Origin of the sequence: Cupriavidus basilensis, from assembly GCF_000876015.1 — a bacterium.
Taxonomy (GTDB): Bacteria; Pseudomonadota; Gammaproteobacteria; order Burkholderiales; family Burkholderiaceae; genus Cupriavidus; species Cupriavidus basilensis_B.
On sequence record NZ_BBQM01000012.1, the window covers coordinates 54,658 to 279,505 of the forward strand.

Below are 224,848 nucleotides of genomic sequence, written 5' to 3' on the forward strand. Positions count from 1 at the left end.
CAGGCGGGCGTTGGTCTGCACCTGTTCCTGCGCGATGGCGATGCGCTGCTGCGCGCCGCGCACGCGGAAATAGGCGTCGGCGGCTTCGGCCGCCACCGACACGCGCACGCCGAGCTGCTCGGCCTGCGCGGCCTGGGCTTCGGCGTCGGCCGCCTCGGCGCCGCGCCGCAGGCCGCCGAACAGGTCGATCTCCCAGCTCGCGCCGGCGCCCACGTCATAGAGCGCGGGATTGCGGTTGTAGCCGGGGAACTGGCTGGCGATGCGGCCGATCGGGCTGCCCAGCGACTGGCGCTCCTTGACCGCCTGCGCCGACAGGCTGCCCTGCGGCAGCAGCTGCGCGCCGGCTTCGGCGGCCGCCGCGCGGGCCTGCTGCACGCGCGCCAGCGACGCGGCCAGGTCCAGGTTCTGGTCCAGCGCGCGCCGCACGATGCGGGTCAGCGCGGGATCGTCGAAGCCGGTCCACCAGTTGTCGAGCGGCGGCGCGGGCAGCGTTGCGGCGCGCGCGGCCAGCACCTCGGCATGCGGGTAGGCGGCGGCCGTCTCCAGCGCGGGCTGCCGGTAGTCGGGCCCGACCGCGGCGCAGGCCGCCAGCCCGAGGGCGGCGAGCGCGCCTGCCGCGCGCGCGGCATGGCGAATGGCGCCCGTGCGTGCCGGTTTCCGGTCTGGCTTGCGCCCGATGCGGGGCGGGGTCCGATCCATTGTCCATCTCCTTTTGCGGAAGTCCGGGAAGCGGCGTCGTCGCCGCCTCGCGAAAATCGTTCAACAAGTTACTTGCATGATGATATTGACAACTCTATACTAACTTTCATATTGATAGCAACATGATTTTCGGAGGTAGGGAACATGCGGAAAACGCCGCTCGACACAGCCCCGTGCCCCATCGCCCGCAGCCTGGCGCGGGTGGGAGAGTCGTGGAGCGTCCTGATCCTGCGCGAGGCGTTCTACGGCACGCGCCGCTTCGACGACTTCCAGAAGCAGCTCGGCATCGCGCCCAACATGCTGTCGCGCCGGCTCGAGATGCTGGTCGGCGAAGGGCTGCTGGAGCGCCGCCAGTATTGCGACAAGCCGCCGCGCTCCGAATACCTGCTGACCCCGCGCGGCCGCGATTTCCGGCCCGTGATGCTGGCGCTGCTGGCGTGGGGCAACCGGCACTACGCGCCCGAGGGCGAGCGCGTGGTGCTGGTGGACCGCCATACCGGCGCCACCGTCACGCCGGTGCTGGTCGATGCCGCCACCGGGCGGCCGATCACCGAAGCCGACCATTTCGTCGCGGCCGGGCCGGCCGCCAGCGAGCGCATGCGCGCCCGCCTGGCGAGGTCGGACGGCGCGCGCGCCAACGCCGCCAGCGGCGCCCCCATCCCTGGCGACCCGCTGACCGCGGGCGCCGCCTGAATCCGCATTGAAGAGGAAGCGTCATGACTAGTGAAATCGCCGCCGACCGGGCCGGCTCCGATCCCATCCCCGCGGCGAAACCCCGCGTCAGCCGCAAGCGCCTCGTGCTGGCCGGCGCGCTGGTCGCCGCCGGCGTCGGCCTGGCGCTCTACGGCCAGCACTGGTGGACCCACGGCCGCTTCCAGGAAAGCACGGACGATGCGTATGTCGGCGGCGAGGTCACGGTGGTCGCGCCCAAGGTGGCCGGCTACCTGGCCGAGGTGCTGGTGACGGACAACCAGCAGGTGCGTGCCGGCGACCTGCTGGCCCGCATCGACGACCGCGACTACCGCGCCGCGCTGGCCAAGGCCGAAGGTGCGGTGGCCGCGCAGCAGGCGCTGCTGGTCAACCTGGACGCCACGCGCGCGCTGCAGGATGCCGTGATCGGCCAGGCCCGCGCCGCGGTGACGGCGGTGGATGCCGATACCGTGCGCGCCCGCGACGACCAGGCCCGCTACCAGAGCCTGGCGGCCAAGTCGGCGGTGTCGGTGCAAAGCTCGCAGAAGGCCGATGCCGACTACAAGCAGTCGCTGGCCAACACGCAGCGCGCGCAGGCCAGCCTGCTGGCCGCGCAGCGCCAGATCGACGTGATCGCCACGCAGAAGCTGCAGGCCCAGGCCGCGCTGGCGCAGGCCATCGCCGAGCGCGACATCGCGCGCCTGAATGTCGGCTACACCGAGCTGCGCGCGCCCATCGACGGCATCGTCGGCAACCGGCGCGCGCGCGTGGGCGCCTACGCCGCCAGCGGCACGCAGTTGCTGTCGCTGGTGCCCACGCACGGGCTGTGGGTCGACGCCAACTTCAAGGAAGGCCAGCTCGCGCGCCTGCGGCCCGGCATGCGCGCCACGGTGGAGGCCGACGTGCTGCCCGGCCAGGTCTTCCGCGGCCGCGTGACCAGCCTGGCGCCGGCCACCGGCGCGCAGTTCAGCGTGCTGCCGCCCGAGAACGCCACCGGCAACTTCACCAAGATCGTGCAGCGCGTGCCGGTGCGCATCATGCTCGACGAGAACGACGCCAGGCTCGCGCAGCTGCGCCCGGGCCTGTCCGTGGTGGCCGAGATCGACGCCCGCGCCGACGCGCAGGTGCGGCAATGAGCGGCGCCGCGCTGGCGGGCGCGCAATCCGGCACGCAATCCGGCGCACAATCCGGCACCGCTGCCGGGCAGCCCGCGCCGGTCCGCCCGCCCGCGGGTTTGCCGGACTTCTCGCCGGCGTCGATGACCACCGGCGCCAAGGTGTTCGCCTTCGCCACCATGTGCGTGGGCATGTTCATCGCGCTGCTCGACATCCAGATCGTCTCGGCCTCGCTGCGCGACATCGGCGGCGGCCTCTCGGCCGGCACCGACGAGACCGTGTGGGTGCAGACCAGCTACCTGATCGCGGAGATCATCGTGATCCCGCTGTCGGGCTGGCTCGCGCGCGTGATGTCCACGCGCTGGCTGTTCGCGGCGTCGGCGGCGGGCTTCACGCTGACCAGCCTGCTGTGCGGCATCGCCTGGAACATCCAGAGCATGATCGCCTTCCGCGCCATGCAGGGCTTCCTGGGCGGCTCGATGATCCCGCTGGTGTTCACCACCGCGTTCATGTTCTTCGGCGGCAAGCAGCGCGTGATCGCCGCGGCCACCATCGGCGGGCTGGCCTCGCTGGCGCCCACGCTCGGGCCCACCGTGGGCGGCTGGATCACGGACCACTTCTCGTGGCACTGGCTGTTCTTCATCAACCTGGTGCCGGGCATCTTCGTCATGGTCGCGGTGCCGATGTACGTGCGCGTGGACCGGCCCAACTGGTCGCTGGTGCGTGGCGCCGACTACCTCGGCATGACGCTGATGGCGCTGTTCCTCGGCTGCCTCGAATACACGCTGGAAGAAGGCCCGCGCTGGGACTGGTTCGGCGACGACACCATCCGCGCCACGGCCTGGATCGCCGCGCTGGCCAGCGTCGGTTTCGTGTGGCGCAGCCTGACCTACGCCAACCCGGTGGTGGACCTGCGCGCGCTCAAGGACCGCAACTTCGCGCTCGGCTGCTTCTTCTCGTTCATCGCCGGCGTGGGCATCTTCGCCACCATCTACCTCACGCCGCTGTTCCTCGGCCACGTGCGCGGCTTCAGCGCGCTGCAGATCGGGCTGGCGGTGTTCTCCACCGGCGTCTTCCAGGTCATGTCGATTCCGGTCTACGCCTTCTTCGCCAACCGCGTGGACCTGCGCTGGCTGCTGATGGTCGGGCTGGCCTGCTTCGCGTTCTCGATGTGGCAATTCGCGCCGATCACCAGCGACTGGGGCGCCGAGCAGCTGATGCTGCCGCAGGCTTTCCGCGGCATGGCGCAGCAGTTCGCGGTGGCGCCGGTGGTCACGCTGACGCTGGGCGCGCTGCCGCCGGAGCGGCTCAAGCTGGCCTCGGGGCTGTTCAACCTGATGCGCAACCTGGGCGGCGCGATCGGCATCGCGGTGTGCGCCACCATCCTCAACGACCGCACCAACCTGCATTTCCTGCGGCTGGCCGAGCATCTCAACGCCGGCAACGAGGCAATGGCCGCGCTGCTGCAGTCGGCCGGCAGCAGCATGGCCGCCTGGGGCTTCGACCCGGCCGGCGCGCAGTCGGCCGCCGTCAGGCAACTGTGGACGCTGGCCTACCGCGAGGCGCAGACGCAGAGCTTCGGCGACGTCTTCGTCGCCATCATGGCCTGCTTCGTCATCGCCACCGCGATGGTGCCGCTGATGCGCAAGGTGGCGCCACCGAAGGCGCCCTCGGCCGATGCGCACTGAACCCGGGCCGGCCTTGCCGCCGTGGAGGACAACCATGCTCGTTCGCCATCTGGCCGCGCTGGCCGGCGCGGCGCTGCTGACCGCGGGGGCGGCCGGCGCCGCCACCGAGGCGCCACCGGACAGCAGCCTGGCCTGTGCCCGCGCCGACAACATGTACTGCCGCGTGCCGCCGCGGCCCGGCGCGCGGCCGGCAGGCGACATGAAGGCGACATGAAGGAGACAGGAAGGCGGCATGAGCGGGCGTGGCCGGCGGTTTGGCTATCATGGTGAAAGTATCGTGATGCCGAACGGAGCCGCCGACCATGCAGAGAAAGACCTTCAGGAACATGCAATGCCCCATCGCCCGCGGGCTGGAACGGGTCGGCGAGTGGTGGAGCATGCTGCTGATGCGCGAGGCGTTCTACGGCACGCGCCGCTTCGACGACTTCCAGAAGAACCTGGACATCGCCCCCAACATGCTCACGCGCCGGCTCACCGCGCTGGTGGAGGAGGGGTTGCTGGCGCGGTGCCAGTACTCGGAGAAGCCGCCGCGCTACGAATACGTGCTGACCCCGGTGGGACGCGATTTCCTGCCGGTGCTGCTGGCCATGCTGACCTGGGGCAACAAGCATTTCGCGCCGGAAGGGGCGAGCGTGGAAGTGGTCGACAAGGCCACTGGCAAGGTGGCCGAGCCGGTGCTGGTGGATGCCGGCACCGGCGAGCGCCTCGATTTCGCGCGGTACACGCTGGCGCCCGGGCCGGCGGCGGCGGAGGGCACGCGCAGGCGGCTTGCCGCCGCGCAAGGGTTCTTGTCGGGCGCCGGGCCGGCGCCGGACGATGTGGCAGGGCAGGCCTAGCAGGCGCCGCGGCGGACAGGCGCGGCGCCCGCCCGGCCTGCCGTGCATTTTGCTGGTTTCACTTATTTCATCGAGGCGGGAGACGTCATGAAAATTCTGGTCCTGGGCGCGGGCGCGATGGGCGGCTACTACGGCGGCCGGCTGATGCAGGCGGGCGCGGATGTCACATTCCTGGTGCGGCCGCGGCGCGCCGAAATCCTGGCCCGCGACGGCCTCGTGGTGCGCAGCGAGCTGGGCGACATCCGCACCCCGGTGAAGACGGTGCAGGCCGCCGGGGTGCGGCCCGGCTACGACCTCGTGCTGCTGGCCTGCAAGACCTATGACCTCGACAGCGCCATGCAGGCGCTCGATCCGGCGCTGGACGGCGGGGGCGGCGATGGCGGCAAGGCCGCGGCCATCCTGCCGCTGGTCAACGGCCTGCGCGCCTACGAGACGCTGGACGCGCGCTACGGCCGCGCGCGCGTGCTGGGCGGCGTCTCCTACATCGCCACCACGCTGGATGCGTCCGGCACCGTGATCCACCAGGGCCCCGGCGACCGCCTTGTGGTCGGCGCGCGCGCCGAGGCGGCGCAGCCGCTGGCGCGCGCGTTCCACGAACTGGCGGCCGCCACGCCCGGCACGCGCGAGCTGTCGGCGGACGTGGACCAGGCGCTGTGGAACAAGTGGGTGATGATCGCCTCCGGCGCGCTGATGACCTGCCTGATGCGCGGCACCGTGGGCGAGATCGTGCGCACCGACGACGGCCGCGCGCTGATGCGGCAGGCGATGGACGAATGCGCCGCGGTCGCGCGCCTGTCGGGCCACGCGCTGCCCGAGCCGGTGGGCAAGGCGATGCACGAGCGGCTGCTGGACGCCGGCTCGGCCTGGGCCGCCTCGATGATGCGCGACATCGCCCAGGGCGCGCCGCGCCTGGAGGCGCGCGACATCGTCGGCGACATGGCCGACCGCGCCGGGCGCCTCGGGCACGCGGTGCCGCTGGTGCGCACCGCCTACGCGCATCTGCAGGTCTACGAGGCCCAGCAGGCCCGCCGCGCCGCCGGCTGAAGACCGCCTAGCCGGCCGCCGCGGCCTGCGCGGCGGCGGCCGCGCGCCGCTCGCGCGCGGCCAGCCGGAACGCGCCCGGCCCCACGCCGAAATATGCCTTGAACGCGCGTCCGAAGGCCGCCTCCGAGGCATAGCCGCATTGCTCGCCGATGCTGGCCGCCGATTCGCGGTCCAGCGTCAGCAGGCGCGCCGCCATTTCCATGCGCAAGGTGGTGACGAACTGCAGCGGCGTCTCGCCGCTGAGCTGCGCGAAGCGCCGCGCGAAGGTGGCGCGCGACACGTTGCACACCTGCGCCAGCGACGCCACCGACCACGGCTCGGCCGGCGCCGCGAGCACCGCGTCCACGGCGCGCGCCAGGCGCGCGTCCGCCATCAGGGCCAGCAGGCTGTGGCTCGCGCCGCCCTGCGCGATCAGCGCGCGCAGCAGCAAGGTCAGCAGCGCCGTCGACAACTGCCCGATCACCGCCGCCGCGCCCGGCTCGGGCGCCTGCGCCTCGTTGCGCATCATGCCGATCAGGGCCGCCAGCCACGCGCAGTCGGCGCGCTGCGCGGTGGCGATGCGCAGCACCGGCGGCAGGTGGCGCAGCAGCATGGTGCCCGGCAGGCCCAGCACGAAGGTGCCGCACAGCATGTCGAGCCCCGTGTCGTCGCCGGGGATCGACAGCTCGGTCAGCAGGCCGTTGAAGCGGGCCTGCGGCGCGGCCGTGGCGGCAGCATCGGCACCGGCACCGGCACCGGCGCGCAGGCTGCGCAGCGTGTGCGCGTTGCCGTGCGGGAACAGCAGCACGTCGCCGGCATCCAGCTGCAGCGCCTCGCCGCCCACCTGCGCGTGCGCCTGCCCGCCCAGGATGATGTGGTACGGCAGGTGCCCCGGCGGCGCGGCCGCGTTCTCCACGCGCCAGATGCCGGCGAAGTGGCAGTGCAGGTCCACGGTGCCGGCGGGCGCGAGCATGCGGACCAGTTCCGTCAGACTGTCCATGATCGGGTTCGGTTGAGACGATAAGGCAAGATAATGCGACGATTATATGCGGTAAAGGACAGTTTCGGCGCCTAGACTTCGGGTCATGGATGCAGCGCGCACAAATGCCGCGCGGTCCATCAACCAACCCGCAAAGGAGTCCATCATGTCCCGTCTTCACACCATCGGCGCCGCCGAAGCCACCGGCCAGACCGCCGAACTGTTCGCCGCCATCAAGAAGGCCGTCGGCAAGGTTCCCAATGCCTACCTGACCATCGGCAGCAACGCGCCGGCCGTGCTGGCCAACGTGCTGCAGACCGGCGCGCTGCTGCAGAAGAATTCCACGCTGAGCGCGCGCGAAGTGGAGGCCATCAACCTCGCCGTCAGCGAAGCCTCGGCCTGTGACTATTGCGTGGCCGCGCACACCCTGACCGGCAAGATGGCCGGCTACAGCGCCGAGCAGACCCGCGAGCTGCGCGCCGGCGCCTATGCCGAGGACGGCAAGATCGACGCGCTGGTCCGCTTCGCGCTGACCCTGGTCAAGACCAGCGGCACGCTGCCCGCGGGCGCCGTGGACGCCGTGCGCGCCGCCGGCTACACCGACCGCCAGATCGTCGAGAGCATCCAGGCGGTGAGCGCGATCCTGTTCACCAACATGTTCAACCGCGTCAACGACACGGTGGTGGATTTCCCCAAGGTGGCGTGAGCGGGGCGGGGAGGGCCGGCGGCCCTCCCGTCCCGGGCGGCTATCGACATGCGGAATGCTTCGTTTCACCGCGGCCCGCCGCTGTGGAGAATGGTGGATCCTTCCACTCGTCCGCCCGCCATGCCAACGATCCTGCCTCGCCTTCTCGCCGCCAGCCTGCTGGCGGCCGCCGCGCTTTCCCCGCTTGCCGCGCAGGCCGACACGGCCATTCTCAACGCCGGCTACGACGTCACCCGCGAGCTGTACCGCGACATCAACCCCGGCTTCATCGCCAGCTGGAAACAGGCCACCGGCGAGACCGTGGTGGTCAACCAGTCGCACGGCGGCTCGAGCAAGCAGGCGCGCTCGGTGGCGGACGGGCTGGACGCGGACGTGGTGACGATGAACCAGGAGACCGACATCGACATCCTGGTGCAGCGCGGCGTGGTGGCGCCGGACTGGAAGAAGCGCCTGCCCGACAACGCCGCGCCGTACTACTCCACCATCGTGTTCCTGGTGCGCAAGGGCAATCCCAAGCGCATCCTCGACTGGGACGACCTCGGTCGCGCCGGCGTGCAGGTGATCGTGCCCAATCCCAAGACCTCGGGCAACGGCCGCTACACCTACCTCGCGGCGTGGGGCGCGGCCATCCGCAAGGGCGGCGGCGAAGCGCAGGCGCGCGAGGCGGTGACGCGGCTGTTCCGCAACGTGCCGGTGCTCGACACCGGCGGGCGCGGCGCCACCACCAGCTTCACGCAGCGCCAGCTCGGCGACGTGCTGGCCACCTTCGAGAGCGAGGTGCACCAGATCCGCAAGGAACTCGGCGACAGCTTCGAGGTGGTCTACCCGAGCCAGTCGATCATCGCCGAGGCGCCGGTGGCGGTGGTCGACAAGGTGGTGGACAAGCGCGGCACGCGCAAGGTGGCCACGGCCTACCTGCAGTACCTGTGGTCCGACGCCGGCCAGGAGGTGATCGCCAGCCAGTTCTACCGGCCGCGCGCGCCGGCGGTGCTCAAGGCGCACGCGGCGCAGTTCCGCCCGATCACGCTGTTTACCGTCAATGACGTGTTCGGCAGCTGGGCGCAGGCGCAAAGCCGGCACTTCGCCGACGGCGGCGAGTTCGACAAGATCTACCAGGGCCGGCAGTAAGCCGCCCGACGCCCCGAATATCAACGGGGTTTTCTCCCCTCTCCCGCTTGCGGGAGCGGGGACGGGGGAGAGGGCCGGCGGCGCTAGGAAGCAAAGCCGCCGCGCCCCGCCCGCCCCCGCATTCCCCCGCTACCGCGGCGCATTCAACCCGTTGCGCGCATTCAGGTGCTTGACCAGCTTGCCCAGCGTGGTGGCCTGGATCAGCAGGCTGAACACCACCACCAGGTAGGTCACGCCGATCAGCATCTCGCGCCCGTGGAACTCGGGCAGCGACAGCGCCAGCGCGATCGAGATGCCGCCGCGCAGCCCGCCCCAGGTCATGATGGTGGCCGAGTGCGGGTTGAGCCGGCGGAAGTTCTGCAGCGCCAGCAGCGGAATCGCCACGCTGATGGCGCGCGCGATCAGCACCACGGGAATCGCTGCCAGTCCCAGCCAGACGATATGCAGGTGCAGCGACAGCGCGATGATCTCCAGCCCGATCAGGCCGAACAGCACCAGGTTGAGCAGCTCGTCGAACAGGCCCCAGAAGTTGAACAGGTGCTCGCGCGTCTTCTCCGACATCGAGGTGGCGGCGCCGTGGTTGCCGATCACCAGCCCCATGATGACCACCGCCAGCGGCGCGGACACGTGCACCAGCTCGGCCAGGCTGTAGCCGCCGGTGGCCAGCGCCAGCGTGATGAGGATCTCCACCGGATAGCTCTCGATGCCGCGCAGCAGCAGCGAGGCGCCGTAGCCGAGCGCCGCGCCCAGCACCAGCGCGCCCAGCACTTCGCGCACCAGCGCCGTGGCCACGTGCGCGGCGGAGAATTCGGTGGCGCCGGTGGCCAGGCCCACCAGCGTGAGGAAGGCCACCACCGCGGTGCCGTCGTTGAACAGCGACTCGCCGGCGATCTTGGTTTCCAGGCTTTCCGGCGCGCCCGCGCTCTTGAGCACGCTCAGCACGGCGATCGGGTCGGTGGGGGAGATCAGGGCGCCGAACACCAGGCACCACAGCAGGCTGATGGGGTGGCCGAGCCACTGCGCCACGTAATAGAAGCCGGCGCCCACGGCGGCGGTGGAGATCACCACGCCCACGGTGGCCAGCAGCAGCACCGCGCGGCGCTGGCGGCGCATGCGCGAGAGGTCGACGTGGAGCGCGCCGGCGAACAGCAGCAGGCTGAGCAGGCCGTGGAAGACCACGTCGGAGAAATCGATCTGGGCCACCAGCTTGCGGGCCTGGGCGACCATTTCGGGATGATTGAAGCCGAGCACGGAGACGCTCAGGCAAGTCACCAGCCCGACGGCGGTGATGCCCAGCGTGTCGGGCAGCTTGATGAAGCGGTAGTTGATGACGCCGAAGATGGCGATGAGGGTGAAAAGGGCGCCGGTCCCTTGGAATACAGTCATGCGAGGGGGTCTCCTGCCTTACAGGCGTTGCGAGATGGATGGGATCGCGCGCGGACGCGCCATGTGTATTCTATGCCACATCGTTGACAGGATCGTGGCAGCGCCCGGCGCGCGCCGGGGTCAGGCGCCCACGTCGAAGAATGCCAGGAACCGGCGCATGATCGGCGACAGCGCGCCCGCGCGGTGCGCCACCAGCACCCGGCTGCCCGCGTCCGGGCCGGCCAGCGCGCGGTACGCCACGCCCGGGATGCCGGTGCGCGCGTAGATCTCCGGCAGCACCGAGACTCCGGCGCCGCTGGCCACCAGGCCGATGATGGTGGTGGCCTCGCGCGCCTCCTGCGCGATGCGCGGCGCGAAGCCGGCGCGGTTGCACAGCGTGGTCACGTGGTCGAACAGCCCGCAGCCCAGCCCGCGCGGAAACAGCAGGAAGGGCTGGGCGGACAGTGTGCCGAGGTCCAGCCCGGCCGCCTCGTCTGCCGCCTCGTTCGCCGCCTGCGGCTGCGCCGCCGCGTGCGCGGCGGGCAGCACGGCGACCAGCCGGTCCGCCAGCACCTCGTGCACGGTGATGCTGGGCGGCGGGTAGAACTGCGGCGACGGACGCAGGAAGCCGACGTCGATCTCGCCCTTCTCCAGCCCCTGCAACTGCTGCCCGGTGGACATGTGCACCAGCTCCAGCGTGGCGCGCGGATGGCCGAGGCGGAAGCGCTGCACCGCGCGCGGGAAGGCGTCCTGCATCGGCACGGAAGCGGTGAAGGCCACGCGGATCTCGCCGGCCTCGCCGGCGGCCACCTGCTTGACCACCTCGCGCGCCTGCTCCAGGTTGCCCAGCGCCGCGCGCGCCTTGTCCAGGAACAGCGTGCCGGCGGGCGTGAGCGCCACGTGGTGGCGCGAGCGGTCGAGCAGGGGGCTGCCCAATTCGTCCTCCAGCGCCTTGATCTGGGTGCTCAGCGGCGGCTGGCTGATGTGTAGCTTGCGCGCGGTCTCGCTGAAGCTCAGCGCTTCGGCCACGGCGACGAAATAGCGGAGTTGGCGGAAGTCCATAGGTGGGTTAGTTATATCGTCCCAGAATAACAAGCGGCTTGAAAACGTATTGGACACTATCACAACGGGTGCCCAGAATGCGTGCAAACGATTTCAACCGACCCACAGGAGACAAGAATGCTGCGTCGATCCTACCTCGCCGGCTTGCTGGCCACCGCGCTGTCGCTGGGCGCCGTCGCCACCAGTGCCGCCGCCGCCGAAACCTATCCCGCCAGGCCCATCCGGCTGGTGGTGCCCTACGCGGCGGGCGGCGCGGTGGACATCGTCGCGCGCTCGGTCGGCCAGAAGATGAGCGTGCTGCTCAAGCAGCCGGTCATCGTCGACAACCGCCCCGGCGCCAGCACCAATATCGGTCTGGACATGGTGGCCAAGGCCCAGCCGGACGGCTACACCATCATGATGGCCTCCAACAGCCTGGCCACCAACGCCGCGCTGTTCGCCAAGCTGCCGTTCGACCCGGCGCGCGACTTCACGCCGGTGGCGCGCATCGGGCAGGCCTCGCTGGTGCTGGTGGTGCCGGCCAAGTCCGGCATCGCCTCGCTCAAGGGCCTGGTGGCCCAGGCCAGGTCCCAGCCCGGCAAGCTCAGCTACGCCTCGGCCGGCAACGGCAGCTCCGGCCATCTCGCCGGCGAGCTGTTCAAGGAAGCGGCCCGCATCGACGTGCTGCACGTGCCCTACAAGGGCGGCGCGCCGGCCATCACCGACCTGCTCGGCGAGCGCATCTCCTTCATGCCGATCAATCCGCTCGAAGTCATCACGCATATCCGCGCCGGCACGCTGCGCGCCATCGCGGTGGCGAGCGACCAGCGCACGCCGCTGCTGCCGGACGTGCCGACCTCGCGCGAAGAGGGCCTGCCGGGCTTCACCGCCTCGGTGTGGTGGGGGCTGGTGGCGCCGGCCAGGACGCCGGCGGCCATCGTGCATGAACTCAACGCCGCGGCCAACACCGCGCTGGCCGACGCCGACGTGCGCAAGCAGCTCGCGCAACTGGGCGTGACCATCCTGCCCGGCACGCCCGAAGCCTTCGGCCAGTTCGTGCGCAGCGAGACCACGACCTGGAACGGCGTGATCCGCAAGGCGGGCATCACGGCCGACTGACCACGCCCCGGGCGCGGTCCGCCGCGCCCGGCGCAAGCAACACGATTCAACGGGAAACACCCATGTCCACGCCCCTCTCCGACACCCAAGCCCAGGCCCGCCGCCCCGCCATCCTGGTGGTCAGCGCGCACGCCGCCGACTTCGTCTGGCGCGCCGGCGGCGCCATCGCGCTGTACGCCGAGCGCGGCTACCACGTCAACATCGTCTGCCTGTCCTTCGGCGAGCGCGGCGAATCCGCCAAGATGTGGCGCCAGCCCGGCATGACGCTCGAGCGCGTCAAGGCCGCGCGGCGCGAGGAAGCGCAGCAGGCCGCCGACATCCTCGGCGCCACCCTGACGTGCTTCGACCTCGGCGACTACCCGCTGCGCGTGAGCGACGCAGCGCTGCTGCGCCTGGCGGACATCTACCGCGAGCTGCGCCCCGAGCTGGTCATGAGCCACTCGCGCGAGGACATCTACAACTTCGACCACCCGCTGGCCACCCACGTGGCGCAGGAAGCGCGCGTGATCGCCCAGGCGCACGGCTACAAGCCCGAGGTGCCGGTGATCGGCGCGCCGCCGGTGTTCCTGTTCGAGCCGCACCAGCCCGAGCAATGCAACTGGAAGCCCGACGTGCTGCTCGACATTTCCTCCGTATGGGAGAAGAAGCAGCGCGCCTTCGCCACGATGGCGGCGCAGGAACACCTGTGGGAGTACTACACCCGCGTGGCGCTGCAGCGCGGCGCGCAGGCCACGCGCAACTCGGACCGCAAGGTCAAATACGGCGAGGGATACGCGCGCGTGTTCCCGCAAGTCTCGGAGACCCTGGCATGAAGACCATCGCCTATCGCCATATCCTGCGCGCCGACGCGGCCGACATCGATGCGCTCGGCAGCGCCGGCGTGGCCACCGCGCACGAGGCGCAGCGCCGCACCGGGCTGATGAAGCCCTATCTGCGGCCGGTCCAGTCCGGCGCGGCGATCGCCGGCAGCGCCGTGACGGTGCTGATGCATCCCGGCGACAACTGGATGATCCACGTTGCGGTGGAGATGGTGCAGCCCGGCGACGTGCTGGTGGTGGCGCTGGTCAGCGACTGCACCGACGGCCTGTTCGGCGACCTGCTGGCCACCTCGCTCAAGGCGCGCGGCGCGCGCGGGCTGGTCATCGACGGCGGCGTGCGCGACGTGGCCACGCTCAACGCCATGAACTTCCCGGTGTGGTCGCGCGCGGTCTCGGCGCAGGGCGCGGTCAAGGAAACGGTGGGCGCGGTCAACGTGCCGGTGGTCTGCGCCGGCGCCCACGTGCGTCCCGGCGATGTGATCGTGGCCGACGACGACGGCGTGGTGGTGGTGCCGCGCCCGCAGGCCGCGGCGACCGCCCGGCTCGCCGCGGCGCGCGAAGCCAACGAGCTGGCCAAGCGCGCCACGCTGGCCGCCGGCGTGCTGGGCCTGGACATGTACAAGATGCGCGAGGCGCTGGCCGCGAAGGGGCTGGTCTATTCGGACCAGGCGGTGGACTGGTACAGCGGCTTCGACGAGGCCTGAGCCCCGCATGGTCCAGGCGCCGCCCGCCCGCGCCGCGGGCGGCGTCCCCGATTCTGGTATAAGCAACGCAGACGATTTTCCGGGCCTCGGGGGAGCCAGATGGAACTGCGCCAGCTTCAATACTTCGTGCGGGTGGTCGAACTCGGCAGCATGAGCCGCGCCGCGCTCGACCTGGACATGGTGCAGTCGGCCATGAGCCAGCAGATCAGCCGGCTGGAAAGCGAGCTGTCCACCCGCCTGCTGCGCCGGACCACGCGCGGCGTCACGCCGACCGAGGCCGGCCTGGCCTTCTTCCGCGAGGCCCAGCTCGCGCTGCGCCACGCCGAGCAGGCCAAGCGCGCGGCCCATCACGCGCGCCTGTCCGGCACGGTCAGCGTGGGCCTGGCGCCGACCACCGCGTCGATGGTCGGCGTGCCGCTGATGCGCGCCATGCGCGAGCGCTATCCCGACGTGCGCCTGCACATGGTGGAGAGCCTGTCGGGCCACCTCGGCGCCATGCTCAACGCGCGCCAGCTCGACCTCGCCGTGCTGTTCGATACCCACGTGGCGCGCCGCTGGAGCGTGATGCCGCTGCTGGAAGAAACCCTGTTCCTGATCCGCTCGCGCAAGGCCCTGCCGGCCGGCGCCGAGGCCGGCCTGCCCACGCGGCTGCGCATGGCGCAGCTGCAGGACGTGCCACTCATCATGCCGACCGGCCTGCACGGGCTGCGCAGCACGCTGGACGCCGCTTTCGCGCGCGCCAAGATCGTGCCGCAGGTGGTGCAGGAAGTGGATTCGCTGGCCATGCTGATGGACGCGGTGGACCTGGGCTTCGGCGGCACGCTGCAGCCGTGGGCGGCGGTGGGGCGCTATGCCGACGCCACCGAGCGCTTCCACCTGGCCGAGATCGCCGACCCCAAGGTGCGGCGCCAGAACGTGCTGTGCAGCCTGTCGGACGACGAGCTGTCCCCGGCCGCGCTGGCGCTGCGCGTGGTGCTGGCCGACTGCGCGCGCGAGCTGGTGCGCTCGGGCGCCTGGCGCGGCGCGCGGCTGCTGGGGCCGGAGGGCTGAGGGCGGGGCTCGGCGCATTTCGGCGGATCCCGGCGGATCCCGGCGGATCCCGGCAGGGCGGGCAGCCCCCGAGGGGTATCACGAATCGTGATGCCCCCATGCCGCCACCGGCCTTAGCAGGCGGGCGCGCCGCCGGTACAGTGCGGGCTACCCCACGAGAAGACCGCATTGTGTTCCTGATTACACCAACCCGGAAGCCCCTCCCGTCGGCTTCCCGCCGTGCCGCCGGAGGCGCGCGGCCATGATCGACGTCCTGGTCATCGGTGGCGGCAACGCCGCCCTGTGCGCCGCCCTGATGGCGCGCGAAGCCGGCGCCAGCGTGCTGCTGCTCGAAGCGGCGCCGCGCGAGTGGCGCGGCGGCAACTCCCAGCACACCCGCAACCTGCGCTGCATGCACGACGCGCCGCAGGATGTGCTGATCGAGGCTTATCCCGAGGAAGAATACTGGCAGGACCTGCTCAAGGTCACTGGCGGCATCACCAACGAGCACCTGGCCCGCCTGACCATCCGCGCGTCCTCCACCTGCCGCGACTGGATGCGCAAGCACGGTGTGCACTTCCAGCCGCCGCTGTCGGGCGCGCTGCACGTGGCGCGCACCAACGCCTTCTTCATGGGCGGCGGCAAGGCCCTGGTCAACGCCTATTTCCGCAGCGCCGAGGCGCTCGGCGTGCAGGTGCGCTACAACGCGCCGGTGGACGCCATCGAGATGGACGGCGACCGCTTCGTGGCCGCGCGCATCGGCAGCGAGCGCATCGAGGCGCGCAGCTGCGTGCTGGCCGCCGGCGGCTTCGAGTCCAACCGCGAATGGCTGCGCGAAGCCTGGGGCCAGAACGCCGACGGCGAATGGCCGGCCGACAATTTCCTGATCCGCGGCACGCGCTTCAACATGGGCGTGCTGCTCAAGCACATGATCGAGTCGGGCGCGGACGCCATCGGCGACCCGTCGCAGTCGCACTGCGTGGCCATCGACGCGCGCGCGCCGCTGTACGACGGCGGCATCTGCACGCGCGTGGACTGCGTCTCGCTGGGCGTCATGCTCAACCGCAACGCCGAGCGCTTCTACGACGAGGGCGAGGACTTCTGGCCCAAGCGCTACGCCATCTGGGGCCGGCTGGTGGCCCAGCAGCCCGGGCAGATCGGCTACTCCATCATCGACGCCAAGGCCGTGGGCCGCTTCATGCCGCCGGTGTTCCCCGGCGTGCGCGCCGACACGCTGCCGGAACTGGCGCGCCTGCTCGGGCTGGACGAAGCCACCTTCGTGCGCACCATCGAGGCGTACAACGCGGCCTGCCGCGTGGGCAAGTTCGACCACACCGTGCTCGACGACTGCCACACCGAGGGCATCTCCCCGGCCAAGACCCACTGGGCGCGCCCGCTCGACACCGCGCCGTTCTACGGCTACGCGCTGCGCCCGGGCATCACCTTCACCTATCTCGGCCTGAAGGTAAACGAGCACGCCGCCGTGCACTTCGGCGGCAAGCCCAGCGACAACCTGTTCGTGGCCGGCGAGATGATGGCCGGCAACGTGCTGGGCAAGGGCTACACGGCGGGCGTGGGCATGGCCATCGGCACCGCCTTCGGCCGCATTGCCGGCACCCGGGCCGCCGCCGCCGCGCGGGGCCTGCGCAACGACATCCAGGAAGACCAGCATGCAACATCTTGAAGCGCTGACGCGCGAAGCGGCGGCGCTGGCCGAGGGCGCGCTGCCGCTCACCGGCGACGAGGCCGAGGTCGGCCGCATCATGCAGATCTGCAACGCCTGCCGCTACTGCGAAGGCTTCTGCGCCGTGTTCCCGGCCATGACGCGCCGGCTCGAGTTCGGCAAGGCCGACATCCACTACCTGGCCAACCTGTGCCACAACTGCGGCGCCTGCTACCACGCCTGCCAGTACGCGCCGCCGCACGAGTTCGGCGTCAACGTGCCGCAGGCGATGGCCAAGGTGCGCGTGCAGACCTACTCGGACTACGCCTGGCCGGCCGCCTTCGGCGGGCTGTACCGCCGCGCCGGGCTGGCCACCGCGCTGGCGCTGGCCGGCGGCCTGGCGCTGTTCCTGGTGATGGTGCTGGCCGCGCGCGGCAGCCTGCTGCACGCGCCGCTGGCCGGCAACTTCTACGCCATCTTCCCGCACAACCTGCTGGCGGCCATGTTCGGGCTGGTGTTCGGCCTCGCCATCGTGGCGCTGGGCGTGGGCGTGACGCGCTTCTGGCGCCGCGTGACGCCGGGCGAGCTGGCCGGCGAGGCGCGCGGCGCGGCCATCGGCGGCGCCGCGCACGACGCGCTGCGGCTGCGCTACCTCGACGGCGGCCACGGCGAGGGCTGCAACAACGCCGACGACGCCTTCACCCTGTGGCGCCGCCGCTTCCACCATTTCACGTTCTACGGCTTCATGCTGTGCTTCGCCGCCACGGCGGTGGCCACGCTCTATCATTACCTGCTGGACCTGCACGCGCCGTATGCGCTGACCAGCCTGCCGGTGCTGCTCGGCACGGCCGGCGGCATCGGCCTGCTGATCGGCACGGCGGGGCTGCTGCGGCTCAACCTGGCGCGCGACCCGAACACCGGCGACGCCGCGCAGAAACCGATGGACCGCGGCTTCATCGCGCTGCTGTTCCTCACCAGCGCCACCGGCCTGGCGCTGCTGGCCTGGCGCGACACCGGCGCGATGGCGCTGCTGCTGGCCCTGCACCTGGGCGTGGTGATGGCGCTGTTCCTGACGCTGCCCTACGGCAAGTTCGCGCACGGCATCTACCGCAGCGCCGCGCTGCTGAAATGGAATATCGAAAAACGCCGGCCGAGCAATCTCGCGCTCGGCTCGGACTGAAGTCGCCCCCGAACCCCGACTGAAACGAATACCGTATCCACAAGGAGATCCCCATGAACAAGCCCGGCGTGCTCACCATTTCGTCGATGCGAGACCAGTGCAGCGAAGCCGAATGGCAGGCGCGCGTAGACCTGGCCGCGTGCTACCGGCTGGTGGAGCTGTACGGCATGGCCGACATGATGGCCAACCACATCTCGGTGCGCGTGCCGGGCGAGGAGGGCGCCTTCCTCATCAACGCCTACGGCATGATGTACGAGGAAATCACGGCCTCCAGCCTGATCAAGGTGGACCATGCCGGCACCATCCTCGCCAAGCCGGACTTCGGCTCGCTCAACTACGGCATCAACAAGGCCGGCTACGTGATCCACAGCGCCGTGCACGAGGCGCGCCCCGAGGTGGCCTGCGTGATCCACACCCATAGCTGGGCCTCGATGGCGGTGTCGTCGCTCGACTGCGGGCTGCTGCCGCTCACGCAGACCGCCATGCGCTTTCTCAAGATCGGCTATCACGAGTACCAGGGCGTGGTGCTGGACACCGCCGAGCAGGCGTCGCTGATCGCCGACCTCGGCACCGGCGAGGCCATGATCCTGCGCAACCACGGCGCGCTGACCGTGGGCAACACCGTGGGCGAGGCCTTCAACTGGATGCACCGGCTGGAGCTGGCCTGCCGCGCGCAGATCGGCGCGATGTCGTGCAATACGCCGCTGCGCGAGGTCGGCGCCGACGTGCTGCAGGAAACCTGGAACAACTACCAGCCCGGCACCCGCCGGCCTTATGGCGTGATGGAGTGGCCGGCGCTGCTGCGCAAGCTCGACCGCCTCGACCCGAGCTTCCGCGACTGAACACGGCCGCCCCCCGGCCGTGACCGCTGTCCCCCCAGCGGCAGCGCGTGAAGACAAGAGCAGAAAACGGAAACGGAGACAGACAAGATGAACAGACGACGCATGCTGGCCCAGGCGCTGGCGCTTGGCGCCGCGCCCTGGATCGCCGCCACCCGCGCGCAGGCGATGCCCAACAAGCCGGTGACGCTGGTGGTGCCGTTCGCCCCCGGCGGCAATCTCGACGTGGTGGCGCGCGCGCTGGCGCCGGCGCTGGAGCAGTCGCTCGGGCGCAACGTCATCGTCGACAACCGGCCCGGCGCCGGCGGCGTGCTGGGCGCGTCCGCGGTGTCGCGCGCGGAGGCCGACGGCAGCACGCTGCTGGTGACCACGCCCAACGCCATCGTGGTGCTGCCGCGCATGACGCGCACCGCATTCAGCCTGGCCAGCTTCCAGCCGGTCGGGCTGGTCTCCACCACCACGCTGGTGATCGTGGTCAAGGGCGGCGACAAGCGCTTCGCCGACGTGGGCGCGCTGCTGGCCCATGCGCGCGCCAATCCCGGCAAGGTCACCGCCGGCCACGCCGGGCCCGGCACCACCAACCACGTGGCCGCGCTGCAACTGGAGCAGGCCGCCGGCATCAAGCTCAACACCGTGCCCTACAAGGGCTCGGCGCCCGCGCTGATGGACCTGATGGGCGGGCAGATCGACATGGTGGTCGACCAGCTCACCAGCTCCGCGCCCCATATCCAGTCCGGCGCGCTGCGCGTGCTGGCGGTGATGTCGCGCGAGCGCGATGCCACCCTGCCGAAGGTGCCGACCCTGCGCGAATCCGGCCTGCCCGGCTTCGAGGCGACCACCGCCACCGGCCTGCTGGCCCCGGCGGGCACGCCGGCCGCCACCATCGAGACGCTCAACGCGGCGCTGCGCAAGGCGCTGGCCGAGCCGAGCGTCAAGAGCCGCCTGCTGAACGTCGGCAGCGTGGCCCAGAGTTCGTCGCCGCAGGAACTGCTGCAGACGCTGCAGCGCGAGGATGCGCGCGCGCAGCAACTGGCGGCATCCGGCCGGCTCAAGGCGGAATGACGCGCAGCACGCGCCCGCCGCACATCGATCAACACGACAGAGAAGCCGTCCCCGCCATGACCAGACCCTGCCTGCCACCGCTTGCCAACCACGCCGAGCCGGCCTTCCGCGCGCCGCCCGGCGCCTGCGACAGCCATGCCCACGTGTTCGGCCCCTACCAGCGCTTTCCGCTCGCCGCCGAGCGCAGCTACACCCCGGCCGAGCATCCCGCCGCCGACTTCATCGCCCATCTCGACCAGCTCGGGCTGACGCGCGGCGTGCTGGTCACGGCCAGCGCCTGCGGCACCGACAACGGCAGCGTGCTGGAGGCTCTGCGGCTCTACCCCGAGCGGCTGCGCGGCATCGCGGTGCCGGCGCCCGACACCAGCGACGCCGAGCTGGACCGCTGGCACGCGGCCGGCATGCGCGGCGTGCGCATCAACCTGTACCAGGTCGACGGCCACGCGGTGTACCGCAACGGCGTGGGGCTGGAGGTGCTCGAAGCGCTCGCGCCGCGGCTGGCCGAGCGCGGCTGGCACGCGCAGATCTGGATCCACGCGCCCGACCTGCCGGCGCTCGCCCCGCGCCTGCGCGCGCTCGGCGTGCCGCTGGTGATCGATCACATGGGCCGCATGTCCACCGCGCGCGGCGTGGGCGATCCCGGCTTCCAGGCGCTGTGCGCGCTGCTGGCCGAAGGCGCGGCATGGACCAAGATCTCCGGCGCCGACCGCCTGAGCGCCGCGGGCGCGCCCTACGGCGATGTCGATCCGTTCGCCACCGCGCTGCTCGCCGCCAACCCGGAGCGCGTGGTGTGGGGTTCCGACTGGCCGCACATCAACTACTTCGAAGCCGGGCAGGTGCCAGACGACGGCACGCTGTTCAACCTGCTGGCGCGCTGGCTGCCCGACGCCGCGGCGCGCGAGCGCGTGCTGGTGAGCAACCCGGCGCGGCTCTACGGATTCGACGGCGCGCCCGCCTGACGGCTGCCCGGCGCGTAGCGCTCATCACCCGGCGCCGCCAGCCCAGGCCGGCGCCGGTCACGAACAAGAACATGGCGGACGCGGGCGCGTCCCGGCCCGGCCGCCCATCGGAGACCCGACATGCCTCGTTTCGCCCCCTCGCCCTCGCCCTCGCTGCCGTTGCGCCTCGCGCGCGCATGCGCGCCGCTCGCCGTGCTTGCCTGCGCGCTGGCCGGCGCCGCCCACGCCCAGCCGGCCGGCGCCGACTATCCGACCAAGCCGGTGCGCATGGTGGTGGCGTTCACCGCCGGCGGCACCACCGACATCCTCGCGCGCAGCGTCGCCCAGTCGCTGGCGCAGCGCTTCAAGCAGTCCTTCGTGGTGGACAACCGGCCCGGCGCCGGCGGCAACATCGGCACCGAGGCCGTGGTGCGCTCGCCGGCCGACGGCTACACGCTGCTGGTCGATTCGGTCGGGCCGATCTCCATCAACCAGACGCTCTACAAGAAGCTCAACTACGATCCGCTCACCGACCTCGTGCCGGTGGTGCAGATCGCCGACGTGCCCAACGTGCTGGTGGTGCACCCCTCGCTGCCGGCCAGGAGCTTCGAGGAATTCATCGCCTACGCCAAGGCCAACCCGGGCAAGCTCAACTACAGCTCCACCGGCGTGGGCACCTCGTCGCAGCTCTCCAGCTTCATGCTGACGCAGCGCGTCGGCACCGAAGCCACGCATATCCCCTACAAAGGGGCCGACGCGCTCAACGACCTGCTGTCCGGCAGGGTACAGTTCATGTTTGCCACCATCCCCTCGGTCATTGCCCATATCAAGGCCGGCAAGCTGCGGGCGCTGGCGGTGAGCAGCGCGCACCGTTCGAAGTCGCTGCCCGACGTGCCGACGGTGGCGGAGAAGGGCTTCCCCGGTTTCGAGGCCGGATCGTGGTTCGGCGTGTTCGCGCCCAAGGGCACGCCCAGGGCGGTCATCGACAAGCTGAACCAGGCGGTCAACGAAGCCCTGCCGTCGCTGCAGGCGCAGATGGTGCGCGAAGGGGCGGACCCGGTGGGTGGCTCGCCCGAGCAGTTCGGGCAGTTCACCCGCAAGGAATACACCAAGTGGAAGGTCGTGGTCCATGATTCCGGCGCTTCCATCGACTAACGCTATGTAGGTTGCAATGAACCATCCATCCGGCGGGCAAGGCCCGCGCATCCTGATGTCGGAACAAGCTCTGCGGCAGTACGGCGCGGACATCGGCGCCGCGCTCGGCGGCCACTTCGTGCCGGTGGCGCTGCCGGCCGGCGACGGCCCGCATGGCGGGCCGGACGCTGCATTGGACGCCGACATCGCCTTCGTCTCGCGCGACGTCACCGGGCTGTCCACCAAGCACGAGATCCTGCCCGCCACGCGGCGCTTCTACGACGCCATGCTGGCCAGCCCCTCGCTGCGCTGGACCCACACCCATTCGGCCGGCGCCGACCGCGCCGTGTTCGGCGAGCTGCGCGCGCGCGGCGTGCAGGTGACCACCTCGTCCGGCGCCAATGCCGGCGTGGTGGCGCAGACCGCGCTGGCCGGGCTGCTGGCGCTGGCGCGGCATTTCCCGCAGATGCTGGCGGCGCAGGGCGAGCGCCGCTGGGCGCCGCTGATCGGCTCCGGCCTGCCGCGCGACATCGCCGGGCAGACCGCGACCATCGTCGGCTGGGGCCCGATCGGGCAACTGCTGGGCAAGCTGCTGCACACGCTGGGCATGCACGTGGTGGTGGTGCGGCAGAGCGCCGCCTCCGCCGGGCCGGACTACGAGACGGTCGCATTCGAGGGCGTGCGCGGCGTGCTGCCGCGCACCGACTGGCTGCTGCTGGCCTGCCCGCTCACGCCGCAGACGCAGGGGCTGGTGGACGCCGCCGCGCTGGCGCTGCTGCCGGATGGCGCCCGGCTGGTCAACGTCGCGCGCGGCGAAGTGGTGGATGAAGCCGCGCTGATCGCGGCGCTGCGGTCCGGCCGCCTCGCCGGCGCCTACCTGGACGTGTTCGCGCACGAGCCGCTGCCGGCGGACTCGCCGCTGTGGACCATGCCCAACGTCATCGCCACGCCGCACAGCGCGGGCTTCTCCGATGGCAACGCCGCGCGCGTGGCGGGGATCTTCATGGACAACCTGCGGCGCTGGCAGGCGGGGGAAGCGTTGCGCAACCTCGTCGGCTGACCGGCGGGAAGTGAAAGACAACGGCGCCCGCGAGGGCGCCGTTTTTCTTGTTGCCGGCGCCCGCAACAGCGAAGACCATCACGCCGCGCAGACGCCAGGCACCAACGCACGGCGAGCATCCCCGCACGCCCGCATCCCCGAGACACAATCACCGCCGGTTGGCCAGCCAGATGCCGCCGACGATGGCCGCCAGCCCCGCCGCGTGGAACCAGCGCGGCCAGTCGCCGAGCAGCGCGCTCGACATCAGCGCGGCGAACACCGGCGTGAGCGTGAAGAAGAACACCGGCAACTGCGCGCCGGCGCGCGCGATGGCGCGGTCCCAGGCGAAGTAGCCGAGCAGCGACGGCACCGTGGCCACGTACAGCAGGATGGCGGCCACCTTGGCGTCCAGGTGCAGCGGCGCGTGTGTCGCCGCCAGTTCCCACGCCGCGAACGGCGCGCTGGCGAGCACGCCGGCCACGATCTGGCCGAACAGCAGCACCGCCAGCGGCAGGTCGGGGCGGCGCTTGCGCAGCAGCCAGGTGTAGGCGCTCCAGGTGACGGTGGCGGCCAGCATGAACAGGTCGCCCGGCACGAAATCGAGCTGCGCGAGCCGCGCGGGGTCGCCGCGCAGCAGCACCACGCCCACGCCGGCCAGGCAGAGCAGGGCGCCCGCCACGTGCCAGCCGCGCACCCGCTCGTGGAAGAACAGCGCGCCGATGATGAGCAGGAAGATCGGCGCCGAGGCCCCGATCAGCGTCACGTTGATCGGCGACGAGGTGGTCAGCGCGAGGTACTGCATCGCGTTGTAGACCGACACCGACAGCATGCCCATCGCGGCGATCACGCCGGCGTGCCGCTTCAGCGCGGCGGCGTGCAGCCGCACGTCGCGCCACACGGCCGGGGCCAGCAGCAGGCCGGCCAGCGCCCAGCGCGCGAAGTTCAGCGTGACCGGCGGGATGGCGCCGGCGGCGTAGTGGCCGACGATGGCGTTGCCGGCCCAGCTCAGGGGCGGGAAGGTCAGCAGGCCGAGGGTGGTCCAGTCGAGGCCGGCCTTGCCGGCGGCGGTAGCGCGCATATGAGGGTTGTCGTCCTGTCGGTGTTCTTGTTCTTGTCTTGTTTCTGGCTTATTTTTGTCTTGTTGCCGTGCCGGCGCGGGCCCGGACGCGTGTCCGTCTCCTTGTCTCCTTTTTTCCCCGCGCGCCGGGCATTATGCCGCAGCGCGATTGCAAACGATTGTCAGGGGCATGCCGCGTGCGGCTGCCATGCGCTAGTCTCCATGCGTGCCGCGCGCCGGCCGGCGCGCCCGGGAAAAGTGCCGGATACGAACTGTTACACGGACGCGCCGGCCGGCTGTCAACACCGCAAACCGGCGGGCCGTTTTTACAGGCAACGCGCAAGCCGCGCGCCTACCTGGAGATTGCAATGAAAAAGGTTCTCGCCATCGTGACCCTCGCGCTCTTCGCCGCCGGCGCCTACGCGCAGGCACCCGCCGCCGAGGCGACCAAGGAGCCGGTCAAGGTCGAAAAGAGCGCGCACAAGAGCAAGGCGCACGGCACCAAGCATACCAAGGCCGCCACGCCGGCCAAGCCCGCCGCGCAGTAATGCGGCGTTCCGGAATGCGCCCCGCCGCGGGGCGCATTCTTCATCCAGCCCCCTGACCTCATGCACCTGATCTGGACGATTCTCATCGGCTTCGTGGCCGGCCTCGTGGCGCGCGCCATCACTCCCGGCAGCGGCCCCAGCGGCTTTTTCCTGACCGCCGCGCTCGGCATTGCCGGCGCGCTCGCCGCCACCTTCCTCGGGCAGCTCCTGCACTGGTATCGCCCGGGCCAGTCCGCCGGCTTCATCGGCGCGGTGGTCGGCGCGGTGATCCTGCTGCTCGGCTATCACCTGATCGCGCGCAAGGGCTGAAGCCAGCCCGCGCCGCATTCCTTCCAAGCCATACCGACAACCCAAGAACCGGATCCGATCATGAGCCTGATGGACATCCTGCAGAACGCAGCCGCCGCCCTCGGCGGCAACCCCGAGCAACAGGTGGACCACATCGCCCAGAACGCGCCGCCGGGCGCGCTCGGCGAACTGCTGGCCGGCGCGTTCCGCTCGGACCAGACGCCGGCCTTCGGCAACATGGTGGGCGAGCTGTTCGGCCAGTCGAACGGCGCGCAGCAGGCCGGCATGCTCAACCAGATGCTGGCCCTGCTGGGCCCGGCCGTGCTGTCCGGCGCGGCCGGCGGCGTGCTGGGCAAGGTGATGGCGCCCGGCGCCACGCAGGTCACGCCCGAGCAGGCCAGCCAACTGACGCCGGCGCAGGTGCAGGAGATCGCCGCCCACGCCGAGCAGGCGCATCCGGGCGTGGTCGACCAGATCGCCGGCTTCTACGCCGAGCATCCCACGCTGGTGAAGACCATCGGCAGCGCCGCGCTGGCCATCGCGCTGGCCAAGTTCCGCGAGCACCAGCAGCAGGCCTGAGCTGCGCCGGCTTCGGCCGGTGCCGGCCGGCGCGTGCTGCCCGTCACGCTGCCTTGCTGCCCTCTCCCGTGAAGTGGGAGAGGGCAGCAAACCTTGTCTCGCGGTAAATCGCGTGCCGCGCAAGCCGGGCAACTAAAAGCCGCCCGGCTGCGGCTCCCTCGCATCGAAATCGAGCTCGATCCTGGCGCCGTTGGGATCGTGCAGGAACAACTGCCACAGGCCGGAGCCCGCCTGCCGCCCGAGCGTGAACGGAATGCCGCGGCGGCGCAGGTCGCCCGTGTATTGCTCCAGGCCGGTGGCGGTGAAGGCCATGTGGTCCAGCACGCCGGCCGCGGGCGCCGGCAGCGCATCGGTGGCGACGAGGTGCACGATGGGCGCGCCACCGGCGTACAGCCACGCGCCCGGGAACGAGAACGGCGGGCGCGGGCCGGTCTCGAAGCCCAGCACCTCGCGGTAGAAAGCGACGCTGTCTTCGAGGGCGTCGGTCAGGACGGTGAAGTGGTTCATCCCGGCGATCGGCATGTCTTGCTCCTGTTCTGCTTCTTGTGCTGCCCGACCGACGCGGCGCGATGCCGCCGCGCATGGCCGGCCCGGCCGTGTCAGACCGATTCTTCTTCCCGCGACGCCATCCAGTCGAGCAGTACCGTCTTGCCCCACTGGATGTCGTCGCCGATCGCCGCCGATACCGTCTTCGGGTCCTTGCGGGCGAGGCCGTCGAGCACGCGGTAGTGCGGGTGCTCTTCCAGGCTTTCGCGGCTGGCCTGCAGCTCCGTGTGGAAGATATGCAGCAGCGGCCCCATGCGCACCCACATGCTTTCCACCACCGCGAACAGGTTGGGCAGGTGGGACGCGGCGAGCAATTCGAAATGGAACTTGCGGTTCAGCCCCGCCGCCTCGCGCGGGCTGGCCGACACCGCCTTGATGAAGGCCTCGTGCGTCCTGCGCAGCCGCGCGATCTCCTGCGGCGTGATGCGCAGCGCGGCGGCCTCGGCGGCGGCGCCTTCGAGCAGCGTGCGCATCAGCTGGATCTCGGAGACCGTGCCGGGGTCGAGCTCGGGCACGGTGATGGAGGTCGCCGCGGTCATTTCCAGCGCCTGCTCGCTCACCAGCCGGAAGATCGCCTCGCGCACGGGGGTGGTGCTGGTCCCCATCGACTGGGCCAGTTCCGCCACGCGCAAGCGCTCGCCCGGCACGTACTTGCCGCTCATCAATGCGGAGCGGATCTGGTCGTAGACGCGTGACGACAGATTGCTCTTCTCCACGCGCACGAGTTCTTTCATGACAGCCTGCCTCGGTAAGGAATGTTCAAGGACACATCATATATGATATGCAGCGCTATTTTTCCGCTCAGGCGGGGCTGCCGGCGCCGGCGGGCGGTGTGTCCAGCAGGTAGTCCGCCAGCAGGTCGATCTGCGCCGTCACCATGTGCTCGCCGAGATGGATGCGGCAGCCGCGCGCCCTGGCCGCGAGCAGCAGCGGGGTCTGCGCCGGCTGCATGATGACTTCCGCGACGATGGTTTCGGGCCGCAGCAGGGCGGGGTCGAGCGGCAGCGGGTCGTCGGGCTTGAGGCCGAGCGAGGTGCCGTTGACGATCAGGTCCCAGTCGCCGGCCGGACCCGCGGCGGAGGCCACGGCGGCGCCGGGCCGCTTCGCCTTCAACTGCGCGGCGAGCGCGTCGGCCTTGCCGCGCGAGCGGTTGACGATGGCCAGCTGCGCCACGCCGGCATCGAGCAGCGCCGCCGCCACCGCGGTGGCCGCGCCGCCCGCGCCCAGCAGCAGGGTCCGCTTGCCGGCTGGGTCGATGCCCTGCGCGCGCAGGCCCGCCACGAAACCCACGCCGTCGAACACCCTGCCGACGAAGCGCCCGTCGGGCGTGCGGCGCGCCACGTTGCACACGCCGAGGTCGGCCGCCACGCCTTCGAGTTCGTCGCACAGCCGCGCCACTTCCTGCTTGTGCGGCACGGTGACGATCACGCCGGCGAGGTTCTCCACCGCGCGCAGGCCCGCCAGCGCGCCGGGCAGCTGCGCCGGCGAGACCTGCCACGGCACCAGCACCGCGTTGCGCCCCAGCGCCGCGGCGCGCGCGTTGAAGAAGGCCGGCGTGCGCACGTGATGCGCGGGGTAGGCGAGGATGACGACGACCCGCGTGCGGCCGTCGATGAGGCTGACCGCGGGGCTCGCGGCGGGGGGATTGGTTTCCGGCATCGGGCAGGGCTCCAGGAAGAATCGGAAGAACAAGCGAAGGGTTGCGGGGCGGGCCGCGGCGAAAAAAGCTTCTTGCCAGCCACCGATAATGATGTAGCATATATCCTATATCATGTATTGGGAAGGGCGGCAGGCCACCGGAACGGCGGCCCGCGCGCCCCGAAACCCGCAGCGGGCCGGCATCCGCCAGGCCGGCGCAATCCAAGGAGGAGACAACGTGCAAGCGGTATTTGGCTCGCCCGGACGCTATGTCCAGGGCGCGGGGGCGCTGGACGCGCTGGGCGGGCATGTGGCCCGGCTCGGCCGCGACGCGGTGCTGGTCGCGGACCGGATGGTGATGGAAATGATCGGCGCGCGCGTCGGGCAGTTGTGCGCCGACGCCGGGGTGGCGCTGCGCCGGCTGAGCTTCGACGAGGGCCTGACGCCGGAGCTGGTGGCGCGCCTCGTCGGCGAGCTGGGCGCCGGCGCGCCGGCGGTGATCGTCGCCGCCGGCGGCGGGCGCAGCATCGACGCCGGCAAGGCGCTGGCGGACCATTACCAGGCGCCGGTCATCACGGTGCCGACGGTGGCCTCCAACGATGCGCCGACCAGCAAGAACTACGTGCTCTACGACGCCCATCACCGGCTGCTCGCGGTCCGGCACCTGCCCTACAGCCCGGCCTGCGTCGTCGCCGACACCGCGCTGATCGCGCAGGCGCCCGCGGCCATGCTGCTGGCGGGCATCGGCGACGCCATCTCCAAATCCTTCGAAGCGGCGCAATGCGCGGCCGCGCCCGACGGCGCCAACATGTTCGGCACCCGGCCGCTGCTGTCGGCGGGGGCGCTGGCGCGCGAGTGCCACCGCGTGCTGATGGCCGATGCGCAGGCCGCGCTGGCGGTGGCCGGCTCGGGCGTGCCGGATGCCGCTTTCGAGCGGGTGGTGGAGGCCACCATCCTGATGTCCGGCCTGGGCTTCGAAAGCGGCGGCCTGTCGATCGCGCACGCGCTCACGCGCGGGCTGTCCGCGCTGCGCCACGCGCAGCGCGCGCCCCACGGCCTGCAGGTGGCATACGGCCTGCTGGTCCAGCTGGAGCTGGAGCGGCGCCAGGACGGCGCGCGCGTCGAGATCGAGGCGCTGTACCGCCGCATCGGCCTGCCGCTGCGGCTGGCGGACCTGGGCCTCACCGATGCCTCGCGCGAGGAACTGGAGGCGGCCGCCACGCTGTCGCTGGCGGCCCCGCACATGAAGAACTTCCCGCGCGCGCTGGACGCCGCCGCGATCGCCGATGCGATGCGGCAGGTGGATGCGCGCGCGGTGCGGGCCCCACATTAAGCAGCCAGGCGGATCACACGTCAGGCCGGCCGGGCGCGATGGCGCCGCCGGCGGCGCAGCAGACTATCCGGAGCCCGGCGCCAGCGTGTCCGGGCGGTAACTGAGAGGAGCGTAAGCAATGCATTTCCCATGTCCCCTGAAAAAATGCATGATATATCGTGCATCAATCGAAAACGGAGGCGTCCGATGAGCCAAGCCATCGTGTCGGCGCCGCCCGTGGCCGCCGACGGCGCGTTCGCGCCGAGCGCGGAGCAGGTCGCGCGGCTCAAGGAGCGCGCCACCTTCGTGCGCCTGGAGACCATCCGGCTGATCGAGATCGCCAAGACCGGGCACTACACCTCGGTGTTCTCGGCGGCCGAGACCTTCGCCGCGCTGTACTACGACGTGATGAAGCTGCGCCGCGGCGAGCCCGCCTGGCCCCAGCGCGACCGCTTCCTGATGGGCAAGGGCCACGCCGCGGTGGGCCTGTTCCCGATCCTCGCCGATCTCGACTTCTTCCCCAGGTCCTGGCTCGACGACTACACCCGCCTGGGCAGCCCGCTCGGCGACCACCCCGACATGCGCAAGGTGCCGGGCATCGACTTCAGCTCCGGCTCGATCGGGCACGCGCTCTCGGCCGGGCTGGGCATGACGCTGGCCGGCCGGCACGCGGGGCTGGACTTCACCACCTTCGTGATGCTCGGCGACGGCGAGATGCAGGAAGGGCAGGTGTGGGAGGCGGCGATGTCCGCCGCGCACCATCGCGCCAACCGCCTCGTCGCCATCGTCGACCGCAACGGCTTCCAGCTCGACGGCGCGGTGGACGAAGTGATGGGCATCGAGCCGCTCGACGCCAAGTGGCGTGCGTTCGGCTGGGAAGTCCACGTGGTGGACGGCCACGACGTGGCCGCGCTGACCGCCTTGCTGCGCCGGCTGCGCGCCGACGACGCGCGCGCCACGCCGGCCTGCGTGATCGCGAAGACGGTCAAGGGCAAGGGCGTGTCCTACATGGAGACCGAGCCCGGCTGGCACCTGGGCTACCTCGCGCCCGAAGACGCGCGGCGCGCGGCCGAGGAAATCCTCGCCAGGGACGCACGGCAGGACCAGCAGGACCAACAGGACAAACGGGACCGATAGCATGAACCAGCCACTTTCCAAGGACTCCTGGCAATACCGGGGCCTGAACGCCATCACGCCGGGCCTGAGCTACCTGTCCAACGGTCTGATCGACCTGGTCGAGGCCGGCGCGCCGGTGCTCGCCGGCTCGGCCGACCTGCAGTACTCCAACGGCCTGGCGCGCTTCGCCCAGCGCTTTCCCGAGCGCTACATCCAGTTCGGCATCTCCGAGCAGAACATGGTGACGGCGGCGGCCGGCATGGCCACCGTGGGCTACACGCCGTTCGTCGCCACCTTCGCCTCGTTCCTGGCGCTGCTGTGCTGCGAGCAGATCCGCATGGACGTGGCCTACTGCGGCCTGCCGGTGCGGCTGGTGGGCCACCACGCGGGCATCTCGCTGGGTTTCTACGGCACCTCGCACCACGCCACCGAGGATCTCGCCATCATGCGCTCGATCGCCGACCTCACCGTGGTGGCGCCGGCCGACGGCCCGCAGCTGCGCGCCGCGGTCAAGGCCTCGGCCGGCCACGCGCAGCCGATCTATTTCCGCATCGGCCGCGGGCGCGAGCCGGACGTCTACGAAGAGGGCGTGCCGTTCGAGTTCGGCAAGGCCATCGAGCACCAGCAGGGCGAGGAGCTGACGCTGATCGCCACCGGCTCGTGCGTGCATCCCGCGCGCGAGGCGGCGAAGCGGCTCGCCGCCGCCGGCCATTCGGTGGGGATGATCGACATGGCCACGGTCAAGCCGCTCGACCGCGACGCCGTGCTGCGCGCCGCGGCGCGCTCGCGCGTGCTGATGACGGTGGAGGAACACAACGTGCTGGGCGGCCTGGGCGGCGCCGTGGCCGAGGTGCTGGCCGACGTCGGCGCCGGGGTGCGGCTGGTGCGCCACGGCATCCTCGACGAGTACAGCCTGATCGCGCCGCCGACGCATCTGTACGCGCACTACAAGCTCGACGTGGACGGCATCGCGCAGCTGGCGCGCGAGGTCATGGCGGCATAGCAGGACACCGGCGCGGCGCGGACGGGCATGGTCCCGGCCGCGCCGCGCCGGCGCAGGCAGTGGTGCAGGGAGCTATTTCATAACAAGTCGCAAAGACAAAACGGTTCGACACAGGAGACAGTCAATGTACAACCTCATATCAAGAACCCGGCGGGCGGTCCTGCTCGCCGCCGGCCTCGGCGCCGCATTGGCGTGCGGCGCCGCCGCGGCCCAGGTCAAGGAAATCCCGATCGGCTTCGTGCTGCCCCTGTCCGGGGGCGCCGCCACCATCGGCAACCAGACCAAGCAGGGCGCCGAGATCGCCGCCGAGCAGATCAACCAGGCCGGCGGCATCCGCTCGCTCGGCGGCGCGAAGCTCAAGCTGATCTTCGCCGACAGCCAGTCCAAGCCCGACGTGGGCGTGGCCGAGACCGAGCGCCTGATCCAGCGCGAGAACGTGCCGCTGATCGTGGGCGCCTACAACAGCGCCGTGACCTTCCCGGCCACCGAGGTGGCGGAGCGCTACAAGGTACCCTGGGTCGTGACCGGCGCGGTCAAGGACGAGATCACCGAGCGCGGCTTCAAGTACGTGTTCCGCCCCAACAACAAGGCCATCTACGACGCGCGCGAGCAGATCGACGCGCTCGACCTGCTCAAGAAGGAAACCGGCAAGGGGCCGAAGAACATCGGGCTGTTCTACGAGGGCACCGACTGGGGCCGCTCGCACGCGGCCAACATCAAGAAGCTGGTCAAGGAGCGCGGCTACGCGATCTCGCTCGACGAGTCGTATCCGCCCAACCAGACCGATCTCTCGGCGCAGCTGCTGAAGATCCGCAGCGCGAAGCCGGACGCGCTGATCGTGGTGGCCTACACGCCCGACCACATCCTGTTCACGCGCCAGCTCGCGGAGAGCCGCCTCTACATTCCCTACGGCGTGCATTCGGTGGGCGGCGGCTCGGAAGACCCGAACTTCTACAAGGCGGTGTCGCCCAAGGCCGTCGAGTACATGTTCGTGCAGGATGACTTCCAGGTCGACATCATGCGCGCGGCCAAGGACCCGGCCATCGTCGCCGCGGACGCCAGGTTCAAGGCGGCGCTCGGCTACGGCATGAATTCCTACGGCTCGCAGGGCATGTCCAACGTCTACATCGTCAAGGACGCGCTCGAGCGCGCCGCCTCCGCCGACCGCGAGAAGCTGCGCGCCGCGCTGGCCGCCACCGACATCACCAGCGGCCCCGCGCTGGTGACGGGCTACCAGCGCATCAAGTTCGACGACCAGGGCCAGAACACCTACGCCCACGGCGTGATCTCGCAGAACCTCAACGGCGAGCGCCGCACCATCTGGCCGATGGAGAACCGGCTGGCCGGCGTCAAGCCGGTGTGGCCGCTGCCGGCGCCGGCAGCGCGCTGAGGCGGGCACGCAGTCGCACGGTCCGGCGTGGCTGCCGGACCGTCACATCCCGCACGGCGGCCGCGGCCGGCCGTGCCCAATCGAGGTAGGTATATGGACCCAATCATTCTGGCCTACGCCGTGGTCAACGGCGTATTGCTCGGCGGGATCTACGGGGGCATCGCGCTGGGCCTGAGCCTCATCTTCGGCGTGCTGAGGGTGATCAATTTCGCGCATGGCTCCTTCCTGATGCTCGCCATGTATCTCAGTTACCTGATCTGGTCGGTGTTCGGCATCCATCCGTATGCCACGGCGCTGGTGACGGTGCCGGTGCTGTTCCTGCTCGGCTATTTCACCCAGGCCGTGGTCATCGCGCCGCTGTTCCGGCGCGAGACCACGATGGTGGTCGAGCCGCTCGGCGCCTTGCTGCTCACCACCGGCATCTTCCTGGTGATCGACAACGCCATCCTGATGAGCTTCGGCCCCGACGTGCGCACGGTGACCACCGACACCCTGAGCGGCTCGGTCGACATCGGCGGGCTGCCGGTCAACGTGCCGCGCCTGATCGCGTGCGCGGCGGCGGTGGCCGTGTCGGCCGGGCTGGCCTACTGGCTGCGCTGCACCGACACCGGGCGCAAGATCCGCGCCACCGCGCAGAACCGCGAGGCGGCGGCGCTGTCGGGCATCAACGTCGGGCGGGTCTACAACGTGACCTTCGGCATCGGCGCCGGCATCCTCGGGCTGTTCGGCGCGCTGCTGGTGCCGTTCCTGTCGGTGTCGCCGTCCACCGGCCTGGGCTTCGGCATCAAGTCCTTCCTGGTGGTGGTGCTGGGCGGCATCGGCTCGATCCCCGGCTCGCTGCTCGGCGGCCTCGTGCTGGGCATCTTCGAATCGTTCGCTTCGCAGTTCGTGACCGCGACCTCCGCGTCGGTGTTCTCGTTCTGCCTGTTCATCGTCGTCCTGCTGGTCCGGCCCAACGGCCTGCTCGGCCGCAAATGAAGGAGGCCACCGCATGAAGTCGTCAAGGACCAATATCAACCTGGTGCTGGGCATGCCGCTGCTGTGCGCCGCGCTGGTGCTGCCGCTGTTCGTCAAGGACAGCTACGTGCTGCACTCGCTGGTCATGGTGCTGTACTTCGCCTACATGGCGTCGGCGTGGAATTTCGTGTGCGGCTACGTCGGCCAGCTCTCGCTCGGGCATTCGGTGTTCGCCGGCAGCGCGGGCTACGTCACGGTGCTGCTGTTTACCGGGCTGGGCCTGTCGCCGTGGCTCGGCATGTGCGCCGGCGGGCTGGCCGCGGCGCTGCTGGCGGTGTGCATCGGCTACCCCACGTTCAAGCTCAAGGGGCCGTATTTCACGCTGACCACCATCGCCTTTGCCGAGATCGTGCGGATCTGGGTGGAGAACACCGACGAGTTCCTCGGCATCCCGCTCAAGGGCGCGCAGGGGCTGGTGATCCCGCCGTCGGCCGGCGGCTGGGCGGCATTCCAGTTCGACGGCAAGGTGCCGTACTACTACATCATCCTGGCCATGCTGGTGGCGATGCTGCTGGCCACGCTGGCGCTGGAGCGCTCGCGCCTGGGCTATTACCTCAAGGCCATCCGCGGCGACGAGGCCGCCGCGCAGGCGGTGGGCGTGAGCACCACGCGGTATCCGCTCATCGCGCTGGCGATCAGTGCCTTCATGACCGGCCTGGGCGGCGCCTTCTACGCGCAGTTCTTCCGCTACATCAACCCGGAGCGGAACATGGGCCTGGACCTGTCGATCGACGCCGCCGTGATGGCCATCGTCGGCGGGCAGGGCACCATCATCGGCCCGGTGCTCGGCGCGTTCGTGCTGCATCCGGTCTCGGAGCTCGCGCGGACCTACTTCGCGGGGCGCTTCCTCGGGCTGGACCTGGTGATCTACGGCCTGGTGCTGATCGGCGCGGTGCTGTATTTCCCCAAGGGCATCGTCGGCGCGCTCGAGCGCCTGCTGCGGCCGCGCGCGCGGCGCGCCGCCACGGTGGACGCGCCCGCGGCGCGCAAGGCCTAGGGAGGACCAAGAGATGAGCAACCTGCTGGAAGTGAAATCCATCTCCAAGCGCTTTGGCGGCCTGCAGGCGGTGGACCGCCTGTCGTTCTCCGTGCGCGGCGGCGAGATCCTGGGCCTGCTGGGCCCCAACGGCGCCGGCAAGACCACCGCCTTCAACCTGATCGCCGGCTTCATCAAGGCCGACGAAGGCGAGATCCTGTTCGGCGGCAAGCAGATCCGCGGCTGCGAGCCGTACCAGATCTGCGCCAGCGGCATCGCCCGCACGTTCCAGCTGTCCAAGCCGTTCGGCGGGCTGAGCGCGCTGGAGAACGTCATGGTCGGCGGCTTCGCGCGCGGCGCCCGGCGCGCGCGCGTGCGCGACGAAGCCTATGCCTGCCTGGAGTTCCTGGGCCTGGCCCAGCGCGCCGACACCGACGCCAACGACCTCACCGCGTTCGACAAGCGCAAGCTCGAACTGGGCCGCGCGCTGGCCACGCAGCCGCGCCTGCTGCTGATGGACGAAGTGGTGGCCGGGGCCACGCCGAGCGAGGCGGGCGAGATGGTGGAGCTGGTGCGCAAGGTGCGCGACCGCGGCATCACGGTGCTGATCGTCGAGCACGTGATGAAGGTGATCATGGGTTTGTCGGACCGCGTGATCGTGATGGAGCAGGGCCGGCTGATCGCCGACGGCGTGCCGGCCGAGGTGGTGAAGATGCCCGAGGTGCTCAAGGCTTATTTCGGAGACGGTTATGTCGGCGCCAGTGCTTGAAGTCAGCGATATCTGGTCGGGCTACGGCGAGCAGCAGATCCTGCGCGGCGTGAGCCTGTCGCTCGCGCCGCGCTCGATCACGGCGCTGATCGGCGCCAACGGCGCCGGCAAGACCACCTTCCTGCGCACGGTCTCGGGCCTGCTGCGCCGCAAGCGCGGCACCGTGCGCCTGAACGGCAAGGACCTCGGCGGCCTCGCGCCGCACGAGGTGGTGCTGGAAGGCTTCGTGCAGTCGCCCGAGGGCAAGCAGCTGTTCCTCGGCATGTCGATCCTGGAGAACCTGCTGGTCGGCGCCAGCAACCCGCGCGCTCGCTCGCGCCGCGCGCAGACCTTGCGCGAGGTGTTCGAACTGTTCCCGATCCTGGAGGAGCGCCAGAAGCTGGCCGCCTCCACGCTGTCGGGCGGGCAGCAGCAGATGCTCGCGGTCGGGCGCGCGCTGATGGCGATGCCGCGCGTGCTGGCGCTCGACGAGCCGTCGCTGGGGCTGGCGCCGATCATGGTCGACCGGCTGTTCGACAGCATCCGCCGCCTCAAGGAGCGCGACCTCGCCATCCTGGTCATCGAGCAGAACGTCAACCAGGTGCTGGACATGGCGGACTACGGCTACGTGATCGAGAGCGGCGCGATCGCGCTGGCGGGCACCGGCAGGGAACTGCTGGCCAATCCGCATCTGCGGGCAACCTATCTCGGCGTCTAGCGCATGGACGGCCGCACCGGGAACCAGCACAAGAACCAGCACAAAAACCAGCACGAGAACCAAGAGGAGTCAGGAAAGATGGAACAAGCTGTAGCAGTGGTGACGGGCGGCGGCACCGGCATTGGCCGCGCCATCGCCGAGGAACTGCACGCGGCGGGCATGCGCGTGGTCTGCCTCGGCATGGACGCCGACGCGGACCTGCCGCACGGGCTGGCCTTCCGCCAGCTCGACGTGACCTCGGCCGAGGCCGCGCGCGCCGCCACGGCGGACCTGGACGCGGTGGCGGTGCTGGTGAACGCCGCCGGCATCATCCGCCACGAGGGCCGGGAGTTCACGCCCGAGGGCTTCCGCGCGGTGGTCGACGTGAACCTGAACGGCTCGCAGATCCTGACCAGCGTGCTGCAGGAGCGGCTGGTGCGCGCGCGCGGCGCGGTGGTCAACATCGCCTCGATGTGGAGCTACTTCGGCTCGGCCAACAACCCGGCCTATGCCGCCAGCAAGGCCGGCATCCTCGGCCTGACGCGCTCCTATGCCGCGGCGCTGGCGCCGCAGGGCGTGCGCGTCAACGCGGTGGCGCCGGGCTGGATCCGCACGCGCCTGTCGGCCGGCGCGCTCGACAACCCCGAGCGCAGCGCCGCCATCATGGCGCGCCTGCCGATGCGCCGCTGGGGCCTGCCGCGCGACGTGGCGCGCGTGGTGCGCTTCCTGTGCTCGGAGGACGCCGGCTACGTGACCGGGGTGATCCTGCCGGTGGACGGGGGCTTCGGCATCGCCTGATGCCGCCCGGCGCCGCGGCGCCGCGACGGGCCGCGGGATACCGCTTTCCCGCAGCCCCGCCACGTCAGCCCCGGCCCGAGCGCCGCGCGGCGCGCCGTCCGGGCAGTTCACCGATACCGAAGCCGGATCACGGCGGCGCGGACGCGTGCGAGTGGGGCGCGTGGCCGGGCGCGGCCTCGTGCACGTGCATGGCCGCCGCCTGCCGGGGATCGAAATCGCAGCTCGGGTTGGCCTCGTCGTGCGAGTGCGGCGTCAGCGCGCCGGGGATGTGGCGGCTGTTGAGGCCGTCCGCGTTGAGCCACGCCCGCGTGGCCGCCGCGGCGCGGTCGATCAGCGTGCCGCACTGGGTGTAGTCGTAGGGCGAGACGTCGAGCGGGCACAGCGGCGGCACCACCGAGATGTGCGCGTGCCCGGCCCAGCGCTCCAGGTCCTGCACCAGCTGGCGCGCCACCAGCAGCGACAGCGCGTTGAAGGCATGGTCGATGGGGCCGCGCGGCTCGCGCCGGGCCGCGCAGGCGAAGCCGGCCGGCAGCACCACCACGCGCGTGGCGCCCAGCCGGATGGCGGTGGAGACCGGCGTGTTGTTGGCCACGCCGCCGTCGATCAGCGTGCGCCCGCCCAGCCGCACCGGCGGAAACACGCCGGGGATGGCGGCGCTGGCGAGCACCGCCTGCACCAGGCTGCCCGAGGACAGCACCACCTCCGCGCCGTCCTGCATGTCGGTGGCGACCACGTACAGCGGCAGCTCGGCCTGCTCCAGCGGCATGTCGCCGAAATGGCGCGACAGCAGGCGCTGCAGCGCGTGCGATTCCACCAGATGGCCGCGCTGGCCGCGCAGCATGCCGAACAGGCTGCGCCACGACCACGGCATCACCTCCGCGCGGCGCAGGCCGCGCCACAGCGATTCGAGCCTGGTGGTGCCCGCCGCGTGCGGGTTGCAGGCGTAATAGGCGCCGTTGATGGCGCCGGCCGAGGCGCCGATGACCATGTCGGGCTTGATGCCCCAGGCCACCAGCTCGCGCAGCATGCCGGCCTCGATGGCGCCGAGGCTGCCGCCGCCGGCAAAGACGAATGCGGTTTTTTCCATGTCTCGTGGTGCAGAGCAACAACGCCGGGAATCGGGAAGAGGCAACCGGGAATCGGGAATCAGGCCGGGACCGGCCCGGCACGCCTGCAATGGACAGCATAGGCGACATCGGGCCGGCTGGACAGCCGTCGCGCGCGGCGGGCGGCAGCGATGGCACATAATGTGCGTACCGTGCCGGAAAAAGCACGGGCGCGCCTGCTTTTCCGGCCGCCAGGAGAGGAGACGATGAGCAGTTCGACCGACAAATTCTCGGCCACCATGCGCGATGGCCTGGCCAATCTCGCCCGCCGCCTGCGTTTCGCGATGGAGGAGGGCTCCATCTGGCTGGACGAGCAGCGCATGATCCTGCTGCACACCGCGTCGCTGGGCGCGCTGCGCAAGGAATTGGTGGATACGCTGGGCATGGAGCGCGCGCGCGGCCTGTTCATGCGCATGGGCTTCCATTCCGGCCTGCGCGACGCCGAGCTGGCCAAGAAGCTGCGGCCCAACCAGAGCGACTTCGGGCTGCTGGAGATCGGGCCCTGCCTGCACACCATCGAAGGCGTGGTGCGGGTGACGCCGGTCAAGGTGGACATCGACATCGCCGCCGGCATCTACGACGGCGAGTTCCTGTGGGAAGACTCGTTCGAGGGCGACGTGCACCGGCAACTGTTCGGCATCGTCGACGCGCCCGCGTGCTGGATGCAGATCGGCTACGCCACCGGCTACACCTCGGCGCTGATGGGCCGCACCATCCTCTACCGCGAGGTAGAGTGCGTGGCCTGCGGCCATGCGCACTGCCGCATCGTCGGCAAGCCGCTGGAAGCGTGGGAGGACGGCGCCGCGGTGCTGGCGCTGTACCAGCCCGACCCGGTGATCGAGACCATCCTGGAGCTGCAGAGCGAGGTCGAGCACCTGCGCGCGCTCCAGCGCGGCGACGGCAAGCCCGCCGACCTGGTGGGCGGCTCGCCCGGGTTCCGCGCCGCCTGGGGCCTGCTGCAGCGCGCCGCGGCCAGCAACGTGACGGTGCTGCTGCTGGGCGAGACCGGGGTCGGCAAGGAGCGCTTCGCGCAGGCGCTGCACAGCGTGAGCGCGCGCGCCGACAAGCCCTTCGTGGCGGTCAACTGCGCGGCGATCCCCGACGAGCTGGTCGAGTCCGAGCTGTTCGGCGTGGACAAGGGCGCCTTCACCGGCGCGCACCAGTCGCGCCCGGGCCGCTTCGAGCGCGCGCACGGCGGCACCTTGTTCCTCGACGAGCTGGGCGAGCTGTCGCTGCCGGCGCAGTCCAAGCTGCTGCGCGTGCTGCAGGAAGGCGAGGTGGAGCGCGTGGGCGGCGCCGCGCCGCGCCGCGTGGACGTGCGGCTGGTGGCCGCCACCAACGTGGACCTGGCCGAGGCGGTCAAGGCCGGCACCTTCCGCAAGGACCTGTACTACCGTCTCAACGTCTATCCCGTCACCATCCCGCCGCTGCGCGAGCGGCTCGACGACATCCGCCTGCTGGCGGAGCGCTTCGTGGCCCGCTGCGGCGCGCGCCACGGCAAGAAGATCGTCGGCATCACCGACCGCGCGCTGGCCGAGCTGCGCCGCCACGACTGGCCCGGCAACGTGCGCGAGCTGGAAAACGTGATCGAGCGCGGCGTGATCCTGGCCGGCAACGGCGGCCTGATCTCCGCCGACCACCTGTTCCTGCCCGCGGGCGCGCAGGCCGGCATGGACACCGCGCCGCGCCTGGGCGCCGGCGGCACGCTGCCGGCCCTGCGCGAAGCGGCGGTGCACGGCCTGCTCGACCACATGGCCGAGCAGCAGCTCGCGCTGGGCGACGTGGAGACCGTGCTGATGGAGGCCGCGATGGCGCGTGCCGACGGCAACCTGAGCCAGGCCGCGCGCCTGCTCGGCATCACCCGGCCGCAACTGGCCTACCGCTGGAAGAACCGCGGCGGCCGCGGCAACTGAGGCGGGCCGGTCCGCGTGGCCGGCGCGTGCCTTGCCACGTGCCCGGCCGCGCTTTCACCATTTGATCCATCCCCCGCGGCGCGCCGCGCGGCCGCCCGGCGCGGCTTGCTGCGGCGCATGCCGCGTTCCTCCCCGTTCGCGCCACCGTTCGCGCTGTCCCGCGCGGCGCCGCCTGTTGCGGCGCACAGCCCGCGCGCGCCGCCCGCAAACGCCCGCCCCACGCGGCTTTTCACCATTTGATCAAGCCCGGCCGCGGGCTTGATCAATTCATCGACGCGCCGCCGCCGCTCCCGTGCGGGTAAACGCGCGGGCAACGCCGCGCTCCGGGCCGCCGGCCCTTGCGCCGCCGTGCTTCGCGCCGGCTGGCACGCTCTTCGCAATGGAGCTCCGTGCCAGCCAACCCGAGGAGCGCGCCATGATCAACCAGTCGGTTCCCCTGTTCGAAGCCGTGCCGCGCTACGTGCGCGTGGACGGCCGCACGCCGGCGGGCTTCGTGCAGTTCGCCTTCTGCGTGGCGGACCCCGGGCTCAACGTCGAGCTGATCATGCCCGAGCCGATGTTCGAGGCGTTCTGCAGCGTCAACCGCGTGCGCTTCCTCCCGCCCGAACCGGACGCCTGAGCGCCCGCCCGAAACCGGAACACCAGGAACATCGAGAACAGCAGGACCCAGGAGACCCAGCCATGCAAGTCGACATCAAGACCCGGCAGATCGAGCCGCTGCGCCAGACCTACGGCCACGTGGCGCGCCGCTTCGGCGACAAGCCCGCGTCGCGCTACCAGGAGGCCACCTACGACGTGCAGTCGGAGGTCAACTTCCACTACCGCCCCACCTGGGACCCGGGCCACGCGCTCTACGACAAGAGCCGCACCGCCATCGTCATGGCGGACTGGTACGCGCTCAAGGACCCGCGCCAGTACTACTACGGCGCCTACGTCGGCGCGCGCGGCCGCCAGCAGGACGCCACCGAGAAAAGCTTCGCCTTCGTGGAGAAGCGCGGCCTGCTGCAGGCGCTGCCGGCCGAGTGGCGGGAGCGCCTGGCCGATGGCCTGCTGCCGCTGCGCCACGTGGAGTGGGGCGCCAACATGAACAATTTCTATTGCGCCGACTACGGCTGGGGCACCGCCATCACGCAGGCCTGCACCTATTGCGCGATGGACCGGCTCGGCATCGCGCAGTACCTGTCGCGCATCGGCATGCTGCTCGACGGCAATACCGGCGCGGCGCTGGAGCGCGCCAGGGCGGCCTGGCTGGACAGCCCGGCGTGGCAGCCGCTGCGCCGCATGGTCGAGCACAGCTTCGTGATCGAGGACTGGTTCGAGACCTTCGTCACCCAGAACCTGGTGCTCGACGGCCTGCTCTATCCGCTGGTGTACCAGCACGCCGACGCCGCCATCGCGCGCGCCTGCGGCACCGGGCTGGCGGTGCTGACCGAGTTCATGAACGACTGGCGCGAGGAGCACGCGCGCTGGGTCGACGCCGTGGTGCAGACCGCGGCGGCCGAGTCGGAGGCCAACCGCGCGCTGCTGGCGGGCTGGGCGCGCGGCGCGCGCGCGCAGGCCGGCGCCGCGCTGGTGCCGGTGGCGGACACGCTGCTGGGCGCCGGCGGCGAGCAGGCCGTGGCGCTGTGCCTGGAGCAGTTCGACGTGCGCCTGCGCAAGCTCGGCCTGGACTGAGGAGCGCGCCATGACCGCCAATACCGCCAACGTCTCCAACGTCTCCAACGTCTACATCGCGCTGCAGAGCAACGACGACACCCGCCCCATCATCGACGCCATCACCGAGGCCAACCCGCACGCCGTGGTGTCGCGCTTTCCCGCGATGGTGAAGATCGACGCGCCGGGGCACCTCACCATCGTGCGCGCGCTGGTCTCGGACAAGCTCGGCCGCGACTGGGACCTGCAGGAGATCCACCTCAACCTGATCTCGCTGTGCGGCAACATCGACGAGGACGACGACGCCTTCACGCTGCGCTGGAACGACTGAATTCACCGCCGCGCCGGCGGCGGGCAAGCATAACGGAGACATCATGGACGCACGCAAGAAACTCAACCTGCGCGAGAAATACGCGACGATGACGCGCGACCTCGGCTGGGAGACCACCTACGAGCCGATGGACAAGGTCTTTCCCTACGACAAGTACGAGGGCATCAAGATCCACGACTGGGACCAGTGGGAAGACCCGTTCCGCATGACGATGGACGCCTACTGGAAATACCAGTCGGAGAAGGAGCGCAAGCTGTACGCGATCATCGACTCCTTCGTGCAGAACAACGGCCACCTCAACGTCTCCGACCCGCGCTACCTGAACGCGCTGCGCCTGTTCCTGACCGGCGTGACGCCGCTGGAGTACGCCGCGCACCGCGGCTACGCCCATCTCGGGCGCCATTTCCGCGGCGCCGGCGCGCGCGTGGCGGCGCAGATGCAGTCCGTCGACGAGCTGCGCCACGCGCAGACGCAACTGCACACGATGTCGGTCTACAACAAGTATTTCCACGGCTTCGGCGAATGGCGCCACATGCACGACCGGGTCTGGTACCTGTCGGTGCCCAAGTCGTATTTCGAGGACGCCATGAGCGCGGGGCCGTTCGAGTTCATCACCGCGATCTCGTTCTCGTTCGAGTACGTGCTGACCAACCTGCTGTTCATGCCCTTCATGTCGGGCGCGGCCTACAACGGCGACATGGCCACGGTGACGTTCGGCTTCTCGGCGCAGTCGGACGAGTCGCGCCACATGACGCTGGGCCTGGAAGTGGTGAAGTTCCTGTGCCAGCAGGACCCCGGCAACATCCCCATCCTGCAGAAGTGGCTGGACAAATGGTTCTGGCGCGGCTTCCGCCTGCTCACGCTGGTCGGCATGATGATGGACTACATGCTGCCGCGCCGCGTGATGTCGTGGGCCGAGGCCTGGGAGATGTACTTCGAGCAGGCCGGCGGCGCGCTGTTCCGGGATCTGGAGCGCTACGGCCTGCGCATGCCGAAGCACCACGAGGCCGCCACCCGCACCAAGGACCGCATCACGCACGAAGCGTGGGGCACCTTCTACAACTACGCCGCTGCCGCCGGTTTTCACACCTGGATCCCCAAGCCCGACGAGATGGCATGGCTGGCGCAGAAGTACCCCGACACCTTCGAGCGCTACTACAAGCCGCGCCTGGACCACTGGCACGCGCGCCAGCAGGCCGGCGAGCGCTTCTACAACGGCACGCTGCCGATGCTGTGCCAGACCTGCCAGATCCCGATGGTGTTCTCCGAGCCGGACGACCCCACCCAGACCTGCTACCGCGAGAGCAGCTACCACGGCATGAAGTTCCACTTCTGCTCGGACGGCTGCAAGGACATCTTCGACGGCGAGCCGGAGAAATACGCGCAGGCCTGGCTGCCGGTGCACCAGATCTACCAGGGCAACTGCGGCGGCGCCGCGCTCGGGGACGTGCTCAAGTGGTACCGCCTCGACGCCGGCGCGGACAACCTCGACTTCGAGGGCTCGCAGGACCAGCGGAACTGGAACGCCTGGAAGGGCGTGCCGGGCGCGGCCGCCTGAGCGCGCCGCCGGCAAGAACGAACACAGCGAGGAGACCACCATGCCCGTCGTATCCATCGGCCCCTACGAATTCGAGCCCGCCGACCGCGCCGGCGCCTTCCACGGCAACCGGCTGCTCTATGTCGGCTGGGACCGCCACCTGCTGTTCTGCGCGCCGCACTGCCTGCCGTTCCCGCCCGCCACGCGCCTGCGCGACGTGGTGGAGAACGTGCTGCCGGGCATCTACGGCTACCACCCCGACTTCGCCCGCATCGACTGGCGCCGCGTGGAGTGGCTGCGCGGCAGCGTGCCGTGGGAGCCGGACCTGGACCGCACGCTGGAAGAGAACGGCCTCGGCCACAAGGACGTGATCCGCTTCCGCACGCCGGGGCTGGACGGCATCGGCGGCAGCGGCAGTTGAGCGGCGCGGGCCGCGAGGAGAACCGATATGTATGCACTGACCATCGAGCCGATCGGCCAGACCATCCCCATCGCGCCCGGGCAGACCGTGCTCGACGCCTGCCTGCGCGGCGGCGTGTGGCTGCCGCATGCGTGCTGCCACGGCTTGTGCGCCACCTGCAAGGTGCAGGTGGTGGACGGCGAGTTCGAGCACGGCGCGGCCTCGGGCTTCGCGCTGATGGATTTCGAGCGCGACAACGGCCAGTGCCTGGCGTGCTGCGCCACCGCGCAGTCCGACCTGGTGATCGAGGCCGACATCGAGGAAGACGCCGACTCGCTCGGCCTGCCGCTGGCCGACTACCGCGCCGAGGTGGTGGCGACGCGCGCGCTCACGCCCACCATCCGCGGCATCTGGCTGCGCGTGAAGGACGGTGGCGCCGCCGCCTTCCAGGCCGGGCAATACCTCAACCTGCACGTGCCCGGCTGCGACCAGCCGCGCGCGTTCTCGCTGGCCAGCCGGCCCGGCGACGAGCTGGTCGAGCTGCACGTGCGGCGCGTGCCGGGCGGGCAGGCCACCGGCTACCTGCACGAGCGGCTGGCGGTGGGCGACGAGCTGCGCTTCTCCGCGCCCTACGGCCGCTTCTTCGTGCGCGGCTCGGCGCGCGCGCCGATGATCTTCCTGGCCGGCGGCTCCGGCCTGTCCAGCCCGCGCGCCATGATCCTCGACCTGCTGGCCGCCGGCGAGACGCTGCCGCTCACGCTGGTGCAGGGCGCGCGCGACCGGGCCGAGCTGTACTACCACGACGAGTTCCGCGCGCTGGCGCGGGCGCATCCCAACTTCCGCTACGTGCCGGCGCTGTCCGACGAGCCGGCCGGCAGCGGCTGGGGCGGCGCGCGCGGCTACGTGCACGAGGTGCTGCGCGGCCTGTACGCCGGTTCCGCGGAGCACGCCGACTTCCGCGGCCACAAGGCCTACCTGTGCGGGCCGCCGCCGATGATCGAAGCCTGCATCCGCACGCTGATGCAGGGGCGGCTGTTCGAGGCGGACATCCACACCGAGACATTCCTCTCGGCGGGCGACGCGCGGGACAGCGCGCGCAGCCCGCTGTTCAGGATCTGACGAAAGGCGCGGCCATGCACAACGTGGAGATCGCCGGCAGCGGGCAGTGTTACCCGTGCGCGCCGGAACAGAACCTGCTGCGCGCGATGGAGGCGCTGGGCCGGCGCGGCATCCCGTCCGGCTGCCGCGGCGGCGGCTGCGGGGTGTGCAAGGTGCGCATCGAGTCGGGCCGCTACCGCACCGGCAAGATGAGCCGCGCCTGCCTGTCGGAAGCGGAGCAGGGCAGCGGGCTGGTGCTGGCCTGCAAGACCTACCCGGACAGCGACATCCGCCTGCGGCCGGTGGCGCTGCTGGCGCGCTGCCTGGCGCGGCGCGGCTGAAGACGCAGCCGCGGCGGTCAAACGCGGCAGGACGAAGACGGACCCATCATCAAGGAGACAGACATGGCATTGACAGGCGTATTGCGCCCGGGGCACGTGGCATTGCGCGTGCTGGAGCTGGAGCCGGCGCTCAGGCACTACATCGATGTACTCGGGCTGATCGAAACCGCGCGCGACGACCAGGGGCGCGTTTTCCTCAAGGCGTGGGACGAGCACGACCACCACAGCGTGGTGCTGCGCGAGGCCGACAGCCCGGGCATGGACTACATGGGCTTCCGCGTCGACAGCGGCCACTCGCTGGAGCGCCTGGCGCGGGACGTCGAGCGCTCGGGGCTGGCCACCGGCTGCGAGTGGATCGCCGCCGGCGAGCATCCGCGCACCGGCGCGCGCTTTCGCTTCATCATTCCCACCGGCCACGCGATCGAGCTGTTCGCCGACAAGGACAAGCTCGGCTGCCTGACCGGCGACCGCAACCCCGACCCGTGGCCCGACGACCTGCGCGGCATGGCGCCGAGCCGCTTCGACCACTGCCTGCTGTACGGCGACGACCTCGACGGCACCGTGCGCCTGTTCCGCGACGTGCTCGGCTTCGCGCTGGCCGAGGAAGTGGTGGCGGGGCCGGACCGGACGATGATCGGCGCGTTCCTGACCTGCTCCAACAAGGCGCACGACATCGCCTTCATCCGCCACCCGGAGAAGAACAAGTTCCACCACGCGTCGTTTACCCTCGACAACTGGGGCGAGGTGCTCAAGGCCGCCGACATCATCTCCAAGAAAGACGTCTCGCTCGACATCGGCCCCACGCGCCACGGCATCACGCGCGGCGCCACCATCTACTTCTTCGACCCCTCCGGCAACCGCAACGAAGTGTTCTCGGGCGGCTACATCCACTACCCGGACAAGCCCACGATCACGTGGACCGACAACGAGCTCGGGCGCGCGATCTTCTATCACGACCGCAAGCTGAACGATGCGTTCCTGAACGTGCTGACCTGAGCGGAGCGGCTGCCCGCCCACGTATCCGAGGCCACAACCATCGAGACCAACATGAAAGAATTCAAGAACTTCATCAACGGCGAGTGGGTCGGCACCGCGCGCCGGTTCGAGGACCGCAACCCGGTCGACAACAGCCTGATCGGCCACGTGCACGAGGCCGGACAGGCCGAGGTGGATGCCGCCGTGGCGGCGGCGCGGCAGGCGCTGCGCGGGCCGTGGGGCCGCATGGACGCGGCGCGGCGCGTGGCGCTGCTGCACGCCGTGGCCGACGGCATCGAGCGCCGCTTCGACGACTTCCTGCAGGCCGAGATCGCCGACACCGGCAAGCCGCTCGCGCTGGCCAGCCACGTGGACATCCCGCGCGGCGCGGCCAACTTCAAGGTGTTCGCCGACCTCATCCGGAACGTGCCCACGGAGAGCTTCGCCATGTCCACGCCGGACGGCGGCGAGGCCGTCAACTACGCGGTGCGCGCGCCGCGCGGCGTGATCGGCGTGGTGTGCCCGTGGAACCTGCCGCTGCTGCTGATGACGTGGAAGGTCGGCCCGGCGCTGGCCTGCGGCAACACCGTGGTGGTCAAGCCGTCGGAGGAGACGCCCGCCACCGCCACGCTGCTCGGCGAGGTGATGAACGAGGCCGGCGTGCCGCCGGGCGTCTACAACGTGGTGCACGGCTTCGGACCCGATTCGGCGGGCGCCTTCCTGACCGCGCACCCGCACGTCGACGGCATCACCTTCACCGGCGAGACGCGCACCGGCGAGGCCATCATGAAGGCGGCGGCCAGCGGCGTGCGCCCGGTCTCGTTCGAGCTGGGCGGCAAGAACGCCGGCATCGTGTTCGCCGACGCGGACTTCGACAAGGCGGTGGCCGGCATCGCGCGCGCGGCCTTCGAGAACAGCGGCCAGGTCTGCCTGGGCACCGAGCGGGTCTACGTGCAGCGGCCGGTCTTCGCGCGCTTCGTCGGCGCGCTCAAGGCCCGCGCGGAGGCGCTCCGGCTGGGCCGGCCCGCCGACGAGGGCGTGGGCATGGGCCCGCTGGTATCGAAGGAGCACCAGGCCAAGGTGCTGTCGTACTACCGCAAGGCGGCCGAGGCCGGCGCCACCGTGGTGACCGGCGGCGGCGTGCCGCCGATGCCGGGCGCGCTGGCCGAGGGCGCCTGGGTGCAGCCCACCATCTGGACCGGCCTGCCCGAGGACGCCGCCGTGATCCGCGAGGAGATCTTCGGGCCGTGCTGCCATGTCGCGCCGTTCGACACGGAGGAAGAGGCGGTGCGCCTGGCCAACGACACGCCCTACGGGCTGGCCGCCACGGTGTGGACGTCCGACCTCGGCACCGCGCACCGCATGGGCCGCGCGCTCGACGTGGGCATCTGCTGGATCAACGCATGGTTCCTGCGCGACCTGCGCACCGCCTTCGGCGGCGCCAAGCAATCCGGCATCGGCCGCGAGGGCGGGGTGCATTCGCTGGAGTTCTACACCGAACTGCGCAATATCTGCGTGAAGCTGTGAGGCCGGCCATGCGCAACGACAAACCAGACGAGACGATGAAGGACAAGCTCACCGAGGCGCAGATCCGCGAGACCGGCGCCAGCCTGCACCGGGCGCTGCGTGCGCGCGCGCCGCTGGCGCCGCTGACCGAAACCTGGCCGGGCCTGTCCATCGACGACGCCTACCGCATCCAGCTCGCGATGGTGGGGCATCGCATCGACGCCGGCGAGCGAGTGGTGGGCAAGAAGATCGGCGTGACCAGCCGCGTGGTGATGGACATGCTCGACGTGCGCCAGCCGGACTTCGGCCACCTGCTGTCGGGCATGGTCCACGGCGACGGCGCGGCGATCGCCGCCGATACGCTGATCGCGCCCAAGGCCGAGGGCGAGATCGCCTTCGTGCTCAAGGCGGACCTGGAAGGGCCGGGCGTGACCAATGCCGACGTGCTGCGCGCCACCGCCTGCGTGCTGCCGTGCTTCGAGATCGTCGACTCGCGCATCCGCGACTGGAAGATCCGCATCCAGGACACCGTGGCGGACAACGCGTCGTCGGGGGTGTTCGTGCTCGGCGACGCGGCGGTGGACCCGTGCGGGCTGGACCTGGGCACCGTGGGCATGACGCTGGAGAAGAACGGCGAGATCGTCGCCACCGGCGCCGGCGCGGCCGCGCTGGGCCATCCGGCCAACGCGGTGGCGTGGCTGGCCAACACGCTCGGGCGCCTGGGCCTCGGCCTGAAGCAGGGCGAGGTGATCCTGTCCGGCTCGCTGGCCGCGATGGTGCCGGTCAAGGCCGGCGACCAGCTTCGCATCAGCCTGGGCGGCATCGGCTCGGCCGGTGTGCGCTTCGTGTGAACCCCGTTTGCCTGCCGTTCCGGAATTCGCCATGAACCTGACCCAAGACACCATCGCGCAGCTCGCCGGGCTGCTGGAAGACGCCGAGCTCAAGCGCGAGCCGGTACGCAAGATCACCGATGCCCATCCCGGCATGGACTGGGACGACGCCTACGCCATCCAGGACGCGATCCGCGCGCGCAAGGAGGCGCGCGGCACCCGCGTGGCCGGGCTCAAGATGGGCCTGACCTCGTTCGCCAAGATGCGCCAGATGGGCGTGACCGAGCCGGTCTATGGCTTTCTCACCGACTATGGCGCGTGCATGGACGGCGGCGTCATCGACACCGCCGCGCTGATCCACCCCAAGGTGGAGGCGGAGATCGCCTTCGTGCTGCGGCGGCCGCTGCGCGGGCCCGGCTGCCATATCGGCGACGTGCTGGCCGCCACCGACTTCGTGCTGCCGGCGGTGGAGGTGATCGACTCGCGCTACGAGCAGTTCCGCTTCGACCTCAAGAGCGTGATCGCCGACAACACCTCGTCGGCGCGCTTCGTCGCCGGCGGCACGCACCGCCGCGCCGGGGGGCTGGACCTGAAGAACCTCGGCGTGGTGCTGGAGAAGAACGGCGAGGTGGTGGCCACCGCCGCCGGCGCGGCGGTGCTGGGGCATCCGGCCAGCAGCGTGGCGATGCTGGCCAACATGCTGGGCGCGCGCGGACGCGCGCTGCCGGCCGGCACCTTTATCATGACCGGCGGCGTGACCGAGGCCATCGCGGTGGCGCCGGGGGACTGCATCACGGCGCGCTACCAGCATCTGGGCACGGTATCGATGCGCTTCGCCTGAGCACGGCGGGGCGCGCGGCCATGCCCGGCCGCGGGCGGCGCCCGCGGCCCGCCCCCGACATTCAACATCCAACATCCAACATCCAACATCCAACCGGAGCCAAGCACCATGCCCATCATGCAAGTCTTCCTGATCGAAGGCCGGACCGAAGAACAGAAGGCGCGCCTCATCCGCGCGCTCACCGATGCCGCGGTGGAATCGATCGGCGCGCCCGTCGAAAGCGTGCGCGTGATGATCACCGAGGTGCCGAACACGCAGTTCGGCATCGCCGGCAAGACCGCGAAGGAACTGGGCCGCTGAGGCGGCGAAGGAGAACCGGCATGGACACGAAAGCCAGCGGCAGGCACAAGGTTGCCATCCTCGGCTCGGGCAACATCGGCACCGACCTCATGATCAAGGTGATGCGCCAGGCCAGGCACCTGGAGATGGGCGCGATGGCCGGCATCGACGCGGCCTCGGACGGGCTGGCGCGGGCCGCCCGCCTGGGCGTGCCCACCACCGCCGAGGGCATCGAGGGGCTGGTGGGGATGGCGGGCTTCGGCGACATCCGCATCGTCTTCGACGCCACCTCGGCCGGCGCCCACGCGCGCCACGACGCGGTCCTGCGCGCGCACGGCGTGCAGGTGATCGACCTCACGCCGGCCGCGCTGGGGCCCTATGTGGTGCCGGTGGTCAACCTCGACCAGCAGCTGGAGGCGCGCAACATCAACATGGTGACGTGCGGCGGGCAGGCCACCATCCCGATGGTGGCGGCGGTGTCGCGCGTGGCGCGCGTGCACTACGCGGAGATCGTGGCGTCGATCTCCAGCCGCTCGGCCGGGCCGGGCACGCGCGCCAACATCGACGAGTTCACCGAGACCACCAGCCGGGCGATCTGCTCGGTGGGCGGCGCCGCGCGCGGCAAGGCCATCATCGTGCTGAACCCGGCCGAGCCGCCGCTGATGATGCGCGACACGGTATTCACGCTGTCGGAGGACGGCGACCCGGCGGCGATCGAGGCCAGCATCGAGGCGATGGCCGCCGCCGTGCGGGCCTACGTGCCGGGCTACCGCCTCAAGCAGCGCGTGCAGTTCGAACGCATCGACCCCGCCGCGCCGCTCAACATCCCGGGCCTGGGCCCGACGAGCGGGCTCAAGACCTCGATCTTCCTCGAGGTGGAGGGCGCCGCGCACTACCTGCCGGCCTATGCCGGCAATCTCGACATCATGACCAGCGCCGCGCTTGCCTGCGCCGAGCGCCTGGCGCAGACGCGGCTGGCGGCATGAGCGCCGCGCCCACGGAGACAGACATGGACCAGCAAGCCACGCCATCCACGCCATCCACGCCGACCGGCGGGAAGAAGCTCTACATCTCGGACGTCACGCTGCGCGACGGCAGCCACGCCATCCGCCACCAGTACGGCCTCGGCGACGTGCGCCGCATCGCCGCCGCGCTGGACGCCGCGCGGGTGGACTCGATCGAGGTCGCGCACGGCGACGGCCTGGCCGGCTCCAGCTTCAACTACGGCTTCGGCGCGCATACCGACCTCGAATGGATCGCCGCGGCGGCCGAGACCGTGCGCCACGCGAAGATCGCCACCCTGCTGCTGCCCGGCGTGGGCACCGTGCACGACCTGCGCGCGGCCTTCGACGCCGGCGCGCGCGTGGTGCGCGTGGCCACCCACTGCACCGAGGCGGATGTCTCGCGCCAGCACATCGAGTACGCGCGCGGGCTCGGCATGGACACCGTGGGCTTCCTGATGATGAGCCACATGACCACGCCCGCCGCGCTGGCGCAGCAGGCCCGGCTGATGGAAAGCTACGGCGCGCAGACCGTGTACGTGGTCGACTCGGGCGGCGCGCTCGGCATGAACGACGTGCGCGAGCGCTTCCGCGCGTTCAAGGACGTGCTCAGGCCCGAGACGCGGACCGGCATGCACGCGCACCACAACCTGGGCCTGGGCGTGGCCAACTCCATCGTCGCGGTGGAGGAGGGCTGCGACCGCGTCGACGCCAGCCTCGCCGGCATGGGCGCCGGCGCCGGCAACGCGCCGCTGGAAGTGTTCATCGCGGCGGCCAGCCGGCTCGGCTGGGACCACGGCTGCGACCTGTACACGCTGATGGATGCCGCCGACGACATCGTGCGGCCGCTGCAGGACCGGCCGGTGCGGGTGGACCGCGAGACGCTGGCGCTGGGCTACGCGGGGGTGTATTCGAGCTTCCTGCGCCACGCCGAGGCCGCCGCCGCGCGCTATGCGCTGAAGACCGTCGACATCCTGGTGGAGCTGGGCCGGCGCCGCATGGTGGGCGGCCAGGAAGACATGATCGTCGACGTGGCGCTGGACCTGGCGGCGCGCCGCGACGGGCGGGGCGCGCGCGCGGCGGCCTGACCCCGGAGGGCCGGAGGGCGGAGGGCGGGGCGGCGGTCTACAATCTCGCGCAGGCAACCTTTGAACCTCGACGAACCCGACATGACCGCACTGCGCACGCTCTACCCGCCGATCGAACCCTACGCGAGCGGCACGCTCGACGTCGGCGACGGCCACGTCATCTACTACGAGCGGGTCGGCACGCCGGGCGGCAAGCCCGCGGTGTTCCTGCACGGCGGGCCCGGCGGCGGCATCTCGGCCGAGCACCGGCGGCTGTTCGACCCCGCGCGCTACGACGTGCTGCTGTTCGACCAGCGCGGCTGCGGCCGCTCCACGCCGCACGCGGGCCTGGAGGCCAACACCACCTGGCACCTGGTCGAGGACATCGAGCGGCTGCGCCGGCTGGCCGGCGCCGAGCGCTGGCTGGTGTTCGGCGGCTCGTGGGGCTCGACGCTGGCGCTGGCCTACGCGCAGCGCCACCCGGAGCGGGTCAGCGAACTGGTGCTGCGCGGGATCTACACGCTCAGCAAGGCGGAGCTGAACTGGTATTACCAGTTCGGCGTGTCGGAGATGTTCCCGGAGAAGTGGGAGCGCTTCCAGGCGCTGGTGCCGGAGGCCGCGCGCGGCGACATGCTGGGCGCCTACCGCAAGCTGCTGACCGGCAGCGACCGCGACAAGCAGATCGAGGCCGCCAAGGCGTGGAGCCTGTGGGAGGGCGAGACCATCACGCTGCTGCCCGATCCGGCGTTCTCCGCCACGCATGGCGACGGGCATTTCGCGCTGGCCTTCGCCCGCATCGAGACGCACTACTTCGTGCACGGCGGCTGGCTGGAAGAAGGGCAGCTGCTGCGCGACGCGCACCGGCTGGCCGGCATTCCCGGCGTGATCGTGCATGGCCGCTACGACATGCCGTGCCCGGCGCGCCATGCCTACGCGCTGCACCGGGCCTGGCCCGGCGCCGATTTCCATCTGGTCGAAGGGGCCGGCCACGCGTGGTCGGAGCCGGGCATCCTCGACCAGCTGGTGGCGGCCACGGACCGGTTCGCCGCCGGCCGCGGATAGCGCCGGCGGCGAACCGGTCAGGCGGCTTGCGCTTCGGTTTGCGCCTCGGCCTCCGCGCGGTTCATGCGCCGGATCGCCTGCGGCGGCTGGCCGAACGCGCGCAGGAACGCGCGCCGCATGCGCTCGCGGTCGCCGAAGCCGGTGTCGCGCGCCACCACGTCGATCGGGTGGCGCCCGGACTCCATCATCAGCCGCGCGGCCTCCACGCGCAGGTGTTCCACCGCCTTGGCCGGGGTCTGGCCGGTTTCCTCGCGGAAGGCCCGGCTGAACTGGCGCGGGCTGAGATGCGCGGCCTGCGCCAGCTGTTCCACCGACAGTTCCTCGTGCAGGTTCTGGCGCGCGTAGTCCAGCGCGGACTGGATGCGGTCGGACCTGGGCTCCAGCTCGAGCAGCGCGGAGAACTGCGACTGGCCGCCCGCGCGGCGGTGGTAGACCACCAGCTTGCGCGCCACCTGGCGCGCGATCTCGGCGCCCGCGTCCTTTTCCACCAGCGCCAGCGCGAGGTCGATGCAGGCGCTCATGCCGGCCGAGGTCCAGACCGGGCCGTCGATGATGAAGATGCGGTCTTCCTCCATCTTGACGCGGGGGTAGGCGCGGCGGAAGCGCGCGGCGTAGAACCAGTGGGTGGTGGCGCGGCGGCCGTCGAGCAGGCCGGTCTCGGCGAGGTTGAAGGCGCCCGTGCAGGTGGCGCCGATGCGCCGCGCGGCCGGCGCGGCCCGCCGCAGGAACGCGGTCAGCGCCGGCGGCGTGGGCTGGACGTCGTTGTCGCCGACCACCAGCACGGTATCGAACGGCTGGTCGTCGAGCGGCATCGTGGTGACGGAAAAGCCGCCCGAGGTGGGCACCGGGCCGCCGTGCTCGGACAGCAGCACGACCTCGTAGAGCGCGCGGCCGGCGGTGATGTTGGCGAATTCCAGCACCGTGGTGACGGCCAGATTCATGGCCTGGAAGCCGGGATAGACGACGATGCCGGTGCGCAGCGGGGCGCGGCCGGCCAGCAAGGTGGGCGATGGCATGAAAGGTGGCATCTATGACATTGGCGCCATCGGACTATACGCCTAATCTTGCTTCCGTGATGACCGGCAATCGGGCCGGCAGCGACAACGGAGAGCCCTCATGGCAACCACCCAATCCACCGCAGACCAATCCCACCGGGGCACGGCCCTCATCACCGGCGCCTCTTCCGGCATCGGCGCGATCTACGCGGACCGGCTCGCCCGGCGCGGCTACGACCTGATCCTGGTGGCGCGCAACCGCGAGCGGCTCGACACGCTGGCCGGGCGCCTGACCAGCGAGACCGGCCGCTCGGTCGAAGTGGTCGCGGCGGACCTGGCCCGCGACGCCGACGTGCGCCGGCTGGAAACGCTGCTGCGCGAGGACGCCAGCATCACCCTGCTGGTCAACAACGCCGGCATCGGCGCGGCGGCTCCGCTGCTGCAGTCGGACGTCGACAAGATGGAAGCCATGATCGCGCTCAACGTGACCGCGCTCACGCGTCTGACCTACGCCGTGGCGCCGGCCTTCGTGGCGCGCGGCACCGGCGCCATCATCAACATCGCCTCCATCGTGGCGGTGGCGCCCGAACTGCTCAACGGCGTGTACGGCGGCTCGAAGGCGTTCGTGCTGGCCTTCACGCAGTCGCTCCAGCATGAGCTGGCCGCCAGCGGCGTGCGCGTGCAGGCGGTGCTGCCCGGCGCCACCCGCACCGACTTCTGGGAAGTCGCGGGCCAGTCGGTGGACAACCTGCCGCAAGCGTGGGTGATGAGCGCCGCGGACATGGTCGACGCATCGCTGTCCGGCTTCGACCAGGGCGAAGTGGTCACGATACCGTCGCTGCCGGAGGCGGCCGACTGGCAGGCCTTCGAGGCGGCGCGCGCGGCGCTGGGGCCGAACCTGTCGCGCAGCGAGCCGGCGGCACGCTTCAAGGCCGCGGCGGCCTGAGGCGGCGCCGTTCAGGCGCCGTGCGACGCCGACAGGAACTGCCTGAGCTCGGGCGTGCGGGGCTCGCCGAAGATCGCCTGCGGCGGGCCCATCTCGTGCACCTTGCCGTCGTGCATGAAGACCACGCGGTCGCTGACCTTGCGCGCGAACTGCATTTCATGCGTGACCATGACCAGGGTCATGCCGTCGGCGGCCAGCGCCTCGACCACGCCGAGCACTTCGCCGACCAGCTCCGGGTCGAGCGCGGAGGTGATTTCGTCGCACAGCAGGACCTCGGGCTCCATCGCCAGCGCGCGCGCGATCGCCACGCGCTGCTGCTGGCCGCCGGAGAGCCGGTCCGGATGGCTGTCGAACTTCTCGCCCAGCCCGACGCGCTCGAGCAGGGCCCGGGCGCGCCGGCGGGCTTCGGCCTTCGGCACATTGGCGACCAGCGTGGGCGCGAGCATCACGTTCTGCCCGGCGCTCAGGTGCGGGAACAGGTTGAAGCCCTGGAAGATCATGCCCACGTTCTGCCGCAGCTCGCGCATGGCCCTGGGGTCGCCCTGGCGCAGCGGCTGGCCGTCCACGCTGACGGTGCCGTCCTGGAAGCTCTCCAGGCCGTTGATGCAGCGTAGCAGCGTGCTCTTGCCCGAGCCGCTGCGGCCGATGATGCAGATCACCTCGCGGCGGCCGATCTGCAGGTCGATGCCCTTGAGGACTTCGTGCTCGCCGAAGCGCTTGCGCAGGCCGCGGATGTCGACCAGGGCGAACGGTGCGGAAGGGGTGGAAGGGGGCGCGGCGGTGGTGGATTCGTCAGGTGTCGGCATCGTGTGCGCTCGGCTCATGCGTTGGTTTTCAGGCGCCGCTCCAGGTGCCGGCTCCAGGCCGACAGCGGAAAGCACAGCGCGAAGTAGAGCAGCGCCACGCCGCCGTAGGCCACGAACGGCTGGAAGGTGGCGTTGGCGATCATCTGCCCGGCCTTGGTGACTTCGACGAAGCCGATCACCGAGGCCAGCGCGGTGCCTTTCACCACCTGCACCAGCATGCCCACGGTCGGCGCCACGGCGATGCGCGCGGCCTGCGGCAGGATCACGTGGCGCAACTGCTGCCAGGGCGTCATGGCGAGGCTGGCCGAGGCTTCCCATTGGCCGCGCGGGATGGCCTCGACGCAGCCGCGCCAGATCTCGGTCAGGTAGGCGCTGGTGTACAGCGTCAGGCACAGCGCGGCGGCCAGCAGCGCCGAGGTGTCGATGCCCAGCAGCGCGAGCCCGAAGTAGGTCAGGAACAGCTGCATCAGCAGCGGCACGCCCTGGAACACCTGCACGTAGCCGGCGATGCCGGTGGCCGCGCCCGGCAGCCGGGTGAAGCGCGCGACCAGCAACAGCAGCCCGACCACGCCGCCGCCGGCGAACGCGATCAGCGACAGGCCCGCGGTCCAGCGCAGCGCCAGCAGCAGGTTGCGCAGCACGTCCCACAAGGAAAATTCAACCATGCGTGTCTCCGGGGCTCAGCGGCCAAAGATCAGGCGCGCGCCGATGCGGTTGAGCGCCGCGCGCACCAGCACGGCGAGCGCGAAGTAGGCCGCCGCCGCGACGATGTACGCCTCGAAGCTGCGGTAGGTGCGGCTGGCGATCAGGTTGGCGGCGTAGGAGAGCTCCTCGGCGGAGATCTGGCTGCATACCGACGACCCCAGCATGACGATGACCACCTGGCTCACCAGCGCCGGCCACACCCGCGCCAGCGAGGGCGGCAGCACCACGCGCGTGAAGGTCTGCCAGCGGTCCAGCGCGAGGCTCTGCGCCGCCTCGATCTGGCCGCGCGGCGTGGCCTCGAGGCCGGCGCGGATGATCTCGCAGGCGTAGGCGCCGAGGTTGAGCGTCATCGACAGCACGCAGGCCAGCTCGACGGGCAGCCGCACGCCGGCCGCGGGCAGGCCGAAGAAGATGAAGAACAGCTGGACGATGTAAGGCGTGTTGCGCACGGACTCCACGTAGGCGGCCACCAGCAGGCGCGGCGCGCGCGTGCCGTGGATGCGGGTCCACGCGCAGCCGATGCCCAGCACCGTGCCGCAGGCCGCGGAGAAGGCCGTGAGGAGCAGCGTGAGCCAGAGCCCGTGCAGCAGCATCGGCCACTGGGCGAGGACGGTGGCGAAGTCGAGGGAGATCATGCGGTCGGGCGGCAAGGGTTGGCGATGCCCGCGCGGCGGTGGCGGCGCGCGGGCGGCGGCTGGCGGAAGGCTTATTCCGGCAGCTCGCCGGTGCCGCGGCCGAGCCAGCGCTGGGCGTAGGCGTTCAGCGTGCCGTCGGTCTTGGCGGCGCTGAGGATCTGGTTGACCTTCTCGCGCAGCGCGGTCTCGCCCTTGCGCACGCCGACGAAGTTCGGCGAGTCCTTGAGCAGCAGCTTGTATTCCGCGTCCGCCTTCGGGTTCTTGGCGATGGCGGCGGCCGCCACGGCCGCGCCGGTGGCCAGCAGCTGGGTCTGCTGCGTCACGAAGGCGGTCACCGTGGCGTTGTCGTCGTCGAAGCGCTGGATCTTCAGCGTCGGCGGCGCGACCTGCTGCAGCACGTCGTCCTGGATGGTGCCGCGCGTGACCGCGATGGTCTTGCCGCCGAGGTCGGCGAAACTCTTGATGCTCAGCGACTTCGGCCCGAACACGGCCTGGTAGAAGGGCGCGTAGGCGACCGTGAAGTCGATCACCTTGGCGCGCTCGGCGTTCTTGCCGAGCGCCGACACGATCAGGTCGATCTTCCTGGTCTGCAGATAGGGGATGCGGTTGGGCGTGCTCACCGGCACCAGCTCCGCCTTGACGCCGAGCTTGTCGGCGATCAGCTGCGCCACCGCGACGTCGAGGCCCTGCGGCTTGAGATCCGGGCCGACGAAGCCGTAGGGCGCGAAGTCGGTGGGGATGCCGATGGCGATCGACTTCTTGCCGAGCACGGCGTTCAGGGAATCGTCGGCGCGCGCCGGCATGGATGCCACGAGGACCGCGCCTGCGATCAGGCCGGCAACGGCGGTGAACTGTCTGCGTTTCATTACGACACCTTTCATCAGTCGGTGGGAGGGATGGCAGGCTCTGTAGGCAAAGAGCGTGCCACGCGCGCCCGGCGCGGCGGCCGGGACCGCGCGGGCGGCCGCGCGGCCGCGCCGGGCGGCGCTTCCGGGGCATCGGCCCGCGCCCGGCCCGGCCCTGGCATCGCATTTGCTCATGGCTCTGGCATAGAAGAAACTACGGTTTCATATGCACCACAACATGAAATTCGTGTTTCATAACAGTGCGCTCGCGGCCAGTTTGGTGCGCGGCGCGGCACCAGGCAGCCAACAGACATGAGCGACGCCCTCGAAACCCAGATCCGGCAGTGCTACGGCGAGCTGTCCGCCGCCGAGAAGAAACTCGCCGACGTGCTGGTGGCGCGGCGCAAGGACCTGCTGAGCTATTCCGCCACCGAGCTGGCCGAGCTGGCCGGCGTGTCCAAGGCCAGCGCGGCGCGTTTTTTCCGGCGCCTTGGCCATGCGGACTTCAACGCGTTCCGGCGCTCGCTGCGCGAGCAGGTGTCCGAGCAGTCGCCGCTGTTCCTGCTGGAGCACGCCGGGCTGCCGCGCGCGGCGAAGGGCGGCAGCACGGCACTGGCCGCGCTGCAGGCGCACGTGGCGCTCGACAGCAGCCGGCTCGCGGCGCTGCCGGAACAACTGAGCGCGCGCGCGCTCGAGGTGGCGATGACCGAGCTGGCCGGCGCGCGGCGCGTGTGGGTGGTGGGCTACCGCAACAGCTTCATGCTGGCCTTCTACGCCAACGCGCTGCTCTCGCAGGTGCGCCCCGAGGTCTACCTGCTCAACGAGCAGGCCGGCAAGGATGCCGAGCTGATCGCCGAGATCGACGGCAAGGACGTGCTGCTGGCGGTGGATTTCCGCCGGCGCACGCGGCGCCTCAAGGGCGTGGTGACGCTCGCGCGCGAAGCCGGCGCGAAGCTGATCCTGCTCAGCGACGCGCCGGTGTCGGCGCTGGCGCCGGACGCCGACGCGCTGCTGCGCTGCTCGCACCACGGCGGCCAGGTGTTCGATTCCTACGTGGCGGCGGTCAGCCTGGTGAACTACCTGGCCGGCGCGATGGCCGGGCGCGCGCGCAAGTCCTCGCGGGCGCGCATGGCGCGCGTGGAGCGCGCGCACGAGGTGCTGGCCGACCTCGACGCCTGACGTCGCTCCCTCTTTGCTCCCTTTATTGCTCCTTTTATCGTCTCTTTTCGTCCCTCTTTTCCTCGCGCGACGCGCCGCATCCGTCGGCGCGGACCGCCATCCCGACCGGAACCTCAGACGCATGAACGCACTTCCTTCCCTCTCGCTTGCCCTGCTTCCCAACCCCGCCCTGCGCCGCGACGAGCCCTACGGCGCGCGCCGCGCGGCCATCCTCGGCGCGCCGGCGCTGGCCGACGCGCGCCGCGAGATCGGCGCCTGGGCCGGCTACGCGCCCACGCCGCTGGCGGCGCTGCCGGCGCTGGCGGCCGCGCTGGGCGTGGCCGAGGTGCGCTACAAGGACGAGGGCTCGCGCTTCGGCCTGGGCAGCTTCAAGGCGCTCGGCGGCGCCTACGCGGTGGGCCGGCTGCTGTGCCGCGAGCTGGGCCGGCGCCTGGGGCGCGCGCTGTCCATCGCCGAGCTCGCCGATCCGGCCGTGCGCGGGCTCTGCGCGGAACTGACCGTGACCTGCGCCACCGACGGCAACCACGGGCGCTCGGTGGCGTGGGGCGCGCAATTGTTCGGCTGCCAGTGCGTGATCTATATCCACGCGACCGTCAGCGCGGGCCGCAAGGCCGCCATCGAGGCCTTCGGCGCCGAGGTGGTGCGCACCGGCGGCAACTACGACCAGGCCGTGCAGCAGGCGGACCGCGACGCCCGCGCGCGGGGCTGGCACGTGATTTCCGACACCTCCTACCCCGGCTACATGGACGTGCCGCGCGACGTCATGCAGGGCTACCAGGTGATGGTGGCGGAGGCGGTCGAGGCGCTGCCGCAATGGCCCACGCATGTGTTCATCCAGGCCGGCGTGGGCGGCTTCGCCGCGGCGGTGTGCGCGTATTTCTGGGAGCGCGAGCAGGGCAGCGGGAAGGGCAGCGGCGCGGGTCCGCGGCCGGTGTTCGTGGTGGTGGAGCCGGCCCGCGCCGACTGCCTGATGCGCAGCGCGCGCGCCGGCGCCGTCACCGCGGTGACGGGCGAGCTCGACACGCTGATGGCCGGGCTGGCCTGCGGCGAGGTCTCGCTGCTGGCGTGGGAGATCCTGGCCAATGGCGCCGACGCCTTCTGCACCATCGAGGACGAGGCCGCGGTGGCGGTCATGCGCCTGCTGGCCAGCCCGGCCGGCGGCGACCCGGCCATCGTCGCCGGCGAGTCCGCCGTGGCGGGGCTGGCGGCGGCCATCGCGGCGATGCAGGACCCGGCCGCGCGCGCGGCGCTGGGCCTCGACGCGCGCAGCCGCCTGCTGCTGATCGGCAGCGAGGCGGACACCGATCCCGAGCTGTACGCGCGGCTGGTCGGGCGCAGCGCGGACAGCGTGCGCGCCGGCCGTGCCCAGGGCGCGGATGGCATGGACAACGCGGAGGATGCGGCATGAGCGCGCCCGCCTGTCCCCGCATCGACGGCGAGCGGCTGCTGGCCAGCCTCGATGCGTTCGCCCGGCACGGCGCCATCGACGGCGGCGGCGTGTGCCGGCTGGCCCTGACCGATGCCGACCGGCACGGCCGCGACTGGACCGTGGCCCGCATGCGCGAGCTCGGCATGACCGTCACCATCGACGCGATCGGCAACGGCGTCGCGGTGTATCCGGGCAGCGCCGACCTGCCGCCGGTGATGATCGGCTCGCACATCGACACCGTGCGCACCGGCGGGCGCTATGACGGCAACTACGGCGTGCTGGCCGGGCTGGAGGTCGTGGCGACCCTGCGCGACGCCGGCCTGCGCCCGCGCCGCCCGCTCGCGGTGGCCTTCTTCACCAACGAGGAAGGCGCGCGCTTCCAGCCCGACATGATGGGCTCGCTGGTCTACGTGGGCGGCCTGCCGCTGCCGAAGGCGCTGGCCACGGCCGGCATCGACGGCAGCACGGTGGGCGAGGAGCTGCGCCGCATCGGCTACGCCGGCACCGCGCCGGTCGGGCGGCCCGCCGTCGACAGCTTCGTCGAGCTGCATATCGAGCAGGGGCCGGTGCTGGACCAGCGCGGCGTGCAGATCGGCGTGGTGGAGGGCGTGCAGGGCATCTCGTGGACCGAGTACCGCATCGAGGGCGTGTCCAACCACGCCGGCACCACGCCGATGGAGATGCGGCACGACGCGGGCCACGCCGCGGCGTGCGTCGCCGTGTTCGTGCGCGAGCTGGCGCTGCGCTACGGCGGCCGGCAGATCGGCACGGTGGGCGCGATCCGTTTCGAGCCCAATCTGATCAACGTCATTCCCAACCGCGCGGTGTTCACGGTGGACCTGCGCAACACCGACGAGGCAATGCTCGCGCGCGCGGAAGCCGAGGTGCAGGCCTTCGCCGAGCAGGTATGCGAGGCGCAGGGCTTGTCGCTGCTGCATACGCGGCTGGCGCGGTTCGCGCCGGTCGCGTTCGACCCGATGGTGACCGGGCTGGTGCAGCAGGAGGGCGAGGCGCTGGGCCTGTCCATGCTGCGCATGCCCAGCGGCGCCGGCCACGACGCCCAGATGCTGGCGCGGGTGTGCCCGGCCGGCATGATCTTCGTGCCCAGCGTCAAGGGGTTGAGCCACAACGTGCGCGAGTTCACCGAGCCGGCGGACCTGGTCAACGGCGCGCAACTGCTGCTGCAGGTGGTGCTGAAGCTGGCGGACCGGCCGTGACCTGTCCATGAATCGACCGTAAGGCCGCCGCCGCGCGGCCGACCGGTTTCCTTTTTCCGCTGTTCCCTTTTTCCCGGAGCCTTTCCTTGTCCAGAATCCTGAATGTGGCCCTTGGCCAGCTTGGGCCGATCGCGCGCGCGGACAGCCGCCAGCGCGTGGTCGGGCGCCTGTGCGAACTGATGCGCGAGGCGCATGCCTGCGGCGCGCACCTGATCGTCTACCCGGAACTCGCGCTCACCACGTTTTTCCCGCGCTGGTACATCGAGGACCAGGACGAGATCGACAGCTTCTTCGAGCGCGAGATGCCCAACGCGGCGACGCAGCCGCTGTTCGATCTCGCGCGGGCGCTGGGCGTGGGTTTCTACCTCGGGTACGCGGAGCTGGCGACCGAGGCCGGCAAGCCGGCGCGCTACAACACCTCGATCCTGGTCGACCGCCAGGGCCGCATCGTCGGCAAGTACCGCAAGGTCCACCTGCCGGGGCATCGCGAGCACGAGCCGTGGCGCCGCTTCCAGCATCTGGAAAAACGCTATTTCGTGCCGGGCGGCGGGTTCGGCGTGAGCGAGGCGTTCGGCGGCAAGATCGGCATGGCCATCTGCAACGACCGGCGCTGGGCCGAAACCTACCGCGTCATGGGGCTGCAGGGCGCGGAGATGGTGCTGATCGGCTACAACACGCCGGTGCACAACGCGCCCGCGCCCGAGCACGACGACCTGTCGCTGTTCCACAACCAGCTGTCGATGCAGGCCGGGGCCTACCAGAACGGGTCGTGGGTGGTGGGGGTGGCCAAGGCCGGCGTGGAGGAGGGCGTGGACAGCATCGGCGGCAGCTGCGTGATCGCGCCGTCGGGCGAGGTGGTCGGCGCCTGCCTGACCAAGGGCGACGAGGTGGCCATCGCGCGCTGCGACCTGGATTTCTGCGCGGTCTACAAGCGCACCACCTTCAACTTCGACGCGCACCGGCAGCCGCACGCCTACCGCATGCTGGTGGAGCGGCGCGGCGAGACGCTGATGGCCGACGGCAGCCCGGTGGCGGCGGCCGGGTGCGATTGAGGCATGGTTCCAGATTTCAGGATGCGGCTGGCGCGGGACTGACGCGCCGCCGCGGCGCGGCGCTCAGGCCCGCTTCCACACGGGGGAGTCCGCCACCACCACCTTCTTCGGCAGGATCTTCTGGCTGGTGAAGGCATCGGCGATGCGCTGCTGCTCTTCCAGCGAGGCCGCGTCCACGGTCTGCACCTGATAGGTGCGGCGGCGGTTGGCCGCCTCCACCGTGGGCGCGTCCAGCCCGATCAGCGGCGCGTGCCACTGCGCGGCGGCGGCGGGGTTCTGCTTGATCCACTCGCCGGCGCGGCGCAGCTCGTCGTAGACCACCGCGAGCACGTCGGCGTGCTTCTGCGCGTAGGGCGTGGCGGCGAGGTAGAAGCGCCGGTAGCTCGACAGGCCCTTGCCGTCGCGCAGGATGCGCGCGTTGGCCTGGCGCTGCACGGCGGCCAGGAACGGGTCCCAGATCACCCAGGCGGCCACGCTGCCGCGCTCGAACGCGGCGCGCGCGTCGGCCGGGTTCAGGTAGGCCGGCTCGATGTCGCGGATGCTCAGGCCCGCGCCGGCGAGCGCCTCGAGCAGCAGGTAGTGCGCGCCGGCGCCCTTGGCGAAGGCCACGCGCTGGCCCTTCAGCTGGGCGATCTCCCGGATCGGCGAGTCCTGGCGCACCACGATGGCCTGCGCCTCGGGCGAGGGCGTCTCGATCGCGTAGTAGGTGAGGTTGGCGCCGGCGGCGAGCGCGAACGGCGGCACCGCGTCGGCCACGTCGGCGCTCAGGTCGAGGTTGCCGATGTTGAGCGACTCCAGCAGCGGCAGGCCGGAGGTGAACTCGTACCACTGGACCGACGCGCCGAGTGGCGCCAGCGCCTTTTCCAGCGTCTCGCGCGACTTCAGCAGGATCATCAGCGTGGACGATTTCTGGTAGCCGATGCGCAGCGTGTGCTTCTGCGCCTGCGCGCGCGCCGGCCCCGCCACGCCGAGCGCGGCGGCGGCGCCCGCCGCCAGCACCGCGTTCACCACCGTGCGCCGCCCCTTGTCGAATGCTTGCGTCATTGCCGTTCCTGCCTTATCCGTGCACAAGCGCAGCAGGGTAGGCGAGCGCGGGCCGGCAGGGAACGAAGAATGCCGCACAAGCTTATGCGTTTGGCCGGCGTCCGGCCGCCGCGGCGCGGCAAATGTCCATGCATTCTGGGTGCGGATAAATGTCTGCGTGAATGTATTTGCACCGCGCGCAACACCTTGGCATGCCGCTTGCCGGGGATTGCCGGGGCAGTCCACGCGATACGAAATGGCGTGCTATATTCCTTCACCGTCGACAGTACGGCGCATGTCAGTGCGCGGCAAAAGTCTCGCCGCGGGCATGCCGCCGGCGCGCCTTGGTCAGGTGCCGGGTCGACGTCCTGCAGGAATCCCGCTGTCCTTTCCACAAGAGACCCGCCCCGTGTCCATGGTCCAGCTGGCGCTGCGTCGCCCGTACACTTTTATCGTGATGGCGATGCTGATCGTGCTCGCCACACCCTTCGCGCTGCTGAAGATGCCGACCGACATCTTCCCCGAGATCAACATCCCGGTCATCAGCATCATCTGGAACTACAACGGCCTGTCGCCGCAGGAGATGGGCCAGCGCATCTCGGCGCAGAACGAGCGCAGCCTGACCACCACCGTCTCCGACATCGAGCACATCGAGTCGACGTCGCTCAACGGCGTGGCGATCATCAAGATCTTCTTCCAGCCCACCGCCAACATCCAGACCGCGATCGCGCAGGTGGTGGCGGTGGAGCAGTCGCAGCTGCGCCAGCTGCCGCCCGGCATCACGCCGCCGCTGGTGATCAAGTACTCGGCCTCCAGCATCCCGGTGGTGCAGCTCGGGCTGTCCAGCCCGACGCTGTCCGAGCAGTCGCTGTTCGACGCGGCCGTGAACCTGCTGCGCCCGCAGCTCATCACCATCCCCGGCGTGGCGGTGCCGTTCCCCTACGGCGGCAAGAACCGGCTGGTGTCGGTCGACCTGGACATGCAGGCGCTGCAGGCGCGCGGCCTCGCGCCGGCCGACGTGGTCAACGCCGTCAACCTGCAGAACCTGATCCTGCCGTCGGGCACGGCCAAGCTCGGCGAGACCGAGTTCAACGTCCGGATGAACGGCTCGCCCGACGCGATCGCCGGGCTCAACGACCTGCCGGTGCGCACCATCGGCGGCAACACCACGTACCTGCGCGACGTGGCCTACGTGCGCGACGGCTTCTCGCCGCAGACCAACATCGTGCGCCAGGACGGCCAGCGCGGCGTGCTGCTGTCGCTGCTCAAGAACGGCGCGGCCTCCACGCTCGACATCGTCAGCAACCTGCGCGCGATGCTGCCGCGCGCGCAGCAGATCATGCCGTCCGACGTGAAGATCACGCCGCTGTTCGACCAGTCGGTGTTCGTCAAGGCCGCGGTCAAGGGCGTGGTGTTCGAGGCGCTGATCGCCGCCGGCCTGACCGCCGCGATGGTGCTGCTGTTCCTCGGCAACTGGCGCAGCACGCTGATCATCGGGCTGACCATCCCGCTCTCGATCCTGGCCTCGGTGCTGATGCTGCACGCGCTCGGCGAGACCCTGAACCTGATGACGCTGGGGGGCCTGGCGCTCTCGGTCGGCATCCTGGTGGACCAGGCCATCGTCACCATCGAGAACATCGAGCGGCACATGCACCTGGGCAAGCCGCTGCTGGAGGCGATCGACGCCGGCGCCGGCGAGATCGGCGTGGCCGCGTTCGTCTCCACGCTGTGCATCTGCATCGTGTTCGTGCCGATGTTCTTCCTCGAGGGCGTGGCGCGCTTCCTGTTCGTGCCGCTGGCCGAGGCGGTGGTGTTCGCGATGGTGGCCTCCTACATCCTGTCGCGCACGCTGGTGCCGACGCTGGTGATGCTGCTGATGGGCGGCGCCCACGCGCACGCCGACGGCGGCAAGCCCAGCCTGCTGCAGCGGCTGTACCGCGGCTTCGACCGCCGCTTCGAGCACGTGCGGCGCGTCTACACGCTGGCGCTGTCGGCGCAGCTGGGCAACCGCAAGCGCTTCGCCACGGTGTTCCTCGGCTTCTGCGTGCTGTCGTGCGCGCTGATCCCGTTCCTCGGGCGCGACTTCTTCCCCACCGTGGACGCCGGCCAGATCCGCCTGCACATGCGCACGCCGACCGGCACCCGCATCGAGGAAACCGCGCGCGTGGCCGACCAGGTGGAGGCGGCCATCCGCGAGATGATCCCGCCCGACCAGCTCGAGACCATCCTCGACAACCTGGGCGTGCCCAACAGCGGCATCAACCTCTCCTACAGCAACGCCGGCACCATCGGCACGCTCGACGGCGAGATCCTGATGTCGCTGCGCGAAGGCCACCGGCCCACCGAGGAGTTCATCTCGCGGCTGCGCGCCGAGCTGCCCAAGCGCTTCCCCGGCGTGGAGTTCTTCTTCCAGCCGGCCGACATCGTCACGCAGATCCTGAACTTCGGCCTGCCGGCGGCGATCGACGTGCAGTTCACCGGCAACGACCTGCAGGGCAACGCGCGGCTCGCCGGCGAGCTGGTCAAGCAGATCCGCGAGATCCCCGGCGCGGTCGACGCGCACGTGCACCAGCGCAACGACTATCCCGCCATCAACCTCGACATGGACCGCACGCGGCTGCAGCAGCTCGGGCTGTCGGCGCAGAACGTCGGGCAGAACGTGCTGATCTCGCTGTCGGGCAGCGCGCAGACCGCCCCGGCGTTCTGGCTCAACCCGACCAACGGCATCGTCTACAGCGTGGCGGTGCAGACGCCGCAGTACAAGATCGACTCGCTCGACACGCTGCTCAACCTGCCGGTGGCCGGCGCCGGCAGCGCCGCGAACGCCGCGGCGCCCGCGGCCGGGGCCAGCCCGGGCAGCTCGCAGCTGCTGGGCAACCTGGTGCAGGCCTCGACCGCGCGCCAGCCGGCGGTGGCGTCGCGCTACAACATCCTGCCCGCCATCGACATCTACGTCAGCGTGCAGGGCACCGACCTCGCCAGCGTGGCGGGCAAGGTGCAGAAGCTGGTGGACCAGATGACGGGCAAGCTGCCGCGCGGCTCGCAGCTCGTGGTGCGCGGGCAGGTGCAGACCATGCAGTCGTCGTTCATCGGCCTGGGTGTCGGGCTGGCGATGGCGATCGTGCTGGTGTACCTGCTGGTGGTGGTGAACTTCCAGTCGTGGATCGACGCGGCGGTCATCATCGCCGCGCTGCCCGCGGCGCTGGCCGGCATCGCGTGGATGCTGTTCATCACCGGCACCACCTTGAGCGTGCCGGCGCTGACCGGGGCGATCATGACGATGGGCGTGGCCACCGCCAACAGTATTCTGCTGGTGTCGTTCGCGCGGCAGCGCCTGGAAGAAGGCGTGCCGCCGCTGTCGGCCGCGCTGGAGGCGGGCGCGACCCGCATCCGCCCGGTGCTGATGACCGCGCTGGCCATGATCATCGGCATGATCCCGATGGCGCTGGGCCTGGGCGAAGGCGCCGAGCAGAACGCGCCGCTGGGCCGCGCGGTGATCGGCGGGCTGCTGTTCGCCACCGTGTCGACGCTGTTCTTCGTGCCGGTGGTGTTCGCCGCCGTGCATCGCTGGCTGGCCGGGCGCAAGCCGCACGGCGGCACGGCCCATCCGCCGCTGGCTCCCACACATCAAGAGGGTTGAAGCAATGACCGAACAACGCCATGCAGAGCTGGGTCTGCACCTGGCTGACGACGAGGCCGGCGGGCAGGACCCGCACGAGCAGCTCAAGCGGCGCGAGGTGGCGCGGCGCACGCGCATCGCCGCGCTGGTGGTGCTGGCGCTGCTGGTGGTGGGCGCCGGGCGCACCATGATCAGCCGCTACGCCAACGCCAAGGCGCTCAAGACCGGCACCGAGGAGCGCGCCATGCAGTACGTGCAGACGGCGCTGCCGCAGACCGGCAGCAGCCAGTCGCTGGCGCTGCCGGGCACGCTGCAGGGTTACGTGCAGGCGCCCATCGCCGCGCGCGCCAACGGCTACGTGAAGCGCTGGACCAAGGACATCGGCGCGCGCGTGGAGAAGGGCGAGCTGCTGGCCGAGATCGAGACCCCGGAAATCGACCAGCAGTTGAGCCAGGCCATCGCCGCGCGCGAGCAGGCCGCCTCCAGCCTCGCGCTGGCGCGCAGCACGGTGGAGCGCTGGGAAGGGCTGCGCAAGAAAGACGTGGTGTCGCAGCAGGAACTGGACGAGCGCCGCAGCGCGGTGACGCAGGGCGTGGCCAACGTGGCCGCGGCCGACGCCAACGTGCAGCGCCTGCGCCAGCTCGAAGGCTTCAAGCGCGTGGTGGCGCCGTTCTCCGGCATCATCACGCGCCGCAGCGTCGACGTGGGCGACCTGATCGACGGCAACCGGCAGCTGTTCCTGCTCTCGCAGACCGATCCGCTGCGCGTCTACGTCAACGTGCCGCAGAGCTATGCCAACCTCGTCAAGCCCGGCCAGGAAGTGGTGGTGACGCAGGTCGAGCTGCGCGGCCAGGCCTTCAAGGGCGAGGTGGCGCGCACCGCCGCCTCGATCGACACCACCACCCGCACCATGCAGGTGGAAGTCAACCTGCCCAACCGCGAAGGCGCGCTGCTGCCAGGCGCCTACGTCACCGTCTCGCTGCCGCTCAAGAACAGCCAGGCGCTGCTGGCGCCGAGCAACGCGCTGCTGTTCCGCGGCGAAGGCACGCGCGTGGCCGTGGTGGACGCGCAGGGCAAGGTGACGCTGCGCCCGGTCAACCTCGGGCGCTACTACGGCACCACGGTGGAAGTGCTGGACGGGCTCGGCCTGCAGGACCGGCTGGTGCTCAACCCCTCCGACTCGATCGCCAACGGCGACCGCGTGGTGCTGGCGCCGGTGGCGCAGAACGGCGCGAAGAACGGCGCGGAAGGTGCCGGGCAGGGCGCAGGACAACAAAGCGCGGGACAAAGCGCCGCGCCGGCGGCGGAGGCCAAGCGATGAGGCTGCGGCGCCCGTCGCCGGTCCTCGCGCCGGCGCTTGCCGCGGCCCTCGCCGCGGCGATCCTGCTCGGCGGCTGCGCGGCCGGCCCCGACTACCGCAAGCCGGATTCCGAGCTGCCCGCGGCATGGAAGATCGAGCCGCCGTGGCGCGAAAGCACGCCCGGCGACAGCGTGGCCAAGGGCACCTGGTGGGAACGCTTCGGCGATGCCCGCCTCGATGCGCTCGAGCAGCAGGCGCTCGCGGCCAACCCCACGCTGGCCGTGGCCAATGCCCGCCTGGCGCAGGCCCGCTCGCAGGCCAACGCGGCCAATGCCGGGCTGTTCCCGCAGATCGGCATCAATGCGCGCGCGCAGCGCGCGGCCATCTCAGCCAACCGCCCGCTGACCAACTATGCGGCGCCGAACTTCGGCACCGTGCAGAACGACCTCACGCCCTCGTTCACGGTGGGCTACGAGCTCGATCTGGCCGGCCGCGTGCGGCGCACCATCGAAAGCGCCGAGGCCTCGGCGCAGCAGTCGCAGGCCGATTTCGAGAACGTGCGGCTGCTGCTGACCACCGACCTCGCCGCCAACTACTACAACCTGCGCGCGCTCGACATCGAGATCGATGTGCTGCAGCGCTCCATCGCGCTGCAGCGCCGCGCGCTCGATCTGGTCAGCGCGCGCCACGACCTCGGCGCCGCCTCCGGGCTGGACCTGGCGCAGCAGCAGGCGCTGCTCGACGCGACGCTCACCCAGGTGGACGTGCTGGCCAAGCAGCGCAGCCAGTTCGAGCACGCCATCGCCACGCTCACCGGCACCGCCGCGCCGCTGTTCGCGCTGGCGCCGGAGGTGGCCGAGCTGGTGCCGCCCGCGGTGCCGCTCGGCGTGCCGTCCGACGTGCTGGAGCGCCGGCCCGACGTGGCCTCGGCCGAACGCGCGATGGCCGCGGCCAACGCGCAGATCGGCGTGGCCAAGTCCGCGTTCTATCCGAGCGTGATACTCGGCTCGGCGATCGGCGGCGAGAGCGGCGCGTTCGGCTCGCTGTTCAACCTGCCCAGCCTGGTGTGGTCGGTCGGCGCCACGGCGGCGGTGACGCTGTTCGACGGCGGCAAGCTGCGCGCCAACCTGTCGTTCGCGCAGGCCGGATACGACGGCACCGTGGCCAACTACCGCCGCGTGGTGCTGACCGCGATGCAGGAAGTGGAAGACGGCATCACCGGCCTGTCCGCGCTGTCGCGCGCCAACGACCAGCAGCGGCGCGCCGTGGGCAGCGCGCGCCAGGTGCTCGACATGGCCACCGCGCGCTACGAAGGCGGCGCCACCGGCTACCTCGACGTGATCACGGCCCAGCAGGGCCTGCTCGGCGCCGAGCGCACGGCGGCGCAACTGCGCGGCCAGCAGATGCTGACCGCGGTGTTCCTGGTCAAGGCGCTGGGCGGCGACTGGGGCGGCGCCTCGACGCTGGCCGATGGCGGGGCGAAGGCGATGAAGGGGATGAAGCAGGTGGTGGCGAAGTAGCGGATGGGTCCGGCGGCGTGGCTGGCCATGCCGAAGGTTTGCACGCAAGCAGATTGCTCGCGTCATCAGCCCTGGCGCGAACCTCGACATACCGCTGGTTCGCTCCCCTCTCCCGCGTGCGGGAGCGGGAGAACACCTTGCCTAGGCGTATCTGGCGGCTTCGTTCATTGCCCTGGCGCGTTGCCCCGGAAAAAAAAGCGCCCGGACCAAGCCGGGCGCTTTTTGCTTCCAGGGCCCCGAAGGGCCGCGCTGCCTCAGCGCTGGTTCAGCGCTGGTACGCCGGCGGCAGGAAGCCCGCGAAGCGCTGCTGCGTGGTCGCCTTGAATTCCGGCGACTGGTAGGCGTCGCGGATGTCCTTGACGAACGGCTTGCCGAGGTCGGCGGTGCGCACGGCCACCAGGTTCATGTAGTAGTCGGGAATCTTCTCCAGCGACAGCGCCTCGGTCAGCTTCAGGCCGGAGGACAGCGCGAAGTTGCCGTTGACGAAGGCGTAGTCCACGTCGTCGAGCGAGCGCGGCAGCTGCGCGGCTTCGAGCTGGATCAGCTTGAGCTTGTTCGGGTTGGTCTCGATGTCGCGCTCGCTGGCGCGGATCGTGTCGGTGCCGGGCTTGAGCGTGACCCAGCCGATCTGCTGCAGGATCGCGATGGCGCGCGCCAGGTTGGACGGATCGTTGGGCAGCGAGACGGTGGCGCCCGGCTTCACTTCGGCCAGGGTCTTGTGCTTGTGGCTGTAGATGCCGATCGGCGCGGTCGGCACCTGCAGCACCTCGGACAGTTGCAGCTTGCGGTCGCCGGCGAACTTCTTCAGGTAGGCCACGTGCTGGAAGGCGTTGGCGTCGATGGCGCCATCGGCCAGCGCCAGGTTGGGCTGCACGTAGTCGCTGAACTCGACGATGGTGACCTTGTAGCCCTTCTTCTCCAGCAGCGGCTTGATGCCGTAGCGGATCTGGTCGGAGTACGGGCCGGCGGTGGCGCCGAAGCGGATTTCCTTCTTGTCCGGATCGGCCGCGCCGGCCGTCTGGATCACGCCGAGGGCAAGCACCGCGGCAATCAGTCGAATCCCGAAACCCATTTTCATCAAAGCTCCCCGTGTCGTTGGTGTGTATGGCGTGCCCGCGCGCGCTTTCAGCGGCGGGCGAGGGAGCCATTGTAGGGGGCTACCTATGCGCGAGGAACGAGTAAATATGCATGGGCATATAACTCGGGCGAATAAGGCGGATGGGTCTGGCGGGGTGGTGTGCGATGCGCCTGCCTTCTCCCGCGGTCCCTCTCCCGCAAGCGGGAGAGGGGGAACCTGCGGGAAACGACAGGCAGGGCGGGCAGCGCCGGCCTCAGGCCGCCGCCAGCGCCCGGTCGAGGTCTTCGAGCAGGTCGTCGATATGCTCGATGCCGATCGACAGGCGCACCATGTCCTCGCTCACGCCGGCGGCCTTCAGTTCGGCGGCGTCGAGCTGGCGGTGGGTGGTGGAGGCCGGGTGCGTGGCCAGCGACTTGGCGTCGCCGATGTTGACCAGGCGCGTGAACAGCTGCAGCGCGTCGAGGAAGCGCGCGCCGGCCTCGCGGCCGCCGCTCTTGAGGCCGAACGACAGGATGCCGGGGCCGCGGCCGCCGAGGTAGCGCTGCACCAGCGCGTGGTCCGGGTGCTCGGGCAGGCCGGCGAAGTTGACCCATTCGACCTTGGGGCTGGCCTTGAGGTGGCGCGCCACGGCCAGCGCGTTCTCGGTGATGCGGTCCAGGCGCAGGGCCAGGGTCTCGATGCCTTGCAGGATCAGGAAGGCGTTGAACGGCGACAGCGCCGCGCCGGTATTGCGCAGCGGCACCACGCGCGCGCGGCCGATGTAGGCGGCCGGGCCCAGCGCTTCGGTGTAGACCACGCCGTGGTAGGACACGTCGGGTTCGTTCAGGCGCCTGAAGCGGGCCTTGTGCTCGGCCCACGGGAACTTGCCGCTGTCGACGATGGCGCCGCCCACGCTGTTGCCGTGGCCGCCCAGGTACTTGGTCAGCGAGTGCACCACGATGTCCGCGCCGTGCTCGAACGGCCGGCACAGGTAGGGCGAGGGCACGGTGTTGTCGACGATCAGCGGGATGCCGTGGCTGTGCGCGACCTTGGCGATGGCGGCGATGTCGACGATGTTGCCGAGCGGGTTGCCGACCGACTCGACGAAGATGGCCTTGGTACGCTCGTCGATCAGGTCGCCGAAGGCGGCCGGGTTGCGGCCGTCGGCGAAGCGCGTCTCGATGCCGGACAGCGGCAGCGTGTGCGCGAACAGGTTGTAGGTGCCGCCGTAGAGCTGGCTGGCCGAGACGATGTTGTCGCCGGCCTCGGCGATGGTCTGGATCGCGTAGGTGATGGCCGCCATGCCGGACGCCAGCGCCAGCGCGCCCACGCCGCCCTCGAGCGCGGCCAGGCGCTGCTCGAGCACGTCGTTGGTCGGGTTCATGATGCGGCTGTAGATATTGCCGGGCACCTTGAGGTCGAACAGGTCGGCGCCGTGCTGCGCGTTGTCGAAGGCGTAGGCCACGGTCTGGTAGATCGGCACGGCCACCGCGCGGGTGGTGGGATCGGGGGAGTAGCCGCCGTGGACTGCAATCGTCTCGAGTTTCATGTTGTGGTTGCTGGATCTATGGTGATGGGAAGCCTGCCGGGAGCGGGCATGGTAGCAGCGCGGGCCGGCGCCCGCCAAGGCGGTGGCCGGTGATCGCACCGGGCCGCGCGCGGCCCGTGCCGGCGCTGCCCGGCGCTGCCCGGCGATACCCGCCGCCCGGTCACTGGCTGGCGAGCGGGAAGCTGGCCTGCCAGACGTTGTCCTTGACCTGGATCGGGGCCGGAATCAGCTTCTGCTGGTAAAACAGGTCGGCCACCTGCTGCTGGGCGGCCACCACGTCCGGCGTGACCGGGGTGGCGCCGTAGGGCACGCGCCGGAGCCAGGCTTCCACCACCTGCACTTCGAGGCCGACCGCGGGCGCGAGCAGGGCGGCGGTCTCGCCGGGGTTCTTCACCACCCACAGGCCGCTGGCGCGCAGTTGCTCGAGGATGGCGTTGACCGCCTGCGGGTGCGCCTTGACGAAGGCGCCGGCGGCTTCGTAGAAGTTGAACGGCGAGGGCACGTTTTCGTAGTCGGCGATGGTGCGCACCTTGAGGGCCTTCTGCGCCAGCGCGTAGTAGGGGTCCCACACCACCCAGGCGTCCACGTTGCCGCTCTCGAAGGCGGCGCGGGCGTCGGCCGGCGGCAGGTAGATCGGCTGGATGTCCTGCAGGCTCAGGCCGTTCTTCTTGAGCAGCTGCACCAGCAGGTAGTTGGAGCTGGAGCCCTTTTGCAGCGCGACGCGCCTGCCCTTGAGGTCGGCCACCGTGCGCACCGGGGACTTGTCGAGCACGAACAGGGCCTCGTTGGTCTTGCCACCGGGCTCGGCGCCGACGTAGACGAAGCTGGCGCGCGCGGCCTGGGCGAACACGGCCGGCGGCGCGCCGGTGTAGCCGAAGTCGATGCTGCCGGCGTTGAGCGCCTCCAGCAGTTGCGGGCCGGCCGGGAATTCCTTCCACTCGACCTTGAAGCCCAGCGGCGCGAGCTTCTTCTCGAGCGAGCCCTGGGCCTTGAGCACGGCGAGCAGGCCGGCCTTCTGGTAGCCCACGCGCACGGCCTGGTCGGCGGCGGCGGCGCCGGCGGACCAGGCCAGCGCGGCGAAGGACAGGGCAAGGCCGAGGCGGCGGGGCCAGTTGCGCAACAGGGTCATGCGATTTCTCCGGAAGGGTGGCGGGGATCGGGAAGATCCGGCTGGGCCCTATGGTTGCGAAATCGCGGTGGCAGGGGAAGGAAGCTTATTGCATTTGGATAGAACCGGGCGGGCCGCCCGAGGTCAGACCGGAGGCCGCCGGCGCGGCGCGCAGGCGACGCGCGGACGGTGGAAGACCGCCGCGCGGGCCGCGCCTGCGCGTTGCAATTTGTGCAACTGCTTTCAAGGGTGCGCACCCTGCGACACCTTGCCGCAGTCAGGATGTTTCTGAACAAGCGCACCGTTCACCGCACGATCGCGCGAGATGCCGTATTGTCCTGTTTGGCGGACAGTGTGTTCCTGTTCCCGGGTTTACCCTCGTTGTTGCGATGCGGTAGATTCGCGCCACGATGTCTGACGGCCCCCGATTCTCATCAATAAACCACGTTTGCCGCACCGGCAGGCGTGTCGAGCATCGTCACCGCAACATCCTCCTGTGTGGACCGCCGCAGTCCCGCAACGCTCTGTCCAGCAAGGACCGGGCCATCCTGCCCAACCCGTCCCACAAGGACCAGGCCAGTCCGCCGCTGATTGGCGCTTCTCCGGGCCGGCAGGCCGCCTGAACCGAGTTTCCCCCAAGCCTTAAGTCGTCTGCCTCTTGCTTGCGCATCGGGCGGCAAAACCACGCCGCGCCGTCGTTCCGTGGCTTACTCAACCAGTCGTGACATGAAGATACCCGAACTTCCGCGTTGGACGCGGTTCCTGCCCGGTGGCGCCCTGCTGCTGCTGGCCGGCTGCAACATGACCGTGCTAGATCCGAAGGGCCAGATCGGCGCCGACGAAAAGAACATCATCCTGATCGCGACCTGGCTGATGCTGCTGGTGGTGGTGCCGGTGATCATCCTGGTGTTCACCTTTGCCTGGAAGTACCGCGCAAGCAACAAGAACGCCCGCTACGAGCCGGACTGGTCGCACTCGACCGGGATCGAGGTGGTGGTGTGGCTGATCCCGTGCCTGATCATCCTGGTGCTGGGCATCATCACCTGGAAGTCCTCGCACGACCTGGACCCGTACAAGCCCATCGAGTCGGACGTCAAGCCGATCACGATCGAGGCCGTGGCGCTGAACTGGAAGTGGCTGTTCATCTATCCCGAACTGCACATCGCCACCGTCAACGAGATCGCGTTCCCGGTCAACACGCCGGTGAACTTCAAGATCACGTCCGATTCGATCATGAACTCCTTCTTCATCCCGCAGCTGGGCAGCCAGATCTACGCGATGGCGGGGATGGAGACCAAGCTGCACCTGATCGCCAACGAAGCCGGCAGCTATGACGGCATGTCGGCGAACTACAGCGGCGGCGGCTTCTCGGGCATGAAGTTCAAGGCCAAGGCCGTGTCGAACTTCGACTTCGAACAGTGGGTCAAGCAGGTCCGCGCCTCGTCGCGCGAGCTGAACCTGGCCGACTACGAACAACTGGCCAAGCCCAGCGAGAAGGAACCCGTGACGCTGTTCGCCAAGGTCGATCCGCAGCTGTACCACGGCATCCTGCACAAGTACATGGACGGCGCCGGCGGCGCGATCGCCGGCAACGGCACCTCGTTCGGTCCTGTCTGCACCTCGCGCAACACCCTCGGCGAGAGCCAGGTGTCCCTGGCCGCGCCCGCTAAGTCGGCGCCGGGCTCGAATTCCTAGGAGTAATGATGTTTGGCAAATTGAGTTTGGATGCCATCCCGTTCCACGAGCCCATCGTCATGGGCACGTTGTCGGTGGTGGCCCTGGGCGCGCTGGCGGTGTTCGCGCTGATCACCTACACCCGCAAGTGGGGCTGGCTGTGGAATGAGTGGTTCACCTCGGTCGACCACAAGAAGATCGGCATCATGTATTCGGCCGTGGCGATGGTCATGCTGCTGCGCGGCTTCGCCGACGCGATCATGATGCGCACGCAGCTGGCGCTGTCCACCAACGGCTCGCCGGGCATCCTGCCGCCCGAGCACTACGACCAGATCTTCACCGCCCACGGCGTGATCATGATCTTCTTCGTGGCGATGCCGCTGATGACGGGCCTGATGAACCTGGTCGTGCCGCTGCAGATCGGCGCGCGCGACGTGGCCTTCCCGTTCCTCAACACGCTGAGCTTCTGGCTGTTCGTGGCCGGCGCGATGCTGGTCAACGTCTCGCTGGGCGTCGGCGAGTTCGCGCGCACCGGCTGGCTGGCCTACCCGCCGCTGTCGGGCCTGCAGTTCAGCCCCGGCGTGGGCGTGGACTACTACCTGTGGAGCCTGCAGATCTCCGGCCTGGGCACCTTGCTCACCGGCGTGAACTTCCTGGTCACCATCCTCAAGATGCGCGCCCCGGGCATGACCCTGATGCGCATGCCGGTGTTTACCTGGACCGCGCTGTGCACCAACGTGCTGATCATCGCCTCGTTCCCGGTGCTGACGGTCTCGCTGGCGCTGCTGGGCCTGGACCGCTACTTCGACATGCACTTCTTCACGAACGAAATGGGCGGCAACGCCATGATGTACGTGAACCTGATCTGGATCTGGGGCCACCCCGAGGTGTACATCCTGGTGCTGCCGGCATTCGGCATCTTCTCGGAAGTCATCTCGACCTTCTCGGGCAAGAAGCTGTTCGGCTACAAGGGCATGGTCTACGCGACCTGCGCCATCATGGTGCTGTCGTTCCTGGTCTGGCTGCACCACTTCTTCACGATGGGCTCCGGCGCCAGCGTGAACGCGTTCTTCGGCATCACCACCATGATCATCTCCATCCCGACCGGGGTGAAGATCTTCAACTGGCTGTTCACCATGTACCGCGGCCGCGTGCGCATGACCACGCCGGTGATGTGGACGCTGGGCTTCATGGTCACGTTCGTGATCGGCGGCATGACCGGCGTGCTGATGGCCGTGCCCGCCGCTGACTTCGTGCTGCACAACAGCCTGTTCCTGATCGCCCACTTCCACAACGTGATCATCGGCGGCGTGCTGTTCGGCTACCTGGCCGGCATCACCTACTGGTTCCCGAAGGCGTTCGGCTTCAAGCTCGACGAGCGCCTGGGCAAGTGCGCCTTCTGGTGCTGGCTGGTCGGCTTCTACCTGGCCTTCATGCCGCTGTACGTGCTCGGCTTCATGGGCATGACCCGCCGCCTGAACCACACCGACAACCCGGCCTGGAACCCGTTCCTGTACGTGGCCGTGTGCGGCGCCGCGCTGATCGGCCTGGGCGTGGTGTTCCAGGTGCTGCAGATCGTGGTGAGCGTGCGCAACCGCAAGGCGCTGGCCGACGTCACGGGCGATCCGTGGAACGGCCGCACGCTGGAGTGGTCCACCTCGTCGCCGCCGCCGTTCTACAACTTCGCGCACACCCCGGTGGTGCGTGACCTGGACGCCTTCGCCGACATGAAGGCCCGCGGCGAAGCGCCGAAGCAGGAAGCGCACTACGAGCAGATCCACATGCCGAAGAACACCGGCGCCGGCTTCTACATGGGCGCGTTCAGCTTCGTGCTGGGCTTCGCCGCGACCTGGCACATCTGGTGGCTGGCGATCGTGGGCCTGGTGGGCATGATCGTGTCCTTCATCTTCCGCAGCAACGACGACCACATCGACTACTACGTGCCCGCACGCGAAGTCGAGGCAGTCGAAAAGACCCACTTCCAGCGCGTCGCGTCGCAGGCCTGAAACCTATGTCCACACAAGTCCTAGACCGTCATTCCGCGCATGCCGCAGGGCATGCCCATGACCATTCGCACGACCACACCCATCACGACACCAGCGCCAACACCGTGTTCGGCTTCTGGGTCTACCTGATGAGCGACTGCATCATCTTCGCCGGTCTGTTCGCCGCTTTCGCGGTGCTGCGCGGCGAAGTGGCGGGCGGCCCCTCGGGCAAGGAACTGTTCGAACTGAACTACGTCCTGGTCGAGACCTTCCTGCTGCTGTTCTCGAGCCTGACCTCGGGCATGGCGATGGTGGCCCTGCACAACGGCCAGAAGTCCCGCCTGCAGTTCTGGCTGGCCATCACCTTCCTGTTCGGCGTGGCCTTCATCGGCATGGAAATCAACGAGTTCCATCACATGATCGCCGAAGGCGCGGGCCCCAACCGCAGCGCCTTCCTGTCGTCGTTCTTCACGCTGGTCGGCACCCACGGCCTGCACGTGGCCAGCGGCCTGCTGTGGATGGCCGTGCTGATCTGGCAGATCGCCCGCAAGGGCCTGACGCCGACCGTGGGCAAGCGCCTGGCGTGCTTCGCGCTGTTCTGGCACTTTCTGGACATCGTCTGGATCGGCGTGTTCACCGTGGTCTACCTGATGGGAGCGATGTAATGGAACACAGCAACGTCTCGACCGCCGGCCACGGCGCGCACGGCACCAGCGCCGGCGGCGCCAGCCACAGCAGCGTCAAGAACTACGTGATCGGCTTCGTGCTGGCGGTCATCCTGACCGTCATCCCGTTCCGCCTGGTGATGGGCGGCGGCGGCACGGTCGCCGCCGGCACCACGCTGGCCGTCATCCTCGGCCTGGCCGTGGTGCAGATCGTGGTGCACCTGGTGTACTTCCTGCACATGGACCGTTCCTCGGAGCAGCGCTGGAACGTGATGGCGCTGGCCTTCACCGCGCTGATCCTGCTGATCGTGATCGCAGGTTCGCTGTGGATCATGCACAACATGAACCAGAACATGATGGTGCACTGAGGATCTTCCTCCGGCGTAAAGACAAAGGCGGCCCGCGGGCCGCCTTTGTCGTTTCCGGAGTCCGGCTGCCTATGCCGCCGCGCGCGCGTGCGCCGCGTGGTTGGCCGGCTCGCCCGCCTTGGGCGCGCCGGACTTGACCGCGACGCTGCGCCGGCCGTCCACGCCGACCGGCACGTCGCCGGCGATGGTCACGCGCCGCACCACGCGCTTGGCGTCGCCGTAGTCGTTGATGGCGTAGTGCTGGGTGGCGCGGTTGTCCCAGATCGCCACGTCGCCGGCGCGCCAGCGCCAGCGCACGGTGTTCTCCAGGCGGTGCACGTGGTCCTGCAGCACGGCCACGAGGTGCTGCGAGTCCGAGCCCGAATAGCCGAGCAGCTTCTTGACGAAATGCCCGAGCACCAGCGTGCGCTCGCCGGTTTCCGGGTGCACGCGCACCACCGGGTGCTCGGTCTCGTAGATGGCCGAGGTGAAGACCTCGCGGTAGCGCTTGATGGCGTCGGTGCTGACCGTGGTGCGCGTGGCGGCGTAGTCGTAGTCGTTGGTGTGCAGCGCCCACAGGCGGTCGGCCAGCTCGCGCAGGCCCTCGGGCAGGTCCTGGTAGGCGGTGGCGGTGTTGGCCCACACGGTGTCGCCGCCGGCGGCCGGGATGATCACGCCGCGCAGCACCGAGACCTGCGGGTAGGCCAGGTCGAAGGTGACGTCGGTATGCCAGGAGTTGGCGCGCCCGCCGTGCTCGGAGTCGAGCTCCAGCAGGAAGCGCGTGCCGTCGCGCGAGGGCACGGTGGGGTGGGGCACCGGCGTGCCGAACAGGCTGGCGAAGCCTTCCTGCGCGGCGTCGTCGAGATGGTCCTGGCCGCGGAAGAACAGCACCTTGTGGCGCAGCAGCGCCGCGCGCACGGCGGCAAAGGTGGCGGCGTCGAGCTGCGGCGAGAGCCGCACGCCGCGGATCTCCGCGCCGATGCGCCCGGCTACCGGGTGGATGTCGAGTTCGACTTGCGATGCGGCGTGCTGCTGGGTCATGGCGTTCTCCCGTGGGTCTAGTCCTGCGTTGGTGTCCGGCGCCTGCCGGCGCGCTTCAGATTTCAGATGGCGAAGCGGATATTGGGCGGCAGCCGCGTGGCGTCCGCGTCCGGCTCGCGCCTGACCGGCGCCTCGGCCAGCTCGGCCAGGCGCCCGGTGAATTCCTGCAGCACGTCGTCCTTGACGCGCGCGAAGGCGGCCGAGGCGCGCTCGCGCGGGTGCGGCAGCGGCACCGGCAGGATGCGGCGGATGCGGCCCGGGCGCGGCTCCATCACCACCACGCGGTCGCCCAGGTAGACGGCTTCCTCCACGTCGTGCGTGACCAGGATCATGGTGATGCCCTCGGCCTGCCAGATGCGGTGCAGCTCCTGCTGCAGGTAGGCGCGCGTGAGCGCGTCGAGCGCGCCGAACGGCTCGTCGAGCAGCAGGATTTCCGGGCGCGTGACCAGCGCGCGCGCGATCGCCACGCGCTGCGACATGCCGCCGGACAACTGGTGCGGAAACGCGGTCTCGAAGCCGGCCAGCCCGACCAGCTCGATGTGCTCGCGCACCGTGCGGCGCTTGTCGGTCTCGGTGATGTTGGCGTTGAGCAGCGCCATGCGGATGTTCTGCTCCACCGTCAGCCACGGGAACAGCCGGTGCTCCTGGAACACGATGCCGCGGTCCAGGCTGGTGCCCGCCACGCGCTTGCCGTCGAGCAGGATCTCGCCCTTGTAGTCTTCTTCCAGCCCGACCACCAGCCGCAGCAGGGTGGACTTGCCGCAGCCGCTGGCGCCGACGATGCTGACGAACTCGCCCGGGGCGATCGACAGCGTGATGTCCTCCAGCACAGGCAGGGCCGCGCCCTTGACCTGGTATTGCTTGCGCAGGTGCTCGATGCTGAGCGTGCCGGCGTGCGCCATGTGGTTCTCCGGAAAAGATGAGGCAGTGCGAAGAAAAGGGAAAGGGAGGTGCTGTCAAAGAGAAGCGAAGCGGTCCTGGCCAGGCGCGCGGCCGCAGACAGTACAAGCGGTACGGCAGGGCCGCGCGACGACGCCAGGATCTCTTTGATCGTGCCTCCTGGCATCCTAGAAGGCGGCGACCGAGCGGCCGCGCCAGGCCAGCAGGCGGCCTTCGATGCGGCTGGCGATCCAGTTCAGCGTGAAGCCGACCAGCCCGACCACGATCACGCCGAAGATCACCAGGTCCATCCAGAAATTCTCGCGGCCGTCGATCATGGTGTTGCCGATGCCCTTGCCGGCCACCAGCAGGTATTCGGCGCCGAGCGTGGCCAGCCACGCATAGATCAGCGCCAGGTGGATGCCGGCGAAGATCGACGGCGAGGCCGCCGGCAGCACCACGCGCAGCAGCACCTGCCAGCGCGAGTACTTCAGCACGCGCGCGACCTCCAGCAGGTCGGCCGGCACGCCGCGGATGCCCTCGAAGGTGTTGAGCACCACCGGGAAGAACGCCGCCAGCGAGAGGAACACCACCTTGGCGGTGTCGCCGAGGCCGAACCACACCGAGATCAGCGGGATCCACGCGAACAGCGAGATCTGCTTGATGGTGTGGAAAGTGGGCCCGGCCAGCTGCTCGAACAGGCGCGACAGCCCCAGCGCCGCGCCGAACGCCAGCCCCACGCTGGCGCCCAGCGCGAAGCCGGCCAGGTCGCGCCACAGGCTCGCGCGCAGCGCCTCGAACAGGGCGCCGCTGCGCACCTGCTGCACCGCCGTGTCCCACACCTTGGAGACCGGCACCAGCAGCGGCGAGGTGCTCCAGCCGAAGCGCACCGCGGCCCACCACAGCACCACCAGGGAGATCGGCAGGACCCAGCCGCGCAGCGGCCGGGGAATGCGCAGGGCGCGTTTGGATGATTCCGCCATCTTGGTTCCTTCGCTATCGGTTCGTCGTGCGGCCAGGAAGGGCGATCACAGGCCGGGCTTGCGCCAGCGCAGCACCGCCGCCTCGGCCAGCGCCAGCGCCTTGTCCAGCGCGAAGCCGACCGCGCCGACCACGATCACCGCGGCGATCACCATGTCGAGCTGGAACAGCTGGCGGCCGTACACGATCATGTAGCCCAGCCCCTCCGACGAGGCCAGCAGCTCCACCACCACCAGCGCCAGCCACGCATGCGTGAGGCCGTAGCGGATGCCGTTCCAGATCGGCGCGGCGGCGGCCGGGAACACCACGCGCGACAGCATCTGCCAGCGCGTGAAGCGCAGCACGCGCGCCACCTCGATGTAGCGCGTGGGCACGTTCTGGATGCCCTTGTAGGTGTTGAGCGCGATCGGCACCAGCGAGGCCTTGGCGATCAGGATGATCTTGAGCGCCTCGTCGATGCCCACCAGCAGCATCAGCAGCGGCAGCCAGCCCAGCACCGGCACCTGGCTGAAGGCCTTGAAGGTGGGGTAGACGTAGTCGCGGAAATTCGGCGACAGGCCCATGCCCACGCCGAGCGCGAGGCCGCCGGCCAGGCCCACGGCAAAACCGCCGGCCACGCGCATCGCGCTGACGGCGAGGTTGGCCTGCAGCTCGCCGCTCTGGTAGAGGTCGGAGAGCGTGTGCCACACCGCGTCGGGCGCGGGCAGCACCTGCGGCGGGATCCACTCGAAGCGCGCCGCCACGTACCAGCCCAGCAGCAGCGCCAGCGGCACCGGCCACGCCAGCAGCCACGCCAGGTGCTGGCGGCCGGGGCGCCAGCGGCGCGGGGGCGCGGCGCTTTCCGTGGCGGCGGGTCCCGCCGGCGGCAACGCCAGGGTTTCGTTGGCCGCCATCGCGTCAGGCTCCGAGGATCTTGCCGTTGGCCTGGTAGACCGGCCAGTAGCTCTGCAGGCTCAGGTCGTCCAGCGCCGCCTTGAGGAAGCGCGTGTCGATCCACTGGTCCACGTCGAAGCGCGCGCGCGACAGGCGCAGGCGGTAGGCCTGCTCGGTGGCGTCCTTGTAGCGCGCCACCAGGAACGGGTCGAAGTTCGGGTTCACGCGCACGCGCAGCGGCTCGCCTTCGTAGTCTTCCTTCCAGTGCTCGTAGGGCGTGCCGGCGCGCGCCCAGGTGTGCAGCACGTCGTCGCGGTTCTTCTCGTCGGAGGCCCAGCGCGCGGCCTGCACCGAGGTCTTGACGAACTGCTGGGTGGCTTCGGGGTACTTGCTGGCGAACTCGTCGGTCACCAGCACGTGGCTCTGGCGCGTGTAGATCGGCGACTGGTTCTTGCTCGAATAGAGGATGCGCACCGCGCCCTTGTCGCGCAGGCGCAGGATGTCCATCGCGCCGATGGCGGCGTCGAGGTCGCGCGTGGTGAGCGCGGCCAGGTAGCTCGCGGTGTCGAGGTTGAGCAGGCGCAGGTCCTTCTCGGCGAGGCCGTTGGCTTCGAGCAGGCGCAGCGCCGGCAGATGCATGTTGGTGCCCTTGAACAGCGACACACGCTTGCCGCGCAGGTCCGCCACGGTCTTGAGCGGCGAATCGGGCGGCACGCCGATATAGATATTGGTGCGCACGCTGGTGGCCAGCACCAGCCGCGTCTTCAGGCCGGCGGCGCGCGCCACGATGGCGGGCAGGTCGCCCTGCAGCGCGAAATCCAGTTGCTTCGTGCTGAGCGCTTCGTTGACGGCCGGGCCCGCGCCCTTGAAGAAGTACCACTCGACGCGCGTGCCGGCCGGCTTGAAGGCTTCCTCCAGCCAGCCGCGCGCGTGGGCGATCGACAGCGAGCTGCCGCCGAAGCTGGGCGGCGTGCCGGTGGCCGGCTGCGCCACGCCGATGCGGATGACGTCCGGGCGCGCCGCGCCGGTGGCGCTGAACACGCTCAGCGGGGTGGACGCGGCGGCGGCGCCAAGGCCGGACCAGGCAAGGTGTTTGAGCAGGCTGCGGCGCGTGAGGGGCATTGTGTTCTTGTTCCTGTGCGGGGCGGTGGTCGGGGAATCGACGGCTCCCAAGATACGCGGCGCCCGCGGCGCGGCAGAAGGAATGTTTTTGGTTTTGGTTATCGGCTGCGCGCATATGCGGCGGCGCATATGGGCATGCGTTTTCCTTCCTTCCGCGAGGCCGCGCGCAGGCATAGAGTGCGCGGTTTCCGGCGGCCGTTTCTTACGTGCCGCACGGACGGGCGCGCGCCCCCGCGCGCAAGAGCAAGAACAATGACCGACGATAACGACAAGACGGCGCGCACGCCCGCGCGGCCTGCCCGGCGCCGCTTCCTGCGCCACGGCGCGGGCCTTGGCGCGGCCGGCGCGCTGGGTGCCGGCGCGCTTGCCGCCGCGCCGGCGGCGGGCGCGGAGACGCTGGCGGTGCCGCCGTGGACGCGCGCGCCCGGCGAGCCGGTGCTGTGGCGCGCCTACGGCCAGCCCGCCGAATTCGAGAAGAACGTGATCCGCCGCAACCGCGGCGCGGCGCCGATGCCCGGCGCCAACTCGTCGATGACGCCGCTGCAGGACCTGCACGGCATCGTGCCGGACGACGCGGTGCTCGACGCGCGCACGCTGCCGCGCGTGCGCATGCCGAACCGCGGCGGCTTCGTGGTGGACGGCAGGATTGGCGGCTCCTGAGCGCGCCGGAACGCGGGATGCCGGGGATGAGGCGGTGGACAAGCGCCATGCGGACACCATATGCGATAAACGAATAAGGCTCACCGTTAACCTTCGTTGACCGCACTAGCTCGTGGTCACTACAGTGCAAGGCTTGAAACCAAGCAGTGCGGGGCCCTCCTTTGCCGGAGCGCGGCGCCGCGCCGGCCGGTCCACATAGATCAGTCCGCACTTTCGTTCCCCGAGCCCGTCATGACGATTGGTACCCAAACGGCAGCCGCAGCGCCTGCCCGCGCACCGCATTCCGGCCAGGCCGGCACTTTCGAGATCCGCCCGCTGGACGCCCCGCTGGGCGCCGAGATCGTCGGCCTGGACCTGTCCGAGCCGCTGTCCGCCGAGGACTTCGCCCGCATCCACCGCGCGCATCTCGACTATCACGTGGTGGTGTTCCGCGACCAGCGCATCACGCCCGCGCAGCAGATCGCGTTCAGCCGCCGCTTCGGGCCGCTGCAGATCCACGTGCTCAACCAGTTCCAGCTGGCCGGGCACCCGGAAATCCTGATCGTCTCCAACGTGCTCAAGGACGGCAAGCCGATCGGCCTGGGCGACGCCGGCCATTTCTGGCACTCCGACCTGTCGTACAAGGAAAAGCCCAGCCTCGGCTCGCTGCTGCACGCGCAGGAACTGCCGGCCGAAGGCGGCGACACCCTGTTCGCCAACATGCACACGGCGTGGGACACGCTGCCCGCGCACCTCAAGGCCGCGGTGGAAGGGCGCAAGGCCGAGCACACCTACCTGGCCAAGTACGCCGAGCTGCAGCAGCGCAGTCCGTGGCGTCCGAACCTGACGCCCGAGCAGATCGCGCAGGTGGCGCCGGTGCTGCAGCCGGTGGTGCGCACGCACCCGGAAACGGGCCGCCGCGCGCTGTTCGTCAGCGAGCATTTCACCACGCGCATCGCCGGCCTGCCCGAGGACGAGAGCCGCGACCTGCTGGCGCAGCTGTTCGCCCACAGCGTCAGGCCCGAGCACGTGTACCGCCACCAGTGGCAGCCGCACGACCTGGTGTTCTGGGACAACCGCTCGCTGCTGCACCTGGCCGCCGGCACGCCGGACCACCTGCGCCGCGTGATGTACCGCACCACCATCGAGGGCGACCTGCCCCTCTGAGCCTTCCCGGATGGCGGCGCCGGCCGGCGCCGCCGCCTCCCGTCTTCCTGTCTCGCATCCAACGGAGTGTTCCGCATGTCCCTGTTTCGTTCCCGCCTCTTCTCCGCCCGCTGGCAGCGCGGCGCCGTCGCGCTGACGCTGGCCGCCGGCATGGCGGTCACGGGCGCGGCCCATGCCGAGGGCAAGATCCGCGTCGCCGAGCAGTTCGGCGTGGTCTACCTGCTGCTCAACGTGGCGCGCGACCAGCAACTGATCGAGAAGCACGGCAAGCAGCAGGGCCTGGACATCAAGGTGGAGTGGACCCAGCTTTCGGGCGGCGCGGCCATCAACGACGCGCTGCTGTCGGGCGCCATCGACATCGCCGGCGCCGGCGTGGGCCCGCTGCTGACGGTGTGGGACCGCACGCACGGCAAGCAGAACGTCAAGGGCGTGGCGTCGCTGGGCAACTTCCCGTACTACCTGGTCAGCAACAATCCCAAGGTCAAGACCATCGCGGACTTCACCGACAAGGACCGCATCGCGCTGCCGGCGGTGTCGGTCTCGGTGCAGTCGCGCGTGCTGCAACTGGCCGCGGCCAAGCAGTGGGGCGACAAGGAATACAACCGCCTGGACAAATGGACGGTGGCGGTGCCGCATCCCGACGCGGCGGCGGCCATCATTTCCGGCGGCACCGAGATCAGCGGCCACTTCGGCAACCCGCCGTTCCAGGAGCAGGAACTGGCCGGCAACCCCAATGCGCGCATCGTGCTGAATTCGTATGACGTGCTGGGCGGGCCGAGCTCGGCCACGGTGCTGTACGCCACCGAGAAATTCCGCAACGACAACCCCAAGACCTACCGCGCCTTCGTCGACGCGCTGGCCGAGGCGGCCAAGTTCGCCAGCAGCAACCCGGAAGCGGCGGCCGACCTGTACATCCGCGTCAACAAGGCCAAGATCGACCGCGCGCTGCTGGTCAAGATCCTGAAGAACCCGCAGGTGCAGTTCAAGGTCACGCCGCAGAACACCTTCACGCTGGCCGAGTTCATGTACCGCGTGGGCGCCATCCGCAACCAGCCGAAGTCCTGGCAGGATTATTTCTTCCAGGACCCGGCCACCGCACAAGGTAGCTGACATGTCCGTGCAGCCTCTGCGCGTGGTTTCCGCGCGTCCCGCCACCCCTGCCGCGCCGCTGCTGCAGGTGGATGGCGTGTCGCTGGAATACCGCACCCCCGAACGCGTGGTGCGCGCCACCCACCAGGTCAGCTTCGACGTGCACGCGGCTGACCGCTTCGTGCTGCTGGGCCCGTCGGGCTGCGGCAAGTCCACCCTGCTCAAGGCGGTGGCCGGCTTCGTGCCGCCGTGCGAGGGCGAGATCCGGCTCGACGGCGTGCCGGTGCGCGCGCCGGGCCCGGACCGCATCGTGGTGTTCCAGGAGTTCGACCAGTTGCCGCCGTGGAAGACCGTGCGGCAGAACGTGATGTTTCCGCTGGTGCATTCGCGCGGCATGTCGCGCGGCGAGGCCGGCGAATGCGCGCTGCACTTCCTCGACAAGGTGGGGCTGGCGCAGTTCGCCGACGCCTATCCGCATACCTTGTCCGGCGGCATGAAGCAGCGCGTGGCGATCGCGCGCGCGCTGGCCATGCGGCCCAAGGTGCTGCTGATGGACGAGCCGTTCGCCGCGCTCGACGCGCTCACGCGCCGGCGCATGCAGGAGGAATTGCTGACGCTGTGGCAGGACGCGGCCTTCACGCTGCTGTTCGTGACCCACTCGATCGAGGAAGCGCTGGTGGTGGGCAGCCGCATCCTGCTGCTGTCGCCGCATCCGGGCCGGGTGCGCGCCGAGCTCAACAGCCACCAGTACGACCTCGCCAGCCAGGGCGGCGCCGAGTTCCAGGCCACCGCCCAGCGCATCCATCACCTGCTGTTCGACGAGGCGCCGCGCACGGCCGCCGCGCCGGCCCGCGCCGCGCAGGCGCGCTGAGCGCCCGCCAGGACCGACCATGAGCCAAGCCCCCTCATCCCTCGCCGCCACGCCGGCGGTGCGCCCCGAATACGAGCTGCCGCTGGAGCCGTTTACCGCGTTGCCCGTGACGCGCGCCCTGCCGTGGCCGCAGCGCCTGTGGCAGCAGGGCTGGCTGCGCAAGACGCTGATCCTGGTGGTGCTGGCCTGCCTGTGGGAAGTCATTGCCCGCGTGCAGGACAACGACCTGCTGCTGCCGACCTTCCTCGCCACCGCGCGCGCGTTCGCCGAAGGCATCGCCAGCGGCGAGCTGCTGGACAAGGCCGGCGTGTCGCTGTCGGTGCTGCTGCAAGGTTATGTGGGCGGCATCGTGCTGGCCTTCGTGCTGACCACGCTGGCGGTGTCCACCGAGATCGGGCGCGACGTGCTCGATACCCTCACGTCGATGTTCAACCCGCTGCCGGCCATCGCGCTGCTGCCGCTGGCGCTGCTGTGGTTCGGCCTGGGCAGCAAGAGCCTGGTGTTCGTGCTGATCCACTCGGTGCTGTGGCCGCTCGCGCTCAACACCTACGCGGGTTTCCGCGGCGTGCCGGCCACGCTGCGCATGGCCGGGCGCAACTACGGCCTGCGCGGGCTGCGCTACGTGCTGCTGATCCTGGTGCCGGCCGCGCTGCCGGCCATCCTGTCCGGCCTGAAGATCGGCTGGGCCTTCGCGTGGCGCACGCTGATCGCGGCCGAGCTGGTGTTCGGCGCGTCGTCGGGCAAGGGCGGGCTGGGCTGGTACATCTTCCAGAACCGCAACGAGTTGTACACCGACCGCGTGTTCGCCGGCCTGGCGATGGTGATCCTGATCGGCCTGCTGGTCGAGAACCTCGTGTTCCGCACACTGGAGCGCGTGACCGTGCGCCGCTGGGGCATGCAGCACTGACCGCGCGTGGCAGCCGGCGCATGACAGTTTGAAGGCACGGCGGCGGCGGGCCTTGCGCGCGCCGCGCCGAAGGCGTACCGTTGCGGCTTGCCGCCGCCGCGACGGCAAGACTCCCCGGGTTTTGACCGCGCGCCGCCCGGCGCTGCCGCTTCCCGGGGCCGCGCGGCATCCCGCGCGCCCTGGAGCGATCTTTCCCGCATCCAGAGACCGCGCCTCATGACCGACATCCACCACGCCGCCGCCCAGGGCTTTTCCACCCAGGCCGACACCTATGCCCGCGGCCGTCCCGACTATCCGCCCGCGCTGGCGCAATGGCTGCAGGACACGCTCGGCCTGCGCGCCGGCAAGACCGTGCTGGACCTCGGCGCCGGCACCGGCAAGTTCAGCAAGCTGCTGCAGGCCACCGGCGCCACCGTGATCGCGGTCGAGCCGGTCGCCGCCATGCGCGCGCAACTCAGCGCCGCGCTGCCCGCCGTGCAGGCGCTCGAAGGCACCGCCGAAGCGATTCCGCTGCCCGACGCCAGCGTCGACGCCGTGGTCTGCGCGCAGGCCTTCCACTGGTTCGCCAACCAAGCCGCCATGACCGAGATCGCGCGCGTGCTGCGCCCGGGCGGCAGGCTCGGGCTGGTGTGGAACGTGCGCGACGAATCGGTGGACTGGGTCGCGCAGCTGACCACCATCATGACGCCCTACGAGGGCGACGCGCCGCGCTTCTACAAGGGCGACTGGAAGGCGGTGTTCCCGGCCGACGGCTTCGGTTCGCTCGAACTGGCCAGCCTGCCCTACGAGCACGTGGGGCCGGCGCAGCAGGTCATCGTCGACCGCGTGATGTCGGTCAGCTTCATCGCCTCGCTGCCGGCGGCCGAGCAGGACAAGGTGCGGGCGCAGCTGCAGGCCGTGATCGACGGCAGCCCAGCGCTGGCCGGGAAGGCGGCGCTGGCGTTTCCGTATCGGACCGAGGCGTATAGCTGCGCGCGGATCTAGGTTGTCCGGGTGCCGACGGGCCTGGGCCTCGGGCCTCGTCGGTGGCCGAGTTCATATTTGTCTCTCTACGTGTGAAGCACGCATGAGGCCCCAGGCGCCCGAGCCAGAGAAATCCAGCGGCACTATTCCAGCTAGGCGATGCCAATCACGAAACCCATACCGCTCGGAAAGGTGCCTGCGTCATTTGTGGTTGTGGCCTGATTGAGCGTTGACGGCAGCCAGTGTGCTGCGCGTCATCGTTGCGGGCTCGTCGGGAATGCGACGTGCTTGCGCACCGGTGCCGCTATTCGGCGTCGACGAAGGCGGCATACGCAGGCCTCTGGGTCGGACCTCGCCCTGCAAATTCGCGACGGTGATTGCACCAGCCGGATGGCGCCGGAAACTGGTTCAGGTATTGCGGCGCCTCGATGACTCCCGAAGGTCGAAGTTTCAGCAATTTCCCTGCATCAGGTCAGCCATTTCCTACCCGAGTTGCATTCCGCAAGTTTTACCATATGACAGCCCTATTGCGAGGTCGCATGATGCATGACCTTGCTCAAGGCATATGACGCAGCTCGGAGTCAGCTTCAGGAGCGACATTCATGCTCGATGAGCTTGCCCGCAACGGGTTGTACGGTGTCTTGCAGGTTTGCCCAGAGCGAGCCTGAGCAAGGCTATCTGCATCACCGTTTTCGGAAATGATGAGATCCGGGTGCGCATATGAAAAACGCTGGCATAAGGCATGAGTCCATCCGTTTCCATGCTGGGGATGGATATTCTCTAGGTGGAAGTTATTTCCCGGCGCAATACGACGAAAAAATACCGATCCTTATTTGTCCGGCGACGGGGGTAAAGCAGACATTTTATTATGCGTTCGCCCGCTGGTTGTGTGAGCAGGGGTACTCGGTTTTTGTCTTCGACTACAGAGGCATCGGGGCTTCAATTGCCGAGCCGCATATCAAATTCTCCAAGGCTAGAATACAGGATTGGGGCGAGCTGGATATGCCGGCAGCCCTGCGTTGGTTACTGGAGAGGACCGGGGCGAACAAAGCACATTTGATCGGGCATAGTGCTGGTGCTCAATTGGTCGGGCTGATGCCAAATCATGGTGCAGTTTGCAGTCTTGCTGCGATCTCCGCGTCTTCGGGTTATATCGGCAATATTGGATGGCCGCTCAGGCCGGTCGCCGCGTTCTTGCTTCTTTTCTATATCCCATTCTCCGCGAGGCTGTTCGGATATGTTCCGGCGAAGTGGCTTGGCTGGGGGGAGAGCTTGCCTGTTGGTGTCGCGCGGCAATGGTCGCGCTGGTGCCGTAGCCCCGGCTATGTGGAGAACGAATTTGGTGCCGGGGTCGGCCACCACTATTACCAGGAATTCCAGGCGCCGATCACTGTGGTTTCGGCATGTGACGATGCGCTGGCGACAAGAAGAAACATCGATGATTGGTTGCGGCTGCTCCCCAATGCACGGAAGTCGATCAGTGTGCTGCGGCCAGCCGATTTCGGTGGCGAGCCGATTGGCCACATCAATATGTTCAGGCGCAGTCATTCCGATATGTGGCCTGAAATGATAAAGAATTTCTCGGGCGCATGAGCGTGCCCGCTTTTGTCGGGGTGGTTTGTATTTCAGGAGACGAAGATGGAACGTCAGGATGACGTGATAACTCGGTTCAAAGAAGTTAGGAAGGAGGCGAAAGCGACCCGTTCGTCTCTCTACCACCTAACGAACCAATGTAATCTGCGCTGCAAATCGGAGTTGCCCCAGCGTCAGTGAAGACTATGGCGGAAATGCGGAGCGCTTGGAATCCGGTTGGCCTTCACTGCCTAAATTCAACGCCTATACCGCGGACATGCACACAACAACCCGATGCTGCACGTCAGGTGACTGCACGAAGTGCCGTGACAGCCAGGCGGTGATGTCCTGGCTTCTGGTGAATGCCAAACACATCATGCAGGAACCGGATGGACTTCGAACTTGGACGGAAATCGCCGAGACTTATTTCAGCCAATTTGTCTGGTCAAGATATCACCCGAGGAACCTCCACTAGCTCGAGCGTATGTCGCAATCGGCGGTCTGCTGCTGCGCGGAGCCGTCGATCCATGCGTTTCTCAACGGACGCTTGGCGGTTCCAATAGACGCTATCGAATGAGGCGAAGCGATTCCGGCGAGGCGAGGCCGCAGACAGTACAAGCAGCGCGGCAAGGCCGCGCAACGAACGCTACCGGAATCACTTTGACAGCGTCTTCAAGGGGGCGCGTCCGGTCCCCGCGCCTGCGCCCCATAATCCGCCGGCGCATCGGCCGGCCGCGGCGTGTCGCCGGCGCGCTCGATCCAGCCGCCGCCGAGGAACTGGTACAGGTCGACGAGGTTGGTCAGGCGCTGCAGCCGCGCGGTGATCAGCAACTGTTGCGCGTTGTAGAGATCGGTCTGCGCGGTCAGCACGCTCAGGTAGCTGTCCACGCCGTTGCGGTAGCGCAGGTCGGACAGCGTCAGGCGGCGTTCCTGCGAGCCGGTGAAGCGCTCCAGCGACTGGATCTGCTTGTCGTAGGTGCCGCGCGCGGCCAGGCCGTCGGAGACTTCGCGGAAGGCGGTCTGGATGGCCTTTTCGTAGCTGGCGATCTCGATGCGCTTCTGCACGTGCGCGAGGTCGAGGTTGGCGACGTTGGCGCCGCCTTCGAAGATCGGCAGCGTGATCTGCGGGCTGAACGACCACGCGCCGGAGCCGGGCTTGAACAGCCCGCCGAGCGTGGGCGAGAGCGTGCCGGCGCTGCCGGTCAGCACCACGCGCGGGAAGAAGGCCGCGCGCGCCGCGCCGATGTTGGCGTTGGCGGCCAGCAGCGACTGCTCGGCCGCGGCGATGTCCGGGCGGCGCGCGAGCAGGTCCGACGGCAGCCCCGCCGGGATGTCCGTCAGCAGCGCCTGGCCGTTGAGCGGCAGCCCGCCGGGCAGGTCCTCGGGCAGCGGCTCGCCCACCAGCAGCACCAGCGCGTTTTCCGCCTGCGCGCGCAGGCGGCTTTGCGATTCGAGGTTGGCGTTGGCCTGCTCGACCACGCCTTCGGCCTGACGCAGGTCGAGTTCGGAGCCGGTGCCGGTCTCGAACTGCAGCTTGGTGATGCGGAACGATTCCTGCGCGGTCACGAGCGTGTTGCGCGTCACGGCGAGCGCGTCGTCGTAGGCCAGCATGGTGAGGTACTGGTCGGCCACCGACGACACCAGCGCGATCTCCGCGGCCTTGCGGGTCTGCGCCAGCGCGAGGTATTGCGCCAGCGCCTGGTCCTTGAGGCTGCGGATGCGGCCGAAGAAGTCGATCTCCCAGGACGCGCTCGCGCCGACCGAGTATTCGCTGGCGATGGGCCGGCCGGTGGAGGACAGGTTCAGCGGCGTGCGCGTGCGGCTGCCGGAGGCCACCGCGTCGAGCGTGGGGAACAGGCCGGCGCGCGTGATCTGGTACTGGGCGCGCGCGGCTTCCATGTTGAGCACCGAGACGCGCAGGTCGCGGTTGTTCCTGAGCGCGATCTCGATGATGCGCTGCAGGCGCGCGTCGGCGAAGAAATCGCGCCAGCCGATGTCGGTGGCCGCCGCGCCGCCGGCGCTGGCGGCGCCCGGCGCGGCGCCGGGCTGCTGGTCGTAGACGCCACCGGCGGGGAAGGCCGGCGCCACCGGCGCCGCCGGGCGTTCGTAGTTCGGCGCGAGCGTGCAGCCGGCGGCCAGGATCGCGGCGGCGGTCATCAGGGCATGTCTGCGCATGTCAGTGTCCCTCCCTGAGCGTGCCGTCGCCGCCGGCGGGGTCGTCCGGCGGCGGGGCCGCGGGATGCGGGTCGTGGTGGGGCTTGGCCTTGCTGAACTTGCCGATCACCACGAAGAACATCGGGATCATGAAGATGGCCAGGAAGGTGGCGGTCAGCATGCCGCCGATCACGCCGGTGCCGATGGCGTGCTGGCTGCCGGAGCCGGCGCCGTTGCTCAGCGCGAGCGGCATCACGCCGAGGATGAAGGCCAGCGAGGTCATCAGGATCGGGCGCAGCCGCAGGCGCGCGGCTTCCACCGCGGCGTCCAGCGTGCTCATGCCCTGGTCGCGCAGTTCGCGCGCGAATTCCACGATCAGGATGGCGTTCTTGGCCGACAGGCCCACCGTGGTCAGCAGCCCGACCTGGAAGAACACGTCGTTCTCCAGCCCGCGCAGGGTGGTGGCCAGCAGCGCGCCGAGCACGCCCAGCGGCACCACCATGATGACCGAGAACGGGATCGACCAGCTCTCGTACAGCGCGGCCAGGCACAGGAACACGAACAGGATCGAGATGCCGTACAGGATCGGCGCCTGCGAGCCGGACTGGATTTCCTGGTACGACAGGCCGGTCCATTCGTAGCCGATGCCGGCCGGCAGCTTGGCGGCGATGGCTTCGATGGCCTGCATGGCCTGCCCGGTCGACTTGCCGTGCGCGGCCGCGCCCTGGATCTCGACCGCCGAGATGCCGTTGTAGCGCTCCAGCTTGGGCGAGCCGTAGATCCACTTGCCGGTGGCGAAGGCGCTGAACGGGACCATCGTGCCGGCGGCATTGCGCACGTACCACGCGTTGAGGTCCTCGGGGTTCATGCGAAAGCGCGCCTCGCCCTGCACGTAGACCTTCTTGATGCGGTTGTCGATGTCGAGGAAGTTGTTGATGTACTGCGAGGCCCACGCGGTGGAGAAGGTCTGGTCGATGCTGGTCGCGGTCACGCCGAGCGCGTTGGCCTTCTCGCGGTCGATGCTGACCTTGAACTGCGGCGTGTCGTTCAGGCCGTTGGGCCGCACCTGCGACAGCGTCGGGTCCTTGGCTGCCATGCCCAGCAGCATGTTGCGCGCCTCCATCAGCTTCTCGTGGCCGAGGCCGGCGCGGTCCTGCAGCTCGAAGTCGAAGCCGGCGGCGGTGCCGAGTTCCGGGATCGAGGGCGGGTTGAGCGGGAAGATCTGCGCGTCCTTGTACGAGGCGAAATGCCCGAAGATGCGGCCCACCAGCGCCGGCGCCTTCAGGTTGTCGGTCTCGCGCAGCTTGAAGTCCTTCATGCGCACGAACACCAGGCCGGAGTTCTGGCCGCGCCCGGCGAAGCTGAAGCCGTTGACGGTCAGCACCGCCTCGACCACGTCCTTCTCCTGGTTGAGCAGGTAGTCCTGCACGTCGGCCAGCACCTTGGCGGTGCGCTCCTGCGTGGAGCCCACCGGCGCCTGCACCAGCACGAACATGGTGCCCTGGTCTTCCTCGGGCAGGAAGGACTTGGGCAGCCGCAGGAACAGGAAGCCCACCGCCACGATCACCATCAGGTAGATGATCAGCCAGCGCCCCGAGCGGCGGATCACGTGCAGCACGCCGCCGTGGTACTTCTGCTGGCTCTTGGCGAAGTTGCGGTTGAACCAGCCGAAGAAGCCGGTCTTCTCGTCGTGGTGCCCCTGAGGAATGGGCTTGAGCATGGTGGCGCACAGCGCCGGCGTCAGGATCAGCGCCACCATCACCGACAGCAGCATGGCCGCCACGATGGTCAGCGAGAACTGCCGGTAGATGGCGCCCACCGAGCCGCCCGAGAACGCCACCGGCACGAACACCGCCGACAGCACCAGCGCCACGCCCACCAGCGCGCCGGTGATCTGCTCCATCGCCTTGCGGGTGGCGTCGCGCGGCGACAAGCCCTCCTCGGCCATGACCCGCTCGACGTTCTCCACCACCACGATGGCATCGTCCACCAGCAGGCCGATGGCGAGCACCAGCCCGAACATGGACAGCGTGTTGATCGAGAAGCCCACCACCGCCATCACCGCGAACGTGCCTAGCAGCACCACCGGCACGGCGATGGTCGGGATCAGCGTGGCGCGCAGGTTCTGCAGGAACAGGTACATCACCAGGAACACCAGCACGATGCCCTCGATCAGCGTCTTGACCACTTCCTCGATGGACAGCGTGACGAACGGCGTGGTGTCGTAGGGATATTCCACCACCAGGCCCTGCGGCGAGTAGCGCTGCAGGTCGGCGATCTTGGCGCGCACCGCCTTGGCGGTGTTCAGCGCGTTGGCGCCGGTGGCGAGATGGATGCCGAAGGCCGCGGTCGGCTGGCCGTTGTACTTGGTGTCGTAGTTGTAGGTCTCGCCGCCGAGCTCGATGCGGGCCACGTCCTTGAGGCGCACCTGCGAGCCGTCGGTGTTGACCTTGAGCAGGATGTTGCCGAACTGCTCCGGCGTCTGCAGCAGCGTGGCCTCGGTGATGGTGGCCTGCAGCATCTGGCCGGGCACCGACGGCGTGCCGCCCAGGCTGCCGCCGGCGACCTGCACGTTCTGCGCGAGCACCGCGTTGTTGACGTCGATCGGCGTCAGGTTGTAGTTGTTGAGCTTGGTGGCGTCGAGCCAGATCCGCATGGCGAACTGCGAGCCGAACAGCGTCACCGTGCCCACGCCGTCGATGCGGCTGATCGGGTCGAGGATCTTGGAGGCGACGTAGTTGGTCAGGTCGTAGCGGTTCATGCTGCCGTCGCGCGAGACGAAGGCCAGGATCAGCAGGAAGCTGCTGCTGGACTTGGTCACCTTGGCGCCGAGCTGCTGCACCACCTGCGGCAGCAGCGGCGTGGCGAGCTGCAGCTTGTTCTGGACCTGCACCTGGGCGATGTCGGGGTTGGTGCCGGCGGCGAAGGTCAGCGTGATGGTGGCGGTGCCGGAGTCGTCGCTGGTCGACGACAGGTAGAGCAGGTGGTCGAGGCCGCTCATCTGCTGCTCGATCACCTGGGTGACGGTGTCTTCCACCGTCTTGGCCGAAGCGCCCGGGTAGGTGGCGCTGATCTGGATGGCCGGCGGGGCGATCGTCGGGTACTGCGCGATCGGCAGCGTCACCGTCGCCGCCACGCCCGCCAGCATCAGGATGATGGCGATGACCCAGGCGAAGATCGGCCGGTCGATGAAGAACTTTGCCATGAGGCAGGCTCCCTGTTATTGCGCGGCGGACGCGGGCGCCGCAGCGGGCGCCGGAGCGGAGGCGGGGGCGGACGGAGCCGGGGACGGGGCCGGCGGCGCGGAGGCCGGCTGCGCCTGCGCGCCCGAGGCGGGCTGCGCCGGCACCTGGGTCTCGACCGGCTTGACGGTCATGCCGGGCTTGGCCTTCTCCACGCCGTTGACGATCACGCGCTCGCCGGGCTGCAGCCCGCTTTCCACCACCCAGCCGTTGCCGTAGGTGGCGCTGGTGACGAGCTGGCGCTGCGACACCTTGTTGTCGGGGCCGACCACCAGCGCCACCGGCTGGCCTTTCTGGTCGTGCGTGATGCCGATCTGCGGCACCACCATCGCCTTGTCGTTGACGCCTTCGTCGATGCGCGCGCGCACGAACATGCCGGGCAGCAGCACGCGGTCCTTGTTGGGGAAGATCGCGCGCACCGTGACCGAGCCCGTGGTCTGGTCCACGCTCACGTCGGAGAACTGCAGCCGGCCCTGCTCGGCGTAGGTGCGGCCGTCCTCGAGCAGCAGCGTGACCTTGGCGGCGTGGATGCCGCTGGTCTGCAGCTTGCCTTCCTGGACCTGGCGGCGCAGCCGCAGGCCCTCCACGCTCGATTGCGTCAGGTTGACGTAGACCGGGTCGAGCTGCTGCACGGTGGTCAGCAGCGTGGCCTGGCTGGCCTGCACGTAGGCGCCCGGCGTGACCTGCGACAGGCCGCTGCGCCCGGTGATGGGCGAGATCACGTCGGTATAGCCGAGGTTGATCTGCGCGGTCTCCACGCTGGCCTTGCCGGCGGCCACGTCGGCCTGGGCCTGGCCCAGCGCGGCCACGGCGTTGTCGTAGTCCTGCTTGCTGACGGCGTTGGCGGCCACCAGCACCTTGTAGCGGCTGACCAGCGCGTTCTGCGTGGTGACGTTGGCCTGGGCCTTGGCCAGCGCGGCGCGGGCGTTGTTCAGCGCGGCGATGTAGGGCGCCGGGTCGATCTTGTAGAGCCGCTCGCCGGCCTTGACGTCATCGCCCTCGGTGAACTCGCGGCGCAGCACGATGCCGTCCACCCGCGCGCGCACCTGCGCCACCAGGAAGGCGCTGGTGCGCCCGGGCAGCTCCACCGTCACCGGCACGGTGCTGGTCCTGACCGTGACCACGCCCACTTCGAGCGGCGGCGGCGGCGGCGCGGCCGGCTTCTCTCCGCATGCGGCAAGGAGGGCGGCGATCGCCGCGGCGCCGAGATGGCGAAGTGGAATCCGCTCGATGCGCATGGAAGAACCTCGGAGTCGATAGGGGTGGCTGGGGCCGGCTGGCAACACAGGAACGCGCGTGCGCTGGAGTCTGGGCATGGACAGGCTTGGGGCCGCGGGGCGGCAGGAAGGTTGAAGCAGCGTGGCCGCGCCCGGCAGGCACACGGACAGGAGAGCGGGCGGGCAGGCATGAGGCCGGCATGGCCTGGCACTGGCTGCAAGGCGATGGTCGGATGGCGTCGTCGGAAATGGGCGCTGGGCTATCGGTCCTGGTCCAGTGCCGGGCGCGGCGCGCGGCGCGCGCCGTCGGGAAAGGGGTGTCGGCTGCCGCCGCTGGCCCTGGCAGGGCAGGCGCGACCGGCAAGGCGGAAGGGGTGGAGGAACGTGTTTTGCGCAAGCTGAAGGCGGGCCCGGGTCAGTGCGTTCAATCCAACCATTGCTGGATTACTCCATCGTGACGTGAAGCGTGACGAAAGTCGTGACATGTGCGCGGCATGCGTCGTGCTGCGCGTCGTGCCGTGCGTCGTGGCATGAAGCGCGCCATGTCGCGGTGCCCTGCCGGGCATGGCCGCAGCCGGGCGAAATGGTGCATCACATCACTCTAGATCACTTCCGGGACAATTCAAGGACAGCCCGGCCGGCGGGCGGCGCGGGACGACTTTCGGCGCGGGCGCGGCAGAGGCCGGCGCGGCGGTGCGGCATGGCCGGCCAGGCCGCGTTGACAATGCCGGTGGCGTTCTGTACCGTGGAACCGCCATGCCAAGAAATGCCTGAAACTGCCGCATGCCGGCTTACCGGTCCGTTGATCCATTGGTCCGGCCTCCACGGCGTTTCCCCGCTTCCTTTCATTCCTTCCATTGAGCAAGCCGATCGATGCCTCGTAAAGCCGCGCAACTTTCCGAAGCCGACAAGCACGTCGCCGAGGGCGGCGCCATCGCCGTGGACCGCGCCTTGTTCGTGCTCTCCACCTTCCGGCAGGGCGACACCACGCTGGGGCTGGTCGAGCTGGCGCAGCGCTCGGGCCTGTACAAGAGCACGCTGCTGCGGTTGCTGGCCTCGCTCGAGCATGCCCGCCTGGTCCTGCGCCAGCCCGACGGCCGCTACGGGCTGGGCCCCGAGGTGGCGCGCCTGCACGCGGTGTACGCCGCCTCGTTCTCGCTGGAACTGGTGGTGATGCCGGTGCTGCGCCAGCTGGTGCAGGCCACGCGCGAGAGCGCTGCGTTCCACATCGACCAGGGCGAGCACCGCCTGTGCCTGTACCGCGTCGATTCGCCGCAGCCGGTGCGCGACCACGCCAAGGCCGGCGACCTGCTGCCGCGCAACCGCGGCGCCGGCGGCCGCGTGCTGCGCGCGTTCAGCGGCGCGCGCGGCGAGATTTACCAGAAGATCCGCGACGAAGGCGTGGCCGAGATGGTCGGCGACCGCGTGCCGGACATCGCGGGCGTGTCCTCGCCGGTGTTCGGGCCGGACGGCGAGCTCAAGGGCGCGCTGACGCTGACCTGCCCGACACCGCGGTTCGACCCGGCGTTTCGCCATGATGTGGTGAATGCAGCACGCGAACTGACGGTGGCGCTGGGCGGCCGCTTTCCCTATCCGGCCTGAATTACCGCCCGAATTGACACCCGACGCGCCACCCGACGCGCCACCCGAACCACCGCCAGCCTCGCCGCCGGCGCCGCGCCAGGCCCGCAAGCGCCGGTTCCTGCCTCCCGCCCGGCGCCGCCGGGGCCCGGTAGCGGGGCGCCGGGCTTGCGGCCGGTCAATGTTCCTGCCGAAAGTGGTCTCCGCCCGGCTTGTCGGGGGTGTCAGGCGCAGGCCGGGGACGTTATCATTCGCGTTTGCGAAAATTTTGTCCGCGCGGCGGCAACTACACTATCGCGCCGGCATCGCCGCCGACCTTCCTTCTTTCCCTCTCCTCAACGCCAACAGCAACGCGGCATCTTCAAAGGACTCCCGTGCAGTTAGACCAGCAAGCGGTAGTTGTCGTCATGTTGGTGGTGTATGCCAGCACGCTGGCCATCTCGCTGGGGCTGCTGGCCGCGCTGCGGCTCAGCCCGGCCGGGCGGCTGTGGGCGGTGGGGCACCTGCTGCTGTCGGCGGCCGGGCTGGCGCTGGCCTTCAATGTCTCGTCCCGGCACGTATACGTGAGCGCCGTGGCGGCCGCGGTCTACATCGGCGGGCGCCTGCTGGTCTATCGCGGCGTGCGGGTCTATTACGGGCTGGCGCCGTGGGACCGCTCGCTGGCGCTGGGCGTGTCGCTGGCCGGGCTGGCGCTGCTCGGCGCCGCCGGCATGGCCGACAGCTACGCGCGCCTGCACGTGGTCGGCTATGGCTGCCTGGCGGTGGTGGCGTCGCTGACGCTGCTCACCTTGCTCCACGCGCACGGCGCGCGGCGCAGCATCGGCGCGCCGCTGGTGGTGCTGGCCACGCTGGTGCATCTGGCGAACCAGCTCGCCGGCGTGGCCGCCGGCCTGGCGGGAACGGTGTTCTCGGGCCCGTTCTACGCCAGCAACGCCAGCGCCGTGCTGACGCTGGCGCCGCTGGCGGCGACCCTGCTGGGTTTGTTCGGCTTCACGCTGATGGCCACCGAGCAGGTCATCGCCGCCAACGAAAGCGGCGCCCGCTTCGACGCGCTGACGCGCCTGCTCAACCGCGGCGCGCTCGACAAGGCCGCCACCAGCCTGGTCGCGGCCTGGGAGCGGCACGGCCAGCCCTTGTCCTGCCTGGTGATCGACGTGGACCACTTCAAGCAGGTCAACGACCGCAACGGCCACCATGCCGGCGACACCGTGCTCAAGCTGATCGCCGAGGCCATCGACAACTCGCGGCGCGCCTCCGACGTGGCCGGCCGCTATGGCGGCGAGGAATTCTGCATTCTCTGCCCGCATACCGACGAAGGCCAGGCCACCGCGCTGGCCAACCGCATTCTCAAGAAAGTCCGCGCGATCCCGCTGCCCGGCGCGCCGGCCGCGTTCGCCAGCGTCAGCATCGGCGTGGCGGAACTGCGCGGCGGCGTGGCCGGCCCGGAGGGGCTGTGGCGCTCGCTGTTCGCGGCAGCCGACCGCGCGCTTTACGCGGCCAAGGAGTTCGGCCGCGACCGCTACGCGCTGGCGTCGTGGATGGCGCCGGCCACGCGGCCGGTGCCGGGCGACGTGGGCGATTCCGCCCACGTGCCGAGCCGCTAGCTTCACGCCAGTGCCGCGCCGGCGCCGGTCGTCAGTCCCGCGCCGGCGGCACGTCGCGCTGCGGCGGGCCGTCGTAGGTCCAGATGTACTGGCGCGGGATCGGCCCCTTGTTGCGGCCGCCCTGCTGCGTCTGCTCCCACGCATGCGCGAGGATGCCGACCGAGCGCGACAGGCAGAACAGCCCGCGCGCCAGCGGCGCCGGGAAGCCCAGTTCGGCGTAGATCACCGCGGTGGCGCCGTCGATGTTCATCGGGATGGGCTTGCTGCGGCCCGCGCCCAGCTCCGCCTCCACCGCGCGCGCGATGGCCGCGAAGCGCCCGGAGACCACGCCGTCCCGCGCCGCCTGCTCCACCAGCGCCAGCAGGCGTGGCGCGCGCGGGTCGAGCGGGTGGAAGCGGTGGCCGAAGCCGGAGACGAACTTGCCGTGCGCGTCGCGGTAGTCCGCCAGCGCGGCCCTGACCGCGTCGGCCTGCGCCAGGCCGCCGTCGATGCGGCGCGCCACGTCCTGGTACAGCTCCACCGCCTGCTCGCCGGCGCCGCCGTGCACGTCGCCGAGCACGTTCACGGCCGACGCCATCGCGTTGTTCAGGCCCACGCCGCAGGTCGCGGCCATGCGCGCGATGGCGATGCTGGGTGCCTGCGGGCCGTGGTCCACCGCCGACATCAGCGCGGCGTCGAGCAGCTCGCCCTGCTTGCGGCCCGGCAATTCGCCGCGCAGCATCAGCCAGATCATCTGCGCGAACGAGACCTGCCCGATCAGCTGCTCGATCGGATAGCCGCGGTAGCGGATCTCGCCGGGCTGCATGTCGATGATCCCGGTGCGCCACCAGTCCTGGGACAGGCGCTGGCCCGCGTCGATGCCGGGTTGGTTGCCGGCCTGGGTGGATTCGCTCATACGGCGTGCTCCTGTTGCAAGGTTTCGATGTCGGCCTCGCCATAACCGAGCTGGGCGAGGATGTCGCGGGTGTGCTGGCCGAGTTCGGGCGGCGGCGTATCCACCGAGGGCGCCTCGCCGTTGAGCTTGAAGCCGGTGCGCACCAGGCGGATGTCGCGGCCCACGCCGGGCACGTCGGCGAAGTCGCCGATCATGCCGCGCCCGCTGATCTGCGGGTGGTCCAGCGTCTGCGGCACGCTGTAGACCGGGCCGGCGGGCACGCCCGCCTCGTTGAGCAGCGCCCACCACTGGTCGGCGGATTTCTTCGCCAGTTCGGCTTCGAGCGCGCGCGTGAGTTCGGCGCGGTTGGCCAGGCGCGCCTGGCGCTCGGCGAAGCGCGCGTCGGCGGCCAGTTCCGGGCGGCCCACCACGCGGCACACCGCCTCGAACTGTTCCTGCTTGTTGGCGGCGATGTTGAGCAGGCCGTCGCCGGTGTGGAAGGTGCCGGACGGGCTGGCTGTCATGTTCTCGTTGCCCATCGGCGCCGGGGTCTTGCCGGCGATCAGGTAGTTGGAGACCACCCAGCCCATCGTGGCGAGCGTGGCTTCGAGCATGGATACGTCGATGAAATAGCCGTCGGTGCGCTGGTGGTCCGCCAGCGCGGCGGCCACCGCGAACGCCGCGGTGATGCCGCCGATGGTGTCGGAGACGGGATAGCCCACGCGGTAGGGCGCGGTCTGCGCGTCGCCGGTGATGCTCATCACGCCGGACATGCCCTGGATGATCTGGTCGTAGGCCGGCAGGTCGGAGAGCGGGCCGTCCTGGCCGAAGCCGGAGATGCCGCAGTAGATCAGCTTCGGGTTGACCTGCTTGAGCGCCTCGAAACCCAGGCCCAGGCGCGCCATCACGCCGGGGCGGAAGTTCTCGACCAGCACGTCGGCGCTGGCCACCAGCTTGCGGAACACTTCCTTGCCGCGCGCATGCTTGAGGTTGACGGTGATGGAGCGCTTGCCCGGGTTCTGCGCCAGGAAGGACACGCCCATCAGGCGGCGGTTGAGTTCGGCGTCGGCGCCGAGCTGGCGCGCCAGGTCGCCGGTGCCCGGCGTTTCCACCTTGATGACCTCGGCGCCCATGTGGGCGAGCTGGTGGCAGCAGAACGGCCCGGCCAGCACATTGGTGAGGTCGAGCACGCGGATATGGCGTAGCGGTTTTTGCATGTTGCTTGATTCGTCGGGGGCGGGCCGCGCGGCGGCGGCGGCTTGGAAGTTGTTGCAAGATGAAGCGAGGCGGTCCTGGCCAGGCGCGCGGACGCGGACAGTACCAGCGTACTTGCCGTGCCGCGCAACCACGCCTGGATCTTCTTGAAACGGCTTCTTACTCGACCTTGGCGCCGGACTGGCGCACGATGGTGCCCCAGCGGGCGTTCTCGGCCTTGATGAAGGCGCCCAGCTCGGCCGGCGTGCCGCCGCGCGGCTCGCTGCCTTCCTCGCGCATCCTGGTGATGGTCTCGGGCTCGGCGATGGCCTTGTTGACGGCTTCGTTGACGCGCCTGACCACTTCGGCCGGGGTGCCGGCCGGCGCCACCAGCGCCTTCCAGTCCTCGGCCTGGAAGCCGGCGTAGCCGCCTTCGATCACGGTCGGCACGTCGGCCAGCAGCGGCAGGCGCCTGGCGGAAGTCACCGCCAGCGCGCGCAGCTTGCCGCCCTTGAGCATCGGCAGCGCGATCGGCGGCGTGGCGAAGTAGAAATCGGTCTGGCCGCCGAGCAGGTCGGTCAGCGCGGGCGAGGCGCCCTTGTACGGCACGTGCAGCATCTTGATGCCGGTGCGGCGCGCGAACAGCTCGCCGGTCAGGTGGCCCACGGTGCCGGTGCCGGCCGAGGCCATCGACAGTTGCCTGGCCTTGCCGGCGGCAACGAGGTCGGCCAGGTTTTTGTACGGCGCGTCGCCGCGCACGATCAGCACCAGCGGCTGCGCCGACACCAGCGCCACCGGAGTGAAATCCTTGACCGCGTCATACGGCATCTTCGGGTAGAGCGTGGGATTGATCGCGAGGTTGGCGGTCTGGCCCATGCCCAGCGTGTAGCCGTCCGGGCGCGCCTTGGCCACCGCGTCCATGCCGATGTTGCCGCCCGCGCCCGCGCGGTTCTCCACCACCACGTTCCAGTGCGTGCTCGCGCCCACCTTGTTGAAGACCAGGCGCGCCATCACGTCGGTGCCGCCGGCCGGCGGGAACGGCACCACCAGCCGCACCGGCTGGCTGGGATAGCTGTCGGCGGCGGCGGGCAGGGCGGCCGTGGCCAGCAGCGCGGCGGGCATGGCGAGCATCAGCGCGGCGCGGATGCGGGAGGTGAAGCGCTTCATTGGGTCTCCGTCTGTGGAATGGTCGAGCCGGTGGCGCGGCGCCGCCGCCGGGAGCGGAGGCGTCCTGCGATGCCGGCGAATGCGGTTGGAAAGGTGTCTCGACTGGCCTGTGGGCGCGGCGCGCGGCAGCGGCGCGGGGCCGTCGCCCAGGTCTTGTCTCCGATTCTTGTGTTCTGTAGATCAGAACAATGATCTTACTTAAGGAATTTAAGCGAGAGAATAGGAGGGCGGGCCAGGGTTGTCAAGGCACCGCGCGGCGCGGCACGCGGGAGCGCTCGCGGAGGAAACGGAAGGGGAAATGAAAAACGGCCTGCGCGAGCAGGCCGTTGAAGGAAAGGGCCGTGAGGGCCGGATCAGTCGAGCGAGATCTTCGCCGCCTTGATGATTTCGGCATAGCGCGCCGAGTCGCGCTCGATCAGCTTGCGGAACGCATCCGGCGTGCTGCCCACGCCGATGAAGCCGAGGTTCTCCAGCTTCTTCTGCACCTCCGCCGAGCGCACCGCCTCGGCGATCTCCTTCGACATGCGGTCGATGACAGGCTGCGGCGTGCCGGCCGGCGCCACCAGCCCGGCCCACGAGCTCATCACGAAGCCGGGAAAGCCGGCCTCTTCCATCGTCGGGATATTCGGCTCGCCCGGCCAGCGCTTGGCCGAGGCCACCGCCAGCACGTTGATCTTGCCGGCCTTGGCCTGCGGCATCGGCACCAGCAGCGGGTCGAACACCATCGACACGTTGCCCGACATCAGGTCCGTCAGGATCGGCGCGCTGCCGTTGTAGGGGATGTGGGTCATCTCGATCTTGCTGACCATGCCGAAGCGCGTGCCCACCAGATGCGCGCTGGAGCCCGTGCCGCTGGAGCCGAAGTTCAGCTTGCCCGGGTTCTTGCGGCCGTAGTCCACCAGCTGCGCCACCGTGGTGGCGGGCACGGACTTGCTGGTGAACAGGAACAGCGGCAGGTCCGCCATCAGCGAGACGGGCGTCAGGTCGCCCGGCTTGTACTGCAGGTGCGAGTACAGGCTGGGGTTGGCCGAATACGCCGCCAGCACCGACAGGAAGGTGTAGCCGTCGGGCTTGGCGCGCGCCGCGATCGAGGTGCCCAGCGTGGAATTGCCGCCGGGCTTGTTCTCGATCACGACGGGCTGGCCGAGCCGCTCGGCGACCTTTTCGAAGACGATGCGCGAGACGGTGTCGGTGGACCCGCCCGGCGTGTAGGGCACGATCACCTTGATCGGCTTGGACGGCCATGCCTCGGCGGCGGTGGCGGGAATGGCCGCGGCGGCGGCCTGGCATGCGATGGCGGCGGCCAGGATGCGGCGCGCAAGGCGCGGCGCCCGGGCGGCGGACGGCTTCGATACTTTCATTGGCTCCTCGTCTTGTCTGTCATGGACCGCGCCGGGATCTCCGTCCACGGTCGCCGGCAAGGATGCCATGCCATGCGCGCATTGCAACCGGACCCGCTCCGATTGTGTGCGCTGATCGCCTGCCCCTCCGCCTGCCCGAGCGCCGCCGGGCCGCGGCTTCAGTCCGTCGTGCTGGGGCTCCAGAAGGCCTGGTGGATATGCTCGGATTCGGCCAGCTGCGCCATCAGGCGGTCCAGCACGTCGCCGTCGATCGAGGTGGACGTCAGCACCGCCTCGATCTCCACGTCGGCATCGCCGAAGGCGTGCACCTCCAGGTCGCGCGTGGGGTAGTTGCCGGTCTCCAGCGTGCGCTCCAGCAACTGCAGCGCCTGCTTCTGCGAGGCGCGCGGCGCGATCACGTAGACGGTGTTGGTGACTTCCACCGCGGTGGTGTCCATCGGCTGCTGGTTGATGCGGTCCACCACGGGCCGCAGCAGCGTGTTGGCGGCCAGCACGAACAGGCAGCCGAGCGTGGCCTCGAGGATCAGGTCCGCGCCCGCGCTCGCGCCGATGGCCGCCGAGCCCCACAGCGTGGCGGCGGTATTGAGCCCGCGCACATTGCCTTCCTCGCGCATGATCACGCCCGCGCCGAGGAAGCCGATGCCGGACACCACGTAGGCCACCACGCGCACCGCGCCCTCGTGCCCGGCCATGCGGTTGGCCATGTCGACGAAGATGGCCGCGCCCACCGCCACCAGCACGTTGGTGCGCAGCCCGGCGGTGCGCTGCCGGATCTGCCGCTCGTAGCCGATCACCGCGCCCAGCACGAAGGCGGTGGTGAGGCTGACGAGGGTATCCATCAGCGAAGTGAGATTGATGTTCTGGAACGCTTGGAGGGATTGCATGGCAGGTGTTCCCCGGCTGTGAGCCAAGAGTGCGTTTTCGTCATTGTTTCCCAGGTCCCGGCCCTGGCGCTACCGCCTTTGTATGGCGCGCAGGTGTCAGGCCCGTGTCGCCGGCGTGGCGCTGCGTGCCGCGCGCCGACACTGTACTGCGGCAACGGCCCGCGCGGGCGAACGCTTTCGCGCGGCGCGGTGGCCGCGGGTCTCGCAAGGAACGGGAAGGAGGGGCAACGCGCGGAGAACCCGCTCGATGCACTGCGCTCGCTGCATTGCCGCCGGTCACCGCCTGCCGGCCAGGGCAGGGCAGGGCAGGGCAGCGGCGAGTGGCAGCACGGAGGTGCCTGCATGCGCCCGGACTTGCCCGGCCGTTCAGGATGCGGCCGCGGGGGCCGCGGGCCAGTCGGAACGGCTGCTCATGGAGATGGCTGCGCAGCGACGACGGGGCGAGCGTATCAAAGCCACCACGCGCTTGGCAACCGCTTTTTGGGGGGGTGTTTGCGCCATGCAGGAAAGCCGCGCGGGCGCAGTGGCGCCACCTTACAAGCTTTGTCAGAATAGCGGGTCTCGATCGCCGCCGGCGTCCGGGCATCGCCGGCTGCGCAGCGGCAAACCGTGTGCGGGACCGTTCCCGCGACCACTGCGCAGTTTCCCCGTTCCGACCCGCCAGAGGCCTATGACGATTGAGCTCCCGAGTGAAACGCAGGACGCCATGCGCGAGTTGATCCTGCTGGTGTGCCTGCATGACCGCGACGCGGCGCAGCATTGCTGGACCGCGTTCCGGCACGCGCTGGCGCAGGCCGGGCCGGGATGCGAAGGCCATCAGTTGCTGTGGCCGCTGAGCGAAGCCGCCGGCACCGCCGGCGCCGGCTTCTATGTCGAGTGGAACGATGCCGCGGCGCTGGTGCGCAGCGTGCAGGAACTGGCCGCGCGGGCCGGCCTGCGCGTGGACTGGGGCGTGGCCGACCCCCATGCGCCGGCCTTTCTCGCGGCCCACGGCGTGCCCGCGCTGATGACGATCGCGCAGGCCTCCCTGCGCGCGGCCGGCCATGTCCTGTGGTGCTGGGACACGCAGGCCGATGCCTTCGCCGGCTGGCTGGTGCGCAGCGGCGACGAGGCGCGGCTGGCCGGCGTGGCCGCCCGCCTGCAACTGATGATCGATCCCGCCGACGAAACCTGCTGACAGGCGCTGACGGGCGCTTGCAGGACGCCGCCCTATCGTCGACTTGCCGTTGACTTGCTGCCATCTCGCCGCCGCCCGCCCGGCGCGTTCCCCTTGGTGTTCACATTTAGTGACAATTGCCGCGCATGGCTGCGCTAGGCTAGCGGGGTCTGATGCTGGCCCGGCAGCATGCCTGTGAGCGTTTTCGCATTGCAGTCGCCTTTCTCTTTCGCCGAATCCTTTGGCGCTATGGCTGGACACGGTAACGATACCGGGGATGGTCAAGAGAGAGCCATGAGAATTGCTTCGGTAGAAGACGACGACAGCCAGGCCGGACTCATCCGGCAGATCGTGGAAGACGCGGGCTATGCGTGCGCCACCTATGGCAGCGGCAGCGCCTTCGTGCGCGCGCTGCGCGAAGACACCTTCGACCTCGTGATTCTCGACTGGCAGCTGCCCGACATCAGCGGGCTCGACCTGGTGCCGTGGATACGCCAGCGCGTGGGCCGCGTCCTGCCGATCCTGTTCCTCACCAGCCGCCCGCTCGAAGAAAGCGTGGTGGCCGCGCTGGGCGCCGGCGCCGACGACTACATGACCAAGCCGATCCGCCGCGCCGAGCTGGTGGCGCGCATGCGCGCGCTGCTGCGCCGCGCCTATCCGCAGGCGATGGTGCAGAGCGAGATGATCGAGGTCGGCGGCTACGCGCTGGACCCCGTGGGGCGCACCATCTCGCTGAACGGCACGCGGCTGGACGTTTCGCCGCGCGAGTTCGACGTGGCGCTGTTCCTGTTCCGCAACGTGGGTCGGCTGCTGCCGCGCGAGATGATGGAGAAGGCGGTGTGGGGCCGCGTGATCGGCCCCGATTCGCGCACGCTCGACACCCACGTGTCGCGCTTGCGGATCAAGCTCGCGCTGCGTCCGCAGAACGGCGTGCGCCTGACCTCGGTGTACTCGCACGGCTATCGCTTCGACGCGGTGTCCGAGCCCGGCCGGCTCGAATGAGCCGCGGCGCCCGCGCGCGGGTCCGCCGACACAGTTGTTCACCTTGGCCGTCCGGCCAGCCGCTAACCTGAATGAAGGGGAGCCTTCGCCAGCTTCCCGAACCCGCAGGCAGCGCCCGCATCGCTGCCGCTTTATCACCAGGCCACCCGCATGTGGCCTGGTTTTTTTTGCCGGCGGTGCCACCGCCGGACGCTATGGCACAATGCCGCGTCGTGTCCGGGCGAGGCCCGGCCGCCGCTGCGGCGCCTCGCGCACCCGCGCAGGGCGTGCCCGGCCGGACACCTGATCCTTGCCTGAAATTTCATGACGGCTGGCCGGCACAGCGCGCGCAGTGGCGCGCCGCGCACAGCCGCGCGCCCCCAACGCATGCGTTTTTTCCGTTCCTGTTTCCTGGCCGCCGCGATGCTGGCCGGCGGCTTGTGCGCCGCGGCACCCGGCACCGCCGATCCGCCGCCGGCCGCGCCGTCGATCCGGCTGGCGACGCTGCGCGCCGCGCGGCCGCTGCCGCCGATCCGCTTCCTGCTCACCTTCGACGACGGCCCCGACGCCGGCGAGGACGGCAGCACGCCGCTGATCCTGCGCCAGCTTGCCGACAATCCCGTCACGCCCGGCATCAAGGCGCTGTTCTTCGTGCAGACCGCCCATCCGCGCCGCGGCGGCGGCGAGGCGGGCAAGGAGCAGATGCACGCCACCTGCAAGGCCGGCCACCGCCTCGCGGTGCACAGCGGCCTGCCGGACGGGCACGTATCGCACACGCGCCTGGCGCCCGAGGAGCTGGAAGCATCGCTGCTGTCCGGCGAGGCCGACATCATCGAGCAGTGCCGCGGCGCGGCGCAACTGGTGCGCCCGCCCAACTGGGCCTACGACGACGCGGTCCAGGCGGTCTACCGCAAGCTCGGCCTCGCCATGCTGATGTCGGACGTCAACGCGCGCGACGGCAAGATCTACGGCTGGCACATCAGCCTGCGCCGCCGCTCGCACATCAACAGCGAGCTGGCGCAGGTCAAGGTGGCGCTGTCCGAGCAGCGGCTGGCGCCGGCCGGCGGCGTGGTGCCCGTGGTGGTGAGCTTCCACGACACCAACGACTACACCGCCTCGCACATGACGGAGTACCTGCAGATCCTGGTCGAGGAAGCCCGCGATAACGGCCTGGCGCTGGCCGACCCGCCGTTCTACACCGACGGCCGGCAGGCCGAGCGCGCCGCGCGGGTGCGGGCGCTGTCGGGCGTCTACGCGCGCGAAAGCTGGCCCTGAGGCCGGGCGGCGGCGCCCGCGCGCGCCGCGTACAATGCTGCGCTTGCGGCCCGCGCGCGACCCTGCGCGCGGCCTGCCGGCACCCGCGCGCGGCTGCCGCGGGCCTTGCCGCCTCATCTCATTTCCCCGCTGGCAATCACGATGGAAAGCGCCGTCACCGAGATCTTCTATCGCCTTTCCGCGGCGTTCTTCTGGCCCGTCGCGCTGGCCCTGCTGGTGCTGTTCGTGCTGTCGCTGGCGGACCTCGGCAGCCTGCTGGTGCAGTCGCGCCGGCGCGCCGCCGCGCCGCGCACCGACCTGCCGGCGCTGGCCAACGCGCTCGCCGCCGGCCTGCGCCACGGCGCGCAGGCGCAATGGCGCGCGCTGCCGATGTCGCCCGCGCTGGCGCGTTTCTGGGGTTTGCTCGAAGGCCGCCTGGCGCGCCTCGATTCGCACGAGCACCTCGACCTGTGGCTCGACGAGACGCTGCAGCGCGAGGAAATGCGCGTGGCCAACCGCCTCGACCTGACCCGCACGCTGGTGCGCATCGCGCCCATGCTGGGGCTGGCCGGCACCATCATCCCGCTCGGGCCGGCGCTGCAGGCGCTGCTGGCCGGCGACATGGCCGGCATGGTCAACCACCTCGTGATCGGCTTCGGCGCGGTGGTGTGCGGGCTGGTGCTGGGCGGCATCGCCTACGTGCTCACGCTCACGCGCGAGCGCTGGGCGCGCGCCGACCTCAAGGAGATGGAGAACCTGTGCGAGCTGGTGCTGCGCGCGCTGCCGGCGGCGGGGGCGCGAGCCTGATGGAGGCCGGCCACGGACACCGTTTCCGGCGCCGCCGCTTCGTGCGCCGCCGCCATGCGCAGGGCGAGCTGGCCTCGGTGCACCGCGAAGACCCGCTGGCCGGCGTGGCCAACCTGTTCGATGCCTCGATCGTCTTCGCCGTGGGCCTGATGGTGGCGCTCACGCAGGCCTTCGGCCTGACCCAGCTGCTCGATCCCGATGCGCGCTTCACGCTGGTCCAGCGCGACCCGCGCACGGGCGAGCTGCAACTGATCGAGAAGAACCGCAAGGAAGTGAAGGTCAGCAAGCTGTCCGCGCAGCAGAAGGCGGGCGAGGGCACGCGCCTCGGCGTGGCCTACCGGCTGCCGGACGGCAGCGTGGTCTACGTGCCCGAAGGCGCGCAGCCGGCCCCGGCGGGCGCGGGCAAATGAGGCCGGCGCGGCAACGCTGGCTGCCGGCCGCGTTTGTCCTGCTCGGCTGGCTGCTGCTGGCGTGCGCGCAGGCGCGGGCCGCGGCGCCGGTGCGCGTGCTGGTGGTCACCACCAACACCCATCTGCTGCCCGCCGCCGAAGCGCGCCTGCGCGAGTTGGCCGGCCCGGGCCGCGTCGAGCTGCAGGCGGTCACCGCCGCGCCCGACGCGGCGCAGATCGCCGCCGCCGATGCCATCTACGCCTACTTCGCGCCCACTGCCGTATTGAAGCAGATGGCCCCGGCCGTGCGTCAGGCCAGGCAGCGCGGCGCGCTGGTGCTGGCCGCGCCGGCCGCCGCCGCCGAAGCCGCCTGGGGCATCGGCCTCGACGCCGCGCGCGGCCCGGCGGCCGAGGCCTACTGGAGCGCCGGCGGCGCCGACAACCTGGCCGGCTGGCTGGCGTGGACCGTGGCGCAGTTGCGCGGCACGGACGCCATCGCCGTGCCGGCGCCGCGCCCGCTGCCGGCGGCCGGCATCTACCACCCGCGCGCCGCGCAGGTGTTCGCCACGCTGCCGGCATACCTGGACTGGTATCGCGCCAACGGCGGTCTGCCCGCCCGCGCGCCGCTGGCCGGCATCGCCTTCTACGCCAGCAACTACCGCCAGCAGGACCTGGCCCACATCGACGCGCTGGTGGCCGCGCTCGAACGGCAGGGCATCGGCGCCGTGCCCGTGTTCGGCTGGCCGCTGTCCAGCCTGGATGCCGCGCTGACCATCGATGGCCGCAGCCCGCTGCGCGCGCTGTTCACGCTCAACCTCACCATCAGCCGCGCCGAGGACAAGGCCTGGCTGGAGCGCCACGGCGTGCACGCCATCAACCTGATCGCCACGCGCGACAGCCAGGCCGCGTGGCGCGCCGATGCGCGCGGCATCGCTGGCGAGCGCCTGCCGCTGCTGCTCAACACGCCCGAGCGCGCCGGCGCCAGCGAGCCGATCCTGTTCGCCACGCTGGAGGACGAAAACGGCGCCAAGGCCAGCCGCGCGGTGCCCGAGCGCGCCGACGCCGCGGTGGCGCGCGCGCGGCGCTGGATCGCGCTGCAGGACAAGCCGGCGGCGGACAAGCGCATCGCCATCCTCTACTACAACAACCCGCCCGGCAGCGGCAACATCGGCGCCAGCTACCTGGCCACGCTGCCGTCGCTGGCGCGGATCATGGCGCGCCTGCGCGCGGCCGGCTACCAGACCGATCAGGCCGGCACCGCCTTGCCGGACGAGGCCGGGCTGACCGCGCTGCTGGAGCGCAACGGCCGCAACATGGAGGCATGGTCGCCGGGCGAGCTGCGCGAGATGGTCGCGCGCGGGCGCGTCACGCTGCTGCCGATGGCGCAGTACAAGCGCTGGTTCGACGCGCTGCCCGCGGCCTTCCGCCAGTCCGTGCTGGCCGCGTGGGGCCCGCCCGAGCGCAATCCGCTGATGCTGGTGGACGACGGCCGCGGCGGGCAGGATTTCGTGATCCCGGGCCTGCGCTTCGGCAACCTGTTCGTCGGGCCGCAGCCGCTGCGCTCCACCTTCGCGCGCGCGCTGGACACGTCGCACGACACCGTCACGCCGCCGCCGCACTCGTATATCGCCGCCTACCTGTGGTATCGCCATGCGTTCGGCGCCGACGCGGTGGTTCACGTGGGCCGCCACGGCACGCTCGAATGGCTGCCCGGCAAGCAGGCCGGGCAGGCCGGCGACGACAGCGCGGAAGTGCTGCTGGGCGACCTGCCCAACGCCTACTACTACATCCAGGACGGCGGCGGCGAGGCGATCCAGGCCAAGCGCCGCAGCGCCGCCGTGCTGGTCAGCCACCTGACCCCGCTGCTGACCCGCGCCGGCATGCCGGCCGCGCTGGCGAAGCTCGACGAGGTGATCGAGCAGCAGGAAGCCACCGCCGACGGCGCGCCCGCGCTGGCCGAACAATACCGCCTGCAGGCGCAGGCGCAGATCCGCGCGCTGGGCCTGGACCGCCAGCTCGGCGTGGACCTTGCCGCGCCGTGGGAGCAGGTCGAGCCGGTGGTCCATCGCTTCCTGCACAAGGTGGAAGCCGAGCCGATACCGCAGGGCATCCATGTGCTGGGCGAACTGCCGCCGCCGGATTTCCAGCGGCAGGCGCTGGCCACCGTGCTGGAAAGCGCGTTCGGCGCCGACGAGCGCAAACGCATCGGCCATGACACGCTGGCCGGCTGGGCCGGCGCGCTGCTCGACGGGCGCGAGCCGGATCTGGCCGACCTGCCGCCGCCGCTGGCGGACAAGGCCAGGGCCGCGCTGGCCGCCGCGCGCGAATGGCTGGCCGGGCTGCGCGCCTCGCCGCGGAGCGAGCTCGACGGACTGGTCACGGTGCTCGCGGGCCGCTACCTGCCGACCGCGCCGCTCGGCGATCCAGTGCGCACGCCGCAGGGCCTGCCGACCGGGCGCAACCTGCATGCCTTCGACGGCGCGTTCATCCCCACGCCGGCCGCGTGGGAAGTCGGCAAGGCGCTGGCGCGGCAGACGCTGGCGCGCTACCGCGCCGAGACCGGCGCCGTGCCGGAACAGGTCTCGATGGTGCTGTTCTACGGCGAGACCGAGCGCCACCAGGGCGCGATGGAAAGCGAGGCGCTTTACCTGCTGGGCGTGGAGCCGGTCTGGAATGCGCGCGGCGTGGTCGAGGACGTGCGGCTGATTCCCGATGCGCAACTGGGGCGCCCGCGCGTCAACGTGCTGTTCACCATCTCCGGCATCTACCGCGACGGCTTCGGCGACAAGGTGGCGCTGCTGGACAAGGCCGCGCGCCTGGCCGCCGCGGCCGGCGACAACGCCGTCAGCCGCCACGACCGGGAAGCGGAGGCCGCGCTGCTGGCCGCCGGCGTGGCGCCGCCGCTGGCCGGGCGCCTGGCGCGCGCGCGCGTGTTTGCCGCCAGGCCCGGCAACTACGGCATCGGCGTGCAGCAGATGGTGGAGCAGAGTATCGATGTGGCCCGACCCGTGGCCCGGCCCGGCGAGCCGGCCGGGCAGGCGCTGGCGCAGCAATACCTGCGCTACATGAACTTCGCGTTCTCCGCCGAAGGCTGGGGCGAGACCGCGCCGCAGGCGCTCGCCAGCCATCTCAAGTCCAACCAGGCCGTGCTGTTCTCGCGCGCCAGCACGCTCTACGGCGCGCTCGACAACGACGACACCTACCAGTACGCCGGCGGCCTCAACCTCGCCACGCGCGCGGTCAGCGGGCAGGCGCCGCGCTTCTGGCTGCACAACCTGCGCCGCCCGGCCGAGGCCGAGACCGTGGACGCGCGCACATGGCTGGCCACCGAGCTCAACGCGCGCAACTGGAACCCGCGCTGGATCGCCGGCATGCAGCGCTCCGGCTACGCCGGCGCGCGCGAGATGGCCCGCGAGATCGAGCATCTCTACGGCTTCCAGGCCACCAGCCCGGAGCAGATGAGCGGCGACTTCTGGCAGCAGACCTACGACGTCTACGTGGCCGACAAGCTCGGCATGGACATGGACCGCTTCTTCGCGCGCAGCAATCCGCATGCGCGGCAAGGCATCCTGGCGCGCCTGCTGGAAGTGGACCGGCAGGGCAGCTACCGCTTCACGGCGGCCGAGCGCGCGGACATGGCGCGGCGCTACGTGGCCTCGGTCAACCGCGACGGATTGTCGTGCACGGCCAATAGCTGCGGCAATCCGGCGCTGATGCAGTACATCGCCGGGCTGGGCCAGCAGGCGCGCGTGCCGGTGGACGCGCTGCGCGCGTTCGGCGAACGGCTGGCGCGGGCCATGCCGGGGCGCGAGCCGTCGGCGGGGCCGGGCGCCGCGCCCGCGCGGCACGGCGTGGCGAAGGCCCCGACCGTGCCGGCGGCGAAGCCGGCGCAGGCACCATCCGCGCCGCCGGCACCCACCACCGAACACGTGGCCGGCCGGGTGTTCGAGTCGCGCGTCATCCAGCTCGCGCCTTCAGCACCACTTTCCGGCGTGCGGGCGCGCGAAGCGTGGGAGGTGGCCGCGCTGATGGCGCTGCTGGTCGCCGCCGGGGCCGGCGCGGAATGGCGCCGCGGCCGGCGCCCGCGGCGATCGCGCTGATTTCGCATTAATGCCGCGCTGATGCCGCATTGATGCCGCGGCGGTGGACAGCCCCGCGCGATGTCTTTATGCTGTCCGCCTCGCTTCCGCCGCGCGCCGCAGCCCGGCCGCGGCCTCTCCAGACGCCCGATTTCCCGAGCCCGCCACCATCATGCAGACCAGCAAGATCCCCGCCACCATCGTCACCGGCTTCCTCGGCAGCGGCAAGACCACGCTGCTGCGCCACATCCTCGAGAACGCCGGCGGGCGCCGCATCGCGGTGATCGTCAACGAGTTCGGCGAGCTCGGCATCGACGGCGAGATTCTCAAGGGCTGCGGCATCGGCTGCGACGAGACGGGCGAGAGCAACGGCCAGCTCTATGAGCTGGCCAACGGCTGCCTGTGCTGCACCGTGCAGGAAGAGTTCTTCCCGGTGATGGAGCAACTGCTGGAGCGCCGCGCCGACATCGACCACGTGCTGATCGAGACCTCCGGCCTCGCGCTGCCCAGGCCGCTGGTGCAGGCCTTCAACTGGCCCAGCATCAAGAACGCGTTCACCGTGGACGCGGTGGTCACGGTGGTCGACGGCGCCGCCGCGGCGGCCGGCCAGTTCGCCGCCGACCCCGACGCGGTGGACGCGCAGCGCAAGGCCGATCCCAACCTCGACCACGAATCGCCGCTGCACGAACTGTTCGAGGACCAGCTCGGCTCGGCCGATCTCGTGATCCTCAACAAGACCGACCTGATCGACGCCGCGCAGCGCGCCGAAGTGGAAGCGCTGATCCGCCCCGAGATTCCCGCCGAGGTGAAGATCGTCGGCGCGCAGGGCGGCAAGCTCGACGTGGCGCTGCTGCTCGGGCTGAACCGCGCCTCCGAGGACACCATCCACCTGCGCCCGGATCACCACGGCTCGGCGGACGACCCGGACCATCATCACGACGAATTCGACTCGGTGGTGGTGGAGCTCGGCGAGGTGGAGCGCGAGCATCTGGTCGGCGCCCTGCAGCAACTGGTGGAGCAGCACACCATCTACCGCGTCAAGGGCTTTGCCCGGTTGCCCGGCAAGCCCATGCGCCTCGTGCTGCATGGCGTGGGTCGCCGCTTCGACGGCTACTTCGACCGCCGCTGGCAGCCGGGCGAGGCGCAGGCCACGCGCATCGTGCTGATCGGCCAGGACCTCGAGCGGGCCACGCTGCAGGCGGCCCTCGAAGCCGCGCTCGCCACGGCGCAGGGCTGACGCGCCGTCACGCGCATGCACCTGCTTTCCACCCGCCCGGGCGGCTTCGTCGACGACAATGCCGGCGTGGTGCGCATCGCGCAGAGCCCGGCGCGCATCGTGGTGCTGAGCGCGGCGGACACCACGCTGTCGCTGCTGGCCGGCGTGTTCCCGCGCCTGGGCGAAGACTTCCCCACGGTGCGGCTGGCCAACCAGATGTACCTGCGCCAGCCGGCCTCGCTCGACCTGTACGTGGACGACGTGTTGCAGCATGCCAGCGTGGTGGTGGTGGACCACCTCGGCGGCGACAGCGACTGGGCCTACGGCCTGGAGCGGCTGACCGAGCTCGCCCGCGCGCGCGGCCAGTTGCTGGTGATGTTCTCGGGCGACCTCGCCGAGGACGCCAACCTGCTCGCGCGCGGCAACGCGCCGGCGGCGCTGGCCAATACGCTGTGGCGCTACCTGCGCGAAGGCGGCGCCGACAACGCCGAGCAGTTCTTCCGCTGCCTCGCGCACCATGCGTTCGGCTGGGGCGAGCCGGCCTTGCAGCCGCGCGTGCTGCCGCAGGCCGCGCTCTACCATCCGGCGCACGGCGTCGCCACGATGGCGGACTGGCAGCGCGACTGGCGCGCCGGCGCGCCGGTGGCGGCGCTGGTGTTCTACCGCGCGCACCTGCAGGCGGGCAACACCGCGGTGTTCGACGCGCTGATCGCCGCGCTGCGCGCCGAGGGCCTCAACCCGCTGCCGCTGGCGGTGAACTCGCTCAAGGACACGCTGTGCCGCGAGGTCCTGCAGCAGCTTTGCGCCGAGCATGGCGCGGCGCTGGTGCTCAACACCACGGCCTTCGCCGTGTCCTCGCTCGACGCGCCCGGGACGATGGCGCTGGCCGGCGACGCGCCGGTGCTGCAGGTGGTGCTCAGCGGCGGCAACCGCGAGGACTGGCTGCGCGACAACCAGGGCCTGGGCGCGCGCGACGTGGCCATGCACATCGCCATGCCCGAGGTGGACGGCCGCATCATCACGCGCGCGGTCAGCTTCAAGGGCCTGGCCTATCGCTGCCCGCACACCGAGGTGGACGTGGTGCGCTACCAGCCCGACGCCGGGCGCATCGCCTTCGTGGCCGAGCTGGCGCGGCGCTGGTGCCGCCTGCGCGAGCTGCCCGACGCGGACAAGCGCGTGGCGCTGGTGCTGGCCAATTATCCGTCCAGCGAAGGGCGCATCGGCAATGGCGTGGGCCTCGACACGCCGGCCTCGGTGGTCGGCATCCTCGCCATGCTGCGCGAGCAGGGCTATCACTGCGAAGGCCTGCCCGCCGACGGCGACGCGCTGATGCGCGGGCTCACGCAGGGCATCACCAACGACCTCGCCCAGCACGGCTGGCGCCCGGCCTTCCAGAGCCTGGCGATGGCGGACTACCTGCGCCACCTGCGCGGCCTGCCCGAAGAGAACCAGTGCGCCATCGCCGCGCAATGGGGCAGTCCGGAGCAGGACCCGATGGTGCGGCAGGGCCGCTTCATGATCGCCGGCGTGCGCAGCGGCCACCTGTTCGTCGGCCTGCAGCCGGCGCGCGACCATGCGCTGCCCGGCGAGGCCGGCGAGGCCGGCACGTGCGGCTACGCCAGCTACCACGACGCGGAACTGGTGCCGCCGCACGGCTACCTGGCTTTCTATTTCTGGCTGCGCCATGCGTTCGGCGCCGATGCCATCGTCCACGTCGGCAAGCACGGCAACCTGGAATGGCTGCCCGGCAAGAGCGTGGCGCTGGCCGACACCTGCTGGCCCGACGCCATCCTCGGCCCGCTGCCGCATCTCTACCCGTTCATCGTCAACGACCCCGGCGAGGGCGCGCAGGCCAAGCGGCGCGCGCAGGCGGTCATCATCGACCACCTGATGCCGCCGCTCACGCGCGCCGAGAACTACGGCCCGCTGCAGGACCTGGAGCGCCAGGTCGACGAATACTACGAGGCGCTGGCGGTGGACCCGCGGCGCGCGCGGCTGCTGCGCAAGTCCATCCTCGAGCTGATCGTCGACCAGCAGCTGCACCGCGAGCTGGGACTCGACGCGCCGGCCGACAGCGACGGCGAGGACGCGCTGCTCAACCGCACCGACGCCTACCTGTGCGAGCTCAAGGAATCGCAGATCCGCGACGGCCTGCACGTGTTCGGCGTGTCGCCGCAAGGGCGCCAGCGGCGCGACACGCTGCTCGCGCTGGGCCGCTTCCCGAGCGGCGACGGCCGCGGCGCGCAAGCGGGCCTGCTGACGGCGCTGGCCGCCGACCTCGGCCTGGGCGAGGGCTTCGATCCGCTCGACGCGGACTGGGGCGCGCCGTGGCAGGGCCCGCGCCCGGCGCCGCTGGCGGCCGTCGACGCCGGCGCGTGGCGCCACCACGGCGACACGCGCGAGCGGCTCGAATTGCTGGCGACGCGCCTGCTCGACGAGGACGCCGCGCCCGCCGGCCTGCCGCGCGCCGCCGCCGTGGTGGCGCGCCTGCGCGCCGAGGTAGCGCCCAGGCTGGACGCCTGCGGCGAGCAGGAAATGCGGCAGCTCGCGCGCGGGCTGGCGGGGCGCTTCGTGCCGCCCGGCCCGAGCGGCGCACCGTCGCGCGGCCGGCCCGACGTGCTGCCCACGGGCCGCAATTTCTATTCGGTCGACACGCGCGCGGTGCCCACGCGCACGGCGTGGACGCTCGGCCTCAAGTCCGCCAACCAGTTGATCGAGCGCCATCTTCAGGAGCACGGCGACTACCCGCGCGCGGTGGGCCTGTCGGTGTGGGGCACGGCCACCATGCGCAGCGGCGGCGACGACATCGCGCAGGCCTTCGCGCTGATGGGCGTGCGGCCCAGGTGGGCCGCGGGCAGCTTCCGCGTGACGGACTTCGAGATCCTGCCGATGGCCATCTTCGACCGCCCGCGCGTGGACGTGACGCTGCGTGTGTCGGGCTTCTTCCGCGACGCCTTCGCCAACGTCATGCGGCTGTTCGACGCCGCCGTGCAGGCCGTGGCCGAGCTGGACGAGCCGCCCGAGCTCAACCCGCTGCGCGCGCGCGTGCTGGCCGAGCGCGCCCGCCTCGAAGCACAGGGCCTGCCCGCGGCCGAGGCGCGCCGCCGCGCCGGCTGGCGCGTGTTCGGCGCGCGCCCGGGCGGCTACGGCACGGGTTTGCAGGACCTGATCGAGAGCCGCGCCTGGCAGGACGACAACGACCTCGCCCAGGCCTACCTGCACGCCGGCGGTCATGCCTACGGGCAGGGCACCGACGGCGTGGAGGCGCGCGCCAGCTTTGCCGCGCGCCTGTCCGGCCTGGACGCCGTGGTGCAGAACCAGGACAACCGCGAGCACGACCTGCTCGACGCCAACGACTATTACCAGTTCCAGGGCGGCATGGCCGCCGCCGCGCGCACCTTCGGCGGCGCGCAGCCGGCCATCTACCACGGCGACCACAGCAACCCGGCCGCGCCGCGCATCCGCACCTTGCAGGAAGAAATCAGCCGCGTGATCCGCGCGCGCGTGGTCAATCCCAAGTGGATCGACGGCGTCAAGCGCCACGGCTACAAGGGCGCCTTCGAGATGGCCGCCACCGTGGACTACCTGTTCGGCTTCGATGCCACCACGCGCGTGGTGTCCGACCACCAATACGCGCTGGTGGCCGATGCCTACGTCAATGACGCCGACACGCGCGCGTTCCTGCGCCGCCACAACCCGCGCGCGCTGCACGCCATCTGCGAGCGCCTGCTCGAAGCCGCGCAGCGCGGCCTGTGGCAGGCACCCGGCGAGCGCCGCGCCCAACTCGAACGACACCTGCTCGACAGCGAGCAGGCGCTGGAAGGAGCTTCCCGATGACCGCCGCCGCACAGCGCCCGCGCTTGCCGTTTCCGTTCAGCGCGCTGGTGGGCCAGCCGCGCCTGCAGCAGGCGCTGCTGCTGGCCGCGGTCGACCCCGGCATCGGCGGCGTGCTGGTGAGCGGGCCGCGCGGCACCGCCAAGTCCACCGCCGCGCGCGCGCTGGCCGAGCTGCTGCCCGAAGGGCAGTTCGTCACGCTGCCGCTGGGCGCCAGCGAGGAACAGCTCGTCGGCACGCTGGACCTCGGCCACGTGCTGCGCCAGAGCGAGGTACGCTTCGCGCCGGGGCTGCTGGCGCGCGCGCACCAGGGCGTGCTCTACGTGGACGAGGTCAACCTGCTGCCCGACCATCTCGTCGACCAGTTGCTCGACGTGGCCGCCAGCGGCGTCAACGTGGTGGAGCGCGACGGCGTCTCGCACCAGCACGAGGCGCGCTTCGTGCTGGTCGGCACCATGAACCCCGAGGAAGGCGAGCTGCGCCCGCAACTGCTGGACCGCTTCGGCCTCGCGCTGACGCTGGAGAACTGCACCGACGCGGCGCAGCGCCAGGCCATCGTGCGCACCCGGCTGGCCTTCGACACCGATCCCGAGGCGCTGCGCGCGCGCCACGCCGGCGCGCAGGAAGCGTTGACGCGGCAGGTGCGCGCCGCGCGGGCCGCGCTGGCGGCGCTGCCGTTCGGCGATGCCGTGCACGAGCGCGTCAGCCGCCTGTGCCTCGATGCCGCCGTGGACGGCGTGCGCGCCGACCTCGTGATGCTGCGCGCGGCGCGCGCGCTCGCCGCGCTGCAAGGCGACGCCGCCATCGTGCCGGCGCATGTGGATGCCGTGGCGGAACTGGTGCTGCATCATCGCCGGCAGGCGCCGCCCGATGCCGGCCGCGCGCCGGACGGCGCGGAGGCTGACGCGCCGGCTGACGCGCAGGCGGGCGAGCGCGGCGACGCCAGCAGCGCGGCCAATCCCTGGGGCGCATTGCCGTCGCCCGCGGACAGCGGCGCGGCCGGCATCGCTCCGGTCAAATCCGTGAGGCCGCTGCCCGCAAAAAAAGCCTGAGCCACCGGCAGGCCGCCGCCGATTCCGGGCAGGGCGGCAACCGGTGGCAAGCCCCTCGTTTCGCCGCGCCACGGCCGCAGCAAGGCCGTCTTGCCGGCACCCGCATCCACTGGCCGCGCACGCTCGCCGCCAAGGGCGCCGCGCCGCTCGCGCCCGCGCATCTGCGCCTGCGCGCGCAGCATGGCCACGCCGGCGTGCTGCATTGCTTCGTGCTGGACTGCTCCGCCTCCATGCTGCACGGCCGCCAGCTCGCGCAGGCCAAGGGCGTGCTGCTGCGCCTGCTCCAGCGCGCCTACCAGGCCCGCGCCGAGGTCGCGCTGGTGTGCTTTGCCGGCAGCCACGCCGAAGTCCGCCTCCAGCCGGCCCGCGCGCGGCCGTGGAGCGAAGCCTGGGTACGTCCGATCGCCGGCGGCGGCGGCACGCCGCTCGCGCTCGGCATGCAGCGCGCGGGCGAGGTGCTGGCCGGCGCCGCCCGCCGCCGCCCGGCGCAGCAGCGCTGGCTGTGGCTGCTCAGCGACGGCCGCAGCGCGGAGCAGCCTGCACGTCCGCGCGGGGCGGATGCCGTGATGGTGGTGGACTTCGAACAGCAGACGGTGGCGCTGGGGCGCTGCCGCGAACTGGCGGCGGCGTGGGATGGGGAGTGGGTGGCGGTGGAAGCACTCCTAAAATGAGAATCCGGGACTTCCTGGCGATGGTCGCGGGTGCCCAGAATCGGATGGCGGCTGAAAATACCCCGCATCCTGCATGCATCCGAAGCCATTTGTGCCATCCGACGTCATCGTGAAAGGAGCTCATGTGACCGCACAACAACGCAACGCAAGCGTTGCCCGCACCACCTCCATCAAATTTGCTAGACTAGACCAGTTCATAGACCGGATGGAGGCTAGCATGTTCGTCGAGGTGGGTTCCTACGATGCCAAGACCAGGCTGCCCGAATTGCTGCGCAAGGTGGAGCAGGGCGAGCGTTTCACCATCACCCAGCGTGGCCGTCCCATTGCGGACCTCGTGCCGAGCGCGGACAACAGCCGGCTCGGCGCGGAAGCCGCGGTCGCGGCGATGCGCGCCACTACCCGGGTGCAGGGTGTGGCGGCCGACGAACTCGGCCGCTGGATCGCGGAGGGGCGCCGGTGACGTCGGCGGTGCCGGTGGTGTCCGCGGTGCCGGCGACGCTGGTGCTGGATGCCTCCGTGGCGCTGGCCTGGCTGTTCGAGCGGACGGAGCCGGCGCAGGCCGATTGCGCCGGGCGGGTGCTCGCGGCGCTGCCGTCATGCCGCGTGCTGGTGCCGCCGCTGTGGCACGTGGAGACCGCCAACGCGCTGCTGGTGGCCGAGCGCAGGCAGGTCGTGAGCGAGGCCCAGGTGGCGGATTTCGTCGCCAAGCTCGGCCGCCTGCCGATCGAGACCGACGTGGCGGCGCCCGCGGAGCGCAGCGAGGTCGTCATGGGGCTGGCCCGCGAGCACGCGCTGACCGCCTATGACGCCAGTTACCTGGATCTCGCGCTGCGCAGCGGCGCGGCGCTGGCGACCTTCGACGTGGCGCTGGCGGATGCGATGCGGCGGGCCGGCGGCATCGTGTTCGCCTGAGTCCGCCGCCGCGCGGGCCGTTCCGCGCGCATGCGCAGGCGGCTTCGTGCCGTTTTCATCGCTGCTGCACCGCGCTCACATCGCATTTGCAGCGGCGCGCCGTCACCCCATCCGCACCTCGATCTCGTCGTACCGCCGCACGCGGTACACCACCATCGACACCAGCCAGCTCAGCACGAACACGCCGATGATGACGTAGCCGAGCATGCCGAAGTGCGCGTTGAGCTCGCCGACCACGTCCCACAGGCCGCCCGCCAGGCCGAGCTTGTCGGCGATCAGGCCGAGCGCCTCGATGCCGCCGATCACCACCGCCACCACCACCGAGACCAGCGTGATGGTCATGTTGTAGTAGAGCTTGCGGATCGGCTTGGTGAAGGCCCAGCCGTAGGCGCCCAGCATCAGGATGCCGTCGGTGGTGTCCACCAGCGACATGCCCGCGGTGAACAGCGCCGGGAACACCATGATGGTCCAGAACGGCACGCCCTTGGCGGCCTCGGCCGCGGACAGGCCGAACAGCGCCACCTCGGTGGCGGTGTCGAAGCCCAGGCCGAACAGCAGGCCCATCGGGAACAGGTGCCAGCTGCGGCTGGCGAGGCGGAACAGCGGGCGGAAGAGGCGCGCGAGGAAGCCGCGGTTGTTGAGCAGCAGGTCCAGGTCCTGCTCCCTGAGCGGCTCGCCGCGCCTGACGGCGCGGAACGCGCGCCACACCGAGATCAGGATCAGCAGGTTGAAGAAGGCCAGCAGGAACAGGAACAGCGCCGAGACGCTGGTGCCGATCATGCCGCCCACGGCCTTCATGTCGGCGAAGCGCGTCTGCAGCGCCGCCGCGGCGATGGCGATGCCGACCGACATCAGCGTGACCACGGTGGAGTGCCCGAGCGAGAAGAAGAAGCCGACCGTGACCGGGCGCTTGCCTTCCTGCATCAGCTTGCGCGTGACGTTGTCGATGGCGGCGATGTGGTCGGCGTCCACCGCGTGGCGCAGGCCGAGTGTGTAGGCCAGCACGGCCGAGGCCAGCAGCATGGGATGGTCGCGGAACGCGGCCAGCGCCCAGATCCAGGCGCCCACGTTGGCGGCGATCAGCAAGGCGTACAAGGCGATGGTCTTGCGGCGCACGTCGTCGTGCTGGTCGTTGAAGATGCTGGCGAGGAAGCGGAGCATGGGGCGGTGGACGTATCGGGTGGACGGCGGTTTTCAGGAGCGGCGCGGGCGCGGGCGGAACAGGCGCCGCCAGCCTATCACCATGCCGCTGACGGAGATGACGAGCCCGGCGATGGACAGTGCCCACATGGCAATGTCCCACGCCGGGCGGTGTTGCAGCAGCCAGCCGAGGTCCCAGCTATGCGCGGCGTTGAACAGCCAGCGGTAGGCGCGCCGGCTGCGGTCGCTGCGGCCGAGCAGGCTGCCGCTGGCCGGGTCGAGGTAGGCCCAGGTGGCGGCGGCATCGTCGAAGCGCACGCGCAGCACCGGCAGCCGGCGCGGCTGGTGATGGCCATACCAGTAGGCATCGGGCTGCGTGAGCCGTTCGCTGCCGGCGACGCGGGCACCGGGCACGAGGCTGGCCGCGGCGGCGGTCAGCGCCGCGTCGTCCGGCGCGGGCGCGCGGCCGCCGTCGGCGCGCACGGCGCGGCTGTCGTTGCCCGCGCCCGCCGCCAGCAGCAGCGGCAGTCCTGCCTGCCAGACCATGCGGATCTCGCGCGGCGCGGCCATGCCGTCCAGCCGCGCGGCCAGCGCATCGCCGTCGAGCTCGGGGAAGCGCGGCAGCGTCTGTCCCGCGTAGCGCTCCAGCGCGGCCTGGTCGAAGTTGCGCGCGGGGAACCACTGGTTGGGATTGACCGAGAGCCAGCCGCTCGCCAGCCACGCCAGCAGGAACAGCGCGCCGCCGAGCCCGGCGACGTGGTGCCAGGCCATCCAGCCGTGGTAGGGCGAGGTGCCGCCCGCGCTGCCGTGCGCGAAGCGGCGGCGCACGCGCAGCCGCAGCCAGCCGATCCAGATGCCGCTCGCCGCCACGGCGACGCACACGCCGGAGGTCCACAGCACCACCTGGCGCCACAGCGGCGGGTCGGCGCGCACCGGTGTGAAATACAGCCAGTGCGGCACGGCGCCCAGCCAGTTCCAGAAGCGCTCGGCGCGGTTCGTGTCGCGCATGACTTCACCGGTGCGCGCGGACACGTACAGCTCGGTGCCGGCGGCGTCGCCGAGCGCGATGCGGTGCAGCGGGCGCCAGGCGTTCAGGCCGTTGGGCACGGTCCACTGGTCGCGCGCGGCGGTCTCGGCCCAGCGCGCGCCGGGCGCGCCGGCGAAGCGCGCGGCGATGTCGCGCGCGGCGGCGGCGTCCACCTGTTCGATGCGCGTGCCGTCGCGCGCCGAGACCGTATGCGGCTGGCCGCGCCAGTCAACCATGCGGTAGACCGGCAGCGCGCCCATCATCTCCAGGCGCAGGCTGCGCGGGAAGCGGTCCAGCCCCGCGCCGGCCAGGGCCGCGGCGGGCGCGACGCGCACCGCCGGCAGGTCCAGCGGCGGCAGGCCGGCGTGGCGCTCGCTGTCGGTCAGCGCGGGGAACGCCACGTACATCATGACCAGCCCGGACAGGAACCACATGGCGATCAGCAGGCAGCCGGCGATCCCGGCCCAGCGGTGCACCAGGTAGAGCCAGCGGCGCGCGCAGCGCCAGCAGCGTTCCGGCCAGGACAGCAAAGGGCGCGCCACGGCCGGGCTAGAAATAGAAGTTGGCCGACAGCTCGGCCGCGCGCGGGCGGCCCAGCAGCCACTGTCCGCCGCTGTTGCCGGAGGTCTCGGCGTAGTCGCGGTTGAACAGGTTGTAGACGCGCAGCGCCAGCGCGGTCTGGCGCGACACACGCCACTGCAGCGCGGCATCCACCACCGTGTACGAAGGCATGGCCGCGGTGTTGGCGTTGTGGGTATAGCGCCGGCCCACGTAGCGCAGGCCGCCGCCCGCCTGCCACTGCGGCGCGAAGGCCCAGGTCAGCCACAGGTTGGCGGCCTGCTGCGGCACGCCGGTCGGCACGTTGCCGTTGCGCGAGACCAGTGCGCTGTTGACGCTTTCGGCGAAGTCGTCGTAGCGGGCGCGCAGCACGGTGCCGTTGGCATCCACGCGCAGGCCGCGCATCAGCTCGATGCTGAGCGACGCCTCCAGCCCGCGCGAGGACTGCTCGCCCACCTGCACCGACAGCGCAGGGTTGCCGGCATCGCGCGTGAGCAGGTTCTTCTTGACGATCTGGTATGCGGCGAAGGTCCATTCGCCGCGCCTGTTCCAGAACGCCTGCTTGACGCCGGCCTCGATCTGCCGGCCGGTGGCGAGCCGGAAGTCCTTCTGCGCGTCCGAGGTGGTGATCAGCGCGCCGAGCGGATCGGTGGCGGTGGCGTACTGCGCGTAGACCGACAGCGACGGCGTGAACTCGTAGACCGTGCCCGCGCGCCAGGTGGCGTTGTTGAAGGTGCGGGTCCAGTCGTCGCCGGTCAGCAGGTTGCCGCGCTCGAGCTGGGCATGGTCGAAGCGCACGCCGCCGATCACCGACCATTGCCGCGTGAGCTTGAGGCGGTCCTCGCCGAACAGGGCGGCCTGGGTGGTGTGGGTGCGGTAGCGCGGCGAAGTGACCACGCCCGGCGGGCTGAAGAACTGGCCCGGGTCGAACTGGTACGCGCCGACGGTGGAGGCGCCGCCGTAGGGCGAGTTGTTGCTGTGGGTGAAGTTGATGCGGTTGACGTCGAAGCCCGCCATGACCGTGTTGGCCAGGCCGAACAGCTGGCCGTCGACCTTCAGGTCGGCGCGGTCGCCGATCTGTTCCTGGTCGTGCAGGATCTCCAGGTAGTCGGTGCGGCGCACCTGCCCGGTGGCGGGCAGGTAGGTGTAGGACTCCGAGTCGCGCCAGTGGCGCTGGCTGGTGAGGTAATAGAACTGGTTGCGCACGGCCACGCGCTCGTTGGGCTGCCATTCGGCGGCCAGCCGGGTCCAGCGGTCGCGGTAGGTGATGGTGCTGTCGCCCACGTTGTAGTTCTTCGTGCGCAGCGAGGTATCCAGGCTGCCGTTGACCAGCGGCGTGCCCAGGTAGCGCATCGGGTGCTGGTCGCCGTCGTCGTAGGACAGCGTGAGGTTGAATGCCGGCGAGACGTCGAGCCGCACCGCGGCGGACACGTCCACGTCGCGCGATTCGCCGCGGTCCACCCAGCCGGCGGAGCGGCCGTAGTTGACGTTGAAGCGGTAGGACAGGTTCTCGTTGACCGCGCCGCCGCTGTCGAAGGCCGCGCGCGCGGTGCGCTGCGTGCCGCCGGTGAGCTGCAGCTCGTTGGTGATGGGGCCGCGCAGCGGCTTTTTCGGGATCACGTTGACCACGCCGCCGATGGCGCCCTCGCCGTACATCACGGAGGCCGCGCCGCGCAGCACCTCGATGCGGTCCACCGACCACGTATCGAACGGGAAGGTGACGGTGCCGGCCGCCACGTACAGGCGCGTGCCGTCGTACAGCTGCATGACCGAGCCCTGGCCCGAGAAGCCGCGCGCGGCAAGCGCCGTGCCGCCGTTGCCGGGCGCGCCGGCGGCGGTGATGCCGGTGGCGCGCGACACCGCGTCGCTCACGCTCTGGTCGCCGCGCTCGCGGATGGTCTCGCCGGACAGCACCTCGATGCTGGCCGGGGTCTCGAGCGGCGTCAGCCCCAGGCGGCTGCCGGTGCTGGCGGGTTCCGACAGCGACAGGCCCGGCGGCAGCGCGGCGCCGCTGACCACCACCGGCGGCAGCGCCGCGGCCTCTTTCTGCGCCGGGCGCGCCGGCGGGCGGCCGGCCTCGGTGTCGTCGGCAGCGCGGGCGGCGTCCGCGCCGGCACCGGCGAAGGCGCCCAGCGACAGGGCCAGCGCGCAGTGGCGCGCCAGCGTGCGGCGGATGGGGATGAAGCGGAGCCGGCCGGAGGCGGGCAGCAGGGTGCGGGCAAGGCGGTGGCGCGCGGACATGGACTTTCCATCGTTGGCCGCGGGCGACCCCGCCCGCGGCAATGAACGAACCAGCCACGGACGCGCGCGCGCCGGCGCCGGGCGCATGCCCGTCGGCCTCACGCGCGGTGCCCGTCCGCAGCCGCTGTGATGGGTCGCAAGGCCGGTATCCGGGCTCGCAGGGGGATGCGCTGCCGGGTGGGCGCGTCCGGGGTGCCGCCTTCCCGCGCGTGGTTGCGCGCAGTGGCTGCCGCTGCTTGTGGGGCGCGGCGTGACACCTTTCTACCTGCTGACCGTTGCGGGGGCAGCACAGGACTTGCCGCGGCGGGGCGGCGCACCTGTTTCCCGTTTAACCCCTGACCGCGCAACGCGGGCGGGGCACCTTCGATCCTTTTGCAACCCGGTTGCAAAAGCAGCGCGGGTGCGAGGCGGATTGTAACGGGATTTAAGTGATCCGGGGCGGTAGTTTTTACCCGGCGTGGCTGCGCCGCGAAGCCGGCGCATTGCGCCGACATGATGAATCGTGTCGTCATCGCGAGGCATCGTCCGGCATCTTTTTGGTGTTTCCGGCACCGCGCGCGGGAATACCGCATGCGGCGCTAAAGAAGGCAGGGCGTGCTCCGATATCCGGGGGAACACCGCCTGCCTTTTGCATGGCCGGTGCCCGTCCCGATAACGCGAACCTCGTCATGAACCACCTGACCCTGCGAAAAAGCTGTGGATTCCCCTTGTGCTGGCCTGGCTCGGCCTGCTGCTGCTGACCGTGATGCACGCCTTCCAGACCCGGCAGCTGCAGATGGCCGACCGCCGCGGCGAGCTGGCCAACGTGGTCGACATGTCGCTCTCGCTGGTGCGCGACTACGCGGAACTGGCGCGCCAGGGCAAGATGAGCGAAGCCGAGGCCAAGGCCCAGGCCACCGCCCGCATCGCCGCGCAGCGCTACGGCAAGGATGGCTACATCACCATCGTGGGCGCCGATTCGGTGCTGGTGATGCACCCGATCAACGCCAAGCTCAACGGCAAGAACATGATCGATTTCAAGGACGCGAAGGGCAAGGCGCTCTACGTCGAGATCGCCGCGCGCGGCGCCTCGCCCGAGGGCGCCGGGCACCTGGACTACTGGTGGCCCAAGCCGGGCAGCGACCAGCCCAGCCCCAAGATCGGCTACGTGGCGCGCTACAAGCCGTGGAACTGGGATCTGGTGGCGGGCACCTACATGGATGACGTGGAGGCCCAGTTCCGCTCGTCGCTGTATCAGTCGGTCGGCCTGCTGGTGCTGCTCGGCATCGTGATCTCCGGCGTGGCCACGCTGGTGATCCGCAGCATCCAGAAATCGGTGGGCGGCGAGCCCGCCGACGCCGCCGCGCTGGCCCTGCGCATGGCCTCCGGCGACCTGACCGTGCGCGCCGGCACCGCGCCGGACGACCGCGCCAGCCTGATGTACGCGATCGGCCATATGCGCGACCAGCTCGCCGGCACCGTGGGGGGCATCCAGCAGGCGGCCGATTCCATCAGCGCCGCGGCGCAGCAGATCGCCGCCGGCAACTCCGACCTGTCGGGCCGCACCGAGCAGCAGGCCGCCTCGCTGCAGCAGACCGCCGCCAGCATGGAGCAGCTCACCGCCACCGTGCGCCAGAATGCCGACAACGCCGCCGAGGCCAGCCAGTACGTGGCCGACGCCGCGCAGATCGCGCAGCAGGGCGGCAGCGTGGTGAGCGAGGTGGTGGACAAGATGCGCGGCATCACCGCCAGCTCGCGCAAGATCAACGACATCATCGGCGTGATCGACGGCATCGCCTTCCAGACCAATATCCTGGCGCTCAACGCCGCGGTGGAAGCCGCGCGCGCCGGCGAGCAGGGCCGCGGCTTCGCCGTGGTGGCCGGCGAGGTGCGCAACCTCGCGCAGCGCAGCGCGAGCGCGGCCAAGGAGATCAAGACCCTGATCGTGGAATCGACGGGGCAGGTCGACAGCGGCTCGGCGCTGGTCGAGCAGGCCGGCCAGACGATGGCCGAGATCGTCAGCGCGGTGGGCCGCGTGACCGCCATCATGGACGGCATCGCCTCGGCCACGGCCGAGCAGCGCACCGGCATCGAGGAGGTCAACCGCGCGGTCTCGCAGATGGACCAGATGACGCAGCAGAACGCGGCGCTGGTGGAGCAGGCCAGCGCGGCCGCGGCCTCGCTGGAAGACCAGGCCGGCGCGCTGCACCAGGCGGTGTCCGCCTTCCGCCTGGCGGCCTGAAGCGCGCCGCGATGGCGGCGGCGGTGGCTAGAGCAGCGACTTGCCCTGTGCAAGGATCTTGTCGCAGACCTGCTTGGTGATCTGCTCCTTGAGGCCGCCGCCGCTGAGGTCGAGCTTGCCGCCCTCGGCGCTGCTGAGGATGCCCTTGGCGCCTTCGCTGTAGCCGGGGTCGGACGCCGGCGCGCCGCCGAGCTTGCCCAGCAGCTTGTCCTTGACCGAGGCGGCGCCGCTGCCGCCGCCCAGGTAGTTGTTCTTGACGCAGAACTCCAGCACGCCGGCCACGTTGCCGGTGCTGCCCGAGCTCAGCGATTGCAGCGAAGGCATGCCGCCGCCCCCGCCGCCCAGGCTGCCGGCCAGCCCTCCCAGGCCGCCGCTGCCGCCGCCCGAGCCGTTGCCTTGCGTGGCGCCCTTGAGCAGGTCGCCGAGTTGCGCGTGGGCCGCCGCCGGCAACAGGGCGGCGGTCAGGATCGATACGGCGGCGAGGCGGCTAAAGCTGGCTTTCATGCGATGCTCCTTTCTGGTGGATCAAAAGCGAGCTTCCAATATAGCGCCTCGCCGGGTTCAGGGTGTGACGCGCCACGCGGAAGGCGTCACCGGCTCTTCGAGCCGCCACGCCGCGCGGAATGCGTGCGGGCTGGCGAAGCCGCACCGCGCGGCCACCTGTTCCACCGGCCAGTCGCTTTCCCTGAGCAGCCGCCGCGCCAGCGCGATGCGCAACTGCTGCTGGTACTGCTTGAGCGTCACGCCGCATTGCTGCCGGAACAGCCGCGCGAGTTGACGGTAGCTCAGCGCGAAGCGGGCGGCCAGCGCCTCGTAGGGCAGCGCGTAGTCCGGCCGGGCCGTGAGGAAATCCTGCACCGCGTGGATCACCGCGTGGTCGTGGCCGCGATAGCGCAATTGCGCGTCGAGCGCCGGGTCCTGGCTCAGGCGCCGGAACGGCACCACGTTGTCGCGCGCCACGCGGATCGCCGCGGGCGCGCCGAAGTCCCGCGCGATCAGGTGCAGCGCGAGATCGATGCCGGCGGTGACGCCGGCCGATGTGACCAGCCCGCCGTCGTCGACCAGCAGGCGGTTGGCCAGCACGCGCGCGGCGGGGTAGCGCTGCTGCAGCCGCTCCAGGTAGTCGTGGTGCGTGGTGCAGTGGCGCCCGTCGAGCAGCCCGGCGGCGGCCAGCAGCCACGCGCCGGTGCAGACGCTGGCCAGCGTGATGTCGCCCAGGCGCGGGCGCGCCACCTCTTGCAGCCAGCGCACGAGCACGCGGTTGCCGGGCGCGAGCGGGGCGTCGGGCGCGAGCTTGCAGCCGGCCACGATCACGGTGTCGCCGCGCGCCAGCTTCGCCGGCAGGGGCCGCAGCGCGCTCAGCGCCAGCCCCTGGAAGCTGCGCAGCTCGCGCTCCGGCCCCGCGCAGATGCACTCGACCGCGCCCAGTCCCAGCTCGCCGAGCGCGCCGAACAGTTGCAGCGGCCCGGCCAGGTCCAGCACGTGCACGCTGGGCGGCACCACGAAGTAGATCCGTTTCATCGGGTTTCGGAGGAAGGTCGCCTGGCATGGCAGGTTTTTTACGCAGCGTGGCAGATTGCCGGCTTTCCGGCGGGCAGCCTTGTTCCTACCATGTCATGTAAATTACCTGGCCACGTCGATACGGGAGACATGATGCTACAACTGCGACCCACTTGCGAACATTGCGACAAGGCGCTGCCGCCGGCGGCGACGGACGCGCGCATCTGCAGCTACGAATGCACGTTCTGCGCCGCGTGCGTGGACGGCATCCTGCAGAACGTATGCCCCAACTGCGGCGGCGGCTTCACGGCGCGGCCGGTGCGGCCGGCGCGCAACTGGCGCAACAACAACTGCCTGGACAACGACCCGGCCAGCACGCAGAAGAAGCACAAGCCGGTCGACCCGCAGGCGCACGCGCGCTTCGCGGCGGCCATCGCGGGCATCGCGCCGGAGCGGCGCTGAGAAGCGGTCAGCGCGGGGGAGCGCCTATGCGTCGCGGTGATGCAGCAGCGTCACCAGCAGCGACGCATCCTCGATGCCGCGCAGCGCGTGCGGCGCGCCCGCCGCCACGAACATCAGGTCGCCGGCCTCCATGCGCTGGGTGCTGCCGTGCGCTTCCATCTCGATCGCGCCTTCGAGGCAGTGCACGGTCAGCGCGCCGGGCACGCTGTGTGCCGGCAGCGACTTGCCGGCCAGCAGCACCAGCCGCATGACCTGCAGGTCCGGCGCGCGGACCAGGGTCAGGTTCTGGGTTTGCCGCAGCGCCGCGCCCTGCGGGCGGAGCCTGACGATTTCACCGGGTGCCGCGTGATGTTGTGCCATGACCGTTCTCCAGGCGGGCCGGATGCGCCGCGCATGCTAACGGAATAGCGCAAGGCCGGCCCGGCCGCAAGGCGTGCTTGCCCGGGCCGGCGGCATTCAGCGCGCGCCGCCCGCCTGCCGGCGGCGCAGCGCGAAGTCGGCCAGCAGCGCCAGCGCGAGCGCCACGCCGCCGCAGGCGAAGATGAGCGCGTAGTTGTTGTGGGTGGCGCCGAACAGGTAGGAGTAGCCGTAGCCGCCGAGCGCCTGGAACAGCGCGAACGCGGTGGTCGCGCGGCTCCACGCCGCGCGCTGTTCCGCGTGGTCGTGCGGCACCATCTCGTGGATGCGGCCGAGCACCAGCGGCACGATGCCCGGCGTGAAGACGCCGAGGATGACCGTGGCCACGCCGATCAGCACGCCGTTGCCGGACAGCGCCAGCAGGCCCGCGGCCAGCGCCTGCAGCGCCAGCGCGATGCGGTAGGCCGCGCGGAAGCCGATGCGGTCCGCCACGTTGCCGCACAGCACCGGGCCGGCGATGGCCGCGACGCCGTACAGCACCCAGTAGCCGGAGCCGGCCGCCGCGCCGCGGCCCAGCCCGCGCGCCACGTAGTCGACCAGCAGCACCATCGCCGGCACCAGCCCCAGCGCGTTGGCGGCATATTGGGCGTACAGCACCCGCATGGCCGGGCCTTCGCGGCGGGCCGGCGGCGCGGCGGGCTGCCCCGGCGCGGCGGCCGGGGTTGCCGGCTGCGGCGCGTTGCCGGCGGGCCAGCCGAACCAGCTCACCGCGGTCAGCACCAGCGCGACCGTGCCGAGCCCGATCCAGGTGTCCCGCAGGCCAAAGCGCAGCAACTGCGGAATCAGGGTGCCCGAGGCCGCGATGCCCAGCCCGAGCCCGAGGAAGATCATGCCGCCGGCAAAACCGCGGCGCGCCGGCGGGATGTGCGGCAGGATGGTCGTCGCCACCAGCACCATGATGGCGCCGCCCGACAGGCCCGAGGCAAAGCGCCACACGAAGAACCAGCCCACCGACAGCGGGAACGCGCAGGCGAAGAACGCCAGCGCGGCGACCAGCATCAGCAGGCGCAGCGCGGTGCGGTTGGACAGCGCGGCCGCGATGGGGCGGCCCAGCAGGGCGCCGGCGAGGTAGCCGGCGAAATTGGCCGCGCCGAGCGTGACCGCCTGCGACGACGTGAACCAGTGCGCCTGGATCAGCGGCGGGATCAGCGGCGTGTAGGCGAAGCGCGCCAGGCCGATGGCGACCAGGCTGGCGCAAAGGCCGGCCAGCATGGCGAACATGGCCTCGATGTCCAGCGGGGGCGCGCCGCGCACCGGGGCGGCGATGGTGTCTTGTGACATGAACTTCTCCGGCGACGGGCCTGGCCGCGCGGCGGCCGCGGTTCCCGAGGTGCGTCATGTTATATATCAACCGATATAGAACGAGATACTATATCAATCGATATAGAACGCAAGAGAATTCTTTGTGGCGAATGAGGTATTTGGCATGCCTCGATTTCCGCGCCCGCCCGCTGCCGTCGCGCGGGCGGACGCCGGCGCGGCGCCAGCCCGGCGCAAGGGTGGCGGGGCGAAGCCCGCGAAGGGATTCCGGCGGAACGAGGGCGGGACCGCCTTGGCGTTGCCCTGAACGCCGCCCTCAATGTCGTCCCTGATGCCGCCCTTACCGCCGCCCCGCGCGCAGGGCCTCGATGGCCGGCAGCAGCGCGCCGATATTGCCGTCCTTGAACAGGAAGCCGTCGGCCCCGGCCGCCAGCGCGGCGTCGGCGGTGCCGGGCGCGGTATTGCCGGTCAGCACGAGGATGCGCAGCGCCGCATGGCGCCCGCGCAGCTCGCGCAGCGCGCGGAAGGCGTCGGGGCCGAGCAGGCCGAGGTCCACCACCAGCAGGTCGGCCGCCGCGCGCGCGAGCAGCGCCGTGAGTTCGCCGGCATGGGTGGCTTCTCCGACCACCGTGATGCCGTCCACGGTCGAGAACAGCATCTGCAGGCCGGCGAGGACCAGGGGGTGGTCGTCGGCCAGCACGGCGCGCAGCGGGGCGGGGAGGGCGTGCATCGTGGCGGTGGGCAGGGCCGGCGGCGAGGAAGTGTTGTTTGTCGGGCGCGGACGCGCGCGGACGAACGCGATATTATCAGGCTCCGGTTTCTGCAGAACCGGCCAGCCCGCGCCCACCCATCACCGGATCGCCAATGCCCGCCCCAGCATCTTCCCCAGACCCGACGGCACGGACCGGCGGCCAGGCCGCCGCGCCGCGGCCCTGCGCGGAGGGACAGGTCGAGGCGGCGATGGTGGGGCTGCTCTACCGGCAGTCCAACGCGGTGATGTTCGCCAACTTCATCATTCCGCTGCCGGCGCTCTACGTGCTGCAGCGGGGCGCCCCGCTGACGCTGCTGCTGGGCTGGCTGGCCGTGGTCTACCTGCTCACCGCGGTGCGCATCTTCAACTCGGTGCAGTACTTCCGCCATGCGCGGGCCGAGGGCACGGCGCCGCTCACGCCGGCCTCGCTGGCCGCGCCGCGCAGCCTGTCGCCACGCGCGTGGGCGCAGCGCTTCACGGTCATGTCGTGGCTGTCCGGGCTGTTGTGGGGATGGCTCGGGTCGGCCGTCTTCCTGCCGCCCGACCCGACCCTGGTGGCGTTCTGCATCATCATCATCGCCGGCATGACCTGCGGCGCGATTCCCTCGCTGTCGGCGCGCCCGCTGACCTATGTCGGGACCATGACGGCGATGGTGCTGCCGTTCATGCTCAACTGCCTGTGGCAGGGCGGCCCGCTCTACAACGTGTTCTTCGCCTTCGCGCTGTGCCTGGCCTGCGTCAACCTCTACTACTGCCGCGTGACCTACCGCAGCGTGCTCGAGGGCGTGCGCCTGCGCTTCGAGAACGTGGCGCTGATCGGCCAGCTCGAGCGCGAGCGCGACCGGGCCACCGCCGCGGACAACGCCAAGACCCGTTTCCTGGCCGCCGCCAGCCACGACCTGCGCCAGCCGGTGCACGCGCTGGGCCTGTTCACCGCCACGCTGTCCAGCGTGGCGCGGCGCGGCGACGTGCCGGCGGCCCAGGCCATCCAGGTGGCGGCGCGCATCGACGGCACGCTGGCCCATATGGGCGACCTGCTCGACGGCCTGCTCAACGTGTCGCGGCTGGACGCCGGGCTGATGCCGGTGGCGCGGCGCCCGGTGGCGCTGGGCGCGTTGCTGCGCGAGCTGGGCGGCGAGTATGCAGGGCAGGCGCGCCAGCGCGGCGGCGAGCTGCGCGTGGTGGCCACCGAGGCATGGATCGACACCGACCCGGCGCTGCTGCGGCGCATTCTCGACAACCTGCTGTCCAACGCGCTGCGCTACGCGCCCGGCGGCAAGATCCTGCTCGGCGCGCGGCGCCGGCCGCACGGCATGGAGATCCAGGTGGTCGACCAGGGGCCCGGCATCGCCTGCGCGCAGCAGGCCAGGGTGTTCGAGGAATTCGCGCAACTGCCCGAGACCCAGCGCCATCCCGAGGAAGGGCTGGGCCTGGGCCTGGCCATCGTGCGGCGGCTGGCCGCCCTGCTCGGCCACGAGATCGGCCTGCGCTCGGTGCCGGGGCGCGGCGCCCGCTTCTCGGTGCTGGTGGCGTATGCGGCCGCGCCGGCGGCGCCCGCTCCCGTGCCCGCGCCCGCCGGCGAGGACGGCGCGCCGTCCTCGCAGCACCGCCTCGGCATCATGCTGGTGGACGACGACGCGCGCGTGCTGGCGGCGCTGAGCGAGCTGCTGGCGCTATGGGGCCACGCAGTTTATGCCGGCGCCACCGCGCCGCAGGCGTGCGCGGCCCATGCCGCCGCCGCGGCGCAGGGGCCGGCGCCGGTGGATCTGCTGATCGTGGACTACCGCCTGGCGGGAGGCGTCACCGGCTTTGCCGCGATTGCCGCGCTGCGCGGCTGCCTGGGCGCCGAGGTGCCGGCGCTGGTGGTCACGGGCGACACCGCGCCCGACCGCCTGCGCGAACTGGATGCCAGCGGTTTCCGCATTCTGCACAAGCCGCTCGCCGCGCACGCGCTGCGCGAGGCGATCCACGCGGCGGTGCTGCCCGAGCGCGGCCGGCAGGCGGCCTGAGGCGCCGGCGCGCCGCGCCGCCGCGTCGGTGACGGCGATGGCGGCGATGGCGGCGATGGCGACGGCAGGCGTGGCGCTTCAGCGCCCGGCGCGGCGCGCCGCCACCTGGCCCAGCACGGCCAGGTCCATGCCGCCTTCGTTGTGGGCCACGGCGTCGAGCAGGCTGTCGCGCACCGCGCTGCCCACCGGCAGCGGCACCGCGACCGCGTCGGCCGCGGCCAGCGCCAGGCGCAGGTCCTTGAGGCCCAGCGCCGCCTTGAAGCCGGCCGGCGCGTAGCGCTGCTGCGCGATCAGCGTGCCGTAGCCCTGGTACACCGGGCCCGGGAAGATGCTGCCGGTGAGCAGGTCCAGCAACTGCTGCGGCGCGATGCCGTGGGCGCCGGCCAGCACCGTGGCCTCGCCCAGCGTTTCCACCGCGGCGGCCAGCATGAAGTTCACCGTCAGCTTCACCGCGTTGGCCTGCTGCGCCTGCGCGCCGAAGCGCCAGGTCTTCTGGCCGATCAGCGCGAACAGCGGCTGCACGGCGTCGATGGCGGCGTCCGGGCCGGCGGCCAGGATATTGAGCTTGGCCGCCGCCGCCGCGTCCGGGCGGCCCAGCACGGGCGCGGCCACGTAGGCGATGCCGCGTGCCTGCGCGCGCTGCGCCAGCTCCGCGGCGAACGCCACCGAGATGGTGGCCATGTTGACCAGGATCACCGTCGGCGGCAGGCGCGCGAGCAGGCCGCTGTCGAGCAGCACCTCGCGCAGCGCCTGGTCGTCGGCCAGCATGGCGAACACCACGTCCGCCTCGCAGGCCTCGGCCGGCGTGGCCGCTGCCTGCGCGCCCGCGCCGGCCAGCGCGGCGGCCGGGCCAGGCGAGCGGTTCCAGACCCGCAGCGGGTGGCCGCCCTTGAGCAGGTTGGCGGCGATGGCGCTGCCCATGTTGCCGAGGCCGAGAAAACCGATATGCATTTGCCGACTCCTGAAATGGCGCCGGATCGCCCGCTGGCGGGGTTCGCGCCAGGCTCCGCGCGGCGCGCGGCGGCTTCCGGTGCGCGCATTATGCGTCCGCCGGCGCCGTGGCGCAGCGCGGCGCCATCGCTACGGCACCTGCCGCTCCAGCACGTCCCACAGTTCCAGCAGCGTGGGATTGCCGGCGTGCGCCGCGCGGTAGGCGCAGATGTCCAGCGCCGACTGCCAGGTAGCGTCGCCGGCCGGCACCAGCGTGCCGGCGGCCAGCGCGTCGGCCGCGGTGGTGCGCGGCAGCCAGGCCACGCCGTGCCCCTCGATGGCCATCTTCATCAGCAGGATCGCCATGTCGGCCTCGTAGCAGCGCTCCAGCGGGCGGCGCGGCGGCGCGGTTTCCAGGATCACGTCGACCACGCGGCCGAGCGTGGTGCCGGCGGTGTAGGCCAGGTAGGGGATCGGCTTGCTGCTGGCGCCGCCCAGCGAGAACAGCGGCCCGCCGCGCACGTTGGGCGCGCTCAGCGGCATCAGCAGGTCGTGGCCCACGGTCAGGCTGCGGAACTTGTCCGCGTCGAGCGAGACCGGCACGCGCGCATGGTTGTAGCCGAGCATCAGGTCGCAGTTGCCTTCCGACAGCGCCACCACGGCTTCGAGCACGTTGGCCGCCACCACGCGCGCGTTGAACTGGCCGTAGCGCGCCTGGCAGGCCTTGAGCCAGGCCGGCAGGAAGGTCAGCGACAAGGTATGCCCGGCGGCGATCTGGATGGCCTTGCCCGGCATGCGGCTTTCCTGGCGCAGGGTGGCGCGCGCGTCCATCAGCAGCGTCAGCGCCTCGCGGCCGCTGGCGCAGAAGGTCTTGCCGGCGGGGGTGAGGTCGAGCGGGAAGGTGTTGCGGTCGACCAGCACCGCGCCGGCCCAGTCCTCCAGCGAGCGGATGCGCCGCGAGAGGGCCGACTGGGTGATGTGCCGCAGCTCGGCGGCACGCGAGAAACTGCGGGTCTTTTCCAGCACCAGCAGGTCATCGATCCATTTCAGTTGCATGGCTTGGCGCCTTGGCGGCGGGGCAGGGAAGCGGGACGGCGGGGCGGCGGGCTGCCGCGGGTATTCCATTTTCGCATAAGCCTATGGGCGATCCGCATCCCGGTGCCGGCGGGACCGGCCTAGAATCGTTGCTTCCCATCAGCCGACATATCGCCGCAGGCGAAGCAGATCCAGCATGACAGGGGCGCGCAGACAAGCCGGCTGGCAAAGCGGCCGCGCGCCGGAACGTTCCGACCCCAACTCGGCCGTCAATGTGTTTCGACGCTTTCGGGAGTTACCCTGATCATGTTCATGCAGTCGCTTTTCCGTCACCGCGCGCAGCAGGGCGCCCTGCTGCTGGCGCTGGCCCTTGGCGCGGCCGCCGCGCCGGCCGCCGCCGCGGACTATCCGGACCGCCCGGTGCAACTGGTGCTGTCCTTCCCGCCTTCGGGCGCCACCGACGTGCTGGCGCGCGCGGTGGGGCAACGCCTGTCCACCGTGCTCAAGCAGCCGGTGGTGGTGGACAACCGGCCCGGCGCGGGCGGTGCCATCGGCATGAGCTATGCCGCCAAGGCCACGCCGGACGGCTACACGCTGTACCTGGCCGCCGTGAGCAACGCCGCCATCGCCGCGGCCACCTACAACAGCCAGCCGGCCAGCCTGAGCCGCGACTTCGTGCCGATCGCGGGCATCGGCACCGTGCCGCACATCCTGGTGGTGCCGGCCTCGCTGCCGGTGCACTCGGTGCCGGAACTGGTGAGCTACCTCAAGGCGGCGCCCGGCAAGTACAACTTCGCCTCGCAGGGCGCCGGCACGCTGTCGCACCTGGAGTCGGAACTGTTCAAGCTGCGCACCGGCGTGGACGTGGTGCACGTGCCGTACAAGGGCAGCTCGTTCGCGCTGCCGGACCTGATGGCCGGGCGCTCGAGCATGATGTTCGACAGCATCCCGGCGGCGCTGCCGCACGTGAAGTCGGGCAAGCTGCGGCTGCTGGCGGTGGCCTCCGAGCGCCGCGTGAGCTCGCTGCCGGACGCGCCCACCGTGGCCGAGTCGGGCATCCCCGATTTCCGCGCCGACAACCTGTTCGGCCTGGTGGCGCCCAAGGGTACGCCGCCGCAGGTGGTCAAGCAGCTCGCCGCCGCGATGAAGGACGTGCTGGCCTCGCCCGAACTGGGCGCGGCGATGGAAGCGCAGGGCGTGCAGATCAAGTACACCCCGCCCGAGCAGTTCGGCCGCATGATCGGCGACGAGATGCGCGCCTGGGAGAAGGTGGCGCGCGCCGCCAACGTGCGGATAGACTAGCGCGGCCATGCAGTGACGGGCTGGCGGGCTTGCCCGCGGGCCCGGGTTTGCCGGCAAGGCAGCTTGCCGCAGGTTGTTTCCCTCTTCCGCGCGCGGAAGAGGGGCAGGGGGAGCGGGCCGGCGCCGCCACGCAGCGGACGCCTTCGGCGTTCGCCGGCGCGGCGCCCGCTCCCGACCCTTCTCCCGCCGCATCGGGGAAGGGCGCAGGTCGCGGGCGGCGCGGGCCTTGCCGGTATGGGCCTGCCCGCCCGATTTTCTCAATTCCCACGCGCCGCCCAGCGGACGCGAAGCATTCCTCGCCATGAACAATTTCTGGAATTTCCCCTATCCTTCGCAGCGCGTGCCGGTCCTGGCCGACAACGTGGTGGCCACCTCGCAGCCGCTGGCGGCCGCGGCCGGCTTGCGCATGCTGGCGCGCGGCGGCAACGCCGTGGACGCGGCGCTGGCCACGGCCATCGCGCTGACCGTGGTCGAGCCGTGCATGAACGGGATCGGCGGCGATGCCTTCGCGCTGATCTGGGACGGCAAGGAACTGCACGGCCTGAACGCCAGCGGCCGCGCGCCCGCGGCGTGGACGCCGGAATATTTCTCGCGCTACGACAGCATGCCGCCCAACGGCTGGGACGCCGTGACCGTGCCGGGCGCCGTCTCGGGCTGGCGCGCCACCTGGGAAAAGTTCGGCAGCCTGCCGTTCGCCGACCTGTTCGAGCCGGCGCTGGAATACGCGCGCAACGGCTTCCTGGTGTCGCACACGGTGCACCGCCAGTGGCAGGCGCAGGTGCCGGTGCTGATCGACAAGCCGGGCTTCGCCGAGGCCTTCGCCCCCAACGGCCGCGCGCCGCTGCCGGGCGAGCGCTTCATCTGCGAGGGCCAGGCGCGCACGCTGGCGCGCATCGCCGAGAGCAAGGGCGACGACTTCTATCACGGCGAGCTCGCGGCCAGCATCGCCGCGCACGCGCGCGCCACCGGCGGGCTGATCACCGAGGCCGACCTGGCCGCGCACCGCGCCGACTGGGTGCAGCCGATCAGCACGGCCTACCGCGATCTGGAGCTGTTCGAGATCGGCCCGAACGGGCAGGGCATCGGCGCGCTGATGGCGCTGGGCATGCTGGAGCAGTTCGACGTGGCCGGCGCGGGCGTGGACTCGGCCGAGGCCATCCACCTGCAGGTCGAGGCCATGAAGCTGGCCTTCGCCGACCTGCACGCCTACGTGGGCGATCCCGCGGCGATGCACGAGGTGCAGGCCGCGCACCTGCTGGACCGCGGCTACCTGGCCAGCCGCGCCAAAGCCATCGACCCGGAGCGCGCCGGCAACCCCGGCCCGGGCAAGCCGCACAGCGGCGGCACGGTCTACCTGACCGTGGCGGACCGCAACGGCATGATGGTTTCGTACATCCAGTCCAACTTCAAGGGCTTCGGCTCCGGCGTGGTGGTGCCCGGCACCGGCATCGCCCTGCACAACCGCGGCTGGGGCTTCAACCTCAAGCCGGGCCACCCCAACCAGGTCAGCCCGGGCAAGCGGCCGTTCCACACCATCATCCCCGGTTTCCTGATGCGCCAGGGCAAGCCGCTGGCCGGCTTCGGCGTGATGGGCGGCTCCATGCAGGCCCAGGGCCACGTGCAGATGACCAGCCGGCTGGCCGACTTCGGCCAGAACCCGCAGGCCGCGTGCGACGGCCCGCGCTGGCGCGTGCTGGACGACAACAGCACCGTCGCGGTGGAATGGAACTGCCCGGAAGCCACCGTGGCCGGGCTGCGCGCGCGCGGCCACAAGGTGGAGGTGGCTCCGCGCGGCAACCTGGAGTTCGGCGGCGCGCAGATCGCCATGCGGCTCGACAGCGGCTACGCGGCCGCGTCGGATCACCGCAAGGACGGCTACCCGGTCGGTTTCTGATACCGGGCTGCCGTTTGCGCGGCGGCGGAAAAATAGTCGGGTGTGTGGGTTGGGACACATCAAACAGCCGGAACCGGGGCATAGACTGAAGGCGTCCTTTTTGCCAGCCAAGGAGAGGTCGCCATGGAAACGCTCCGGTCCCGCCGCCTGCTCGATCGTGTTTCGCCGGCCGTGCTGGCCGACCTGCGCCGGATGCAGGCGGCCACCGAATGGGCCCGGGCGCTGGCTGCCGCCGGCCGCGCGCCGGTGGACGCGGCGGGCGAGGGCTTCGAGTTCGCCCGCTACGATCCGGGATTGCGCGGCTTCGTACTGCTCAGGCTGCGCGGCGGGGTGCGCGACGCCTGACGCGGACAGGCATGGCGTCCCGCCCGCCGGCACGGCGGCGGGCGTCCCCGGGGTCTCTTCCTTCCTGTGCCTTCCCGGCCGCATTTCCGGCTCCGCCACGGCGAGCCGGCCTCCAGGCGCCAGGCGCCCGCGCCACCCCGGGTTCACCCGGCTGCGCCTCGCCCGGCCCTGTGCGGCGCGCCTTGCTATAATCCCGAATTACCCAAAAATCATGCCGCCCCGGCCGCGCGCATGCCTTTGCCCGCGCTTTGCCGGCAACGGCGGCGGCGAGGGTGGTTCAATGCGTGACGGGGAGTTACGTGGCCGGAACCGATATCGCAGTGCAAGACGTCCCACCCAGCGCGGGCAATCCCGTTTCGACCGGCAGCTCGTTCCATGCCGCCATGAAGATCCTGCCTGCCGCGCAGCGGGAGGCGATGTTCGAGATCTACGCCTTCTGCCGGCAGGTGGACGATATTGCCGACGGCGACGGCCCGCGCCCGCAGCGCCTGGCCGGGCTGGACGCCTGGCGCGCCGACCTGGCCGCCTGCTATGCGGGCACGCCGCCGCCGGCGCTGCGCCGGCTGCACGCGCAGATCGTGCGCTACGGCCTGCTGCAGGAGGATTTCCTGGCGGTGGTCGACGGCATGGCGATGGACGTGCTGGCCGACATCCGCGCGCCGGACGCGGCCACGCTGGACCTGTACTGCGACCGCGTGGCGAGCGCCGTCGGGCGGCTTGCCGTGCGCGTGTTCGGCATGGAGCGCGAGGCCGGCGTGGCGCTGGCGCATCACCTGGGCCGCGCGCTGCAGCTGACCAACATCCTGCGCGACATCGACGAGGATGCCGGGCTGGGCCGCGTCTACCTGCCGGCCGAGGCGCTGGCCGGGGCCGGCGTGCCGCCGGGCGCGCCCGAGGCCATCGTCGGCCATCCCGCGGTGGGCCGCGCCTGCCTGGAAGTGGCGGGGCAGGCCCAGGCGCACTATGACAAGGCGTTCGCCATCATGGCGGACGCCCCGCGCCGCGTGGTGCGCTCGCCGCGCATCATGGGCGAGGTCTACCACGTGGTGCTGCAGCGCCTGCTGGCGCGCGGCTGGGCCAACCCGCGCGAGCGGGTGCGGGTGCCGCGCGCGCGGGCGCTCTGGATCCTGTTGCGGCACGGCTTCGTCTGAAGCCATTTCGCTGATTTGCCGCTGCGCGCCGTCGCCACCCCGCGGGCCTGGCGAGCGCGCAGCATTGCTGTAATCGCGTTGTTGAAGAGAGGACATCGAGACCGATGAGCCAAGTAGCAATATCTCCCGATCCGGCCGCTGCCGCGGCATCCGTGCAAGGCATGGCGGAGACGGGCGCGCTGGAAGGCGCGATCGGCCGCGCGCAGGACGCGCTGCTGGCGGCCCAGCGGCCGGACGGCCACTGGGTGTTCGAGCTGGAAGCCGACGCCACCATCCCGGCCGAGTACGTCCTGCTGGTGCACTACCTCGGCGAGAGCGTCGACACCGTGCTGGAAGCCCGCATCGCGCGCTATCTGCGCCGCATCCAGAATGCCGACGGCGGCTGGCCGCTGTTCCACCAGGGCGCCTCGGACATCAGCGCGAGCGTGAAGGCGTATTTCGCGCTGAAGATGATCGGCGACGATCCCGAGTCCGAGCACATGCGGCGCGCGCGCGCGTCCATCCACGCGCAGGGCGGCGCCGAGGGCAGCAACGTCTTTACCCGCACGTTGCTGGCGCTGTACGGCGTGATGCCGTGGCAGGCGGTGCCGATGATGCCCGTGGAGATCATGCTGCTGCCGCTGTGGTTCCCGTTCCACCTGTCCAAGGTGGCGTACTGGGCGCGCACGGTGGTGGTGCCGCTGCTGGTGCTCAACAGCCTGCGCCCGCAGGCGCGCAACCCGCGCGGCGTGGGCATCGACGAGCTGTTCGCGCGCCCGTGCCAGGCCGCGCGCCTGCCGCCCAAGGCGCCGCACCAGAGCCGCGCCTGGTTCAGCTTCTTCCGCGTGGTCGATGCCGGCCTGCGCGTGGCCGAGCCGCTGTTCCCGCGCGGCCTGCGCAAGCGCGCGATCGCCCGCGCCGAGCGCTTCGTGCGCGAGCGCCTGAACGGCGAGGACGGCCTGGGCGCCATCTTCCCGGCGATGGCCAATGCCGTGATGATGTTCGACGTGCTCGGCGTGCCGAAGACCGACCCGGACGTGGCGGTGGCGCGCGCCTCGGTCGAGAAGCTGCTGGTGGTGCATGGCGACGAAGCCTATTGCCAGCCGTGCCTGTCGCCGGTGTGGGACACCTCGCTGGCCAGCCACGCGCTGCTCGAGGCCGGCGGCGCGCGCGCCGAAGCGGCCGCCGAGCGCGGCCTGCAATGGCTGCTGCCGCTGCAGGTGCTGGACGTGCGCGGCGACTGGATCGTGCGGCGCCCGCAGGTGCGTCCCGGCGGCTGGGCCTTCCAGTACGCCAACCCGCATTACCCGGACGTGGACGACACCGCCGTGGTGGCGATGGCGATGGACCGCGCCGCGCGCGTGGGCGCCGGCGCGCCGGCCGTGACCGCGGCCAGCCATCGCGAGCGCTATGGCCAGGCCGTGGCGCGCGCGCGCGAGTGGGTCGAGGGCATGCAGAGCAGCAACGGCGGCTGGGGCGCCTTCGAGCCCGAGAACACGCACGAGTACCTCAACAACATCCCGTTCGCCGACCACGGCGCGCTGCTCGACCCGCCCACCGCCGACGTCTCGGCGCGCTGCCTGTCGATGCTGGCGCAGCTCGGCGAGTCCGCCTCCAGCAGCGACGCCTTCCGGCGCGCGCTGCGCTACCTGCTCGACGAGCAGATGCCGGACGGCAGCTGGTACGGCCGCTGGGGCATGAACTACATCTACGGCACGTGGAGCGCGCTGTGCGCGCTGAACGCCGCCGGCATGGGCCCGGAAGCGCCGGAAATGCGCCGCGCCGCCGAATGGCTGGTCTCGATCCAGAACGCCGACGGCGGCTGGGGCGAGGACGGCAGCAGCTACCGCCTCGACTACCAGGGCTACGAGCCCGCGCCGAGCGTGGCCTCGCAGACCGCGTGGGCGGTGCTGGCGCTGATGGCGGCCGGCGCGGTCGAGCATCCGGCGGTGGCGCGCGGCATCGACTACCTGGTGAGCACGCAGCAGGCCGACGGCCTGTGGCATGAAGCGCGTTTCACCGCGGTGGGCTTCCCGCGCGTGTTCTACCTGCGCTACCACGGCTACGCGCGTTTCTTCCCGCTGTGGGCGCTGGCGCGTTTCCGCAATCTGCGCCGCGCCGGCACGCAGGCGGTGGCGTGGGGGATGTAGGCAGGGCAGCGGCCGCGCCGGCGCCGCGCCGCGCCGGCCCCACGCTGGTGGTGGCCGGCATGCGCTTCGAGGCCCGCATCGCCGCGGGCCCCGGCATCGAGACCCTCTACGGCCTGCGCGCCGAAGCGCTCGCGCAGGCCCTGCGCGAGCGCCTGGCGCGGCCCTGCGCCGGCGTCATCAGCTTCGGCGTGGCGGGCGGGCTGGCGCCCGCGCTGCTGCCCGGCAAGGTGATCGTCGCCACCGGCATCCACGATGGCGCCAGCTTCTGGCCGGCCGATGCCGGCTGGCTGCGCGCGCTCTCCCGCGCGCTTCCCGACGCGGCCGCCGGCACGCTGGCCGGCGGCGACGACCCCGTCACCGCCGTGGCCGCCAAGGCCGCGCTGCACGCCGCCACCGGCGCGCTGGCGGCCGACATGGAATCCCACATCGCGGCACGCATCGCGCACGCGCATGGCGTGCCTTTCGCCGCCTGCCGCGTGGTGGTGGACCCGGCCGCGCGCGAAGTCCCGCCCGCCGCCGTCGCCGGCATGGGCGCGGACGGCGGCACCGACATCGTTGCCGTGCTGAAGTCGCTGCTGGCCGCGCCCGGCCAGTTGCCGGACCTGCTCAGGCTGGCGCGCGACGCGAAACTGGCCCGGCTCGGGCTGGAGGCCGCGCGCCGCCGGGCGGGCGCGGGATTCGGGCTGATCTGATTCGGGGCTGGCCTGGGCCTGCCTGGCGTTTCGCCGGGCCGCGCCCGGCGCCTGATCCGGACCCGAACGGGTGCCGGCACGCGCATGCCGCCTGCGGGGCGCTCGCGGCGCCCCGCCGGCGTCCTTCCTATTCCTATTCCTTCTTGCCGTCCCCTTCGGGGGCTTTCTCCGCGCCGCCGGCCGGCGGCGGCACCGGCTCGGCCGTGGCGTCGGCAGGCGCGGCGGATGTGGCGGATGTGGCGGGCGCGGTAGCCGGCGTGCCGGGCGCGGCCGGGGCGGCGTCCGCCGGCGCCTCGTCGTCGTCATACTGCGGCAGCTTGCCGCCACCGCCGTCGATCAGGTACTGGCGCCGCTGCAGGTAGGCATCGCGCACGAAGCTGTAGCGGTCCAGCGCCGCCAGCGCCAGCAGGTCGGTCGCGCCCAGCGCGTTGGTGCGGGCATCGAGGAAGCCCAGGAAATACATGCCGTAGCGATAGTCCTGGTCGATCCAGGTGGTCGGCGAGATCTGGAGATTCACGTACAGGCCGACGCCGTCGCGGATCGAGCTCGGGCCGAACAGCGGCAGCACCAGGTAGGGGCCCGACGGGATGCCCCACACGCCCAGGGTCAGGCCGAAATCCTGCGAATGCTTGCCCAGGCCGGCCGGCGTGGCGATGTCGATCAGGCCGCCGATGCCCAGCGTCGAATTGATGGCGATGCGCATGAAGCTCTCGGCCGCGTCCACGCCCTTGCCCTGCAGCAGGTTGTTGACGAAATTGCCGACGTCGCCGATGTTCGAGTAGAAATTGGTCACCGCCGTGCGCACCGGCTGCGGCGTGACGGCGCGGTAGCCCTTGGCCAGCGGCGTCGCCACGTATTCGTCGAGCTTGTCGTTGACCGTGAACACGGCGCGGTTGAACGGCTCGATGGGGTCGGCCGGGCTGGCCTGCGGGCCGCTGGCGCAGGCCGTGGCCAGCAGCGCGAGGGACAGCGCGGACAGGAGCCGCGCCAGGCGGCTGGATCGGGAATCGGGGCGGTGGGTCATGGTTGGCGGAGGTTCATTGGGCCAGTTTCTTGGCTGACTTGGCGCGTTCGCGCGGCTTGCCCATCAGGATCGGCTGGAAGAAGACGGCGCCGGCCAGCGTGCACACCAGCGCCAGCGCCAGCAGCTTGCCCATGCTGGCGGTGCCGGGATGCTGGGACAGCCACAGGCTGCCGAAGGCGGTGGCGGTGGTGGCCGCGCTGAACAGCACGGCGTGGGTCAGCGGCGACTGCAGCAGGTGCGTCTTGCCCTGGCGCCACGCCAGCACGTAGTAGATCTTGAACGCCACGCCGATGCCGAACAGCAGCGGCAGGGCGATCACGTTGGCGAAGTTGAGCGGGATGCCGAACACCGCGCACAGCTCCAGCGTCAGCAGCGCCGACACCAGCAGCGGCACCAGCGTGCGCAGCACGTCGCCCACGCGGCGCAGCGTGATCCACAGCAGCAGCGTGATCGACAGCACGGCCCACACGCCGGCGTGGGCGAAGGCGGTCATGATGGTGTCGGCCGAGCCGCGGATCGAGATCGGGCCGCCCACGGCGCCCGGCGCGACGCGCTGCACGGCGTCGATGAAGCGCTTGAGCGCGGCGTCGCGCAGCTCGCTGTCGCGGCTGGAGGCGTCGGCGTCGCCGGGCTTGGCCGCGGCGGGCAGTTTGGGGCTGACGCTGATCAGCGCCTGGCCGTCCGGAGCCACCCAGTCGCGCGCCAGCGCGGGCGGCAGCGCGGCCTGCGTGATCGGCTGCGGCGACAGCATGCGCTGCAGGCGCGCCAGCGCCAGGCGCAGCGGCAGCGCGATGGCCTGCTCGGCGCGGTCGCGCGTGGCGGCATCGGCGGCGGCGAGCTTGCGCAGCGAGGCGGCCAGGTGCGCCGCTTCCGCCGCGCCCGGGCCGGGATGGTCCTCGGCGGCCAGCGCGAGCTGGCGCGCGGCGTTCTTGAGCGAGTTGACGCGGCGCTCGTCGTTGGCCGGCGTGGCCACGGCCTGCGTCAGCACCGGCAGCAGGCTGGTGGCGGCGTCGGCGATCAGTTCGAGCCTGGCCGGCTGGTCGTCGGGGATGAAGGTCTGCAGCGTGACCACGCGCGCCACTTCCGGCAGCGCGGCGAGGCGGTCGGCGGTGGCCCGCGCGGCGTCCAGCGACGGCGCCAGCACGTTGACGTTGTCGGTGCCGGCCTGGGGCGCGTCCTTGAGCGAGAGCAGCGTGGCCATCGATTCGGAATGCGGGTCCTTCAGGTGCAGCGGATCGAAGTCGAAGCGCAGGTGCAGCAGCAGCGGCAGGCCGGCGAGGATCACGCCGAGCGTGGCGATCAGCACCTGGGTGCGGTAGCGCTCGAAGAAGGCATCGGCCGGCGCCAGCCACTTGAAGCCCGGCACGTCGACGCGGCCGGTCTCGTCCTTCGGGCGCATCACGGTGATCAGCGCCGGCAGCAGCGTGATGGTGGTGCTGAATGCCACCAGCATGCCCACGCCGGCGATCTTGCCCAGCTCCGCCACGCCGCGGTAGTCGGTCGGCAGGAAGCAGAAGAAGGCGGCCGCGGTGGCCGTGGAGGCCAGCGCGAGCGGCACGCCGACCGCCTTGGCGGTGCTGGCGAGCGCGTCGGGAATGTGCGGGTACGTGTGGCGCTCGGCACGGTAGCGCACGCCGAACTGGATGCCGAAGTCCACCCCCAGGCCGACGAACAGCACGGCGAAGGCGACCGAGATCATGTTGAGCGCGCCCACCATCGCCAGGCCCAGCGCGGCGGTGATGGCCAGGCCCGCCAGCAGGCTGGCCAGCACGGCCAGGATCAGCCGCTTGGAGCGCAGCGCCAGCCACAGGATCAGGATCACGACCACCAGCGTGAGCATGCCGTTTACTGCCGCGCCTTGCTTGACCGAGGCGAACTCGTCGTCGGCCAGGGCCTGCGAGCCGGTCAGGTGCACGCTGGCGCCGTAGCGCTCGTCGAGGCCGAGCTTGAGCGCGGCGGTGCGGATGGCCTCGGCGGCACCGGCGCCGGCCTGGAGGTCGGCGTAGTCCAGCACCGGGCTGAGGGCGACGAAGGACATCGCCTCCGCGCCGGGCGCCGGCTGCTGGCTGGCGTCCACCAGCCCGGTCCAGGACAGCGCGCCCGGCTTGCCGGCCAGCGCCTGGTCGACGGCGGCCGCGCTGCTGCCGAGCAGCCTGGTCATGTCGGCGAGCTTGACCTGGCCCAGTTGCAGCGGCAGCGACAGCGTGGTGGTGAGGGTGTCGGACAGGCCGCGCAGGGTCGGGTCGTGCGCCAGCGCGTTGAGCAGCGGGCGCGCCTGCTTGAGCTGCGAGGTCACGTCGCGCAGCTTGGCGGTGTCGACGAAGAGCAGGCCGTTGCGTTCGAAGAAATCGCCGCCGCCGGGCTGGCTGACGGCGCGAAAGCGCGCGGTGTCCTGCGCCAGCGCGCCGGCCAGCTCGTCGGCGGCGGCATCGGCCAGCTCGGGCGCCGGCGCGCGCACCACCGCCAGGATCATCTGGTCGCGCTGCGGGAAGGCGGCGCTGACCGCGGCATCGCGCTTGGCCCACGGCTGGTCCGACTCCAGCAGGCGGCTGATGTCGGTGTTGATGGCGAAATGCAGGGCGACATAGATGCCGCTGGCGATGGTCAGCAACAGCGCAAGCGCGATCACGGGCCACGCGCGGCGGGTGGAGAACTTGACGATGCGAATGACCGACGACGTCATCATGGGCGTTTTGGGGGCCTGTGTGGGGGCCTGAGTGATGCGCCGGGGAGGGCGCGGTAAAAAAAGGTGCGGCCGCTGGCATGACCGCGGCCGCGGCCGGCGCGGCTCGCGCTGCGGCGCGCGGCGCCGGGCAGCGCGCAAGGTAGCGCGCAAAGCAGCGCCGCGGCACAAAGCGGCAGCCGCGAGTATAACGGGCTGGCGCGGCAAGGCGCTCCGGCGGCGGGCCGCGCGGCGACACGATGGCGGCCGCGGCGGGGCGCGGCACGCCTGCGCATGGGTACGCTATACTGCCCCGTCACGCGCGCGCCGGCGGGCGGCGGCCGGAAACAGGCTGCCGCCGGGTGCGCCGCGGCGCGCTTTTCATCCTGCTTTCCATCCGGCTTTCCCGGCGGCTCCGCCGGCGAGTGCCGGCAGCGGCCCGGCAGCGGCCCGGCTGGCTTTTTCAGGTCTAAATTCGCATGAAGACACACGGTATTGCTTTCCAGGTCCTGGTCCCGCTCGCGGCGGTGGCGATGGTGTCCGCCGCGCAGGCGCAGTCGGTGGACCGGTCCTCGCCGGACCGCCTGGTGCGCGCGGCGGTCGAGGGCGTGATCGGCACGATCCAGTCCACCCCCGACACGCGCAACGGCGACCTGGCCAAGATCACGGCCGTGGTCGAGCGCCAGTTCCTGCCCTATGCCGATTTCGAGCGCACCACCCGGCTGGCGGTGGGCAGCGCCTGGCGCAATGCCTCGCCCGAGCAGCAGAAGCAGCTCTACGAACAGTTCCAGACCCTGCTGGTGCGCAGCTACGCGGTGTCGCTGTCGCAATTGCGCGAGCAGAAGGTGAAGTTCACCTACAAGCCGGTTCTCGCGGCGGCCGGGGCCAACGACGTGGTGGTGGAGACGCGCGTGCTGAACAACGGCGACGAGATGCAGATCGACTACCGCCTGCAGCGCAGCGGCAATGGCTGGAAGATCTATGACATCAACATGATGGGGGCGTGGCTGATCGAGGTGTACCGCCGCCAGTTCGCCGACATCGTCGCGCGCAACGGCATCGACGGCCTGCTCAAGTACCTGGCCAGCCACAACGCGCGCCAGACCGCGGACGCCTGAGCGCCGCGCGGCAGGCGCACGGAGGTACGCAAGGTACCTCCGGCATGGCGCCCCCATCGGCAGGGGCGCCCGTCGCTCAGTGTCCCGCCGCCGCGGCCTTGCGGGCGGCAGCGTCGTTGGCGGCCTTGGCCTTGGAACGGCCGATTTCCTCGAGCTTGATCTCGACGTGCTTCGAGAACACGTAGTCGGCCGGGCGCTGCTTGTCCAGCGGGATGTCCGGCGCCATCGGGCCCGAGGTGCGCACGCCGCGCAGGGACACGCCCAGCGCCTTGAGCGGATGGGCGATGGTATCGGCCACGGCGGTGGCTTCGAAGCCGCTGTGCACCATGCAGTCGGCGCACTTTTCGTAGTTGCCGGTGCCGTAGGCGTCCCAGTCGGTGGTGTCCATCAGTTCCTTGAAGGTCTTCACGTAGCCTTCGCCGACCAGGTAGCACGGACGCTGCCAGCCGAACACCGTGCGCGCCGGGTTGCCCCAAGGCGTGCAGTGGTAGGTCTGGTTGCCGGCCAGGAAGTCCAGGAACAGCGTGGACTGGCTGAAGGCCCAGTTCTTGCCGTTGCGGCCGCGCTGCAGGATGTCGCGGAACAGTTGCTTGGTCTTGTTGCGGTTCAGGAAGTGCTGCTGATCCGGCGCGCGCTCGTAGGCATAGCCCGGCGACACGGTGATGCCGTCCACGCCGATGTCCTTGACCGAGTCGAAGAACTTCGCGACCTTTTCCGGCTCGGCGTTGTTGAACAGCGTGCAGTTGATGTTGACGCGGAAGCCGCGCGCCTTGGCCGCGCGGATGGCCGCCACGGCGCGGTCGTAGACGCCTTCCTGGCTGACCGCGTGGTCGTGCATCTCCTGATCGCCGTCGAGGTGGACCGACCACACGAAGTACGGGTTGGGCTCGTACTGGTCCAGCTTCTTTTCCATCAGCAGCGCGTTGGTGCACAGGTAGACGAAGCGCTTGCGGGCGATGATGCCCTTGACGATCTCCGGCATGTCCCTGTGCAGCAGCGGCTCGCCACCGGCGATGGACACCACCGGCGCGCCGCATTCGTCGACGGCGCCCAGGCATTCCGCCACGGACAGGCGCTGGTTCAGGATCTCGTCCGGATAGTCGATCTTGCCGCAGCCGTTGCAGGCCAGGTTGCAGCGGAACAGCGGTTCGAGCATCAGCGCCAGGGGGTAGCGCTTGTTGCCGGAGAGATGTTGCTTGACGACGTAGGCGCCCACGCGGGCGACCTGCAGAAAGGGAATAGCCATTGACTTCCTTCTTGTATTGGGGGCGGCCGGATGATTATCCGGCGGCGGTTTGCGGGTCCGGCTGCGGCACGGCCTCGGGAGTGGCCTTGCCGGCGGCGGTGCGCGGGCGCGCGGGCGGGTCGGCCAGCTCGGCCGGCAGCCGGAATTCGGCGTGCTCCTCGCGGCCGTCCATGGTGGAGACTTCCACCGGACCCAGGCGGCGCAGCGTGGCGATCACGTCCATGACCATCTCCTCGGGGGCGGAGGCGCCGGCGGTGATGCCGACCACTTCGACGCCGCGCACCCACTCCGGGTCCAGCTCGCTGCCGTCGGCGATCAGGTAGCTGGGCACGCCGCTCTCGGTGCCGATCTCGCGCAGCCGGTTGGAGTTGGAGCTGTTGGTGGCGCCGATCACGAGGATCAGCTCCACCTGTTTCGAAAGCTCGCGCACCGCGCTCTGGCGGTTTTGCGTGGCATAGCAGATGTCGCGCGTGTCCGGTCCCACCAGGTTGGGGAAGCGACGGGTCAGCGCGGCAATGATGTTGCGCGTGTCGTCCACGCTCAGCGTGGTCTGCGTCACGTAGGCGACCGGGGTGTCGTCCGGCAGGTCCAGCTTGGCCACCTCGGCCTCGCTCTGCACCAGGATCACCTTGCCGGGGATCTGGCCCATCGTGCCTTCGACTTCCGGATGGCCGGCATGGCCGATCAGGATCACGGTGCGGCCGCTGGCCGCGTACTGGCGACCCTGGGTATGGACCTTGATGACCAGCGGGCAGGTGGCATCGATCGAGTGCAGCTCGCGTGTGCGGGCATCGGCCTCGACGTCCTTGGACACGCCGTGCGCGCTGAAAATGGTGACGGCGCCGCTCGGCACTTCGTCCAGTTCTTCGACGAAGCGCGCGCCCTTGCGCCTCAGTCCTTCCACGACGTGCTTGTTGTGCACGATCTCATGTCGCACGAACACCGGGGCTCCGTGCTTGAGCAGGGCGCGGTCTACAATCTCGATCGCGCGCACTACGCCGGCACAGAAGCCACGGGGTTGAGCAAGAATCACCTGCATAAAAATAGGCCCCCCGACCCAGTCAACGGGTTCAGCATTGGTTGATATTCCGGAATCACTTTCCCGTCATACGGTGGTTACTATATACCCGTGCCGCAACCTTTGCCTGGCACCTGGCATTAGCCAGTAACAATTTGAGGTTTTTTCCGTGAGTAATATGACGTCAGGAGACTATGTCCTGGTAACCGGCGCTTCCGGCTTTCTCGGCTCGGCCGTGGCACGGCAGGCCCTGGCACGGGGTTTCCGGGTGCGCGCGATGGTACGCGCCCAAAGCCCGCGACGCAACCTGGACGGGTTGCCCGTGGAGATCGTGGAAGGCGACATGCGCGACGCGCGCGCGATGGAAGCGGCGCTGCAAGGCGTGCGCTACCTGTTCCACGTGGCGGCCGACTACCGCCTGTGGGCGCCCGATCCCGAGGAAATCGTGCGTACCAACGTGGCCGGCACCGAGGCCGTGATGGGCGCCGCGCAGGCCTGTCGCGTGGAGCGCATCGTCTACACCAGCAGCGTGGCGACCCTGCGTGTCGCCGGCGCAACGGCGCCGGTCAACGAAGACGCGCCGATGAGCGGCCACGAGGCGATCGGCGCCTACAAGCGCAGCAAGGTGCTGGCCGAGCGCGTGGTGGAGGGCATGGTGGCGCGCGACGGGCTGCCGGCGGTGATCGTCAACCCCTCCACGCCGATCGGCCCGCGCGACGTGCGCCCCACGCCGACCGGCCGCATCATCGTCGAGGCGGCCAGCGGCAAGATCCCCGCCTTCGTCGATACCGGCCTCAACCTGGTGCACGTGGACGACGTGGCCGAGGGCCACATGCTGGCGCTCGAGCGCGGCGCGACCGGCGAGCGCTACATCCTGGGCGGCCAGGACGTCACGCTGCAGCAGATGCTGGCCGATCTGGCCGCCATGATCGGGCGCCGCCCGCCCACCATCAAGCTGCCGCGCTGGCCGCTCTATCCGCTGGCCTACGCGGCCGAGGCGGTGGCCCGCGTGACCGGCAAGGAGCCGTTCCTGACCGCCGACGGCCTGTCCATGTCGAAATACCAGATGTTCTTCAGCTCGGACAAGGCGCGGCGCGTGCTCGGCTACCAGTCGCGGCCCTACCAGGAGGCGCTGCGCGAGGCGCTGGAGTGGTTCCGCGCCGCGGGCTACCTGCGTTGAGCCGCGCCGGGGCACGGCCCGGCGCTCGCTCAACCGTGCTTGGCTGCCCTCAGCCGCGCTGGGGCGCCTGCGAGCGGCCCTTCCACTGGCCGCCCTTGCGCAGCCAGTAGCGGCGCGCCGAATCGACCGTGGCGCCCAGGTAGAACAGCGCCGTCAGCGGCAGCAGCGGCGCCAGCCACAGCGGCTGGCGGTACTCGCGCAGCATCGGCGCGTAGGCCACCGACATGGCCGCCCACGCCGCCCAGGCCGGCCACAGGCGCAGCCCGCCGGCCAGCGCCAGCAGCGGCGGCGCGAGGTAGGTCAGCACCATGCCGGCCACCGCGCCGGCCAGCAGCAGCGGCGAATAGTGCAGTTGCGTGTAGGCGCTGCGCGCGATCATGTCCCACAGGCTGCGCCAGTCGTCGTAGGGGCGCACCGAGATGCTGTCGTCGGCCAGGTCCAGGCGGATCGAGCCGCCTTGCTTGATGCACGCGGCCAGGCTGCAGTCGTCGATCAGCTCGCTGCGGATCGCGTGGAAGCCGCCGATGCGCGCCAGCGCCGCGCGCCGCGCCAGCATGCAGCCGCCGGCCGCGGCCGCCACCCGGCTGCGCGGGTCGTTGACGCGCGAGAAGGGATACAGCTTGGCGAAATAGAACACGAAGGCCGGGACGATCATGCGCTCCCACCACGAGGCGCAGCGCAGCCGCACCATCAGCGAGACCAGGTCGCGCTGCTCGTGCTCGGCGCGCGCCACCAGTTGCTTCAGCACGCCGGCGCCGTGATGGATGTCGGCATCGGTCAGCCACACCCAGGCCGCGCCGGGCACCTGCGCGTTGGCCGCTTCCAGGCCCTGCGACTGCGCCCAGACCTTGCCGCTCCAGCCCGCCGGCAGCTCGCGCGCGGTGATCACGGTCAGCGCGTCCGCCTTGCCCAGCGCGGCGGCCGCGGCGCGCGCGTGCTCGGCGGTGCCGTCGGTGCTGTGGTCGTCCACCACCACCAGGTGCAGCCGCGCGGGGTAGTTCTGGCCCAGCGCGCTGGCCACGGCGCCGCCGATCACCGCCGCCTCGTTGCGGGCGGGAATGATGGCGACGACTTCCGGCCAGCGCGCCGGCGCGGGCGACGGCGCGGGCTTGCGCACGCGCCAGAAGCCGCCGCGCGCAGCCAGCAGGACACACCAGATGGCGAGCGGGATCAGGGACAGCAGGAACATCTCAGGAGACTCCGGGGGACAGACAAGGTTGGGTGCGCTCAGCGCAACAGGCGCCGGGCGAGCCGGGCCAGCCTGGGCACGGTCTCGGGGCGCGCGAGGCGGGGATCATATCCCGCCATGCGCCTTTCGTTCTCGCTCAGGCACAGATCGATCATCTCGCGCGCGGTCAGGGTGGTGCCCAGGCCGGCCGAGTTGTTCATGTTCATCGGGAAATTGGCGTCCTTGGCCGAGCCGTCCGCCTCGATGCCGCGCGCGATGCCGATGCGCTCCCGGATCAGGAACAGCCACACGCGCGCCACCTTGAGCAGGTACAGCGGGCGCCGCCACCACGGCAGGCTGCGGCGGTACCAGGCGGCCCAGTTGACGAAGAACAGGATATGCCGGCCTTCCTCCTGGATGACCGGCTCGAAGGTTTCCACCAGTTCGGCGGGGAAATAGCCCGACTTCCTGGCCGCGGCGAACAGGCCGAAGGCGAAGAAGCTGTCGATGCACTCGCTGTAGCCGGTGGCCAGCCAGCCCCATTCCGGGTCGGTCGGCGGCAGGTACTCGGGCTCGGGCGCCAGCGCGATGCCGTAAGCCTCCACCAGCTTCGAGAGCACCACCTTGTGGCGCGCTTCCTCGGCGCCGTCCATCTCCAGCGCGCTGCGCAGCAGCGGGTCGGCCACGGTATCGGCGAACGCCTGCACGCGCACCGACGCGCGGCCTTCGGTCTGCACGGCGATGTCCCAGATCGGCAGCGAGGTCACGCGGCGCAGGGCGTCCGGGTCGAGCCGGGGCCAGTCGATCACGGCGGGTTTGTAGGGGTTGTGCGTCTGCAGCAGCATGTCGCAGAACAGGCGCAGGTGCCGGGCCGAGCCCAGGCGGACCGGCCCGGGCTCGGGGTCGGTCCAGTTGCGCATGGCGTAGTCCGCCTGCTCCACGGCGGTCTTCGCCATGATGGCCGCGGCGGCGGTTGCCCGGGCCTCGGCGCCGGATTCTTCGGTTTTCTCGGTTCTGCTGGGTGCGGCAAGCGCGTCTGACATCCCGGCTCCCCCTGGCAATTGACGATCCGGAGCCATTCTAGCGTGGCCCGGCGGGCTGCGTGTGCGCGGCAGGTATCAGAAGCCCCGGCGCGCCAGCGCCCGCGCGGGCTGCCGGCACGCCGGACCGGGCCGCGCGTCATCCCGTTTCATCCCGCGCGATGCGGGCGAGGTGCCGCCGCGCGGTAATCGCGGTAATCGCGCGGCGGCAATTACGGTAATCGAAACCGGTGTTTGGGATATTTCTCAAGCTGTTTTGCGAAATGGCCTAGTAACCAGCCGCCGCGACTGGTCTCAAATTGCCTTGGGTTTTAGCGGCGCCTTGAACAAAAGCCCAGTTGCGGCGTCGATTTTGATAATCGAAGGACAACGAGGTTGGAGGCAATATGAATCGACTGGACACGGAGGAAACGGGCCGGATCACCATCACGGACCTTGGCCGGCTCACCCAGGTGCTCAAATGCGAGTACGACGCGGTCGTCACCAGCCAGGGCGACGGCTTCTGGCGCGTGCAGTTCCTGCTGGCGGGACACACCTACATGCTCGGGACCGTGCGCGGCAGCATCCGGCGCTGGCGCCAGCTCGACGCCGTGATCGCCTTCCTGCAATCCAACTGCCCCGATAGCAGCCAGGTCCGCCTGCAGATCGGGCCGTGGATGTTCTGCCGGAACTAGCCCGCCGGACGTACCCGGCGGCGGGCGCGTTCCGGTCCGCGCGCGCCCGCCGCCGACAAGAAACACCCCTGCGATTTCTCCGCGGGGCGTGGCCGGATGCCTATGCGAATCTCCCCCACAGCGATCAAGCAGCACTTGTTGCGCGCGAACGGCGCGCTATGCGCGTGCGCCGGCATTGCGCCACGCGCCCGGCGGCATGCCGAAACGCTGCGCGAAGCGGCGCGTGAAGGTGGTCTGGTCGGGAAAGCCGAGCATCAGCGAGATGTCCGCCAGCGCGTGGCCGCGGTCGGCCAGCAGGCGCGTGGCCTGGTCCAGGCGCAGGCGCGTCTGGTAGCGGTGCGGGGTGTCGCCGAACGCTTCCTGGAACAAGGTGTGGAAGCGCCGCACGCTCCAGCCGAAGCGGCCGGCCAGGTCGTCGGCGCGCAGCGGCGCGTCCAGGTGCTGGCGCAGGTAGGCATCGATCTGCGCCACGGGAAACGGCGCGAGCCGGTCGCGCTCCGGCACGTCCAGGCCCAGCGCGAGGTCGCCCGCCAGCGCCGCGGCCAGCCGCCAGTGGTGCTGGCGCGAGCCGCCGCGCCCCGGCTCCGGCGGCATCGCGGCAATGCGGCGCACGCGCTCGGCCCAGCCCGCAGTGACGGCGAAGGCGCGGGGGCGCCCGGTCAGCGCCGCCGGCACGGCGAGCGAGCCGGGCGGCACGTCCAGCACCAGTTGCCGGTTGTCCGCGAGGCCGAGAAAGTCATGGCGCTCGCCGGCGGGCACGATCAGCCCGCTGCCGGGATCGAGCCGGTGCAGGTGGCCGCCGATCTCCAGCTCGCTGGCGCCGTCCAGGCCGAACAGGACCTGGGTGTAGCCGTGCCGGTGCCAGTCCGGCTCCGGCCGGTAGACGCGGGTCTCCACCAGCGGCGCCGGCGGGCCCGCGCGCGCGGCGGGATCATCGCGCGGCGGCATGGCCGGTACGTTGCGGCGGCCGGGCGGGCTGCCCGGTCTGGCAAAGCCACACGCCAAGCCCAGCCACGGCCAGGCCGAGCAGTTGCAGCAGCCCCAGCTTGTCGCCGAACAGCAGCCACGCCTGCAGCGCGGCCAGCGGCGGCGCCAGGAACATCAGGGAGGCGGCGGTGGCGGCCTGCCCGCGCCGGACGATGCGCAGCAGCAGGTAGGTGCCCGCGCCAGACAGCACCAGCGCCGCCCACGCCAGCGCCGACCACAAGGCCAGCCCCGGCTGCCAGTGCGTCTCGCCCAGCAGCCACGCCAGCGCGCCGGCCACCAGCGCGCCGCCGGTGTTCTGCCAGGCGGAACTGGCGCGCAGGTCGGCGGCGGCGATCGAGGTTTTCTGCAGGATGGTGCCCACGGTGATGGAAAGGATGGAAAGCAGGGCCACCAGCAGCACCCACGGCGAAACCGGGTGGGATACGCTGGCCAGCATGGCCGGAGCCACTACCAATATTACGCCCAGCGAGCCCAGCGCGAGGCCGCCCCAGCCCCGCCGCGACGGGAATTCGCCCAGCAGCGGGATGGCCAGCAGCGCCGTCAGCACGGGCTGCAGCGCGCCCAGCAAGGCCATCGCCGCGGGCGGCAGCCCGTGCGCCACGGCCCAGTAGCCGCCGCACAGGTAGCTGCCGTGCAGCAGCGCGCCCGCCAGCAGGTGCTTCGGCACCTCGCGCAGCGCCGGCCAGCGCGCGCCGCCGGCCACCGCCACCAGCGCGAACAGCAGCGCCGCCAGCGCGAAGCGGGCGAGCAGGAACAGGCTCGGCTGCGCCACCGGCACGATGGCGCGGCCGACGATGAAGCCGGTCGACCAGATCAGCACGAAGGCCAGGCTGGGCAGCCCGGCGCGCAGGGAAAGGCGGGAAGAAGGCATGGCATCGGCGCGGCGGGGCGCGGCAAGGACGACGATGCGCGGCAGCATAGTGCGGCGCCGGCCGGCCGTCTTGGCAAATCCGGCAATGCCCGCCGGCTGCGCCGCCGCCGCGCGCGGTTTATAGTTGCCGCTGGATTTCCGCCGGCCATCCGCCTTGCCGTTCTTTTGCGTCCTTTTTCGTCCTTTCCCGTCCTCTCCTACCTTTTCCCGCCCATGTCCCATCCCCTGCTGGAACGCGTTCTCCTGACCAATGACGACGGCATCGACGCCCCCGGGCTGGCCGTGCTCGAAGCCGTGGCCGCCACGCTGGCGCGCGAAGTCTGGGTCGTCGCGCCCGAGCACGACCAGAGCGGCACCTCCCACTCGATCAGCCTGCACGCGCCGCTGCGCTTCAGCCGGCAGGGCGAGCGCCGCTTCGGCGTCGCCGGCACGCCGGGCGACTGCGTCGTCATGGCCGCCCGCCACCTGATGGCCGACGCGCCGCCCACGCTGGTCCTCTCGGGCATCAACCGCGGCGGCAACCTCGGCCTCGAAACCGTGTTCTCCGGCACCGTGGGCGCGGCCATGACCGGCATGCTGCTGGGCATCCCCTCCATCGCGCTGAGCCAGGTCTTCTCCGACCGCGACAACGTGCGCTGGGAAACCGCGCGCGCGCTGGCTCCGGACGTCATCCTCCGCCTGCTCGCCGCCGGCTGGAGCGAGCAGGCCTGCCTCAACGTCAACTTCCCCGACGTCGCGCCCGCGGCCGCCGGCCCGCTCACCGTCACGCGCCAGGGCGCCGGCCTCGTCAAGGACATCGCCGTGCGCGCCCATGTCGACCCGCGCGGCATTCCCTACCACTGGCTGCAGTTCTCGCGCGGCCCGCGGCCCGACGCGCCGGACAGCGAGGCGATGGTGATCGGCCGGGGCGGGGTCTCGGTCACGCCGCTGCGCTTCGAGAGAACGAACGAGGAAGCGGCGCTGGGGCTGGCGGAGCGGCTGGAATAGCCACCGGAGCGGGGGGAGGGGTGACGGTTCCGCGTTGCGCGGGGTCCGGCGCCGTTTGATGATGCGCGGCATCCGTGCCACATCATCAATCTGGCTTTGAATGTACTCCCGCGACGACCTCAAGCTCTTCGTCCGCACCGCCGAGCTTGAAAACCTCTCCGCCGCGGCGCGCGAGCTGGGCCGCACGGCGGCCACCGTGCGCGGGGCGCCATCGTGCTGTTGGGAGCACATTGCGCCCTGCGCACGGGGACGGGCGGTCACGCGGGGCCGCAATATGACCGAATTATTGCGTTGTACGGACATAAAGCTTTCACGAAAGGTGGAGAGAATGCGTCAGCCGCAACAGCTTCAGGCTCGTGGCAGATCGCCTCATCCATCCATAAGACTGAGAACAACCCAGTGAAGAAAGCTCTCCTCGTAATGACCGCCGCGGCCGCAGCCGCAGCGTCGGGCGCCACGTTCGCCCAGACCACCTCGGGCGTGACGCTCTACGGCATCGTCGACGCCGGCGTCGAAGTCATCAACCATACGCCGGCCACCGGCTCGGCCGGCGGCACCGTGACCCGCCTGAATTCCGGCAACCTGTCCGGCTCGCGCTGGGGCGTGCGCGGCGTCGAAGACCTCGGCGGCGGCCTGAAGGGCATCTTCGTGCTGGAAAGCGGCTTCGACATCGACACCGGCCTGTCCGGCCAGGGCAACCGCCTGTTCGGCCGCCAGTCGTATGTCGGCCTGCAGGGCGACTTTGGCGCCGTGACCTTCGGCCGCCAGCAGAACGCGCTGTACGACCTGTTCGGCGCCTATGACCCGATGGGCGTGGGCCCGCGCTACTCGCTCAACAACGTCGACGCGCAGTTCAACGGCCGCGCCGACAACGCCATCAAGTACACCGGCAAGTTCGGCGGCCTGACCGCCACCGGCTTCTACAGCTTCGGCCGCGACGCCACCGTGTCCAACGGCAGCGAAGTGCCGGGCGAGAACAAGGTCGGCCGCAACTATGGCGCGGGCCTGTCGTATGCCGTGGGCGGCCTGTCGATCGGCGGCGCCTACGACCAGTACCAGGGCGCATCGGTCGCGCTGCAGGACCGCAGCGCCAAGCGCGCGGCCCTCGGCGCCGCGTTCGCCTTCGGCGACGCCAAGGTGTTCGCCGGCTACCGCTGGCTGCGTGACGACGGCACCGCCAGCACCACCGCCGCGGTTCAGCGCAGCAACGTGTACTGGACCGGCGCGAGCTACAAGTTCACGCCTGCCTTCCAGCTGACCGGCGCGGCCTACTACACCGACACCAAGAACAGCGGCGGGGATCCGTGGATGTTCGTGCTGTCGGGCGACTACTCGCTGTCCAAGCGCACCGATGCCTACCTGAACATCGGCTACGTGAAGAACAAGGACGGCTCGTCGCTGGGCCTGAACGGCGCCGGCACGGCCCTGGTGGGCGCGAACCAGACCGGCGCCACCATCGGCGTGCGCCACCGCTTCTGACCTGATGCCTGACACCTGACGCGGGGCGGATTCGTCCGCGCCGCGCAGTGACAGCGGGCGTGCCGGGGACGACCCGGCACGCCAAGTCTCATATCGACCTTGCCTGGCGCAGGGATCGTTGGGCCGGTCGGACGACCGGCCTTTTTTCCGTCCGTCATTCCCGTTCCTGCCTGCCCCGTGCCTGCCGCGGTCATTGCTGCCGCGCGGCATCCATCGGCTCGTCCACGAGGCAGCGGGCGAGGGCCGTGCCGCTGCCGTATTCGGTGTCGTGCAGCGTGAGCGCCCCGGACAGGCAGATGAACACGGTCATGCCGGCCAGGGCGGCGAGCAGGCAGAGCGTGAGAAGCGGCAGTCTTCGCATGGCCAATCCTCCGGACGGTTGCGGCATCGGCGCCGGCGTTTCCCGGATGCATCGCATTTCCCGTGCCGGCCGCGCGCGGGGCACAAAGCCGCCTTTGCCGTGCCTCAGGGAGCGCCTGGCGCGGCCGCGCTGTTGGGCGGCGCCAGACAGCCGCGTGCGCCGTGTGCGCGCGCCGCAGACAGGGGCGTGCCGGCCGGCGCGGCTGGCCTCGACGCATGCGGCGGCGCCGGCCGGGTAGTTGCGCCGATTGTCCGAGCCGCGGCTTTCCATTAGGCTGGCCCACTGCTTTCCGATCCCGCCGGCGCCGCAGCGCCGGTCACTGGAGATGCCCGATGCCCGCCGTGCCAAGCCCGCCGCAGACCGCGTCCCGCCGCAATGGCCTGACCTTCGAGCAATGGCGCGAGGCGATCGACACCAGCTTCCTGCCGCTCGCGTATTCGCGCCAGGCCAGCGGCCGCTTTCATTGCAGCTTCAGCTATGCGCGCTTCGGCGCGTGCGCGGTGGCGGACCTGGAGGTCGACGCGCACCGCGTGGCGCGCGAGCCGCGCCACGCGGCGGCGTCGGACGCGGGCTTCTTCAAGATCTTCTGGCAACTGAGCGGGCACAGCCGCGTGGCGCAGCGCAACAACGCGGCCGAGCTGGCCGCGGGCATGTGGTCCATCTACGATACCGCGCAGCCCTACAGCATCGACATGGGCGAGCGCAGCCGCGTGCTGGTGCTGCTGGTGCCGCAGGCGCACGCGTTCGGCTGGCGCCAGGCGGCGGCGAACCTGGGCGGGCAGGCGCTGCCGGGCGAGGGCGCGGCGCGCATCGCGGTGTCGGCGCTGGGCGCGCTGCTGCACGACACCTGCGCGGGCCACCTGCTGGACCATCACGGGCAGGCCGTGCTGCAGGACTCGGTGGTGTCGCTGATGGAGACCGCGCTGCAGGGCGCGCGCGCGGCGCAGCCGGCGGCCGGCGACATGGACGGCGTGGCCGGCGTGGCGGGCGCCGCGGTGGCGCGCCGCCTGGGCGAGGCGCGCATGCGCCGGCTGGCCGAGTTCGTCGATGCCCAGCTGCATGACCCGGAGCTGTGCGCGCAGCGGCTGGCCACCGTGCTCAACGTGTCCCGCCGCACGCTGTACAACCTGTTCCGCGAGGCCGGCCTCACGCCCCACGCCTACATCCTGTCGCGGCGGCTGCGCCAGGCCGCGCGGCGTCTGTCGGGCGAGCCCGGGCGCACCATCACCGAGATCGCCTTCGCGCTCGGCTTTGCCGATGCCGCGCATTTCAGCCGCGTGTTCCACGAGCGTTTCGGCATGAGCCCGTCGCAATGGCGGCAGCGGCATGCGGGCGCGCATATTGCGCTGCCGCACTGATCCGTCTCTCCGGCCGCGGTCCGCTTTCGCCGCGCTTGCACGCATCGGCAAGCTTTGTGCACGGCCAGACAAGCCATGCGCGCGGGGCCGATGCTAACTTCGTTCTCCATGACAAGGCGCAAGCCGACAATGACCGGAGACGAAGATGAATGCACCCAAGGAAGCCCGCGGCGGCCTGGACCAGGCCATCCGCAATGCCATGCTGGTCGACGGCGAGTGGCGCCAGGCCGCGTCCGGCGAGACCTTCGCCGTGTTCGATCCGGCCACCGGCGAGGCCATCGCGCGCGTGCCCTCGGGCGGCGCGGCCGACGTCGATGCGGCCGTGGCCGCCGCCGGGCGCGCGTTTGCCGGCGGCGCCTGGCCCGCCATGACGCCGGCCCAGCGTGAGCGTTTGCTGCTCAGGCTGGCCGACCTCGTGGAGCAGCACGCCGACGAGCTGGCCCGGCTGGAGACGCTCAACAACGGCAAGCTGCTGGCCTTCGCGCAGGGGCTGGAGGTGGCCGGCAGCGTGCAGTGGCTGCGCTACATGGCCGGCTGGGCCACCAAGATCGAAGGCAGCACGTTCGACATCTCGGTGCCGTTCCCGCCGGGCACGCGCTACCGCGCGTCCACGCGGCGCACGCCGGTGGGCGTGGTGGGCGCCATCGTGCCGTGGAATTTCCCGCTGCTGATGGCGGTGTGGAAGATCGCGCCGGCGCTGGCCTGCGGCTGCACGGTGGTGCTCAAGCCGGCCGAGGAAACGCCGCTGACCGCGCTGCGGCTGGCCGAGCTGGCGCTGGAGGCCGGCTTTCCGGCGGGCGTGTTCAACGTGGTGACGGGCGACGGCACGACCGGCGCGGCGCTGGTGGCGCACCCCGGCGTGAACAAGATCACCTTCACCGGCTCCACCGAAGTGGGCCGGCTGATCGGCGCGCGCTGCGGGCAGGACATCCGCCGCGTGTCGCTGGAGCTGGGCGGCAAGAGCCCGGTCATCGTGCTGGAGGACTGCGACCCGGCGCGCGCCATCGAGGGCGCGGCTGGCGCCATCTTCCTCAACCAGGGCCAGGTGTGCACGGCCGGCTCGCGCCTGTACGTGGCGCGCCGCCACTACGAGCAGGTGGTCGAGGGGCTGGGCAAGGTGGCCGATGCCACGGTGCTCGGCGCCGGGCTCGACCCGGCCAGCCAGATGGGTCCGCTGGTGTCGGCGCGCCAGCGCGACAAGGTGATGGGCCTGATCGGCACCGGCCGCAGCGAAGGCGCGCAGATCGTCGCGGGCGGCACCGCGCCCGAGCGTCCCGGTTATTTCGTGCGGCCCACGGTGGTGGCCAACGCGGCGTGCAAGGACCTCACGCTGGTGCGCGAGGAAGTGTTCGGGCCGGTGGTGGTGGCCATGCCGTTCGACGACCCGCAGGCCGTGCTGGCCGAAGCCAACCGCTCGGAATACGGCCTCGGCGCCAGCATCTGGAGCAACGACCTGCGCGCGGTGCAGCGGCTGGTGGACGGGCTCGATGCCGGCACGGTCTGGGTCAACACGCACAACATCGTCGACCCCAACATGCCGTTCGGCGGCTACAAGGCGTCCGGCGTGGGGCGCGAGCACGGCTATTCGGCCATCGAGTCGTACACCGAAATCAAGTCGGTCTGCATGGCCTACTGAGCCGCGCCGGACCCCTCGGGGTAATTCCGGGTATTTAAAAGGTCCGCGTTGCACACATGCTTGGGCCTGCCGCATGCGCCGGCGTGGTGGAGGAGGTCCGCCACGCCGGCCCCGCAGGCGCGGCACCCTCTTGCACCCCCCCGCAGCCCCGCAGAAGAAGCAAAAAACAAAAGAGAGAGGAGACACGATGCGCCACGAATCCACGCGGGTTCCGTCCCGTGCTTTGCCGCGCCGGTTGCGCGCCGCCGCCGCGCTGCTGGCAGCCGCGGCCATGACGGCATCCCTGCCGGCCGCCGCGCAGGGCCGGCCCGCCCCGCGCGCGGCCACGCCCGACCACATCCGCGCCGTCACGCGCAGCGTCGACGGCGCCTTCATCGAGGCCAACGCGGCCAGGACGCCGGACTGGCCCAGCTACGGGCTGGACTATGCCGAGACCCGCTTCAGCCGGCTCGCGCAGATCAACGCCGACAACGTCAAGGACCTCGGGCTGGTCTGGTCCTACAACCTCGAGTCCACGCGCGGGGTCGAGTCCACGCCGCTGGTGGTGGACGGCATCATGTACGTCACCGCCTCGTGGAGCGTGGTGCATGCGGTGGACACGCGCACCGGCAAGCGCCTGTGGACCTTCGACCCCAAGGTCGACCGCGCGCTCGGCTACCGCGGCTGCTGCGACGTGGTCAACCGCGGCGTGGCGCTGTACCAGGGCAAGGTGTTCGTGGCCGCCTACGACGGCCGGCTGATCGCGCTGGACGCCGCCAGCGGCCGCAAGCTGTGGGAGAAGGACACCATCATCGACCGCAAGCATTCGTACACCATCACCGGCGCGCCGCGCGTGTTCAAGGGCAAGGTCATCATCGGCAACGGCGGCGCGGAGTTCGGCGTGCGCGGCTACATCACCGCCTACGACGCCGGCACCGGCGAGCAGAAATGGCGCTGGTTCACCGTGCCCGGCGACCCCGCCAAGCCGTTCGAGGACGAGTCGATGGCCGCGGCGGCCAGGACCTGGGACCCGGCCGGCAAGTGGTGGGAGGCGGGCGGCGGCGGCACCGCGTGGGACACGCTGGCGTTCGACCCCGAGCTCAACCTCATGTACGTGGGCACCGGCAACGGCTCGCCGTGGGCGCGCAGCAAGCGCAGCCCGGCCGGCGGCGACAATCTCTACCTGGCCTCCATCGTCGCGCTCGACCCCGACACCGGCAGATACGTCTGGCACTACCAGGAAACGCCGGGCGACAACTGGGACTACACCTCCACCCAGCAGATGATCCTGGCCGACCTGAACATCGGCGGACAGGCGCGCAAGGTCATCCTGCACGCGCCCAAGAACGGCTTCTTCTTCGTGATCGACCGCACCAACGGCAAGTTCATCTCGGCGCAGAACTTCGTCGACGTGAACTGGGCCAGCGGCTACGACCAGAACGGCAGGCCGGTGGAGATCCCGGCGGCGCGCGAGGGCGACAAGCCCTACGACGCCATCCCCGGCCCCTACGGCGCGCACAACTGGCACCCGATGTCGTTCAACCCGCAGACCGGCCTGGTCTACCTGCCGGCCCAGCACGTGCCGCTGAACCTGATGGACGACAAGAACTGGACCTTCAACGGCGGCCAGCCGGGCCAGCCGCACGGCAACGTGGGCTGGAACACCGCCAAGTTCCTCAACGCCGAGCCGCCCGCGAGCAAGCCCTTCGGCCGCCTGATCGCGTGGGACCCGGTGCAGCAGAAGGCGGTGTGGACCCAGGAACAGGTTTCGCCGTGGAACGGCGGCACGCTGACCACGGCCGGCAACCTGGTGTTCCAGGGCACCGCGGACGGGCGCTTCATCGCCTACCACGCGGCCAGCGGCGCCAAGCTGTGGGAGTCGCCCACCGGCACCGGCGTGATCGCCGCGCCGGTCAGCTACATGGTGGACGGCAGGCAGTACGTGTCCGTCGCGGTGGGCTGGGGCGGCGTGTACGGCCAGGCCCAGCGCGCCACCGACCGGCAGGGGCCGGGCACGGTCTACACCTTCGCGGTGGGCGGCAAGGCGCCGCTGCCGGCGTTCGCGCAGTACCGCGCCGGCCGGCTGCTGTCGGGCGTGAAGTACGACCCGGCCAACGTCGCCGCCGGCACCGCGCTCTATGTCAGCAACTGCGTGCTGTGCCACGGCGTGCCGGGCGTGGACCGCGGCGGCAACATTCCCAACCTGGGCTACCTGGACACCACCTACATCGAGCATCTCGACAAGATCGTCTTCAAGGGGCCGGCGATGGCGCGCGGCATGCCGGACTTCACCGGCAAGCTGAGCAGGGAGGACGTGGAGAAGATCAAGGCGTTCATCCAGGGCACCGCCGACGCGATCCGGCCCAAGTGAGCGCCGGGCGGCCCTGGCAAACCGCGCGTGATCGGGCACAATCGGGCGGCGGTGGCGCAGGATCCGATCAACGAACCCGGGACAGGCACATGGCGGGCAACAGGGCGCGCGCGCGGGGTGGCAGGCCGGCTGGCGCGCAGGTCGGCGGACCGGCTGGCCGGCATGCGCCGCCGCGTCCCGCGCGGCGCCTGTGCTGCCTGGCCGCTGCCAGGCTTGTGGCCTTGCTCGCGGCGGGCGCCGGCGGCGCCTTTGCCGACGACACGCTGCCCGACGTGGTGGTCGGCGCCAGCCGCGCCGAACAGAAGCGCTTCGACGCGCCCGCCGCCATCGACAGCGTGCCGGTCGACCCGATGGCCGCGCCCAGCGCGCTGGTCAACCTTTCCGAACTGCTGGCCGGCGTGCCGGGCGTGACCGCGCGCGAGCGCCAGAACTATTCGCAGGACCTGCAGCTGGCCGTGCGCGGCTTCGGCAGCCGCTCCACCTTCGGCGTGCGCGGCGTGCGGCTGTTCGTCGACGGTATTCCCGCCACCATGCCGGACGGCCAGGGGCAGGCCTCGACCTTCGACCTCAACAACGCCAGCCGCATCGAGGTGCTGCGCGGCCCCTTCGCGCAGATGTACGGCAATGCGTCGGGCGGCGTGGTGCAGGTCTTCACGCCGGACCCGCCCAGGGCGCCGATGGCGCGCGCGTCCACCGGCTTCGGCTCGGACGGGCAGCGGACCGCCGGCGTCACGCTGGGCGGCGGCAACGACAAGATCGGCGCCACGCTCGACGCCTGGTCCTTCGAGACCGACGGCTACCGCGACCACGGCGCGGCGCGGCGGCGCCAGCTCAACGCCAAGGTGGTGGCCGAGCCGGCGGCGGGCACCCGCCTCACCGCGCTGCTCAACATCTTCGACCAGCCGCTGGCGCAGGACCCGCTCGGCCTCACGCGCGCGCAGGCCGAGGCCCGCCCGCGCCAGTCGGTGCCGCTGTCGGCGCAGTTCGACACCGGCAAGACCGTCAGGCAGACCCAGGGCGGGCTGGCGTGGGAGCAGCGCCTGGGCGAGCGCGACCGCATCGAGGCCCGCGCCTACGGCGGCACGCGCGCATTGACCCAGTACCTGGGCTTCAGCGGCGCCGCGCCGAATTCCGCCGGCGGCATCGTCGACATCGACCGCAGCTATGGCGGCGCGGCGCTGTCGTGGCACCACGACACGCGCTTCGCCGGCCTGCCGCTGCTGTGGAGCGCCGGCATCGAGGCCGACGGCATGCGCGACGCGCGCACCGGCTACGTCAACCAGAACGGCACGCAGGGCGCGCCGCGCCGCGACGAGACCGACACCGCCAGCAGCTACGGCGCCTACGCCCAGTTCGACTGGACCTGGCACCCGGCGTGGCGGCTGGTGGGCGGCGTGCGCGCGAGCCGGGTCCGGCTCGGCATCGCCGACCATTTCGTCACCGCCGCCAGCCCCGACGACAGCGGCAACAACACCTTCGGCAACGTCAGCCCGGTGCTCGGCGTGGTGTGGCAGGCGTTCGAGTCCGTCAACGTCTACGCCAACCTCGGGCGCGGCTTCGAGACCCCGACGCTGACCGAGGTGGCCTACGGCCCTGCCGGCACCGGCACCAACCTCGGGCTGAGTCCGTCCACCAGCCGCCAGGGCGAACTGGGCGTCAAGTGGCAGGGCGCCAGCCAGCGCGTCGAGGCGGCCCTGTTCGACGCCGACAGCCGCAACGAGATCGTGCCGCTGTCCAACGACAACGGCCGCAGCGTCTACCAGAACGTCGACGGCGTGCGCCGGCGCGGCTTCGAGCTGGCCTGGCACGGCGCCTTCGGCGCGGGGCAGCGCTACGGCGCCGGGCTGGCCTACACCTGGCTGGACGCCCATTTCGGCGAAGCCTTCGTCAACGCCCAGGGCCAGACCGTGGCCGCCGGCGCCCGCGTGCCCGGCACCGCGCGCCACAGCCTGAGCTTCGAGGCCACCTACCGCCCCGTGGCCGGCCTCGTGCTGGGCGCGGAAATGCGCGTGGAAGGGCGCGTCTTCGCCGACGACCTCAACACCCAGGCCGCGCCCGGCTACGCCAGCTTCAACCTGCGCGCCGGCTATGCCTTCCGCGTGGGGCGCACGCGCTGGTATGCGTTCGGGCGCATCGACAACCTCGCCGACCGGCGCTACATCGGCTCGGTGATCGTCAACGAAAGCAACGGCCGCTACTTCGAGCCGGCGCCCGGGCGGCGCTTTTTCCTGGGGCTGCGCGCGCAGATCTGACGGCGCCGGGGCGGCCTGCGCGGCGCAATGCCGCCGCAATGCCGCCGGCCTGCACTAAACTGTCGCATGGCCACGGCCGCGTGGCGCCGCTCCGCACGTCCACATGCAAGACCACATGCAAGACGATACCCAGCCCTCGACATCCGCCACGCCCCCGGCCCCGGCCGCGTCTTCCGCACCTTCCGCGCCTTCCGGTCCTTCCGCGCCTTCCGCCGTCGACGACCACACCCGCAGGATCATGCTGTGGGTCGTGGCCGTCGGCTTCTTCATGCAGACGCTGGACTCCACCATCGTCAACACCGCCTTGCCCTCGATGGCCAGGAGCCTCGGTGAAAGCCCGCTGCGCATGCAGTCGGTGATCATCGCCTATTCGCTGACAATGGCGGTCATCATCCCGGCCTCGGGCTGGCTGGCCGACCGCTTCGGCACCCGCACCATCTTCCAGACCGCCATCGGCCTGTTCGTGGCCGGCTCGCTGGCGTGCGCGTACTCCAACACGCTGACCATGCTGGTGGTCTCGCGCGTGCTGCAGGGCGTGGGCGGCGCGATGCTGCTGCCGGTGGGGCGGCTGGCCGTGCTGCGCACCTTCCCGCGCGACCAGTACCTGCAGGCGCTGAGCTTCGTCGCCATCCCGGGCATGGTCGGGCCGCTGATCGGGCCGACGCTGGGCGGCTGGCTTACCGAGGCGTTCTCCTGGCACTGGATCTTCCTCATCAACGTGCCGGTGGGCCTGCTGGGCGGGCTGGCCACGCTGCGCTACATGCCCAACAGCCGCCTGCACGGCGTGGCGCGCTTCGACACCAGCGGCTACGTGCTGCTGGCCATCGCCATGCTGACGCTGTCGTTCTCGCTCGACGGCCTGGCCGAGCTCGGCTTCGAGCACGCCGTGGTGCTGATGCTGCTGATCGCCAGCATGGCCTCGCTCACCGCCTACGTGCTGCACGCCACGCGGCACCGCCGCCCGCTGTTCGCGCTGCGGCTGTTCCGCATCCACACCTTCAGCGTGGGGCTGCTGGGCAACCTGTTCGCGCGCATCGGCAACGGCGCCATGCCGTTCCTGGTGCCGCTGACCCTGCAGATCAGCCTCGGCTACTCGCCGCTGCAGGCCGGCATGATGATCCTGCCCGTCACCGCCGCGGGCATGGCCTCCAAGCGCCTGGCCACGAAGCTGATCGAACGCTACGGCTACCGCAGGGTGCTCGTCACCAACACCTTCGTGGTGGGGCTGACGATGGCGTCGTTCGCGGTGATCTCGCCGCGCGAGCCGTTCGCGCTGATCCTGCTGCAACTGGCGGTGTTCGGCGCGGTCAACTCGATCCAGTTCACCGCCATGAACACCGTCACGCTCAAGGACCTCGGCACCGCCGGGGCCAGCGGCGGCAACAGCCTGCTGTCGATGGTGCAGATGCTGTCGATGAGCCTGGCGGTGACGTCGGCCGGCGCCTTGCTGGCGACGTTCCAGGGCGTCTTCGCCCGCCACGGCACGACCTCGGCGCTGCCGGCGTTCCATGCCACCTTCATCTGCGTGGGGCTGATCACCTCGGCCTCGGCGTGGATCTTCCTGCAGTTGTCGCCGGACGTGGCGCGGCCGGCGGGCAAGAAGATGGCGGACGCGGGCGAGATGTGAGGGGGCGCGCCACCCAGCCCCAAGCCGAGACCGATTCCCGCCCCCGGAGACCCGATGCCCCATCTCGACCACGCCGGCGCTTCGCTGTTCTACACCCTGGACGGCCCCGATTCCGCGCCGGTCCTGATCTTCTCCAACGCGCTCGGCACCGACCACACCATGTGGGCGCCGCAGGCCGAAGCGCTGCGCGGGCAGTTCCGCATCCTGCGCTACGACACGCGCGGCCACGGCCGCTCGACCCTGCCGCCGGGACCGTTCACGGTGGCCGGGCTGGGCGGCGACGTGCTGGCGCTGATGGACGCGCTCGGCATCCGCGAGGCCGCGTTCTGCGGCCTGTCGATGGGCGGGCTGACCGGCATGTGGCTCGGCGTCAATGCGCCGCGGCGCTTCACCCGCCTGGTGCTGGCCAACACCGCGGCCAGGATCAGCACGGCCGCGTCCTGGAACACCCGCATCGACGGCGCGCTGCGCGGCGGCATGGCGCCGCTGGTGGCGGCCTCGGTGCAGCGCTGGTTCACGCCGGCGTTCGCGTCGGCGGCGGGCGCCGGGCTCGACGGCCTGCGCGCCGTGCTGGCGGGGCTCGATGCGCGCGGTTATGCCGCGAACTGCGCCGCCCTGCGCGATGCCGACCTGCGCGAGGCGGTCGGGGCCATTCCCGTTCCCGTGCTGGTGATCGCGGGCAGCGCCGACCTGTCGACCCCGCCCGCGGCGGGCCGCGCGCTGGCGGACGCCATTCCCGGCGCGCGATACGTGGAGCTGGAAGCCGCGCACCTGTCCAGCTTCGAGCAGCCCGCGCGCTTCACCGATGCGCTGCGCGATTTCCTCGGCGCCGAGGCGAGGCCGCGCGGCGATGCCGGGCGCCATCAGGAATCTGTTTCAGGATGAAGCGCGGCGGTCCTGGCCCGGGCGGAGCAGGGCATTCGGATCGCGCGGCGGCCCGCCTGCGCAACGACGCCGGGATCTTCCCGAGACCCCTTCCGGGCCAACCTCGCCGCCGCGCGCGCGTTCAGGCCAGGCAGGCTTCCAGGTCGAATTCGTCGATCTGCTCCGGCCGCATGTAGCGCCGGGCGTAGGCGAGATAGACGCCGGAGCGCAGGAACAGGTCGAACAGGTCCGGGTCGATATGGTGGTTGTTCTTCATGGCCACCATGATCTCCATCGCCTCCGAGAGCATCTTGCCTTTCTTGTAGGGCCGGTCGTCGGCGGTCAGCGCCTCGAACACGTCGGCGATGGCCATCATGCGCGCGGCCGGGCTCATCTGCTCGCGCGTCAGTCCCTTCGGGTAGCCGGTGCCGTCCATCTTCTCGTGATGGCCGCCGGCGATCTCCGGCACGTTGCGCAGGTGGCGCGGGAAGGGCAGCGCGCTGAGCATCTTGATGGTCTGCACGATGTGCTCGTTGATCTTGTAGCGCTCTTCCTCGGTCAGCGTGCCGCGGCCGATCGACAGGTTGTGGAGCTCGCCGCGGTCGTACAGGTGCTCGGGCGGCTTGACCGTGAACCCCCACGGATTGCCGGCCGGCAGGCGCTCGCGCTCGGGGCGCGCGAACAGGTGCTCGGGCTTGTCGGCCAGCAGCGGCTCCGCCGCCGGCAGCGGCGGGGCGGGCTGCGCCTCCTTGCGCCGGCGCTCGTCGCGGGAGATGCCGAGCCGGTCGTCCAGCGTGCGCAGCCACGTGCGCGAGCCGATCGCGCGCAGCCGCTCGATCTTCTCCTGCGCCATGAATTCGCCGCCGTGGTTGCAGGCCGCCACGAAGGCGAATTCCTCGTCCAGCACCGCCTGCGCCGGCGCCGCCGCCGCGCGCACGGCGGCGAGATCGGCGCCGCCTGCGCGCAGCGCCTGCTCGCATTGTTCGACGTAGGCGTCGCGCTTGAGCAGCTCGAAGCGCATGCGGATCTCGTGGATGCGGTCGTAGAGCGTCTCCAGCTTGGTCGCCTTGTCGACCACGAACTCCGGCGTCGTCACCTTGCCGCAGTCGTGCAGCCACGCGGCGATATGCAGTTCCTCCCACTGCGCCTCGCTGAGCTGGTAGCTGGCGTAGGGGCCGCGGTCGGCGTCGCAGGCGGCGCGCGCCAGCATCTTGGTCAGTTCCGGCACGCGCTGGCAGTGGCCGCCGGTGTAGGCGCTCTTGGCGTCGATGGCGCCCGCCAGCATCTGGATGAAGCTCTCCATCAGCTCCTTGCGCCCGCGCGACAGCAGCTGGTTGTCGATGGCCACCGCCGCCGTGCCCGACAGCGCCTCGACGAAGGCCGCGCGCGACGACGGCAGATTGTCTTCCATGCCGGTCTCCGGCAGGAACACCAGCGACAGCGTGCCCACCACTTCGTCCTGCCGGTTCTTCAGGGGCAGCGCGAGCACGCGGAAGTGCGGCGACCGCAGGCGCGCGAACAGGTGGCCGTAGGTGGTGGCCAGGGCCGGATCGTCCTGGCTGGCTTCGATGCTGACGGTGCGGCCGTCGCGCGCCGCCTGCATGGCGGCCGAGGGGTTGGTGGGGTCGTTCAGCGACCACCCCTTCACGCCGGAGAGATCGCCGCGCGTGCCGCCCACGCGGATGGCCGCCGGCTCGAGCGTCTGGCCGTCGGTGGCCAGCAGGTGGATGGCGCCCTCGCTGGCGCCGCTGACGGAGATCGTCTCGGTCAGGATGCGGTCCAGCAGCGTCTCGAAATGATGCTCGCTGGACAAGGCGTCGGAGATTTCCAGGAAGCGCCGCAGCGTCTCCTTCATGCCGAGCATCGCGGTGGCGAGGCGGTCGATCTCGCGGATGTGGCTGCGCGGCTGCCCGGTGAAGCTGAAGTCGAAGCGCCGGATCGCGGCCGCCTGCCGCCCCAGTTCCTCCAGCGGCCGGGCGATCAGGCTGGCCGCCCAGTGCAGCAGCGGCAGCATCAGCAGCACGATGCCGCCGGTGATCAGCAGCGACAGCCTGCGGCTGCGGATCGCGTTGGCCTGGAGTTCGTCGCGCGGCGCGGCGATGGCCAGCATCAGCGGCGCGCCGGCGGGATTGGGCAGCGGCTCCAGGCGCGTCACCCACTCGCGCTCGTCCACCGACAGCATGGCGACGCCGGGCTGCGGGCCGCGCCCATGCTGCTGCCACAGCGCGCTCAGGACCGGCACGCCGAGCGCCGCCACGCCGGGCGCCTGCCCGGACGCGCCGCCCGGCTGCCCGGCGCGCGAGTAGGCCAGCACCGTGCCCTGCGCATTCACGATCATCAGTTCCGCCGACGGTGTGATGTGCTGCCGCGCCAGCATTTCCGACAGGTCCCGCAGGCTGACGTCGACGCCCGCCACCGCGCGCTCCTGCGCGCTGGCCAGCGTGAGGCCCAGCTCCTGCGTGGTGGCGAAGCGGTAGGGGCCGGTCTGCACCACGGCGCCGGCGGCGGCCGTGGCGGCGGTGAACCAGGGCCGCGCGCGCGGATCGTAGCGGTAGTCCGGCTCGTCGCGCTCGGCCAGCAGCCGCAGCCCGGCGTCGTAGAAGGCGAAGCGGCCGCGCGTCGCGCCGCCGGAGCGGTCCACCGACTGCAGCAGGAAGGCGGCGCCGGCCGGCGTGTCGGGCACGGCCTGCGGACCGGCCGCGCGCAGGTTGCGCAGCAGCACGAAAGACCCGTCGCCGGTGCCGCCGTAGACCGCCGACAGCGACGGGTTGTGCCGCAGCGCGGTCGCCAGCACCGGCAGTTGCGCCAGCCGCGTGGCCTGGTCCGGCGCGCTCAGCAGCGGCGTCTGCGCCAGCAGCACGGCGGTCAGCCGCGCGGGCCGCAGCTCGGCCTCGGCGGAGGCGACCGCCTCCCGGCCGACCCGCTCGAAGGTGGTCCGCGCCTGCACCAGCATGAGCTGCCTGCTCGCATGCCGCTCGTACAGCGTGAGCGCGCCGTAGAGCAGCAGCACCATGCCGGCCATGAGGACCAGCAGCGTGATGTAGATCGAATACGGCGACAAGATTCCGGACTGGCGCTCTGGAGTGGCGGCATGCATGGTAGTGGTCCGAGGAGGTACGGTCGACCTGGTCCGTACCGCAAACAGCATCACGGCGCGGGCGCGCTGGCGCGCGATCGTGACGGTGATATGAAGCGGCGGATGCGTCGTCCCCTTGCCGCTTGCCCATGCACAAAGGCCGGAAAAATGCCGCCGGCCGGTGTGTCGGGCTGATTCTGTCATAAGCGTTTTTCAAATGATATGGCGTGCCGCGCATTCGCTGCTTCGCCACATGCGGCGCGCGATATTCGTGCACGGCAGGAAATGGCGCAATTCAATCCGATTGCGAAAATTCCGCGGCGTTTCCTTATGCCAATGCGGATGTCGATGGCGCGCAGCGGCCGTGGCAGCCACGCCGGACGCCAATTCGCGGGCAGCGGGTTTCGCCATGATTTGTCGCGGCCGCGCCTGGCCGGCCATGACCCGCGCATGGCCGGTGGCGGGGCGCGAGCGAGTCCGCGCCAGGCGGCGAACATGGCGCGGCGGCCGAATGCCGCGGGTAAATCTGGAAATGCCTGGAGGCGTTTCGGGCCGGTATTGTTTTTTTCGTGCCGCTCGCGATAGCCTGCGGATTTTCCGTGCGGCGCATTCCCGCGCGCATCAGCCGAATATCGCGGCACGGGCGGGGCTGGCGTTCTGCGCCGCCGTCCCCGCCCTCATGCCCTGAGCCGCCCGCATGGCGGCTTTCCCTGGCTTCAGCAGTTGCAGTCCGGCGCGGGCGCGATCACGACCGCGGCCGCCGGGGCCGCGGCGTGGTCCTTGCCGATGGCGCGGAAGCTGCCGAGCAGTGCCAGGCCGATCACCGCCAGGGCCGCGCCCAGGCCGAAGTCGGTCGGGATGCCGGCGTGGTCCACGATGCCGCCGCCAACCGAGGAGCCCACCGCGATGGCCACCTGGATGATGCCGACGAACAGCGCCGAGCCGGCCTCGGGCAGGTCGGCGGTGGAGCGCTGGATCCATACGCTGAGGCACAGCGGGATCGCGCCGAAGGCGATGCCCCACGCCAGCACGGTCGCCACCACCGCCGGCGCCGCATGCCGCAGCGCGGGCATCGCCAGCAGCGAGACCATCAGTATCACGATCATCGCCGCGAGCGACGCGCTGAGGTTGCGCCCCACCGTGGCCGAGACCGCGAAGTTGGAGATGAAGCCGATGATGCCGAAGCCGAGCAGCACCAGGGTGATGCTCTGCGCGCTGAAGTCGGCGTATTGCTGGAGGAACGGCGCGATGAAGGTGTAGGACGAGAAGTGGGCGCCGAACACGAAGGCGACCATGATCAGGCTGCGGCGCGAATGCGTGCGGCGCAGCAGCGCGAGCAGGTCGGCCATGCGCAGCGCGGCTTTCGACGGCAGCGCCGGCACCAGCATGGCCTGGGCCACCAGCGCGACCGCCACCAGCACGCCGGTGGCCATGAACGAGGCGCGCCACGAGGCGAGACCGGCGATGAAGGTGCCCAGCGGCACGCCGATCACGGTGGCGCACGTCACGCCCGCGAGGATCATCGCGGTGGCCTTCGGCGCTTCATGGGGGTGCACCAGCCGGCCCGCCGCGGCCAGCGCGAGCGTCCAGAAGCCACCCAGGCTCGCGCCCAGCAGGGCGCGGCCGACCAGCATGACCGTGAAGCTCGGCGCGAATGCCGAGATCAGGTTCGACGCCAGCAGCAGCACCGACAGGACCAGCAGGATCAGGCGCCGGTCGATGCGTCCGGCGCCCAGCATCATGCCCGGCGCGGAGATGGCGGCCAGGATGCCGGGCGTCGTCACCATGAGTCCCGCGGTGCCCGGCGTCACGCCGAATTCCGCGGCGACCTGCGGCAGCAGTCCGACCGGCAGGAATTCCGTGGTCACGAACGCGAACGCGCCCACCGTTACCGATCCGACCGCCAGCCACGCCCGCAGGGGCGAATCGGCGTGGGGATTGTTCGTTGCGTCACCCGCGGGGTGACTGCCTTCCATCATCATGAGTCTGCTCGTTTGCTTGTCTGTTGCGGATCTGCGGGGCGCGACCCGGAAAGACGGGCAACATACCACCGCCGCGCGCTTTGCGCTGGCGGCCCGCAAATACCGCGCTAATCCCCGGTCCGCGGCAGGGTCTTCATCGTACTTACACATGGCGGGCGGCGCCGCCGCCGGCGCGCGGGCCGGCATTTTCTGCCGCGAAGCGAGGTTTCGCGCCGGGCTCAAGCCGTTTCCGCCACCCTGATCTCCGTCAGCAGCTTCTTCAGTTCCGGCACGCAGGAGCCGCAGTTGCCGCCGGCCTTGACGCAGGCCGTGATCTCGGCGGGCGTGGCGAGGTTGTGCTTGCGCACCGCGTCGCAGATCGTATTGCGGCCCACGCCGAAGCACGAGCACACCGTGGGGCCGGCATCCACGCCTTTTTCCAGCGGCTGGCCGAGCAGCAGGCCGATGCGGTCGGCATCTTCCAGGCGCTCCCTGGCGAACAGCGTGGACAGCCACGCGCGCGAGGGCAGCTCGGGCCGGGTGGCGACGTAGATGCAGCTTTGCAGGCGGTCGTCGACCACGTGGCCGGCGTGGTAGATGCCGGCGCTGCGGTCTTCGTATTCGATCCAGTCGGCGTCGGGGTCGGTGATGCCGAGCAGGGCGCGCGCCCACGCGGCGCGGTCGTCGACGTTCTCGCGGCCGGCGAATTCGTAGCGCTGGAACTGGCGGCCCTGCACGCGCGTCCAGTAGGTCAGGGCGTTGCCGGACAGCTCGCCGCGGCTGAGCGCGAAGCCGTGCCACGAGACCGGGAACGCCTCCACGCGCGCCGGCGTGTGCTTGAACTCGGGCTCGCCGGAGAGCGGGTCCACCACCGGGTTGACCAGGGCGCCGACGCGCGCGTCGGAGCTGAACTGGTCGTTCCAGTGGATCGGCACGAACACGCTGCCGCGCGCGATGCCGCCGCTGTGCTGCACGCGCGCCACCAGCGCGCCCCAGCGGGTGCTCACGCGCGCCAGCTTGCCTTCGCCCACGCCGCACAGCAGCGCGTCCTGCGGGTGCATGTCGACGAACGGCTCGGCGATATGGTCGGCCAGCCTGGGCGATTTGCCGGTGCGGGTCATGGTGTGCCACTGGTCGCGCACGCGGCCGGTGTTGAGCACGAGCGGGTATGCGTCGTCGGTGGCGTTGGCCGGCGCGCGCGGCGCGGTGGCGACGAAGCGGGCGCGGCCGTCCGCGTGGGCGAAGCGGCCGTCGGCGAACAGGCGCTCGGTGCCGCGGCTGCCGCGCAGCGCCGGCGCGCTGGCCGCCACCGGCCATTGCACCGGCGGCAGCGCGTCGAACTGCGCGCGGCTCATGCCGGCCAGCCCGGCGATGTTGAAGACGCGCGGCGCGTGCGTGGCGTCCGCGCCGCCGTTGCGGTAGGCGCTCAGCCGCGCGTGCTCGTCGAAGATCTCGTGCACGCCGCCGTAGGCGAAGCCGTCGAAGCCCATGCGCGTGGCCACCTCGCACAGGATGCGCCAGTCCGCGCGCGCTTCGCCGGGCGCGGGCAGGAACGCGCGCTGGCGCGAGATGCGGCGCTCGGAGCTGGTCACGGTGCCGTCCTTCTCGCCCCAGCCGAGCGCGGGCAGCAGCACGTGCGCGGCGTCGTTGGTGTCGGTGCGCAGCATGATGTCGGAGCTGACCACCAGTTCGCAGCGGGCCAGCGCGCGGCGGGCCTGGTCGGCGTCGGGCAGGCTCACCACCGGGTTGGTGGCGATCACCCATACCGCCTTGACGCGGCCCTGCTCGATGGCTTCGAACAGTTCCACCGCCTTGAGGCCGGGCTTGTCCGCGATGGCGGGCGAGCCCCAGAACGACTGCACGATCTCGCGGTGCAGCGGCTCGGCCAGCTCCATGTGGGCGGCCAGCATGTTGGCCAGGCCGCCGACTTCGCGCCCGCCCATCGCGTTGGGCTGGCCGGTCAGCGAGAACGGCCCCGCGCCGGGCTGGCCGATGCGGCCGGTGGCGAGGTGGCAGTTGATGATGCTGTTGACCTTGTCGGTGCCGGCCGAGGACTGGTTGACGCCCTGCGAGAACGCCGTGACCACCCTGGGCGTGGCGGCGAACAGCGCGTAGAACGCGCGCAGGTCGGCCACGTCGAGCTTGCAGGCGCGGGCCACCGTGTCGAGGTCGGCGCAGTCCGGGCCGGCGGCGGCCAGCGCGTCATCGAGGCCGCTGGTGTGGGCGGCGATGAAATCCGCGTCGGCGGCGCCGTGCCGCGCGAGATAGTGCAGCAGGCCGTTGAACAGCCACACGTCGGTGCCGGGCTTGACCGGCAGGTGCAGGTCGGCCAGCTCGCAGGTGGCGGTGCGGCGCGGGTCGATCACCACCAGCTTCATGCCGGGGCGCGCTTCCCTCGCCCGCGACAGGCGCTGGAACAGGATCGGATGGCACCACGCGGTGTTGGAGCCGACCAGCACGACGAGGTCGGCCAGCTCCAGGTCCTCGTAGTTGCCCGGCACCAGGTCCTCGCCGAAGGCGCGCTTGTGCCCGGCCACCGCCGACGACATGCACAGGCGCGAGTTGGTGTCGATGTTGGCGCTGCCGATGAAGCCCTTCATCAGCTTGTTGGCGATGTAGTAGTCCTCGGTCAGCAGCTGGCCGGAGACGTACAGCGCCACGGCGTCGGGGCCGTGCTCGGCGATGATGTCCCGGAAGCCCCGCGCCACGCGGTCGAGCGCGTGGTCCCACGAGACCTGCGTGAGCGCGCCGCCGGCGCCGCGCACCTGCGGATGCAGCAGGCGGCCTTCCAGCCCGGTGGTCTCGGCCAGCGCCGAGCCCTTGACGCACAGGCGGCCCTGGTTGGAGCCGTGGCTGGCGTCGCCGGCCACCTCGACGCTGCCGTCGGCATGGCGCGTGGCGCGCACGCCGCAGCCCACGCCGCAGTAGGGGCAGGTGGTGTCGGTGACGGTGGCCGCGGTGCCGGTGGCGGCGATGACGGGAATATCGGACAGGTTCACGGTGGCGCTCGTTGCTGACGGTTCTATCGAAGGCGGCGCGGCATTCAGGCCGCCAGCGCCTCGCACTGCGCGCGGCCGAACAGCAGGCGCTGGCGCATCGCGCCGACCGGCGCGCCGCGCTGGATCAGGTCGAAGTACCAGGGGCCGTCCTGCACGTCGCCGTACAGCACCGCGCCGACCAGGCGGCCGTCCTGCAATACCAGCCGCTTGTAGACGCCGCGGCGCGCGTCGCGCATGACCAGGTCCTCGCTGCCCGCGCCGCCGATGAAGTCGCCGGCGGAGTACAGGTCCACGCCCGTCACCTTGAGCTTGGTGGCGGTGGCCTGCTGCACGTAGCGGCGGTGCCCGGCGCCGGCCAGGTGGGCGGCGGCCACGCGGGCCTGGTCCCAGATCGGCGCCACCAGGCCGAAGGTGGCCTGGCGGTGCTGCACGCATTCGCCCACGGCGTACACGCGCGGATCGTAGGTCTGCAGCGTGTCGTCCACCACGATGGCGCGCTCGCAGTGCAGGCCGGCCTGCCGCGCCAGCTCGATGTTGGGCCGCACGCCCGCGGTCATCACCACCAGGTCGGCGGGGACGCTGGTGCCGTCCTTGAAGCGCACGCCGGTCACGCGCGTCTCGCCGAGGATGGCGCTGGTATGCGCGTTGAGCAGGAAGCGCAGGCCCTTGCGCTCCAGCGCCTGCTTGAGCAGGGCCGAGGCGGGCGCGTCGAGCTGGCGGTCCATCAGGCTGCCGGTGACGTGCACCACGCTGACTTCCATGCCCTGGCGCATCAGGCCGTTGGCGGCCTCCAGGCCCAGCAGGCCGCCGCCGATCACCACCGCGTGGCGGTGGTCGCGCGCCGCGGCCAGCATGGTTTCCACGTCCTGGATGTCGCGAAAGGCGATCACGCCGTCGAGCTGGTGGCCCGGCACCGGGATGATGAAGGGCTTGGAGCCGGTGGCCAGCAGCAGGCGGTCGTAGCGCACCTCGCGGCCCGACTGCGAGCGCACCATGCGGCGCGCGCGGTCGATGGCCACCACCGGGTCGCCGGCCAGCAGCTCGATGCCGTTCTGCGCATACCACTCGCGCGTGTTGAGCATGATGTCGGCGATGGTCTTCTCGCCGGCCAGCACCGGCGAGAGCAGGATGCGGTTGTAGTTGCCGTGCGGCTCGGCGCCGAACACGGTGATGTCGTAGAGGTCGGGCGCCAGCTTGAGCAGTTCCTCGACCGTGCGCATGCCGGCCATGCCGTTGCCGACCACCACCAGGCGGGGCTTGGGGCTTGCGCTCATGGGGCTGGCGCTCATGCGGCCACCCACACCTTGCCGTCGTAGACGCGCGCCGGGTAGGCCGCCACGGAATGCTCGGGCGCCTCCAGGCATTCGCCGGTGCGCAGGTCGAAGTGCTGCTTGTAGATCGGCGAGGCCACCACCACGCGCTCGCCCAGGCTGCCGACCAGCCCGCGCGACAGCACCGCGGCGTGGGAGTTGGGGTCGTAGTTGGCGATGGCGAAGACCTGCTCGGCCTCGCCCGCGCCGACGCGGAACACGGCGATCTGCGCCTGGTCCACCAGCGCGCACACGCCGGTATTGGGCACGATGTCGCGCAGGGCGCAGACGGCGGTCCAGGTCTCGGGCTGGCGGGCTTGGCTCATGCTTGTTCTCCTTGGGTCTGGCGCGGTGGGGCGGGTGGCTCGGGCGGGGCGGCTCAGGCGGCCTTGACGACGGTCACGGGGATCTGTTCGATCCGGGAGCGATGCAAGATCCGTTCCTCGGGCGTGGCCGGGCGGACCTGGCCGCGCTCCTCCATGAACACCAGGTTGTCGTCGCGCAGGTCGCTGTTGACGAAGTGGCGGAAGCGCTTGCGCGTCTCCGGGTTGGTCACGGCCAGCTTCCATTCGTCCTCGTAGGTGTCCACCACGTGCTGCATCTGCGCTTCCAGTTCGGCGCCGATGCCCAGGCTGTCCTCCAGCACCACCGCCTTGAGGTAGTCCAGGCCGCCTTCGAGGTTGTCGCGCCAGGTGCTGGTGCGCTGCAGGCGGTCGGCGGTGCGCACGTAGAACATCAGGAAGCGGTCCACGTAGCGCAGCAGCGCGGCGCGGTCCAGGTCGCTGGCCAGCAGCTCGGCGTGGCGCGGCTTCATGCCGCCGTTGCCGCACACGTACAGGTTCCAGCCGCGCTCGGTGGCGATGATGCCCACGTCCTTGCCCTGCGCCTCGGCGCATTCGCGCGTGCAGCCGGACACGCCGAACTTGATCTTGTGCGGCGCGCGCAGGCCCTTGTAGCGGTTCTCGATCTCGATGGCCAGGCCGACCGAGTCGTCCACGCCGTAGCGGCACCACGTCGAGCCCACGCACGACTTCACCGTGCGCAGCGACTTGCCGTAGGCGTGGCCCGACTCGAAGCCGGCCGCGATCAGTTCTTCCCAGATCATCGGCAGCTCTTCCAGGCGCGCGCCGAACATGTCGACGCGCGCGCCGCCGGTGATCTTGGTGTAGAGGCCGTATTTCTTGGCCACCTGGCCCACCGCGATCAGGCCGTCGGGCGTGACTTCGCCGCCCGGCATGCGCGGCACCACCGAGTAGGTGCCGTCCTTCTGGATGTTGCCGAGGAAGTAGTCGTTCGAGTCCTGCAGGCTGGCGTGCTCTTCCTTGAGCACGAACTCGTTCCAGCACGAGGCCAGGATGTTCGCCACGGTGGGCTTGCAGATGTCGCAGCCCAGGCCCTTGCCGTGCGCGGCCAGCAGCTCGCCGAAGCTCCTGAAGCCGCCCACGCGCACCAGGTGGTAGAGCTCCTGGCGCGAATAGGCGAAGTGCTCGCACAGGTGGTTGTTGACCGCCAGGCCCTGCTTCTTCATCTCGGCCTTCATCACCTGCGTGACCAGCGGCACGCAGCCGCCGCAGGTGCTGCCGGCCTTGGTGCAGCTCTTGAGCGCGCCGATGGTGGCGGCGCCGTCGCGCACGGCGGCGCAGATGTCGCCCTTGGAGACGTTGTTGCACGAGCAGATCTGCGCGGCGTCGGGCAGCGCGTCGGCGCCCAGCGCCGGCCTGGCCTGGCCGTCGGAGGACGGCAGGATCAGGAATTCGGGCGATTCGGGCAGCTCGATCTTGTTGAGCATCATCTGTAGCAGCGTGCCGTATTCCTCGGCGTCGCCGACCAGCACGCCGCCGAGCAGGTACTTGCCGCAGTCGGACACCACCAGCTTCTTGTAGACCTGCTTGCGCTCGTCGGTGAACTGGTAGGCGCGCGCGCCGGGCGCGCTGCCGTGCGGGTCGCCCAGGCTGGCCACGTCCACGCCCATCAGCTTGAGCTTGGTGCTCATGTCGGCGCCGGCGAACTCGGCCTGGTGGCCCAGCAGGTGCTTCGCCGCCACGCGCGCCATCTCGTAGCCGGGCGCGACCAGCCCGTAGATCTTGCCTTGCCACAGCGCGCATTCGCCGATGGCGTAGACGTCCGGGTCGGAGGTCAGGCACTGGTTGTCCACGGCGACGCCGCCGCGCTCGCCCACCGCCAGGCCGGCCGCGCGCGCCAGTTCGTCGCGCGGGCGGATGCCGGCGGAGAACACGATCATGTCGGTCTCCAGGTGGCTGCCGTCGGCGAAGTTCATGCGGTGCGTGCCGGCCTCGCCGTCGACGATCTCCACGGTGTTCTTGCGCGTGTGCGCGGTCACTCCGAGGTCTTCGATCTTCCGGCGCAGCATCTCGCCGCCGCCGTCGTCCACCTGCACCGCCATCAGGCGCGGGGCGAACTCCACCACGTGGGTCTGCAGGCCCATGTCGCGCAGCGCCTTGGCGCATTCCAGCCCGAGCAGGCCGCCGCCGATGACCACGCCGGTCCGCGCGCGCGCGCCGCATTCCTGCATGGCTTCGAGGTCTTCGATGGTGCGGTAGACGAAGCAGTCCTTGCGGTCCTTGCCCGGCAGCGGCGGCACGAACGGATAGGAGCCGGTGGCGATGACGAGCTTGTCGTAGGGCAGCGTCTCGCCGGTGGAAATGCTGACCGTCCTGGCCGCGCGGTCGATGCCGGTGGCGCGCGCGTTCAGGCGCAGCAGCATGTTGCTGCGCTCGAAGAAACCGGCCTCCACCAGCGACAGGTCCTCGGCGGACTTGCCGGCGAAGAATTCCGACAGGTGCACGCGGTCGTAGGCCGGGCGCGGCTCCTCGCACAGCACCGTGACCTCGATGTCCTGCGAGCCGGCCTCGGCCAGGCTTTCCAGGAATTTGTGGCCGACCATGCCGTGGCCGATGACGATCAGTTTCATGATGGTTTCCTTGTTCTGTGGGGCCGGGGCCTTGTTGTGCTTCTTGTCGTTCCGCGCGGCTCAGGAGCCGGCCAGCGCGTTGTCGAACAGGGCCTGCTCGCTGGCCTTGTGCTCGGCGGAGAAGCGCACGGCGATGGCGCACAGGGCCGAGGCCAGCGCGGCCGCGCCGAGCACCGTCAGGGTCTGCTGCAGGTTGCCGCCCAGGCCCTTCATCAGGAAGCCGGCCGCGACCGCGCCCACGTTGCCGCCGGCGCCGATGATGCCGGCCACGCCGCCGAGCGCCTTGCGGTCGATGAACGGCACCAGCGCGTAGGTGGCGCCGCACGCCATGTGGGTGAACAGGCCGAAGGCCAGCATGGCTACCACCGCCGCCACCACGCTGTGCGCCTGGGCGAACCACAGCAGGCCCAGGCCTTCGCCGAGGATCAGCACGAACAGCAGCATCGAGCGCGCGTCGAGGCCGCGGCGCAGCGCCGCCTTGTCCGACAGCCAGCCGCCCAGCGCGCGCGCGAACAGCGCCAGCAGGCCGAAGCTGGCGGCGGCCAGGCCGGCGCTGCCCAGCGACAGGCCGAAGTGGTCCACGTAGTAGGTGGCGGCCACGTTGTGGATGAAGATCTCCACGCCGAAGCAGGCGCCGTAGGTGATGAACAGCATCCACACGCGGTAGTTGGTGCTGGCCGCGGCGAAGCTGGCCCAGCCGCCTTTCTTGCCGCTGTCCACGGCGATGCCTTGCTTGCGCAGCGCGATGAAGTCGCCCTGCGGGCAGTCCTGGGTGAACTTCCAGTACAGCACGGCCACCACCAGCATCAGCACGCCCGGCACCAGCAGCGCGAGGCGCCAGCCCAGCGCGTGGTTCACGCCCAGCATCAGGATCGCGCCCAGCAGCAGCGGCATGGTCGCCTGCGCGGCGCCGCCGCCGGCGTTGCCCCAGCCCGCGGCCGCGGCGTTGGCGGTGCCGACCACGTTGGGCGCGAACATCACCGAGGTGTGGTACTGCGTGATGACGAAGCTCGCGCCGACCGCGCCGATCAGCAGGCGGAAGAACAGGAAGGCTTCGTAGCTCTGCGCCATCGCCACGCCCAGCACCGGGATCGCGCCGAGCGCCAGCAGGCCGGTATAGGTGCGGCGCGGGCCGAAGCGGTCGCACAGCGGGCCCACCACCAGCCGCACCAGGATGGTCACCGCCACCGCGGCGATGTTGATGTTGGCGATCTGGTCGGGCGTCAGGCCGAACTCGCCCTTGAGCACCGGCATCAGCGGCGCGCAGGCGAACCACGCGAAAAAGCACACGAAGAATGCCATCCACGTCAGGTGGAAGGCGCGCATCTGCGGCGTGCGCAGGCTCAGCAGTTCGATGCGGGTGGCTTTGCCGGTCATCATGGCTCCAGACTCCAGAAAAACAAATGGCGTCCCGCGAGCCGGTCATGAAGACAGGATCAGGGGACGCCGTTGTCCTGGCGGCATCGGTAAAGACCGCTGTCGCCGTGTGTGGGGGGAGCGGGCCGCCGTTGGTCCGCTCGCATTCTGTTGAGCAAGCGGCGTGCCAGCGGCGGATGTGATGGCGAGCGGGGCTTCTGGCGGGAAAGGGCGCTTCGGCGGCGGCGGCCGTGCGCCGCCTTGGGGCAGCCGCGGCGGCGCGGCACGGTCATGGTGCAGTGCAGTGAACGAGGGCGGTGCGCGGCGCCGCCGCGCGGCTCAGGCGCCGGCCGCGGCGGGGCGCCCGTCGGCGGCGGCGGCGGGAGGGGCCTCGCGCGGTACCCGGCTGAGCTCGATGTCGTTGGGCCGCACCAGCGCGTCCATGTCGTCGACCAGCGCGGCGCGCACGTGGCGGCCCTGGGGCGTGAGCAATGCCACCGGGCCTTGCCCGTGAGGCGCCAGGTGGCGGTCGCCCCATTGCAGCAGGCCCACGAGCACCGGCAGCAGCTCGACGGCGGCGCGCGTGGGGCGGTACTCGAAGCGCTCGCGCTCGCCGGGCTCCTTGTAGCCGACCTTGCGCAGGATGCCGGCCTCGGTCAGCGTCCGGAGGCGCGCGGACAGCACGGCGGGCGAGCATTGCAGCCGCGCGAGAAAGTCGTCGAAGCGCCGGATGCCGTGGAACACGTCGCGCAGGATCAAGATCGTCCACTTCTCGCCGATCAGGTTGAGCGTGGCGGCAATCGAGCAGTGCTGGAGGTCTTCGGCGGTGGGTTGCATGCGAACCAGCATAGCACCCTGACTTCATTTGCAAAAGTCAGGGTATAGCCTATACTCCTGACTATTAAAAATGTAGTCAGGAGTCGCCGATGCTCTCGTCGCAACCACCCGCCGCCGCGGCCGGATGCCCGCAATGCGCCCAGGGCTGGCAGCTTGCCGGCGGCGAGCGGGTGGTGGTGCGCGCGGTGCGCGCGGCCGACGCGGCGAGCGAGCACGCCTTCGTCCAGGCGCTGTCGCGCGAGAGCCGCTATTACCGCTTCCTCACCGGCGGGCGGGTGTCCGACGAGGTGATCAGCCGGTTCATCCATGACGAGGACGGCCTCGCGCTGGTGGTCACGGCGGAGGTGGCGGGCGAGCCGGTCATCGTCGCCAACGGCAACTATGTCGTCACCGCCGCCGGCGTGGCGGAGTTCGCGGTGGCGGTGGCCGACGACTGGCAGGGCAAGGGCCTGGGCCGCCGGCTGATCGCGCGCCTGCGCGACGCCGCGGCCGGCGCGGGCCTGCGCCTGCTGCGCGGCGACGTGCTCAGCGAGAACCGCCGCATGCTGGCGCTGATGCGGGAGTTCGGCTTCTCCAGCCGGCGCAACCCGGAAGACGTCATGCTGCACGAGGTCACGCTGGTGTTGCGCGGCGGCGCCGGCCAGGACGCGGCGGCCGGCGCCGCCCGCGCGGCGGCGGGCTGAGCGGCAACGCAGACTGGCTTACGCCGGCGCCGTGTCGCGGCGGCGCGTGCCGGCCGTGACCGTGCAGCCGACCGAAGCGATGATGATGCTGGCGATGGCCAGCCACTGCTGCGCGCTCAGCGTCTCGTGCAGGAACACCAGCCCGGCCAGCGCGCCCATCGCCGGCTCCATGCTCAGCAGGATGCCGAAGGTCCGGCGCGGCAGGCGCTTGAGCGCCACCATCTCCAGCGAATAGGGAATCGCGCTCGACAGCAGGCCCACCGCCAGCCCCGCCAGCAGCAGCGCCGGGCTGAACATGGCCGTGCCGGTGTGCGCGAGGCCGAACGGCAGCACCACCAGCGCCGCCACGGTCAGGCCCAGCGAGGTGGCCTGCCCGCCATGCGCGTTGCCGGCCATCTGGCCGAAGATGATGTACAGCGCCCAGCCCACCCCCGCCGCCAGCGCGTAGCCGATGCCCACCGGATCGAGCGTGCCCACGTTCTGCCCGAGCGGCAGCAGCAGCAACAGGCCCGCCACGGCAAACGCGATCCACAGGAAGTCGATGGCCCTGCGCGACGACGACACCGCCACCGCCAGCGGCCCGGTGAACTCGATGGCGATGGCCAGCCCGAGCGGCACCGTGCGCAGCGCCATGTAGAACAGCAGGTTGGTGGCGCCCAGCGCCGCGCCGTACAGCGCGATCGCGCGCGCGTTGGCCCGGCTCAGCGGCAGCCGCCACGGCCGCCACACGCACAGCAGGATCAGCGCGGAAAAGCCCACGCGCAGCGCGGTGGTGCCCTGGGCGCCGGCTGTGGCGAACAGGGTCTTGGCGAACGAGGTGCCGATGCACAGCGAGGCCATCGACCCGACCAGCGCCAGCACGGCAACGAGGGTTGTGCTTTGTTTCAGTCGGTTCAGCGGCAATTGCGAGTCTCGGGAAGGGGGTGTCCGGGCAGCCGGCGGGCCGGCGGGCGGCGGCGAGGCCTGCATCTTGAACGATCTTGCCGGCGCTGGCTAGGACATGTGCAGCATGGCGGACCCGGCCCGCCCGCGCCGCGCACCGGGTGGTCCACGCCGCCGGTGCGTGCCGCGGCGCCGCATGGTGCTGGCGGCCGAGGAGGGCGATGTCTATGTTGAAGGAGAACGCCGGCATGGCCGGCCCCGCCACCGCCTTCAGGAGAACTCCGATGGCATCCTCCGCCTCTCCCCGCCGCGTCGCGATCACCGGCGCGGCCGGCGCGCTCGGCCGCGCCGTCGCCGGGGCCTTTGCCGACGAAGGCGACCGCCTGGCCCTGATCGACCTCGACGCCGAAGCGCTGCGCGCGCACGCGCCGGTGGCGCAGGCCGCCGGCTGGCACCTGCCGCTCGGCGCCGACGTGACCTCGCCGGACAGCATGGCGCAGGCCGCGCGCGCCATCCTCGACGCCTTCGGCGGCCTCGACGTGCTGGTGCACGTGGCCGGCGGCTTCGAGATGGGCGAGCCCGCGCACGCGCTGAGCCGCGAGTCGTGGCTGCGCATGATGGACCTCAATGCGTGGTCGCTGGTGGCCGTGACCCGGCACTTCATTCCCGCCATGCTGGCGCAGCACGCCGGCAAGGTGGTCGCCGTGTCCGCGCGCGGCGCGGCCAGCGGCGCCGCCGCGATGGGCGCCTATTGCGCCTCCAAGAGCGCGCTGCAGCGCCTGGTGGAAAGCCTGTCGCACGAAGTCCGGCAGGCCGGCATCAACGTCAACAGCATCGCGCCCGGCATTCTCGACACGCCCGCCAACCGGCGCGCCATGCCCCATGCGGACACGGCCGCCTGGGTGTCGACGGCCGCGGCCGCGCGCGCGGTGCTGTTCCTGGCGTCGGACGGCGCGCAGGCCATCCACGGGCAGCATCTGGTGCTGGACGGGTTGAGCTAGGCCGGCGCCGGCGCCGCGTTCCTCACGCCGGTCCGGGCCGCGCCAGCGGCAGGGTCGCCAGCCGTTCCAGCACCACGGCGCGCATGCCCGCCGGCGCCGGCAACTGTTCCAGCAGCGCGGGCCAGCGCTCGTGCGCCATCGCCACCGCGTCTTTCGCGGCGGCGGTGGCGATGCGCTCGGCAACCCTGGCCGCGCGCGCGAACTCGCGGTAGGTCTGCAGGGTCTGCGCGCGCTGCTGGCGGTCGATGGCGACGTTCTGGCCGAAGCCGGCAAAGCCCGGCAGGGCGGCCACGCTGACGATGTCGTAGGCCGGCGACAGCTCGGCGGCGATGCCGTTGCGGTACAGGAACGAGAAGTTCCTGAGATGGGCGTCGCTGTTGCCCAGCAGCGTGTTGACGGCCTGGCGGATGAAGAACTGGCGCACGTCCTCGATGCCGCGCACGCTCAGGCGCTCCAGCAGTTGCACCAGCGCGGCGTAGGCCTCGGGGCCGGCGTACTTGCGGCTGGGCATGCGCGTGAGCACCTGGCAGCCGTCCTCGGCATGCACGCGGCCGCCCGGCTCGCGGTCGAAGCGGTCCACGGCGAGGAAATGCAGGCCGGCGCCGAGCGCCTCGGGCAGGCCTTCCACCTCGATGGCGGCCAGCGGCACCGGCCGGCACGGCGCCACCGCCACGCCGGCGGCCTGCGCCAGCTGCATGGCGGCGTACTCGTTGAAGACCTGGCTGTCGTCGTTGCGCGCGGGCAGCTTGGCGATCAGGTCGGAGAGGCGCCCGTGCGTGGGCAGCGTGTAGCGCCTGCCGGCCTGCGCGGTGGACAGCGCGAGCTTGTTCTGCACGCCCGAGACCGAGGCCGCGCCTTCGGTGGCGCCTTCGATCACGGCGATCTCGAGGTTGTCGGCGCCGCCGGTCACGCCCACGGTGCGCACGTGCCCGGGCAGCGTGTCGAGCGGGGCCGGGCGTATCACCACGGCGCCGGGCAGGTCGTCGCCGGCGGCGGCCAGGATGCCGAAGTCGTCGCGGTCCCCGGCGTGCTGGCGGGTGGCTTCCAGGCGCCTGCGCAGCTCGCTCTCGGGCAGCAGCCCGGCGAAGTAGGGCGGCAAGGCGCCGTTGGTGTTGTAGAGCGCCGGATGGAACGGGTTGGAGAGCACGGTGGCGGTCAGCGCCTCGTTGCCGGGGAAGGTCAGCGACAGGCTCAGCGTGGGCCGCAGCGGATCGCCGCGGAACGCTTCGGCCGGCACGAAGCGGCAGGTGCGCTCGACCTCGCACAGATGCCCGCACAGCACGCCGTGCAGATGGACTTCGAGGTAGCGGGGCCGCAGGCCGGGGCTCACGGCTGCGGCTCCAGGAACATTTCCACCGAGGTGCGGGCGTCGCGGTCGGGCCCGCTGTCCTTGCCTTCGAGCAGGCGCCGCACCGCCAGCAGGTGCTCGCGCGGCACCAGCACCCATTCCGCGTCGAGCGCGGCGCCGATGGCCTCCAGCGTGGAGGCGCGCACGTCGCTCCTGCCGCTCAGCGCGGTGGTCAGGTTCGATGGCGCCATGCCGATCAGGCGTGCCACCTCGGCCAGGGAAGCCTTGCGCGCGGCGCGGCGCGCCTGCAACTGTGCTTGGAATGATGCCATGACATAGTTTTAGCTGAATATATATGTCATAGCATAGCAGATGGCCGGACGGATTTATGCTATTCCATAGTTTTGTTATTGAAACTATGCCATAACATAATGCGCCGGGATGTGATGCCGCGGACGCGGGCAGGCCGGTCCTTGGCGGCGCTCGCCGCCGGCGCGGCGGCGGGCTCGCGCGCCGTGGCGATGGCGGGCGGGGAAAGCCCTGGGTTCCGGCCGCCGGTGCCGCGCGCCGCCCACGCCGGCGGCCGGCAGCGGCGCCGCCCGGTGGCAGGGAACCGGCGGCGCCGGGGCGCTACGCCGCGCGGCCGTGCACGGCCGGCTGGCCCGGCGCCCGGCGGAAGACCCCGAGCTCGTCCGGCGCGCACTGCGCGATCAGCCCGGTTTCCCACGCCAGATAGGCGCGCGCCGCCTCGTGGTTGCCCTCGTGGCGGTCGTGCACGAAGAACAGGAAGTCGATGCGCGCCGCCGCCGGCAGCGGTGCCGGCCGCACCGCCTGGGGCAGGCCCGCGGCCAGCCAGGTGTCGTAGCCCTGCGCCAGCCGGTACACATGGGTGTAGCCCTCGGCGAGCAGGTCGTTGCCGGCCAGGCTGGCAACGCGCGGGTCGGCGGCGATCAGGATGACCGGCCGGCCCGGCTCGGCGCCGAGCTCGCCGAGCGTGCGCGGCAGGCGCGGGCGGATCGACCAGACCGCGCCGTCGGCGTGGCCGCGCCCGTAGGCGGCGCTGTCGCGCAGGTCGATCGCGATGGCGTCGGGCGCCTCGGCATGCAGCGCGCGCAGCAGGCTGGCGTCGAGCACCGGCAGCTTGCGGGCGGACAGGGGCCGCGGCGGCGCGCTCACCTTGAGCGCCGCGTCGACGCCGTCGGCCAGCACCGCGCTTTCGTAGCCCAGCTGGTACAGCCAGCTTGCCACCACCGGCGCGCGCACGCCGTCGTCGTCGAACACGATCACGCGCGCGCCGCGCACGCCGACGTACTGGTCGGTGGCCTGGATCAACTGGCCGCCGGGCGCATGCGTGGCGCCGTCGATGGTGCCCGCGGCGAATTCCTCGGCGGTGCGGATGTCGAGCAGGAAGGTGGTGCGCCCAGCATCGTCGAGCCATTGCTGGGCCTGCGTGGCCGACAGCGCGGGCAGGCCGAAGCGCAGCAGCAGCCGCGCCGAGCGCGCGCGCGCCGCGGCCAGCGCGGCGGCATCCGGCGCCGGCGGATAGCGGCGCTGGCTGCCGTGCTCCAGCGCGTGGCCCGCGAGATACCAGCCCTGGGTGCCGTTCTCCAGCGCCAGCACCGGGTTCGGCAGGCCGAGGTTGCGCAGGGTCTGGGCGCCGATGATGCTGCGCGTGCGGCCCGCGCAGTGCACCACCACGGTGGTCCGCGCGTCGGGCACCAGCGCGTCCAGGCGCAGCGCCAGCTCGCCGTTGGGCAGGCTGCTGGCGCCGGGGATCGTCATCTTCTGGTGCTCTTCGAAGGTGCGGCCGTCCACCAGCACCAGCCTCTCGCCGGCCGCGCGCCGCGCCACCAGTTGGTCCGCGCTCAGGCGCGGCGTGTGGTGCCAGTGCTCGACCAGTTCGCCGAAGGTCTTGGAGGGCACGTTGACGCCCTTGAACAGCGTATAGCCGGCCGTGGCCCAGGCCGGCGCGCCGCCCGCGAGCAGGGTCACGTCGCCGTAACCGAGCTGCGCCAGCCGCTGCGCGGCGCGCGTGGCCACGCCGTCGCCGTCGTCGAGCAGCACGATGCGCTCGGTCAGGCGCGGCGCCAGGCGCCCGACGTCCAGCTCCAGCCGGCTATAGGGCAGCGGCACGGCGAAGAACGGATGGCCTTCGCCATACTGGCCGTGCTCGCGCACGTCGAACAGCGCCAGGGGCTGGCCGTCGTTGAGCCAGCCGCGCAGCGTGGCGGCATCGATGGATCGGGTCATGGCGGGCTCCTGGGGGCTGGGATGGACGGCGCTTCAGGCCGCGGCCTGGGCCGGGACCTGTTCGCTGCGGTTCATCTGGGTGGTGTTGTAGTTGACGATGCGGCCGGTCTCTGGCTCGATGCCGATGCGCCCGGTCAGCGCTTCCAGCGGGCGGCCGTAGAGGTGGAAATGCAGCGTGGGTGCGTCGCCCACCACGTGGATGCTGTGGATGTCCTGCGGCAGGAAGGCGATCGGCGCGCCGGGACGCACCACCTGCTCGCGCTCCAGCGCCAGCGCGGCGCGGGCGGGATCGCTGCCGTCGTCGGTGCGGCGGTAGACGCGGTTCAGCTCGTCGCCCTGCACGGCCACGATCACCGCCCAGGTGTCGTGGTTGTGCGGGATGGTCTTCTTGCCGGGAACGATGGAGTTCAGGTACAGCGCCGGCAACTGGCCTTCCTCGCTCAGGCGGTAGCGCGTGGAGGTGGCGGTGCCGTCGGCGGGCGGCGGGAAATCGGCGAAGCCGAACAACGCCTTCTTGTCGGCCAGCGCCTGCAGGGCGTGGGTCACGCGCTCGAGCGTGGCGCGGTCCACGTCGCGCTGGCTGGTGAGGGCGCGGACTTCGGCAAGGGTGGTGGCGACGGCGGCGCTGCGCTGGCTCTGGATGGTCATCTGGGGGAATCCTCGTTCTGATCGGCAGGCCTCCACTCTACGGAGTGCGCGGCGGCGGCTGAAAGAACAATATCGCCGATGCATATGCGGTTTTGCCGCCAGGCCCCAGTCGGGCGGGTGCCGCGCTTCGCATTTCCAATGGCGGAAAGATTCGTTGCCGCGGCGCCTGCCCGGCTCTTAGAGTTGGGCGCAAGCCGGTCCGGGCAAGCCCCGGGGGCCAGCCATTGCCGGGCCCCGTTCCCGGAACGGAGACCGCACATGAGCCAGACCCTGCACGAACGCCTGCAACCCTATCCCACGGAGAAACTGGCGGCGCTGGCGGCACAGACGCCGCTGCGCACCAGCCTGCCGCCGATCAGCTTCAGCTGGGGCGAGCCGCGCCATGCCACGCCGCGCTTCATCGAGGAAGCGCTGGCGCGGCACGCCGGCGAGATCGGCCGCTATCCCAAGGTGCCCGGCAGCGACGCGCTGCGCGAGGCCATCGCCGCCTGGATCGCGCGCCGCCACGGCGTGGGCGACCTGGACCCGGCGCGCGAGATCGTGCCGGTCAACGGCGCCAAGGACGGGCTGTTCAGCCTGGCGCAGGCCGTGCTGGGCGCCAGCCGCCCGCGCGAGGGCGCGCCGGTGGTGCTGGTCAGCAATCCCGGCTACCAGGTGTACGAGGGCGCGGCGCTGCTGGCCGGCGCCGAGCCTTATTACATCGACACCGCGCGCGGGCTGGTGGCCGCGCTGGACGCGGTGCCCGCCGAGGTCTGGCCGCGCGTGCGGCTGTGCTACCTGTGCTCGCCGGACAATCCGTCCGGGCGCGTCTATCCGCTGGAAGACTGGGCCCACGTGCTGGCGCTGTCCGAGCGCCACGGCTTCCACGTGGTCTCCGATGAGTGCTACTCCGAACTGTATTTCGACGAGGCCGCGCCGCCGCTCGGCGCGCTGGCCGCCGCGCAGGCGCTGGGCCGGGACCGCCGCCGCCTGCTGGCGGTGGCCAGCCTGTCCAAGCGCTCCAACGCGCCCGGCCTGCGCTCCGGTTTCGTCGCCGGCGACGCCGACGTGCTGGCGCGGCTGCGCCAGTACCGCAGCTATTCCGGCGGCGTGCTGAACCCGGCCGTGCAGGGCGCCAGCCTCGCCGCGTGGCGCGACGAGGCGCACGTGGTGGAGAACCGCCGCCTGTACCGCGAGAAGTTCGATTTCGCCGTGCCGCGCCTGCGTCAGGTGGCGCGGCTGGAAGCGCCGCAGGCGGGCTTCTTCGCGTGGCTCGACATCCGCGCCAGCGGGCTGGACGACGTGGCTTTCACGCGCCTGCTGCTGGCCGAGCAGAACCTCGCCGTGGTGCCCGGCACCTTCCTCGCGCGCACGGTCGACGGCCACAACCCCGGCGTGGGCCATGTCCGCATCGCGCTGGTCGCCAGCCCCGAGGAATGCGCGCAGGGCGTGGAACGCCTCGTGAGCCTGCTGCGCGGGTTGCAGCCGGCCGCTGCCTGAGCGCGCGCGGCTCGTTGCCGCCTTGCCGTATCCGACGATCTCCTTTTTCTTCCCCGCCATGACCATCACCGACCTGACCCAGACCTTTGCCGACGACCCCGCCGCCGCGCGCGCGGACCATCCGCGGGTAAGCCCGGCCGCGCTCAAGGACGCCATCGCCGGCGGCGGCGAGCTGGCCGTGCTGGACGCGCGCGAGGAGGGCGCCTTCTCACGCGCGCACCTGCTGTTCGCCGTGCCCGCGCCGCTGGGCCGGCTCGAAACCGTGATCGACCGCCTGGTGCCGCGCCGGAACACGCCCATCGTGGTGACGGACCTGGCCGAGGACCTCGCCCACGCCGCCGCCGGCAAGCTGCTGCGCTTCGGCTACACCGACGTCTCGGTGCTGGCCGGCGGCACGCGCGCGTGGCAGGCCGCCGGGTACGAAGTGTTCAGCGGCACCAACGTGCCCAGCAAGGCCTTCGGCGAAGTCATCGAGCACGAGCTGCACACGCCGTGGATCACCGCCGAGGCGCTGCGCCTGCACCAGCAGCGCGGCGACAACGTGGTGGTGGTGGACAGCCGCCCGTTCAGCGAATTCCAGAACATGAGCATTCCCGGCGCGGTGGACTGCCCCGGCGCCGAGCTGGTCTACCGCATCGGCGAGATCGCGCCCGACCCGGACACGCTGGTGGTGGTCAACTGCGCGGGCCGCACGCGCAGCATCGTCGGCGCGCAGACGCTGATCAACGCCGGCATTCCCAACCGCGTGGTGTCGCTCAAGGACGGCACGATGGCATGGCTGCTGGCCGGCTACGCGCTCGACCACGGCCAGACCCGCTTCGCCCCGCAGCCCGGCGACGCCGCGCAGGCCACGGCGCGCGAGCGCGCCGCCCGCGTGGCCGGACGCGCCGGCGTGCGGCACATCGACGCCGCGCAACTGGCCGCGTTCGAGCAGCAGGCGCACGAGCGCACGCTGTACCGCTTCGACGTGCGCTCGCCCGAGGAATACGCCGCCGGCCACCTGCCGGGCTGGCGCAGCGCGCCCGGCGGGCAGCTGGTGCAGGCCACCGACGCCTATGCCGGCACCCGCCGCGCCCGCATCGTGCTGGCCGACTGGGACGGCGTGCGCGCGCAGACCACGGCGGCATGGCTGGCCCAGTTCAGCGGGCACGAAGTGTTCCTGTTCCGCGCCGATCCGCTCGCCGCGCGCGAGGCCGGGCCCGAGCCTGTGCGCGTGCTGCGCACCTCGGCCGCCGAGGCGCCGTGGATCGAGGCGGCTTCGCTGTCCGCGCTGCAGGCGCGCGGCGGCGTGACGGTGGCCGACGTCGACAGCAGCCTGGCCTTCCGCCGCGGCCACATTCCCGGCGCCTGGTTCGCCACGCCGGAAAAGGCGGCGCTGGTGCTGGACCACGCCGGCCCGGCCGACGTGATCGTCGTCACCTCCGCCGACGGCGTGCTGGCGCAGGTGGTGGCCGCGGCGCTGCGCCACGCCAGCGCGCGCGACGTGCGCGCGCTGCTCGGCGGCAACGCGCGCTGGCAGGCGCTGGGGCTGCCGGCCGAAGCCGCGCCGGCCGGCTCCGCCGCCGCCGCGCGCGTGCTGACCGGCGACGAGGATGCCTGGTACAGCGCCTACGCCTACGAAGACGAAGGCCGGCGCAAGGCCGAGATGCATGCCTACCTGAACTGGGAAATCGGGCTGGTGGACCAGCTCGGGCGCGATGGCGATCTGGCGGTGAAGCTGGTGGACTATCGCAAGGCCTGAAAGGTACAAAAGCCCTGCGGGTTTGTTTCCCTCACCGCAACGAAATCCCCGAAGCCGCGATCACCGCCGCATAGCGCGGCATGTCCTTCGACAGCGTCGCATCGAGTTCCTGCGCCGTCGATCCCACCACCACGTAGCCCGCGTCTTCCAGCTGGCTGCGCGTGGCCGGCACGCTGAGCACGGCGGCCACGTCGCGGCTGATGCGCTCCACCACCGGCGTGGGCGTGGCGGCCGGCGCGATCAGGCCCTGCCAGCTTTCCACGGCGAAGCCGGCGGCGCCGGCCTCGGCCATCGTCGGCACCTGCGGCAGCGCCTTCGAGCGATAGGGCGTGGTGACGGCCAGCGCCGTCAGGCGCCCGGCGCGCACGTAGTCGGTGACGGCGGCGAGCGTGATGAGGGTGGCGTCGATATGGCCGCCGAGCAGGTCCACCGTGGCCGGCGCGCCGCCCGCATACGGGATGTAGTTGACGCGGATGCCGGCCTGGCGCGACAGCATCTCGTGCGCGACGTGGGCGATGCCGCCGTTGCCGGGCAGGCCCAGCGTCACCTCGCCGGGTTTCCTGCGGGCCAGCGCCAGGTAGTCCTGGAACGTGCGCACGCCGAGGTCCGGGCGCGCCACCAGGATCTGCGGGTTGACCACCGCCTTGCTCACGCCGCGGAACGCATGGGCCGTATCGTAGGGCAGCGTCTTGAACAGCGAGGCGTTGAGCGTCACGCCCTCGCCGCCGAGCAGCAGGGTGTAGCCGTCGGCCCTGGCCCTGGCCACCTGCGCGGCGCCGAGCGTGCCGCTGGCGCCGGCCACGTTTTCCACCACCACCGGCTGGCCCCATTTCTCGCCGAGCTTGAGCGCCAGCGTGCGCGCGAGCTTGTCGGCGCTGCCGCCGGCGGCAACCGGCACCACGATGCGCACGGCGTGCGCGGGAAAGGCGTCGGCCTCGGTGGCCGCGGGCGCGGCGTGCGCGCGCAGCAGCAGCGGGGCGCCGGCGATGGCGGCGGCGCCGAGGCCGATGAAGGTGCGAAAGAGAGTGCGGCGTTGCATGGCGTTGCGGCCCCGGCGCGTTGCCGGGACGTGCGGGATGGAAGGAGGAGGAACAGCTTAGGAACGCACCCCGCCGGCGGCCAACGAATCTTTCCGCGCATGGTTATGCGGCGTGCCCGATGGCAACGCGCGGCGCATAACGATTGCCTCTTTTATTCGTTCCGTGGCACCGGGCCTTTGCGTACAGTTGGTCGACCGCACCGGCTGCCGCGCGCTGGCCGGCGCGCGGCATGACGACACGCATAACAACCAGAAGCACACCATGACACGCACTCTTTCGCCACGGTCGCCGCGTTGGCCGGCCCTTGCCGCCGCCTTGCTGGCCGGCACCTTCCTCGCCGGCGCCGCGCATGCGGACGCCACGCTCGACAAGATCCGCCAGCGCGGCAAGATCGTGGTCGGCGTGATGCTGTCCGGCAGCGCCTTCGGCTCGATCGACCCCGCCACGCAGAAGCCGGTCGGCTTCAACGCGGACCTCGCGCAGGACCTCGCGAAGCAGCTCAACGTGGAGCTGGAGACGGTGCAGGTGCAGCCGTCCAACCGCGTGCAGTTCCTGCAGCAGGGCAAGGTCGACGTGCTGATCGCGTCGATGGAATACACCCCCGAGCGCGGCGAGCAGCTCGGCTACGTGCCCACGCCGTACTACCGCGTGGGCGGCGCCGTGATCGTGCCCAAGCAGAGCGACATCAAGCGCTGGGAAGACCTCAAGGGCAAGACCGTGTGCATCTCGCAGGGCAGCAGCTATACGCGCCCGGTGCAGGTGGAGTACGGCGCGATCCCGAAGGGCTTCAAGGGCTCGTCCGAGTCCCTGCTGGCGCTGCGCGGCGACAACTGCGCCGGCGCCGTGCACGACAACACGCTGCTGCAGCCGCTGGTGCGCGGCAACCCGGAATGGCAGAACTACCGCATCGTGCTGCCCGAGCTGAACCCCGCGCCCACGGTGATCTGGACGCGCAAGGGCGAGCAGGACACCATCCAGGCGGTCGAGCGCGTGGTGCAGGGCTGGCACCGCAGCGGCTGGCTGATCGGCACCGAGAAGAAGAACGGCATCCTGCCGCCGTCGCCTTCGCTCACCGAGCTGCACGACAAGTTCAAGGGCGGCCGCGGCTGATGGATGCCGCGATCGCCGCACTGATCGCGGGGGCGCGCCACCTCGGCCTGAACTACGCCTTCCTGGCCGACGCCTATGACCGCGGCGCCTTCGTGCACGGCGCCTGGGTCACGCTGGAGCTGGTGCTGTGCACGCTGGCCGGCAGCCTGGCCGCGGGCGTGGCGCTGGCCGCCGCGTTGACCTCGCGCCACGCGCTGGTGGCCGGCGCCACGCGCGCGTTCGTCGAGGTCACGCGCAACACGCCGACGCTGGTGCAGCTCTACTGCGCCTTCCTGGTGCTCAACATGCTGATCACCCACGCCTTGCAGGACGCGCAGCGCAGCAACCCGCTCACGCCGTTCCTGTGGGTGGTGGTGGTGCTGTCGCTGCACAAGGGCGTGTTCCATGCCGAGGCCCTGCGCGCCGGCATCGAGGCGGTGCCCAAGGTCACGCTGGAGGCGGCGGCGTCGCTCGGCTTCGACCGCCGCACGCTGCTGTGGCGCGTGCAGCTGCCGCTGGCGCTGCGCTTCGCGCTGCCGGCGCTGGTCAACAACTCGGTGGAGCTGGTCAAGGCCACCGCGGTGGCGTCGGCCATCGCCGTGGGCGACATCACCTACGCCTCGATCATGATCTGGACCCAGCGCGACAACGTGCTGGAACTGATGGTGCTGTTGCTGTTGTTCTTCGGCGTGCTGACCTGGGTGGTCAGCCGGGCCGGCAACTGGCTCGAACTCCGACTGAGGATGCCCGGCTATGGCAACCGCTGATTCAAGCCTGCCGCGCGCCGGCATCGCCTGGCCCGCGGCGCGGCGCTTCTCCGGCCTGCTGTGGCTGCTGCCGCTGGCCGCGCTGGCGGTGGCGGCCAGCCGCCATCCCGACCTCGCGCGCGCGCTGGCCGGCGCGTGGCAGTGGTCGCCGGCGCTGCTGCGCGGCTTCCTGGTCAACATCGGCGTGAGCGTGCTGGCGATCGCGCTGGGCACCGCCGGCGGGCTGCTGGTGGGCGCGCTGCGGCTGTCGCCGGTGGCGCTGCTGGCGCGGCCCGCGCACTGGTACGTGCAGGTGTTCCGCAACGCGCCGTGGCTGGTGCTGATCTATTTCTCCACCTACGTGTTCCCGTTCGAGATCAACATCGGCCGCCACATCCTGCCGTTCCCGGACTGGTTCAAGGTGGTGGTGGGGCTGGCGCTGCCGGCCAGCGCCAACGTGGCCGAGGTGCTGCGCGGCGCGGTGCAGTCGATCCCGCTCACGCAGTGGGAGGCGGCCAGCTCGATGGCGTTCTCGCGCCGGCAGATCCTGCGCCTGATCATCGTGCCGCAGTGCGTGCGGCGCATGCTGCCGCCGTGGATGAACCTCTACGCCACGCTGACGATGGGCACCGCGCTGGCTTCGCTGGTGGGCGTGCACGACCTGCTCGACACCGCGCAGATCGCCAGCAATACCGTCAACCAGACCGCCTTCACCGTGCTGATCTACTTCGTCGTGATGGCGATGTTCTTCGCCTGGTGCTACCCGATCTCGCGCTTCACCCGTTATCTGGAACAAAAACATGCTGTTGCCTGAACATGCCGACGGCCCCGCGCTGGCCACGCTCCCCGCGCCGGCCGCGCCGCTGGTCGCCCTGCGCGACGTGCACCTGTCCTTCGGCGGCAACGCGGTGCTCAAGGGCATCGACCTCGACGTGCGGCGCGGGCAGGCGGTGTCCATCATCGGGCCGTCCGGCTCGGGCAAGTCCACCATCCTGCGCTGCATCACCGGGCTGCTGGAGCCGCAGCAGGGCAGCGTGACCGTGGGCGGCGTGGCGGTGCGCGAGCTGCGCGGCGAGGCCGAGCGCATCGCGCTGCGCAAGCGCGTGGGTTTCGTCTTCCAGCAGTACAACCTGTTCCCGCACCTGACCGTGCTGCAGAACCTCACCATCGCGCCGCTGCGCGTGCTGGGGCGCGGCCGCGCGCAGGCCGAGGACACCGCCATCGAGTTGCTGCGCAAGGTGCGCCTGGCCGACAAGGCCGGCGCCTACCCGGGCGAGCTGTCCGGCGGCCAGCAGCAGCGCGTGGCGATCGCGCGCGCGCTGGCGATGGAGCCCGAGCTGATCCTGTTCGACGAAGTCACCTCCGCGCTCGACCCCGAAACCGTGGGCGAAGTGCTGACCGTGATCGGCGACCTCGTGGAAGAAGGCCTGACCTGCCTGCTGGTCACGCACGAGATGCGCTTTGCCGAGGAAATCAGCGACGAGGTGTATTTCACCGAGGGCGGGCGCATCGTCGAGCATGGCCCGGCGCGCCGCATCTTCAGCGCGCCCGGCAGCGAGCGCACGCGCGCCTTCCTCAACCGCGCGCTCGGCGCCCAGGCGCGCCCGCACGCCGATCCCTTTGTCGTCAGCTTCGACAAGCTGCGCTTCGCCATCTGAGCCACACCCGCATCCACCACCGAGCACCATGAGCCACCATCGCGATACCCAGCTGATCCACGCCGGCACGCCGCCGTTTACCGACGGGCACGGCCCGGTCAACGTGCCGGTGGTGCGCACCAGCACCGTGCGCTTCGAGAGCACCGCCGCCTACGACGACATCCGCGCCCGCCACGCGCGCGGCGAGCGCGTCAGTTCCTACGGGCGCCAGGGCATGGACACACACCGCGCGCTGGAGGATGCGCTGGCCGCGCTCGAAGGCGGCAGCCGCACCTTCCTGGCGCCCTCGGGGCTGGCGGCGATCTCGCTGGTGTTCGTGGCGCTGCTGTCGCCGGGCGATCACGCGCTGGTGGCCGACAGCGTCTACGCGCCGGTGCGCCGACTGGACCAGTCGCTGCTGCGCCGGCTCGGCATCGAGCTGACCTATTTCTCGCCGTCGCGGGATGACCTGGAGACGCTGATCCGCCCCAATACGCGGCTGCTGTACCTGGAGTCGCCCAGCTCGCTGCTGTACGAAGTGCTGGACCTGCCGCGCCTGTCGCAGATCGCGCACCGGCATGGCGTGACCGTGGCCACCGACAACACCTGGGCTTCCGGCCACCTGCTGCAGCCGCTCGCGCTGGGCGTGGACGTCTCGGTGCTGGCCTCGACCAAGTACGTCAGCGGCCATTCGGACCTGATGCAGGGCGCGGTGGTGGTCAAGGACGAAGCGCTGGCGCGCCGCATCGCCGAGACCTACGACAGTTTCGGCCTGGCCATCAGCGCGGACGATGCCTACCTCGCGCTGCGCGGCATCCGCACGCTGGCGGTGCGGCTGGCCCAGCACCAGCGCAACGCGCTGGCGGTGGCGCAGTTCCTGGAAGGGCACGAGGCCGTGGGCCGCGTGTTCCATCCCGCGCTGCCGTCCGACCCGGGCCACGCGCTGTGGCGGCGCGATTTCTCGGGCGCCAACGGGCTGGTGTCGTTCACGCTGCCGGGCGCCGACGCGGCGGCGGCGAACGCGCTGGTCGACGCGCTGGCGCTGTTCGGGCTCGGCGCTTCCTGGGGCGGTTATGAAAGCCTGGCGCAGGTGGCGGCGCGGGAACGGCTGGCCGAGCATTCCTACTGGCGCGGCAGCGAGCCGGTGATCCGGCTGCACGTGGGGCTGGAGGCGGCGGCGGACCTGATCGCGGATCTGGAGCAGGGACTGGCGGCGACGCAGCGCCAGGCGGCGCGGCCGCGCGCGGCCGCCTGAGGCCGCAGGAAAAGAGGAGGCGGGGGCCGGCTCGCGGCCGTCATCCGCCTCCAAAGAAGCCGGCGTCATCGTGCGCCGGCTTCCAGTACGCGGTCGCGGGCCGCGGCCGTCAGATCGCCCATCCGCCCGCGTAGAACACCGCCAGCGCCAGCGCGATGCCCACCGTGCCCACGTTGAGCTTGCGGAATTCGCCGGCCACCACGCGGCCGATCACCAGCGTGCAGAAGCCCAGCATGATGCCGGTGACGATATTGCAGGTCAGCACGATGAACACCGCGCACACCAGGCCCGCCATCGCGTCGACCAGATCGTCCATATGCAGCTTGCCGACGCTGCCGAGCATCAGCAGGCCGACATACATCAGCGCGGGCGCGGTGGCATAGGACGGCACCAGCGCGGCCAGCGGCGAGAAGAAGATCACCGCCAGGAACAGCAGGCCCACCACCACCGCGGCGAGGCCCGTCTTGGCGCCGGCGGCCACCCCCACGCTCGATTCGATGTAGGCCGCGGCCGGCGCGCCGCCGAAGCACGCCGAGAAGATCGAGCTGAGCGAATCGGCGGTCAGCGCGCGGCCGCCGTTGGGGATCCGGCCCTTCTCGTCGAGCTGGCCGGCCTGCCCGGCCACGGCGCGGATGGTGCCGGTGGCGTCGAACACGGCGGTCATCACCAGCGCCAGCACGCTCGGCAGCACCGCCAGCGAGAGCGCGCCCTGGATGTCCATCGCGCCGATCAGCGAGGCGTGCCCCGGCGCGCTCAGCGCGGGCAGCGCGAACACGCCGCCGAACCTGACCGCGGGGTCGAAGGCCAGCCCCAGCGCCGAGATGGCGACGATCACCAGCAGGATGCCGCCCGGCACGCGGCGCCGCTCCAGCCCGAAGATGGCGGCCAGCCCGACGATCGACATCACCACCGGGAAGGCCGTGATCTTGCCCAGCGAGACCGGCAGGCCGGCGCCGGCGTTCTTCACCACCAGGCCCACGTCGCTGGAGGCGATCAGCAGCAGGAACAGGCCGATGCCGATGCCGGTGCCGTGCGCCACGCCGGCCGGCAGGTTGCGCAGGATCCACGCGCGCACGCCGGTGACGGAAATCGCGGTGAACACCACGCCCATCAGGAAGATCGCGCCGAGCGCCACCGCCGGCGACAGGCCCTGGCCCAGCACCAGCCCGAACGCGGTGAACGCGGTCAGCGAGATGGCGCAGCCGATGGCGATCGGCAGCCGCGCCCACATGCCCATCAGCAGCGAGCCGAAGGCCGCGGTCAGGCAGGTCGCGACGAACACCGCGCTGGTGTCGAAGCCCGCCTTGCCGAGCATGCCCGGCACCACGAAGACCGAGTAGACCATCGCCATGAACGTGGTCACGCCGGCCACGGCCTCGCGGCGGCCGGTGCTGCCGCGCGCGCTGATCTGGAAATACTTGTCGAGGAATCCGTTGACCTCGATGGCTTCGATCGCATCGACGGCCTTGGCCTCGACGGCATCGGTGCCGGGGAAGGGCTGCTCAAGCATGGCGGAGTGTCTCCTTTGTGGTGCGCCGGGGCGGTGGCGTCGCCACTCGCATCCGGGCTGTCTCGCTTTGTTTTCGTCGTCGCCGGGCGGGTGCGGCGGCACAGGCCGGTTGCCTGTGCCGCGCGCTGCACTGCATGCCGCGGTGCGCGGGTGCCGGCCACGTGGACGCCACTCCGTGCTGGCGGCCGTGGTCCGGCATGGCGAAGACTAAGGGAGACGCGGCGATTCTCCATACGCGGCGGCGCATGGCGGGCATTGCGGCTTTTGTATGAGGGAAAGGGCGCCGGTCGGCGCACGAGGCTGGCATGCGCTTCGTGTAGCGCCGCACCGGTTCAGATGCCAATGGTTGCCTCTGCTCGCCCACTTCGCGGGAGAGCGGAGACAACCGCCGGTGATGCCGCCGTCGTCAGCGGTCAGTCGTCGCGCGCCGCCGCGAATTCCGCCAGCGACGCCTCGCGATGCTGATCGAGCCGCGGCGCGGCGGTGAAGCCCGCGGGCGGGCGGTCCGCGGCATTGCGGTTCATCTTGCTCCTTGGAAGAACGCGGGAAATCAGTCGATGCGGGCGCCGCTGCTGAGCGTGAGTTCGGTCACGGTCTTGCCTTCGCGCAGCGCGAACTGCCTGAACTCGGCCGGCGAGGCCGACGGCGAGACCTCCTCGCCGCGGCTGGCCAGCCGCGCGCGCAGATCGGGCCTGGCGAGCGCCCTGGCCGAGGCGGCGAACAGCTTGTCGATCACCGCGGGCGGGGTCTGCGCGGGCGCGAACAGGCCGTACCAGTTGGTTATGTCGTAGCCCTTGATGCCGGCCTCGGCGATGGTCGGATAGTTGGGCAGCACCGGCGAGCGCGTGGCCGAGGTCACGGCGATGCCGACCACCTTGCCGGTGTCGATCACCGCCTGCACCGAGGCCGGCGTGGCGAAGGTGAGCTGCGCGTCGCCGGCGGCGACCGCCTGCGCGGACGGCGCGCCGCCCTTGTACGGCACGTGGGTGAGCCGCACGTCGGCCAGCTTGGCGAACTGCACGCCGGCCAGGTGCGTGATGACGCCGTTGCCGGACGACGAATAGTTGAGCGAGCCGGGCTGCTGGCGCGCCCTGGCCACGAGGTCCGCCACGCTGTTGATGCCCGCCGCCTTGTTGGCCGCCAGCAGCAGCGGCGACACCGTCAGCCGCGTGATGGGAGCGAAGTCCGCCGGCTCGTAGTGGATGTTCTTGTACAGCACCTTGTCGCCGCCCATCACGCTGGCCGTGGCGATATACAGCGTGTAGCCGTCGGGCGGCGCCTTGGCCACGGTTTCGGCGGCGATGGTGGTGCCGGCGCCCGGCTTGTTGTCGATGATGACCGGCTGGCCCAGCTCCTTGGACAGCGCGTCGCCGTACAGCCGCGCCACGTTGTCGGCGCCGCCGCCGGCGGGAAAGCCGATCACGAGGCGCACCGGCCTGGACGGGAACGAGTCCGAGGCCAGCGCCGGGCCGGCCAGCGCGCAGGCCATCGTCATGAACAGCAAGGTCGGGTGCCGCTTGGTCATGCTTGTCTCCTTTCTCGGTTTGTCCGCGTTTTCTTCGCGGTTTTTTGGGCTGCGCGCGCCTAGCTGCCGGCGAACGCCGGCGGCCGCTTCCCGCGCTCCGCGGCGGGCGCGCCGCGCGCGATCCGGTTCGGGGCCTGCTCCATGCCGTCGACGGCATTGATATGCTCGCGCAGTACCTCGAGGTCGCGCGGGCTGAGGCGGCTGGTCATCTGGGGGCGGCTCAACGTGATGATTGCTGCGCGTTCTTCGACGCGAAGCCGGGGCTCGCCGTGGTTTTGCATATAAGATTGATGTATAGATATATTTAAAACGATTCTAGATATGCCAAAAGAGCAGTCAAATCGAGGTTTACCCGGTCAGTCGCTTCAGGACCGCGTGCGCGAGGCCATCGAGGCGGACATCCACGCGGGCAAGCTCAAGCCGGGCTCGCAGCTCGACGAGCGCGCGCTGGCCGAGCGCTTCGACAGCTCGCGCACGCCGGTGCGGGAGGCGCTGCTGATGCTGGCGGCGCAGGGGCTGGTGACGATCGCGCCGCGCGCCGGGATCTTCGTGCACAAGCCGACGGTGGCCGAGCTGGTGGCGATGTTCGAGACGCTGGCCGAGATGGAGGGCGTGGTGGCGCGGCTGGCCACGCAGCGCATCACCGAGGCGGGCCGGACCGCGCTGGCGGCGGCCTTCGAGCAGGGCCGCGCCTACGTCGAGGCGGCCGACACGCCCGGCTACGTGGAGGCCAACCGCGCCTTCCACGACGTGCTGTACCACGCTGGCGCCAATCCCTACCTCGCCGAGCAGATCCGCATGCTGCGCCGGCGCCTGGCGATCTACTGGCGCCAGCGCGGGCTCATCAACGCGGCGCGCGTGCCCAGCTCGTTCCGCGAGCACGGCGCGATCGTGGCGGCGGTGCTGGCCGGCGACGCGGATGCCGCGGCGGCGGCCATGCGCGCGCATGTCTCCGCGGGCGGCAAGGCCATCGCGGACCTCGTGCTGCTGGCGCGGGACGCCTACGACGAGCCCGCGGCGCCGTGACGTGGCGCCATGACGTGACGCCACAACGCGGCGCCACAAAACGCGCGGCGCCCGCAACTGGTAGCATCGCAGGCAGCTTGCCGGGCGGCCCCTGCGCCGCCCGGCATGGTCTTCAACGCAGTCTTTCCCGGGTGTCCCGCTCCGTGTCCCACGACTTCTACTTCTACGAACCCGCGCGCGGCCACGGCCTGCCGCACGATCCCTTCAACGCCATCGTCGGGCCGCGCCCGATCGGCTGGATTTCCTCGCGCGCCGCCGACGGCATCGCCAATCTCGCGCCGTACAGCTTCTTCAACGCCTTCAACTACACGCCGCCGATCGTCGGGTTCTCGAGCGTGGGCTACAAGGACAGCGTGCGCAACATCGAGCAGACCGGCGAGTTCTGCTGGAACCTCGCCACGCGCGCGCTGGCCGAGCAGATGAACGCCAGTTGCGCGGCGGTGCCGCCCGAGGTGGACGAATTCGCGCTGGCCGGCCTGACGCCGGCGGCCTCGCGCATGGTGGCGGTGCCGCGCGTGGCGGAAAGCCCGGTCTCGTTCGAGTGCAAGCTCACGCAGCTGATCCAGCTCCAGGGCGCGGACGGCCACAAGGTGCCCACATGGCTGGTGCTGGGCGAGGTGGTCGGCGTGCACGTGGAGAAGTCGCTGTTCAAGGACGGCATCTATGACACGGCCGCCGCCCGGCCGATCCTGCGCGGCGGCGGTCCGGCGGACTACTTCGAGATCGTGCCCGAGATGCTGTTCCGCATGCGGCGCCCGGGCTGAGCGCGGGGTGCGGGCGGGGTGCGGGCGGCGGCCCGCGGGCCGTCCGCCGTGGGGGTTTTCGAATTTCTCCTTGACATACAGACCTGTCTACTCAAACAATGTGTAGACAGATCTGTATCATTTCTTCACCCCCAACCGCGCCCCAGCCGCACCCTAGCCAGGAGAACACCCATGTCCCAAGCCGAATCCCGTCCGCCGTTTCCCCCGTTCACCCGCGAGACCGCCATCCAGAAGGTGCGCGGCGCCGAAGACGGCTGGAACAGCCGCGACCCCGAGCGCGTGTCGCTGGCCTACACCGTCGACAGCGCATGGCGCAACCGCGCCGAGTTCGTCAACGGCCGCGAAGCCATCGTCGGCCTGCTGACGCGCAAGTGGCAGAAGGAGCTCGACTACCGCCTGATCAAGGAACTGTGGGCCTTCGACGGCAACCGCATCGCCGTGCGCTTTGCCTACGAATGGCATGACGATTCCGGCAACTGGTACCGCTCCTACGGCAACGAGAACTGGGAGTTCAACGAGGCCGGCCTGATGCAGCGCCGCTTCGCCTGCATCAACGACGCGCCGATCAAGGAATCCGACCGCAAGTTCTTCTGGCCGCTGGGCCGCCGCCCGGACGACCATCCCGGCCTGAGCGACCTCGGGCTGTAAGCGCGCCGCCTTGTTCTTGCGAAAACGCCGCCGTCCCGATCCGGGCGGCGGCGTTTTCGCTTCTGCTTTTCCCTTCCCCTCATTCCCGCTCGGCATTCTCCCGCCGGCGTGCCGCGACTTGTTCCGCCATGTATCAAGTCATGTACCGGGCCGCCCGTTTATCCCGCCGCGGCGCCTGCCTATAGTTCGACTCAAGGTTTCTGGCATTTTCCGACAAGCAGCCGACACCGAGATCCGCGATGAATCGCCCGACTGAATCGATCGATTAACGGCGCGATTTTCCAACCGTCAAACCATTTGGAGTCTGCAATGAGCAACCATCCCAAGACCGTCGTCATCACCGGCGCTTCCAGCGGCATCGGCTTCGCCCTGGCCGAGGCCTATCTCGCGCGTGGCGACAACGTGGTGGGCAACGCCCGCACGCAGCAACGGCTGGACGCCGCCGCCGCGCGCCTGGGCCATCCCGACAACTTCCTGCCGGTGGCCGGCGACATCGCGCTGCCCGCCACCGCGCGTGCCATCTTCGAGCGCGCCAGCGCGCGCTTCGGCAAGGTCGACGTGCTGGTCAATAATGCCGGCATCTTTATCGCCAAGCCGGTCGGCGAATATACCGAGGACGACGTCGAGAATATCGTCAATACCAACCTCAAGGGATTTTTCTATATTACCCAGCAGGCCGCCGCGCATATGAGCGCGAATCGCGCGGGACATATCGTCAGCATTACCGCCAGCCTCGCCATGCAGCCGACCGCGCAGGTGCCGGCGCTGCTGCCGGTGCTGATCAAGGGCGGCCTGAACCACGCCACGCGCGGTTTGGCGCTGGAACTGGCGCCGCACGGGGTCAAGGTGTCGGCGGTCGCGCCCGGGATCATCGATACGCCGCTGCACGGCGCCGGCACGCATGACTTCCTCAAGACGCTGTCGCCCAGCGGCGAGATCGGGCAGGTCAGGGACGTGGTGGACGCGGTGCTGTACCTGACCGGCGCGGCGTTCACCAGCGGCGTGGTGCTGCCGGTGGACGGCGGCGCGACGGCGGGCCGCTGGTAAGCAGGCCATGCGGGGCGGCGGCCATGCCGTTGCCGCCCGGCATGCGGGCAACATGACGGAGACGATCATGTCAGTGGAACAACGCATCGCGGCGCTCGGGCTGACGCTGCCGGCGCCGCCGCAGCCGCTGGGCAGCTATACGGCGGCGAGCGAGGCCGGCGACCTGCTGTTCATCTCGGGGCAACTGCCGCTGCGCGACGGCAAGCTCCTGTACCGGGGCCAGGTCGGCGCCGGGCTGACGCCGGAAGACGGGCGCCAGGCGGCGCAACTGGCCGCGCTCAACGTGCTGGCGCAGATCCGCGCGCACCTGGGCGGCTTCGACCGGCTGGCGCGCATCGTCCGCGTGGAGGGGCACGTCAGCAGCGCGCAGGGCTTCTTCGGCCAGCCGGCCGTGCTCGACGGCGCCTCCGACCTGTTCGCCGCGGTGCTGGGCGACAAGGCCGGGCACGCGCGTGCCGCGTTCTCGCAGACGCAACTGCCGGCCGATGCCGCGGTGATCCTGGTGGTGATCGCGCAGGTCACGCCGAGCGTGCCGATTGCGCCGATTGCGCCGATCATGCAGGCGGCGCCCGCGCCGCGCGTGTCCCCGGCCTGAGCTAGCCGGCGAACTTGTCGACCAGGAAATCGACGAAGGCCCGCACGCGCGACGACATATGCCGCGCATGCGGATAAAGCAGCACGAAGGGCCGGCTGGCGCCGCCGAATTGCGGCAGCAGCTCCACCAGCCGGCCATCGCGCAGGTCCTGCTCCGCGACGAAGCGGTAGGTCTGGAACAGGCCCGCGCCGCTGCGCGCCAGCGTGACGCCGCCGAGCACGTCGTCCGAGCAGCCGTAGCCGCCGCGCGTGGCCACCTCGGCCAGCTCGCCGTCCTCCATGAACAGCCACGGAATGCGCCGGCCGCTGCTGGGCAGCTCGAACTGGATGCAGTCGTGCGCCTGCAGCGCGTCCAGCGTGCCGGGCACGCCGGCGCGCGCGAGGTAGGATGGCGCCGCCACCAGCACCAGCTCGGCGTCCTCCAGCTTGCGCGCGATGAGATTGGAGTCGTCCGGCGCGCGGCCGCGCACCGCGAGGTCGAAGCCGTCGTCGGCGAAATCCACGTTGCTGTTGCTGATGTGGGTCTCGATCTCCACCTGCGGGTAGCGCGCCCGGAACTCGGGCAGCACCGGCAGCACGCGGTAATGCGCGTAGGGCGTGGGCAGGCTGATGCGCAGCAGGCCGGCCGGGCTGGCGTGCTGGCCGGTGGCTTCGCGCTCGGCGTCCACCAGTTGCGACAGCGCGCGCCGGGCCCGCTCGAAATACGCGCGGCCTTCGTCGGTCAGGCGGATCTGCCGCGTGGTGCGCACGAACAGCCGCACGCCGAGCCGCTCTTCCAGCCGCGACACCGAGCGGCTCACCGCCGCCGGCGTGACGCTGGCCGCCACCGCCGCGGCGGTGAAGCCGCCCAGTTCCGCCGCCAGGCAGAACAGCTCGATGCTGCCAAGCTGGAGGTCGTCGAACTGGCGCTTCATCGGTGTGTCATCCGCGTTCCCGTTCGGGTTCTGGCCTGATTCAGGCGGCGGCGCCGGCGGCGTGGGCGAGGTCCGCCACCGCCTGCGCGAGCTCCGCGCGCAGCTGCGCCACCAGCTCCGCTGCCGGCAGGCTGCGCGAGAGTTGCGCGGCCTGGCCGGCCCACTGCGCGGCGAAGCCTGCGCTGCCCCGTGCCTTGGCCGCGGCGTGCAGTGCCTTGCCGGCGTCGTAGGTGATGGGGTAGTCGGGGATCGGCGGGCAGTCCGGCGCCTCGCCCAGCTCGGTCAGCCGGTTGACGATGCCGCGCGCGGCGCGCCCGGACACCGAGCGCGTCAGCGTGGTGCGGACCGGCTGGCCGGCGAGCAGGGCGGCGCGGTAGGCGGCGTCGGCCGCGCTTTCCGGGCACGGCACGAAGGCGGTGCCGAGCTGCGCGGCCTGCGCGCCCAGCGCCAGCGCGGCGGCGATGCCGGCGCCGTCCATGATGCCGCCGGCCGCCACCACGGGCAGCGTGGTGTTGCGCACCAGCAGGCGCACCAGCGCCAGCGTGCCGAGCCGCTCGTCGCGCGCGGCCGGCTCGAAGATGCCGCGATGGCCGCCCGCTTCCACGCCCTGCGCCACGATGGCGTGCACGCCGGCGTCGGCCACCTGGCGGGCCTCCTCCACGCTGGTGGCGGTGGCCATCAGGTAGATGCCGGCCTCGCGCAGCGCGGCGATCCACGGCTGCGGCGGCAGGCCGAAATGAAAGCTTGCCACCGCCGGGCGCTCCTCGAGCAGCATCGCGAACATGGCTTCGTCGGCCACGAAGCTCTGGTAGATCTCGCGCAGCGCGGCCGGCGGCGTGGCGCCGAACTCGGCGAAGCTCGGCGCGAGATAGGCCAGCCAGCGCGCCTCCCGCGCGGCGTCCGCCACCGCTGGCGCGTGGCAGAACAGGTTGACGTTGAACGGCTTGCCGGTCAGGGCGCGGGTGTCGCGGATCATTCTGCGGGCGCCCTCGGCGTCCGTGGCGCCGACGCCGAGCGAGCCCAGCCCGCCGGCATTCGAGACGGCCGCGGCCAGCGCCGGCGTGCCGATGCCGGCCATCGGCGCCTGGATGAGCGGCACGGCAAGGCCGAGCCGGGACAGCAGCGCGCGCGGCTGGGTGGCGGAATTGGGGGTGTTCATTGCGTGACTCCTTCGGAAGAGGGGCGCTTGCCGGCTCCCGGCGCGCGCACGAAGATGACGGCGGCGGCCGCCAGCAGCGCCGCGGCGGCGGCGGCCAGCGGCCCGTTGAAGCTGTGGCTGCGGGCCATCAGCGCGCCCGCTGCCAGCGGCCCGGCGATCTGGCCGACGCCGTAGGCCGAGGTCATGGCGGCCAGCAGGTTGAATGGCACCGCATGGGCCACGCGCCTGGCCGCCGGCATGGCGATGGTCACGGTGCCCACGAAGGTGCCGCCGACCAGCAGCGCGCTGGCCAGGTAGGACCACGCGGCATGGCTGAGTGCGGGCAGGATCACGCCCGCGGCCTGCACCAGCAGGTTGAGCGCGAGCGCGCGCCGCGTGCCGAGGCGCCCATGCAGGGCATGCCACAGGTAGCACGACGGCGCCGCGCCCAGGCCGAACACGGCCCACGCGTGGATCGGGTCGACCTGGCCGAGCGCGTCGCGCACGAACAGCGGCAGATAGGTGGCGGTCACGATGTAACCGAAGCCGGCCAGGCCATAGCTGGCGATCAGCGGCCACGGTCCCGGGACGTTGGCCGCATCGGCGGCATCGGCCGCGCCGACGGCGGCTACGGCCGCGCCGGCCGGATGCGGCGGCGGCAGCGCGCGCCCGCCGAGCAGGCGCCATGCCGGCAGCGACAGCGCCAGCGCGCCGGCGGCCAGCGCGGCCCACAGCGCGGGACTGCGCCAGCCGGCGAGGTTGCCGGCGGCGATGGCCTCGGCCGACAGCAGGATGCCGCTGCCCACGCCCGCGAACAGCAGCGGCGCGCCGTGCGGCTGGCCCACGAGCTGGAACAGCCACACCGAGGCGGCCACCAGCGCCAGCGCGCTGAAAAAGCCGGCCACGAAGCGCGTGCCGGCAACGAACCACGGCGCCGCCGGCAGCGCCAGCACGAGCAGGCACAGCACGGTGCCGGCCAGCGCGATGCGGCACAGCAGCGGCGTGGCGCGCGGCGACAGGCGCGTCACCGCGAGCGCGCCGGCCAGGTAGCCCGCATAGTTGGCGGACGCGGCCAGCGAGCCGGCACCGACGCTCAACAGCCCGTCGCGCACCATCAGCGGATACATGCCGGTGAAGGCGAAGCGGCCGAAGCCCATGCCGACAGCCAGCACCAGGGAGGCAGCCAGTGCCGGCAGCCAGGGCGCGCCGGCGCGCTCGGCGCCGCGCTCGCTGCCGCTCTCGATGTCGCCGGCGGGCCGGGCGGCGCAGGCAGGTCGGGCTTCAGCCATGTTGCAGCTCCTGCAGGAAAGCCTGGTATGCCGCGGTCGTGAAACCCTGGCGCCGCACCAGGAAGGTATGCGCGGTGCGCACCGGCACGGTCTGCAGGCCCGCCGCGTCCGGGTGCAGCGCGAGCAGCGAGCGGGGCACGATGGCGACCGCCGAGCCGGCCGTCACGCAGGCCAGGATTGCATGGTAGGACGCCAGCTCCAGCATGTTGAGCGCCGGGCGCGGGCCCGCGCCGCCGGCGAGCCAGTTCTCGGCGCACAGGCGGTAGGTGCAGCCGCGCGAGAAGGTGGCCAGGCTGCGCAGCACGAGGTCCTGCGGCGCGCGCACCGGCGGGTGGCTGGGCGGCAGCACCAGCAGCAGTTCCTCGGAGAACAGGAAGCTGCCTTCCAGCCCGGGGCCGAGCTCGTCCATGTCCAGCGTGTCCGGCGCGCCTTCGCCGGGATGCGCCACCACCGCGCAGTCGATGCGGTGCGCCAGCAGCGCGTCCACCAGCGCCTGCGTGGTGCCGGTCTGGATCTCGATCTGTACCTGCGGCCACTTGCCGTGGTAGCGCGCCAGCGGGCGCGGCAGCCGCGCCGCGGCCGAGCTTTCCATGCTGCCCACGCGCAGCCGGCCGGAGGGCTCGCCGGCGCGCATCGACTGGCGGGCTTCCTCGGCCAGCGCCAGCAGTTGCTCGGCGTAGCCCAGGAAGCGCTGGCCTTCGGGCGTGAGCGTCATGCGCTTGCTGTCGCGCAGGAACAGCGCCACGCCAAGCTCTTCCTCGAGCTGCTTGACGCGCGTGGTGACGTTGGACTGCACGCGGTCCAGCGCCCGGGCGGCGCGCGTCACGCTTTCCTCGCGCGCCACCGTCCTGAAGATTTCCAGCTCGGCCAGATCCACGGCGGGTTCCTCGATATGGGATTGAAGTGTGTTCTTTAAAAAAGAACAAATTTCATTTAACTATCATTTATTGGGATGGTTAAGTCAAGAAGACCTTGCCGCGCGCAGGGTTTGCGCGCGCCGGGGTGACTTGCAAGGCGGGAGGGGAAGAGTAAGGAGAAGGGCAGCGCGTTCAGCGCCGGCGCGCGGGCGGCCTCGCGGCTGGCCGGGCTGGCCGGTAGCGCTCGCGCAGCGTTTCCAGCAGCAGCGGCAGGGCCGGCGCCGGATTGCCGGGCGCGTGGACCACGGCCACGCCGATCCGCAGCACGGCCGCTTCCTTGAGCGGCTTGTAGACCACGCCCGCGCGCGCCATCGCCTGCAGCGAGGCCGGCACCAGCGCCACGCCCTGGCCGTCGCCGATGAGGCCGAGCAGCACGTGGTGGTCGGCCGGCTCGGGCACGCGCGGCGGCGAGAAGCCCAGCGCGCGGAACAGCGCTTCGTAGTGGTCGAAGTAGGCGGGGTTGAGGCGCCGCTGGAACCAGAACAGCGGATCGGCCTGCAGCTCCAGGATGGAGAGGCGCTTGCGCCGGGCCAGCCGGTGCGTGGCCGGCAGCGCGGCGACCAGCGGATCGTCGAACAGGTGCTCGACGTGCAGCTCGCCGGTGCCAGACGGCAGGCCGATCAGCGCGGCATCGAGCGCGCCGCGCCGCAGGTCGGCGATCGACTGCTGCGAGATCTGCCGTTTCTGCAGCAGCCGCACGTCCGGCGCGCGCGCCTGCAGGGCCGGCGCCAGCCATGTGAACAGCGCGGCGTCGACCACCGTGGTGATGCCCAGGCGCAGCCCGGCGTTGCGCCGCGCGCGCTTGCGCGCGCGGGCGAGCATGGCGTCGGCGCTGGCCAGCAGCGCGCGCGCCTCGGGCAGCAACTGGCTGCCGGCGGGCGTGAGCGCCACGCCGTTGCGGTCGCGCTCGAACAGGCGCGCGCCGACGGTTTCCTCGAGCGCCTGGATCTGCCGGGTCAGCGGCGGCTGGGTGATCGACAGGCGCTCCGCCGCGCGGCGAAAGCTCAGTTCGTCGGCCACGGCCACGAAGTATTCGAGTTGCCAGAGTTCCAGGCGGGGCTGCATGCGGGGTGCGCTCGGACGGGTTGCTGATACGCGCAAGGTATCACGCCGAAGGCATTGGCGGCGCGCGCACGCGCTGGCTAAGCTTGCTTCACCGTTTGCCTCACCTCTTCATCTCTTCAACTCGTCGCCGAACCAAGGAACACCTTCCCGATGAATCCGCATACTCTTCCGCACACGCTGTCTCTCGGCCGCGCCCGGCTTGCCGCCATCGAAGGCAGCGCCGATGCCTCCATTCTCGACGCGCTCGGCGACATCGCGCCCGATCTGGCCAGCCTCGCCATCGGCTTCGTCTATGGCGAGATCTATCCGCGCGCGGGCCTGTCGCTGCCCGAGCGGCAACTGGTCACGGTGGCCGCGCTCGCGGCGATGGGCGGGCTCGCGCCGCAACTGGAGTTCCACCTGGCCGGCGCGCTGAACGTTGGCTGCCAGCCGGCGGAGCTGGTCGAGGCCATGATCCACCTGGCCGTGTACGCGGGTTTTCCGGCGGCGCTCAACGGCATTGCGGCGGCGCGGGCCGTGTTTGCCCGCGCGGGTGTCGTGGTGGCGGCGGCCGCGCGGCCGGCCGCCGCCGGCTCGCGCTACGAGGCCGGGCTCGCGCGCCTGCGCGAGATCGACGGCGAGGCCGGCGTGCGCGTGATCGCCTCGCTGCAGGACATCGCGCCGGACCTGGGCCGCTTCATCATCGAGTTCGCCTTCGGCGACATCTACGCGCGGCCCGGCCTCGATCTGGCCAGCCGCGAGCTGGTCACGGTGGCCGCGCTGGCGGCGATGGGCTCGGCCACGCCGCAACTGAAGGTGCACATGCATGGCCTGCTGAACGTGGGCGGCACGCGGCAGCAGCTCGTGGAGGCCATCATCCAGATCGCGGCCTATGCCGGTTTCCCGCGCGCCATCAATGCGGCGCTGGCGGCCAGGGAGGTGGTGGCCGCGCACTGACGGCAGCGAGGCCGCCTCACGGCGCCACGCCTTGCCTGGCCTCGAGCAGGCCCGCCACCCAGTCGATGAAGACCCGCACCTTGGCGCTCAGGTGGCGGTTGCGCGGGTACAGGGCCAGCATCGGCAGCGTGCCGGCATTCCAGTCCGGCAGCACCGGCACCAGCCGGCCGCTGGCGAGGTGCGCGCGCACGACGCCGTTGAGCGGGCTTTGCATCAGGCCCATGCCGGCCACGGCGGCGGCGATGCAGGTGTCGGCATCGTTGGCCGCGACCCAGTGCGGGCGGGTGATTTCATGCGCCTCGTCGCCGCGCCGGAAATCGAACGGGAACACGCGCCCGGTCTTGGCCGAGAAGAAGTTCACGAAGCGGTGCCGGTCGAGGTCGGCCAGCGTGGCGGGCATGCCGTGGCGCTGCAGGTAGGCCGGCGCGGCGCAGGTTGCCACTTCCAGCTCGCCGAGCCGCCGCGCGGCCAGGCTCTCGTCGTGCACGAGGCCGCCGCGGATCACGCAGTCCACGCCTTCGGCGATCAGGTCCACCGGGCGGTCCGAACTGCCCAGTTCCATCATCACCTGCGGATAGCGCGCGAAAAAGTCCGGCAGCGCCGGCGCGATGACATGGCGGCCCAGGGAGGCCGGCACGTCCACGCGCAGCCGGCCGGCGGGCGTGACCACGGCTTGCCCGAGCATGGCCTCCAGCTCGTGCATCTCCTGCAGCATGGTGCGCGCGCGCTGATGGTAGGCCATGCCGTCGTCGGTCAGGCTGAGCCGCCGCGTGGTGCGGTGCAGGAGCCGCACCCCGAGGTGGCTTTCGAGGTCCTGGACGATGGTGGTGACGCGCCCCCGGGGCAGGTGCAGCGCGGTCGCCGCGCGCGAGAAGCTGGCCAGCTCCACCACGCGGACGAAGACCTCCATAGCTTTGAACCGGTCGATGGACATGGCGGGATTGTTCTGAATATAGGGAATAGTGATTTCTTCGTTTAGCAGTTTATACGCATCCGTTAGCACAATAGACTGCCTTCACCGATTCAACGATGCGAAGGAGATTCACATGAGCACGTCTTCCCAGTCTTCCCAATCCCCCGGGGTTCCCCTGGCCGCGCTCGGCGCGCACGGGCCGCAGCAGGTGTCGGCGCTGGGCCTGGGCTGCATGGGCATGTCCGATTTCTACGGCGCCAATGACCGCGGCCAGAGCATCGCCACCATCCACGCGGCGCTGGACGCCGGCATCAACCTGCTCGACACCGGCGACTTCTACGGCGCCGGCCACAACGAGATGCTGATCGGCGAGGCGCTCCGGGGCCGCCGCGGGCAGGCGCTGGTGTCCGTCAAGTACGGCTCGCTGCGCGCGCCCGACGGCAACTGGCTGGGCATGGACGGGCGCCCGCAGGCGGTGAAGAACTTCATCACCTACAGCCTGCAGCGGCTCGGCACCGACCACATCGACATCTACCGCATGTCGCGGCACGACCCGGCCGTGCCGGTGGAGGACACCATCGGCGCCGTGGCCGATCTCGTGAAGGCCGGCTACGTGCGCCATATCGGCCTGTCGGAAGTGGGGCCGGAGATCATCGAGCGCGCCCACAAGGTGCATCCGGTCAGTGACCTGCAGATCGAATATTCGCTGCTCAGCCGCGGGCCGGAGGCCGGCATCTTCCCCGTGCTCAGGCGGTTGGGCATCGGCGTGACCGCCTACGGCGTGCTGTCGCGCGGCCTGATCAGCGGCTCGCGCCCCACCGGGCCGCGGGATTTCCGCGCCCACCTGCCGCGCTTCACCGGCGAGAACCTGGGCCGCAACCAGCAGCTCGTGGCTGCCCTCGGGCAGGTGGCGCAGGAACTGGGCGCGACCACGGTGCAGGTGGCGATCGCCTGGGTGCTGGCCAAGGGCCGCGCGCTCGGCGTGCAGATCGTGCCGCTGGTCGGCTCGCGCTCGCTGGCGCAGCTGGAGGGCGCGCTGGGGGCGCTGCGGCTGTCGCTGTCGGCGCAGGACATGGCCCGCATCGAGCAGGCCGTGCCGCGCGAAGCCGTGGCCGGCACGCGCTACGGCGAGGAACAGATGGCGTTTCTCGACAGCGAGCGTTGAGCCGGCAGTCTTGTCAGCGGGGGTTCCCGGCCAGCACCGACGGCGGCTGGGAAGCGGCCAGTGCCACCGCGTGCCGCGCCGCGGGCGCCGGGCGCGCCAGCATCTGGCGGATCGAGGCGAGGTAGCGGTCCCCGACTTCGCGCGTGGCGCGGTTGGCCTGCGCGCGCAGCGAGCGCCGCGGCGGCGGCGTGACGTTCAGGCTGCGGCAGATCGTGGACAGGTAGGGTTTGCGTTCCCCGGTCAGCCGCTGCGCCGCCGCCGCGAGGGCCGCGTCGCCGACCCGCGCGCGCAGCCACGCGAGGACCTGGCGGTCGTATTCGTTCTGGACCCGGACCAGATGTTCCATGATGGGCTCCTGAAATACTGTTCATGCATACAGTAACTGTAAATATATACAGTAATCGGGGGATTTCAAGGAACGGCGGAATCGGGGGAATGGATGTGACTTATGATTAACCTTCCCGCCAATGCCGGCGCGGCGGCTGGCAGCCGGCCCGGGATTGCCCGGGCTGGACGGCGGTAGTGCCGGTTGCGGCAATGGGTGATGAGGTGGGGAAAGCGTGGCGGATGCCGCGCCGGACGGCCGGCGATCCGCCGCGATGAGACGGCGCCGGCCGGCCCGGACGCGGGCGATGTCGAGGGCGCTACGCCAGCTGGTTCATCAGCGTGTCCTGGGCGGACACCAGCCGGCGGCCGCGCCGGCGCCGGTAGCTGCCGTCCGGCTCCAGTTCCCAGGTATCGCGGTTGTCCTTGAGATAGCGCTTGAGGCCTTCCTCGATCACGCGCTTCTTGAGGGCCTTGTCCAGCACCGGGAAGCAGATCTCGACGCGGCGGAAGAAGTCGCGCTCCATCCAGTCGGCGCTGGACAGGCGCACGTCCTCGGCCTTGTCGTTGTAGAAATAGAAGATGCGCTCGTGCTCGAGGAAGCGGCCGAGCACGGAGCGCACCCGGATGTTCTCCGACAGCCCCGGCAGGCCGGGCCGCAGCGCGCAGGCGCCGCGCACGATCAGCTCGATCTTCACGCCGTCGCACGAAGCCTGGTACAGCGCCTCGATGATCTTCGGCTCCAGCAGCGCGTTCATCTTGGCGATGATCAGGCCCTTGCGGCCGGCCCTGGCGTGCCTGGCCTCGCGGCGGATGGCCTCGATCAGCGCCGCGTGCATGGTGAACGGCGACTGCCACAGGTGCGCGAGCGTGCCGGGATGGCCGAGCCCGGTCAGTTGCGAGAACACGTTGGCCACGTCGGCGGCGATGGCTTCCTTGCAGGTAAACAGGCCGATGTCGGTGAAGTTGCGGGCGGTCTGCGAATGGTAGTTGCCGGTGGAAAGATGCACGTAGCGGCGCAGCTTGCCGCCCTCGCGCCGCACCACCAGCGCCATCTTGGCGTGCGCCTTGTAGCCCACCACGCCGTACACCACGTGCGCGCCGGCTTCCTCGAGCTGCGCGGCCCAGTTCATGTTGGCTTCCTCGTCGAAGCGGGCCAGCAGCTCCACCACCACGCTGACTTCCTTGCCGCGCCGCGCCGCGCCGATCAGCGCGTCGAGCAGGGCCGAGTCGTTGCCGGCGCGGTACACCGTCTGCTTGATCGCCATCACGTCCGGGTCTTCGGCGGCCTGGCGGATGAAGTCCACCACGGGCGCGAACGACTGGTAGGGGTGGTGCAGCAGGATGTCGCCGTCGCGGATGGCGCGGAACATGTCGGTCTGCTCCTGCTGGAGCGCCTTCGGCAGGCCGGGCCGGCACGGCGGGTATTTGAGGTCGTCGCGCGCGACGCTGTCGGGCACCGGCAGCAGCCGCACGAGGTTGACCGGCCCGTTGACGGCGAAGACCTCGGTCTCTTCCAGTCCGAACTGGCCTTGCAGGAAGCGCGTCATCTTGGGCGAGCAGTTGTCCGCCACCTCGAGGCGCACCGCGTCGCCCAGGTGCCGCTGCGGCAGCTCGCCCTGCAGCGCGTCGCGCAGGTTGCGCACTTCGTCCTCGTCGACGAACAGCTCGCTGTTGCGGGTGACGCGGAACTGGTAGCAGCCGCGCACGCGCATGCCGGGAAACAGCTCGCCCACGTGCGCATGCAGGATCGAAGACAGGAACACGAAGCCGTGCGGGCAGCCCGAGATCTTGCTCGGCAGCAGGATCACGCGCGGCAGCGCGCGCGGCGCCTGCACGATGGCGGCGCCGGCTTCGCGGCCGAAGGCGTCCTTGCCTTCGAGCTCCACGGCGAAGTTCAGGCTCTTGTTGAGCACGCGCGGGAACGGGTGCGCCGGGTCGAGGCCGATCGGGGTGAGCATCGGCATCAGCTCGCGGAAAAAGAACTCGCGGATGTACTCGGCCTGCTCGGCGGACCAGTGCGGGCGCCGCAGGAAGCGGATGCCCTCGGCGGCCAGCTCCGGCACCAGCACGTCGTTGAACAGCCGGTATTGCTCCGCCACCAGCTTGCGCGCCCGCGCGCCCAGCAGCGCGTAGACCTGGCGCGGGTCCAGCCCGTCCGGGCCGGGCAGCGCGGACTGCAGCTTGATCTGCTCCTTGAGGCCGGCCACGCGGATCTCGTAGAACTCGTCGAGATTGCTGCTGAACACGCACAGGAAGCGCAGCCGCTCCAGCAGCGGGACCTCGGGGTCCGCGGCCTGGAGCAGCACGCGGTGGTTGAACTCCAGCTGGCTGGCGATGCGGTTCAGGAAGGTCTGCCGGGCATCGGCGCTGGCGAGGAAATCCGCGGGAGCGCCTTTTGCATCACTCGACGGCAAGGGGAGGGACGGGGCGGTCTGCAGTGGGACACCCGAGCCTTCGGCCATATTCGACTTCAATCCTTTTTCTTGTATGGGTCGCCACCGGCGGCGACACGATGGCCTGATAGTACCGCGTCGCGCGGCGCTTGAGGAGGGTGGCGCGGTGCCTGCATCGTGCCGGAACGGCCGCGTCGGCTGCCGCGGGCGCGCGCCGTATTCATTCCATGCCGGGATAGGTTTATGAAAACCATTCGCTTGTGACGCGCGGCGGGCTGCGAATAGGATGCCCCCATCAAAACAGAACAGACGATGAGGAGACATGGCATGAAGAGATTCGCAGCCTTGCTGGTGGCATCGGCCGCGCTGGCCCACGCCGCTTTCGCGCAGGACGGGGAGGCCTATCCGGCCCGCCCGGTGAAACTGGTGGTGCCGTTCGGCGCCGGCAGCGCGTCCGACACCGCGGCGCGCATCGTCGCCGAGGCGGTGCGCGACAAGCTCGGCACCATCGTGGTGGACAACCGCCCCGGCGCCAACGGCATCATCGGCTCGGCCTACGTGGCCAAGGCCGCGCCCGACGGCTACACCCTGCTGCTGACCAGCAGCGCCACCCATTCCGGCATCGGCGCGCTGTACCGCCATCCCGGCTACGACCCGATCAAGGACTTCGTCCACATCACGCGCATCGCCACCATCCCGATGGTGCTGGTGACGCGCCCCGACGCGCCCTACAAGACCGCGAAGGAACTGGCCGCCCAGGCCCGCAAGGCGCCGCTGCGCTACGGCTACGGCAGCGGCTCCGCGCAGATCGCCGCGGCGACCTTCAGCATGGTGGCCGACGCGCCCTCCGAGGGCATTCCGTACAAGAGCCAGCCGCCCGCGGTCACGGACCTGATGGGCAGCCAGATCGACTACATGCTGGCGGACACCTCGGTGGTGACGAGCTTTCTCAAGGGCGGCAAGCTGGCCGGCCTGGCCATCTCCAGCCCGCGGCGCTCGCCCGACCTGCCCGGCATTCCCACCATGACGGAGGCCGGCTACAAAGACTTCGACCTCGTGGTCTGGGTCGGGCTGGCGGCGCCCGCGGGCACGCCCGCGAGCGTGACCGAGCGCTGGAACAAGGAAGTCGGCGCGGCCTTGTCCGACCCGCAGGTCAAGGAAAAGCTCGCCCGCCTGGGCATGGTGGCCAGCCCGAGCGGCATCAGGGAGCACGGCGCCTTCGCGCTGGCGCAGCGCGACATCTGGACGGCGCGCGCGGCCAGGGCGGGAGTCGAGCAGCAATGACGCAGCCGTTCAGCCAGCCGGCGCCGCTCGAAGGGGTGCGCGTGCTCGACCTGACCTCGGTCGTGATGGGGCCGGTATGCACCCAGATCCTGGCCGACTACGGCGCCGAGGTGGTCAAGGTGGAGCCGCCCGAGGGCGACGTGATGCGCCATGCGGGGGCCAAGCGCGCGCCGGGCATGGGCGCCATGTTCCTGCACGCCAACCAGGGCAAGCGCTCGGTGGTGCTCGACCTCAAGCGCGCGCAGGACCAGGACGCGCTGCGCGCCATGCTGCCCGGCTTCGACGTGTTCATCCACAACGTGCGGCCGCAGGCGATGCGCCGCCTGGGCCTGGACGAAGCCGCGGTGCGGCGCCTGCATCCGTCGGTCGTTCACGTCGAGCTGACCGGCTACGCCGCCGACGGCCCCTACGAGGGCCGCGCCGCGTATGACGACATCATCCAGGCGCAGACCGGCCTGGCCGAGCTGTTCGCGCGCCAGTCGGGCGGCGCGCCGATGTACGTGCCGACCCTGATCGCCGACCGCGTCACCGGCCTGACCGCGGCGCATGCCACGCTGGCCGCGCTCTATCGCCGCCGGCAGACGGGGCAGGGCGAATCCGTGAAGGTCTCGATGTTCGAGACCGTGGCCGCGTTCGTGCTGGGCGACCATCTCGGCGGCGCGAGCTTCCTGCCGCCGGCCGGCCCGATGGGCTACAGCCGGCTGCTGACGCCGCACCGGCGCCCCTACCGCACGCTGGACGGCCACATCGCCGCGGTGGTGTACAACGACAAGCACTGGCGGGCGTTCTTCGCGGCCATCGGCGACCTCGCCGCGTTCGAGGCCGACGCGCGCTTCCAGACCGCCGCCGCGCGCGCCGAGAGCTACGACGCCATCTACGGCTACCTGGCCGGGGTGCTGGCCACGCGCACCAGCGCCGACTGGCTGGCGCTGCTGGCGGCGGCCGACATCCCGTGCAGCCCGGTCAACCGCGTCGAAGACCTGCTCGACGACCCGCACCTGCGCGCCGTCGGCTTCTTCGAGGAAGATACCGGCGAGGCCGCGCACGGCACGCGCCGCATCGCCGCGCGCTTCCGCTCGCCCGCGGCATCCACCGCATCCGCGCGTGGCGCCGCCGCGGCGCCCGAGCTTGGCGCGCACACAGCACAAGCCGCGCAAGCCACGCAAGCCGTGCCGCGCGGGCAGATCGAGCCGGCGGACCGCTGAATCCAACCATCATCCGGGAATTCCCCTCATGCAGACGCTTCACCATGTCACGCTCGCCACGTCCGCGCAGGGCGTCGCCACGATCCAGATCGCCAACGGCACCTCGCTCAACATCCTCGACTCCGACACCATCGTCGAGCTGACCCGCTTGCTGCGCACGCTGGCGCGCGACCCGCAGGTGCGCGCGCTGGTGATCCGCGGCAGCGGCGACAAGGCCTTCATCGGCGGCGCCAACATCAAGGAACTGGCCCGGCTCGATCCCGACACCGCGGTGGCCTTCATCACGCGCCTGCACGACCTGTGCGAAGCGGTGCGCGACTTTCCGGTGCCGACCTTCGCGCGCCTGGCCGGCTGGTGCATGGGCGGCGGCATGGAGCTGGCGGCGGCCTGCGACATCCGCGTGGGATCGACCGCGGCGCATTTTTCCATGCCCGAGGTGCGCATCGGCATCCCCTCGGTGATCCACGCCAACCTGCTGCCGCGCCTGATCGGCGAAGGCAACACGCGCTGGCTGCTGCTGTCCGGCGCCGCCATCGACGCGGCCAGGGCGCACGCGTGGGGCTTCCTCAACGAGCTGGCCGAGCCCGACGCGCTCGACGCCGCCATCGCGCACGCGGTGGGCGAGATCCTCGAATGCGGCCCGGCCGCCGTGCGCGCGCAGAAGGCGCTGCTGCGCGGCTGGGAGAACCCGGCGCTCGAGCGCGGCCTGAAGGACAGCATCGCCATGTTCGGCGCGGTCTACGAAGGCGCCGAGCCGGACCAGTACATGCAGCGCTTCCTCAACCGCAAGCGCCCGGCGTGAGCCGGCGCGGGGTTCTCTTGTAAGATCGGGGGCGCCGGGCGGCGCCCTCGCGGCGGCGGTCCGGCCGCAGGGCGTCATCCGGCGCTTTCGCACACGGCCGCGCCATCATGAACCTGACGATCCGGGAGTTCCGCGTTTTCCGCGTGGTGTACGAACTGCGCAGCTTCAGCGCCGCCTCCGAAGCGGTGCACATGACGCAGTCCGCGGTCAGCAAGCTCTGCCAGGAAATGGAGGCCAAGGTCGGGCACCGCCTGTTCGAGCGCTCCACCCGCAAGGTGGAGCCCACCATGCTGGCCGACCACCTCTACGGCTATGCGTGCGAGATCCTCGGCACGATGGACGCCGCCGAGCGCAGCCTCAACGGGCTGCTGAGCCTGGAGCAGGGCGAGGTCCGCGTGGCGGCCTCGCCGATGATGACGCAGGGCCTGCTGACCGGCCCGGTCAGCCGCTTCCACGCGGCGCACCCGGGCGTGCGCATCGGGCTGCACGAACTCTCCACCGACGAGACCATCGACTACGTGGTCAACGGCAAGGCGGACTTCGGCCTGGTCTCGATCGAGCAGACCCATCCCAAGCTCGCCATCGAGCGGCTCTACGACGAGTCCATGTACGCCATCTGCGCCAGGGACCATCAACTGGCGAAGAAAAAGCGCGTGTCCTGGGACGCGCTCAGCGCCTATCCGCACGTCTCCATGCATCCGTCCTTCAGCGTGCGCCGCACCGTCGACCGCGTGTACGGACAGAAGGGGCTGGGCTACGTGTCCGTGATCGAGGTCGGCACCGTCCTCTCCGTGCTGGGGATGGTGAAGGCCGGCGTCGGCGTGGCGGTGCTGCCCGGCTACGTGATGAGCTTCGTGTCGGACATCGGGCTGGCCTCGGTGTTGCTGCCGGCGGCCGATTACAGCCACCCGATCTCGCTGATCCGCCGCTGGAACGCCCGCCCGTCGACCGCGGCCGAGGCGCTGATCGCGCTGCTGAAGGAAGCGATCGCGCCGGGGTAGGCGTGCGTCCTTGCTCAGGCCCGATGCGCTCCGTCGCGGCAGGCCGGCACCTCGATCTCGAATCAGCGCGTTCCCTCGATGCCGCCGCCGGCCCGCCGGGCGGCGATGAAATACAGCAGCGCGCTGGCGGCCGCGGCGGCGGTGCCGACGATGGCCAGGGCGATCGCCAGTCCGGCCCTGGGATGGCCCAGCCATTCGTTGATGGCGCCCACCGCGAACGGTCCCAGCCCACCGCTGATGGCATTGGTGAGGAACACCAGCAGCGCCACCGCGCGGCCGCGCATGCGGTTGGGAATGGCGATCTGCAGCGGCACCGGCGCCAGCGCCATGACGATGCTGGCGGCATACGCACACAGGCCGTACAGCGCCAGCGACAGCCACATCGCCGGCGCGAGCGGCGCCGCGCAGGCGGCGGGCACCAGCAGGGCGGCCGCGCCGCAGGCGATGCGCAGCACCTTGCGCAGCGCGTCGCGGTCGTTGACCTTGCCCACGAACAGGCTCGCGCTGACGACGCCCGCCATGCCGCCGATCATGTAGACCGGGCCGGTCAGCTTGCCGACCGCGCTGGCGGACAGGCCGAAGCTGCGGATCAGCAGGGTCGGGAACCACGCGGCATGGGAGTAGAACAGCAGGATGAGCGCGACGTAGCCGAAGAAATAGGGCAGGCAGAAGCGGTTGCGCACGAACAGCTCGCGCAGGACTTCGCCGATCGGCGGCGCGGCCCCGGCGGCGCCATGCGCGGCCGGCAGCCCGCGCCGCGCCGGCTCGCGGATCGTCGCCAGCACCAGCGCCGCGAGCGCCAGGCCGGGCAGCCCGACCAGGAAGAAGACCACCTGCCACGGCTGCAGGCCCTGCCTGGCCAGCCAGCCGGCCATCGCGGGCTGGTCCATCCAGCCCAGCAGCGCGCCGCCGCCGAGCAGGGCGACGCCGCCGCCGATGTAGGGCCCGAGCATGAACACGCTGCTGGCGCGCGTGACCTTGCGCGGCGGGAACATGTCGCTGAAGATGGACAGCGCGGCCGGGCTCAGTGCGGCTTCGGCGATGGCCGTGCCGGCGCGCCAGACCAGCAGTTCGCCGAAGCTGCCGGCGGTGCCGCACATGGCCGTGGAGATGGCCCAGATGGCGACGCAGGCCGCACTCAGGCGCACGCGGTTGGAGCGGTCCACCAGCCGCGCCACGAACACGCCGGCGGTGGCATAGCAGAGCGTGAAGGTCGCGCCCTGCAGCAGGCCGATCTGGGTGTCGCTGAGCAGCAGCGATGCCTTGAGCGGCTGCACCAGGATGCTGACGACCTGCCGGTCGATATAGGAAAAGGCAAAGCACACGAAGAACATGAATACGATGTATCCATGCGAGAACGCGGTGCCGGTGT

General features: G+C 70.9%; 193 protein-coding genes, 3 pseudogenes and 1 riboswitch (2 of these 197 running past the window's edge). Of the genes and pseudogenes, 120 read left to right on the forward strand and 76 right to left on the reverse strand.

Translation table 11 applies throughout. From position 1 onward, the window contains the following. Positions 1 to 699 carry the beginning of an efflux transporter outer membrane subunit gene (locus KF708C_RS08055; RefSeq protein WP_231586400.1) on the reverse strand. It extends 801 nt beyond the left edge of the window, so only the first 699 of its 1,500 coding nucleotides appear in the window; it begins with the start codon at positions 697 to 699; its stop codon lies beyond the left edge, outside the window. Between the two features lie 144 nt (positions 700 to 843). Between KF708C_RS08055 and KF708C_RS08060 the strand changes: the two genes are divergently transcribed. From KF708C_RS08060 to KF708C_RS08085, 6 genes are all read left to right on the forward strand, one after another. Next, on the forward strand, positions 844 to 1,392 hold the full coding sequence (locus KF708C_RS08060; protein ID WP_029043669.1) for a winged helix-turn-helix transcriptional regulator: 549 nt from the start codon (positions 844 to 846) through the stop codon (positions 1,390 to 1,392). Positions 1,393 to 1,415: 23 nt separating this feature from the next. Then, on the forward strand, positions 1,416 to 2,525 hold the full coding sequence (locus KF708C_RS08065; RefSeq protein ID WP_059411416.1) for an HlyD family secretion protein: 1,110 nt from the start codon (positions 1,416 to 1,418) through the stop codon (positions 2,523 to 2,525). 122 nt (positions 2,526 to 2,647) lie between these two features. After that, a complete protein-coding gene (locus KF708C_RS08070) occupies positions 2,648 to 4,192 on the forward strand; it encodes a DHA2 family efflux MFS transporter permease subunit (protein WP_059411842.1) in 1,545 nt (514 codons plus the stop codon). A 34-nt stretch (positions 4,193 to 4,226) separates the two neighbouring features. After that, positions 4,227 to 4,406 carry a hypothetical protein gene (locus KF708C_RS08075; RefSeq protein WP_059411417.1) on the forward strand — a complete coding sequence of 60 codons (180 nt, stop codon included), beginning with the start codon at positions 4,227 to 4,229 and terminating at the stop codon, positions 4,404 to 4,406. An 88-nt stretch (positions 4,407 to 4,494) separates the two neighbouring features. Then, on the forward strand, positions 4,495 to 5,028 hold the full coding sequence (locus tag KF708C_RS08080; RefSeq protein WP_059411418.1) for a winged helix-turn-helix transcriptional regulator: 534 nt from the start codon (positions 4,495 to 4,497) through the stop codon (positions 5,026 to 5,028). 87 nt (positions 5,029 to 5,115) lie between these two features. Then, complete coding sequence (locus tag KF708C_RS08085) at positions 5,116 to 6,072, forward strand: 2-dehydropantoate 2-reductase (RefSeq protein ID WP_059411419.1); 957 nt, start codon at positions 5,116 to 5,118, stop codon at positions 6,070 to 6,072. A gap of 7 nt (positions 6,073 to 6,079) precedes the next feature. Here the strand turns inward: KF708C_RS08085 and KF708C_RS08090 are convergent, their stop codons facing one another. Beyond that, positions 6,080 to 7,051 carry an AraC family transcriptional regulator gene (locus KF708C_RS08090; RefSeq protein ID WP_059411420.1) on the reverse strand — a complete coding sequence of 324 codons (972 nt, stop codon included), beginning with the start codon at positions 7,049 to 7,051 and terminating at the stop codon, positions 6,080 to 6,082. 145 nt (positions 7,052 to 7,196) lie between these two features. Here KF708C_RS08090 and KF708C_RS08095 point away from each other — a divergent pair, with 145 nt between their 5' ends. Together KF708C_RS08095 and KF708C_RS08100 are read left to right on the forward strand one after the other, a co-directional pair. Next, a complete protein-coding gene (locus KF708C_RS08095) occupies positions 7,197 to 7,736 on the forward strand; it encodes a carboxymuconolactone decarboxylase family protein (protein ID WP_197090328.1) in 540 nt (179 codons plus the stop codon). Positions 7,737 to 7,856: 120 nt separating this feature from the next. Continuing rightward, positions 7,857 to 8,864 carry a sulfate ABC transporter substrate-binding protein gene (locus KF708C_RS08100; protein WP_020203250.1) on the forward strand — a complete coding sequence of 336 codons (1,008 nt, stop codon included), beginning with the start codon at positions 7,857 to 7,859 and terminating at the stop codon, positions 8,862 to 8,864. 129 nt (positions 8,865 to 8,993) lie between these two features. On the opposite strand, the gene KF708C_RS08105 is transcribed toward KF708C_RS08100, so the two are convergent. Together KF708C_RS08105 and KF708C_RS08110 are read right to left on the reverse strand one after the other, a co-directional pair. Then, positions 8,994 to 10,250, reverse strand: a complete 1,257-nt coding sequence (locus tag KF708C_RS08105; protein WP_059411421.1) for a cation:proton antiporter — start codon at positions 10,248 to 10,250, stop codon at positions 8,994 to 8,996. Between the two features lie 120 nt (positions 10,251 to 10,370). After that, positions 10,371 to 11,291 (reverse strand): LysR family transcriptional regulator, encoded by a 921-nt coding sequence (locus tag KF708C_RS08110; protein WP_059411422.1) that lies wholly within the window; start codon positions 11,289 to 11,291, stop codon positions 10,371 to 10,373. Positions 11,292 to 11,408: 117 nt separating this feature from the next. Between KF708C_RS08110 and KF708C_RS08115 the strand changes: the two genes are divergently transcribed. From KF708C_RS08115 to KF708C_RS08165, 11 genes are all read left to right on the forward strand, one after another. After that, positions 11,409 to 12,389, forward strand: coding sequence for a tripartite tricarboxylate transporter substrate binding protein (locus KF708C_RS08115; protein WP_059411423.1), 981 nt, complete (start codon positions 11,409 to 11,411; stop codon positions 12,387 to 12,389). Positions 12,390 to 12,451: 62 nt separating this feature from the next. Continuing rightward, positions 12,452 to 13,201: a PIG-L deacetylase family protein gene (locus KF708C_RS08120; protein WP_020203254.1), complete on the forward strand. Its 750-nt coding sequence runs from the start codon at positions 12,452 to 12,454 to the stop codon at positions 13,199 to 13,201. Continuing rightward, positions 13,198 to 13,911 (forward strand): 4-carboxy-4-hydroxy-2-oxoadipate aldolase/oxaloacetate decarboxylase, encoded by a 714-nt coding sequence (locus KF708C_RS08125; protein WP_020203255.1) that lies wholly within the window; start codon positions 13,198 to 13,200, stop codon positions 13,909 to 13,911. The genes KF708C_RS08120 and KF708C_RS08125 overlap by 4 nt, the downstream gene beginning before the upstream one ends. Before the next feature lie 99 nt (positions 13,912 to 14,010). Then, positions 14,011 to 14,961, forward strand: coding sequence for a LysR family transcriptional regulator (locus tag KF708C_RS08130; protein ID WP_020203256.1), 951 nt, complete (start codon positions 14,011 to 14,013; stop codon positions 14,959 to 14,961). A gap of 241 nt (positions 14,962 to 15,202) precedes the next feature. Beyond that, positions 15,203 to 16,624, forward strand: a complete 1,422-nt coding sequence (gene tcuA / locus KF708C_RS08135) for an FAD-dependent tricarballylate dehydrogenase TcuA (RefSeq protein ID WP_020203257.1) — start codon at positions 15,203 to 15,205, stop codon at positions 16,622 to 16,624. Further along, positions 16,611 to 17,783, forward strand: a complete 1,173-nt coding sequence (tcuB, locus tag KF708C_RS08140) for a tricarballylate utilization 4Fe-4S protein TcuB (protein ID WP_059411424.1) — start codon at positions 16,611 to 16,613, stop codon at positions 17,781 to 17,783. The genes tcuA and tcuB overlap by 14 nt, the downstream gene beginning before the upstream one ends. Before the next feature lie 53 nt (positions 17,784 to 17,836). After that, positions 17,837 to 18,625: a class II aldolase/adducin family protein gene (locus tag KF708C_RS08145; RefSeq protein ID WP_020203259.1), complete on the forward strand. Its 789-nt coding sequence runs from the start codon at positions 17,837 to 17,839 to the stop codon at positions 18,623 to 18,625. A gap of 87 nt (positions 18,626 to 18,712) precedes the next feature. Next, the gene (locus tag KF708C_RS08150) at positions 18,713 to 19,684 is read left to right on the forward strand and encodes a tripartite tricarboxylate transporter substrate binding protein (protein WP_029043673.1); all 972 of its coding nucleotides are present in this window, start codon (positions 18,713 to 18,715) and stop codon (positions 19,682 to 19,684) included. Between the two features lie 56 nt (positions 19,685 to 19,740). Then, the gene (locus tag KF708C_RS08155; protein ID WP_029043674.1) at positions 19,741 to 20,643 is read left to right on the forward strand and encodes an amidohydrolase family protein; all 903 of its coding nucleotides are present in this window, start codon (positions 19,741 to 19,743) and stop codon (positions 20,641 to 20,643) included. Between the two features lie 120 nt (positions 20,644 to 20,763). Continuing rightward, on the forward strand, positions 20,764 to 21,777 hold the full coding sequence (locus KF708C_RS08160; protein WP_059411425.1) for a Bug family tripartite tricarboxylate transporter substrate binding protein: 1,014 nt from the start codon (positions 20,764 to 20,766) through the stop codon (positions 21,775 to 21,777). A 16-nt stretch (positions 21,778 to 21,793) separates the two neighbouring features. Next, positions 21,794 to 22,816 (forward strand): D-2-hydroxyacid dehydrogenase, encoded by a 1,023-nt coding sequence (locus KF708C_RS08165; RefSeq protein ID WP_059411426.1) that lies wholly within the window; start codon positions 21,794 to 21,796, stop codon positions 22,814 to 22,816. 148 nt (positions 22,817 to 22,964) lie between these two features. Here KF708C_RS08165 and KF708C_RS08170 read toward each other — a convergent pair whose 3' ends face one another. Next, positions 22,965 to 23,873 (reverse strand): DMT family transporter, encoded by a 909-nt coding sequence (locus KF708C_RS08170; RefSeq protein ID WP_059411427.1) that lies wholly within the window; start codon positions 23,871 to 23,873, stop codon positions 22,965 to 22,967. Positions 23,874 to 24,220: 347 nt separating this feature from the next. Between KF708C_RS08170 and KF708C_RS08175 the strand changes: the two genes are divergently transcribed. From KF708C_RS08175 to KF708C_RS08185, 3 genes are read left to right on the forward strand one after another with little or no spacing between them, the layout of a single operon-like run. After that, positions 24,221 to 24,400 carry a hypothetical protein gene (locus KF708C_RS08175; RefSeq protein WP_020203265.1) on the forward strand — a complete coding sequence of 60 codons (180 nt, stop codon included), beginning with the start codon at positions 24,221 to 24,223 and terminating at the stop codon, positions 24,398 to 24,400. A 60-nt stretch (positions 24,401 to 24,460) separates the two neighbouring features. Next, a complete protein-coding gene (locus tag KF708C_RS08180) occupies positions 24,461 to 24,709 on the forward strand; it encodes a GlsB/YeaQ/YmgE family stress response membrane protein (protein WP_059411428.1) in 249 nt (82 codons plus the stop codon). Between the two features lie 60 nt (positions 24,710 to 24,769). Then, positions 24,770 to 25,267, forward strand: coding sequence for a hypothetical protein (locus tag KF708C_RS08185; RefSeq protein ID WP_020203267.1), 498 nt, complete (start codon positions 24,770 to 24,772; stop codon positions 25,265 to 25,267). A 132-nt stretch (positions 25,268 to 25,399) separates the two neighbouring features. Here KF708C_RS08185 and KF708C_RS08190 read toward each other — a convergent pair whose 3' ends face one another. The 3 genes from KF708C_RS08190 to KF708C_RS08200 all read right to left on the reverse strand — a co-directional run bounded on the left by KF708C_RS08190 (position 25,400) and on the right by KF708C_RS08200 (position 27,472). After that, complete coding sequence (locus tag KF708C_RS08190; protein WP_059411429.1) at positions 25,400 to 25,789, reverse strand: VOC family protein; 390 nt, start codon at positions 25,787 to 25,789, stop codon at positions 25,400 to 25,402. 77 nt (positions 25,790 to 25,866) lie between these two features. Next, positions 25,867 to 26,547, reverse strand: a complete 681-nt coding sequence (locus KF708C_RS08195; RefSeq protein ID WP_020203269.1) for a GntR family transcriptional regulator — start codon at positions 26,545 to 26,547, stop codon at positions 25,867 to 25,869. Between the two features lie 67 nt (positions 26,548 to 26,614). Beyond that, positions 26,615 to 27,472: a shikimate dehydrogenase family protein gene (locus KF708C_RS08200; protein WP_059411430.1), complete on the reverse strand. Its 858-nt coding sequence runs from the start codon at positions 27,470 to 27,472 to the stop codon at positions 26,615 to 26,617. Between the two features lie 217 nt (positions 27,473 to 27,689). On the opposite strand from KF708C_RS08200, the gene KF708C_RS08205 reads away from it, so the two are divergent. The 9 genes from KF708C_RS08205 (at position 27,690) to KF708C_RS08245 (ending at position 36,508) form a co-directional block, all read left to right on the forward strand. After that, entirely contained in the window at positions 27,690 to 28,784 is a 1,095-nt protein-coding gene (locus tag KF708C_RS08205; RefSeq protein ID WP_059411431.1) for a glycerol dehydrogenase, read from the forward strand. Between the two features lie 186 nt (positions 28,785 to 28,970). Continuing rightward, positions 28,971 to 29,900, forward strand: coding sequence for a transketolase (locus KF708C_RS08210; RefSeq protein ID WP_059411432.1), 930 nt, complete (start codon positions 28,971 to 28,973; stop codon positions 29,898 to 29,900). Between the two features lies 1 nt (position 29,901). Beyond that, positions 29,902 to 30,882, forward strand: coding sequence for a transketolase family protein (locus tag KF708C_RS08215; RefSeq protein ID WP_059411433.1), 981 nt, complete (start codon positions 29,902 to 29,904; stop codon positions 30,880 to 30,882). Positions 30,883 to 31,006: 124 nt separating this feature from the next. Then, positions 31,007 to 32,272, forward strand: a complete 1,266-nt coding sequence (locus KF708C_RS08220) for an ABC transporter substrate-binding protein (RefSeq protein ID WP_059411434.1) — start codon at positions 31,007 to 31,009, stop codon at positions 32,270 to 32,272. Between the two features lie 93 nt (positions 32,273 to 32,365). Further along, the gene (locus KF708C_RS08225; protein WP_020203493.1) at positions 32,366 to 33,250 is read left to right on the forward strand and encodes a branched-chain amino acid ABC transporter permease; all 885 of its coding nucleotides are present in this window, start codon (positions 32,366 to 32,368) and stop codon (positions 33,248 to 33,250) included. A 13-nt stretch (positions 33,251 to 33,263) separates the two neighbouring features. Then, positions 33,264 to 34,286 carry a branched-chain amino acid ABC transporter permease gene (locus KF708C_RS08230; protein WP_020203492.1) on the forward strand — a complete coding sequence of 341 codons (1,023 nt, stop codon included), beginning with the start codon at positions 33,264 to 33,266 and terminating at the stop codon, positions 34,284 to 34,286. Positions 34,287 to 34,299: 13 nt separating this feature from the next. After that, positions 34,300 to 35,034, forward strand: a complete 735-nt coding sequence (locus KF708C_RS08235; protein WP_020203491.1) for an ABC transporter ATP-binding protein — start codon at positions 34,300 to 34,302, stop codon at positions 35,032 to 35,034. Continuing rightward, complete coding sequence (locus tag KF708C_RS08240) at positions 35,015 to 35,731, forward strand: ABC transporter ATP-binding protein (protein ID WP_020203490.1); 717 nt, start codon at positions 35,015 to 35,017, stop codon at positions 35,729 to 35,731. Before KF708C_RS08235 ends, KF708C_RS08240 begins: the two co-directional genes overlap by 20 nt. Positions 35,732 to 35,809: 78 nt before the next feature. After that, positions 35,810 to 36,508: an SDR family NAD(P)-dependent oxidoreductase gene (locus tag KF708C_RS08245; RefSeq protein WP_043366818.1), complete on the forward strand. Its 699-nt coding sequence runs from the start codon at positions 35,810 to 35,812 to the stop codon at positions 36,506 to 36,508. A gap of 127 nt (positions 36,509 to 36,635) precedes the next feature. On the opposite strand, the gene KF708C_RS08250 is transcribed toward KF708C_RS08245, so the two are convergent. Beyond that, complete coding sequence (locus tag KF708C_RS08250; protein WP_059411435.1) at positions 36,636 to 37,595, reverse strand: patatin-like phospholipase family protein; 960 nt, start codon at positions 37,593 to 37,595, stop codon at positions 36,636 to 36,638. 225 nt (positions 37,596 to 37,820) lie between these two features. Between KF708C_RS08250 and poxR the strand changes: the two genes are divergently transcribed. From poxR to pip, 16 genes are all read left to right on the forward strand, one after another. Then, on the forward strand, positions 37,821 to 39,527 hold the full coding sequence (poxR, locus tag KF708C_RS08255; protein ID WP_059411436.1) for a phenol degradation transcriptional regulator PoxR: 1,707 nt from the start codon (positions 37,821 to 37,823) through the stop codon (positions 39,525 to 39,527). 415 nt (positions 39,528 to 39,942) lie between these two features. After that, positions 39,943 to 40,146 (forward strand): phenol hydroxylase subunit, encoded by a 204-nt coding sequence (locus KF708C_RS08260; protein ID WP_059411437.1) that lies wholly within the window; start codon positions 39,943 to 39,945, stop codon positions 40,144 to 40,146. Between the two features lie 62 nt (positions 40,147 to 40,208). Next, a complete protein-coding gene (locus tag KF708C_RS08265) occupies positions 40,209 to 41,201 on the forward strand; it encodes an aromatic/alkene monooxygenase hydroxylase subunit beta (protein WP_059411438.1) in 993 nt (330 codons plus the stop codon). Between the two features lie 10 nt (positions 41,202 to 41,211). Then, on the forward strand, positions 41,212 to 41,511 hold the full coding sequence (locus KF708C_RS08270) for an MmoB/DmpM family protein (RefSeq protein ID WP_059411439.1): 300 nt from the start codon (positions 41,212 to 41,214) through the stop codon (positions 41,509 to 41,511). A gap of 43 nt (positions 41,512 to 41,554) precedes the next feature. Further along, positions 41,555 to 43,069 (forward strand): aromatic/alkene/methane monooxygenase hydroxylase/oxygenase subunit alpha, encoded by a 1,515-nt coding sequence (locus KF708C_RS08275; protein WP_059411440.1) that lies wholly within the window; start codon positions 41,555 to 41,557, stop codon positions 43,067 to 43,069. Positions 43,070 to 43,109: 40 nt separating this feature from the next. Continuing rightward, a complete protein-coding gene (locus KF708C_RS08280; protein WP_059411441.1) occupies positions 43,110 to 43,469 on the forward strand; it encodes a phenol hydroxylase subunit P4 in 360 nt (119 codons plus the stop codon). Between the two features lie 27 nt (positions 43,470 to 43,496). Then, the gene (locus KF708C_RS08285; RefSeq protein WP_059411442.1) at positions 43,497 to 44,567 is read left to right on the forward strand and encodes an NADH:ubiquinone reductase (Na(+)-transporting) subunit F; all 1,071 of its coding nucleotides are present in this window, start codon (positions 43,497 to 43,499) and stop codon (positions 44,565 to 44,567) included. Between the two features lie 14 nt (positions 44,568 to 44,581). After that, positions 44,582 to 44,887, forward strand: coding sequence for a 2Fe-2S iron-sulfur cluster binding domain-containing protein (locus KF708C_RS08290; protein ID WP_020203480.1), 306 nt, complete (start codon positions 44,582 to 44,584; stop codon positions 44,885 to 44,887). A gap of 63 nt (positions 44,888 to 44,950) precedes the next feature. Further along, the gene (locus KF708C_RS08295) at positions 44,951 to 45,883 is read left to right on the forward strand and encodes a catechol 2,3-dioxygenase (protein WP_059411443.1); all 933 of its coding nucleotides are present in this window, start codon (positions 44,951 to 44,953) and stop codon (positions 45,881 to 45,883) included. Positions 45,884 to 45,934: 51 nt separating this feature from the next. Beyond that, positions 45,935 to 47,389: a 2-hydroxymuconic semialdehyde dehydrogenase gene (locus KF708C_RS08300; protein ID WP_059411444.1), complete on the forward strand. Its 1,455-nt coding sequence runs from the start codon at positions 45,935 to 45,937 to the stop codon at positions 47,387 to 47,389. A 35-nt stretch (positions 47,390 to 47,424) separates the two neighbouring features. After that, positions 47,425 to 48,219 carry a 2-oxopent-4-enoate hydratase gene (dmpE, locus tag KF708C_RS08305; RefSeq protein WP_059411844.1) on the forward strand — a complete coding sequence of 265 codons (795 nt, stop codon included), beginning with the start codon at positions 47,425 to 47,427 and terminating at the stop codon, positions 48,217 to 48,219. A gap of 31 nt (positions 48,220 to 48,250) precedes the next feature. Continuing rightward, positions 48,251 to 49,039 (forward strand): 2-oxo-3-hexenedioate decarboxylase, encoded by a 789-nt coding sequence (dmpH, locus tag KF708C_RS08310; protein WP_020203476.1) that lies wholly within the window; start codon positions 48,251 to 48,253, stop codon positions 49,037 to 49,039. 108 nt (positions 49,040 to 49,147) lie between these two features. Next, on the forward strand, positions 49,148 to 49,339 hold the full coding sequence (locus KF708C_RS08315; protein ID WP_020203475.1) for a 2-hydroxymuconate tautomerase: 192 nt from the start codon (positions 49,148 to 49,150) through the stop codon (positions 49,337 to 49,339). A 20-nt stretch (positions 49,340 to 49,359) separates the two neighbouring features. Further along, the gene (locus KF708C_RS08320) at positions 49,360 to 50,304 is read left to right on the forward strand and encodes an acetaldehyde dehydrogenase (acetylating) (RefSeq protein ID WP_020203474.1); all 945 of its coding nucleotides are present in this window, start codon (positions 49,360 to 49,362) and stop codon (positions 50,302 to 50,304) included. Between the two features lie 23 nt (positions 50,305 to 50,327). Next, positions 50,328 to 51,407, forward strand: a complete 1,080-nt coding sequence (dmpG, locus tag KF708C_RS08325) for a 4-hydroxy-2-oxovalerate aldolase (protein ID WP_059411445.1) — start codon at positions 50,328 to 50,330, stop codon at positions 51,405 to 51,407. A gap of 81 nt (positions 51,408 to 51,488) precedes the next feature. Further along, a complete protein-coding gene (gene pip / locus KF708C_RS08330; protein WP_059411845.1) occupies positions 51,489 to 52,448 on the forward strand; it encodes a prolyl aminopeptidase in 960 nt (319 codons plus the stop codon). Positions 52,449 to 52,465: 17 nt separating this feature from the next. Here pip and KF708C_RS08335 read toward each other — a convergent pair whose 3' ends face one another. Next, positions 52,466 to 53,464, reverse strand: a complete 999-nt coding sequence (locus KF708C_RS08335) for a GlxA family transcriptional regulator (protein ID WP_059411446.1) — start codon at positions 53,462 to 53,464, stop codon at positions 52,466 to 52,468. A 100-nt stretch (positions 53,465 to 53,564) separates the two neighbouring features. Here KF708C_RS08335 and KF708C_RS08340 point away from each other — a divergent pair, with 100 nt between their 5' ends. Next, positions 53,565 to 54,389: an SDR family NAD(P)-dependent oxidoreductase gene (locus KF708C_RS08340; RefSeq protein ID WP_059411447.1), complete on the forward strand. Its 825-nt coding sequence runs from the start codon at positions 53,565 to 53,567 to the stop codon at positions 54,387 to 54,389. A gap of 11 nt (positions 54,390 to 54,400) precedes the next feature. Here KF708C_RS08340 and KF708C_RS08345 read toward each other — a convergent pair whose 3' ends face one another. From KF708C_RS08345 to KF708C_RS08360, 4 genes are all read right to left on the reverse strand, one after another. Continuing rightward, a complete protein-coding gene (locus KF708C_RS08345) occupies positions 54,401 to 55,195 on the reverse strand; it encodes an amino acid ABC transporter ATP-binding protein (protein WP_059411448.1) in 795 nt (264 codons plus the stop codon). 14 nt (positions 55,196 to 55,209) lie between these two features. Further along, a complete protein-coding gene (locus tag KF708C_RS08350; RefSeq protein WP_059411449.1) occupies positions 55,210 to 55,860 on the reverse strand; it encodes an amino acid ABC transporter permease in 651 nt (216 codons plus the stop codon). 15 nt (positions 55,861 to 55,875) lie between these two features. Further along, positions 55,876 to 56,535 (reverse strand): amino acid ABC transporter permease, encoded by a 660-nt coding sequence (locus tag KF708C_RS08355; protein WP_059411846.1) that lies wholly within the window; start codon positions 56,533 to 56,535, stop codon positions 55,876 to 55,878. 71 nt (positions 56,536 to 56,606) lie between these two features. After that, on the reverse strand, positions 56,607 to 57,401 hold the full coding sequence (locus tag KF708C_RS08360; protein ID WP_020203466.1) for a transporter substrate-binding domain-containing protein: 795 nt from the start codon (positions 57,399 to 57,401) through the stop codon (positions 56,607 to 56,609). Between the two features lie 291 nt (positions 57,402 to 57,692). On the opposite strand from KF708C_RS08360, the gene KF708C_RS08365 reads away from it, so the two are divergent. From KF708C_RS08365 to KF708C_RS08380, 4 genes are all read left to right on the forward strand, one after another. Next, complete coding sequence (locus tag KF708C_RS08365; RefSeq protein ID WP_059411450.1) at positions 57,693 to 58,559, forward strand: MurR/RpiR family transcriptional regulator; 867 nt, start codon at positions 57,693 to 57,695, stop codon at positions 58,557 to 58,559. A 121-nt stretch (positions 58,560 to 58,680) separates the two neighbouring features. Continuing rightward, on the forward strand, positions 58,681 to 59,967 hold the full coding sequence (locus KF708C_RS08370) for a diaminopropionate ammonia-lyase (RefSeq protein WP_059411451.1): 1,287 nt from the start codon (positions 58,681 to 58,683) through the stop codon (positions 59,965 to 59,967). Then, a complete protein-coding gene (locus tag KF708C_RS08375) occupies positions 59,964 to 61,205 on the forward strand; it encodes a Zn-dependent hydrolase (RefSeq protein ID WP_059411452.1) in 1,242 nt (413 codons plus the stop codon). The genes KF708C_RS08370 and KF708C_RS08375 overlap by 4 nt, the downstream gene beginning before the upstream one ends. An 86-nt stretch (positions 61,206 to 61,291) precedes the next feature. Further along, positions 61,292 to 62,257 carry an N-carbamoyl-D-amino-acid hydrolase gene (locus KF708C_RS08380; RefSeq protein WP_059411453.1) on the forward strand — a complete coding sequence of 322 codons (966 nt, stop codon included), beginning with the start codon at positions 61,292 to 61,294 and terminating at the stop codon, positions 62,255 to 62,257. A 63-nt stretch (positions 62,258 to 62,320) separates the two neighbouring features. Here KF708C_RS08380 and KF708C_RS08385 read toward each other — a convergent pair whose 3' ends face one another. Beyond that, on the reverse strand, positions 62,321 to 63,301 hold the full coding sequence (locus tag KF708C_RS08385) for an aliphatic sulfonate ABC transporter substrate-binding protein (RefSeq protein WP_020203461.1): 981 nt from the start codon (positions 63,299 to 63,301) through the stop codon (positions 62,321 to 62,323). Between the two features lie 388 nt (positions 63,302 to 63,689). Between KF708C_RS08385 and KF708C_RS08390 the strand changes: the two genes are divergently transcribed. Genes KF708C_RS08390 through KF708C_RS08400 form a run of 3 tightly spaced genes read left to right on the forward strand, consistent with a single transcriptional unit; the run spans position 63,690 to position 69,719 of the window. Next, the gene (locus KF708C_RS08390) at positions 63,690 to 66,920 is read left to right on the forward strand and encodes an efflux RND transporter permease subunit (protein ID WP_020203460.1); all 3,231 of its coding nucleotides are present in this window, start codon (positions 63,690 to 63,692) and stop codon (positions 66,918 to 66,920) included. Between the two features lie 4 nt (positions 66,921 to 66,924). Continuing rightward, positions 66,925 to 68,220 (forward strand): efflux RND transporter periplasmic adaptor subunit, encoded by a 1,296-nt coding sequence (locus tag KF708C_RS08395; protein ID WP_059411454.1) that lies wholly within the window; start codon positions 66,925 to 66,927, stop codon positions 68,218 to 68,220. Further along, entirely contained in the window at positions 68,217 to 69,719 is a 1,503-nt protein-coding gene (locus KF708C_RS08400; protein WP_059411455.1) for an efflux transporter outer membrane subunit, read from the forward strand. Before KF708C_RS08395 ends, KF708C_RS08400 begins: the two co-directional genes overlap by 4 nt. Positions 69,720 to 69,984: 265 nt before the next feature. Here the strand turns inward: KF708C_RS08400 and KF708C_RS08405 are convergent, their stop codons facing one another. The 3 genes from KF708C_RS08405 to KF708C_RS08415 all read right to left on the reverse strand — a co-directional run bounded on the left by KF708C_RS08405 (position 69,985) and on the right by KF708C_RS08415 (position 73,454). Next, positions 69,985 to 70,797, reverse strand: a complete 813-nt coding sequence (locus KF708C_RS08405) for a MetQ/NlpA family ABC transporter substrate-binding protein (RefSeq protein WP_059411456.1) — start codon at positions 70,795 to 70,797, stop codon at positions 69,985 to 69,987. A gap of 253 nt (positions 70,798 to 71,050) precedes the next feature. Then, entirely contained in the window at positions 71,051 to 72,325 is a 1,275-nt protein-coding gene (locus KF708C_RS08410) for an O-acetylhomoserine aminocarboxypropyltransferase/cysteine synthase family protein (RefSeq protein ID WP_020203456.1), read from the reverse strand. A 160-nt stretch (positions 72,326 to 72,485) separates the two neighbouring features. Beyond that, positions 72,486 to 73,454: an aliphatic sulfonate ABC transporter substrate-binding protein gene (locus KF708C_RS08415; protein ID WP_059411457.1), complete on the reverse strand. Its 969-nt coding sequence runs from the start codon at positions 73,452 to 73,454 to the stop codon at positions 72,486 to 72,488. Positions 73,455 to 74,159: 705 nt separating this feature from the next. Between KF708C_RS08415 and cyoA the strand changes: the two genes are divergently transcribed. Genes cyoA through KF708C_RS08435 form a run of 4 tightly spaced genes read left to right on the forward strand, consistent with a single transcriptional unit; the run spans position 74,160 to position 78,125 of the window. Continuing rightward, entirely contained in the window at positions 74,160 to 75,128 is a 969-nt protein-coding gene (cyoA, locus tag KF708C_RS08420) for a ubiquinol oxidase subunit II (RefSeq protein WP_020203454.1), read from the forward strand. 8 nt (positions 75,129 to 75,136) lie between these two features. Beyond that, a complete protein-coding gene (gene cyoB / locus KF708C_RS08425) occupies positions 75,137 to 77,113 on the forward strand; it encodes a cytochrome o ubiquinol oxidase subunit I (protein ID WP_029043706.1) in 1,977 nt (658 codons plus the stop codon). 5 nt (positions 77,114 to 77,118) lie between these two features. Further along, on the forward strand, positions 77,119 to 77,757 hold the full coding sequence (gene cyoC, locus KF708C_RS08430; protein ID WP_059411458.1) for a cytochrome o ubiquinol oxidase subunit III: 639 nt from the start codon (positions 77,119 to 77,121) through the stop codon (positions 77,755 to 77,757). Continuing rightward, positions 77,757 to 78,125: a cytochrome o ubiquinol oxidase subunit IV gene (locus KF708C_RS08435; protein ID WP_020203451.1), complete on the forward strand. Its 369-nt coding sequence runs from the start codon at positions 77,757 to 77,759 to the stop codon at positions 78,123 to 78,125. Before cyoC ends, KF708C_RS08435 begins: the two co-directional genes overlap by 1 nt. Positions 78,126 to 78,194: 69 nt before the next feature. Here the strand turns inward: KF708C_RS08435 and KF708C_RS08440 are convergent, their stop codons facing one another. The 5 genes from KF708C_RS08440 to KF708C_RS08460 all read right to left on the reverse strand — a co-directional run bounded on the left by KF708C_RS08440 (position 78,195) and on the right by KF708C_RS08460 (position 83,000). Beyond that, entirely contained in the window at positions 78,195 to 79,145 is a 951-nt protein-coding gene (locus tag KF708C_RS08440; protein WP_059411459.1) for a TauD/TfdA dioxygenase family protein, read from the reverse strand. Positions 79,146 to 79,207: 62 nt separating this feature from the next. Then, on the reverse strand, positions 79,208 to 80,047 hold the full coding sequence (locus tag KF708C_RS08445) for an ABC transporter ATP-binding protein (RefSeq protein WP_059411460.1): 840 nt from the start codon (positions 80,045 to 80,047) through the stop codon (positions 79,208 to 79,210). Between the two features lie 165 nt (positions 80,048 to 80,212). After that, the gene (locus KF708C_RS08450) at positions 80,213 to 81,007 is read right to left on the reverse strand and encodes an ABC transporter permease (RefSeq protein ID WP_059411461.1); all 795 of its coding nucleotides are present in this window, start codon (positions 81,005 to 81,007) and stop codon (positions 80,213 to 80,215) included. A gap of 45 nt (positions 81,008 to 81,052) precedes the next feature. Further along, the gene (locus KF708C_RS08455) at positions 81,053 to 81,898 is read right to left on the reverse strand and encodes an ABC transporter permease (RefSeq protein ID WP_059411462.1); all 846 of its coding nucleotides are present in this window, start codon (positions 81,896 to 81,898) and stop codon (positions 81,053 to 81,055) included. 4 nt (positions 81,899 to 81,902) lie between these two features. Beyond that, positions 81,903 to 83,000, reverse strand: coding sequence for an ABC transporter substrate-binding protein (locus KF708C_RS08460; RefSeq protein ID WP_020203446.1), 1,098 nt, complete (start codon positions 82,998 to 83,000; stop codon positions 81,903 to 81,905). Positions 83,001 to 83,549: 549 nt separating this feature from the next. Between KF708C_RS08460 and KF708C_RS37015 the strand changes: the two are divergent. The 7 genes and pseudogenes from KF708C_RS37015 to KF708C_RS34430 form a co-directional block, all read left to right on the forward strand. Then, a pseudogene (locus KF708C_RS37015) lies at positions 83,550 to 83,660 on the forward strand (c-type cytochrome); the annotation flags it as partial. Between the two features lie 231 nt (positions 83,661 to 83,891). Continuing rightward, a complete protein-coding gene (locus KF708C_RS08470; RefSeq protein WP_059411464.1) occupies positions 83,892 to 84,806 on the forward strand; it encodes a TauD/TfdA dioxygenase family protein in 915 nt (304 codons plus the stop codon). A gap of 75 nt (positions 84,807 to 84,881) precedes the next feature. Further along, positions 84,882 to 85,916, forward strand: coding sequence for an ABC transporter substrate-binding protein (locus KF708C_RS08475; RefSeq protein ID WP_020203444.1), 1,035 nt, complete (start codon positions 84,882 to 84,884; stop codon positions 85,914 to 85,916). Between the two features lies 1 nt (position 85,917). Beyond that, entirely contained in the window at positions 85,918 to 86,766 is an 849-nt protein-coding gene (locus KF708C_RS08480; RefSeq protein ID WP_059411465.1) for an ABC transporter ATP-binding protein, read from the forward strand. Positions 86,767 to 86,785: 19 nt separating this feature from the next. Then, positions 86,786 to 87,673, forward strand: coding sequence for an ABC transporter permease (locus tag KF708C_RS08485; RefSeq protein ID WP_029043704.1), 888 nt, complete (start codon positions 86,786 to 86,788; stop codon positions 87,671 to 87,673). Between the two features lie 216 nt (positions 87,674 to 87,889). Continuing rightward, complete coding sequence (locus KF708C_RS08490) at positions 87,890 to 88,657, forward strand: class I SAM-dependent methyltransferase (RefSeq protein WP_059411466.1); 768 nt, start codon at positions 87,890 to 87,892, stop codon at positions 88,655 to 88,657. 699 nt (positions 88,658 to 89,356) lie between these two features. Further along, a complete protein-coding gene (locus KF708C_RS34430) occupies positions 89,357 to 90,229 on the forward strand; it encodes an alpha/beta hydrolase family protein (protein ID WP_082079473.1) in 873 nt (290 codons plus the stop codon). A 651-nt stretch (positions 90,230 to 90,880) separates the two neighbouring features. On the opposite strand, the gene KF708C_RS08495 is transcribed toward KF708C_RS34430, so the two are convergent. Genes KF708C_RS08495 through KF708C_RS08505 form a run of 3 tightly spaced genes read right to left on the reverse strand, consistent with a single transcriptional unit; the run spans position 90,881 to position 96,842 of the window. Next, the gene (locus tag KF708C_RS08495; RefSeq protein ID WP_059411467.1) at positions 90,881 to 92,383 is read right to left on the reverse strand and encodes an efflux transporter outer membrane subunit; all 1,503 of its coding nucleotides are present in this window, start codon (positions 92,381 to 92,383) and stop codon (positions 90,881 to 90,883) included. Position 92,384: 1 nt separating this feature from the next. Next, positions 92,385 to 95,567 carry an efflux RND transporter permease subunit gene (locus tag KF708C_RS08500; RefSeq protein ID WP_059411468.1) on the reverse strand — a complete coding sequence of 1,061 codons (3,183 nt, stop codon included), beginning with the start codon at positions 95,565 to 95,567 and terminating at the stop codon, positions 92,385 to 92,387. A gap of 15 nt (positions 95,568 to 95,582) precedes the next feature. Further along, positions 95,583 to 96,842, reverse strand: coding sequence for an efflux RND transporter periplasmic adaptor subunit (locus KF708C_RS08505; protein ID WP_020202975.1), 1,260 nt, complete (start codon positions 96,840 to 96,842; stop codon positions 95,583 to 95,585). Positions 96,843 to 97,694: 852 nt separating this feature from the next. On the opposite strand from KF708C_RS08505, the gene KF708C_RS08510 reads away from it, so the two are divergent. After that, positions 97,695 to 98,423: an IclR family transcriptional regulator gene (locus KF708C_RS08510; protein WP_059411469.1), complete on the forward strand. Its 729-nt coding sequence runs from the start codon at positions 97,695 to 97,697 to the stop codon at positions 98,421 to 98,423. A 386-nt stretch (positions 98,424 to 98,809) separates the two neighbouring features. Continuing rightward, positions 98,810 to 100,006, forward strand: coding sequence for a GGDEF domain-containing protein (locus tag KF708C_RS08515; protein ID WP_020202973.1), 1,197 nt, complete (start codon positions 98,810 to 98,812; stop codon positions 100,004 to 100,006). A gap of 31 nt (positions 100,007 to 100,037) precedes the next feature. Here KF708C_RS08515 and KF708C_RS08520 read toward each other — a convergent pair whose 3' ends face one another. The 5 genes from KF708C_RS08520 to KF708C_RS08540 all read right to left on the reverse strand — a co-directional run bounded on the left by KF708C_RS08520 (position 100,038) and on the right by KF708C_RS08540 (position 105,486). Beyond that, complete coding sequence (locus tag KF708C_RS08520; protein WP_020202972.1) at positions 100,038 to 100,901, reverse strand: citryl-CoA lyase; 864 nt, start codon at positions 100,899 to 100,901, stop codon at positions 100,038 to 100,040. After that, positions 100,898 to 102,097, reverse strand: a complete 1,200-nt coding sequence (locus KF708C_RS08525; protein WP_029043604.1) for a CaiB/BaiF CoA transferase family protein — start codon at positions 102,095 to 102,097, stop codon at positions 100,898 to 100,900. The genes KF708C_RS08520 and KF708C_RS08525 overlap by 4 nt, the downstream gene beginning before the upstream one ends. A 157-nt stretch (positions 102,098 to 102,254) precedes the next feature. Continuing rightward, entirely contained in the window at positions 102,255 to 103,241 is a 987-nt protein-coding gene (locus KF708C_RS08530; protein WP_020202970.1) for a Bug family tripartite tricarboxylate transporter substrate binding protein, read from the reverse strand. Between the two features lie 353 nt (positions 103,242 to 103,594). Beyond that, on the reverse strand, positions 103,595 to 104,602 hold the full coding sequence (locus KF708C_RS08535) for a Bug family tripartite tricarboxylate transporter substrate binding protein (protein WP_059411470.1): 1,008 nt from the start codon (positions 104,600 to 104,602) through the stop codon (positions 103,595 to 103,597). A gap of 158 nt (positions 104,603 to 104,760) precedes the next feature. After that, entirely contained in the window at positions 104,761 to 105,486 is a 726-nt protein-coding gene (locus tag KF708C_RS08540; RefSeq protein WP_020202968.1) for an MgtC/SapB family protein, read from the reverse strand. A 670-nt stretch (positions 105,487 to 106,156) separates the two neighbouring features. On the opposite strand from KF708C_RS08540, the gene KF708C_RS08545 reads away from it, so the two are divergent. The 12 genes from KF708C_RS08545 (at position 106,157) to KF708C_RS08600 (ending at position 121,837) form a co-directional block, all read left to right on the forward strand. Further along, the gene (locus KF708C_RS08545) at positions 106,157 to 106,663 is read left to right on the forward strand and encodes a DUF6630 family protein (RefSeq protein ID WP_231586401.1); all 507 of its coding nucleotides are present in this window, start codon (positions 106,157 to 106,159) and stop codon (positions 106,661 to 106,663) included. Between the two features lie 273 nt (positions 106,664 to 106,936). Further along, entirely contained in the window at positions 106,937 to 107,644 is a 708-nt protein-coding gene (locus KF708C_RS08550) for a response regulator transcription factor (protein WP_020202966.1), read from the forward strand. Positions 107,645 to 108,010: 366 nt separating this feature from the next. Further along, on the forward strand, positions 108,011 to 108,898 hold the full coding sequence (locus tag KF708C_RS08555; RefSeq protein ID WP_020202965.1) for a polysaccharide deacetylase family protein: 888 nt from the start codon (positions 108,011 to 108,013) through the stop codon (positions 108,896 to 108,898). Positions 108,899 to 109,039: 141 nt separating this feature from the next. Continuing rightward, positions 109,040 to 109,684, forward strand: coding sequence for a MotA/TolQ/ExbB proton channel family protein (locus KF708C_RS08560; protein ID WP_020202964.1), 645 nt, complete (start codon positions 109,040 to 109,042; stop codon positions 109,682 to 109,684). A gap of 41 nt (positions 109,685 to 109,725) precedes the next feature. Beyond that, positions 109,726 to 110,094 (forward strand): DUF2149 domain-containing protein, encoded by a 369-nt coding sequence (locus KF708C_RS08565; protein ID WP_231586402.1) that lies wholly within the window; start codon positions 109,726 to 109,728, stop codon positions 110,092 to 110,094. Further along, positions 110,091 to 114,173, forward strand: coding sequence for a cobaltochelatase subunit CobN (locus KF708C_RS08570; RefSeq protein ID WP_059411473.1), 4,083 nt, complete (start codon positions 110,091 to 110,093; stop codon positions 114,171 to 114,173). The genes KF708C_RS08565 and KF708C_RS08570 overlap by 4 nt, the downstream gene beginning before the upstream one ends. Positions 114,174 to 114,324: 151 nt before the next feature. Next, positions 114,325 to 115,389: a cobalamin biosynthesis protein CobW gene (gene cobW / locus KF708C_RS08575; protein ID WP_020202961.1), complete on the forward strand. Its 1,065-nt coding sequence runs from the start codon at positions 114,325 to 114,327 to the stop codon at positions 115,387 to 115,389. Between the two features lie 15 nt (positions 115,390 to 115,404). Beyond that, on the forward strand, positions 115,405 to 119,205 hold the full coding sequence (cobN, locus tag KF708C_RS08580) for a cobaltochelatase subunit CobN (RefSeq protein ID WP_059411474.1): 3,801 nt from the start codon (positions 115,405 to 115,407) through the stop codon (positions 119,203 to 119,205). Beyond that, positions 119,202 to 120,254, forward strand: a complete 1,053-nt coding sequence (locus tag KF708C_RS08585) for an ATP-binding protein (RefSeq protein WP_059411475.1) — start codon at positions 119,202 to 119,204, stop codon at positions 120,252 to 120,254. The genes cobN and KF708C_RS08585 overlap by 4 nt, the downstream gene beginning before the upstream one ends. Before the next feature lie 194 nt (positions 120,255 to 120,448). Then, positions 120,449 to 120,925 (forward strand): vWA domain-containing protein, encoded by a 477-nt coding sequence (locus KF708C_RS08590; protein WP_082079474.1) that lies wholly within the window; start codon positions 120,449 to 120,451, stop codon positions 120,923 to 120,925. 124 nt (positions 120,926 to 121,049) lie between these two features. Beyond that, positions 121,050 to 121,385 (forward strand): type II toxin-antitoxin system Phd/YefM family antitoxin, encoded by a 336-nt coding sequence (locus tag KF708C_RS08595; protein WP_231586403.1) that lies wholly within the window; start codon positions 121,050 to 121,052, stop codon positions 121,383 to 121,385. Beyond that, entirely contained in the window at positions 121,382 to 121,837 is a 456-nt protein-coding gene (locus KF708C_RS08600) for a type II toxin-antitoxin system VapC family toxin (RefSeq protein ID WP_020202955.1), read from the forward strand. The genes KF708C_RS08595 and KF708C_RS08600 overlap by 4 nt, the downstream gene beginning before the upstream one ends. Before the next feature lie 102 nt (positions 121,838 to 121,939). On the opposite strand, the gene KF708C_RS08605 is transcribed toward KF708C_RS08600, so the two are convergent. The 3 genes from KF708C_RS08605 to KF708C_RS08615 are packed head-to-tail and all read right to left on the reverse strand — an operon-like array spanning position 121,940 to position 126,803. Next, a complete protein-coding gene (locus KF708C_RS08605; RefSeq protein WP_020202954.1) occupies positions 121,940 to 122,998 on the reverse strand; it encodes a HoxN/HupN/NixA family nickel/cobalt transporter in 1,059 nt (352 codons plus the stop codon). Positions 122,999 to 123,031: 33 nt separating this feature from the next. Beyond that, positions 123,032 to 124,534, reverse strand: a complete 1,503-nt coding sequence (locus tag KF708C_RS08610; protein WP_059411477.1) for a PepSY domain-containing protein — start codon at positions 124,532 to 124,534, stop codon at positions 123,032 to 123,034. A 19-nt stretch (positions 124,535 to 124,553) separates the two neighbouring features. Continuing rightward, positions 124,554 to 126,803, reverse strand: coding sequence for a TonB-dependent receptor (locus tag KF708C_RS08615; RefSeq protein WP_059411478.1), 2,250 nt, complete (start codon positions 126,801 to 126,803; stop codon positions 124,554 to 124,556). A gap of 122 nt (positions 126,804 to 126,925) precedes the next feature. After that, a riboswitch (cobalamin riboswitch) is annotated at positions 126,926 to 127,183 on the reverse strand. A gap of 288 nt (positions 127,184 to 127,471) precedes the next feature. Here KF708C_RS08615 and KF708C_RS08620 point away from each other — a divergent pair. Beyond that, positions 127,472 to 129,024, forward strand: a pseudogene (locus KF708C_RS08620) (methyl-accepting chemotaxis protein). 27 nt (positions 129,025 to 129,051) lie between these two features. Here KF708C_RS08620 and KF708C_RS08625 read toward each other — a convergent pair. Both KF708C_RS08625 and KF708C_RS08630 read right to left on the reverse strand, forming a co-directional pair. Beyond that, positions 129,052 to 129,528, reverse strand: a complete 477-nt coding sequence (locus KF708C_RS08625; RefSeq protein WP_059411479.1) for a DUF2501 domain-containing protein — start codon at positions 129,526 to 129,528, stop codon at positions 129,052 to 129,054. 57 nt (positions 129,529 to 129,585) lie between these two features. Further along, the gene (locus tag KF708C_RS08630; protein ID WP_082079475.1) at positions 129,586 to 130,545 is read right to left on the reverse strand and encodes a GlxA family transcriptional regulator; all 960 of its coding nucleotides are present in this window, start codon (positions 130,543 to 130,545) and stop codon (positions 129,586 to 129,588) included. A 132-nt stretch (positions 130,546 to 130,677) separates the two neighbouring features. Between KF708C_RS08630 and KF708C_RS08635 the strand changes: the two genes are divergently transcribed. Beyond that, the gene (locus KF708C_RS08635) at positions 130,678 to 130,986 is read left to right on the forward strand and encodes a DUF1272 domain-containing protein (protein WP_059411848.1); all 309 of its coding nucleotides are present in this window, start codon (positions 130,678 to 130,680) and stop codon (positions 130,984 to 130,986) included. 24 nt (positions 130,987 to 131,010) lie between these two features. Here KF708C_RS08635 and KF708C_RS08640 read toward each other — a convergent pair whose 3' ends face one another. From KF708C_RS08640 to KF708C_RS08650, 3 genes are all read right to left on the reverse strand, one after another. Next, positions 131,011 to 131,346 (reverse strand): cupin domain-containing protein, encoded by a 336-nt coding sequence (locus tag KF708C_RS08640; protein ID WP_059411480.1) that lies wholly within the window; start codon positions 131,344 to 131,346, stop codon positions 131,011 to 131,013. 96 nt (positions 131,347 to 131,442) lie between these two features. Beyond that, on the reverse strand, positions 131,443 to 132,684 hold the full coding sequence (locus tag KF708C_RS08645) for a YbfB/YjiJ family MFS transporter (RefSeq protein ID WP_059411481.1): 1,242 nt from the start codon (positions 132,682 to 132,684) through the stop codon (positions 131,443 to 131,445). A gap of 319 nt (positions 132,685 to 133,003) precedes the next feature. After that, positions 133,004 to 133,393 (reverse strand): response regulator, encoded by a 390-nt coding sequence (locus tag KF708C_RS08650; protein WP_020202944.1) that lies wholly within the window; start codon positions 133,391 to 133,393, stop codon positions 133,004 to 133,006. A gap of 134 nt (positions 133,394 to 133,527) precedes the next feature. Between KF708C_RS08650 and KF708C_RS08655 the strand changes: the two genes are divergently transcribed. Further along, entirely contained in the window at positions 133,528 to 135,423 is a 1,896-nt protein-coding gene (locus KF708C_RS08655) for an ATP-binding response regulator (RefSeq protein ID WP_231586404.1), read from the forward strand. A gap of 78 nt (positions 135,424 to 135,501) precedes the next feature. Here the strand turns inward: KF708C_RS08655 and KF708C_RS08660 are convergent. Both KF708C_RS08660 and KF708C_RS08665 read right to left on the reverse strand, forming a co-directional pair. After that, positions 135,502 to 136,452 (reverse strand): annotated as a pseudogene (locus KF708C_RS08660) (NAD(P)-dependent oxidoreductase); the annotation flags it as partial. 51 nt (positions 136,453 to 136,503) lie between these two features. Next, entirely contained in the window at positions 136,504 to 137,409 is a 906-nt protein-coding gene (locus tag KF708C_RS08665) for a LysR substrate-binding domain-containing protein (RefSeq protein WP_020202941.1), read from the reverse strand. A gap of 291 nt (positions 137,410 to 137,700) precedes the next feature. Between KF708C_RS08665 and KF708C_RS08670 the strand changes: the two genes are divergently transcribed. The 6 genes from KF708C_RS08670 (at position 137,701) to KF708C_RS08695 (ending at position 144,901) form a co-directional block, all read left to right on the forward strand. Further along, positions 137,701 to 138,690, forward strand: coding sequence for a Bug family tripartite tricarboxylate transporter substrate binding protein (locus KF708C_RS08670; protein ID WP_231401604.1), 990 nt, complete (start codon positions 137,701 to 137,703; stop codon positions 138,688 to 138,690). Positions 138,691 to 138,991: 301 nt separating this feature from the next. Further along, the gene (locus KF708C_RS08675; RefSeq protein WP_059411484.1) at positions 138,992 to 140,584 is read left to right on the forward strand and encodes a gamma-glutamyltransferase family protein; all 1,593 of its coding nucleotides are present in this window, start codon (positions 138,992 to 138,994) and stop codon (positions 140,582 to 140,584) included. Between the two features lie 123 nt (positions 140,585 to 140,707). Further along, positions 140,708 to 140,929 (forward strand): hypothetical protein, encoded by a 222-nt coding sequence (locus KF708C_RS08680; protein ID WP_059411485.1) that lies wholly within the window; start codon positions 140,708 to 140,710, stop codon positions 140,927 to 140,929. A 299-nt stretch (positions 140,930 to 141,228) separates the two neighbouring features. Then, the gene (gene hpnD, locus KF708C_RS08685) at positions 141,229 to 142,080 is read left to right on the forward strand and encodes a presqualene diphosphate synthase HpnD (RefSeq protein WP_059411486.1); all 852 of its coding nucleotides are present in this window, start codon (positions 141,229 to 141,231) and stop codon (positions 142,078 to 142,080) included. A 161-nt stretch (positions 142,081 to 142,241) separates the two neighbouring features. After that, positions 142,242 to 144,209 (forward strand): squalene--hopene cyclase, encoded by a 1,968-nt coding sequence (gene shc / locus KF708C_RS08690; RefSeq protein WP_231586445.1) that lies wholly within the window; start codon positions 142,242 to 142,244, stop codon positions 144,207 to 144,209. Beyond that, positions 144,197 to 144,901, forward strand: coding sequence for a phosphorylase (locus KF708C_RS08695; RefSeq protein ID WP_370552798.1), 705 nt, complete (start codon positions 144,197 to 144,199; stop codon positions 144,899 to 144,901). Before shc ends, KF708C_RS08695 begins: the two co-directional genes overlap by 13 nt. Positions 144,902 to 145,034: 133 nt before the next feature. Here KF708C_RS08695 and KF708C_RS08700 read toward each other — a convergent pair whose 3' ends face one another. Next, the gene (locus KF708C_RS08700) at positions 145,035 to 145,925 is read right to left on the reverse strand and encodes an MlaA family lipoprotein (RefSeq protein WP_059411488.1); all 891 of its coding nucleotides are present in this window, start codon (positions 145,923 to 145,925) and stop codon (positions 145,035 to 145,037) included. Positions 145,926 to 145,938: 13 nt separating this feature from the next. Beyond that, positions 145,939 to 148,611: an MMPL family transporter gene (locus KF708C_RS08705; RefSeq protein ID WP_059411489.1), complete on the reverse strand. Its 2,673-nt coding sequence runs from the start codon at positions 148,609 to 148,611 to the stop codon at positions 145,939 to 145,941. Between the two features lie 455 nt (positions 148,612 to 149,066). On the opposite strand from KF708C_RS08705, the gene KF708C_RS08710 reads away from it, so the two are divergent. Further along, positions 149,067 to 149,705: an MlaC/ttg2D family ABC transporter substrate-binding protein gene (locus KF708C_RS08710; protein WP_020202933.1), complete on the forward strand. Its 639-nt coding sequence runs from the start codon at positions 149,067 to 149,069 to the stop codon at positions 149,703 to 149,705. A gap of 76 nt (positions 149,706 to 149,781) precedes the next feature. Here KF708C_RS08710 and hpnH read toward each other — a convergent pair whose 3' ends face one another. Together hpnH and ispH are read right to left on the reverse strand one after the other, a co-directional pair. Then, complete coding sequence (gene hpnH / locus KF708C_RS08715; RefSeq protein ID WP_059411490.1) at positions 149,782 to 150,951, reverse strand: adenosyl-hopene transferase HpnH; 1,170 nt, start codon at positions 150,949 to 150,951, stop codon at positions 149,782 to 149,784. Between the two features lie 34 nt (positions 150,952 to 150,985). Beyond that, positions 150,986 to 151,990 carry a 4-hydroxy-3-methylbut-2-enyl diphosphate reductase gene (gene ispH, locus KF708C_RS08720; protein ID WP_059411491.1) on the reverse strand — a complete coding sequence of 335 codons (1,005 nt, stop codon included), beginning with the start codon at positions 151,988 to 151,990 and terminating at the stop codon, positions 150,986 to 150,988. 157 nt (positions 151,991 to 152,147) lie between these two features. Here ispH and hpnA point away from each other — a divergent pair, with 157 nt between their 5' ends. Further along, positions 152,148 to 153,149 (forward strand): hopanoid-associated sugar epimerase, encoded by a 1,002-nt coding sequence (gene hpnA, locus KF708C_RS08725; RefSeq protein ID WP_059411492.1) that lies wholly within the window; start codon positions 152,148 to 152,150, stop codon positions 153,147 to 153,149. Between the two features lie 49 nt (positions 153,150 to 153,198). On the opposite strand, the gene KF708C_RS08730 is transcribed toward hpnA, so the two are convergent. Both KF708C_RS08730 and KF708C_RS08735 read right to left on the reverse strand, forming a co-directional pair. Then, entirely contained in the window at positions 153,199 to 154,338 is a 1,140-nt protein-coding gene (locus KF708C_RS08730; protein ID WP_059411493.1) for a glycosyltransferase, read from the reverse strand. Positions 154,339 to 154,376: 38 nt separating this feature from the next. Continuing rightward, the gene (locus tag KF708C_RS08735; RefSeq protein WP_059411494.1) at positions 154,377 to 155,273 is read right to left on the reverse strand and encodes a hypothetical protein; all 897 of its coding nucleotides are present in this window, start codon (positions 155,271 to 155,273) and stop codon (positions 154,377 to 154,379) included. Positions 155,274 to 155,743: 470 nt separating this feature from the next. Between KF708C_RS08735 and KF708C_RS08740 the strand changes: the two genes are divergently transcribed. Then, complete coding sequence (locus KF708C_RS08740; protein ID WP_020202927.1) at positions 155,744 to 156,031, forward strand: hypothetical protein; 288 nt, start codon at positions 155,744 to 155,746, stop codon at positions 156,029 to 156,031. A gap of 156 nt (positions 156,032 to 156,187) precedes the next feature. Here KF708C_RS08740 and KF708C_RS08745 read toward each other — a convergent pair whose 3' ends face one another. Together KF708C_RS08745 and KF708C_RS08750 are read right to left on the reverse strand one after the other, a co-directional pair. Further along, positions 156,188 to 156,979, reverse strand: coding sequence for a helix-turn-helix transcriptional regulator (locus KF708C_RS08745; protein WP_059411495.1), 792 nt, complete (start codon positions 156,977 to 156,979; stop codon positions 156,188 to 156,190). After that, positions 156,963 to 157,889 (reverse strand): DMT family transporter, encoded by a 927-nt coding sequence (locus tag KF708C_RS08750; RefSeq protein WP_059411850.1) that lies wholly within the window; start codon positions 157,887 to 157,889, stop codon positions 156,963 to 156,965. Before KF708C_RS08750 ends, KF708C_RS08745 begins: the two co-directional genes overlap by 17 nt. A gap of 213 nt (positions 157,890 to 158,102) precedes the next feature. On the opposite strand from KF708C_RS08750, the gene surE reads away from it, so the two are divergent. Both surE and KF708C_RS08760 read left to right on the forward strand, forming a co-directional pair. Beyond that, positions 158,103 to 158,876, forward strand: a complete 774-nt coding sequence (gene surE / locus KF708C_RS08755) for a 5'/3'-nucleotidase SurE (RefSeq protein ID WP_059411496.1) — start codon at positions 158,103 to 158,105, stop codon at positions 158,874 to 158,876. Positions 158,877 to 159,275: 399 nt separating this feature from the next. Further along, positions 159,276 to 160,355, forward strand: coding sequence for a porin (locus KF708C_RS08760; protein ID WP_029043193.1), 1,080 nt, complete (start codon positions 159,276 to 159,278; stop codon positions 160,353 to 160,355). A gap of 190 nt (positions 160,356 to 160,545) precedes the next feature. Here the strand turns inward: KF708C_RS08760 and KF708C_RS36370 are convergent, their stop codons facing one another. Continuing rightward, positions 160,546 to 160,716: a hypothetical protein gene (locus KF708C_RS36370; protein WP_020201042.1), complete on the reverse strand. Its 171-nt coding sequence runs from the start codon at positions 160,714 to 160,716 to the stop codon at positions 160,546 to 160,548. A 332-nt stretch (positions 160,717 to 161,048) separates the two neighbouring features. On the opposite strand from KF708C_RS36370, the gene KF708C_RS08765 reads away from it, so the two are divergent. From KF708C_RS08765 to pcaD, 6 genes are all read left to right on the forward strand, one after another. Then, positions 161,049 to 162,074 (forward strand): helix-turn-helix domain-containing protein, encoded by a 1,026-nt coding sequence (locus KF708C_RS08765; RefSeq protein ID WP_059411497.1) that lies wholly within the window; start codon positions 161,049 to 161,051, stop codon positions 162,072 to 162,074. Between the two features lie 145 nt (positions 162,075 to 162,219). Then, the gene (gene styD / locus KF708C_RS08770) at positions 162,220 to 163,710 is read left to right on the forward strand and encodes a phenylacetaldehyde dehydrogenase StyD (RefSeq protein ID WP_020201044.1); all 1,491 of its coding nucleotides are present in this window, start codon (positions 162,220 to 162,222) and stop codon (positions 163,708 to 163,710) included. A 187-nt stretch (positions 163,711 to 163,897) separates the two neighbouring features. After that, the gene (locus KF708C_RS08775) at positions 163,898 to 166,060 is read left to right on the forward strand and encodes a PQQ-dependent dehydrogenase, methanol/ethanol family (protein ID WP_059411498.1); all 2,163 of its coding nucleotides are present in this window, start codon (positions 163,898 to 163,900) and stop codon (positions 166,058 to 166,060) included. Positions 166,061 to 166,149: 89 nt separating this feature from the next. After that, the gene (locus tag KF708C_RS08780) at positions 166,150 to 168,312 is read left to right on the forward strand and encodes a TonB-dependent receptor family protein (protein ID WP_370552799.1); all 2,163 of its coding nucleotides are present in this window, start codon (positions 166,150 to 166,152) and stop codon (positions 168,310 to 168,312) included. Positions 168,313 to 168,550: 238 nt separating this feature from the next. After that, positions 168,551 to 169,939 (forward strand): multidrug transporter subunit MdtD, encoded by a 1,389-nt coding sequence (mdtD, locus tag KF708C_RS08785; RefSeq protein WP_020201048.1) that lies wholly within the window; start codon positions 168,551 to 168,553, stop codon positions 169,937 to 169,939. Positions 169,940 to 169,993: 54 nt separating this feature from the next. After that, positions 169,994 to 170,824: a 3-oxoadipate enol-lactonase gene (pcaD, locus tag KF708C_RS08790; RefSeq protein ID WP_059411500.1), complete on the forward strand. Its 831-nt coding sequence runs from the start codon at positions 169,994 to 169,996 to the stop codon at positions 170,822 to 170,824. Between the two features lie 121 nt (positions 170,825 to 170,945). Here the strand turns inward: pcaD and KF708C_RS08795 are convergent, their stop codons facing one another. The 8 genes from KF708C_RS08795 to KF708C_RS08830 form a co-directional block, all read right to left on the reverse strand. Then, positions 170,946 to 173,864, reverse strand: a complete 2,919-nt coding sequence (locus tag KF708C_RS08795; RefSeq protein ID WP_059411501.1) for an HD domain-containing phosphohydrolase — start codon at positions 173,862 to 173,864, stop codon at positions 170,946 to 170,948. 731 nt (positions 173,865 to 174,595) lie between these two features. Beyond that, positions 174,596 to 175,861, reverse strand: a complete 1,266-nt coding sequence (locus KF708C_RS08800; protein ID WP_059411502.1) for an MFS transporter — start codon at positions 175,859 to 175,861, stop codon at positions 174,596 to 174,598. A 218-nt stretch (positions 175,862 to 176,079) separates the two neighbouring features. Further along, complete coding sequence (locus tag KF708C_RS08805) at positions 176,080 to 178,839, reverse strand: nitrate reductase (protein ID WP_059411503.1); 2,760 nt, start codon at positions 178,837 to 178,839, stop codon at positions 176,080 to 176,082. 44 nt (positions 178,840 to 178,883) lie between these two features. Further along, a complete protein-coding gene (locus KF708C_RS08810) occupies positions 178,884 to 180,113 on the reverse strand; it encodes an NAD(P)/FAD-dependent oxidoreductase (protein ID WP_059411504.1) in 1,230 nt (409 codons plus the stop codon). Between the two features lie 11 nt (positions 180,114 to 180,124). Next, entirely contained in the window at positions 180,125 to 180,475 is a 351-nt protein-coding gene (gene nirD, locus KF708C_RS08815; protein WP_059411505.1) for a nitrite reductase small subunit NirD, read from the reverse strand. A 53-nt stretch (positions 180,476 to 180,528) separates the two neighbouring features. Then, complete coding sequence (gene nirB, locus KF708C_RS08820) at positions 180,529 to 183,081, reverse strand: nitrite reductase large subunit NirB (RefSeq protein ID WP_059411506.1); 2,553 nt, start codon at positions 183,079 to 183,081, stop codon at positions 180,529 to 180,531. A gap of 60 nt (positions 183,082 to 183,141) precedes the next feature. Then, positions 183,142 to 184,458 carry an MFS transporter gene (locus tag KF708C_RS08825; RefSeq protein ID WP_059411851.1) on the reverse strand — a complete coding sequence of 439 codons (1,317 nt, stop codon included), beginning with the start codon at positions 184,456 to 184,458 and terminating at the stop codon, positions 183,142 to 183,144. 318 nt (positions 184,459 to 184,776) lie between these two features. Further along, positions 184,777 to 185,286 carry a winged helix-turn-helix transcriptional regulator gene (locus KF708C_RS08830; RefSeq protein ID WP_020201057.1) on the reverse strand — a complete coding sequence of 170 codons (510 nt, stop codon included), beginning with the start codon at positions 185,284 to 185,286 and terminating at the stop codon, positions 184,777 to 184,779. 77 nt (positions 185,287 to 185,363) lie between these two features. Here KF708C_RS08830 and KF708C_RS08835 point away from each other — a divergent pair, with 77 nt between their 5' ends. Next, complete coding sequence (locus KF708C_RS08835) at positions 185,364 to 185,957, forward strand: GNAT family N-acetyltransferase (RefSeq protein ID WP_059411507.1); 594 nt, start codon at positions 185,364 to 185,366, stop codon at positions 185,955 to 185,957. Positions 185,958 to 185,975: 18 nt separating this feature from the next. On the opposite strand, the gene KF708C_RS08840 is transcribed toward KF708C_RS08835, so the two are convergent. Next, on the reverse strand, positions 185,976 to 186,860 hold the full coding sequence (locus KF708C_RS08840) for an EamA family transporter (protein WP_082079480.1): 885 nt from the start codon (positions 186,858 to 186,860) through the stop codon (positions 185,976 to 185,978). A gap of 263 nt (positions 186,861 to 187,123) precedes the next feature. Here KF708C_RS08840 and KF708C_RS08845 point away from each other — a divergent pair, with 263 nt between their 5' ends. Next, positions 187,124 to 187,840 (forward strand): SDR family oxidoreductase, encoded by a 717-nt coding sequence (locus KF708C_RS08845; protein WP_020201060.1) that lies wholly within the window; start codon positions 187,124 to 187,126, stop codon positions 187,838 to 187,840. A gap of 22 nt (positions 187,841 to 187,862) precedes the next feature. Here the strand turns inward: KF708C_RS08845 and KF708C_RS08850 are convergent, their stop codons facing one another. From KF708C_RS08850 to KF708C_RS08865, 4 genes are all read right to left on the reverse strand, one after another. After that, positions 187,863 to 189,170, reverse strand: coding sequence for a type II toxin-antitoxin system HipA family toxin (locus KF708C_RS08850; protein ID WP_059411508.1), 1,308 nt, complete (start codon positions 189,168 to 189,170; stop codon positions 187,863 to 187,865). Then, a complete protein-coding gene (locus KF708C_RS08855) occupies positions 189,167 to 189,460 on the reverse strand; it encodes a helix-turn-helix domain-containing protein (RefSeq protein ID WP_029043197.1) in 294 nt (97 codons plus the stop codon). The genes KF708C_RS08850 and KF708C_RS08855 overlap by 4 nt, the downstream gene beginning before the upstream one ends. A 298-nt stretch (positions 189,461 to 189,758) precedes the next feature. Next, the gene (locus tag KF708C_RS08860) at positions 189,759 to 191,378 is read right to left on the reverse strand and encodes a rhodanese-like domain-containing protein (RefSeq protein ID WP_059411509.1); all 1,620 of its coding nucleotides are present in this window, start codon (positions 191,376 to 191,378) and stop codon (positions 189,759 to 189,761) included. 33 nt (positions 191,379 to 191,411) lie between these two features. Continuing rightward, positions 191,412 to 192,026: a cysteine dioxygenase family protein gene (locus KF708C_RS08865; protein WP_059411510.1), complete on the reverse strand. Its 615-nt coding sequence runs from the start codon at positions 192,024 to 192,026 to the stop codon at positions 191,412 to 191,414. A 258-nt stretch (positions 192,027 to 192,284) separates the two neighbouring features. Between KF708C_RS08865 and dapC the strand changes: the two genes are divergently transcribed. Further along, a complete protein-coding gene (gene dapC, locus KF708C_RS08870) occupies positions 192,285 to 193,505 on the forward strand; it encodes a succinyldiaminopimelate transaminase (RefSeq protein ID WP_059411511.1) in 1,221 nt (406 codons plus the stop codon). A gap of 58 nt (positions 193,506 to 193,563) precedes the next feature. Then, the gene (locus tag KF708C_RS08875; protein WP_370552800.1) at positions 193,564 to 195,246 is read left to right on the forward strand and encodes a rhodanese-like domain-containing protein; all 1,683 of its coding nucleotides are present in this window, start codon (positions 193,564 to 193,566) and stop codon (positions 195,244 to 195,246) included. Positions 195,247 to 195,277: 31 nt separating this feature from the next. On the opposite strand, the gene KF708C_RS08880 is transcribed toward KF708C_RS08875, so the two are convergent. Then, complete coding sequence (locus KF708C_RS08880; RefSeq protein ID WP_020201067.1) at positions 195,278 to 196,285, reverse strand: tripartite tricarboxylate transporter substrate binding protein; 1,008 nt, start codon at positions 196,283 to 196,285, stop codon at positions 195,278 to 195,280. A 262-nt stretch (positions 196,286 to 196,547) separates the two neighbouring features. On the opposite strand from KF708C_RS08880, the gene KF708C_RS08885 reads away from it, so the two are divergent. Genes KF708C_RS08885 through metC form a run of 5 tightly spaced genes read left to right on the forward strand, consistent with a single transcriptional unit; the run spans position 196,548 to position 201,013 of the window. After that, positions 196,548 to 197,396 carry a transporter substrate-binding domain-containing protein gene (locus KF708C_RS08885; RefSeq protein ID WP_059411853.1) on the forward strand — a complete coding sequence of 283 codons (849 nt, stop codon included), beginning with the start codon at positions 196,548 to 196,550 and terminating at the stop codon, positions 197,394 to 197,396. Then, positions 197,396 to 198,142: an amino acid ABC transporter permease gene (locus KF708C_RS08890; protein ID WP_059411513.1), complete on the forward strand. Its 747-nt coding sequence runs from the start codon at positions 197,396 to 197,398 to the stop codon at positions 198,140 to 198,142. Before KF708C_RS08885 ends, KF708C_RS08890 begins: the two co-directional genes overlap by 1 nt. Then, positions 198,129 to 198,935 carry an amino acid ABC transporter permease gene (locus KF708C_RS08895; RefSeq protein ID WP_020201070.1) on the forward strand — a complete coding sequence of 269 codons (807 nt, stop codon included), beginning with the start codon at positions 198,129 to 198,131 and terminating at the stop codon, positions 198,933 to 198,935. The genes KF708C_RS08890 and KF708C_RS08895 overlap by 14 nt, the downstream gene beginning before the upstream one ends. After that, entirely contained in the window at positions 198,922 to 199,779 is an 858-nt protein-coding gene (locus KF708C_RS08900; protein ID WP_059411514.1) for an amino acid ABC transporter ATP-binding protein, read from the forward strand. Before KF708C_RS08895 ends, KF708C_RS08900 begins: the two co-directional genes overlap by 14 nt. Positions 199,780 to 199,807: 28 nt before the next feature. Further along, positions 199,808 to 201,013 (forward strand): cystathionine beta-lyase, encoded by a 1,206-nt coding sequence (metC, locus tag KF708C_RS08905; protein ID WP_059411515.1) that lies wholly within the window; start codon positions 199,808 to 199,810, stop codon positions 201,011 to 201,013. Between the two features lie 109 nt (positions 201,014 to 201,122). Here metC and KF708C_RS08910 read toward each other — a convergent pair whose 3' ends face one another. The 3 genes from KF708C_RS08910 to KF708C_RS35555 form a co-directional block, all read right to left on the reverse strand. Beyond that, positions 201,123 to 202,523: an NCS2 family permease gene (locus KF708C_RS08910; protein ID WP_059411516.1), complete on the reverse strand. Its 1,401-nt coding sequence runs from the start codon at positions 202,521 to 202,523 to the stop codon at positions 201,123 to 201,125. A gap of 550 nt (positions 202,524 to 203,073) precedes the next feature. After that, positions 203,074 to 204,048, reverse strand: coding sequence for a Bug family tripartite tricarboxylate transporter substrate binding protein (locus KF708C_RS08915; RefSeq protein ID WP_059411517.1), 975 nt, complete (start codon positions 204,046 to 204,048; stop codon positions 203,074 to 203,076). Positions 204,049 to 204,107: 59 nt separating this feature from the next. After that, positions 204,108 to 204,257: a hypothetical protein gene (locus KF708C_RS35555; RefSeq protein WP_156173767.1), complete on the reverse strand. Its 150-nt coding sequence runs from the start codon at positions 204,255 to 204,257 to the stop codon at positions 204,108 to 204,110. A 166-nt stretch (positions 204,258 to 204,423) separates the two neighbouring features. Between KF708C_RS35555 and KF708C_RS08920 the strand changes: the two genes are divergently transcribed. The 5 genes from KF708C_RS08920 (at position 204,424) to KF708C_RS08940 (ending at position 208,128) form a co-directional block, all read left to right on the forward strand. Next, positions 204,424 to 205,074 carry a GntR family transcriptional regulator gene (locus tag KF708C_RS08920; RefSeq protein ID WP_020201077.1) on the forward strand — a complete coding sequence of 217 codons (651 nt, stop codon included), beginning with the start codon at positions 204,424 to 204,426 and terminating at the stop codon, positions 205,072 to 205,074. A 143-nt stretch (positions 205,075 to 205,217) separates the two neighbouring features. Then, entirely contained in the window at positions 205,218 to 205,838 is a 621-nt protein-coding gene (locus KF708C_RS08925; protein WP_029043201.1) for a flavin reductase family protein, read from the forward strand. A 171-nt stretch (positions 205,839 to 206,009) separates the two neighbouring features. Further along, positions 206,010 to 206,486 carry a nuclear transport factor 2 family protein gene (locus KF708C_RS08930; protein ID WP_020201079.1) on the forward strand — a complete coding sequence of 159 codons (477 nt, stop codon included), beginning with the start codon at positions 206,010 to 206,012 and terminating at the stop codon, positions 206,484 to 206,486. Between the two features lie 309 nt (positions 206,487 to 206,795). After that, on the forward strand, positions 206,796 to 207,533 hold the full coding sequence (locus tag KF708C_RS08935; RefSeq protein WP_059411518.1) for an SDR family NAD(P)-dependent oxidoreductase: 738 nt from the start codon (positions 206,796 to 206,798) through the stop codon (positions 207,531 to 207,533). A 67-nt stretch (positions 207,534 to 207,600) separates the two neighbouring features. After that, positions 207,601 to 208,128 (forward strand): RidA family protein, encoded by a 528-nt coding sequence (locus tag KF708C_RS08940; protein ID WP_231586406.1) that lies wholly within the window; start codon positions 207,601 to 207,603, stop codon positions 208,126 to 208,128. A 1-nt stretch (position 208,129) separates the two neighbouring features. On the opposite strand, the gene KF708C_RS08945 is transcribed toward KF708C_RS08940, so the two are convergent. The 5 genes from KF708C_RS08945 to KF708C_RS08965 all read right to left on the reverse strand — a co-directional run bounded on the left by KF708C_RS08945 (position 208,130) and on the right by KF708C_RS08965 (position 213,450). Continuing rightward, positions 208,130 to 209,041 carry a LysR family transcriptional regulator gene (locus KF708C_RS08945; protein WP_059411519.1) on the reverse strand — a complete coding sequence of 304 codons (912 nt, stop codon included), beginning with the start codon at positions 209,039 to 209,041 and terminating at the stop codon, positions 208,130 to 208,132. A 40-nt stretch (positions 209,042 to 209,081) separates the two neighbouring features. Continuing rightward, on the reverse strand, positions 209,082 to 210,200 hold the full coding sequence (locus KF708C_RS08950; protein WP_059411520.1) for an NAD(P)H-dependent flavin oxidoreductase: 1,119 nt from the start codon (positions 210,198 to 210,200) through the stop codon (positions 209,082 to 209,084). Then, on the reverse strand, positions 210,197 to 211,468 hold the full coding sequence (locus KF708C_RS08955) for a YbfB/YjiJ family MFS transporter (RefSeq protein WP_082079481.1): 1,272 nt from the start codon (positions 211,466 to 211,468) through the stop codon (positions 210,197 to 210,199). The genes KF708C_RS08950 and KF708C_RS08955 overlap by 4 nt, the downstream gene beginning before the upstream one ends. Beyond that, on the reverse strand, positions 211,461 to 212,345 hold the full coding sequence (locus KF708C_RS08960; protein WP_059411521.1) for a LysR family transcriptional regulator: 885 nt from the start codon (positions 212,343 to 212,345) through the stop codon (positions 211,461 to 211,463). Before KF708C_RS08960 ends, KF708C_RS08955 begins: the two co-directional genes overlap by 8 nt. Positions 212,346 to 212,517: 172 nt before the next feature. Beyond that, complete coding sequence (locus KF708C_RS08965; RefSeq protein ID WP_059411522.1) at positions 212,518 to 213,450, reverse strand: LysR family transcriptional regulator; 933 nt, start codon at positions 213,448 to 213,450, stop codon at positions 212,518 to 212,520. Between the two features lie 150 nt (positions 213,451 to 213,600). On the opposite strand from KF708C_RS08965, the gene KF708C_RS08970 reads away from it, so the two are divergent. Continuing rightward, positions 213,601 to 214,386: a carboxymuconolactone decarboxylase family protein gene (locus tag KF708C_RS08970; protein ID WP_059411523.1), complete on the forward strand. Its 786-nt coding sequence runs from the start codon at positions 213,601 to 213,603 to the stop codon at positions 214,384 to 214,386. Between the two features lie 16 nt (positions 214,387 to 214,402). Here KF708C_RS08970 and KF708C_RS08975 read toward each other — a convergent pair whose 3' ends face one another. Continuing rightward, positions 214,403 to 215,296, reverse strand: coding sequence for a LysR family transcriptional regulator (locus KF708C_RS08975; RefSeq protein ID WP_231586407.1), 894 nt, complete (start codon positions 215,294 to 215,296; stop codon positions 214,403 to 214,405). A 136-nt stretch (positions 215,297 to 215,432) separates the two neighbouring features. Between KF708C_RS08975 and KF708C_RS08980 the strand changes: the two genes are divergently transcribed. After that, complete coding sequence (locus tag KF708C_RS08980; protein WP_059411525.1) at positions 215,433 to 216,464, forward strand: aldo/keto reductase; 1,032 nt, start codon at positions 215,433 to 215,435, stop codon at positions 216,462 to 216,464. Between the two features lie 13 nt (positions 216,465 to 216,477). Here KF708C_RS08980 and KF708C_RS08985 read toward each other — a convergent pair whose 3' ends face one another. Together KF708C_RS08985 and ppk1 are read right to left on the reverse strand one after the other, a co-directional pair. Then, positions 216,478 to 216,810, reverse strand: a complete 333-nt coding sequence (locus KF708C_RS08985) for a hypothetical protein (RefSeq protein ID WP_020201090.1) — start codon at positions 216,808 to 216,810, stop codon at positions 216,478 to 216,480. Positions 216,811 to 217,108: 298 nt separating this feature from the next. Then, positions 217,109 to 219,253, reverse strand: coding sequence for a polyphosphate kinase 1 (gene ppk1 / locus KF708C_RS08990; RefSeq protein ID WP_043365322.1), 2,145 nt, complete (start codon positions 219,251 to 219,253; stop codon positions 217,109 to 217,111). A 258-nt stretch (positions 219,254 to 219,511) separates the two neighbouring features. Between ppk1 and KF708C_RS08995 the strand changes: the two genes are divergently transcribed. From KF708C_RS08995 to KF708C_RS09010, 4 genes are all read left to right on the forward strand, one after another. Further along, a complete protein-coding gene (locus tag KF708C_RS08995; RefSeq protein ID WP_059411526.1) occupies positions 219,512 to 220,468 on the forward strand; it encodes a Bug family tripartite tricarboxylate transporter substrate binding protein in 957 nt (318 codons plus the stop codon). Beyond that, positions 220,465 to 221,673 (forward strand): CaiB/BaiF CoA transferase family protein, encoded by a 1,209-nt coding sequence (locus tag KF708C_RS09000; protein WP_059411527.1) that lies wholly within the window; start codon positions 220,465 to 220,467, stop codon positions 221,671 to 221,673. The genes KF708C_RS08995 and KF708C_RS09000 overlap by 4 nt, the downstream gene beginning before the upstream one ends. A gap of 28 nt (positions 221,674 to 221,701) precedes the next feature. Further along, entirely contained in the window at positions 221,702 to 222,475 is a 774-nt protein-coding gene (locus tag KF708C_RS09005) for an enoyl-CoA hydratase (RefSeq protein WP_020201094.1), read from the forward strand. Between the two features lie 107 nt (positions 222,476 to 222,582). Next, positions 222,583 to 223,476 carry a LysR family transcriptional regulator gene (locus KF708C_RS09010; protein WP_059411528.1) on the forward strand — a complete coding sequence of 298 codons (894 nt, stop codon included), beginning with the start codon at positions 222,583 to 222,585 and terminating at the stop codon, positions 223,474 to 223,476. A gap of 62 nt (positions 223,477 to 223,538) precedes the next feature. Here KF708C_RS09010 and KF708C_RS09015 read toward each other — a convergent pair whose 3' ends face one another. Further along, positions 223,539 to 224,848: the 3' portion of an MFS transporter gene (locus KF708C_RS09015; RefSeq protein ID WP_059411529.1), read on the reverse strand. Its footprint extends 73 nt past the window's final position; only the last 1,310 of its 1,383 coding nucleotides appear in the window; its start codon lies beyond the right edge, outside the window; its stop codon occupies positions 223,539 to 223,541.

What these genes read in the sequence shown, in the direction of transcription:
- KF708C_RS08130 (WP_020203256.1), top strand. Translation starts at nt 14,011, where the DNA reads ATGGAACTGCGCCAGCTTCAATACTTCGTGCGGGTGGTCGAACTCGGC.
- KF708C_RS08570 (WP_059411473.1), top strand. Translation starts at nt 110,091, where the DNA reads ATGAGGCCGGCGCGGCAACGCTGGCTGCCGGCCGCGTTTGTCCTGCTC.
- KF708C_RS08605 (WP_020202954.1), bottom strand. Translation starts at nt 122,998, where the DNA reads ATGCTCCGCTTCCTCGCCAGCATCTTCAACGACCAGCACGACGACGTG.
- surE (WP_059411496.1), top strand. Translation starts at nt 158,103, where the DNA reads ATGTCCCATCCCCTGCTGGAACGCGTTCTCCTGACCAATGACGACGGC.
- KF708C_RS08745 (WP_059411495.1), bottom strand. Translation starts at nt 156,979, where the DNA reads ATGCCGCCGCGCGATGATCCCGCCGCGCGCGCGGGCCCGCCGGCGCCG.
- hpnH (WP_059411490.1), bottom strand. Translation starts at nt 150,951, where the DNA reads ATGGCTATTCCCTTTCTGCAGGTCGCCCGCGTGGGCGCCTACGTCGTC.
- KF708C_RS08105 (WP_059411421.1), bottom strand. Translation starts at nt 10,250, where the DNA reads ATGACTGTATTCCAAGGGACCGGCGCCCTTTTCACCCTCATCGCCATC.
- KF708C_RS08680 (WP_059411485.1), top strand. Translation starts at nt 140,708, where the DNA reads ATGGAAACGCTCCGGTCCCGCCGCCTGCTCGATCGTGTTTCGCCGGCC.
- KF708C_RS08970 (WP_059411523.1), top strand. Translation starts at nt 213,601, where the DNA reads ATGAATCCGCATACTCTTCCGCACACGCTGTCTCTCGGCCGCGCCCGG.
- KF708C_RS08195 (WP_020203269.1), bottom strand. Translation starts at nt 26,547, where the DNA reads ATGAAAGAACTCGTGCGCGTGGAGAAGAGCAATCTGTCGTCACGCGTC.
- KF708C_RS08100 (WP_020203250.1), top strand. Translation starts at nt 7,857, where the DNA reads ATGCCAACGATCCTGCCTCGCCTTCTCGCCGCCAGCCTGCTGGCGGCC.
- KF708C_RS08485 (WP_029043704.1), top strand. Translation starts at nt 86,786, where the DNA reads ATGAGCCAAGCCCCCTCATCCCTCGCCGCCACGCCGGCGGTGCGCCCC.
- dapC (WP_059411511.1), top strand. Translation starts at nt 192,285, where the DNA reads ATGAGCCAGACCCTGCACGAACGCCTGCAACCCTATCCCACGGAGAAA.
- KF708C_RS08855 (WP_029043197.1), bottom strand. Translation starts at nt 189,460, where the DNA reads ATGGCATCATTCCAAGCACAGTTGCAGGCGCGCCGCGCCGCGCGCAAG.
- KF708C_RS08835 (WP_059411507.1), top strand. Translation starts at nt 185,364, where the DNA reads ATGCTCTCGTCGCAACCACCCGCCGCCGCGGCCGGATGCCCGCAATGC.
- KF708C_RS08895 (WP_020201070.1), top strand. Translation starts at nt 198,129, where the DNA reads ATGGCAACCGCTGATTCAAGCCTGCCGCGCGCCGGCATCGCCTGGCCC.
- KF708C_RS08640 (WP_059411480.1), bottom strand. Translation starts at nt 131,346, where the DNA reads ATGGCACAACATCACGCGGCACCCGGTGAAATCGTCAGGCTCCGCCCG.
- KF708C_RS08350 (WP_059411449.1), bottom strand. Translation starts at nt 55,860, where the DNA reads ATGGTTGAATTTTCCTTGTGGGACGTGCTGCGCAACCTGCTGCTGGCG.
- KF708C_RS08250 (WP_059411435.1), bottom strand. Translation starts at nt 37,595, where the DNA reads ATGGAAAAAACCGCATTCGTCTTTGCCGGCGGCGGCAGCCTCGGCGCC.
- KF708C_RS08985 (WP_020201090.1), bottom strand. Translation starts at nt 216,810, where the DNA reads ATGGAACATCTGGTCCGGGTCCAGAACGAATACGACCGCCAGGTCCTC.
- KF708C_RS08215 (WP_059411433.1), top strand. Translation starts at nt 29,902, where the DNA reads ATGAACCAGCCACTTTCCAAGGACTCCTGGCAATACCGGGGCCTGAAC.
- KF708C_RS08475 (WP_020203444.1), top strand. Translation starts at nt 84,882, where the DNA reads ATGTCCCTGTTTCGTTCCCGCCTCTTCTCCGCCCGCTGGCAGCGCGGC.
- KF708C_RS08300 (WP_059411444.1), top strand. Translation starts at nt 45,935, where the DNA reads ATGAAAGAATTCAAGAACTTCATCAACGGCGAGTGGGTCGGCACCGCG.
- KF708C_RS08705 (WP_059411489.1), bottom strand. Translation starts at nt 148,611, where the DNA reads ATGATGACGTCGTCGGTCATTCGCATCGTCAAGTTCTCCACCCGCCGC.
- KF708C_RS08980 (WP_059411525.1), top strand. Translation starts at nt 215,433, where the DNA reads ATGAGCACGTCTTCCCAGTCTTCCCAATCCCCCGGGGTTCCCCTGGCC.
- nirB (WP_059411506.1), bottom strand. Translation starts at nt 183,081, where the DNA reads ATGAAACTGATCGTCATCGGCCACGGCATGGTCGGCCACAAATTCCTG.
- KF708C_RS08120 (WP_020203254.1), top strand. Translation starts at nt 12,452, where the DNA reads ATGTCCACGCCCCTCTCCGACACCCAAGCCCAGGCCCGCCGCCCCGCC.
- KF708C_RS08125 (WP_020203255.1), top strand. Translation starts at nt 13,198, where the DNA reads ATGAAGACCATCGCCTATCGCCATATCCTGCGCGCCGACGCGGCCGAC.
- KF708C_RS08995 (WP_059411526.1), top strand. Translation starts at nt 219,512, where the DNA reads ATGAAGAGATTCGCAGCCTTGCTGGTGGCATCGGCCGCGCTGGCCCAC.
- KF708C_RS34430 (WP_082079473.1), top strand. Translation starts at nt 89,357, where the DNA reads ATGAAAAACGCTGGCATAAGGCATGAGTCCATCCGTTTCCATGCTGGG.
- KF708C_RS08165 (WP_059411426.1), top strand. Translation starts at nt 21,794, where the DNA reads ATGAACCATCCATCCGGCGGGCAAGGCCCGCGCATCCTGATGTCGGAA.
- KF708C_RS08225 (WP_020203493.1), top strand. Translation starts at nt 32,366, where the DNA reads ATGGACCCAATCATTCTGGCCTACGCCGTGGTCAACGGCGTATTGCTC.
- KF708C_RS08540 (WP_020202968.1), bottom strand. Translation starts at nt 105,486, where the DNA reads ATGCAATCCCTCCAAGCGTTCCAGAACATCAATCTCACTTCGCTGATG.
- KF708C_RS08730 (WP_059411493.1), bottom strand. Translation starts at nt 154,338, where the DNA reads ATGTTCCTGCTGTCCCTGATCCCGCTCGCCATCTGGTGTGTCCTGCTG.
- KF708C_RS08160 (WP_059411425.1), top strand. Translation starts at nt 20,764, where the DNA reads ATGCCTCGTTTCGCCCCCTCGCCCTCGCCCTCGCTGCCGTTGCGCCTC.
- KF708C_RS08335 (WP_059411446.1), bottom strand. Translation starts at nt 53,464, where the DNA reads ATGCCATCGCCCACCTTGCTGGCCGGCCGCGCCCCGCTGCGCACCGGC.
- KF708C_RS08670 (WP_231401604.1), top strand. Translation starts at nt 137,701, where the DNA reads ATGCAGTCGCTTTTCCGTCACCGCGCGCAGCAGGGCGCCCTGCTGCTG.
- KF708C_RS08360 (WP_020203466.1), bottom strand. Translation starts at nt 57,401, where the DNA reads ATGAAACGCAGACAGTTCACCGCCGTTGCCGGCCTGATCGCAGGCGCG.
- tcuA (WP_020203257.1), top strand. Translation starts at nt 15,203, where the DNA reads ATGATCGACGTCCTGGTCATCGGTGGCGGCAACGCCGCCCTGTGCGCC.
- KF708C_RS09000 (WP_059411527.1), top strand. Translation starts at nt 220,465, where the DNA reads ATGACGCAGCCGTTCAGCCAGCCGGCGCCGCTCGAAGGGGTGCGCGTG.
- KF708C_RS08460 (WP_020203446.1), bottom strand. Translation starts at nt 83,000, where the DNA reads ATGCCCCTCACGCGCCGCAGCCTGCTCAAACACCTTGCCTGGTCCGGC.
- mdtD (WP_020201048.1), top strand. Translation starts at nt 168,551, where the DNA reads ATGCTGTGGGTCGTGGCCGTCGGCTTCTTCATGCAGACGCTGGACTCC.
- shc (WP_231586445.1), top strand. Translation starts at nt 142,242, where the DNA reads ATGGCGGAGACGGGCGCGCTGGAAGGCGCGATCGGCCGCGCGCAGGAC.
- KF708C_RS08395 (WP_059411454.1), top strand. Translation starts at nt 66,925, where the DNA reads ATGACCGAACAACGCCATGCAGAGCTGGGTCTGCACCTGGCTGACGAC.
- KF708C_RS08665 (WP_020202941.1), bottom strand. Translation starts at nt 137,409, where the DNA reads ATGCAACTGAAATGGATCGATGACCTGCTGGTGCTGGAAAAGACCCGC.
- KF708C_RS08885 (WP_059411853.1), top strand. Translation starts at nt 196,548, where the DNA reads ATGACACGCACTCTTTCGCCACGGTCGCCGCGTTGGCCGGCCCTTGCC.
- KF708C_RS08260 (WP_059411437.1), top strand. Translation starts at nt 39,943, where the DNA reads ATGATCAACCAGTCGGTTCCCCTGTTCGAAGCCGTGCCGCGCTACGTG.
- KF708C_RS08340 (WP_059411447.1), top strand. Translation starts at nt 53,565, where the DNA reads ATGGCAACCACCCAATCCACCGCAGACCAATCCCACCGGGGCACGGCC.
- KF708C_RS08965 (WP_059411522.1), bottom strand. Translation starts at nt 213,450, where the DNA reads ATGCAGCCCCGCCTGGAACTCTGGCAACTCGAATACTTCGTGGCCGTG.
- KF708C_RS08545 (WP_231586401.1), top strand. Translation starts at nt 106,157, where the DNA reads ATGACGATTGAGCTCCCGAGTGAAACGCAGGACGCCATGCGCGAGTTG.
- KF708C_RS08295 (WP_059411443.1), top strand. Translation starts at nt 44,951, where the DNA reads ATGGCATTGACAGGCGTATTGCGCCCGGGGCACGTGGCATTGCGCGTG.
- KF708C_RS08315 (WP_020203475.1), top strand. Translation starts at nt 49,148, where the DNA reads ATGCCCATCATGCAAGTCTTCCTGATCGAAGGCCGGACCGAAGAACAG.
- KF708C_RS09010 (WP_059411528.1), top strand. Translation starts at nt 222,583, where the DNA reads ATGAACCTGACGATCCGGGAGTTCCGCGTTTTCCGCGTGGTGTACGAA.
- cyoB (WP_029043706.1), top strand. Translation starts at nt 75,137, where the DNA reads ATGTTTGGCAAATTGAGTTTGGATGCCATCCCGTTCCACGAGCCCATC.
- KF708C_RS08865 (WP_059411510.1), bottom strand. Translation starts at nt 192,026, where the DNA reads ATGACCATCCAGAGCCAGCGCAGCGCCGCCGTCGCCACCACCCTTGCC.
- KF708C_RS08375 (WP_059411452.1), top strand. Translation starts at nt 59,964, where the DNA reads ATGAGCGCGCCCGCCTGTCCCCGCATCGACGGCGAGCGGCTGCTGGCC.
- KF708C_RS08060 (WP_029043669.1), top strand. Translation starts at nt 844, where the DNA reads ATGCGGAAAACGCCGCTCGACACAGCCCCGTGCCCCATCGCCCGCAGC.
- KF708C_RS08090 (WP_059411420.1), bottom strand. Translation starts at nt 7,051, where the DNA reads ATGGACAGTCTGACGGAACTGGTCCGCATGCTCGCGCCCGCCGGCACC.
- KF708C_RS08615 (WP_059411478.1), bottom strand. Translation starts at nt 126,803, where the DNA reads ATGTCCGCGCGCCACCGCCTTGCCCGCACCCTGCTGCCCGCCTCCGGC.
- KF708C_RS08210 (WP_059411432.1), top strand. Translation starts at nt 28,971, where the DNA reads ATGAGCCAAGCCATCGTGTCGGCGCCGCCCGTGGCCGCCGACGGCGCG.
- pcaD (WP_059411500.1), top strand. Translation starts at nt 169,994, where the DNA reads ATGCCCCATCTCGACCACGCCGGCGCTTCGCTGTTCTACACCCTGGAC.
- dmpG (WP_059411445.1), top strand. Translation starts at nt 50,328, where the DNA reads ATGGACCAGCAAGCCACGCCATCCACGCCATCCACGCCGACCGGCGGG.
- KF708C_RS08150 (WP_029043673.1), top strand. Translation starts at nt 18,713, where the DNA reads ATGAACAGACGACGCATGCTGGCCCAGGCGCTGGCGCTTGGCGCCGCG.
- KF708C_RS08415 (WP_059411457.1), bottom strand. Translation starts at nt 73,454, where the DNA reads ATGACCCTGTTGCGCAACTGGCCCCGCCGCCTCGGCCTTGCCCTGTCC.
- KF708C_RS08975 (WP_231586407.1), bottom strand. Translation starts at nt 215,296, where the DNA reads ATGGAGGTCTTCGTCCGCGTGGTGGAGCTGGCCAGCTTCTCGCGCGCG.
- KF708C_RS08405 (WP_059411456.1), bottom strand. Translation starts at nt 70,797, where the DNA reads ATGAAAATGGGTTTCGGGATTCGACTGATTGCCGCGGTGCTTGCCCTC.
- cyoA (WP_020203454.1), top strand. Translation starts at nt 74,160, where the DNA reads ATGAAGATACCCGAACTTCCGCGTTGGACGCGGTTCCTGCCCGGTGGC.
- KF708C_RS08505 (WP_020202975.1), bottom strand. Translation starts at nt 96,842, where the DNA reads ATGCGCATCGAGCGGATTCCACTTCGCCATCTCGGCGCCGCGGCGATC.
- KF708C_RS08480 (WP_059411465.1), top strand. Translation starts at nt 85,918, where the DNA reads ATGTCCGTGCAGCCTCTGCGCGTGGTTTCCGCGCGTCCCGCCACCCCT.
- KF708C_RS08945 (WP_059411519.1), bottom strand. Translation starts at nt 209,041, where the DNA reads ATGAAGCGCCAGTTCGACGACCTCCAGCTTGGCAGCATCGAGCTGTTC.
- poxR (WP_059411436.1), top strand. Translation starts at nt 37,821, where the DNA reads ATGAGCAGTTCGACCGACAAATTCTCGGCCACCATGCGCGATGGCCTG.
- KF708C_RS08180 (WP_059411428.1), top strand. Translation starts at nt 24,461, where the DNA reads ATGCACCTGATCTGGACGATTCTCATCGGCTTCGTGGCCGGCCTCGTG.
- KF708C_RS08750 (WP_059411850.1), bottom strand. Translation starts at nt 157,889, where the DNA reads ATGCCTTCTTCCCGCCTTTCCCTGCGCGCCGGGCTGCCCAGCCTGGCC.
- KF708C_RS08530 (WP_020202970.1), bottom strand. Translation starts at nt 103,241, where the DNA reads ATGAAGCGCTTCACCTCCCGCATCCGCGCCGCGCTGATGCTCGCCATG.
- KF708C_RS08500 (WP_059411468.1), bottom strand. Translation starts at nt 95,567, where the DNA reads ATGGCAAAGTTCTTCATCGACCGGCCGATCTTCGCCTGGGTCATCGCC.
- KF708C_RS08385 (WP_020203461.1), bottom strand. Translation starts at nt 63,301, where the DNA reads ATGACGCAAGCATTCGACAAGGGGCGGCGCACGGTGGTGAACGCGGTG.
- KF708C_RS08630 (WP_082079475.1), bottom strand. Translation starts at nt 130,545, where the DNA reads ATGAAACGGATCTACTTCGTGGTGCCGCCCAGCGTGCACGTGCTGGAC.
- KF708C_RS08735 (WP_059411494.1), bottom strand. Translation starts at nt 155,273, where the DNA reads ATGGCGAAGACCGCCGTGGAGCAGGCGGACTACGCCATGCGCAACTGG.
- nirD (WP_059411505.1), bottom strand. Translation starts at nt 180,475, where the DNA reads ATGAGCCAAGCCCGCCAGCCCGAGACCTGGACCGCCGTCTGCGCCCTG.
- KF708C_RS08370 (WP_059411451.1), top strand. Translation starts at nt 58,681, where the DNA reads ATGAACGCACTTCCTTCCCTCTCGCTTGCCCTGCTTCCCAACCCCGCC.
- KF708C_RS36370 (WP_020201042.1), bottom strand. Translation starts at nt 160,716, where the DNA reads ATGCGAAGACTGCCGCTTCTCACGCTCTGCCTGCTCGCCGCCCTGGCC.
- KF708C_RS08095 (WP_197090328.1), top strand. Translation starts at nt 7,197, where the DNA reads ATGTCCCGTCTTCACACCATCGGCGCCGCCGAAGCCACCGGCCAGACC.
- dmpE (WP_059411844.1), top strand. Translation starts at nt 47,425, where the DNA reads ATGAAGGACAAGCTCACCGAGGCGCAGATCCGCGAGACCGGCGCCAGC.
- KF708C_RS08955 (WP_082079481.1), bottom strand. Translation starts at nt 211,468, where the DNA reads ATGGCTGAAGCCCGACCTGCCTGCGCCGCCCGGCCCGCCGGCGACATC.
- KF708C_RS08240 (WP_020203490.1), top strand. Translation starts at nt 35,015, where the DNA reads ATGTCGGCGCCAGTGCTTGAAGTCAGCGATATCTGGTCGGGCTACGGC.
- KF708C_RS08520 (WP_020202972.1), bottom strand. Translation starts at nt 100,901, where the DNA reads ATGAGCGAATCCACCCAGGCCGGCAACCAACCCGGCATCGACGCGGGC.
- KF708C_RS08275 (WP_059411440.1), top strand. Translation starts at nt 41,555, where the DNA reads ATGGACGCACGCAAGAAACTCAACCTGCGCGAGAAATACGCGACGATG.
- KF708C_RS08825 (WP_059411851.1), bottom strand. Translation starts at nt 184,458, where the DNA reads ATGACCGGCAAAGCCACCCGCATCGAACTGCTGAGCCTGCGCACGCCG.
- KF708C_RS08265 (WP_059411438.1), top strand. Translation starts at nt 40,209, where the DNA reads ATGCAAGTCGACATCAAGACCCGGCAGATCGAGCCGCTGCGCCAGACC.
- tcuB (WP_059411424.1), top strand. Translation starts at nt 16,611, where the DNA reads ATGCAACATCTTGAAGCGCTGACGCGCGAAGCGGCGGCGCTGGCCGAG.
- KF708C_RS08775 (WP_059411498.1), top strand. Translation starts at nt 163,898, where the DNA reads ATGCGCCACGAATCCACGCGGGTTCCGTCCCGTGCTTTGCCGCGCCGG.
- KF708C_RS08560 (WP_020202964.1), top strand. Translation starts at nt 109,040, where the DNA reads ATGGAAAGCGCCGTCACCGAGATCTTCTATCGCCTTTCCGCGGCGTTC.
- KF708C_RS08175 (WP_020203265.1), top strand. Translation starts at nt 24,221, where the DNA reads ATGAAAAAGGTTCTCGCCATCGTGACCCTCGCGCTCTTCGCCGCCGGC.
- KF708C_RS08320 (WP_020203474.1), top strand. Translation starts at nt 49,360, where the DNA reads ATGGACACGAAAGCCAGCGGCAGGCACAAGGTTGCCATCCTCGGCTCG.
- KF708C_RS08550 (WP_020202966.1), top strand. Translation starts at nt 106,937, where the DNA reads ATGAGAATTGCTTCGGTAGAAGACGACGACAGCCAGGCCGGACTCATC.
- ppk1 (WP_043365322.1), bottom strand. Translation starts at nt 219,253, where the DNA reads ATGGCCGAAGGCTCGGGTGTCCCACTGCAGACCGCCCCGTCCCTCCCC.
- KF708C_RS08400 (WP_059411455.1), top strand. Translation starts at nt 68,217, where the DNA reads ATGAGGCTGCGGCGCCCGTCGCCGGTCCTCGCGCCGGCGCTTGCCGCG.
- metC (WP_059411515.1), top strand. Translation starts at nt 199,808, where the DNA reads ATGAGCCACCATCGCGATACCCAGCTGATCCACGCCGGCACGCCGCCG.
- dmpH (WP_020203476.1), top strand. Translation starts at nt 48,251, where the DNA reads ATGAACCTGACCCAAGACACCATCGCGCAGCTCGCCGGGCTGCTGGAA.
- KF708C_RS08235 (WP_020203491.1), top strand. Translation starts at nt 34,300, where the DNA reads ATGAGCAACCTGCTGGAAGTGAAATCCATCTCCAAGCGCTTTGGCGGC.
- pip (WP_059411845.1), top strand. Translation starts at nt 51,489, where the DNA reads ATGACCGCACTGCGCACGCTCTACCCGCCGATCGAACCCTACGCGAGC.
- KF708C_RS08810 (WP_059411504.1), bottom strand. Translation starts at nt 180,113, where the DNA reads ATGAGCGCAAGCCCCAAGCCCCGCCTGGTGGTGGTCGGCAACGGCATG.
- hpnA (WP_059411492.1), top strand. Translation starts at nt 152,148, where the DNA reads ATGACGTCAGGAGACTATGTCCTGGTAACCGGCGCTTCCGGCTTTCTC.
- KF708C_RS08860 (WP_059411509.1), bottom strand. Translation starts at nt 191,378, where the DNA reads ATGACCCGATCCATCGATGCCGCCACGCTGCGCGGCTGGCTCAACGAC.
- KF708C_RS08655 (WP_231586404.1), top strand. Translation starts at nt 133,528, where the DNA reads ATGCCCGCCCCAGCATCTTCCCCAGACCCGACGGCACGGACCGGCGGC.
- KF708C_RS35555 (WP_156173767.1), bottom strand. Translation starts at nt 204,257, where the DNA reads ATGACCAGCCGCCTCAGCCCGCGCGACCTCGAGGTACTGCGCGAGCAT.
- KF708C_RS08635 (WP_059411848.1), top strand. Translation starts at nt 130,678, where the DNA reads ATGCTACAACTGCGACCCACTTGCGAACATTGCGACAAGGCGCTGCCG.
- KF708C_RS08075 (WP_059411417.1), top strand. Translation starts at nt 4,227, where the DNA reads ATGCTCGTTCGCCATCTGGCCGCGCTGGCCGGCGCGGCGCTGCTGACC.
- KF708C_RS08345 (WP_059411448.1), bottom strand. Translation starts at nt 55,195, where the DNA reads ATGCCGACACCTGACGAATCCACCACCGCCGCGCCCCCTTCCACCCCT.
- KF708C_RS08185 (WP_020203267.1), top strand. Translation starts at nt 24,770, where the DNA reads ATGAGCCTGATGGACATCCTGCAGAACGCAGCCGCCGCCCTCGGCGGC.
- KF708C_RS08700 (WP_059411488.1), bottom strand. Translation starts at nt 145,925, where the DNA reads ATGACCCACCGCCCCGATTCCCGATCCAGCCGCCTGGCGCGGCTCCTG.
- KF708C_RS08800 (WP_059411502.1), bottom strand. Translation starts at nt 175,861, where the DNA reads ATGATGATGGAAGGCAGTCACCCCGCGGGTGACGCAACGAACAATCCC.
- KF708C_RS08355 (WP_059411846.1), bottom strand. Translation starts at nt 56,535, where the DNA reads ATGATCTCCCTCGACTTCGCCACCGTCCTCGCCCAGTGGCCGATGCTG.
- KF708C_RS08155 (WP_029043674.1), top strand. Translation starts at nt 19,741, where the DNA reads ATGACCAGACCCTGCCTGCCACCGCTTGCCAACCACGCCGAGCCGGCC.
- KF708C_RS08245 (WP_043366818.1), top strand. Translation starts at nt 35,810, where the DNA reads ATGGAACAAGCTGTAGCAGTGGTGACGGGCGGCGGCACCGGCATTGGC.
- KF708C_RS08900 (WP_059411514.1), top strand. Translation starts at nt 198,922, where the DNA reads ATGCTGTTGCCTGAACATGCCGACGGCCCCGCGCTGGCCACGCTCCCC.
- KF708C_RS08880 (WP_020201067.1), bottom strand. Translation starts at nt 196,285, where the DNA reads ATGCAACGCCGCACTCTCTTTCGCACCTTCATCGGCCTCGGCGCCGCC.
- KF708C_RS08740 (WP_020202927.1), top strand. Translation starts at nt 155,744, where the DNA reads ATGAATCGACTGGACACGGAGGAAACGGGCCGGATCACCATCACGGAC.
- KF708C_RS08890 (WP_059411513.1), top strand. Translation starts at nt 197,396, where the DNA reads ATGGATGCCGCGATCGCCGCACTGATCGCGGGGGCGCGCCACCTCGGC.
- KF708C_RS08145 (WP_020203259.1), top strand. Translation starts at nt 17,837, where the DNA reads ATGAACAAGCCCGGCGTGCTCACCATTTCGTCGATGCGAGACCAGTGC.
- KF708C_RS08285 (WP_059411442.1), top strand. Translation starts at nt 43,497, where the DNA reads ATGTATGCACTGACCATCGAGCCGATCGGCCAGACCATCCCCATCGCG.
- KF708C_RS08080 (WP_059411418.1), top strand. Translation starts at nt 4,495, where the DNA reads ATGCAGAGAAAGACCTTCAGGAACATGCAATGCCCCATCGCCCGCGGG.
- KF708C_RS08495 (WP_059411467.1), bottom strand. Translation starts at nt 92,383, where the DNA reads ATGCGCAGACATGCCCTGATGACCGCCGCCGCGATCCTGGCCGCCGGC.
- cobN (WP_059411474.1), top strand. Translation starts at nt 115,405, where the DNA reads ATGCACCTGCTTTCCACCCGCCCGGGCGGCTTCGTCGACGACAATGCC.
- KF708C_RS08200 (WP_059411430.1), bottom strand. Translation starts at nt 27,472, where the DNA reads ATGCCGGAAACCAATCCCCCCGCCGCGAGCCCCGCGGTCAGCCTCATC.
- KF708C_RS08950 (WP_059411520.1), bottom strand. Translation starts at nt 210,200, where the DNA reads ATGAACACCCCCAATTCCGCCACCCAGCCGCGCGCGCTGCTGTCCCGG.
- KF708C_RS08875 (WP_370552800.1), top strand. Translation starts at nt 193,564, where the DNA reads ATGACCATCACCGACCTGACCCAGACCTTTGCCGACGACCCCGCCGCC.
- styD (WP_020201044.1), top strand. Translation starts at nt 162,220, where the DNA reads ATGAATGCACCCAAGGAAGCCCGCGGCGGCCTGGACCAGGCCATCCGC.
- KF708C_RS08515 (WP_020202973.1), top strand. Translation starts at nt 98,810, where the DNA reads ATGTTGGTGGTGTATGCCAGCACGCTGGCCATCTCGCTGGGGCTGCTG.
- KF708C_RS08110 (WP_059411422.1), bottom strand. Translation starts at nt 11,291, where the DNA reads ATGGACTTCCGCCAACTCCGCTATTTCGTCGCCGTGGCCGAAGCGCTG.
- KF708C_RS08765 (WP_059411497.1), top strand. Translation starts at nt 161,049, where the DNA reads ATGCCCGCCGTGCCAAGCCCGCCGCAGACCGCGTCCCGCCGCAATGGC.
- KF708C_RS08650 (WP_020202944.1), bottom strand. Translation starts at nt 133,393, where the DNA reads ATGCACGCCCTCCCCGCCCCGCTGCGCGCCGTGCTGGCCGACGACCAC.
- KF708C_RS08675 (WP_059411484.1), top strand. Translation starts at nt 138,992, where the DNA reads ATGAACAATTTCTGGAATTTCCCCTATCCTTCGCAGCGCGTGCCGGTC.
- KF708C_RS08915 (WP_059411517.1), bottom strand. Translation starts at nt 204,048, where the DNA reads ATGACCAAGCGGCACCCGACCTTGCTGTTCATGACGATGGCCTGCGCG.
- KF708C_RS08450 (WP_059411461.1), bottom strand. Translation starts at nt 81,007, where the DNA reads ATGGCGGAATCATCCAAACGCGCCCTGCGCATTCCCCGGCCGCTGCGC.
- KF708C_RS08455 (WP_059411462.1), bottom strand. Translation starts at nt 81,898, where the DNA reads ATGGCGGCCAACGAAACCCTGGCGTTGCCGCCGGCGGGACCCGCCGCC.
- KF708C_RS08410 (WP_020203456.1), bottom strand. Translation starts at nt 72,325, where the DNA reads ATGAAACTCGAGACGATTGCAGTCCACGGCGGCTACTCCCCCGATCCC.
- KF708C_RS08830 (WP_020201057.1), bottom strand. Translation starts at nt 185,286, where the DNA reads ATGCTGGTTCGCATGCAACCCACCGCCGAAGACCTCCAGCACTGCTCG.
- KF708C_RS08365 (WP_059411450.1), top strand. Translation starts at nt 57,693, where the DNA reads ATGAGCGACGCCCTCGAAACCCAGATCCGGCAGTGCTACGGCGAGCTG.
- KF708C_RS08230 (WP_020203492.1), top strand. Translation starts at nt 33,264, where the DNA reads ATGAAGTCGTCAAGGACCAATATCAACCTGGTGCTGGGCATGCCGCTG.
- KF708C_RS08445 (WP_059411460.1), bottom strand. Translation starts at nt 80,047, where the DNA reads ATGGCGCACGCCGGCACGCTCAGCATCGAGCACCTGCGCAAGCAATAC.
- KF708C_RS08220 (WP_059411434.1), top strand. Translation starts at nt 31,007, where the DNA reads ATGTACAACCTCATATCAAGAACCCGGCGGGCGGTCCTGCTCGCCGCC.
- KF708C_RS08435 (WP_020203451.1), top strand. Translation starts at nt 77,757, where the DNA reads ATGGAACACAGCAACGTCTCGACCGCCGGCCACGGCGCGCACGGCACC.
- KF708C_RS08780 (WP_370552799.1), top strand. Translation starts at nt 166,150, where the DNA reads ATGGCGGGCAACAGGGCGCGCGCGCGGGGTGGCAGGCCGGCTGGCGCG.
- KF708C_RS08490 (WP_059411466.1), top strand. Translation starts at nt 87,890, where the DNA reads ATGACCGACATCCACCACGCCGCCGCCCAGGGCTTTTCCACCCAGGCC.
- KF708C_RS08525 (WP_029043604.1), bottom strand. Translation starts at nt 102,097, where the DNA reads ATGCAAAAACCGCTACGCCATATCCGCGTGCTCGACCTCACCAATGTG.
- KF708C_RS08070 (WP_059411842.1), top strand. Translation starts at nt 2,648, where the DNA reads ATGACCACCGGCGCCAAGGTGTTCGCCTTCGCCACCATGTGCGTGGGC.
- KF708C_RS08930 (WP_020201079.1), top strand. Translation starts at nt 206,010, where the DNA reads ATGTCCCAAGCCGAATCCCGTCCGCCGTTTCCCCCGTTCACCCGCGAG.
- KF708C_RS09005 (WP_020201094.1), top strand. Translation starts at nt 221,702, where the DNA reads ATGCAGACGCTTCACCATGTCACGCTCGCCACGTCCGCGCAGGGCGTC.
- KF708C_RS08170 (WP_059411427.1), bottom strand. Translation starts at nt 23,873, where the DNA reads ATGCGCGCTACCGCCGCCGGCAAGGCCGGCCTCGACTGGACCACCCTC.
- KF708C_RS08910 (WP_059411516.1), bottom strand. Translation starts at nt 202,523, where the DNA reads ATGCTTGAGCAGCCCTTCCCCGGCACCGATGCCGTCGAGGCCAAGGCC.
- ispH (WP_059411491.1), bottom strand. Translation starts at nt 151,990, where the DNA reads ATGCAGGTGATTCTTGCTCAACCCCGTGGCTTCTGTGCCGGCGTAGTG.
- KF708C_RS08555 (WP_020202965.1), top strand. Translation starts at nt 108,011, where the DNA reads ATGCGTTTTTTCCGTTCCTGTTTCCTGGCCGCCGCGATGCTGGCCGGC.
- KF708C_RS08470 (WP_059411464.1), top strand. Translation starts at nt 83,892, where the DNA reads ATGACGATTGGTACCCAAACGGCAGCCGCAGCGCCTGCCCGCGCACCG.
- KF708C_RS08535 (WP_059411470.1), bottom strand. Translation starts at nt 104,602, where the DNA reads ATGAAAGTATCGAAGCCGTCCGCCGCCCGGGCGCCGCGCCTTGCGCGC.
- KF708C_RS08065 (WP_059411416.1), top strand. Translation starts at nt 1,416, where the DNA reads ATGACTAGTGAAATCGCCGCCGACCGGGCCGGCTCCGATCCCATCCCC.
- KF708C_RS08845 (WP_020201060.1), top strand. Translation starts at nt 187,124, where the DNA reads ATGGCATCCTCCGCCTCTCCCCGCCGCGTCGCGATCACCGGCGCGGCC.
- cobW (WP_020202961.1), top strand. Translation starts at nt 114,325, where the DNA reads ATGCAGACCAGCAAGATCCCCGCCACCATCGTCACCGGCTTCCTCGGC.
- KF708C_RS08585 (WP_059411475.1), top strand. Translation starts at nt 119,202, where the DNA reads ATGACCGCCGCCGCACAGCGCCCGCGCTTGCCGTTTCCGTTCAGCGCG.
- KF708C_RS08935 (WP_059411518.1), top strand. Translation starts at nt 206,796, where the DNA reads ATGAGCAACCATCCCAAGACCGTCGTCATCACCGGCGCTTCCAGCGGC.
- KF708C_RS08440 (WP_059411459.1), bottom strand. Translation starts at nt 79,145, where the DNA reads ATGACCCAGCAGCACGCCGCATCGCAAGTCGAACTCGACATCCACCCG.
- KF708C_RS08190 (WP_059411429.1), bottom strand. Translation starts at nt 25,789, where the DNA reads ATGCCGATCGCCGGGATGAACCACTTCACCGTCCTGACCGACGCCCTC.
- KF708C_RS08115 (WP_059411423.1), top strand. Translation starts at nt 11,409, where the DNA reads ATGCTGCGTCGATCCTACCTCGCCGGCTTGCTGGCCACCGCGCTGTCG.
- KF708C_RS08280 (WP_059411441.1), top strand. Translation starts at nt 43,110, where the DNA reads ATGCCCGTCGTATCCATCGGCCCCTACGAATTCGAGCCCGCCGACCGC.
- KF708C_RS08710 (WP_020202933.1), top strand. Translation starts at nt 149,067, where the DNA reads ATGAAGACACACGGTATTGCTTTCCAGGTCCTGGTCCCGCTCGCGGCG.
- KF708C_RS08625 (WP_059411479.1), bottom strand. Translation starts at nt 129,528, where the DNA reads ATGAAAGCCAGCTTTAGCCGCCTCGCCGCCGTATCGATCCTGACCGCC.
- KF708C_RS08940 (WP_231586406.1), top strand. Translation starts at nt 207,601, where the DNA reads ATGTCAGTGGAACAACGCATCGCGGCGCTCGGGCTGACGCTGCCGGCG.
- KF708C_RS08645 (WP_059411481.1), bottom strand. Translation starts at nt 132,684, where the DNA reads ATGTCACAAGACACCATCGCCGCCCCGGTGCGCGGCGCGCCCCCGCTG.
- KF708C_RS08270 (WP_059411439.1), top strand. Translation starts at nt 41,212, where the DNA reads ATGACCGCCAATACCGCCAACGTCTCCAACGTCTCCAACGTCTACATC.
- cyoC (WP_059411458.1), top strand. Translation starts at nt 77,119, where the DNA reads ATGTCCACACAAGTCCTAGACCGTCATTCCGCGCATGCCGCAGGGCAT.
- KF708C_RS08510 (WP_059411469.1), top strand. Translation starts at nt 97,695, where the DNA reads ATGCCTCGTAAAGCCGCGCAACTTTCCGAAGCCGACAAGCACGTCGCC.
- KF708C_RS08085 (WP_059411419.1), top strand. Translation starts at nt 5,116, where the DNA reads ATGAAAATTCTGGTCCTGGGCGCGGGCGCGATGGGCGGCTACTACGGC.
- KF708C_RS08290 (WP_020203480.1), top strand. Translation starts at nt 44,582, where the DNA reads ATGCACAACGTGGAGATCGCCGGCAGCGGGCAGTGTTACCCGTGCGCG.